Source organism: Pseudomonas sp. B22(2017), assembly GCF_002113105.1.
In the GTDB taxonomy this organism is placed as follows: Bacteria; Pseudomonadota; Gammaproteobacteria; order Pseudomonadales; family Pseudomonadaceae; genus Aquipseudomonas; species Aquipseudomonas asiatica.
Window position 1 is genome coordinate 115344 of record NZ_NEJN01000004.1, and the last position, 228250, is coordinate 343593.

Annotated in this window: 202 protein-coding genes, 2 tRNA genes, 3 pseudogenes and 2 riboswitches (2 of these 209 only partly in view); of the genes and pseudogenes, 109 read left to right on the forward strand and 98 right to left on the reverse strand. The window is 63.5% G+C overall.

The features are described 5' to 3' along the window. The 4 genes from mdoH to CAG18_RS10910 form a co-directional block, all read left to right on the forward strand. Positions 1–617, forward strand: the final stretch of a protein-coding gene (gene mdoH, locus CAG18_RS10895; RefSeq protein ID WP_085720884.1) for a glucans biosynthesis glucosyltransferase MdoH. It extends 1957 nt beyond the left edge of the window; only the last 617 of its 2574 coding nucleotides appear in the window; the start codon falls outside the window, past its left edge; the stop codon is at positions 615–617. Between the two features lie 253 nt (positions 618–870). Next, positions 871–1668, forward strand: coding sequence for a transporter substrate-binding domain-containing protein (locus tag CAG18_RS10900; RefSeq protein ID WP_024087841.1), 798 nt, complete (start codon positions 871–873; stop codon positions 1666–1668). A 78-nt stretch (positions 1669–1746) separates the two neighbouring features. Next, on the forward strand, positions 1747–2709 hold the full coding sequence (locus CAG18_RS10905; protein ID WP_015272097.1) for an amino acid ABC transporter permease: 963 nt from the start codon (positions 1747–1749) through the stop codon (positions 2707–2709). Beyond that, complete coding sequence (locus CAG18_RS10910) at positions 2702–3436, forward strand: amino acid ABC transporter ATP-binding protein (protein ID WP_085720885.1); 735 nt, start codon at positions 2702–2704, stop codon at positions 3434–3436. Before CAG18_RS10905 ends, CAG18_RS10910 begins: the two co-directional genes overlap by 8 nt. Before the next feature lie 133 nt (positions 3437–3569). Here the strand turns inward: CAG18_RS10910 and CAG18_RS27475 are convergent, their stop codons facing one another. The 12 genes and pseudogenes from CAG18_RS27475 to ubiE form a co-directional block, all read right to left on the reverse strand. Beyond that, entirely contained in the window at positions 3570–4463 is an 894-nt protein-coding gene (locus CAG18_RS27475; protein WP_371807312.1) for a methyl-accepting chemotaxis protein, read from the reverse strand. 9 nt (positions 4464–4472) lie between these two features. After that, positions 4473–5513: pseudogene (locus CAG18_RS27480) on the reverse strand (methyl-accepting chemotaxis protein); the annotation flags it as partial. Between the two features lie 263 nt (positions 5514–5776). After that, positions 5777–7693, reverse strand: coding sequence for a methyl-accepting chemotaxis protein (locus CAG18_RS10920; protein WP_015272095.1), 1917 nt, complete (start codon positions 7691–7693; stop codon positions 5777–5779). Positions 7694–7793: 100 nt separating this feature from the next. Continuing rightward, positions 7794–8501, reverse strand: coding sequence for a 16S rRNA (uracil(1498)-N(3))-methyltransferase (locus CAG18_RS10925; RefSeq protein ID WP_054572184.1), 708 nt, complete (start codon positions 8499–8501; stop codon positions 7794–7796). Further along, on the reverse strand, positions 8498–9286 hold the full coding sequence (gene tatC / locus CAG18_RS10930) for a twin-arginine translocase subunit TatC (RefSeq protein WP_013974546.1): 789 nt from the start codon (positions 9284–9286) through the stop codon (positions 8498–8500). Before tatC ends, CAG18_RS10925 begins: the two co-directional genes overlap by 4 nt. Then, entirely contained in the window at positions 9283–9660 is a 378-nt protein-coding gene (gene tatB / locus CAG18_RS10935) for a Sec-independent protein translocase protein TatB (protein WP_003259854.1), read from the reverse strand. Before tatB ends, tatC begins: the two co-directional genes overlap by 4 nt. 3 nt (positions 9661–9663) lie before the next feature. Next, the gene (locus CAG18_RS10940) at positions 9664–9936 is read right to left on the reverse strand and encodes a twin-arginine translocase TatA/TatE family subunit (protein WP_003259853.1); all 273 of its coding nucleotides are present in this window, start codon (positions 9934–9936) and stop codon (positions 9664–9666) included. A gap of 153 nt (positions 9937–10089) precedes the next feature. Beyond that, positions 10090–10425, reverse strand: a complete 336-nt coding sequence (locus CAG18_RS10950) for a phosphoribosyl-ATP diphosphatase (RefSeq protein WP_015272093.1) — start codon at positions 10423–10425, stop codon at positions 10090–10092. Position 10426: 1 nt separating this feature from the next. Further along, on the reverse strand, positions 10427–10819 hold the full coding sequence (gene hisI / locus CAG18_RS10955) for a phosphoribosyl-AMP cyclohydrolase (protein ID WP_013974544.1): 393 nt from the start codon (positions 10817–10819) through the stop codon (positions 10427–10429). 72 nt (positions 10820–10891) lie between these two features. Then, positions 10892–12511, reverse strand: a complete 1620-nt coding sequence (gene ubiB, locus CAG18_RS10960) for a ubiquinone biosynthesis regulatory protein kinase UbiB (protein ID WP_015272092.1) — start codon at positions 12509–12511, stop codon at positions 10892–10894. Further along, a complete protein-coding gene (locus tag CAG18_RS10965; protein ID WP_003259850.1) occupies positions 12508–13131 on the reverse strand; it encodes an SCP2 domain-containing protein in 624 nt (207 codons plus the stop codon). The genes ubiB and CAG18_RS10965 overlap by 4 nt, the downstream gene beginning before the upstream one ends. Next, positions 13131–13901, reverse strand: coding sequence for a bifunctional demethylmenaquinone methyltransferase/2-methoxy-6-polyprenyl-1,4-benzoquinol methylase UbiE (ubiE, locus tag CAG18_RS10970; RefSeq protein ID WP_013974541.1), 771 nt, complete (start codon positions 13899–13901; stop codon positions 13131–13133). Before ubiE ends, CAG18_RS10965 begins: the two co-directional genes overlap by 1 nt. 124 nt (positions 13902–14025) lie before the next feature. Between ubiE and CAG18_RS10975 the strand changes: the two genes are divergently transcribed. From CAG18_RS10975 to CAG18_RS10985, 3 genes are all read left to right on the forward strand, one after another. Further along, entirely contained in the window at positions 14026–14301 is a 276-nt protein-coding gene (locus CAG18_RS10975) for a polyhydroxyalkanoic acid system family protein (RefSeq protein WP_015272091.1), read from the forward strand. Positions 14302–14424: 123 nt separating this feature from the next. Continuing rightward, positions 14425–14844, forward strand: a complete 420-nt coding sequence (locus tag CAG18_RS10980; RefSeq protein WP_023663112.1) for a phasin family protein — start codon at positions 14425–14427, stop codon at positions 14842–14844. Between the two features lie 10 nt (positions 14845–14854). Next, positions 14855–15628 carry a phasin family protein gene (locus CAG18_RS10985; RefSeq protein ID WP_085720886.1) on the forward strand — a complete coding sequence of 258 codons (774 nt, stop codon included), beginning with the start codon at positions 14855–14857 and terminating at the stop codon, positions 15626–15628. Between the two features lie 130 nt (positions 15629–15758). Here the strand turns inward: CAG18_RS10985 and CAG18_RS10990 are convergent, their stop codons facing one another. From CAG18_RS10990 to gshB, 14 genes are all read right to left on the reverse strand, one after another. Beyond that, complete coding sequence (locus CAG18_RS10990; RefSeq protein ID WP_025340913.1) at positions 15759–16373, reverse strand: TetR/AcrR family transcriptional regulator; 615 nt, start codon at positions 16371–16373, stop codon at positions 15759–15761. A 13-nt stretch (positions 16374–16386) separates the two neighbouring features. Beyond that, positions 16387–18069, reverse strand: a complete 1683-nt coding sequence (gene phaC, locus CAG18_RS10995) for a class II poly(R)-hydroxyalkanoic acid synthase (protein ID WP_054572181.1) — start codon at positions 18067–18069, stop codon at positions 16387–16389. Between the two features lie 52 nt (positions 18070–18121). Beyond that, positions 18122–18973 carry a poly(3-hydroxyalkanoate) depolymerase gene (phaZ, locus tag CAG18_RS11000; RefSeq protein WP_015272086.1) on the reverse strand — a complete coding sequence of 284 codons (852 nt, stop codon included), beginning with the start codon at positions 18971–18973 and terminating at the stop codon, positions 18122–18124. A 63-nt stretch (positions 18974–19036) separates the two neighbouring features. Then, positions 19037–20716 (reverse strand): class II poly(R)-hydroxyalkanoic acid synthase, encoded by a 1680-nt coding sequence (phaC, locus tag CAG18_RS11005; protein ID WP_015272085.1) that lies wholly within the window; start codon positions 20714–20716, stop codon positions 19037–19039. A gap of 270 nt (positions 20717–20986) precedes the next feature. After that, positions 20987–21364, reverse strand: a complete 378-nt coding sequence (locus CAG18_RS11010; protein WP_003249306.1) for a gamma-butyrobetaine hydroxylase-like domain-containing protein — start codon at positions 21362–21364, stop codon at positions 20987–20989. Positions 21365–21534: 170 nt separating this feature from the next. Next, positions 21535–22878, reverse strand: coding sequence for an ATP-dependent protease ATPase subunit HslU (hslU, locus tag CAG18_RS11015; protein WP_015272084.1), 1344 nt, complete (start codon positions 22876–22878; stop codon positions 21535–21537). A gap of 76 nt (positions 22879–22954) precedes the next feature. Continuing rightward, positions 22955–23485: an ATP-dependent protease subunit HslV gene (hslV, locus tag CAG18_RS11020; protein ID WP_003249309.1), complete on the reverse strand. Its 531-nt coding sequence runs from the start codon at positions 23483–23485 to the stop codon at positions 22955–22957. Between the two features lie 213 nt (positions 23486–23698). Next, positions 23699–24970 carry a dihydroorotase gene (locus CAG18_RS11025; protein ID WP_085720887.1) on the reverse strand — a complete coding sequence of 424 codons (1272 nt, stop codon included), beginning with the start codon at positions 24968–24970 and terminating at the stop codon, positions 23699–23701. Next, the gene (locus CAG18_RS11030) at positions 24967–25971 is read right to left on the reverse strand and encodes an aspartate carbamoyltransferase catalytic subunit (RefSeq protein WP_003257774.1); all 1005 of its coding nucleotides are present in this window, start codon (positions 25969–25971) and stop codon (positions 24967–24969) included. The genes CAG18_RS11025 and CAG18_RS11030 overlap by 4 nt, the downstream gene beginning before the upstream one ends. A 12-nt stretch (positions 25972–25983) precedes the next feature. Beyond that, complete coding sequence (pyrR, locus tag CAG18_RS11035) at positions 25984–26502, reverse strand: bifunctional pyr operon transcriptional regulator/uracil phosphoribosyltransferase PyrR (RefSeq protein WP_015272082.1); 519 nt, start codon at positions 26500–26502, stop codon at positions 25984–25986. A 49-nt stretch (positions 26503–26551) separates the two neighbouring features. Next, on the reverse strand, positions 26552–26989 hold the full coding sequence (ruvX, locus tag CAG18_RS11040) for a Holliday junction resolvase RuvX (protein ID WP_013974530.1): 438 nt from the start codon (positions 26987–26989) through the stop codon (positions 26552–26554). Beyond that, a complete protein-coding gene (locus tag CAG18_RS11045; protein ID WP_015272081.1) occupies positions 26989–27558 on the reverse strand; it encodes a YqgE/AlgH family protein in 570 nt (189 codons plus the stop codon). The genes ruvX and CAG18_RS11045 overlap by 1 nt, the downstream gene beginning before the upstream one ends. A gap of 178 nt (positions 27559–27736) precedes the next feature. Beyond that, positions 27737–28642 (reverse strand): energy transducer TonB, encoded by a 906-nt coding sequence (locus tag CAG18_RS11050; RefSeq protein WP_013974528.1) that lies wholly within the window; start codon positions 28640–28642, stop codon positions 27737–27739. Between the two features lie 91 nt (positions 28643–28733). After that, entirely contained in the window at positions 28734–29687 is a 954-nt protein-coding gene (gshB, locus tag CAG18_RS11055) for a glutathione synthase (RefSeq protein WP_085720888.1), read from the reverse strand. Positions 29688–29899: 212 nt separating this feature from the next. Between gshB and CAG18_RS11060 the strand changes: the two genes are divergently transcribed. The 7 genes from CAG18_RS11060 to CAG18_RS11090 all read left to right on the forward strand — a co-directional run bounded on the left by CAG18_RS11060 (position 29900) and on the right by CAG18_RS11090 (position 39499). After that, positions 29900–30301 (forward strand): PleD family two-component system response regulator, encoded by a 402-nt coding sequence (locus tag CAG18_RS11060; RefSeq protein WP_003257770.1) that lies wholly within the window; start codon positions 29900–29902, stop codon positions 30299–30301. Positions 30302–30348: 47 nt separating this feature from the next. Next, positions 30349–30714, forward strand: coding sequence for a twitching motility response regulator PilH (gene pilH, locus CAG18_RS11065; protein WP_003257768.1), 366 nt, complete (start codon positions 30349–30351; stop codon positions 30712–30714). Continuing rightward, a complete protein-coding gene (locus CAG18_RS11070; RefSeq protein ID WP_003257767.1) occupies positions 30711–31265 on the forward strand; it encodes a chemotaxis protein CheW in 555 nt (184 codons plus the stop codon). Before pilH ends, CAG18_RS11070 begins: the two co-directional genes overlap by 4 nt. Positions 31266–31276: 11 nt before the next feature. Then, positions 31277–33331: a methyl-accepting chemotaxis protein gene (locus CAG18_RS11075; RefSeq protein ID WP_013974525.1), complete on the forward strand. Its 2055-nt coding sequence runs from the start codon at positions 31277–31279 to the stop codon at positions 33329–33331. Positions 33332–33366: 35 nt separating this feature from the next. After that, a complete protein-coding gene (locus tag CAG18_RS11080; protein ID WP_085720889.1) occupies positions 33367–38319 on the forward strand; it encodes an Hpt domain-containing protein in 4953 nt (1650 codons plus the stop codon). Continuing rightward, complete coding sequence (locus tag CAG18_RS11085; protein ID WP_085720890.1) at positions 38312–38785, forward strand: chemotaxis protein CheW; 474 nt, start codon at positions 38312–38314, stop codon at positions 38783–38785. Before CAG18_RS11080 ends, CAG18_RS11085 begins: the two co-directional genes overlap by 8 nt. Positions 38786–38881: 96 nt before the next feature. After that, on the forward strand, positions 38882–39499 hold the full coding sequence (locus tag CAG18_RS11090; RefSeq protein ID WP_013974522.1) for a hemolysin III family protein: 618 nt from the start codon (positions 38882–38884) through the stop codon (positions 39497–39499). On the opposite strand, the gene CAG18_RS11095 is transcribed toward CAG18_RS11090, so the two are convergent. Continuing rightward, positions 39500–40219, reverse strand: a complete 720-nt coding sequence (locus CAG18_RS11095) for a 16S rRNA (uracil(1498)-N(3))-methyltransferase (RefSeq protein WP_054572176.1) — start codon at positions 40217–40219, stop codon at positions 39500–39502. Between the two features lie 129 nt (positions 40220–40348). Continuing rightward, positions 40349–41755: an adenosylmethionine--8-amino-7-oxononanoate transaminase gene (locus tag CAG18_RS11100; RefSeq protein ID WP_054572175.1), complete on the reverse strand. Its 1407-nt coding sequence runs from the start codon at positions 41753–41755 to the stop codon at positions 40349–40351. Between the two features lie 265 nt (positions 41756–42020). Between CAG18_RS11100 and CAG18_RS11105 the strand changes: the two genes are divergently transcribed. From CAG18_RS11105 to CAG18_RS11115, 3 genes are all read left to right on the forward strand, one after another. Then, positions 42021–43874 (forward strand): flavin monoamine oxidase family protein, encoded by a 1854-nt coding sequence (locus tag CAG18_RS11105; RefSeq protein ID WP_085720891.1) that lies wholly within the window; start codon positions 42021–42023, stop codon positions 43872–43874. A 254-nt stretch (positions 43875–44128) separates the two neighbouring features. Then, a complete protein-coding gene (locus CAG18_RS11110) occupies positions 44129–44680 on the forward strand; it encodes a cytochrome b (RefSeq protein ID WP_085720892.1) in 552 nt (183 codons plus the stop codon). A gap of 34 nt (positions 44681–44714) precedes the next feature. Continuing rightward, positions 44715–45293 (forward strand): YceI family protein, encoded by a 579-nt coding sequence (locus tag CAG18_RS11115; protein ID WP_013974517.1) that lies wholly within the window; start codon positions 44715–44717, stop codon positions 45291–45293. A 139-nt stretch (positions 45294–45432) separates the two neighbouring features. On the opposite strand, the gene CAG18_RS11120 is transcribed toward CAG18_RS11115, so the two are convergent. From CAG18_RS11120 to ahcY, 5 genes are all read right to left on the reverse strand, one after another. After that, on the reverse strand, positions 45433–47316 hold the full coding sequence (locus tag CAG18_RS11120) for a DEAD/DEAH box helicase (RefSeq protein WP_178075707.1): 1884 nt from the start codon (positions 47314–47316) through the stop codon (positions 45433–45435). A 219-nt stretch (positions 47317–47535) separates the two neighbouring features. Beyond that, a complete protein-coding gene (locus tag CAG18_RS11125; RefSeq protein ID WP_085720893.1) occupies positions 47536–48324 on the reverse strand; it encodes an ABC transporter substrate-binding protein in 789 nt (262 codons plus the stop codon). A 147-nt stretch (positions 48325–48471) separates the two neighbouring features. Next, on the reverse strand, positions 48472–49542 hold the full coding sequence (locus tag CAG18_RS11130) for a hypothetical protein (RefSeq protein ID WP_085720894.1): 1071 nt from the start codon (positions 49540–49542) through the stop codon (positions 48472–48474). Between the two features lie 92 nt (positions 49543–49634). Further along, on the reverse strand, positions 49635–50480 hold the full coding sequence (metF, locus tag CAG18_RS11135; RefSeq protein WP_039612479.1) for a methylenetetrahydrofolate reductase [NAD(P)H]: 846 nt from the start codon (positions 50478–50480) through the stop codon (positions 49635–49637). 166 nt (positions 50481–50646) lie between these two features. After that, positions 50647–52056: an adenosylhomocysteinase gene (gene ahcY, locus CAG18_RS11140; RefSeq protein WP_015272069.1), complete on the reverse strand. Its 1410-nt coding sequence runs from the start codon at positions 52054–52056 to the stop codon at positions 50647–50649. 20 nt (positions 52057–52076) lie between these two features. Then, a riboswitch (S-adenosyl-L-homocysteine riboswitch) is annotated at positions 52077–52173 on the reverse strand. Between the two features lie 178 nt (positions 52174–52351). Between ahcY and CAG18_RS11145 the strand changes: the two genes are divergently transcribed. Then, positions 52352–52753 (forward strand): acyl-CoA thioesterase, encoded by a 402-nt coding sequence (locus CAG18_RS11145; protein ID WP_003257757.1) that lies wholly within the window; start codon positions 52352–52354, stop codon positions 52751–52753. 33 nt (positions 52754–52786) lie between these two features. On the opposite strand, the gene CAG18_RS11150 is transcribed toward CAG18_RS11145, so the two are convergent. Together CAG18_RS11150 and CAG18_RS11155 are read right to left on the reverse strand one after the other, a co-directional pair. Beyond that, positions 52787–54022, reverse strand: a complete 1236-nt coding sequence (locus CAG18_RS11150; RefSeq protein WP_015272068.1) for a sodium:proton antiporter — start codon at positions 54020–54022, stop codon at positions 52787–52789. Between the two features lie 142 nt (positions 54023–54164). Further along, positions 54165–54980, reverse strand: a complete 816-nt coding sequence (locus CAG18_RS11155; RefSeq protein ID WP_085720895.1) for a DUF3800 domain-containing protein — start codon at positions 54978–54980, stop codon at positions 54165–54167. 354 nt (positions 54981–55334) lie between these two features. Between CAG18_RS11155 and CAG18_RS11160 the strand changes: the two genes are divergently transcribed. Beyond that, positions 55335–56168, forward strand: coding sequence for an EamA family transporter (locus tag CAG18_RS11160; protein ID WP_015272066.1), 834 nt, complete (start codon positions 55335–55337; stop codon positions 56166–56168). Between the two features lie 28 nt (positions 56169–56196). Then, the gene (locus tag CAG18_RS11165) at positions 56197–56583 is read left to right on the forward strand and encodes an MAPEG family protein (protein WP_015272065.1); all 387 of its coding nucleotides are present in this window, start codon (positions 56197–56199) and stop codon (positions 56581–56583) included. 49 nt (positions 56584–56632) lie between these two features. Here the strand turns inward: CAG18_RS11165 and CAG18_RS11170 are convergent, their stop codons facing one another. After that, complete coding sequence (locus tag CAG18_RS11170; protein WP_015272064.1) at positions 56633–57784, reverse strand: murein transglycosylase A; 1152 nt, start codon at positions 57782–57784, stop codon at positions 56633–56635. A gap of 118 nt (positions 57785–57902) precedes the next feature. Here CAG18_RS11170 and CAG18_RS11175 point away from each other — a divergent pair, with 118 nt between their 5' ends. After that, positions 57903–58349 carry a cytochrome c gene (locus tag CAG18_RS11175; RefSeq protein ID WP_015272063.1) on the forward strand — a complete coding sequence of 149 codons (447 nt, stop codon included), beginning with the start codon at positions 57903–57905 and terminating at the stop codon, positions 58347–58349. A 135-nt stretch (positions 58350–58484) separates the two neighbouring features. Here CAG18_RS11175 and CAG18_RS11180 read toward each other — a convergent pair whose 3' ends face one another. From CAG18_RS11180 to CAG18_RS11195, 4 genes are all read right to left on the reverse strand, one after another. Next, entirely contained in the window at positions 58485–58877 is a 393-nt protein-coding gene (locus tag CAG18_RS11180) for a DUF1090 domain-containing protein (RefSeq protein ID WP_085720896.1), read from the reverse strand. A gap of 132 nt (positions 58878–59009) precedes the next feature. Further along, entirely contained in the window at positions 59010–60710 is a 1701-nt protein-coding gene (gene ligB / locus CAG18_RS11185; RefSeq protein WP_085720897.1) for an NAD-dependent DNA ligase LigB, read from the reverse strand. 145 nt (positions 60711–60855) lie between these two features. Then, positions 60856–62046, reverse strand: a complete 1191-nt coding sequence (gene metK / locus CAG18_RS11190; protein ID WP_015272060.1) for a methionine adenosyltransferase — start codon at positions 62044–62046, stop codon at positions 60856–60858. Positions 62047–62064: 18 nt separating this feature from the next. Further along, positions 62065–63057 (reverse strand): metalloregulator ArsR/SmtB family transcription factor, encoded by a 993-nt coding sequence (locus CAG18_RS11195; RefSeq protein ID WP_015272059.1) that lies wholly within the window; start codon positions 63055–63057, stop codon positions 62065–62067. Between the two features lie 228 nt (positions 63058–63285). On the opposite strand from CAG18_RS11195, the gene tkt reads away from it, so the two are divergent. The 9 genes from tkt to CAG18_RS11240 all read left to right on the forward strand — a co-directional run bounded on the left by tkt (position 63286) and on the right by CAG18_RS11240 (position 72679). After that, the gene (gene tkt / locus CAG18_RS11200; RefSeq protein ID WP_054572174.1) at positions 63286–65283 is read left to right on the forward strand and encodes a transketolase; all 1998 of its coding nucleotides are present in this window, start codon (positions 63286–63288) and stop codon (positions 65281–65283) included. 150 nt (positions 65284–65433) lie between these two features. Further along, on the forward strand, positions 65434–66495 hold the full coding sequence (gene epd, locus CAG18_RS11205; RefSeq protein ID WP_015272057.1) for an erythrose-4-phosphate dehydrogenase: 1062 nt from the start codon (positions 65434–65436) through the stop codon (positions 66493–66495). A gap of 12 nt (positions 66496–66507) precedes the next feature. Then, positions 66508–67671, forward strand: a complete 1164-nt coding sequence (locus CAG18_RS11210) for a phosphoglycerate kinase (RefSeq protein WP_013974501.1) — start codon at positions 66508–66510, stop codon at positions 67669–67671. Beyond that, complete coding sequence (locus CAG18_RS11215; protein ID WP_015272056.1) at positions 67671–67922, forward strand: hypothetical protein; 252 nt, start codon at positions 67671–67673, stop codon at positions 67920–67922. The genes CAG18_RS11210 and CAG18_RS11215 overlap by 1 nt, the downstream gene beginning before the upstream one ends. A gap of 63 nt (positions 67923–67985) precedes the next feature. Next, positions 67986–68315 (forward strand): MliC family protein, encoded by a 330-nt coding sequence (locus CAG18_RS11220; protein WP_015272055.1) that lies wholly within the window; start codon positions 67986–67988, stop codon positions 68313–68315. 100 nt (positions 68316–68415) lie between these two features. Continuing rightward, positions 68416–69480: a class II fructose-bisphosphate aldolase gene (gene fba, locus CAG18_RS11225; protein ID WP_015272054.1), complete on the forward strand. Its 1065-nt coding sequence runs from the start codon at positions 68416–68418 to the stop codon at positions 69478–69480. 223 nt (positions 69481–69703) lie between these two features. Then, positions 69704–71830, forward strand: coding sequence for a bifunctional diguanylate cyclase/phosphodiesterase (locus CAG18_RS11230; RefSeq protein ID WP_015272053.1), 2127 nt, complete (start codon positions 69704–69706; stop codon positions 71828–71830). A gap of 39 nt (positions 71831–71869) precedes the next feature. Then, positions 71870–72370 (forward strand): M48 family metallopeptidase, encoded by a 501-nt coding sequence (locus tag CAG18_RS11235; protein ID WP_003259625.1) that lies wholly within the window; start codon positions 71870–71872, stop codon positions 72368–72370. A gap of 12 nt (positions 72371–72382) precedes the next feature. Continuing rightward, entirely contained in the window at positions 72383–72679 is a 297-nt protein-coding gene (locus tag CAG18_RS11240) for a helix-turn-helix domain-containing protein (protein ID WP_013974495.1), read from the forward strand. An 89-nt stretch (positions 72680–72768) separates the two neighbouring features. On the opposite strand, the gene CAG18_RS11245 is transcribed toward CAG18_RS11240, so the two are convergent. After that, positions 72769–73221 carry a GNAT family N-acetyltransferase gene (locus CAG18_RS11245; RefSeq protein WP_015272052.1) on the reverse strand — a complete coding sequence of 151 codons (453 nt, stop codon included), beginning with the start codon at positions 73219–73221 and terminating at the stop codon, positions 72769–72771. A gap of 155 nt (positions 73222–73376) precedes the next feature. On the opposite strand from CAG18_RS11245, the gene CAG18_RS11250 reads away from it, so the two are divergent. Beyond that, positions 73377–74114 carry an ABC transporter substrate-binding protein gene (locus CAG18_RS11250; RefSeq protein ID WP_043935950.1) on the forward strand — a complete coding sequence of 246 codons (738 nt, stop codon included), beginning with the start codon at positions 73377–73379 and terminating at the stop codon, positions 74112–74114. Positions 74115–74245: 131 nt separating this feature from the next. Here CAG18_RS11250 and yccS read toward each other — a convergent pair whose 3' ends face one another. From yccS to CAG18_RS11285, 7 genes are all read right to left on the reverse strand, one after another. Beyond that, positions 74246–76429, reverse strand: a complete 2184-nt coding sequence (gene yccS / locus CAG18_RS11255; protein WP_085720898.1) for a YccS family putative transporter — start codon at positions 76427–76429, stop codon at positions 74246–74248. Between the two features lie 221 nt (positions 76430–76650). Next, positions 76651–77832: an NAD(P)/FAD-dependent oxidoreductase gene (locus CAG18_RS11260; protein WP_085720899.1), complete on the reverse strand. Its 1182-nt coding sequence runs from the start codon at positions 77830–77832 to the stop codon at positions 76651–76653. A 122-nt stretch (positions 77833–77954) separates the two neighbouring features. Next, the gene (dbpA, locus tag CAG18_RS11265) at positions 77955–79292 is read right to left on the reverse strand and encodes an ATP-dependent RNA helicase DbpA (protein WP_233687397.1); all 1338 of its coding nucleotides are present in this window, start codon (positions 79290–79292) and stop codon (positions 77955–77957) included. A 112-nt stretch (positions 79293–79404) separates the two neighbouring features. Further along, positions 79405–80832, reverse strand: coding sequence for a multidrug transporter subunit MdtD (mdtD, locus tag CAG18_RS11270; RefSeq protein WP_085720900.1), 1428 nt, complete (start codon positions 80830–80832; stop codon positions 79405–79407). Positions 80833–80959: 127 nt separating this feature from the next. Next, positions 80960–82279 carry a TldD/PmbA family protein gene (locus CAG18_RS11275; protein WP_085720901.1) on the reverse strand — a complete coding sequence of 440 codons (1320 nt, stop codon included), beginning with the start codon at positions 82277–82279 and terminating at the stop codon, positions 80960–80962. After that, positions 82279–83721, reverse strand: a complete 1443-nt coding sequence (locus tag CAG18_RS11280; protein ID WP_085720902.1) for a TldD/PmbA family protein — start codon at positions 83719–83721, stop codon at positions 82279–82281. Before CAG18_RS11280 ends, CAG18_RS11275 begins: the two co-directional genes overlap by 1 nt. 32 nt (positions 83722–83753) lie before the next feature. Continuing rightward, on the reverse strand, positions 83754–85556 hold the full coding sequence (locus CAG18_RS11285; RefSeq protein ID WP_085720903.1) for an acyl-CoA dehydrogenase: 1803 nt from the start codon (positions 85554–85556) through the stop codon (positions 83754–83756). Positions 85557–85793: 237 nt separating this feature from the next. Between CAG18_RS11285 and CAG18_RS26430 the strand changes: the two genes are divergently transcribed. The 3 genes and pseudogenes from CAG18_RS26430 to CAG18_RS11295 all read left to right on the forward strand — a co-directional run bounded on the left by CAG18_RS26430 (position 85794) and on the right by CAG18_RS11295 (position 87848). Next, positions 85794–86480, forward strand: coding sequence for a hypothetical protein (locus tag CAG18_RS26430; RefSeq protein ID WP_143492646.1), 687 nt, complete (start codon positions 85794–85796; stop codon positions 86478–86480). Beyond that, complete coding sequence (locus CAG18_RS11290) at positions 86477–86908, forward strand: hypothetical protein (protein WP_143492647.1); 432 nt, start codon at positions 86477–86479, stop codon at positions 86906–86908. The genes CAG18_RS26430 and CAG18_RS11290 overlap by 4 nt, the downstream gene beginning before the upstream one ends. Positions 86909–87584: 676 nt before the next feature. Continuing rightward, positions 87585–87848 (forward strand): annotated as a pseudogene (locus CAG18_RS11295) (DUF3077 domain-containing protein). A 422-nt stretch (positions 87849–88270) separates the two neighbouring features. On the opposite strand, the gene putA reads toward CAG18_RS11295, so the two are convergent. Continuing rightward, positions 88271–92224, reverse strand: coding sequence for a trifunctional transcriptional regulator/proline dehydrogenase/L-glutamate gamma-semialdehyde dehydrogenase (gene putA, locus CAG18_RS11300; RefSeq protein ID WP_085720904.1), 3954 nt, complete (start codon positions 92222–92224; stop codon positions 88271–88273). A gap of 94 nt (positions 92225–92318) precedes the next feature. Beyond that, positions 92319–92507: a hypothetical protein gene (locus CAG18_RS26435; RefSeq protein ID WP_143492648.1), complete on the reverse strand. Its 189-nt coding sequence runs from the start codon at positions 92505–92507 to the stop codon at positions 92319–92321. Between the two features lie 74 nt (positions 92508–92581). On the opposite strand from CAG18_RS26435, the gene putP reads away from it, so the two are divergent. The 9 genes from putP to CAG18_RS11345 all read left to right on the forward strand — a co-directional run bounded on the left by putP (position 92582) and on the right by CAG18_RS11345 (position 103444). Beyond that, positions 92582–94060 carry a sodium/proline symporter PutP gene (gene putP, locus CAG18_RS11305; protein ID WP_085720905.1) on the forward strand — a complete coding sequence of 493 codons (1479 nt, stop codon included), beginning with the start codon at positions 92582–92584 and terminating at the stop codon, positions 94058–94060. 186 nt (positions 94061–94246) lie between these two features. Further along, positions 94247–95083, forward strand: coding sequence for a 23S rRNA (adenine(2030)-N(6))-methyltransferase RlmJ (locus CAG18_RS11310; RefSeq protein ID WP_085720906.1), 837 nt, complete (start codon positions 94247–94249; stop codon positions 95081–95083). Between the two features lie 220 nt (positions 95084–95303). Then, a complete protein-coding gene (locus tag CAG18_RS11315; RefSeq protein WP_013974482.1) occupies positions 95304–97061 on the forward strand; it encodes a carbamoyltransferase in 1758 nt (585 codons plus the stop codon). Then, entirely contained in the window at positions 97045–98175 is a 1131-nt protein-coding gene (locus CAG18_RS11320) for a glycosyltransferase (protein WP_085720907.1), read from the forward strand. The genes CAG18_RS11315 and CAG18_RS11320 overlap by 17 nt, the downstream gene beginning before the upstream one ends. After that, positions 98175–99071 carry an antimicrobial resistance protein Mig-14 gene (locus tag CAG18_RS11325; RefSeq protein ID WP_015272037.1) on the forward strand — a complete coding sequence of 299 codons (897 nt, stop codon included), beginning with the start codon at positions 98175–98177 and terminating at the stop codon, positions 99069–99071. Before CAG18_RS11320 ends, CAG18_RS11325 begins: the two co-directional genes overlap by 1 nt. Then, positions 99068–100471 (forward strand): PIG-L deacetylase family protein, encoded by a 1404-nt coding sequence (locus CAG18_RS11330; protein ID WP_085720908.1) that lies wholly within the window; start codon positions 99068–99070, stop codon positions 100469–100471. Before CAG18_RS11325 ends, CAG18_RS11330 begins: the two co-directional genes overlap by 4 nt. 48 nt (positions 100472–100519) lie before the next feature. After that, positions 100520–101476 carry a glycosyltransferase gene (locus CAG18_RS11335; protein ID WP_085720909.1) on the forward strand — a complete coding sequence of 319 codons (957 nt, stop codon included), beginning with the start codon at positions 100520–100522 and terminating at the stop codon, positions 101474–101476. A 65-nt stretch (positions 101477–101541) separates the two neighbouring features. Next, a complete protein-coding gene (locus CAG18_RS11340; RefSeq protein WP_039612457.1) occupies positions 101542–102315 on the forward strand; it encodes a glycosyltransferase family 2 protein in 774 nt (257 codons plus the stop codon). Positions 102316–102352: 37 nt separating this feature from the next. Next, positions 102353–103444, forward strand: a complete 1092-nt coding sequence (locus CAG18_RS11345; protein WP_015272033.1) for a glycosyltransferase — start codon at positions 102353–102355, stop codon at positions 103442–103444. A gap of 3 nt (positions 103445–103447) precedes the next feature. Here CAG18_RS11345 and CAG18_RS11350 read toward each other — a convergent pair whose 3' ends face one another. Further along, positions 103448–104053: a toluene tolerance protein Ttg8 gene (locus CAG18_RS11350; RefSeq protein ID WP_015272032.1), complete on the reverse strand. Its 606-nt coding sequence runs from the start codon at positions 104051–104053 to the stop codon at positions 103448–103450. Between the two features lie 101 nt (positions 104054–104154). Here CAG18_RS11350 and CAG18_RS11355 point away from each other — a divergent pair, with 101 nt between their 5' ends. The 3 genes from CAG18_RS11355 (at position 104155) to hldE (ending at position 108706) form a co-directional block, all read left to right on the forward strand. After that, a complete protein-coding gene (locus CAG18_RS11355; RefSeq protein WP_085720910.1) occupies positions 104155–105330 on the forward strand; it encodes an O-antigen ligase in 1176 nt (391 codons plus the stop codon). Positions 105331–105345: 15 nt separating this feature from the next. Beyond that, on the forward strand, positions 105346–107154 hold the full coding sequence (gene msbA, locus CAG18_RS11360; RefSeq protein ID WP_013974473.1) for a lipid A export permease/ATP-binding protein MsbA: 1809 nt from the start codon (positions 105346–105348) through the stop codon (positions 107152–107154). Between the two features lie 130 nt (positions 107155–107284). Further along, positions 107285–108706 (forward strand): bifunctional D-glycero-beta-D-manno-heptose-7-phosphate kinase/D-glycero-beta-D-manno-heptose 1-phosphate adenylyltransferase HldE, encoded by a 1422-nt coding sequence (gene hldE / locus CAG18_RS11365; RefSeq protein ID WP_015272030.1) that lies wholly within the window; start codon positions 107285–107287, stop codon positions 108704–108706. Between the two features lie 142 nt (positions 108707–108848). Here hldE and CAG18_RS11370 read toward each other — a convergent pair whose 3' ends face one another. The 4 genes from CAG18_RS11370 to CAG18_RS11385 all read right to left on the reverse strand — a co-directional run bounded on the left by CAG18_RS11370 (position 108849) and on the right by CAG18_RS11385 (position 112384). Then, entirely contained in the window at positions 108849–109817 is a 969-nt protein-coding gene (locus CAG18_RS11370) for a hypothetical protein (RefSeq protein ID WP_061550409.1), read from the reverse strand. A 50-nt stretch (positions 109818–109867) separates the two neighbouring features. Continuing rightward, positions 109868–110680, reverse strand: coding sequence for an aldo/keto reductase (locus tag CAG18_RS11375; protein WP_061550408.1), 813 nt, complete (start codon positions 110678–110680; stop codon positions 109868–109870). Next, positions 110677–111852: an FAD-binding oxidoreductase gene (locus CAG18_RS11380; RefSeq protein WP_015272027.1), complete on the reverse strand. Its 1176-nt coding sequence runs from the start codon at positions 111850–111852 to the stop codon at positions 110677–110679. The genes CAG18_RS11375 and CAG18_RS11380 overlap by 4 nt, the downstream gene beginning before the upstream one ends. A 199-nt stretch (positions 111853–112051) precedes the next feature. Next, positions 112052–112384, reverse strand: coding sequence for a multidrug efflux SMR transporter (locus tag CAG18_RS11385; RefSeq protein WP_008095055.1), 333 nt, complete (start codon positions 112382–112384; stop codon positions 112052–112054). An 87-nt stretch (positions 112385–112471) separates the two neighbouring features. On the opposite strand from CAG18_RS11385, the gene CAG18_RS11390 reads away from it, so the two are divergent. Next, positions 112472–113362, forward strand: coding sequence for a LysR family transcriptional regulator (locus CAG18_RS11390; RefSeq protein ID WP_013974467.1), 891 nt, complete (start codon positions 112472–112474; stop codon positions 113360–113362). 11 nt (positions 113363–113373) lie between these two features. Continuing rightward, the gene (waaA, locus tag CAG18_RS11395) at positions 113374–114645 is read left to right on the forward strand and encodes a lipid IV(A) 3-deoxy-D-manno-octulosonic acid transferase (protein WP_015272026.1); all 1272 of its coding nucleotides are present in this window, start codon (positions 113374–113376) and stop codon (positions 114643–114645) included. 153 nt (positions 114646–114798) lie between these two features. On the opposite strand, the gene CAG18_RS11400 is transcribed toward waaA, so the two are convergent. Continuing rightward, positions 114799–116235, reverse strand: a complete 1437-nt coding sequence (locus CAG18_RS11400; RefSeq protein WP_003258125.1) for a TolC family outer membrane protein — start codon at positions 116233–116235, stop codon at positions 114799–114801. Positions 116236–116395: 160 nt separating this feature from the next. Beyond that, positions 116396–116502: riboswitch (TPP riboswitch) on the forward strand. A gap of 153 nt (positions 116503–116655) precedes the next feature. Here CAG18_RS11400 and thiC point away from each other — a divergent pair. Together thiC and cytX are read left to right on the forward strand one after the other, a co-directional pair. Continuing rightward, positions 116656–118536 (forward strand): phosphomethylpyrimidine synthase ThiC, encoded by a 1881-nt coding sequence (gene thiC, locus CAG18_RS11405; RefSeq protein WP_015272025.1) that lies wholly within the window; start codon positions 116656–116658, stop codon positions 118534–118536. A gap of 165 nt (positions 118537–118701) precedes the next feature. Continuing rightward, positions 118702–119985 (forward strand): putative hydroxymethylpyrimidine transporter CytX, encoded by a 1284-nt coding sequence (gene cytX, locus CAG18_RS11410; RefSeq protein ID WP_085720911.1) that lies wholly within the window; start codon positions 118702–118704, stop codon positions 119983–119985. Here cytX and CAG18_RS11415 read toward each other — a convergent pair. Continuing rightward, positions 119954–120700 carry an RsiV family protein gene (locus CAG18_RS11415; protein ID WP_039612449.1) on the reverse strand — a complete coding sequence of 249 codons (747 nt, stop codon included), beginning with the start codon at positions 120698–120700 and terminating at the stop codon, positions 119954–119956. The genes cytX and CAG18_RS11415 overlap by 32 nt on opposite strands. Before the next feature lie 185 nt (positions 120701–120885). On the opposite strand from CAG18_RS11415, the gene CAG18_RS11420 reads away from it, so the two are divergent. The 9 genes from CAG18_RS11420 to CAG18_RS11460 all read left to right on the forward strand — a co-directional run bounded on the left by CAG18_RS11420 (position 120886) and on the right by CAG18_RS11460 (position 130306). Then, positions 120886–121503 carry an NUDIX domain-containing protein gene (locus CAG18_RS11420; protein ID WP_015272022.1) on the forward strand — a complete coding sequence of 206 codons (618 nt, stop codon included), beginning with the start codon at positions 120886–120888 and terminating at the stop codon, positions 121501–121503. Beyond that, on the forward strand, positions 121494–121946 hold the full coding sequence (locus tag CAG18_RS11425; RefSeq protein ID WP_016501905.1) for a DUF1249 domain-containing protein: 453 nt from the start codon (positions 121494–121496) through the stop codon (positions 121944–121946). The genes CAG18_RS11420 and CAG18_RS11425 overlap by 10 nt, the downstream gene beginning before the upstream one ends. A gap of 85 nt (positions 121947–122031) precedes the next feature. After that, complete coding sequence (gene cpdA, locus CAG18_RS11430; RefSeq protein ID WP_085720912.1) at positions 122032–122832, forward strand: 3',5'-cyclic-AMP phosphodiesterase; 801 nt, start codon at positions 122032–122034, stop codon at positions 122830–122832. A 275-nt stretch (positions 122833–123107) separates the two neighbouring features. Further along, on the forward strand, positions 123108–123716 hold the full coding sequence (locus CAG18_RS11435) for a YqiA/YcfP family alpha/beta fold hydrolase (protein WP_003258136.1): 609 nt from the start codon (positions 123108–123110) through the stop codon (positions 123714–123716). Positions 123717–123751: 35 nt separating this feature from the next. Beyond that, complete coding sequence (parE, locus tag CAG18_RS11440) at positions 123752–125656, forward strand: DNA topoisomerase IV subunit B (RefSeq protein WP_015272020.1); 1905 nt, start codon at positions 123752–123754, stop codon at positions 125654–125656. Then, positions 125653–126639, forward strand: a complete 987-nt coding sequence (locus tag CAG18_RS11445; RefSeq protein WP_013974455.1) for an esterase-like activity of phytase family protein — start codon at positions 125653–125655, stop codon at positions 126637–126639. The genes parE and CAG18_RS11445 overlap by 4 nt, the downstream gene beginning before the upstream one ends. Beyond that, entirely contained in the window at positions 126636–127154 is a 519-nt protein-coding gene (locus CAG18_RS11450; RefSeq protein ID WP_015272019.1) for a TIGR02281 family clan AA aspartic protease, read from the forward strand. The genes CAG18_RS11445 and CAG18_RS11450 overlap by 4 nt, the downstream gene beginning before the upstream one ends. 10 nt (positions 127155–127164) lie before the next feature. Further along, positions 127165–129423, forward strand: a complete 2259-nt coding sequence (parC, locus tag CAG18_RS11455; protein ID WP_023660490.1) for a DNA topoisomerase IV subunit A — start codon at positions 127165–127167, stop codon at positions 129421–129423. A 172-nt stretch (positions 129424–129595) separates the two neighbouring features. After that, positions 129596–130306, forward strand: a complete 711-nt coding sequence (locus CAG18_RS11460; RefSeq protein WP_031324184.1) for a membrane integrity-associated transporter subunit PqiC — start codon at positions 129596–129598, stop codon at positions 130304–130306. Positions 130307–130465: 159 nt separating this feature from the next. On the opposite strand, the gene CAG18_RS11465 is transcribed toward CAG18_RS11460, so the two are convergent. Further along, positions 130466–131923, reverse strand: a complete 1458-nt coding sequence (locus tag CAG18_RS11465) for an AhpA/YtjB family protein (RefSeq protein WP_085720913.1) — start codon at positions 131921–131923, stop codon at positions 130466–130468. Positions 131924–132058: 135 nt separating this feature from the next. Here CAG18_RS11465 and serB point away from each other — a divergent pair, with 135 nt between their 5' ends. After that, positions 132059–133273, forward strand: coding sequence for a phosphoserine phosphatase SerB (serB, locus tag CAG18_RS11470; RefSeq protein ID WP_015272016.1), 1215 nt, complete (start codon positions 132059–132061; stop codon positions 133271–133273). 131 nt (positions 133274–133404) lie between these two features. Here the strand turns inward: serB and asd are convergent, their stop codons facing one another. The 3 genes from asd to CAG18_RS11485 are packed head-to-tail and all read right to left on the reverse strand — an operon-like array spanning position 133405 to position 136667. Next, positions 133405–134268, reverse strand: coding sequence for an archaetidylserine decarboxylase (asd, locus tag CAG18_RS27290; protein ID WP_085720914.1), 864 nt, complete (start codon positions 134266–134268; stop codon positions 133405–133407). Positions 134269–134277: 9 nt separating this feature from the next. After that, positions 134278–135087: a rhodanese-like domain-containing protein gene (locus CAG18_RS27295; RefSeq protein ID WP_013974448.1), complete on the reverse strand. Its 810-nt coding sequence runs from the start codon at positions 135085–135087 to the stop codon at positions 134278–134280. A 44-nt stretch (positions 135088–135131) separates the two neighbouring features. Beyond that, a complete protein-coding gene (locus CAG18_RS11485; RefSeq protein WP_085720915.1) occupies positions 135132–136667 on the reverse strand; it encodes an HDOD domain-containing protein in 1536 nt (511 codons plus the stop codon). A 130-nt stretch (positions 136668–136797) separates the two neighbouring features. Here CAG18_RS11485 and motA point away from each other — a divergent pair, with 130 nt between their 5' ends. Together motA and motB are read left to right on the forward strand one after the other, a co-directional pair. Beyond that, positions 136798–137649: a flagellar motor stator protein MotA gene (motA, locus tag CAG18_RS11490; protein ID WP_015272014.1), complete on the forward strand. Its 852-nt coding sequence runs from the start codon at positions 136798–136800 to the stop codon at positions 137647–137649. A 3-nt stretch (positions 137650–137652) separates the two neighbouring features. Then, positions 137653–138666, forward strand: a complete 1014-nt coding sequence (gene motB / locus CAG18_RS11495) for a flagellar motor protein MotB (RefSeq protein WP_015272013.1) — start codon at positions 137653–137655, stop codon at positions 138664–138666. A gap of 174 nt (positions 138667–138840) precedes the next feature. On the opposite strand, the gene rsgA is transcribed toward motB, so the two are convergent. Further along, complete coding sequence (gene rsgA, locus CAG18_RS11500; RefSeq protein ID WP_013974444.1) at positions 138841–139872, reverse strand: small ribosomal subunit biogenesis GTPase RsgA; 1032 nt, start codon at positions 139870–139872, stop codon at positions 138841–138843. 143 nt (positions 139873–140015) lie between these two features. Between rsgA and orn the strand changes: the two genes are divergently transcribed. Together orn and CAG18_RS11510 are read left to right on the forward strand one after the other, a co-directional pair. Next, entirely contained in the window at positions 140016–140558 is a 543-nt protein-coding gene (gene orn, locus CAG18_RS11505; protein ID WP_085720916.1) for an oligoribonuclease, read from the forward strand. A gap of 100 nt (positions 140559–140658) precedes the next feature. Further along, the gene (locus tag CAG18_RS11510) at positions 140659–141270 is read left to right on the forward strand and encodes a trimeric intracellular cation channel family protein (RefSeq protein WP_013974442.1); all 612 of its coding nucleotides are present in this window, start codon (positions 140659–140661) and stop codon (positions 141268–141270) included. A gap of 181 nt (positions 141271–141451) precedes the next feature. Here the strand turns inward: CAG18_RS11510 and queG are convergent, their stop codons facing one another. After that, positions 141452–142516: a tRNA epoxyqueuosine(34) reductase QueG gene (gene queG, locus CAG18_RS11515; RefSeq protein WP_085720917.1), complete on the reverse strand. Its 1065-nt coding sequence runs from the start codon at positions 142514–142516 to the stop codon at positions 141452–141454. A gap of 65 nt (positions 142517–142581) precedes the next feature. Between queG and CAG18_RS11520 the strand changes: the two genes are divergently transcribed. The 17 genes and pseudogenes from CAG18_RS11520 to CAG18_RS11600 all read left to right on the forward strand — a co-directional run bounded on the left by CAG18_RS11520 (position 142582) and on the right by CAG18_RS11600 (position 160276). Further along, a complete protein-coding gene (locus CAG18_RS11520; protein ID WP_039612441.1) occupies positions 142582–143442 on the forward strand; it encodes an NAD(P)H-hydrate dehydratase in 861 nt (286 codons plus the stop codon). 2 nt (positions 143443–143444) lie between these two features. Beyond that, the gene (gene tsaE, locus CAG18_RS11525) at positions 143445–143903 is read left to right on the forward strand and encodes a tRNA (adenosine(37)-N6)-threonylcarbamoyltransferase complex ATPase subunit type 1 TsaE (RefSeq protein WP_206695211.1); all 459 of its coding nucleotides are present in this window, start codon (positions 143445–143447) and stop codon (positions 143901–143903) included. Positions 143904–143914: 11 nt separating this feature from the next. Beyond that, positions 143915–145345 carry an N-acetylmuramoyl-L-alanine amidase gene (locus CAG18_RS11530; protein ID WP_085720918.1) on the forward strand — a complete coding sequence of 477 codons (1431 nt, stop codon included), beginning with the start codon at positions 143915–143917 and terminating at the stop codon, positions 145343–145345. Continuing rightward, a complete protein-coding gene (gene mutL / locus CAG18_RS11535; RefSeq protein ID WP_085720919.1) occupies positions 145342–147237 on the forward strand; it encodes a DNA mismatch repair endonuclease MutL in 1896 nt (631 codons plus the stop codon). Before CAG18_RS11530 ends, mutL begins: the two co-directional genes overlap by 4 nt. Before the next feature lies 1 nt (position 147238). Continuing rightward, positions 147239–148210 carry a tRNA (adenosine(37)-N6)-dimethylallyltransferase MiaA gene (gene miaA, locus CAG18_RS11540; RefSeq protein ID WP_013974436.1) on the forward strand — a complete coding sequence of 324 codons (972 nt, stop codon included), beginning with the start codon at positions 147239–147241 and terminating at the stop codon, positions 148208–148210. A 94-nt stretch (positions 148211–148304) separates the two neighbouring features. Further along, a complete protein-coding gene (gene hfq, locus CAG18_RS11545; protein ID WP_003258160.1) occupies positions 148305–148565 on the forward strand; it encodes an RNA chaperone Hfq in 261 nt (86 codons plus the stop codon). A gap of 12 nt (positions 148566–148577) precedes the next feature. Next, positions 148578–149879, forward strand: a complete 1302-nt coding sequence (hflX, locus tag CAG18_RS11550) for a ribosome rescue GTPase HflX (RefSeq protein WP_015272005.1) — start codon at positions 148578–148580, stop codon at positions 149877–149879. A 96-nt stretch (positions 149880–149975) separates the two neighbouring features. Continuing rightward, entirely contained in the window at positions 149976–151157 is a 1182-nt protein-coding gene (gene hflK / locus CAG18_RS11555; RefSeq protein WP_024087812.1) for an FtsH protease activity modulator HflK, read from the forward strand. Continuing rightward, positions 151157–152026 carry a protease modulator HflC gene (gene hflC / locus CAG18_RS11560; protein ID WP_063911924.1) on the forward strand — a complete coding sequence of 290 codons (870 nt, stop codon included), beginning with the start codon at positions 151157–151159 and terminating at the stop codon, positions 152024–152026. The genes hflK and hflC overlap by 1 nt, the downstream gene beginning before the upstream one ends. 302 nt (positions 152027–152328) lie before the next feature. Then, a complete protein-coding gene (locus tag CAG18_RS11565; protein ID WP_013974431.1) occupies positions 152329–153516 on the forward strand; it encodes an ATP phosphoribosyltransferase regulatory subunit in 1188 nt (395 codons plus the stop codon). A gap of 56 nt (positions 153517–153572) precedes the next feature. Next, positions 153573–154865: an adenylosuccinate synthase gene (locus CAG18_RS11570; protein WP_013974430.1), complete on the forward strand. Its 1293-nt coding sequence runs from the start codon at positions 153573–153575 to the stop codon at positions 154863–154865. Between the two features lie 1111 nt (positions 154866–155976). After that, positions 155977–156189: pseudogene (locus CAG18_RS27485) on the forward strand (methyl-accepting chemotaxis protein); the annotation flags it as partial. Positions 156190–156390: 201 nt separating this feature from the next. Continuing rightward, the gene (locus tag CAG18_RS27490; protein ID WP_371053067.1) at positions 156391–157095 is read left to right on the forward strand and encodes a methyl-accepting chemotaxis protein; all 705 of its coding nucleotides are present in this window, start codon (positions 156391–156393) and stop codon (positions 157093–157095) included. Positions 157096–157271: 176 nt separating this feature from the next. Beyond that, entirely contained in the window at positions 157272–157763 is a 492-nt protein-coding gene (locus tag CAG18_RS11580) for a DUF2867 domain-containing protein (RefSeq protein WP_085720920.1), read from the forward strand. 231 nt (positions 157764–157994) lie between these two features. Continuing rightward, complete coding sequence (locus CAG18_RS11585) at positions 157995–158483, forward strand: type VI secretion system tube protein Hcp (protein ID WP_003259004.1); 489 nt, start codon at positions 157995–157997, stop codon at positions 158481–158483. 9 nt (positions 158484–158492) lie between these two features. Next, complete coding sequence (locus CAG18_RS11590) at positions 158493–159464, forward strand: hypothetical protein (RefSeq protein WP_085720921.1); 972 nt, start codon at positions 158493–158495, stop codon at positions 159462–159464. A 383-nt stretch (positions 159465–159847) separates the two neighbouring features. Beyond that, positions 159848–160276: a hypothetical protein gene (locus CAG18_RS11600; protein WP_003259005.1), complete on the forward strand. Its 429-nt coding sequence runs from the start codon at positions 159848–159850 to the stop codon at positions 160274–160276. A gap of 143 nt (positions 160277–160419) precedes the next feature. On the opposite strand, the gene CAG18_RS11605 is transcribed toward CAG18_RS11600, so the two are convergent. The 4 genes from CAG18_RS11605 to CAG18_RS11620 form a co-directional block, all read right to left on the reverse strand. Continuing rightward, positions 160420–161985 carry an iron ABC transporter permease gene (locus CAG18_RS11605; protein WP_085720923.1) on the reverse strand — a complete coding sequence of 522 codons (1566 nt, stop codon included), beginning with the start codon at positions 161983–161985 and terminating at the stop codon, positions 160420–160422. Then, positions 161985–162998, reverse strand: a complete 1014-nt coding sequence (locus CAG18_RS11610) for an extracellular solute-binding protein (RefSeq protein ID WP_085720924.1) — start codon at positions 162996–162998, stop codon at positions 161985–161987. Before CAG18_RS11610 ends, CAG18_RS11605 begins: the two co-directional genes overlap by 1 nt. Before the next feature lie 275 nt (positions 162999–163273). Then, positions 163274–163360 (reverse strand) — tRNA-Leu (locus CAG18_RS11615). Positions 163361–163448: 88 nt separating this feature from the next. Next, positions 163449–163535: transfer RNA gene (locus CAG18_RS11620), tRNA-Leu, on the reverse strand. A gap of 271 nt (positions 163536–163806) precedes the next feature. Here CAG18_RS11620 and rnr point away from each other — a divergent pair. From rnr to CAG18_RS11660, 8 genes are all read left to right on the forward strand, one after another. Beyond that, positions 163807–166383, forward strand: a complete 2577-nt coding sequence (rnr, locus tag CAG18_RS11625; protein WP_085720925.1) for a ribonuclease R — start codon at positions 163807–163809, stop codon at positions 166381–166383. Next, positions 166380–167126, forward strand: coding sequence for a 23S rRNA (guanosine(2251)-2'-O)-methyltransferase RlmB (gene rlmB, locus CAG18_RS11630; RefSeq protein WP_003259007.1), 747 nt, complete (start codon positions 166380–166382; stop codon positions 167124–167126). The genes rnr and rlmB overlap by 4 nt, the downstream gene beginning before the upstream one ends. Before the next feature lie 307 nt (positions 167127–167433). After that, positions 167434–167859 carry a 30S ribosomal protein S6 gene (gene rpsF, locus CAG18_RS11635; protein ID WP_013974420.1) on the forward strand — a complete coding sequence of 142 codons (426 nt, stop codon included), beginning with the start codon at positions 167434–167436 and terminating at the stop codon, positions 167857–167859. A gap of 28 nt (positions 167860–167887) precedes the next feature. Further along, positions 167888–168118, forward strand: coding sequence for a 30S ribosomal protein S18 (gene rpsR, locus CAG18_RS11640; protein WP_003249563.1), 231 nt, complete (start codon positions 167888–167890; stop codon positions 168116–168118). 33 nt (positions 168119–168151) lie between these two features. Then, positions 168152–169015, forward strand: coding sequence for a hypothetical protein (locus CAG18_RS11645; protein ID WP_003259010.1), 864 nt, complete (start codon positions 168152–168154; stop codon positions 169013–169015). 20 nt (positions 169016–169035) lie between these two features. Continuing rightward, complete coding sequence (gene rplI / locus CAG18_RS11650) at positions 169036–169482, forward strand: 50S ribosomal protein L9 (RefSeq protein WP_003249568.1); 447 nt, start codon at positions 169036–169038, stop codon at positions 169480–169482. Between the two features lie 113 nt (positions 169483–169595). After that, positions 169596–170993, forward strand: coding sequence for a replicative DNA helicase (dnaB, locus tag CAG18_RS11655; protein WP_015271992.1), 1398 nt, complete (start codon positions 169596–169598; stop codon positions 170991–170993). Between the two features lie 116 nt (positions 170994–171109). Continuing rightward, the gene (locus CAG18_RS11660; protein WP_013974417.1) at positions 171110–173410 is read left to right on the forward strand and encodes a YgiQ family radical SAM protein; all 2301 of its coding nucleotides are present in this window, start codon (positions 171110–171112) and stop codon (positions 173408–173410) included. A gap of 135 nt (positions 173411–173545) precedes the next feature. Here CAG18_RS11660 and CAG18_RS11665 read toward each other — a convergent pair whose 3' ends face one another. Then, positions 173546–174133 (reverse strand): TIGR00730 family Rossman fold protein, encoded by a 588-nt coding sequence (locus tag CAG18_RS11665; RefSeq protein WP_023660590.1) that lies wholly within the window; start codon positions 174131–174133, stop codon positions 173546–173548. A gap of 349 nt (positions 174134–174482) precedes the next feature. Between CAG18_RS11665 and azu the strand changes: the two genes are divergently transcribed. Further along, complete coding sequence (gene azu, locus CAG18_RS11670; protein WP_015271990.1) at positions 174483–174932, forward strand: azurin; 450 nt, start codon at positions 174483–174485, stop codon at positions 174930–174932. Positions 174933–175012: 80 nt separating this feature from the next. Here azu and nadE read toward each other — a convergent pair whose 3' ends face one another. Both nadE and pncB read right to left on the reverse strand, forming a co-directional pair. Continuing rightward, the gene (nadE, locus tag CAG18_RS11675) at positions 175013–175840 is read right to left on the reverse strand and encodes an ammonia-dependent NAD(+) synthetase (protein ID WP_013974414.1); all 828 of its coding nucleotides are present in this window, start codon (positions 175838–175840) and stop codon (positions 175013–175015) included. Positions 175841–175843: 3 nt separating this feature from the next. Beyond that, the gene (gene pncB / locus CAG18_RS11680; RefSeq protein ID WP_015271989.1) at positions 175844–177049 is read right to left on the reverse strand and encodes a nicotinate phosphoribosyltransferase; all 1206 of its coding nucleotides are present in this window, start codon (positions 177047–177049) and stop codon (positions 175844–175846) included. 468 nt (positions 177050–177517) lie between these two features. Between pncB and CAG18_RS11685 the strand changes: the two genes are divergently transcribed. From CAG18_RS11685 to CAG18_RS11710, 6 genes are all read left to right on the forward strand, one after another. Beyond that, the gene (locus CAG18_RS11685; RefSeq protein WP_015271988.1) at positions 177518–178654 is read left to right on the forward strand and encodes a branched-chain amino acid ABC transporter substrate-binding protein; all 1137 of its coding nucleotides are present in this window, start codon (positions 177518–177520) and stop codon (positions 178652–178654) included. 156 nt (positions 178655–178810) lie between these two features. After that, positions 178811–179725 carry a branched-chain amino acid ABC transporter permease gene (locus tag CAG18_RS11690; protein ID WP_013974411.1) on the forward strand — a complete coding sequence of 305 codons (915 nt, stop codon included), beginning with the start codon at positions 178811–178813 and terminating at the stop codon, positions 179723–179725. A gap of 2 nt (positions 179726–179727) precedes the next feature. After that, on the forward strand, positions 179728–181029 hold the full coding sequence (livM, locus tag CAG18_RS11695) for a high-affinity branched-chain amino acid ABC transporter permease LivM (protein ID WP_015271987.1): 1302 nt from the start codon (positions 179728–179730) through the stop codon (positions 181027–181029). Next, positions 181026–181901, forward strand: coding sequence for an ATP-binding cassette domain-containing protein (locus CAG18_RS11700; RefSeq protein ID WP_010955466.1), 876 nt, complete (start codon positions 181026–181028; stop codon positions 181899–181901). The genes livM and CAG18_RS11700 overlap by 4 nt, the downstream gene beginning before the upstream one ends. Further along, positions 181898–182614 carry an ABC transporter ATP-binding protein gene (locus CAG18_RS11705; RefSeq protein ID WP_015271986.1) on the forward strand — a complete coding sequence of 239 codons (717 nt, stop codon included), beginning with the start codon at positions 181898–181900 and terminating at the stop codon, positions 182612–182614. The genes CAG18_RS11700 and CAG18_RS11705 overlap by 4 nt, the downstream gene beginning before the upstream one ends. 637 nt (positions 182615–183251) lie before the next feature. Continuing rightward, positions 183252–184019 carry an SDR family oxidoreductase gene (locus CAG18_RS11710; RefSeq protein ID WP_003259040.1) on the forward strand — a complete coding sequence of 256 codons (768 nt, stop codon included), beginning with the start codon at positions 183252–183254 and terminating at the stop codon, positions 184017–184019. Positions 184020–184135: 116 nt separating this feature from the next. On the opposite strand, the gene CAG18_RS11715 is transcribed toward CAG18_RS11710, so the two are convergent. From CAG18_RS11715 to CAG18_RS11725, 3 genes are all read right to left on the reverse strand, one after another. After that, positions 184136–185233, reverse strand: a complete 1098-nt coding sequence (locus tag CAG18_RS11715; RefSeq protein WP_015271985.1) for an AGE family epimerase/isomerase — start codon at positions 185231–185233, stop codon at positions 184136–184138. 93 nt (positions 185234–185326) lie between these two features. Continuing rightward, positions 185327–185959 (reverse strand): HTH-type transcriptional repressor FabR, encoded by a 633-nt coding sequence (gene fabR / locus CAG18_RS11720; protein ID WP_015271984.1) that lies wholly within the window; start codon positions 185957–185959, stop codon positions 185327–185329. Positions 185960–186081: 122 nt separating this feature from the next. Then, on the reverse strand, positions 186082–186624 hold the full coding sequence (locus CAG18_RS11725; RefSeq protein WP_085720926.1) for a phage infection protein: 543 nt from the start codon (positions 186622–186624) through the stop codon (positions 186082–186084). Positions 186625–186965: 341 nt separating this feature from the next. On the opposite strand from CAG18_RS11725, the gene CAG18_RS11730 reads away from it, so the two are divergent. Next, a complete protein-coding gene (locus CAG18_RS11730; RefSeq protein ID WP_085704298.1) occupies positions 186966–189032 on the forward strand; it encodes an AsmA family protein in 2067 nt (688 codons plus the stop codon). Between the two features lie 129 nt (positions 189033–189161). On the opposite strand, the gene CAG18_RS11735 is transcribed toward CAG18_RS11730, so the two are convergent. Together CAG18_RS11735 and osmE are read right to left on the reverse strand one after the other, a co-directional pair. Continuing rightward, the gene (locus CAG18_RS11735; RefSeq protein WP_015271981.1) at positions 189162–189692 is read right to left on the reverse strand and encodes a bacterioferritin; all 531 of its coding nucleotides are present in this window, start codon (positions 189690–189692) and stop codon (positions 189162–189164) included. A 48-nt stretch (positions 189693–189740) separates the two neighbouring features. Further along, on the reverse strand, positions 189741–190082 hold the full coding sequence (gene osmE / locus CAG18_RS11740) for an osmotically-inducible lipoprotein OsmE (RefSeq protein WP_003258245.1): 342 nt from the start codon (positions 190080–190082) through the stop codon (positions 189741–189743). Between the two features lie 123 nt (positions 190083–190205). On the opposite strand from osmE, the gene CAG18_RS11745 reads away from it, so the two are divergent. Continuing rightward, positions 190206–191096 (forward strand): triacylglycerol lipase, encoded by an 891-nt coding sequence (locus CAG18_RS11745; RefSeq protein ID WP_015271979.1) that lies wholly within the window; start codon positions 190206–190208, stop codon positions 191094–191096. Here CAG18_RS11745 and CAG18_RS11750 read toward each other — a convergent pair. Then, the gene (locus tag CAG18_RS11750) at positions 191093–191965 is read right to left on the reverse strand and encodes a DMT family transporter (RefSeq protein ID WP_085720927.1); all 873 of its coding nucleotides are present in this window, start codon (positions 191963–191965) and stop codon (positions 191093–191095) included. The two genes, CAG18_RS11745 and CAG18_RS11750, sit on opposite strands and share 4 nt — an antisense overlap. Positions 191966–192179: 214 nt before the next feature. On the opposite strand from CAG18_RS11750, the gene CAG18_RS11755 reads away from it, so the two are divergent. The 3 genes from CAG18_RS11755 (at position 192180) to CAG18_RS11765 (ending at position 194397) form a co-directional block, all read left to right on the forward strand. Beyond that, on the forward strand, positions 192180–192968 hold the full coding sequence (locus tag CAG18_RS11755; protein ID WP_003258248.1) for a helix-turn-helix domain-containing protein: 789 nt from the start codon (positions 192180–192182) through the stop codon (positions 192966–192968). A 62-nt stretch (positions 192969–193030) separates the two neighbouring features. After that, positions 193031–193318, forward strand: coding sequence for a PsiF family protein (locus tag CAG18_RS11760; protein ID WP_003258250.1), 288 nt, complete (start codon positions 193031–193033; stop codon positions 193316–193318). A 71-nt stretch (positions 193319–193389) separates the two neighbouring features. Next, positions 193390–194397 carry an AI-2E family transporter gene (locus CAG18_RS11765; protein WP_015271976.1) on the forward strand — a complete coding sequence of 336 codons (1008 nt, stop codon included), beginning with the start codon at positions 193390–193392 and terminating at the stop codon, positions 194395–194397. A 134-nt stretch (positions 194398–194531) separates the two neighbouring features. On the opposite strand, the gene CAG18_RS11770 is transcribed toward CAG18_RS11765, so the two are convergent. Next, positions 194532–195803, reverse strand: a complete 1272-nt coding sequence (locus tag CAG18_RS11770) for an Hsp70 family protein (protein ID WP_054572743.1) — start codon at positions 195801–195803, stop codon at positions 194532–194534. A gap of 164 nt (positions 195804–195967) precedes the next feature. Here CAG18_RS11770 and cbpA point away from each other — a divergent pair, with 164 nt between their 5' ends. After that, positions 195968–196921 carry a curved DNA-binding protein gene (gene cbpA / locus CAG18_RS11775; protein WP_013974397.1) on the forward strand — a complete coding sequence of 318 codons (954 nt, stop codon included), beginning with the start codon at positions 195968–195970 and terminating at the stop codon, positions 196919–196921. Between the two features lie 2 nt (positions 196922–196923). Beyond that, the gene (locus CAG18_RS11780; protein ID WP_015271974.1) at positions 196924–197229 is read left to right on the forward strand and encodes a chaperone modulator CbpM; all 306 of its coding nucleotides are present in this window, start codon (positions 196924–196926) and stop codon (positions 197227–197229) included. Between the two features lie 155 nt (positions 197230–197384). Here the strand turns inward: CAG18_RS11780 and CAG18_RS11785 are convergent, their stop codons facing one another. The 17 genes from CAG18_RS11785 to cbiE form a co-directional block, all read right to left on the reverse strand. Further along, positions 197385–197900: a GNAT family N-acetyltransferase gene (locus tag CAG18_RS11785; RefSeq protein WP_061303493.1), complete on the reverse strand. Its 516-nt coding sequence runs from the start codon at positions 197898–197900 to the stop codon at positions 197385–197387. Between the two features lie 31 nt (positions 197901–197931). Then, positions 197932–198630 (reverse strand): urea ABC transporter ATP-binding subunit UrtE, encoded by a 699-nt coding sequence (urtE, locus tag CAG18_RS11790; RefSeq protein ID WP_013974394.1) that lies wholly within the window; start codon positions 198628–198630, stop codon positions 197932–197934. A 145-nt stretch (positions 198631–198775) separates the two neighbouring features. After that, a complete protein-coding gene (urtD, locus tag CAG18_RS11795; RefSeq protein ID WP_085720928.1) occupies positions 198776–199633 on the reverse strand; it encodes an urea ABC transporter ATP-binding protein UrtD in 858 nt (285 codons plus the stop codon). After that, positions 199630–200709 carry an urea ABC transporter permease subunit UrtC gene (gene urtC / locus CAG18_RS11800; RefSeq protein WP_054573805.1) on the reverse strand — a complete coding sequence of 360 codons (1080 nt, stop codon included), beginning with the start codon at positions 200707–200709 and terminating at the stop codon, positions 199630–199632. Before urtC ends, urtD begins: the two co-directional genes overlap by 4 nt. Next, positions 200709–202196, reverse strand: coding sequence for an urea ABC transporter permease subunit UrtB (urtB, locus tag CAG18_RS11805; RefSeq protein ID WP_085720929.1), 1488 nt, complete (start codon positions 202194–202196; stop codon positions 200709–200711). Before urtB ends, urtC begins: the two co-directional genes overlap by 1 nt. Positions 202197–202335: 139 nt before the next feature. Further along, positions 202336–203601 carry an urea ABC transporter substrate-binding protein gene (gene urtA, locus CAG18_RS11810; protein ID WP_013974390.1) on the reverse strand — a complete coding sequence of 422 codons (1266 nt, stop codon included), beginning with the start codon at positions 203599–203601 and terminating at the stop codon, positions 202336–202338. Between the two features lie 487 nt (positions 203602–204088). Continuing rightward, positions 204089–205495: a D-serine/D-alanine/glycine transporter gene (cycA, locus tag CAG18_RS11815; protein ID WP_085720930.1), complete on the reverse strand. Its 1407-nt coding sequence runs from the start codon at positions 205493–205495 to the stop codon at positions 204089–204091. Between the two features lie 237 nt (positions 205496–205732). After that, complete coding sequence (locus tag CAG18_RS11820; protein WP_085720931.1) at positions 205733–207100, reverse strand: PepSY domain-containing protein; 1368 nt, start codon at positions 207098–207100, stop codon at positions 205733–205735. Positions 207101–207158: 58 nt separating this feature from the next. Then, entirely contained in the window at positions 207159–209210 is a 2052-nt protein-coding gene (locus tag CAG18_RS11825) for a TonB-dependent copper receptor (protein WP_085720932.1), read from the reverse strand. 68 nt (positions 209211–209278) lie between these two features. Continuing rightward, on the reverse strand, positions 209279–209710 hold the full coding sequence (locus CAG18_RS11830; RefSeq protein ID WP_061550627.1) for a DUF2946 domain-containing protein: 432 nt from the start codon (positions 209708–209710) through the stop codon (positions 209279–209281). A 23-nt stretch (positions 209711–209733) separates the two neighbouring features. After that, positions 209734–210219, reverse strand: coding sequence for a copper chaperone PCu(A)C (locus CAG18_RS11835; RefSeq protein ID WP_003257539.1), 486 nt, complete (start codon positions 210217–210219; stop codon positions 209734–209736). Between the two features lie 47 nt (positions 210220–210266). Next, positions 210267–210656, reverse strand: coding sequence for a DUF2946 domain-containing protein (locus CAG18_RS11840; protein WP_024087799.1), 390 nt, complete (start codon positions 210654–210656; stop codon positions 210267–210269). A gap of 213 nt (positions 210657–210869) precedes the next feature. Next, positions 210870–211724 carry an SPFH domain-containing protein gene (locus tag CAG18_RS11845; protein WP_085720933.1) on the reverse strand — a complete coding sequence of 285 codons (855 nt, stop codon included), beginning with the start codon at positions 211722–211724 and terminating at the stop codon, positions 210870–210872. Positions 211725–211750: 26 nt separating this feature from the next. After that, entirely contained in the window at positions 211751–212188 is a 438-nt protein-coding gene (locus CAG18_RS11850; RefSeq protein ID WP_085720934.1) for an NfeD family protein, read from the reverse strand. A 253-nt stretch (positions 212189–212441) separates the two neighbouring features. Continuing rightward, on the reverse strand, positions 212442–213167 hold the full coding sequence (locus tag CAG18_RS11860) for a cobalt-precorrin-6A reductase (RefSeq protein WP_085720935.1): 726 nt from the start codon (positions 213165–213167) through the stop codon (positions 212442–212444). After that, positions 213164–214258, reverse strand: a complete 1095-nt coding sequence (locus tag CAG18_RS11865) for a cobalt-precorrin-5B (C(1))-methyltransferase (protein ID WP_085720936.1) — start codon at positions 214256–214258, stop codon at positions 213164–213166. Before CAG18_RS11865 ends, CAG18_RS11860 begins: the two co-directional genes overlap by 4 nt. After that, complete coding sequence (gene cbiE / locus CAG18_RS11870) at positions 214251–215462, reverse strand: precorrin-6y C5,15-methyltransferase (decarboxylating) subunit CbiE (protein ID WP_085720937.1); 1212 nt, start codon at positions 215460–215462, stop codon at positions 214251–214253. Before cbiE ends, CAG18_RS11865 begins: the two co-directional genes overlap by 8 nt. A 243-nt stretch (positions 215463–215705) precedes the next feature. Here cbiE and cobG point away from each other — a divergent pair, with 243 nt between their 5' ends. From cobG to CAG18_RS11900, 6 genes are all read left to right on the forward strand, one after another. Further along, positions 215706–217037 (forward strand): precorrin-3B synthase, encoded by a 1332-nt coding sequence (gene cobG, locus CAG18_RS11875; protein WP_178075709.1) that lies wholly within the window; start codon positions 215706–215708, stop codon positions 217035–217037. Further along, complete coding sequence (locus CAG18_RS11880; protein ID WP_039613543.1) at positions 217030–217656, forward strand: precorrin-8X methylmutase; 627 nt, start codon at positions 217030–217032, stop codon at positions 217654–217656. Before cobG ends, CAG18_RS11880 begins: the two co-directional genes overlap by 8 nt. Further along, positions 217653–218387, forward strand: a complete 735-nt coding sequence (locus CAG18_RS11885; RefSeq protein WP_013974378.1) for a precorrin-2 C(20)-methyltransferase — start codon at positions 217653–217655, stop codon at positions 218385–218387. The genes CAG18_RS11880 and CAG18_RS11885 overlap by 4 nt, the downstream gene beginning before the upstream one ends. Beyond that, a complete protein-coding gene (gene cobJ, locus CAG18_RS11890; protein WP_085720939.1) occupies positions 218375–220072 on the forward strand; it encodes a precorrin-3B C(17)-methyltransferase in 1698 nt (565 codons plus the stop codon). Before CAG18_RS11885 ends, cobJ begins: the two co-directional genes overlap by 13 nt. A gap of 93 nt (positions 220073–220165) precedes the next feature. Continuing rightward, positions 220166–220846: a hypothetical protein gene (locus CAG18_RS11895; protein WP_023662437.1), complete on the forward strand. Its 681-nt coding sequence runs from the start codon at positions 220166–220168 to the stop codon at positions 220844–220846. Positions 220847–220905: 59 nt separating this feature from the next. Then, on the forward strand, positions 220906–221559 hold the full coding sequence (locus tag CAG18_RS11900; RefSeq protein ID WP_039613545.1) for a hypothetical protein: 654 nt from the start codon (positions 220906–220908) through the stop codon (positions 221557–221559). A 7-nt stretch (positions 221560–221566) separates the two neighbouring features. Here CAG18_RS11900 and CAG18_RS11905 read toward each other — a convergent pair whose 3' ends face one another. The 4 genes from CAG18_RS11905 to purH form a co-directional block, all read right to left on the reverse strand. Further along, positions 221567–222163 (reverse strand): MarC family protein, encoded by a 597-nt coding sequence (locus CAG18_RS11905; protein ID WP_013974374.1) that lies wholly within the window; start codon positions 222161–222163, stop codon positions 221567–221569. A 174-nt stretch (positions 222164–222337) separates the two neighbouring features. Next, positions 222338–225109 carry a hybrid sensor histidine kinase/response regulator gene (locus CAG18_RS11910; RefSeq protein WP_085720940.1) on the reverse strand — a complete coding sequence of 924 codons (2772 nt, stop codon included), beginning with the start codon at positions 225107–225109 and terminating at the stop codon, positions 222338–222340. A 144-nt stretch (positions 225110–225253) separates the two neighbouring features. Further along, entirely contained in the window at positions 225254–226549 is a 1296-nt protein-coding gene (gene purD, locus CAG18_RS11915) for a phosphoribosylamine--glycine ligase (protein ID WP_015271953.1), read from the reverse strand. A gap of 182 nt (positions 226550–226731) precedes the next feature. Next, positions 226732–228250, reverse strand: partial view of a bifunctional phosphoribosylaminoimidazolecarboxamide formyltransferase/IMP cyclohydrolase gene (purH, locus tag CAG18_RS11920; RefSeq protein WP_015271952.1) — the 3' portion only. It continues 89 nt past the right edge of the window; the window shows 1519 of its 1608 coding nt (coding positions 90–1608); its start codon lies beyond the right edge, outside the window; the stop codon is at positions 226732–226734.

Genomic DNA, 228250 nt, shown 5'->3' on the forward strand with positions numbered 1-228250 from the left:
CGTGGAGTGAAGCGGTGCGCCGCCACGGCCCGCAGACCCTGCTGGGCATCGCCTGGGCGGCGCTGGTCGCCTGGCTGAACCCGAGCTTCCTGTGGTGGCTGGCGCCAATCGTTGGTTCGCTGGTGCTGTCGATCCCGGTTTCGGTGATCTCCAGCCGCACCCGCCTGGGCCTTGCCGCCAAGGACGAGAAGCTGTTCCTCATCCCCGAGGAATATGCCACCCCGCAAGAACTGCTGGCCACCGACCAGTACACCCACGAAAACCGCTGGCATGCCCTGCATGACGGCTTCGTGCGGGCTGTGGTCGACCCGCGGCAGAACGCCCTGGCCTGTGCCATGGCCACTGCCCGTCATGGTCAGGCAGCGCCGATCGAGGCATTGCGCGCCGAGCGCGTGGCCAAGGCGATGGAGGTAGGGCCGAAAGGGCTGGATCTCAATACCCGCCTGGCCCTGCTCAGCGACCCGGTGGCGCTGACCCGCCTGCACGAGCAGGTCTGGGCCGAGCACAATGCGGCGTGGATTGACGTGTGGCGTGCGTCGATCAAGAACGACCCGCATTCGCCGCTGTTGCCGTTGCATCCGGAGAATGAAGGCCAACCGGCACTCGTCGGCGCCTGACAGGGCCTATTCGCGGGCACGCCCGCTCCCACAGGGTACTTCACAGCCTTTGAGGCATGCGCTGTACCTGTGGGAGCGGGCGTGCCCGCGAAGCTTTTCAGGGCTCCCACCGATTTTGGCCAACAAAGTCCCCCCCGGCTCTAGGTCCCCGAGCCGCCATGCGTTAGCATCCCTCTCCGATATGACGCATCGGCCGCCACGGCCATGCCAACAATAAGATTCGCTACTTTTCTTGCTAGGGGACTTGGTGATGATCAAGAAATACCTTTCGCGACTGCTGGTCGGTGTCACCGCCCTGGTCGCCGTAACGGCCGCCCAGGCGGGCGCGATCGATGACGCGGTCAAGCGCGGCACCCTGCGGGTGGGCATGGACCCGACCTACATGCCGTTCCAGATGACCAACAAGCGTGGCGAGATCATCGGCTTCGAAGTCGATATCCTCAAGGCCATGGCCAAGTCCATGGGCGTCAAGTTCGAGCCGGTATCCACGGCCTATGACGGCATCATCCCGGCCCTGCTGACCGACAAGTTCGACATGATCGGCAGCGGCATGACCCTGACCCAGGAACGCAACCTGCGCCTGAACTTCAGCGAACCCTTCATCGTGGTTGGCCAGACCCTGCTGATCCGCAAGGAACTGGCGGGCGAGATCAAGTCGTACAAGGACCTGAACAACGAGAAGTACCGCATCACCTCCAAGCTCGGCACCACCGGCGAAATGGTTTCCAAGAAGCTGATCGCCAAGGCCAAGTACCACGGCTACGACAACGAGCAGGAAGCGGTGATGGACGTAGTCAACGGCAAGGCTGACGCCTTCGTCTACGACGCGCCGTACAACGTGGTGGCAGTGGACAAGGCCGGTGCCGGCAAGCTGCTGTTCCTCGAAGAACCCTTCACCTACGAGCCGCTGGCCTTCGGCCTGAAGAAAGGCGACTACGACAGCATAAACTTCATCAACAACTTCCTGCACCAGATCAAGCATGACGGGACCTACGATCGTATTCACGACAAGTGGTTCAAGAACAAGGACTGGCTGAAGGAAATGGAATAAGGCCCAGGCCACAAGCCGGCTTTATGACCCCGACGCGCAGGCAAACCCTGCGCGTTTGCATTTACGGAAGTACCCCACGTGATCAAACACAAGAAAGCCCAGTGGCCCTGGCACGGTTTGACTGCTCTGGTCCTGGTGGGCCTGGCGTTCAGCCTGTACATGGCCACCTCGATGATTTCCTACGAGTGGCGTTGGAACCGCGTACCGCAGTACTTCGCCTACAAGGCCGAGGAAGCACAGCGCGCCGCCGGTTACGGCACCGTGCAGGACATCGTCATCTCTGGCGACAATGCCCGTGTCACGCTGAAAGATGAGAGCGGTGCCGAGCAGGTGCTCGATGTAGACAAGGACAGCCTGCAGCTGGCCCGTGGCGACGACGTTTCCGAAGGCGACCAGATTGGCGTCACCCGCCACTGGGCGGCCGGCCCGCTGGCCTGGGGCCTGTGGACCACGCTTTGGATTTCTGTGGTGTCCGGTGCCCTGGGGCTATTGATCGGCCTGTTCGCCGGCCTCTGCCGCCTGTCCAGCAACCCTACGCTGCGGGACCTGTCGACGGTGTACGTCGAGCTGGTGCGCGGTACACCGCTGCTGGTACAGATCTTCATCTTCTACTTCTTCATCGGTACCGTGCTCAACCTGTCCCGCGAGTTTGCCGGGGTGGCCGCACTGGCGTTGTTCACTGGCGCCTACGTGGCCGAAATCGTTCGTGCCGGCGTGCAGTCCATTGCCAAGGGCCAGAACGAAGCGGCCCGCTCGCTGGGCCTGAACGCGGGCCAGTCGATGCGCCACGTCATCCTGCCGCAGGCCTTCAAGCGCGTGCTGCCGCCTTTGGCCGGCCAGTTCATCAGCCTGGTCAAGGACACCTCGCTGGTGTCGGTGATCGCCATCACCGAACTGACCAAGAGCGGCCGCGAGGCCATTACCACCTCGTTCTCGACCTTCGAGATCTGGTTCTGCGTGGCAGGCCTGTACCTGCTGATCAACCTGCCGCTGTCGCACCTGGCCAGCCGGCTCGAGCGGAGGCTTGCGCAAAGTGATTGAAGTCCGTGACCTGCTTAAAGTCTTCGACACCCGTGGCCACGCGGTACGGGCTGTGGATAACGTCACCACCCAGGTCGCCAAGGGCGAGGTGGTGGTGGTGCTCGGCCCGTCGGGCTCGGGCAAATCGACCTTCCTGCGCTGCCTCAACGGCCTGGAGCATTTCGACGAAGGCCATGTGGCCATCGACGGCCTGCAACTGGCCGACCCGAAGACCGACATCAACGCCTACCGCCGCGAAGTCGGCATGGTGTTCCAGCACTTCAACCTGTTCCCGCACATGACCGTGCTGGAGAACCTGTGCCTGGCGCAGAAGGTGGTGCGCAAGCGCAACAAGGCCGACCGCGAAGCCAAGGCCCGGGCGCTGCTGGAGAAGGTAGGCATTGCGCAGAAAGCCAACGAATACCCGTCGCGCCTGTCCGGTGGCCAGCAGCAGCGGGTGGCGATCGCCCGGGCCCTGGCCATGGACCCGAAAGTGATGCTGTTCGACGAGCCAACCTCGGCGCTTGACCCGGAAATGGTCGGCGAGGTGCTGGACGTGATGAAGACCCTGGCCCAGGAAGGCATGACCATGGTCTGCGTTACCCACGAAATGGGCTTTGCCCGTGAAGTGGCGGACCGCGTGCTGTTCTTCGATCATGGCAAGCTGCTGGAAGATTCGGCCCCGGCCGCGTTCTTCGCCTCGCCGAAAGACCCGCGCGCGCAGGCGTTCCTGCGCCAGGTGCTTTAACCGAAGGGGGCGCTTTGCGCCCCAATCGCCGGCAAGCCGGCTCCCACAGGAGTGCCACAGGTACTGAGAACTATACGGTCCCTGTGGGAGCTGGCTTGCCGGCGAATGGGCCGCAAAGCAGCCCCCCGCAATCTCAAATGCTGAACCGCCCCACCATCCCCCGCAACTGCTGCCCCAATTGCTCCAGTTCCCCGCTCGAAGCCGCCGTTTGCTCACTGGCCGCACTGGTCTGATCCGACACATCGCGCACATTCAGCACACTGCGATTGATCTGCTCGGCGACCACGCTCTGCTCTTCGCTGGCCGTGGCGATCTGCTGGTTCATGCCCTGGATGTTCGACACGGTGTCAGTTATCTGGCTCAGGGCCTGGCCTGCCTTGCGACTCAGCTCCACGCTCTGCTCGGTCAGGCTCTTGCTGTTGTCCAGCAGGCGGGTCACTTCGTCGGTGCCGTTGTGCAGGCTGTCGATCAGTTGGCCGATTTCCTCGGTCGCCGTCGAGGTACGCTGGGCCAGACCGCGCACTTCATCGGCCACCACGGCAAAACCACGCCCGGCTTCACCCGCCCGTGCCGCTTCGATCGCCGCGTTCAGGGCCAGCAGGTTGGTCTGCTCGGACACTGACTTGATCACATCGAGGATGCTGCCAATGCGCTGGCTCTCGCCCGCCAGGTGCTGCATGGCCGCCAGACAATGGTCCATCTGCCCGGCCAGCTGTTCGATACGGCCAATGGCTTCGGCCACCACCTGGTCGCCGATCTGCGCCTGCTGGTCGGCGTTGGTCGCCGCCAGCGAGGCCTGTTCAGCGTTCTGCGCCACTTCCTGCACGGTGGCGCTCATCTGGTTCATGGCCGTGGCCACCTGGTCGGTTTCCTCGCGTTGCTGGTTGATGCGCAGCTTGGTGTCTTCGCTGCTGGCCGCCAGCTGTGTGGCGGCCTGTGACAGGTGGCTGACGCCCTGGTCGATGCCACCGATCAGCTCGCGCAGGCTCAAGGTCATTTCGCGCATGCTGGTTTGCAACTGGCCCATCTCGTCGCGGCGTTGCACCGGTTCGACCTGGCTCAGGTCGCCCTTGGCGATGCGCCCGGCCACGGCCAGGGTCTGGCGCAAAGGTTGGGTGATCTGCAGGGTGATCAGCCAGCCGGCCACGACGCCTACGACCAACGCCAGCAGGGCTACAGTGGTCAGCAGCGAGCGGGCCTCAAGGGCTTCCCTGTCGCGCTGCTCGATCTTGCGTTTGCCAAGTTCCAGGCTTACCGCGCGCAGCTCGTTGCCCATGTTCTCCATGTTGTTTTGCAGCTGTTCGACACGCACCGCAGCCCGACGATACTCATCCAGGCTGGCGCGGTACTTGGCCAGCTGCTCGCCGGGCTGCTGGGTGAGCGCATGGGGCAAGCCAAGTGGAGCAAGGCCTTTGAGCAGTTGCGCAAGGCTGCTGGCGGCGGCATCCAGGGAGGTGTCGCCGACCTTGGCGAAGCTTTCCACAGGGGAGAAGGTATAGGCCGGAATCAGGCTCTGCTGGTTGGCACCGTCGATATGTCGGCCAAGCGTGTCCATCAGCCCCAGCACACCGCTTTGCTGGCTGTCGGCAGGCATCCTCAGCAAGGCCTGGGTCTGGAGATCGTCGATTACTTCGGTGAGCTTCTGCTCATGGGCCTGCATGGCCTGGCGCAGGGCGATACGCTTGGCGACAGTATTCTCCAGCGCGCTGAAATCGCCGCGCAGGCGCTGCAGCAACGCCAGCTTTTCGGTCAGCATCTGCCGGGATTCATCCACGCTGCTACGTTGTTGCAAGGTGCTCAGCATGCTGTTGAGCTGGTCGAGAATGTTGGCTATCCGCGTTCTGCTGGCATTGTCGTTGAGTACGCGGTAAGTGATGCGCTCTGCGCGCAAGTCTTTGGTCAGGTCGTTGATCAGGCCGATTTCGCTGAGTTGCTGCGAGCGCACAATGGCGTCATCCAGTGCACGCCAGCCACTGACGGTGGTGGCCAGGGTAAGCAGCAGGACTACGGCAAAGCCGAGGGCGAGCTTGGCTGCGACACTGATGTTGCCGAGCTTGCGGTTGAGGTAGCCGAGCATGAGGAATCTCCGTGCGATTGGGGGCGAGGATGCAGGCGCATTGCTGGCATCACACCTTTGCCAATCGGCAGCGGAGCTGTAGGACTTGACCTGATAATCAGGTAGGAAATTTCACTTCAACAGGTAGGAATACTCCACCTGCGCCGGCCTCTTCGCGGGTAAACCCGCTCCCACAGGTACTGCACAGATATTGAGAACTGTGCGGTACCTGTGGGAGCGGGTTTACCCGCGAAGAGGCCAGTACAGGCGACCTACACATCAGCCTAGAGCCTGAACCGCCCCACCAACCCTTGCAGGTGGGTACCCAACCGCGCCAGCTCCACGCTGGAACTGGCCGTCTCTTCACTGGCCGCCGAGGTCTGGTCAGAAATATCCCGCACGTTCATCACGCTGCGGTTGATCTCCTCAGCAACAGCCGTCTGTTCTTCCGCTGCCGTGGCAATCTGCTGGTTCATGGCCTGGATCGAAGACACGGTACGGGTGATGGTCTCCAGCGAACTGCCGGCTCGGCGGGTCAGTTCGACGCTGCTGTCGGTCAACTGGCGGCTGCTGTCCATCACGCTGGCCACACGCTGGGTGCCGCTCTGCAGGCCGGCAATCAGCTCTTCGATCTCTTCGGTCGATTGCTGGGTGCGCTGCGCCAGGCTGCGCACCTCATCAGCCACCACAGCAAAGCCACGCCCGGCCTCGCCGGCCCGGGCCGCCTCGATCGCCGCGTTGAGGGCCAGCAGGTTGGTCTGCTGGGCCACCGACTTGATCACGTCGAGCACGCTGCCGATCTTGTCGCTTTCGGCCTTGAGCTGGTTCATCGCTTCGCTGGAATTGACCACTTCGCCGGCCAGGCGCTCGATCTGCGCCACCGCCTCGCCCACCACACGGTCGCCTTCGCGGGCTTGCTGGTCGGCCATCAACGCAGCTTCCGAGGCCTGCTCGGCATTGCGCGCCACCTCATGCACGGTGGCGGTCATCTGGTTCATGGCGGTTGCCACCTGATCGGTCTCGACCTTCTGGTTGTTGACTCCGGCACTGGTCTGCTCGGTCACCGCCGACAGCTCCTCGGCAGCACTGGCGATCTGCGTGACGCCATCACCGATACCGCTGATCAGTTCGCGCAGGCCCTGGGTCATGCGCTGCATGCTGGCCTGCAACTGGCCCAGTTCGTCGCGGCGTTGTACCTGCAGGTTCAGGGTCAGGTCGCCACTGGCCACGCGCTCGGCGGCGTGCAAGGTCTGGCGCAGCGGGACGATGATTTGCCGGGTGATGGCCCAGGCCGCCAGCAGGCCGAGGGCCAGCGCCAGCACGGTGGCCACGGCGAGCACGGTCTTGGCCTGGGCCGCCCCGGCGTCGCGCACAGCGGTTTGTGAGGTGGTCATCGCCTGGCTGGTCTGCAGCAGTACCGTGCCGTGCTCGACCATGCTCTGCAGGGCCTGCTCACTGGCGGCCTGGGCATTGCCGAACTGGGTGACCGCGTCGCGGTAGCCTGCCAGGGCGGTGGTGGCATCGTCCAGGCTGGCAGCGTGCTCCGCCGGCACTTTGGCCGGTAGCGCGCGTAGCTCGGCCAAGGCCTGGTCGATGGCCTTCAGCGCCGTTTGCTGGTAGTCGGCGTTGCCGCTGTAGGTGTAACCGCGTACCTGGAACCGCGCCTGTTGCAACAGGGCGCTGACTTCCACCGCGTGCTGGTACTGGCTGATATCGCCACCCTGCAGCAGGCCGCGTTGCACCCGGCCAATCAGCTCCGCGGCCTTGTCGGCAGTGTCGCCTAGCACGGCGCGGCTGGCCTCGCGGCGCTGGCCGGCCTGTTTCAGGTCGTTGAATGCCTGCTGGTAGCCGCGCACGGCCTCGCGCTGCTGCTCAAGGCGCTGTCTGTCAGCGGGCTGCTCGATCTGCCCGAGCATAAGCTGCACCTGGCGCTCGAGATTGCCCAGGGCTTTTTCCAGCTCTGCCACCGAGGCTTCGTCAGGCTGGCGCTGGTAATGCTGGCGGGCGATGCGCAGTTCCTGGGTGTACTGCTGGATGACCGAGATGTTTCCCAGCTTGTCGCCACGGTTGATGATGCTGTCCATGCCGTGCCAGCCAGCCAGGGTAATGGCCAGGGTCAACAGCAGCACCAGGCCGAAGCCCAGCCCCAGTTTGCGATTGACGCTCACATTGCCCAATGATTGGGCGAACCATTGATACATGTACGACTCCCCGGCGCCTTGGCAGCACGATTAATTGTTGTGTTGCCAAGACAATCGGCCTGGGGAAGGGAAACTTTATGGGTAAAAATTGACTAGAGTGTCAGAAAATCCGTGAAAGCAGCGCTGTCACCGCGGTCTCTACCCGCAGGATGCGGTCGCCCAGCTGGACCGGAGCCAGGCCTGCCTTGCCCAGCAGGTCCACCTCGTAGGGGATCCAGCCGCCCTCCGGGCCGATGGCCAGGGTCACGTGCTGCTCCACGGCGCGCGGGCAGGCGGGGTAGGGGCCGGGGTGGCCGACCAAGCCCAGGGTGCCTGCGGCGATGGCCGGCAGGCGGTCTTCGACGAACGGTTTGAAGCGCTTCTCGATGATCACTTCGGGCAGCACGGTGTCGCGGGCTTGTTCCAGGCCCAGGATGAGGTTCTCGCGAATGCTGTCCGGGTGCAGGAACGGTGTTTGCCAGAAGCTTTTCTCGACCTTGTAGCTGTTCAGCAGGATCAGCCGCGGCACGCCGAGGGTGGCCACGGTCTGGAACAGCCGGCGCAGCATTTTCGGCCGAGGTACGGCCAGCACCAGGGTCAGCGGCAGCTTGGCCGGTGGCTGCTGGTCAAAGGCGACTTCCAGTTCGGCTTCGTGCTTTTCCAGGCGCAGCACCGTGGCCTTGCCCATCAGGCCGTTGATTCGCCCCACGCGCAGGTTGTCGCCCACCGCCACACGGTGGATGTCCTGCATGTGGGTGAAGCGCCTATCTGCGAGGACGACGCGGTCAGCCGAGACGAAGTCGGCCTCTTCAAGGAGCAACAGGTTCACGGTTGGGTCGCTGGTGGCTGGTCGTTGTGGTCGTTGGCGGTTTCGTCGTGGGCGCTGCGCTTGCGGATCAGACTGCCGCACAGCACGCCGATCTCGAACAGCAGCCACATGGGTACGGCCAGCAGGGTCTGGGAGAAGATGTCCGGCGGGGTAAGGACCATGCCGACCACGAAACAGCCGATGATCACGTAGGGGCGAATCTTCTTCAGGTACTTCACGTCGACCACGCCGATCCATACCAGCAGCACCACCGCCACCGGGATTTCGAAGGCCACGCCAAAGGCGAAGAACAGCGTCATCACGAAGTCGAGGTAGCTGGCGATGTCGGTCATCATCGACACGCCTTCCGGCGTGGCGCTGGCGAAGAAGCCGAAGATCAGCGGGAACACCAGGAAATAGGCGAAGGCCATGCCGGCGTAGAACAGGAAGATGCTCGACACCAGCAGCGGAATGGCAATGCGCTTTTCATGGCGGTACAGCCCGGGTGCGATGAAGCCCCAGATCTGCTGGAGGATGAACGGAATCGCCAGGAACAGCGAGACGATCATGGTCAGCTTGAACGGCGTGAGGAACGGCGATGCCACGTCGGTGGCGATCATCGTGGCATTGGCCGGCAAGTGCTCGCGCAGCGGTGCGGAGACCAGGGTGTAGATCTGCTGGGCGAAGGAGAACAGCCCGGCAAAGATCAGGAAAATGACGGCAACGCAGCGCAACAGGCGGGTGCGCAGTTCGGTCAGGTGCGAAACCAGCGGCATTGGCTGGTCGTGTTCCGGATTTTCGCTCATGGGGCTCGCGGCGGTTGAGGCGGTTCAGAAGGCGTGGCCGGGGCGGCAGCGGTCTCGACCGGCCTGGCTTCGAGCCCGGCGGGGGGCTGAACGGTTGCGGTGGTGACAGGCGGCTGCGCCGGTGGCGTCATCGGGTTGAGGATGCGCTTGGCTTCCTCTTCCATCTGCAGGATGTGCTCGTTGTGCAGCTGGCGGCGGATTTCGTCGGCGCCGATTTCGCGCTCCACTTCCATCTTGATGCTGTTGAAACTGCGCTTGAGCCGGCCGATCCACAGGCCTGCCGTGCGCGCGGCACCGGGCAGGCGCTCGGGGCCGAGCACCAGCAGGGCGACCAGGCCGACGAGCAGCAGCTCGCTGAAACTGATGCCGAACATGGGTCAGTCTTTCCGCTGCGGCTCTTGGACCGGCTGGGCCTGGCCTTCGATGGTGTGGCCCTGGTTCTGCTGGGCAGTGTTCTGCACCGGTGGAACGGGTTGGGCAGGCGGCGGGGTCTGCTCGGCTGGCTTGTTCTCTTCGTCGCTCATGGCCTTGCGGAAGCCCTTGATCGACTCACCCAGGTCACTGCCGAAGTTCTTCAGCTTCTTGGTACCGAACACCAGGACCACGACCACTAGCAGGACGATCCAGTGTTTCCAGTCAAAGATACCCATTTCGTACTCCTGAAAAATGTGTGTTGGCCCTATCGGGGCTGCATTGCAACCATTGTGGGAGCGGGTTCACCCGCGAAGAATGCAACGCGGTGTATGGCACCGGCTTTGCCGGTGTTCGCGGGTGAACCCGCTCCCACAGGCCCCGAAAATACGTCAGGCAGCAGGCGTTCGTGCAGCCTTCTCATCATGCCCGGAAAGCCCGAAGCGGCGTTCCAGCTCATCGAGCACGGCCTGCGGATGCTGGCCCAGCGCGCTGAGCATTACCAGGCTATGAAACCACAGGTCGGCGGTTTCGTAGATGACATCGCTGTAATCCTTGCTGACCGCGGCGTCCTTGGCGGCAATGATCGTCTCGACCGACTCTTCGCCGAGCTTTTCGAGGATCTTGTTCAGGCCCTTGTGGTACAGGCTGGCCACGTAGGAGCTGTCGGGGGCCGCTTGCTTGCGTTCTTCAAGCACTTCGGCCAGGCGGTTCAGGGTGTCGCTCATGTCAGTGTCCTGCGCTGTAGATGGCATCCGGGTCTTTCAGGACCGGGTCGACGGTTTTCCACTGGCCGTCTTCGAAGACGCGGTAGAAGCAGCTTTCACGGCCGGTATGGCAGGCGATATGGCCCAGTTGCTCGACCATCAGGATGATCACGTCGGCATCGCAGTCCAGGCGCATTTCATGCAGCTTCTGCACATGCCCGGATTCCTCGCCCTTGCGCCACAGCTTGCCACGCGAACGCGACCAGTAGATGGCGCGTTGCTCGGCGGCGGTCAGGGCCAGCGATTCGCGGTTCATCCAGGCCATCATCAGCACGCGTCCGGTCTTGTGGTCCTGGGCGATCGCCGGTACCAGGCCCTCGCTGTTCCACTTGATCTCGTCCAGCCAGTCTTTCATCGTCGACTCCAAAGCGGGCCCGCTCCTGTGCCGGGCCCTTTGCGCTAGTGTGCCAGCCATGGGCGCGGCTGGCTATTGGCGCACGATCAGGTAAAGGCCGGCGGCCAACATCAGCCAGGCCGGCCAGGCGGCAGGGGCGGCCAGGCTGGTGGCTGCGGCGGCACCAGCGGCCAGTACCGCGCCCCCGCCGAGCAGGCCGGCGCCGAGCAGGCGCAGCGCCCAGCGGTCGCCCTGGCGGCGCCGCTCCGGCAGTTGCGGATCGTGCAGGTGCGGTTGCGACAGGCGCTCGAGCAGGTCACGGGCCATGTCGGCCAGGTGCGGCAGTTGCTCGACCTGGCTGTGGATGTTGCCGAGCACGGCCTTGGGGCTCATGCGGTCGCGCATCCAGCGCTCGAGGAATGGCTTGGCGGTGCTCCACAGGTCCAGGTCTGGGTACAACTGGCGGCCCAGGCCCTCGATGTTGAGCAGGGTTTTCTGCAGCAATACCAGCTGCGGCTGCACTTCCATGTTGAAGCGCCGGGCGGTCTGGAACAGGCGCATCAGCACCTGGCCGAAGGAAATATCCTTTAACGGTTTTTCGAAGATCGGTTCGCACACGGTGCGGATCGCCGCTTCGAACTCGTTGACCTTGGTGTGCGCCGGCACCCAGCCCGAGTCGATGTGCAGTTGGGCGACGCGGCGGTAGTCACGCTTGAAGAAAGCGATCAGGTTGCGCGCCAGGTAGTCCTGGTCCTCGGCGGTCAGGCTGCCGACGATGCCGCAGTCGATGGCGATGTACTGCGGGCTCCATGGTTTGACAGTGCTGACGAAGATGTTGCCCGGGTGCATGTCGGCATGGAAGAAGCTGTCGCGGAACACCTGGGTGAAGAATACCTCCACGCCTCGTTCGGCCAGCAGCTTCATGTCGGTGCGCTGATCGGCCAAGGTGGCCATGTCGGTCACCGGCACGCCGTAGATGCGCTCCATCACCAGCACCTTGGGGCGGCACAGGTCCCAGTACACCTGGGGCACGTACATCAGCTCGGAACCTTCGAAATTGCGCCGCAACTGGCTGGCGTTGGCCGCTTCGCGCAGCAGGTCGAGTTCGTCGTAGATGGTTTTTTCGTAGTCGCCGACGATTTCCACCGGGTGCAGGCGGCGGGCGTCGGCCGAAGCGCGCTCGGCGGCCTTGGCGATCAGGAACAGCCAGGCCAGGTCCTGGGCGATCACCGGCTTCAGGCCCGGGCGCACCACCTTGACTACCACTTCCTCGCCACTTTTCAGGCGCGCAGCATGCACCTGGGCCACCGAGGCCGAGGCCAGTGGTTCGACGTCGAAGCGGCTGAACAGTTGCGTTACCGGGGCGCCCAGCTGCGCCTCGATCAGTGCCACGGCCTGCTTGGGGTCGAACGGCGGCACGCGGTCCTGCAGCAGCATCAGTTCATCGGCTATGTCGTTGGGCAGCAGATCACGACGGGTGGACAACAACTGGCCGAACTTGATGAAGATCGGCCCCAGGTCCTGCAGGGCCAGGCGCAGGCGCGCGCCTCGGTTGAGCTCGGACGGCTTGCGCGGCAGCCAGCGCCACGGCATCAGCAGGCGCAGGCTCATCAGCCACCAGGGCAGCGGCAGGTCGAACAGCAGGTCATCGAGACGGTAGCGAATCACCACACGCTGGATGCGAAAAAGACGGCGGACGGCGAGCAGCTTCATGCGTTATCGCTGGTATCAAGGGATCGGGAGAGGCGCTTGAGGCGCGCCTCGAGGCGTTCTGTATCGAGCTTCAGGGTATCGAGCTCGCTGAAGGCGGCTTCGGCTTCGCGCTTGCCGACCAGGGTACGGGACTCTTCGGCCAGGTACTCGGAAAGGTTCTGGCTGAAGCGCGCCAGGCCCTGGCGGGTCCAGCGTGCGCGCAGGCGGATGTGGCCGGCCAGCAGCGCCGTGGCGACCGGGCCAAGCCAGCGTTGCAGTTCGTGTTCCCAGTCCAGCTCCAGGTCCTGCAGCACACCGAACAGGTCGAGCAACACGGCGCTGTCGCCATGCAGTTCGACTTGCGGGCTGTGCAGCACGGCGGTCTTGTCCCTGGCCAGGGCCAGTTGCGCCAGGCTGCCGGCCGGGGCGCGCAGGCTGCAGTCGACCTCACCTTGCCAGTGGGCGGCGAGCATCAGGCCCTCTTCATCGGGCAGGATGAAAACCTGCAAGGCCGGCTGGCGGCAGTCGATCTCGATGACCTTGCCCTCCAGCGCGGCCAGCCGCGGCAGGGCCGTGCTGTCCATGCGCAGGACGCGGTTCAGGCCATGTTCGGCGCTGGCGAGCAGCCCGGCCAGCAGCATCAGGGCTTGATCCCCCGATGCACGGCAACGATGCCGCTGGTCATGTTGTGGTAGGTGACCCGGTCGAAACCGGCCTCGACCATCATGGCCTTCAGGGTTTCCTGATCGGGGTGCATGCGGATCGACTCGGCGAGGTAACGGTAGCTCTCCGAATCGTTGGTGATCAGCTTGCCGGCCAGCGGCATGAAGGCGAACGAGTAGGCGTCGTAGGCCTTGGACATCAGCTTGTTGGTCGGCTTGGAGAACTCCAGCACCAGCAGGCGACCGCCTGGCTTGAGCACGCGCAGCATCGAGCGGATGGCTTCGTCCTTGTGGGTGACGTTGCGCAGGCCGAAGGCGATGGTCACGCAGTCGAAGTGGTTGTCCGGGAATGGCAGCTTCTCGGCGTCGGCCTGAACGAACTCGATGTTGCCGGCCACGCCACGGTCGAGCAGGCGGTCACGACCGACCTTGAGCATCGATTCGTTGATGTCGGCCAGCACTACCTGACCGGTCGGGCCGACCAGCCGCGAGAACTTGGCGGCCAGGTCGCCGGTACCGCCGGCGATGTCCAGTACACGATTGCCGGCGCGTACGCCCGACAGCTCGATGGTGAAGCGCTTCCACAGGCGGTGCATGCCGCCGGAAAGCACGTCGTTCATCAGGTCGTACTTGGCCGCTACCGAGTGGAACACCTCGGCGACTTTCTTCGCCTTCTGGCTTTCAGGGACGTCCTGGTAACCGAAATGGGTGGTGGGTTCGGCGTGGTCGCCTTTGCGCTGGTCGTTCATATCGCTTCACCGGAAAAAATTACCGCCATTCTAGGGCGAACGGGCAGATTTGTCTTGGCGGGGTGTGCCAGTGGGCAGGGGCGGGCATAATGCCCATTATGTCTTCATCTTCAGGAACACCCGCATGACCCAGATCAGCGTCGAACGCAAACATTCCCTCGGCCGCGATGCCGCCCGTGCCAAGGCTGAAGCGCTGGTCGACAAACTGACCCGCGAATATGACCTCAAGGCCACCTGGAACGGCGACAGGGTCGACGTGGCGCGCAGCGGTGCCAACGGCAGCGTGCACATCTTCGATGACCGCATCCGCGTCGAATTGAAGCTGGGCATGATGCTGTCGATGATGAGCGGCACCATCAAGGGCGAGATCGAGCGGGCGCTGGACAAAGCCCTGGCCTGACCCCTTCCGGGGGCCATGCTCGTTCACCTTAGGGTGAAGATTCTAATTTCCCTCTCTACCTTGTGCTCAAGCCCAACCTCCATGGGCGGTTTATCCTCCACTCATGAGCATGAGGTACAGAGCATGGCCAAAGTGACTGTGAAGAAAAAGGACGACGCCCCGGGCACGCTGGGCGAGGTGCGCGGCTACGCGCGCAAGATCTGGCTGGCGGGCATCGGCGCCTATGCGCGTGTGGGCCAGGAAGGCTCCGACTACTTCAATGAGCTGGTCAAGGCCGGCGAAGGCGTCGAGAAGCGTGGCAAGAAGCGCATCGACAAGGAACTCGATGCTGCCAACAATCAGATCGACGAAGCGACCCAGGAAGTCAGTCGCGTACGCGGCAAGGTCGAAGTTCAACTGGACAAGATCGAAAAAGCTTTCGACGCGCGGGTAGGTCGCGCCTTGAATCGCCTTGGCATTCCGTCTAAACATGACGTTGAGGCGTTGTCCATCAAGCTTGAACAGCTGCACGAGCTGCTCGAGCGCGTCGCGCACAAACCATAAGGAGAGCAGGATGGCTGGCAAGAAGAATTCCGAGAAAGAAGGCAGCTCCTGGGTCGGCGGGATCGAGAAGTACTCCCGCAAGATCTGGCTGGCGGGGCTTGGTATCTATTCGAAGATCGACCAGGACGGCCCGAAGCTGTTCGACTCGCTGGTGAAGGATGGCGAGAAGGCCGAGAAGCAGGCGAAGAAGACCGCCGAAGATGTTGCTGAAACTGCCAAGTCGTCGACCACTTCGCGTGTGTCGGGCGTGAAGGACCGTGCGCTGGGCAAGTGGAGCGAACTCGAAGAGGCCTTCGACAAGCGCCTGAACAGCGCCATCTCGCGCCTTGGCGTGCCGAGCCGCAACGAGATCAAGGCCCTGCACCAGCAGGTGGACAGCCTGACCAAGCAGATCGAGAAACTTACCGGCGCTTCGGTTACCCCGATTTCGTCGCGCGCTGCGGCCAAACCGGCTGCGAGCAAGGCGGCGGCCAAGCCACTGGCCAAGACGGCAGCGGCCAAGCCTGCGGCGAAAACTGCGGCGGCCAAGCCGGCGGCCAAGACTGCTGCGGCGAAACCTGCTGCCAAGACTGCAGCGGCCAAGCCTGCGGCGAAACCGGCAGCGGCCAAGCCGGCTGTGGCGAAGAAGCCTGCAGTGAAGAAAGCGCCGGCCAAACCGGCGGCCGCCAAGCCGGCAGCTCCAGCGGCCAGCGCCGCTCCGGCCGCTAGCGCAGCTCCGGCACCAACCGCGGCTCCGGCCAGCAACCCGCCTTCGGCACAAACAGGCACCGGTACCCTGATCTGATACCGCGTCGCCTTCTTCGCGGGTAAACCCGCTCCCACAGGTACTGCGCCGCTTGTAAGCTCTGCACCGTACCTGTAGGAGCGGGTTCACCGGCGAATGCGTCGGCTGCCGCAATACATTCCAGTCAGGCTTACCCCTCCAGATACCGCACCGCCAACTGCTCCGCCGCCCCCCGCGCCTGGGCCTGCAGATGCGGCGCCACCAGCATCATCACCTGGTACACCACAATCCCCACATCCCCCTCGCGCCCCAGTACCCGCTGGTAATCCAGCGAGAACATCAGTGTCAGGGTGATCTGCTCCACCAGTTGCCCCAGCGCCTGGGTCTCGCTCTCTACCAACCCTTGGCCCTTGAGGCTGGCCAGCAACGCCGCCAGTGTGCGCTTGAGTGCGTTGATCAGGCTGCGCATGCCGCGGGCCAGTTTGGGCAGGCGCCCGGTCAGGTTCGACAGGTCCTGGAACAGGAAGCGGTACTGCGCCATGCGTTCGACGATCAGGTGCAGGAACAGCCAGTAATCCTCGGCATCCAGGCGTACCTCCAGTGGCGGGTCGAGCAAGGGCATCAGCGCTTCTTCAAAGCGCTCGAACAGCCCCAGCACCAACGGCTCCTTGCCGTGGAAGTGGTAGTAGAGGTTGCCGGGGCTGATGCCCAGTTCGTTGGCAATTTCCAGGGTGGATACGTTCGGTTCGCCCTGCTGGTTGAACAGCTGCAGGGCACATTCGAGGATACGGTCGCGAGTCTTCATCCAGTCGGCATGCTCATCGGGTCAGCACGTAGGTGCCCGGCGCAGGGCCCAGCGGTGGGTAGGTGGCATTGCCCAGTTCGCTGCGCGGTGCCTTGAGCGGGCCGGAGCGCGGGGTGATCCACTCCAGCCACAACGGCCACCAGCTGCCTTCGCTGCGCTTGGCATCGTGGAACCAGGCACGCGGGTCGCTGGACAGCTTGGGGTTGGCCAGGTAATAGGCCTTGGGGTTACCGGGCGGGTTGATGATGCTCTGGATGTGCCCGCTGTTGGCCAGCACGAAGCGACGGTCGCCGCCCAGCAGCAAGGCCGAGCGGTACACCGCATCCCACGGGGTGATGTGGTCGTTGCTGCCGGCCACGGTGAAACTGTCCAGATCGACCTTCTGCAGGTCGATGGGGGTGCCGCATACCTCCAGGCCGGCTGGGTGAGTCAGCGGGTTGAGCTTGAAGAAGTCCAGCAGGTCGCCATGCAGCGCGGCGGGCAGGCGCGTGCTGTCGGCGTTCCAGTACAGGATGTCGAAAGCTGGTGGTGTCTTGCCGAGCAGGTAGTTGTTGACCCAGTAGTTCCAGATCAGGTCGTTGGGCCGCATCCAGGCGAAGATCCGCGCCACCTCGGCGCCATCCAGCACGCCTCGTTGGTAGGAGCGGCGCTTGGCGGCTTCGATGGTCTGCTCGTCGGCGAACAGGCTGGCGGGGCTTTCGAACTTGCTGTCCAGAAGGCTGACCAGGTAGGTGGCGCTGCGCACCCGACGCAGCTGGTGCTTGGCCTGCAGGTGACCCTGCAGCGCGGCCATGGTCAGGCCGCCGGCGCAGGCCCCCATCAGGTTGGGGTCGCGGTTGCCGCTGATGCTGCGGCAAGCGTTGAGCGCTTCTTCCAGGGCCTGCACGTAGCTCGACAGGCCCCATTCGCGGTGGCGCGGGTCGGGGTTGCGCCAGCTCACCATGAACACCTGCAGGCCATTCTTGAGCATGTACTGGACGAAGCTGTTGGTCGAGCTGAGGTCGAAGATGTAGAACTTGTTGATCTGTGGCGGCACTACCAGCAGTGGCCGGGCGTGCTGCTTTTCGCTCATCGGCTTGTACTGGATCAGCTCCAGCAGCTCGTTGCGAAACACCACGGCGCCGGCGGTTGCAGCCAGGTTGCCGCCCACTTCGAAGGCGCGCTCGTCGACCTGGCGTGGCAGGCCATCGTTGTGGCGCAGGTCATCGAGCAGGTGGGCCACGCCGCGTACCAGGCTCTGGCCACCGCTGTTGAACAGTTCCTTGACCGCCAGCGGGTTGAGCAGCGAGTTGCTCGGCGCCAGTGCATCGTTGATCAGGTTGAACAGGAAGTGCGCACGGGCCCGGTCATCGTCGTCCAGGTGGCTTTCCTCGATCCACAGGCGGGTCTGCTTCTGCCAGGCCAGGTAGGCTTGCAGGCCGCGCCGGTAGAACGGGTTCTGGCTCCATGTCGGGTCGCTGAAGCGCGGATCCCGCGGGTTCGGCTGAAACGGTGTGTCACCCAGCATCACCCTGCCCAGCTGACCACCCAGGGCCAACAGGTGATGCGCGGTGTGCAGCGGATGACGCAGGCTTTGGCGGCTGACATTGCGCAGCGTGGAAATCAGGTCACGGCCGCGCAGGCCGAGGATGGCGTTCTGCACGTTCATGCTGGTGGCGGGAAGCGTTGTCGTTCCTTTGGCCGTTTTGTCTTTCATGGCAACACTCCCTCGTTCTAACCATGGCGCCGCTTCGCGGGCAAGCCCGCCCCTACACGCCCGAAACCGGGCGAGGGTGCATGACAGCGCGCTGACGCTCTTGCTGAAGGAACTTCATGATGATCGGGGCGACGGCCTCGGCTCGGGTGATCAGGAACAGATGGCCGTCGTCGATAATGTGTAGCTGGGCATTGGGAATTCGCCAGGCCAGCAGGCGCATGTTTATCAGCGGGATCAACGGGTCGTCGTCGCCTGCCAGCACCAGGGTCGGCTGCTGGATCTTGTGCAGCCAATGGATGCTGGTCCAGCCAAGCCCGGCGAACAACTGCCAGTAGTAGCCCATCTTGCCGCCGGATCGCACCTTGGCGGCGTGCTGCATGGCCAGGTCCGGGTCACGCCGGAAGCCGCCGCCATAGATCGTCGGCGCAATGCGGATGACATGCGACGGCTGCACGTAGCGCCGCGGGCTGGCCATCATCCACAGCACCTTGGGCTTGCCCGGCACCATCACCGCACCGGCGGCAGTGGCGGCCAGCACCAGCTTCTTGCAGCGCTCGGGGTAGTCGTGGGCGAACTGCTGGGCCAGGGCGCCGCCCCAGGACACACCGATGACATTGACCTGGCCATAGTCGAGGTAGTCGAGCATGCGTGCCGTCAGCTTGGCCAACCCGGGGAAGCGGTAAGGGTGGCGCGGCGTGGACGAGCCGCCGACCCCGGGCACGTCAAAGGCGATGACTTCCAGGTCCGGGTCCAGCGCCTCGATGAACGGAAACACCAGCTCCAGGTTGGCGCCGATGCCGTTGAAGATCAGCAGCGGCGTCAGATGCGACTTGCCCGGGCGGACGGCGGTGCGGATGGACTGGTTGTCCAGCTCGACGGTCCTGAAGATATAGGGTTGCGGCATGCGCGTGACTCATGGGGTGAAATGAACACCGTGGCGCCCCGCAGGGGGCCACGGCGCTGCAGCTCAACGCTCGTGAACGTAGGTGCCCGGGGATGCCTCGCCAGCGGCATAGGCACGGTTGCCCAGGCGGGTCGGTGCCTTTTTCAGCTCGCCGGCACGTTCGCCCAGCCAGCTTTGCCAGTGCAGCCACCAGGAGTCCGCATGCTTGGTAGCGTTTTCTTGCCAGGCCACCGGGTCACCCGGGCGATCGGCACCGGTCATGAAGCGCGCCTTGGGGTTGCCTGGCGGGTTGAGGATGCTCTGGATATGGCCGCTGTTGGACAGCACGAATTCGATCTTGCCGCCGAACAGGTGCGCCGAGCGGTAGCACGACTGCCAAGGGGTAATATGGTCATTGGTGCCGGCGAGGCTGTAGATGTCGCATTTGACCTGTTTCAGATCGATCGGAGTGCCGCACACTTCCAGGGCGTCCGGGCGCGTCAGCGGGTTGCTCTTGAACATCTCGATCAGGTCGCCATGGAAGGCGGCCGGGAGGCGCGTGGTGTCGTTGTTCCAGAACAGGATGTCGAACACCGGCGGCTCGTTGCCGAGCAGGTAGTTGTTGACCCAGTAGTTCCAGATCAGGTCGTTGGGGCGCATCCAGGCGAACACCTTGGCCATCTCGCTGCCTTCGAGCACGCCGGCCTGGTAGGAGTGGCGCTTGGCGGCCTCCAGGGTCTGCTCGTCGACGAACAGGGCGACCTGGTTGTCCATGGTGGTGTCCAGCACGCTGACCAGCAGGGTCAGGGCATTGACCTTGTTCTCGCCGAGCGCGGCATAGTGGCCGACCAATGCCGTGCAGGTGATGCCGCCGGAGCAGGCACCGAGCATGTTCAAGTCCTTGCTGCCGGTTATCGCCAGCACCGCGTCGACCGCCTCCTTGAGCGCATCGATATAGGTGGACAGGCCCCATTCGCGCTGGGCTTTGGTCGGGTTGCGCCAGCTGATGATGAAGGTCTGCTGCTGTGAGCGCAGGCAGTAGCGCGCCAGGCTCTTTTCCGGGCTCAGGTCGAATACGTAGAACTTGTTGATTTGCGGCGGCACCACCAGTAGCGGGCGGGCATGCACCTGCTCGGTGATGGGGCTGTACTGGATCAGCTCCAGCACATCGTTGCGGTACACCACGGCGCCTTCACTGGTGCCCAGGTTCTTGCCCACCTCGAAGGCGTCCATGTTCACCTGGCTGGGCATGCCGCCGTTGTTGACCAGGTCCTTGGCCAGGTTGGACAGGCCATCGAGCAGGCTCTTGCCGCCTGTTTCGAAAAAGCGTTTGACCGCTGCCGGGTTGGACAGGGTGTTGGTCGGCGCCATGGCTTCGGTCATCAGGTTGATGACGAACTGGCCACGGCTGATGTCTTGGGGCGAAAGGTCACTGCTGCCGATCCAGTCCTGCAGCTCCTTGCGCCAGGCCAGATAGGTTTGCAGGTAGCGGCGGTAAAGTGGGTTGTTGCTCCATGCCGGGTCATTGAAGCGACGGTCGTCGCTTTCCGGGGCAAGGCTGGACTTGCCCAGCAGCACGTTCTTCAGCTCCAGGCCAAAGTGGGCCACATGCTTGGCGCTGTGCAGCGGTTGGCGCACGGCCTGGCGCAGCACGGTGCGTGCCGAGCTCAACAGGTCCTTGCGACGGATACCGATGACCGGGTTCAGCCCCAGGGTGTTTTCCGAGGCCTGCCGCTGCAGCTCATCGTTGTTCTTGTTACTCATCTACGACGCTCCGTTGTCCTGAGACGAGTACCGGTTTCTGTGGCGGGTGCACAGTTCTGAGCCCGGTACTGCTACTCGGGTGACCAGTGATAAGGAACAGCGGTGCTGCGAGGGTTCTGGCTACCTGCAATTTGATGCAGGGAACTTGCCACCCCCCCATTGGTTACCCGACTTTCATGTAATGCGCAAGACAGCCCGTCACTGGGCTGTCTGTAAGGTATTCAAACAAATGAATTTAGAAAATGCGCTCTAAATCCTGAAGGCCTTGCGCTAGAGCATGAGTTTGACCACCGACTCGGCGGGGTCGCGGGATTTGCCGGCCTTGTGCAGTTCGTCGAGGTACTCGGCCCACAGCTGTTCCTGGCGCAGGCACAGCTGCTCGAGGTATTCCCAGGTGAACAGGCCGCTGTCATGGCCGTCGTCGAAGGTCAGTTTCAGTGCGTATTGCCCGGCAGGTTCCAGCCCGCTGAGGCCGACGTTGATCTTGCCGAACTGCAGGATGGGGTTGCCGTGGCCCTGAACCTCGGCGGAGGGGGAGTGCACGCGCAGGAATTCGGCGGGCAGGTGGTAGACCTCGCCGGGGGCGTAGGTGAGGCTGAGGGTTTTCGAGGCTTTGTGCAGGTTGATGGCGGTGGGCAGGCGGGCCATGGGCGGAATCTCTCGGGAGCTGATGGTGCACAGCTTCAGGAGATTCGGGGGATTGTGCAAGGGGCTGCTTTGCAGCCCATCGCGACACAAGGCCGCTCCGACAGGAGATCGCGTTACCTTGTAGGAGCGGCCTTGCGTCGCGATGGGCCGCAAGGCGGCCCCCTGCGGTCTTACAGGATGTAACGCGACAGGTCTTCGTTCTGCGCCAGCTCACCCAGGTGGCTGTTCACATACGCCGCGTCGATCTGGATCGGCGCTTCGTCATGGGTGCTGGCCAGGTCGCCAGCGCTGAACGACACCTCTTCGAGCAAACGCTCGAGCAGGGTGTGCAGGCGGCGGGCACCGATGTTCTCGGTCTTCTCGTTCACCTGGTAGGCAATCTCGGCCAGGCGCTTGATACCGTCGGCGAGGAACTCGATATTCAGGCCTTCGGTCTTGAGCAGGGCCTGGTACTGTTCGGTCAGCGACGCGTGCGGCTCCTGCAGGATGCGCTCGAAGTCTTCCGGGGTCAGGGCCTTGAGCTCCACACGGATCGGCAGGCGGCCTTGCAGTTCGGGCACCAGGTCGCTCGGCTTGCTCAGGTGGAACGCACCCGAGGCAATGAACAGGATGTGGTCGGTCTTGACCATGCCCAGCTTGGTGTTGACGGTGCAGCCTTCGATCAGCGGCAGCAGGTCGCGCTGCACGCCTTCACGGGACACGTCGGCGCCGCCAACATTGCCGCGCTTGGCAACCTTGTCGATTTCGTCGATGAACACGATGCCGTGCTGCTCGACAGCTTCCAGGGCCTTGGCCTTGAGTTCTTCCTCGTTGACCAGGCGGCTCGCTTCTTCATCGCGAACCATCTTCAGCGCCTCTTTAACCTTCAGCTTGCGCGCCTTGCGCTTGCCTTTGCCCATGTTGGCGAACAGGCTCTGCAGCTGGTTGGTCATTTCTTCCATGCCGGGCGGCGCGGCAATTTCGACGCCCACGGCATCGGCCACTTCGATCTCGATTTCCTTGTCGTCCAGCTGGCCTTCGCGCAGGCGTTTGCGGAACAGCTGGCGGGTGTTGGAATCGGTGCTGGTCTGCGCGGCTTCTTCGGCGAAGCTGCTGACCCGCGCTTGCGGCAGCAGGGCGTCGAGGATGCGGTCTTCGGCGGCGTCTTCGGCGCGGTGGCGCACGCGGATGATCTCTTGCTCACGCAGCATCTTCAGCGCGGCATCGGCCAGGTCGCGGATGATCGACTCGACGTCGCGGCCCACGTAGCCCACTTCGGTGAACTTGGTGGCTTCGACCTTGAGGAACGGCGCGTTGGCCAGCTTGGCCAGGCGGCGGGCGATTTCGGTCTTGCCGACGCCGGTAGGGCCGATCATCAGGATGTTCTTCGGGGTCACTTCGGCGCGCAGCTCGGCGGGGAGCTGCATGCGCCGCCAGCGGTTGCGCAGGGCGATGGCCACGGCGCGCTTGGCGTCGTCCTGGCCGATGATGTGGCGGTTGAGTTCGTGGACGATCTCGCGGGGGGTCATGGACATGATGAAAATGGTCCTCGGGCGGAATGAATCAGCGTGGAAAAACCCCATCACCGGGATGAGGCGCCAGAACAGCTGATCAGTCGGCCAGGTCCTGCTCCTCGATGGTCAGGTTGTGGTTGGTGAACACGCAGATGTCGCCGGCGATGTTCAGGGCGGTCTCGGCGATTTCACGGGCCGAGAGGTCGGTCTTGTTCAGCAGGGCGCGGGCTGCGGCCTGGGCGTAGGCGCCGCCGGAACCCATGGCGATCAGGCCGTCTTCGGGTTCGACCACGTCGCCGTTGCCGGTGATGATCAGGGAGGCGTCCTTGTTGGCCACGGCCAGCATGGCTTCCAGGCGGCTCAGGGAGCGGTCGGTACGCCATTCCTTGGCCAGCTCGACGGCGGCGCGGACCAGGTGGCCCTGATGTTTTTCAAGCTGGCCTTCAAAGCGCTCGAAAAGGGTGAACGCATCGGCGGTGGCGCCGGCGAAGCCCGCGATGACCTGGCCGTGGTACAGGCGGCGCACCTTCTTGGCGTTGCCTTTCATCACGGTGTTGCCGAGGGATACCTGGCCGTCGCCGCCCATGACGACTTTGCCGTTACGGCGGACAGAAACGATGGTGGTCAAGGGGAGAGTCTCCACGCAGCGGGGCGAAAGTGCCTGATGCAGACTCATATGGGGGTGGGGGGAAGGATTTCAACCGTGGGGGATGAATGGTAGGTGTTCCCTTGTACTGGCCTCATCGCCGGCAAGCCAGCTCCCACACGGATATCACAGGCATTGAGGGCAGTGATTTCCTGTGGGAGCTGGCTTGCCGGCGATGAGGCCAGTGAGGGTTACTCAGGCCTCGTGGCAGACATGCCCATCGACCAAGGTATAACGCACCGCACCCGGCAGGCAGTGGCCGATGAACGGGCAGTTCTCACCGCGGGAGAACCACTGCTCGCCGGCCAAGGTCGAGGCTTGCGGGTCGAACAGCACCAGGTCGGCCGCGCCACCCACTTTCAGCTCGCCGGCCGGCAGGCGCAGGGCCGCCGCCGGGCCGCTGCTCAGGCGGGCCAGCAAGGTTGGCAGGTCGAGCAGGCCGTCCTGCACCAGGGTCATGGCCAGCGGCAGCAGCAGCTCGACGCTGCTGATGCCCGGCTCGGTGGCGCCGAACGGGGCCAGCTTGGCGTCGCGCTCGTGCGGCTGGTGGTGGCTGGAAATCGCCTGGATCACCCCCGACTTCACCGCCGCACGCAGGCCGTCACGGTCGGCGGCGGTGCGCAGCGGTGGCTGCACGTGGTACAGGCTGGAGAACTCACGCAGCGACTCGTCGGTAAGGATCAGTTGGTACAGCGCCACATCGGCGGTCACCGGCAGGCCAAGCTGTTGGGCCTGCTCGATCAGCCGCGCGCCACGGGCGCTGGTGATCTGGGTGAAGTGCGCACGCACGCCGGTCTGTTCCACCAGCAGCAGGTTGCGCGCCAGGGCCACGGTCTCGGCGGTTTCCGGAATGCCCGGCAGGCCGAGGAAGCTGGCCATGGCACCTTCGTGGGCCAGGCCACCCTGGGCCAAGTCGCGGTCCTGGGAGTGGAACACCACGGTCAGGTCGAAGGTGGCGGCGTATTCCAGGGCGCGGGCCAAGGTACGGTTGTTGGGGATTTCCTTCAGACCATTGCCGAAGGCCACGCAGCCGGTGTCGCGCAGTGCCACCAGCTCGGCCAGTTGCTCGCCTTCCAGGCCCTTGGTCAGGGCGCCGATCGGGTAGACCTTGCTGTTGGCGGCCTCGCGGGCGCGGTCAAGGATAAGCTCGGCCACGGCCGAGGTGTCCAGCACCGGCTTGGTCTGCGGCGGGCAGCACAGGCTGGTGACACCGCCGGCGACGGCGGCGCGGGTTTCACTGGCGATGTTGCCTTTGCGGCTGTAGCCCGGCTCGCGCAGGGACACGCCGAGGTCGACCAGGCCGGGTGCGGCGACCAGGCCATCAGCCTGGATCGTGCGGCTGGCGCTGAAGCCAGCCGGGGCTGCACCGATGGCGGCAATGCGGCCGCCGTCCAGGTGCAGGTCGGTGACCTGGTCCAGGCCGCTGTTCGGGTCGATGACCCGGGCGCCGAGAATACTGATGGTCACTGGGCGTTCTCCTGGTCGAATTGACGTTGCGCGTTCTGCCCGCTCATGGCCATGGACAGCACGGCCATGCGCACGGCGATGCCGTAGGTGACCTGGTTGAGGATCACCGAGTGCTTGCCGTCGGCCACCGCCGACTCGATTTCCACGCCACGGTTGATCGGGCCCGGGTGCATGACGATGGCGTCGGGCTTGGCCCCGGCCAGGCGCGCGGTGGTCAGGCCGAACAGGCGGTAGAACTCGCCTTCGCTGGGCAGCAGGCCGCCGGCCATGCGCTCACGCTGCAGGCGCAGCATGATCACCACGTCGACGTCCTTCAGGCCTTCGGCGAGGTCCGTGTAGACCTTCACGCCGTACTGCTCGATACCGATCGGGATCAGGGTTTTCGGGCCGATCACGCGGATGTCCGGGCAGCCCAGCGCTTTGAGCGCCAGCATGTCGGAGCGGGCCACGCGCGAGTGCAGGATGTCGCCGACGATGGCCACCGACAGGTTCTCGAAGCTGCCCTTGTGGCGGCGGATGGTGAGCATGTCGAGCATGCCCTGGGTCGGGTGCGCATGGCGGCCGTCACCGCCGTTGATCACGGCAACTTCCGGGCACACGTGCTCGGCGATGAAGTGCGCGGCCCCGGAATCGGAGTGACGCACCACGAACATGTCGGCGGCCATGGCTTCGAGGTTGCGCAGGGTATCGAACAGGGTTTCGCCCTTGCTGGTCGAGGAGGTCGACACGTTCAGGCTGATCACGTCTGCCGACAGGCGTTGGGCCGCCAGTTCGAACGTGGTACGGGTACGGGTGGAGTTCTCGAAGAACACGTTGCACACAGTCTTGCCGCGCAGCAACGGGACTTTCTTCACGGCCCGGGCACCGACTTCCAGGAAGGAGTCGGCGGTGTCGAGGATCTCGGTGAGCAGTTCGCGGGGCAAACCGTCGAGCGAGAGGAAGTGGCGCAGCTGGCCCTGATCATTGAGCTGCAGCGGGCGCTTGGCGTCGATTGGCGTCATCGCGGGGGACTCTTAAAGGGCGGAAGCGGAGGCGAGGTCCTGGCGCTCGAGGGCGAGCGGTGCGGGTCCGGTCAATTTTACCCGTTCATGGGGGGGCAGCGACAGGGTGGCGCCGAGTACATTCGGGCGGATTGGCAGTTCGCCGGCATCCAGGTCCAGCAGGCAGACCAGGGTGACGCTGGCCGGGCGGCCATAATCGAACAGTTCGTTGAGCGCGGCGCGTACCGTGCGGCCGCTCATCAGCACGTCATCCACCAGCACCAGGTGCTGGCCCTCGACCTCGAACGGCAGCTCGGACGGGCGCACTTGCGGGTGCAGGCCGTTCTGGCTGAAGTCGTCGCGATAGAACGAGACGTCCAGAGTGCCCATGGGGCTGGTGTCGCCCATGGCTTCCTGCAGGGCCTGGGCAACCCAGACGCCGCCGGTGCGGATACCGATGTAGCGCGGTTCGGTAATTGCCCGGCGCGCCAGGTGGGCACGAAGGTCGACAGCCATCTGCCGAATCAGGTCGGCGGGATTGGGTAGGCTCATTGCGGGCTCCTCGGAAGGGTGCGCCGGGCGGGGCCGGCGGCAAAGATGATCAGGTATTGGCCTCCAGCCAGCCTTGCAGCAACAGGGCGGCGGCGATGGCATCGACCGGGTTGTCGCGGTAGCTGCCGCGCTGGCCGCCACGGGCCATGCGCTCGCCCTTGGCCTCGAAGGTGGTCAGGCGTTCGTCGTGGGTGTGCACGGGCAGGTTGAAGCGGCCGTTCAGGCGGCGGGCGAACTTTTCTGCGCGGGCGCTCATTTCGCTGGGGGTGCCGTCCATGTTCAGCGGCAGACCGACGACGATAGCGTCGGGCTTCCATTCGGCAATCAGCTTTTCCACCTGGGCCCAGTCCGGCACGCCGTTCTGTGCTTTCAGTGTGCACAGCTCGCGGGCCTGGCCGGTGACCACCTGGCCGACGGCTACGCCGATCTGTTTGCTGCCGTAGTCGAAGCCTAGCAGCAGACGCAGTTCAGGGTGCAGTTCGGCCATCAGGCGTGGCCCGCCTGGCTGGTCAGCAGGTTCAGGTTGATCCCCAGGCTGGCGGCGGCGGCTTCCAGGCGCAGGTCGCTGGTCAGGCCGAAGATGATTTCAGGGTCGAACGGGCAGTTGAGCCAGGCGTTGTCGGCAAGCTCCGCTTCCAGTTGGCCCGCTTCCCAGCCGGCATAGCCCAGGGTGATCAGGCTCTGTTTCGGGCCTACCCCGGCGGCGATGGCAAGCAATATGTCCTGCGAGGTGGTCAGCGACAGCCCTTCCAGCGCCACGGTGGCCTGGAAACTGCATTCGCTGCTGTGCAGCACGAAGCCACGGTCGGTCTGTACCGGGCCACCTTGGTAGATCGGCACCTGCAAGGTGCTGGCCGGTGGCATTTCGTCCGGGCGCAGCTGCTCGAGGATGTCGGCCAGGTTCAGCTCCTGCGGCCGGTTGACCACCAGGCCCATGGCGCCATGGGCGTTGTGCTCGACGATGTACGTGAGGGTCTGGGCGAAGTTCGGATCGGCCATGTGTGGCATGGCGATCAGGAACTGATGCTTGAGGTAGCTCGGCGTGAGGGTTTTCATGGGGGATAGTGTGGCGCCAGGTGGCGAGGCTGACAAGGTGCTCGGCATGGCTGCTTTGGGGCTGCTGTGCAGCCCATCGCCGGCAAGCCAGCTCCCACACCGATCGCATCGATCTCAAGCCACATGCTATCCCTGTGGGAGCTGGCTTGCCGGCGATGGGGCGCGAAGCGGCCCTGATTCAGTTACTGGACAAACGGTCCCCACGGGCAAAGCGCCAGGTGCGGATGATCTCCAGCCGGTCAAACTCGGCCAGGTCCCCGGTAAACGGCGCAAACGGCGCCGCCAGCCGCACGATGCGCTGCGCCGCCTGGTCAAGCACCGGTTGCCCGGACGACTCCAGCACCAGTACCTCGTACAGCGAGCCATCGCGGTTTATCGACACCATCATGCGCAGGTTGCCGTAGATCTGTTGCCGGCGCGCCTCATCGGGGTAGTTCAGGTTGCCCACCCGCTCGACCTTCTTGCGCCACTCCTCCTTGTACCAGGCGCCCTTGTCGCGCATGGTCGAGGCGGCGTTGAGCCGATGGATGCGCGGGCGCTTGGCGTACATCTGCTGTTCGTTGGACAGCTCCGCCTCCAGGCTGGCGATCTGGCTGGACAACTGCGAGCTGTCGAAGTCCGGTGCCGGGGCTGCCGGCTTGGGCTGCGGTTTGCTTTCCCTGGGTTTGGGCTCGACCTTCTGCGGCTTGGGCGCCGTGGTCACTACCGCCGACTTCTGCGGGACAGGGGGCGGTACCACCTCGGGCTTCGCGGCGGGTGGCGGGGTGATCTTGTTGATCTTGCTGTCCTGGAACGGTGCCAGTTCGGTGGTCTTGGGCACCGCTTTCTTGTCCAGGGTGCCGCTGCCCTGCTGGTTGTCCTGGGCCTGGAAATCGGCCTTCTCCGGTGGTTTCTCGCTCTTGAAGGTGGCCAGGGTGATGTCCATGGTGTGGCGGATTTCTGCAGGCTTGACCACGCTGAAGCCAACGCCGAGGATCAGCGCCAGGTGCACCAGGGCAGCCAGGAACAGGGTAAAGCCGAGCCGGTCCACCGGGCGAACACGGGGGGGCAGCAGGTCGGCGGGGATGTCAGCGGGCAGCGTCATCGGGTTTCCAGCAACCGCAGGGCGGGGCAGCAGGCCAGGCTAAAAGGACCCGCATCATACCCCACTCTGGGTTGTTGCCGTGCGTCGGCGGTCAGCGCGCCTTCAGCTGGCGATCAATGGCATCCATCAATTGCCCGCCGATATCGGTGTTGTAGGCAGCATCGATCTCGCGGATGCAGGTGGGGCTGGTGACGTTGATTTCGGTGAGGTAGTCGCCGATCACGTCCAGGCCCACGAACATCAGGCCCTTCTCGCGCAGGGTCGGGCCGACCTGGGCGGCGATCCAGCGGTCGCGGTCGCTCAGCGGGCGTGCTTCGCCACGGCCGCCGGCGGCAAGGTTGCCACGGGTCTCGCCGCTGGCCGGGATACGCGCCAGGCAGTAGTCCACCGGCTCGCCGTCGATCATCAGGATGCGTTTGTCGCCGTCCTTGATCTCGGGCAGGTAGGCCTGCGCCATGATCTGCTGGCCGCCGTGCTGGGTCAGGGTCTCGAGGATCACCGACAGGTTAGGGTCGTCCTTGCGGTGACGGAACACCGAGGCGCCGCCCATGCCGTCCAGCGGCTTGAGGATTACGTCACCACGGCTGTCGGCGAACTCGCGCAGGATGTCGACACGGCGGCTGACCAGGGTAGGCGCCATGCACTGCGGGAACTGGGTGGCGAACAGTTTTTCGTTGCAGTCGCGCAGGCTCTGCGGGCGGTTGACCACCAGTACCCCCTCGCGCTCGGCCTGCTCCAGCAGGTAGGTGCTGTAGACGAACTCCATGTCGAAGGGCGGGTCCTTGCGCATCAGGATCACGTCCAGCTCGGCCAGCGCGCTGTCCTGCTCCTCGCCCAGCTCGAACCAGCGGGCCGGGTCGGCGAACACTTTTAGCGGGCGCATCTGCGCACGGGCCTGGCCGGCGCCCAGGTACATATCGCGCTGTTCCATGTAGAACAGGCTCCAGCCGCGCGCCTGTGCGGCCAGCAGCATGGCCAGCGAGCTGTCCTTCTTGTAGGAGATGGACGCGATGGGGTCCATGACAATGCCGAGGCGAACGCTCATGGGGTGGTTCCTCTTGGCGGCACGTGGCCGCGATGGATCGAAAGAAAAGTGGCTCAGGGTGGCGCCGTGAACGCCGCCGGTCAAGGGGCGCCGCAGATGGAACGGCCACCCGGAGTGTGCTAAAAATGCCAGTCATAGCGCTATACAACAGGCCTTTGGGGCTGCGCAGCAGCTCCAGGAATTCGGCATAAGCAGCGACGGTAGCCCAAGTGATGGAACAACCCCTGAAGGTGATGGTGATCGACGACTCGCGCACGATCCGCCGCACCGCACAGATGTTGCTCGGTGAAGCGGGCTGCGAGGTGATCACCGCCAGCGATGGCTTCGATGCCCTGGCCAAGATCGTCGACCACCAGCCCAGCATCATCTTCGTCGATGTGTTGATGCCGCGCCTGGACGGCTACCAGACCTGCGCGGTGATCAAGCACAACAGTGCCTTCAAGGACACCCCGGTCATTCTGCTGTCGTCACGTGACGGCCTGTTCGACAAGGCCCGCGGCCGGGTGGTCGGCTCCGACCAGTTCCTGACCAAACCGTTCAGCAAGGAAGAACTGCTCGACGCGATCCGCGCCCACGTGCCCGGTTTTGCCGCAGCCCAACAACACGCACCCTGACCGCGCCTCGCCATGGCACGGTCTTTCTTTCCTGATGGGGAACCAGCATGGCCCGAGTTCTGATTGTCGACGACTCGCCGACAGAGATGTACCGATTGACCGAATGGCTGGAAAAGCACGGCTACCAGGTGCTCAAGGCCAACAACGGTGCCGATGGCGTGGCCCTGGCACGGCAGGACAAGCCCGACGCGGTGTTGATGGACATCGTGATGCCCGGCATGAACGGCTTCCAGGCAACCCGTCAGCTCAGCAAGGACCCGGAAACCAGCACCATCCCGGTGATCGTGGTCACCACCAAGGATCAGGAAACCGACCGTATCTGGGCCACGCGCCAGGGCGCTCGTGACTTCCTGACCAAGCCGGTGGAAGAGGACGCGCTGATCGCCAAGCTCAAAGAAGTGCTCGGGGCTTGACCACCCGCCCGCAGGGCGCGTCGCTGACCGCCTTCGAGTTGTTGCTGGACATCGACCGGCGCTGCCGCCTGCTGGTCGCCGACCAGCCGCCGCAGGACAACCGCCTGCAACAGTGGAGCGGCATCGGCTTCCGCATAGCCGGGCAATGGTTCGTCGCGCCCATGGGCGAGGTTGCCGAGGTGCTGCGCGAACCGCGCAGCAGCCGCGTCCCCGGCGTGCAGCCGTGGGTGTGCGGGGTAGCCAACCTGCGCGGACGGCTGCTACCGGTGATGGACCTGAGCAGTTTCTTCGGCCTGGGCCACGCCGCCCCGGGCAAGCAGCGGCGGGTGCTGGTGCTGGACCACGAGGACCTGTTCGTCGGTCTGCTGGTAGACGAGGTGCTGGGCCTGCAGCACTTTGCCCTCGACAGCCTGCAACTGTCGCCGCCACAGCCCCTGATCCGCGCCGCTGCACCTTTCGTGCAGGGGCACTTCCCGCGTGAACGCAACTGGGCGATCTTCAGCCCCTTCGCCCTGGCCCAGGCGCCGGGCTTTCTCGATGTGGCGTTATAGGACCTGCGAACGTGAACAAGCCTGCCACCCCCGTCACCACCGTGACCCCACGTACCCGCAGCATCGCGCAGATCACCGTGCTGTTCCTGATCCTGATCCTGTCGATCATTCTGCTGTTCGCCAACTTTGCCTACCTGAACACCCAGTCCAACTACGACAAGCAGTACATCGGCCACGCCGGCGAACTGCGGGTGCTGTCGCAGCGCATCGCCAAGAACGCCACCGAAGCCGCCACCGGCAAGGCCCTGGCCTTCAAGCTGCTGTCGGACGCGCGCAACGATTTCGAACGGCGCTGGGGCTACCTGCGTGAAGGTGACAAGTCCACCGGCCTGCCACCTGCGCCGCCCATGGTGCGTGACGAAATGGAAGCGGTACGCCGCGATTGGGAAAACCTGCGCAAGAACACCGACACCATCCTGGCCAGCGAGCAGACCGTGCTGTCGCTGCACCAGGTGGCGGCGACCCTGGCCGAGACCGTGCCGCAGTTGCAGGTGGAATACGAGAAAGTGGTCGAGATCCTGCTGCAGAGTGGCGCCCCGGCCAGCCAGGTGGCGGTGGCCCAGCGCCAGTTGCTGCTGGCCGAACGCATTCTCGGCTCGGTCAACACTGTGCTGGCCGGTGACGACGCCGCGGCCCAGGCGGCGGATGCCTTCGGCCGCGATGCCGGGCGCTTCGGCCAGGTGCTCGAGGGCATGCTCAGTGGCAACGCGGCGATCCAGGTGACCCGTGTCGAGGACGCCGATGCCCGTGCGCGCCTGGCTGAAATTGCAGAGCTGTTCCAGTTCGTTGCCGGCTCGGTGGATGAAATCCTCGAAACCTCGCCGGAACTGTTCCGCGTGCGCGAGGCTGCGGGCAACATCTTCAGCCTGTCGCAAACCCTGCTCGACGAGGCCTCGCACCTGGCCAACGGTTTCGAGAACCTGGCCGGCGGGCGCACGCTCGACACCGTCGGCGGCTATGTCCTGGGCCTTCTGGCGCTGGCTTCGATCATCCTCATCGGCCTGGTCATGGTACGCACCACCAACCGCCAGCTGCGTGAGACGGCGGAAAAGAACGAACGCAACCAGCAGGCGATCATGCGCCTGCTCGACGAAATCGAAGAGCTGGCTGACGGCGACCTGACCGTGACCGTATCGGTGACCGAGGACTTCACTGGCGCCATTGCCGACTCGATCAACTATTCCGTGGACCAATTGCGCGACCTGGTCGCCACCATCAACCACAGTGCCGTGCAGGTCGCTGCCGCCGTGCAGGACACACAGAACACCGCACGCCAGCTGGCCAAGGCCTCGGAGCACCAGGCCGAGCAGATCAGCGAGGCTTCCGAGGCGGTTGGCGACATGGTCGAATCGATCGACCGGGTTTCGGCGCATGCCTACGAGTCGGCCAAGGTGGCCGAGCGCTCGGTGGCGATCGCCAACAAGGGCAACGAGGTGGTGCACAACACCATCAACGGCATGGACAACATTCGCGAACAGATCCAGGACACCGCCAAACGGATCAAGCGCCTCGGTGAGTCCTCCCAGGAAATCGGCGATATCGTCAGCCTGATCGACGACATTGCCGACCAGACCAACATCCTCGCCCTCAACGCGGCGATACAGGCCTCGCTGGCCGGCGAGGCCGGCCGTGGGTTCGCCGTGGTCGCCGACGAAGTGCAGCGCCTGGCCGAGCGCTCGTCATCGGCCACCCGGCAGATCGAAGCGCTGGTGCGCACCATCCAGGCCGACACCAACGAGGCGGTGATCTCCATGGAGCAGACTACCGCCGAGGTGGTGCGCGGTGCCCGCCTGGCCCAGGATGCCGGGGTGGCGCTGGCCGAGATCGAAGGCGTCTCGCAGAACCTCGCCGACCTTATCCACAGCATCTCCGATGCCGCCCAGCTGCAGACTTCGTCTGCCGGGCAGATCTCCCACACCATGGCGGTCATCCAGCAGATTACCGCGCAGACCTCCGCCGGCTCCGGCGCCACTGCCGACAGCATCCGCCACCTGGCACGCATGGCCAGCGAGATGCGCCGTTCGGTGTCCGGGTTCACCCTGCCACCACCAGCAGAACCCAAGTGAATAGCCCTACTGAAGAGCCGCGCCGAGGAATGCCCATGGCTGTAGCAGCTGTAAGCCCCGAGCGCCACGACACCGTGGCGCTGGCCTGGACCAAAGCCGCCATCCTCGACTGCCTGGGCCAGGCGCGCCAGGCGCTGGAGCGCTTTGCCGGCGAGCCTGGCGACCTGTCAATGCTGGCATTCGTGGTCGACAACCTGCACCAGGTGCACGGCTGCCTGCGCATGCTCGAACTGCGCGGTGCCACGCGCCTGGCTGAAGAACTGGAGCTGTTCGCCAAGGCCCTGGCCGATGGTCAGGTCAGCCCCCGCGGTGATTGCCTGGGCGCGTTGTTCCGCGGCCTGGAGCAATTGCCATCGTATCTGGAACGCCTGCGCGGCGCCCGCCACGACCTGCCACTGGTGATGCTGCCGCTGCTCAACCAACTGCGTGCCTGCCGTGGCGAGGAGCCGTTGGCCCAGGCCAGCCTGATCAGCGGCGCCACCCAACGCTTTGCCGGTGCCGACGACCTGGCCAACCTCGACCTGTCGCTGGGCAACTGGCGCGAGCAGCTGCAGGCAGGGGCTGGCCGCGATGCCCTGCGTTCGGTGGTGACCGCGCTGTGCGACGACCTGATGCGCATCAAGGAACGCCTGGACCAGTTCGTGCGTGGCGATCGCCAGCACAGCGAGCAGCTCGATGCCCTGCTGGCACCGCTGCGCCACGTGGCCGACACCCTGGCGGTGCTTGGTTTCCAGCAGCCACGCCGGGTGATCATCGACCAGGTGCTGGCGCTGCAGGCCCTGGCCCAGGGCGAGCGGGCCGTGGACGACGCGGTGTTGATGGATGTAGCGGGGGCCCTGCTGTACGTGGAGGCCACGCTCAATGGCATGGTCGGCCCGCTGGAGGAAAACGGCCAGGGCGGCCTGCCGGGCTCGGACCTGGCCGAAATCCGCCAGCTGGTGTTGAACGAGTCGCTGAATGTGCTGCAGCAGGCCAAGGACCTGATCGGCGATTGCCTGGAATCCGGCTGGCCTCGGCAACGCCTGCAACCTTTGCCAGGGCTGTTGCAGCAGATTCGTGGTGCACTGGCGATGTTGATGCTGCCGACCGTGGCCGAGCTGTTTGCCGGTTGCGCCAGCTATGTGCAGCGGTGGCTGCAGCACCTGGAGGTGGAGCCGCCAGCCGATGAGCTGACGCACTTGGCCGAGGCTCTGAGCGCCGCCGAATGCTACCTGCAATGGCGGGTGGCGGACCCATTGGCGGATGGCCAGCCCTTCATCGACATGGCGCGCGCCAGCCTGGCGACACTGGGTGTGCACTGCGCGATGGTCGAGGCCACCGCAGGCCAGGATGGCAGCGCTGATGGCATCGATGACGAGCTGCGTGAAGTGTTTCTCGACGAGGCCGGTGAACTGCTGCCGGAAATCGAGCGCCACTGGTTGCGCTGGCGTGCCGACAACCAGCAGCGCGAGGCACTGGGAGAAGTACGCCGCGCCTTGCATACGCTCAAGGGCAGCGGCCGCATGGTGCATGCCGAGGCGGTGGCCGAGCTGGCCTGGGGCGCAGAACACCTGCTGAACCGGGTACTCGAGGGCCGCAGCGTGCTCAGCCCGGAAGGCGTGGTGGCCCTGCAGCAGGTATTCGTCTACCTGCCCGACCTGCTGGCCGACTTCGCCGCAGGCCAGTTGCCGCAACTGACGGAAATCGAGCAACTGGCCGGGCACCTGCATGCCCTCGCCGAAAACGATGCCCCGGTGGCGGCCGACATCGACGGCCTCGATCCGCAACTGCTCGACATTTTCCGCAGCGAGGCGCAGGGCCACCTGGCCAGCCTGGATGCTTTCCTGCAGGGCGCCGACGGCCACGATACGCAGGTCAGCGATGGCCTGCAGCGCGCCCTGCACACGCTCAAGGGCAGTGCCGCCATGGCCGGGGTGATGCCGGTCGCCGAACTGGCCACCGCCTTCGACCGCCTGGCACGTGAATACAAGGGCCACCAACTGCCCCTGCGAATGGCCGAGATCGAATGGCTGGAAGCTGCGCGCTCGCTGTTCCACCTGGGCCTGGTGCAACTCGACAGCACGCCGTTGGCAGCCATCCCCGGTGCCGCAGAACTGATCGAGCAGGTCGGCCAGGCGGTTGACGGGCACCTGGCCAGCTTGCATGACGACCCGCAGCATGGGCGGCGCAGCAAGCGCGACCCGCAATCGATTGCCAGTTTCCTGGCCCAGGCCATGGATATCCTGCTTGATGCCGAGTCGTTGCTGTCGCGCTGGCAGGAACAGCCCGGCCAGCGCGATGCGCTGGACACCCTGCTCGACGAACTGACTACCCTGGGCCACGCCGCGCATCTGGCCGACCTGTGGCAGATGGATGACGTGTGCGAGGCCTTGCTCGACTTGTACGGCGCCGTGGAGGAGGGCAGCCTGCCCGCCGATGCACGGTTCTTCGCCCACGTGCAGCGGGCCCATGAAGCACTGCTGGACATGCTCGACGAAGTGGCGGCCGGGCAGGACATCCCGCCAAGGCCAGAGCTGGTCGACAGCCTGCGCCACCTGCTTGGCCAGGCCCTGGCACCGGAGGCCACTGGCCTGGTGGGCATCGACACGGTCACGCCGTTGCATCCGGACATGGACCTGGCCGATACCCTTGGCCTGGGGCCTGCGCACAACCCCTTGCTGCCGGTTGTGGCCGAGCCGCTGGTCGAAGAGCCGGAAAGCCCAGGCGAAGAGCTGCTGGAAGTCTTCCTCGAAGAAAGCTCGGACATCGTCGAGAGTGCCGCCGCAGCCCTGGCGCGCTGGCAGGCCGACCCGCGCAACAGTGTCGAGGTGGACAACCTGATGCGCGACCTGCACACCCTGAAGGGTGTGGCGCGCATGGTCGAAATTGCGCCGATCGGCGACCTGGCCCACGAGCTGGAGTTTCTCTACGAACTGCTGGCCGCAGGCCGTATGCCACCGAGCGCGCCACTGTTCGCCTTGCTGCAGAACTGCCATGACCGCCTGGCGCACATGCTCGATGCCGTGCGCCTGGGGCAACCGCTGCATGCCGCCACCGCGCTGATCGACTACATCCGCAACTTCAGCTTCTCGGCCCTGGCCGATAGCGCCGCCGGCCAGGGGCCGGTCGAAGCCGCAACCAGTGAGGCCCCGGCGGTGGCACCGGAGCGGGCACCGGGCGACATGGTCAAGGTCGATGCCGAGCTGCTCGACGACCTGGGCAACCTGGCCGGTGAGCACTCGATCATCCGTGGGCGCATCGAGCAGCAGGTGAACGATGCGCAGTTCACCCTCAACGAGATGGAAACCACCCTCGAGCGCATGCGCGACCAGTTGCTGCGCCTGGATATCGAGACCCAAGGGCGGATGTCCAGCCGGCAGCAGTTCGAAGGCGATGCCTATGACGACTTCGACCCGCTGGAAATGGACCGCCACTCGCAACTGCAGCAGCTGTCGCGGGCCTTGTTCGAGTCCGCCTCGGATTTGCTCGACCTCAAGGAAACCCTGGCACAGCGCGCACAGGAAGCCCACAGCCTCCTGCAGCAGCAAGCGCGGGTGAACAGCCAGTTGCAGGAAGGCCTGACCGCTACCCTGATGGTACCCTTCGAGCGCCTGGTGCCGCGCTTGCAGCGTGTGGTACGGCAGGTGGCCAGCGAGCTGGGCAAGCAGGTGGAGCTGGTGGTCGGCAATGCCGAGGGTGAACTCGACCGCAGCGTGCTCGAACGTATGGTGGCACCGCTGGAGCACATGCTGCGCAACGCCGTCGACCATGGCCTGGAAAGCCGCGAAATGCGCCTGGCTGCGGGCAAGCCGGAGCAGGGCACCATTCACCTGAATCTGCTGCACGAAGGCGCGGATATCGTTATCGAAATGACCGACGACGGTGCCGGCGTGCCACTGGAAGCGGTGCGCCGCAAGGCCATCAAGCGCGGCCTGCTGGACCCGCAGGCGCAATTGAGCGATCACGAGATCCTTCAATTCATTCTGCGCCCGGGCTTTTCCACTGCCGAGAAGATTACTCAGATTTCCGGGCGTGGCCTGGGCATGGACGTGGTGCACGAGGAGGTCAAGCAGCTGGGCGGCTCGATGAGTATCGAGTCAGCCCAGGGCAAGGGCGCGCGCTTTCTGATCCGCCTGCCGTTCACCGTGTCGGTGAACCGCGCGCTGATGGTGCACCTGGGCGAAGAGCAGTACGCCATTCCGCTGAATACCATCGAGGGCATCGTCCGCGTGCCGCCGGCCGAACTGGCGGCGTGCTACCAGCTGGACGCCCCGCGTTATGTGTACGCCGGCCACGAATACGAGCTGCGCTACCTGGGTGAGCTGCTGCAGGGCATGCCGCGCCCGGCATTGCTCGGGCAGAGCGTGCCGCTGCCGGTGCTGCTGGTGCATTCCCAGGAGCAGTCGTTCGCCATCCAGGCCGATAGCCTGTCGCCCAGCCGCGAGATCGTGGTGAAGAGCCTGGGGCCGCAGTTTGCCGCAGTTGCCGGGTTGTCGGGGGCAACGCTGTTGGGCGATGGTCGGGTGGTACTGATTCTCGACCTGCTGGGCCAGTTGCGTGGTCAGCAGCGGCGCCTGGCGCGCCTGCCGGGTGGCGGTGCGGCTCGGCGCCAGGTGTTCGGCCCGGCGCCACGGCGGGCGTTGCTGGTAATGGTGGTGGACGATTCGGTGACTGTGCGCAAGGTCACCAGCCGCCTGTTGGAACGCCACGGCATGAGTGTGCTGACGGCCAAGGACGGGGTCGATGCAATGGCCCTGCTGGAAGAACACCGCCCCGATGTGTTGCTGCTGGACATCGAGATGCCGCGCATGGACGGCTTCGAGGTGGCCACACGTATCCGCCGTGATGAACGACTGAAAGACTTGCCGATCATAATGATTACTTCGCGCACCGGGCAGAAGCACCGCGACCGTGCCATGGCCATCGGCGTCAACGAATACCTGGGCAAGCCGTACCAGGAGTCGGTCCTGTTGCAGAGCATTGCCCACTGGAGCCAGACCCATGCTTGAACTGATCGCCGGCCAACGCAGCAGCCTGACCGGGCTTTTGCTGCCGTTGGGCGACCGTACCCTGGTGTTGCCCAACGTGGCGGTGGCGGAGTTGAGTGGCCAGCGCAACGTGGTGTGCCAACGCGGCGAGCCGGCCTGGCACCTGGGCTGGATCGACTGGCGCCAGCAGCGCCTGCCGCTGATCGGCTTCGAAGCCGCGTGCGGTGGCGAGACACCCTGCGGCGAGCGGGCACGCGTGGTGGTGCTCAATGCCTTGGGTGATACCGGCCTGCGCTACCTGGCGTTGTTGCTGCAGGACATACCGCGCTCCTGCAAGCTGGACAGCCAGCTGAACTACGTGGACGTGGCGCTGGGTCGCCTGGAACTGGCGGCGGTGCAGGTGGGCGAACAGGTAGCGCGTGTGCCGGACCTGGCCGGGCTGGAACGGCTGGTGCGTGACGCGCAATTGCAACCTGAGATTGGTTAGGATGTAAGGCACAGGGCCTCTTCGCGGGTAAACCCGCGAAGAGGCCGGTACAGAAGGACGCAGGAACCCAGCCCACCTCAGGAGGTCTGTGTTTGCATGTACTACGGTGAACGCTTCAACGCCTGGACCCACCTGGTCGGTGCCGTCCTGGCCTGTATCGGTGCCATCTGGCTGATCGTGGTCGCGGGCCTGCAGGGCGACCCGTGGAAGATCGTCAGTTTCTCCATCTACGGCAGCACCTTGCTGTTGCTGTACAGCATTTCTACCCTGTACCACAGCACTCGCGGGCGGGCGAAGGTGATCATGCGCAAGCTCGATCACCTGTCGATCTATCTGCTGATCGCCGGCAGCTACACGCCGTTCTGCCTGGTCAGCCTGCGCGGGCCCTGGGGCTGGAGCCTGTTCGGGGTGGTCTGGGGGCTGGCGGTGATCGGCATGTTGCAGGAGATCAAGCCGCGCTCCGAGGCGCGCATCCTGTCGATCATCATCTATGCGGTGATGGGCTGGATCGTGCTGGTGGCGGTCAAGCCGCTGCTGCACTCGCTCGGTAGCGCCGGCTTTGCCTGGCTGGCTGCCGGTGGGGTGTTCTACACCGTCGGCATCATCTTCTTCGCCTTCGACAGCCGCTTCCGCCACTGGCATGGCATCTGGCACCTGTTCGTGATCGCCGGCAGCCTCATGCATTTCGTGGCGGTGTCGTTCTACGTGCGTTAGTTAAAAGTCACCCCACAGTTGCTGTGCCACCGACAGTGCCACCACCGGTGCGGTTTCGGTGCGCAGCACGCGTGGGCCGAGGCGTGCGGCGTGGAAACCGGCAGCCTTGGCCTGCTCGACCTCCGCTTCGCTCAGGCCGCCTTCGGGGCCGATCAGGAAGGCCAGGGTGGCCGGCTTGCCATGGCTGGTGAGCGGTTCGGCCACCGGGTGCAGGACCAGTTTCAGGTCGGCCTTGGCACTGCTCAGCCACTCGGCCAGGGTCACTGGCGGGTGGATGACCGGCAAGGTCGAGCGGCCGCATTGTTCGCAGGCGCTGATTGCCACCTGTCGCCAGTGGGCCAGACGCTTGTCGGCGCGTTCGTCCTTCAGCCGCACTTCGCAGCGTTCGCTGACGATCGGGGTGATTTCGTTGGCGCCCAGCTCGGTGGCTTTCTGGATCGCCCAGTCCATGCGCTCGCCACGGGACAAGCCTTGGCCGAGGTGTACGTGCAGTGGTGAATCGGCCTGGCCGGCGAGGGCCTGGTCGAGGCTGACGCGCACGGTTTTCTTGCCCACTTCGAGCAACTGGCCGCGGTACTCCTGGCCACTGCCGTCGAACAGCTGCACGGCGTCGCCGGGGGCCATGCGCAGTACGCGGCCGATGTAGTGGGCCTGGGCTTCGGGCAGGTCATGCTCGCCAAGGCTCAGGGGGGCGTCGATGAAAAAGCGGGACAGTCTCATGGTTGAGCTCAAGCTAAAGGGAGAAGGTGGTCCCTGTGGGAGCGGGTTCACCCGCGAATGCGGCGGTGACTCCACTATTGCATTCGCGGGTGAACCCGCTCCCACAGAGTACGCGGCGGGCTTCCGGGCTTAGCCCGGGTCGCGGAAGTCGGGGTGGAAGTTGGCCGGTACGGCCACGCTGACGCTATCGCGGGTGGCAATGTCGATGCCTTCGCTGGCCACTTCTGCCAGGAAGTCGATCTGATCTGGCGTAATCACATACGGCGGCAGGAAGTACACCACGCTGCCCAGCGGGCGCAGCAGGGCGCCACGCGTCAGGGCATGCTCGAACACTTTCAGGCCACGACGCTCCTGCCACGGGTAGGCGACCTTGCCGGCCTTGTCCTGGACCATCTCGATGGCCAGTGCCATGCCGGTCTGGCGAATTTCGGCCACATGCGCGTGGTCGACCAGGTGCGCGGTGGCGCTGGCCATGCGTGTGGCCAGGGCCTTGTTGGCCTCGATCACGTTGTCCTGCTCGAAAATATCCAGGGTCGCCAGCGCCGCGGCGCAGGCCAGCGGGTTGCCGGTGTAGCTGTGCGAGTGGAGGAACGCACGCAGGGTTGGGTAGTCGTCGTAGAACGCCTGGTACACCTTGTCGGTGGTCAGGCAGGCGGCCAGTGGCAGGTAACCGCCGGTCAGGGCCTTGGACAGGCACAGGAAGTCCGGGCGAATACCGGCCTGTTCACAGGCGAACATGGTGCCGGTGCGGCCGAAGCCCACGGCGATTTCGTCGTGGATCAGGTGCACGTCGTAGCGGTCGCAGGCCTCGCGCAGCAGCTTGAGGTACACCGGGTGGTACATGCGCATACCGCCGGCACCCTGGATCAGTGGTTCGACGATCACCGCGCTGATCGAGGCGTGGTGCTCGGCCAGGGTCTGTTCCATGGCCTGGAACATGGTGCGCGAGTGCTCTTCCCAGCTCGTGCCTTCGGGGCGCAGGTAGCAGTCGGGGCTGGGCACCTTGAGGGTGTCGAGCAGCAGCGCCTTGTAGGTTTCGGTAAACAGCGGCACATCGCCGACCGACATGGCGGCGATGGTTTCGCCGTGGTAGCTGTTGGTCAGGGTGACGAAGCGCTTCTTGCCCGGCTTGCCGACGTTCTGCCAGTAGTGGAAGCTCATCTTCAGCGCCACTTCGATACACGACGAACCGTTGTCGGCATAGAACACCCGGTCGAGGCCGGCCGGGGTCATGGCTACAAGGCGCTCGGACAGCTCGATCACCGGCTGGTGGCTGAAACCGGCCAGGATCACGTGCTCCAGTTGGTCGACCTGGTCCTTGATGCGCTGGTTGATACGCGGGTTGGCGTGGCCAAACACGTTGACCCACCAGCTGCTCACCGCATCCAGGTAGCGCTTGCCTTCGAAGTCTTCCAGCCACACGCCTTCGCCGCGCCTGATCGGGATCAGCGGCAGCTGCTCGTGGTCTTTCATCTGGGTGCAGGGGTGCCACAGGACCTTGAGGTCGCGTTGCATCCACTGATCATTGAGGCCCATGGGCACTTCTCCTGGCTTTGCGGCTTGGTTCGACCGCGTAAGCCTAAGCAATGCCGCAGGGCAGGACAACCGCCGCTGTTCATCGGGTTGCCAGCTACGCTTGCTACCGCGTGGAAACGCTGCAGGCAAAAATGTCTGTGGCGAAAAGGACTTGATGTCACTGCGCTGGCAGGGTCGGTAGACCTGACGTATTCTTAACGCATCTCTCCCGGGGCATTCCTGCCTCTCCACGTTTCTGTAACCCCCTGACTCGGAGTTCGCCGACATGGCTGCTGCTTGGGTGCGCCTGTGCGCGTTGGTATTGATTGGTGTGTCCAGCGGCGCCGCGCTGGCAAAGGACAAGACACCTTCGGCGATCGTCGTGGGTGGCGGCCTGGCGGGCCTGACGGCCGCCTACGAGCTGCAGAACAAAGGCTGGCAGGTGACGCTGCTGGAAGCCAAGGCAGGCATGGGCGGGCGCTCGGGCCTGGCCACCAGCGAGTGGATCGGCAACGCCAAGGCGCAGCCGGTGCTCAACCAGTACCTCGACCGTTTCAAACTTGAAACACTGCCGGCACCGGAGTTCGTGCGTACCCCCGGTTACCTGATCGACGGCGAGTATTTCAGTGCCACCGACCTGGCTACCAAGCAACCGGCCACTGCCGAGGCGCTCAAGCGTTACGAGAAAACCCTTGATGACTTGGCCCGTTCGATCGAAGACCCGCTGAACCCGCAAGCCAACAGCACGCTGTTCGCCCTCGACCAGATCAACGTCTCCACCTGGCTGGACAAGCTGCAGTTGCCGACCACCGCCCGCCAGCTGGTCAACCAGCAGATCCGTACCCGCTACGATGAGCCATCGCGCCTGTCGCTGCTGTATTTTGCCCAGCAGAACCGCGTGTATCGCGGCGTCAGCGACCGTGACCTGCGTGCCGCGCGCCTGCCTGGTGGCAGCCCGGTGCTGGCCCAAGCGTTCGTCAAGCAACTGAAGACCATCAAGACCAGTTCACCCGTGACCTCCATCGTCCAGGACAAGGACGGTGTCACGGTCAAGGTCGGCAGCGTCGGCTACCAGGCGGATTACCTGGTCATGGCCGTGCCCCTGCGCGCCCTGGCCAAGATCCAGATGACCCCGGGCCTGGACAGCCAGCACCTGGCGGCGTTGAAGGGTACCAACTATGGCTGGCGCGACCAGCTGATGCTCAAGTTCAAGAAGCCGGTATGGGAAAGCCGGGCGCGCATGTCGGGCGAAATCTTCAGTAACGCAGGCTTGGGTATGCTGTGGATCGAACCCGCGCTCAAGGGTGGCGCCAACGTGGTGATCAACCTGTCGGGCGACAACGCCCGCCTGCTGCAGGCGTTCGGCGACAAACAGATGGTCGACCAGGTGCTGATCCGCCTGCATGCGTTCTACCCACAGGCCCGTGGCTCGTTCACCGGCTACGAGGTCAAGCGCTACAGCACCGACGCCGGTACCGGCGGCGCCTACCTGGCCTATGGCCCGGGCCAGATCAGCAAGTACTGGCGCCTGTGGGAGCGCCCGGTGCAGCGCATCACCTTTGCCGGTGAGCATACCGACGCCCTCTACCCAGGCACCCTGGAAGGCGCCCTGCGCAGTGGCCAGCGCGCGGCCAGCCAGGTGCAGGACCTGCTGGCCGGCAAGTCGTTCGACCCGGCCAAGGCGGCACCGGTGGCGGCGGCAGCAGCTGCAGGCGCCGTGGCGGCCAAGGAGAGCAAGGGTGGGTTCTTCTCCAACATGTTCGGTGGTTCTTCCGACAAGGGCGACAAGGCTGACAAGGCCCCGGTCAAGGCCGAGCCGAAGCCGGTCGATGAGGCCAAGCAGGATAAGCCGGGCTTCTTCAAGCGCCTTTTTGGCGGGACGGACAAGCCTGAGGTGAAGGCCGAGCCGATTGCCAAGGCCGAGGCAGTGGCGCCGGCACCTGCGCCAACCCCGCAAGCCGCACCGGCCCCGGTTGCGCCAGCGCCTGTGGTCAAGGAAGCAGCGGCCAAGCCTGCTGCTACCAAGGCTGCACCTGCCAAGCGTGCACCGGCGCACAAGCCAGCCCAGACCAAAAAAGCGACTGCCAAGTCCGAACCGGCCAAGAAAGCTGTGGCCAATACCCAGGCCAAAGCGGGTTGATTTATTACAGTGCTGGCCCCTTCGCAGCGCAAGGCTGCTCCTACAGGTTCTGCGCCGTCCTGTAGGAGCAGCCTTGTGCTGCGAAAGGGGCGGCACTGGCAACCGCGAACGCTCCGTCTATCGTTAATGTTTCCTTAATGGGAAACTTACAGAATACATATCGTATTTATCGATAATCCAAAGCAGTTTTTTACGCTTTTATTCGATGCGTTACGCGTTAGTCTGTGCACAGCTTTCACGGGGAAACACGCAACATGCAACTGCGCAATTCACCTTCTCGCTACGGCGTGGTCAGCATCGTCCTGCACTGGGGCGTGGCTCTGGCAGTCTTCGGCCTGTTCGGCCTGGGCCTGTGGATGGTCGGCCTCGACTACTACAGCCCTTGGCGCAAGGCCGGCCCGGACCTGCACAAAAGCATTGGCCTGGTGCTGCTGGCGGTGATGCTGCTGCGGGTGCTCTGGCGCTTCATCAGCCCGCCACCACCGGCACCAGCCAGCCACGGCGCACTTACCCGCTTGGCAGCCAAGTTGGGCCACCTGGCCCTGTACGTTGGGTTGTTCGCGGTAATGATCGCCGGTTACCTGATTTCTACCGCCGACGGTGTCGGCATTCCGGTGTTTGGCCTGTTCGAAGTGCCGGCACTGGTCAGCGACCTGCCCGACCAGGCAGACCTGGCAGGCGTGATCCATCTCTGGCTGGCCTGGGGCTTGGTAATTTTTGCCGTGCTGCATGGCTTGGCAGCGCTCAAGCACCATTTCATCGACCGTGACGCGACCCTGACCCGCATGCTGGGCCGCAAAGCTTGACTCTCAACCTCAATTGCAAAGGAAGGAAGTAAGGATGTTGAAAAAGACTTTTGCCGCTCTGGCGCTCGGTACCGCTCTCCTCTCCGCCGGCCAGGCCATGGCTGCCGAGTACAAGATCGACAAGGAAGGCCAGCACGCGTTCGTTGACTGGAAGATCAGCCACCTGGGCTACAGCTTCATTCACGGTACCTTCAAGGACTTCGACGGCAACTTCACCTGGGACAGTGCAAAGCCTGAAGCCAGCAAGATCAACGTCGACCTGAAAACCGCCAGCCTGTGGTCGAACCACGCCGAGCGTGACAAGCACATTGCCAGCGCCGACTTCCTCGACGTGAAGAAGTACCCCGAAGCCAAGTTCGTCTCCACCAGCGTCAAGCCGACTGGCGACAAGACTGCTGACGTGACTGGCGACCTGACCATGCACGGTGTGACCAAGCCGGTCACCTTCAAGGCCACTTTCAACGGTGAAGGCAAGGACCCATGGGGCGGCGAGCGCGCTGGTTTCAACGCTACCACCACGCTGAACCTGAACGACTTCGGCATCAAGGGCCCGGGCGCTACCTCGCAGACCCTGGACCTGGATATCAGTGTTGAAGGTGTGAAGCAGAAGTAATTCTTACCTGCTGAAAACTGAGGGGGCCGCTTTGCGGCCCTATCGCGACACAAGGCCGCTCCTACAGGGATTTACGTAACCCTGTAGGAGCGGCCTTGTGTCGCGATAGGGCTGCGAAGCAGCCCCCTCGGTGCTTCTGTCAGCCCTTGCGGGTCAACAGCGCCGGGCGCTCACCGCGCGGGCGGCTCGGCAGATCATCCAGCTGCTCAGGCGTCGGGTAACGGTCGAGCTTGGATTCCTTGCGGATGATCACTGGCTGTTTTTCCGGCTGGCGCGGGTTGCGAACGGCCGGCTCTTGCCGGGCAGCATCGTCACGGGCCGGGCGGCTACGGCCACCCCCATCACGACGGGCACCGCCACCGTTGTTAGCGCGGGCTGGACGTTTCTCGCCGCCACCGCCGTTGCGCTGCTGGCCGCTGTTGCGACCTTGGCCACCGGTGTTGCTGCGGCCATTACCCTGGCCCTGACCTTGGCCGGCATTGGCACCCGGGCGGCGATTGCGGCCCTGGTTCTTGCCCTGGTACGGGCTGACATAGTCGGCACGGTTGCCGAAGTTGTCGATATCGTCGTCCAGGAACTCTTCAGGATCACGGTCGGCAGGCACTTTCGGCACGCTGCCGTTGCTGGCCTGCTGTTGCTGCTGGCGTGGCTTCTTGTCACGCGGCTTGCGTTGCTGCTGTTGCTTGTCGCCGCTCTTTTCCTTGTCGGCCGGCTTGTCCGCAGCCTGTTGCTTGGCCTTGCCTTTATCCTTGCCCTTGTCCTTGCGGCCGCCGTTGGCGTCTTTGCCGCCTTCGCCGCGGGCCTGCTGGTTACGGCCACCACGGCCATTGTTCTGCTGGCGTTCGCGTACTTCAGGCTTTTCTGCTTCAACCTGGCTGGCGTCGAAACCCATCAGGTCGCCGTCAGGAATCTTCTGCTTGGTTACCCGCTCGATGCTCTTGAGCAGTTTCTCTTCATCCGGCGCGACCATGGAAATGGCCTCGCCCGAACGCCCGGCACGGCCGGTACGGCCGATACGGTGGACGTAGTCTTCCTCTACGTTCGGCAGCTCGAAGTTGACCACGTGCGGCAGCTGGTCGATGTCCAGGCCACGGGCGGCGATGTCGGTGGCGACCAGTACGCGCACGCTGTTGGCCTTGAAGTCGGCCAAGGCCTTGGTGCGGGCGTTCTGGCTCTTGTTGCCGTGGATCGCGGCGGCGGTCAGGCCGTGCTTTTCCAGGTACTCGGCCAGGCGGTTGGCGCCGTGCTTGGTGCGGGTGAACACCAGTACCTGTTCCCAGGCACCCTGGGTGATCAGGTGCGCCAGCAGCGCGCGCTTGTGGCTGGCGGGCAGGCGGTAGACGCGCTGCTCGATACGCTCGACGGTAGTATTCGGCGGGGTGACCTCGATACGCTCCGGGTTGTGCAGGAGCTTGTCGGCGAGGTCGGTGATGTCCTTGGAGAAGGTGGCCGAGAACAACAGGTTCTGGCGCTTGGCCGGCAGGCGGGCGAGGACTTTCTTGACGTCATGGATGAAGCCCATGTCGAGCATGCGGTCGGCTTCGTCCAGCACCAGGATTTCCACGTGGGCCAGGTCAACCTTGCCTTGGCCGGCCAGGTCGAGCAGGCGGCCAGGGCAGGCGACCAGCACGTCCACACCCTTGGCAATGGCCTGGATCTGCGGGTTCATGCCGACGCCGCCGAAAATGCAGGCGCTGACCAGTGGCAGGTCACGGGCATAGACCTTGAAGCTGTCATGCACCTGGGCTGCCAGTTCGCGGGTCGGGGTCAGGACCAGCACGCGAGGTTGGCGCGGGCCATGGCGCTGCGACTTGTCGGGGTGGCCGGCCGGGAACAGGCGCTCGAGGATCGGCAGGGCGAAACCGCCGGTTTTACCAGTACCTGTCTGTGCGGCGACCATCAGGTCGCGGCCTTGCAACACGGCGGGAATCGCCCGCTGTTGCACGGGGGTCGGCTGGGTATAGCCCGCAGCCTCGATAGCGCGGACAAGAGCCTCGGAGAGACCGAGGGAAGCAAAGGACATGGGCAATCCTGTTCTCGTGTGGGCTGGGCCCGTTTGGGATGTTCTGCCTGGCGCGACGGGCATCGGTGGGATGCGATCGCGTCCGGTCCAGCTGGGCTTTCACTGCACATCCGGGTAGCAGAGGGTGGACGCGAAAGTGCGTCGATGCCGATCGGGATGCCTGTTGCGAGGCCGAGCGTCCGGGCGTGAGCCGGGCGGGAAGGCCCGAGTATAACAGAGCTATCGCGCTGTGCTGCTTTCCTGCTGCTCAACGGCGTTGAGAATGTTTCCGATGTCGCCTGTGTAGCGGTTGCTGATCGCTGCATAGGCCGGTTCCTGCTTGAAGCGCCGCAGTTCCACGGCGAAGGCCTGGGCCAGTGCCTCCCGCCCTGGCTTGCGCGCCAGCGCCAGGTACTGGGGCTGGCGGCTGATCACCAAGGGCAGCTCCTCGACCTGCTTTTGGAGGCCCAGATGCCGCAGCAGGTAATGGCCGACCTTGCGGTCGGTGATTGCCAGATCGATGCGGCCCAGCATCAGCTTGCCGAAGTTGGCTTCATGGGTAGGTGCAGCTTCGCGCCGGAAATGTGCGGCTTCGTTGAAAGCGGCACCGTAGGCGTAGCCGGGTGAGGTGCCGACGGTGAGGCCGGCAAGGTCATCGAGAGTCTTGACGGCATGGCGTCGAGTGCGGGCGTGGAACAGGACGAACTCTACCTCCGACATGGGCTCGGGGGCGTACACCAGGTAGTGCTGGCGCGACTCGTTCTGGAAGATATCCATGATGCCGTCGGCCAAGCCCTGCTCGATCATTGCCAGGCAGCGCTTCCACGGCAGGAACTCCCACTCCACCTCGACGCCAAGGCGCTCGAACACCCGTGTGGTGACTTCGTAGTCGATGCCGCGCGGTTGGCCGTCGTGCTGGTACGCATAAGGTGCCCAGTCGTCGGTCACCAGGCGCAGGCGCTCGCCCAGGGCCAGCGGGCTCAGGCAGGCGAGCAACAGGATCCAGAACAGTCGGGCGATGTGTGGCATGCCCGGAGATTACGCGCTCGGCCTGTTCAAGGCCAGTGAGGATGATGTGCTCCTGTGCCGGCCTCTTCGCGGGTAAACCCGCTCCCACAAGTACATCGCGAGCCTGCAAGCCAGCAGAGATCCTGTGGGAGGCCGGCACAGGTTCACTCAAGTGTGGGATGACCTCAGCAGGTGCGCCTCGATATCCTTGCGCCGCTCGCCCAGCGACAGGCGCAACCCCGGGTGGCGCAGGCACTGGCGCAGTTGCTCGGGCTCCACGTGGCCATGGCGGGCGTTGAGGTTTTCCAGGGCCTTGTCCCACCAGGCCGGCGCGCAGGCGCGGTCGAACTCATTGGGGTAGGGGTAGCAGCCATAAAGCAGCTCGCGGGCGAACTGGCGCTCGTGGCTGGGCAGGGTCATGCTCAGTGCCTTGTAACCCAGGCGTTGCAGGGCCGGCGGCCGTGGCAGCTGGTCATTGACCAGGGATACGTCGGCCAGCGCCGCCTGGCTCAGTGGGTCGTGGCCGTGCTTGCGCAGCCAGGCCTGAATCTTGGCGCGGAACTGCGCCTTGCGGCTCCAGTAGTGGTGGATGACATCTGTGCATTCGGCCAATTCCAGCGTGCGGTAGGCCGCCACCGCCAGGCAGAACTCCTCGAGGGTATACGCTTCGCGAGCCAGGGGGTGGAACTCGTCCATCATGGCGATGGAGCGGTCCAGGGTGCCGGCGTCTTCGACGGTGAGGCCGATCACCCCCGAATTGACCAGTGGCATCTGGCAATCAGCCAGGCCTCTGGACTCGAGGATGGCCAGCAGGTTCTTGTACAGCAGGCACTTCTGGTTGCTGCCGTAGCGCGCACCGATGGCATTGCACAGCAGGCGGCCAGGGGCTACCCGAGCGAACAGCTCCAGCGGCGACTTGCGGAAGAAGGTGTCGGTGTCGATCAGCACTGCCAGCGGGTGTTGCTGCAGCACCTGGCGCAACAGCACATGCTTGCTGCGAAAGTGATAACCGTGAGGCGCGTTCCATGCCTGGCGTGTGGCTTCGTCCAACAGGTGCACGGTGACCGGCAGACCGGCATAGGGCTGCGGGTTGTCGGTGTAAACCTGAATGTCCATGGCTTCGCCCGTGCCCAGATGGGAGAGGGCGCTGATGATGCTGAAGCAGGCTTCCTGATGGTAGGTTGCCGGGCCAAAAGCCAGGTAGACGAGCTGGGGACGCAATGGCTGAGGGGGCTGCATGGCAGGCAAGACCTGTTTAACCGGAAAATGAATAAGGCTTTAGTCTATGACCAAAGCCTTAATCAAATCTTAAACAGATTTTGCAAAAAATTTCAGCGCGGCAGCTGCAGATTGTTCCAGATCGCCAGGCTCGGCTCGGCCTGGTTCAAGGTGTAAAAGTGCAGGCCCGGTGCGCCACCTTGCAACAGCTGTTCGCACATGCGGGTGATCACTTCCTCGCCGAATGCCTGGATGCTGGCGGTGTCGTCGGCATAGGCTTCCAGCTGCTTGCGGATCCAGCGCGGGATCTCGGCGCCACAGGCGTCGGAGAAGCGCGCCAGCTTGCTGTAGTTGGTGATCGGCATGATGCCGGGTACCACCGGGATGTCCACGCCCAGCTTCTGTGCGCGCTCGACGAAGTAGAAGTAGCTGTCGGCGTTGAAGAAGTACTGGGTGATGGCGCTGTCGGCACCGGCCTTGACCTTGTGCACGAAGTTGGCCAGGTCAGCCTCGAAGTTGCGGGCCTGGGGGTGCATCTCGGGGTAGGCGGCCACTTCCAGGTGGAAGTGGTCGGCAGTTTCCTGGCGGATGAATTCGACCAGGTCGCTGGCGTAGCGCAGTTCGCCACTGGCCATACCCATGCCTGATGGCAGGTCGCCACGCAGGGCGACGATGCGCTTGATGCCTGCAGCCTTGTATTCGGCCAGCAGGGCACGCAGTTCGGCCTTGGTGTCGCCTACGCACGACAGGTGCGGCGCGGCAGGTATCTTCACTTCGCTTTCCAGCTGCAGCACGGTGTTCAGCGTGCGGTCGCGGGTCGAGCCACCGGCACCGTAGGTGCAGGAGAAGAAGTCCGGGTTGTAAGCGGCCAACTGGCGGGCGACGCCCATCAGCTTTTCGTGACCGGCATCGGTCTTGGTCGGGAAGAACTCGAAACTGTAACGGCGTTCCTGGGACATCGGGCGTTCCTCTAGCAGCAAGCTTCAAGCGGCAGGCTGCAAGTAAAAGCCAGATCGGTTATGGCCGGCCTGGCTTGGGCATCGTTCAAGATCCTTGATGCTTGAGCTGCAAGCGGCAATGGCACGGTCTGCCTTTGATTGCCGCTTGACGCTTCAAGCTGGCCGCTTAGTAGCGGTAGGCGTGTGGCTTGAACGGGCCTTCGACGGTGACACCGATGTAGTCGGCCTGCTGCTTGGTCAGTTGGGTGACCACGCCACCGAAGCCGCGGACCATTTCCAGTGCCACTTCTTCGTCGAGCTTCTTCGGCAGTACTTCGACGGTCAGGCGTTCGGCTTTCTTCTCGGCCGGCAGGTCGGCGAACTTCTGCTCGAACAGGAAGATCTGCGCCAGTACCTGGTTGGCGAACGAACCGTCCATGATGCGGCTTGGGTGGCCAGTGGCGTTACCCAGGTTGACCAGGCGACCTTCGGCCAACAGGATCAGATAGTCGTCGTTCTGCGGGTCGAAGCTGCCAGCGCCGGTGCGGTGGATCTTGTGCACCTGCGGCTTGACCTCTTCCCAGGCCCAGTTCTTGCGCATGAAGGCGGTGTCGATCTCGTTGTCGAAGTGGCCGATGTTGCACACCACGGCACGCTTCTTCAGCGCCTTGAGCATGTTGGCGTCGCAGACGTTGACGTTACCGGTGGTGGTCACGATCAGGTCGATCTTGCCCAGCAGGGCCTTGTCGATGCTGGCTTCGGTGCCGTTGTTGATACCGTCGATGAACGGCGAAACGACTTCGAAACCGTCCATGCAGGCCTGCATGGCGCAGATCGGGTCGACTTCGGTGACCTTGACGATCATGCCTTCCTGACGCAGGGACTGGGCCGAGCCCTTGCCCACGTCACCGTAGCCGATCACCAGGGCCTGCTTGCCCGACAGCAGGTGGTCGGTACCACGCTTGATGGCATCGTTCAGGCTGTGACGGCAGCCGTACTTGTTGTCGTTCTTGCTCTTGGTAACCGAGTCGTTGACGTTGATCGCCGGGACTTTCAGCTCGCCCTTGGCCAGCATGTCCAGCAGGCGGTGCACGCCGGTGGTGGTCTCTTCGGTCACGCCGTGCACGCGCTCCAGCACTTGCGGGTACTTCTTGTGCAGCAGCTCGGTCAGGTCGCCACCGTCGTCGAGGACCATGTTGGCGTCCCATGGCTGGCCATCCTTGAGGATGGTCTGCTCCAGGCACCACTCGTACTCTTGCTCGGTTTCACCTTTCCAGGCGAACACCGGGATACCGGCGGCGGCGATGGACGCGGCGGCCTGGTCCTGGGTGGAGAAGATGTTGCAGGACGACCAGCGCACTTCGGCACCCAGGGCAACCAGGGTTTCGATCAGCACGGCGGTCTGGATGGTCATGTGGATGCAGCCCAGGATCTTCGCACCCTTGAGCGGTTGCTCGGCCAGGTACTTGCGACGCAGGCCCATCAGTGCAGGCATTTCCGATTCGGCGATGATGGTTTCGCGACGACCCCAGGCGGCCAGGGAGATGTCGGCGACTTTGTAATCGGTAAAACCAGCAGGCATGTTTGCAGCGCTCATGAGAGCCTCCATTCGTAGTGTGCGAATGGGCGCCGTTGTGCGTTAAGCGCCCGCGAGAGCGAGCAACGCCCCATCCGAGCCTGACAGGCCTAGCCTGCTGCAGCGCCCCTCGGACGGGTGGCGGGCATGGCGCCGCTGTGGGCGGCCATGTGAAGCGGCGGAGATTATAGCCGCGCCCGCCGGCTTGCCCAAGGTTTTCTGTCGATTAATCGCGACGATAGTCGATGTTCAATGGAGCGACAGCGGCCGCTCTGCCATCATTGCTACACGTTAGCCAAGCAGGTCAGGAGTACAGATGAACTTTCATACCCGCAAGTGGGTTAAACCCGAAGACCTCAACCCAAACGGCACTTTGTTCGGTGGCAGCCTGTTGCGCTGGATCGACGAAGAGGCGGCGATCTACGCCATCGTCCAGCTGGGCAACCAGCGCGTGGTGACCAAGTACATATCGGAAATCAACTTCGTCAGTGCCTCGCGCCAGGGCGACATCATCGAGCTGGGCATCACCGCCACCGAGTTCGGCCGCACCTCGATCACCCTCAAGTGCGAAGTGCGCAACAAGATCACCCGCAAGGCCATCCTCACGGTCGACAAGATGGTCTTCGTCAACCTTGGCGAGGATGGGTTGCCGGCGGCGCATGGGCGGACCGAGATCAAGTACATCCAGGACCAGTTCCCGGATTCGGCAGTGGAATGAACATTCTGGGGCCGCAAAGCGGCCCCTGCATTCTCAAGGCTGAGCGCTCACCTTGCGCACCACCCGCCCGATGCTCAACCCCTGCACCAGGATCGACGACAGCACCACGATGTAGGTGATCGACAGCAGCAGGTCACGTTCCTCGCCCAGTGGCAGCGACAGTGCCAGGGCAACCGATACCCCACCGCGCAGGCCACCCCAGGTCAGCACCCGAACCGTGCCCTTTGGCACCGGGCGCCAGCGCCGCAGCAGCACGATCGCCGGGGCCACGGTCAGCAACCGCGACAGTAGCACCGCCAGCGCCAGCACGCCGCCGGCTACCATGTGCATCCAGTTGAAAGGCAGCAGCAACAGCTCCAGGCCGATCAACGCGAACAGCAAGGCGTTGAGCATGTCGTCGATCAGCTCCCAGAAGCCGTCCATGTAGCGACGGGTCATGTCGTTCATCGCCAGGTTGCGCCCCAGGTTGCCGATTATCAGCCCGGCCACCACCATGGCGATCGGCGCCGAAACGTGCAGTTCGTAGCACATTGCCGAGCCGCCGATGACCAGCGCCAGGGTCAGCATCACTTCCACCTGGTATTGCTCGACGCTCTTGATCATGCGGTAGGTGGCATAGCCGATCAGGCCGCCGAACAGCACCCCGCCGATGGCCTCGCGGGCGAACAGGATCGCCGTATCGGTCATGCTCGGCGTTTCGCCCAAACGGATGATGCCCAGCAACACGGTGAACACCACTACCGCGGTGCCGTCATTGAACAGCGACTCGCCGACGATCGTGGTTTTCAGTGGTTTGGAGGCGTTGGCGGTACGTAGCGCGCCAAGCACGGCGATCGGGTCGGTGGGCGAGATCAGCGCACCGAACAGCAGGCAGTAGATCAGCGGCACTTGCCAGCCGAACAGGGCGAACACCCAGTGCGACAGGTAGCCGATGACGACGGTGGCAATCAGTACGCCGACGGTGGCCAGCAGGCCGATGGGCCAGCGGTAGCTGCGCAGGTCGGAAAGGTTCACGTGCAAGGCGCCGGCGAACAGCAGGAACGCCAGCATCCAGTGCATCAGCAGGTCATTGAAGTCGATCTGGTTCATCAGCCCTTCGACGCGCGCTTCCAGGCCAGGGAAGCCGATCAGGCTCAGGCCCTGCAGCATCAGGGAAAACAGCAGCGCCGTGACCATCACGCCGATGGCAGGGGGCAGGCCGATGAAACGGTAATTTACATAGGTGAGGAGGGTGGTGAGGCAGATAAACGCGGCAACTAGTTCAAGCATCCCGAATCCTGTAACAGTGGCTTCCAAGTCGTAACCCGAATGGCTCGGGCAGTTCTTTGATGACCTGGCGCAGGGTTCGGGACACACTATTTGACTGTGCAGGTAGACCGCGTTTCTGTTGTGAGGTTTCCATCGGGTTTCATCATGCTTCGGTTCTTGCTGTCGAGCACTCATGGCTTTCTGGCTCGACGGGCTGGTGCTGCAAGCCGGAGCCCGGTAGGGCGACCTCGGCGATTCGTATCGAGAAGTACCTGTCGAAAGGCTCCCAGTCGGGATATTCCTCGGGCGAGACAGCCATTGCCATCAAACGACCTACAAGGCCGCAGATCCAGTCTGCGCATTGCAGGGTCTGGAAGAGGTGGCTTTCGCCCTGCAGCGGCGGCTCTATCAGGCTCCGACATTTTTCTGCGGGATCCTCGAACATTGCCAGGGTGCAGGCTTCTACATTTTGCTCACGCCACTCGTTGCCAGCACGCTGCTCATCCAGCAGGAGCATGAAGGTTGAGCGGGACTGCGTGCAGTAACGATCGATCGTTCGCACCGCATGCAGCAGTTGGCGTCTGAATGTCTTGGTCGCGTCGTGCTGCCTGGCCGGGCCGGTCTTATGTTCACCCGCATAAATGACATACCCACCAATCTTTCTGATGTGGTTGAGCAGGCGAAACGTTGCCTGTCTCAACGATCGATATTGTGTGACGTTACGTGTCGTGAATAACTTTGAGCCCTTCTTTTCCCATTGATAGGGAGGGAGGCTTCTGGGGTTTTCATGGTTTATATCCCAGGCAAGTAACTGGCATTTCAGCTGATAGAAGAAGATGGCGAACTCCCGTACTTCTTCTGCAGGTAGTAGCACCCCACCCAGCCCGAACACTGGACTGGTCTTGAACTGGGTATGAGTGCGCGAGATGTATTGCCCGACATGGCCGAATTCGTCGAGGTAGGCCACATAATGCGTCATGATTTCTGGGTGTCCTTGGCCCAGAAACACGAAAGCCCGCATGCTTGCGCATCGCGGGGCTCGGAAGGTAGGCACGGGTAACCCCATGCGTTACGGCGATCCTAATCCTGGAAAGCCTGAAGCGTCAATCGCGTTTCGTAAGCGAGTGTGTTTCCGTTTGGGTGGCCGCCTTGAGGTATCACGCGTTTCCATGCGGCACAGCGAGCGATGAGTGTATTGCGTTTTGGGGTAAGCCCCGGCTTGCAAGGCGTATTGAAACTTCCACAGAGTTTGTAGTCTTTTTCCTTAGTCGTACCTTTTACCCAATGTATAGTGCTGCAAACGAATCTGACTCGAAGGCAAGGACGATTTCGCGTGCTGGCAACTTCCCTAGTGTTGGTCGCTGCCCTGCTGCATGCGACCTGGAATACCCTGATCAAATTCAGCGGCGAGCGCCTGCTGGTGATCGCCAGCATGGATACGGTGGCGTTGGCCTTCGCGGTGCTGGCGGTGCCCTTCGCCGCGGTACCGCCGACTAATATCTGGCCCTGGCTTCTGGCTTCGGCGCTGGCCGAGCAGTTGTACCGCTTCCTGTTGATCCAGGCCTACCGCGTGGGCGACCTGGGGCTGGTCTATCCTCTGATGCGCGGGCTGTCGCCGTTGGTGGTGCTGGGGCTGACCCTGGCCTTTGCCGGCGAATCGCTGAGCCAGCAGCAGATCATCGGCATCCTGCTGATCCCCTGTGGCATGGCTTGCCTGTTGTGGCAGGGCGGTGGCGGTGACCGGCTGCCTTGGTCGATGCTGCCGGTGGTTGTCCTGATTGGCCTGTGTATTGGTTGCTACACCTGGTTCGACGGCCAGGCCGTGCGCTTGTGGGGCAAGCCTTGGGATTATCTGGTATGGCTGACCTTGCTCAGTGCCTGGCCCTTCCCGTTGCTGGCCAGCGTGGCCCGACGTGCGCCATTCATCTTGTTCTGGCGCCTTCAGTGGCGCCTGGGGCTGGCGGTGGGGCTGTGTGTACTGCTCAGTTACGCGCTGGTGCTGTGGGCCATGCACCTCGGGTCGGTGGCCGAAGCGGCGGCGTTGCGCGAGTTGAGTGTGATTCTGGTGGTGCTGCTGGGCATGCGCTACCTGAAAGAACCTTTTGGCGGGCCGAGACTCCTAGCTTGCGGGCTGGTGTTGGCCGGCATGCTGGTAATGAAGCTTTGACCCGAAGACTGAACAAGGAGTCCTGTCCATGACTGTTGCCCTGTGGTGCATCCTGATCGCGCTGCTCTTGCCGCCACTGTGCGCGTTGATCGCCAAGGCCGGTAGTGGCCGCTTCCGACTGCGCGACAACCACGACCCGCGTGCGTTCCTGGATACCCTGTCCGGGCTGCCGCGGCGCGCGCATGCTGCCCAGCAGAACAGTTACGAGGCCTTCCCGGCATTTGCCGCGGCGGTGCTGGTGGCGGATATCGTCGGCAATGCCGAGCAGGTGACCCAGGATGTGCTGGGGGTGATGTACATCACCAGCCGGCTGCTTTACATCATCTGTTACCTGGCCGACTGGGCCATGCTGCGATCGCTGGTGTGGTTTGCCGGGATGGCGATGATCGTGGCTTTCTTCGTGGTTTCAATCTGATACCGCGTCGCCTTCTTCGCGGGCAAGCCCGCGAAGAATCCACCGTCGATCAAGGTACTTTCGGCACCTCGGGCAGCGGCTTGCCCTTGGGCCACAGCATCCAGATCTGCCCCTGCTGCTTCATGTTCCCGGCCAGTTCTCCAGCTTCCGGCCCAGTGCCCCAGAACAGGTCCGCGCGCACCTCGCCAGTAATTGCCCCGCCGGTATCCTGGGCCCCCACCGGGCGTACCACCGGCGTACCGTCCGGGCGAGTGGTGGACAACCACAGCAAGCTGCCCAGCGGAATCACCTTGCGGTCGATGGCCACGCTGTAGCCAGCGGTCAGCGGTACGTTCAGCGAACCGCGTGGCCCTTCGTTGCTGTCCGGGCGGGTGCTGAAGAACACGTAGCTGGGGTTGCTGGCGAGCAGTTCCGGCACCCGTTGTGGGTTGGCCTGGGCCCAGGCATGAATGGCGCCCATGCTCACTTCTTCCTTCTTCAACTGGCCCTGTTCCACCAGCCAGCGCCCGATCGGCCGGTAGGGGTGGCCGTTCTGGTCGGCGTAACCCAGGCGCAGCTGGCGCCCGTCTTCCAGTTGTACCCGGCCGGAACCCTGAATCTGCAGAAACTGCAGGTCCATCGGGTCGGTCAGCCAGGCCAGCACCGGTGCCTTGACGCCGTCACGGTTGATCACCTCGGCGGTGTCGTATGGCTTGAGCACCCGGCCATCAAGGCGACCGCGCAGACGCTTGCCCTTGAGTTCGGGGTACACGCTGGCCAGGTCGACCACGATCATGTCGTCGGGGATGCCATAGACCGCCACGTGGTTGGTTGCCGACTGGCTCAGGCTGCCAGGGTAGACCGGTTCGTAGTAACCGGTGATCAGGCCGTTGGCGTTATTCTCGGCCGAGCGCAGGCCGTATACCTGCAGGTTCTGTTGCAGGAAGGCACGCACCTGCAAGGCATTGTCGGGCACGCTGGCGGCTGCTTCGCAGGTGCTGGCCCAGACGGTGTCGCGCTTTAGCTTTTCACAGCCGTTGCGCCAGGCCTGGAAGCCCGCCACCAGGTCGCTGTCGCTGACGGTGGGCAGGTCCTGCCAAGTGGCATTGGCGTAGGTGGCGATGGCATGGGGCTCGGGTTTGGTGCTTTCGCCACCGTTGCAGCCGGCCAGCAGGGCCAGCGCCGGAAGTGTCCAGGCCAGATGGCGCAGGGCAGATTTCATGAGTACGTTCCTGTCATGGGTGAACACGGATATTCGCCCCTGTTTTTATGTGGCTATTGGTCTTTGGCCGCTGGGCGGCGATACTGGCCGCCCATTTGCGTAGGCCGAAGTGACCGTGATGTTGAAGCGATTGACCATTGTTCTGCTGGCAGCACTGGCCCTGGGTGGTTGTGACCGGGTTGACCCAAACTCCCCGCTGGGCAAGCGCAAGGTGATCTTCAAGGACATGCTCAAGACCAGCGAAGACCTGGGCGGCATGTTGCGTGGGCGGTTGCCGTTCGACGGGGTGAAGTTTGCCGACGGTGCGCTGAAGCTGGACAACCTTTCGCACCAGCCCTGGCAGCACTTCCCACAGGCTCGTGATGGTGGCGACAGTAGTGCGCGTGCCGAGGTATGGGAGCGGCAGACGCGCTTTCATGACCTGGCCCGCCAGCTGGAAGGCGTCACTGGCGAACTGGTCGATGTCACCCGCGGTCAGCCGCTGGACGCTGCGCAGTTGAAGGCACCGATGGACAAGGTCGAAGCGGCTTGCAAGGCCTGTCATACCGAGTTTCGTAATCATTGATGGCCTGTTGCGGCCTCATCGCCGGCAAGCCAGCTCCCACAAGTATCACGCTGCCCTCGAGTGCAATGCAGTACCTGTGGGAGCCGGCTTGCCGGCGATGAGGCCAGTAAAGGCAGCGCAGTATTCGAATCTCTGTCAGCGATCCAGATCCTCCACCGCTTCCTGCAGTTCCTTGCGCGACTCGGCCAGCTTGTCCTTGCGCTTGTTGATCTTCTCCGAATCGCCTTTCTTCTCGGCTTTCTTCAAGTCCTTTTCCCGCTGCGCCACTTCGTGACGGGCGTCGAGCACCTTCTGCTCACGTTCCTTGCGCAGGCCGGCGTCGGTGCAGTTATCGACCCCTCGCAGTGCCTCTTCAAGCCCTGCGGCCTGTTCGTTGTTGCCGTGGTCACGGGCAATCTTCAACTGGTTCTCGATAGCGCTACGCTTGGCGGCGCAACCGGTCAGGCCGGCATCCGGCTGGGCGGCTTGTACGGCACCAGCGGCCAGGCCCAGTGTCGCGATCAGGAAAAGGGTCGAAATACGTTTCATGAAAAGCCTCCTTGAGGGGGCGGGGCAGCAAAAGTTGGGGGAAATCCTGCCTTGGTTTTGCCCATTTAGAAACCCTTGTTGGGGTTTTCCGGCTTAATCTCGGGATTTTCCTACAGGTAAATTGGTAAATAATCATTGCTCGATGCTTTGCCTGTCGATCCGGAATCCATCGATCCCTGCCGTGGCCAGTTGCGTTGCAATGGCTTGAACCTCGGTGGTTGCAAAAAATCCAGCAAGCTGTTGCCCGCGCTTTTCGCCGATACCGGGCATGGCTTGCCATTCAAGATTCGTGCGGGCAGCCAGCTCCAGCCAGTCGCCTGTTACCTGCATGCCGGTGGGTGTAGGCGCGCCGAGTCCGCGCAGCCATTGCGCAAAGGGCCGTGAGCGGGCTTGGTCGAAACTGCCCAGCAACTGCGAAGCCGTTGTGTCACTGATACCCGCTACCTGGGCCAGGCGCTCGGCATCCAGATGCAGCCAGTCGGTCATCGAGGTCACCAGCCCGGCAGCCACCAGTCGGCGCCAGGTACCAGGGCCGGTGCGCGGCAGGGCCAGCCCCTGCTTGCCGCTGAGCCAGGTGAGACGAGCAATGAACTGCTCTTCGCAGCCTTCGCTGATCTGCCAGCAGCTGTGGGCATGATGCTGGCCGGGCGCTGGTGCGATCACCGGTTGGCGCTCGGCGGCGCGGTGCACCACTTGCTCCAGGCGTGGGATGGTCAGCCCGGCAAGGCTGACGGCCACCTGGTCACCGGGGCGGATGTCGAGCTTGAGCCAACGTGCCAGCGATCCCAGGCTCACCTGGGTGATTCGCCGGTCATCCAGGGTAACCGGCAGTACATGCAAGACTGGCGTAACCCTGCCGGTACGGCCGACGCGGAAGCGTACTTCGCGCACTTCGGCCAAGGCCTGCGTGTACGGGTGCTTCCACGCCGCGATCCAGTAGGGCGCCTTGGCCTGCCAGCGCTCGGACGGAGGCCGGACGCCTTGGCGCAACACCACGCCATCGGTGGCGAAAGGCAGGGGTGAGCGGTACCAGTACTCACGCCAGTGCGCTGCATCGTCCGCTGTTTCTATGGCGACGCTGTAATCCTGGCTGTGCGCAAAACCCAGATCCGCAAGCTGCGCGAGGCGCTCGGCCTGCTGGTCTGGGCCCTGCGGCCAGTCCCATACGAACAGGCCGATGCGCTCACCTTGCTCACAACCCAGCTGCTTGCGAGCCAGCAGCCCGGCTACTGTCCCTCGGGCGTTGGCGCTGCCTGCCCGGGCTTGCACATGCGCGTCCAGGCGCAGGTACAGTTCGCCCTGCAGTTGCAGGTCAATGGCCTGGGGCAGCTGCCGGTTGAGTTCGACGAGCAGGGGGATGTGGCGGCTCCAGTCGTGCCCCTGCACGCCGTCCCCCCGGCTGATCAACTGCACCAGCCGGCCCTGTCGGTAGATGAGGGAGACTGCTACGCCATCGACCTTTGGTTGCACCCATACATCTGCCTTGCCGGCCAGCCAGCGTTCTACAGCCTGACGGTCGGCCAGCTTGTCGACGCCGGTGTGCGGCACCGGATGCGGAATTGGCCCGCCAGCGCTGGCCAGCGGGGACGGGGTAGTCGTGATGCCAAAGCATTGCTGCAGGTGCGCCAGGTGCTGGCGGCTCTGGTCGTACAGTTCATCGGCCACCAATGCGATGCCCTGACGATGATAATGGTCGTCCCAGCGGGCAAGCGTGGCGCGCAGTCGGCTCACTTCAGTCTCAACTTGTTGCGGGTTCCAGGTGGGGCATGTGGCGGCACGGGCCAGGGGAGCATTCAACGTCAACAGTAGGGCGAAAAGCAGCATGAGCGGCATGGCCAGCATCCTTGCATGGCGGGTGTGAGCCCTCAGCCTAGGCAGGTAGCGTGCGGGTCGCCATGCAGCGTTTGTCAGCCCATATGTCACAAAAAAGCCCCTGCCGATTGCTCGGCAGGGGCTTTCGCCTGGCGTTGTAGGAAACTTACAGGCCGGCAGCGTCACGCAGCGACTGGGCGCGGTCGGTACGCTCCCAGGTGAAGGTGGTGAAGGTGTCGTCGCCGACCGTCTTCTGCTGCGGGGTACGGCCGAAGTGGCCGTAGGCAGCGGTTTCCTGGTACATCGGGTGCAGCAGGTCGAGCATGGTGGTGATGGCGTAAGGACGCAGGTCGAAGCACTCGCGCACCAGCTGGATGATCTTGTCGTCGGAGACCTTGCCGGTACCGAAGGTGTTGATCGAGATGGAGGTCGGCTGGGCCACGCCGATGGCGTACGACACCTGGATCTCGCAACGCTCGGCCAGGCCGGCGGCGACGATGTTCTTGGCCACGTAGCGGCCGGCGTAGGCGGCGGAACGGTCGACCTTGGATGGGTCCTTGCCGGAGAACGCGCCACCACCATGGCGGGCCATGCCGCCGTAGGAGTCGACGATGATCTTGCGCCCGGTCAGGCCGCAGTCACCCACCGGGCCACCGATGATGAAGTTGCCGGTCGGGTTGATGTGGTACTGGGTGCCCTTGTGCAGCAGTTCGGCAGGCAGGGTGTGCTTGACGATCAGCTCCATCACGGCTTCCTGCAGGTCTTTCTGCGAAACCTCAGGGTTGTGCTGGGTCGACAGCACCACGGCGTCGATGCCGACCACCTTGCCATTTTCGTAACGGCAGGTGACCTGCGACTTGGCGTCCGGACGCAGCCATGGCAGCAGTTTCGATTTGCGCGCCTCGGCCTGGCGCTCGACCAGACGGTGCGAGAAGCAGATCGGTGCCGGCATCAGCACATCGGTTTCGTTGCTGGCGTAGCCGAACATCAGGCCCTGGTCACCGGCGCCCTGGTCTTCCGGGCGGGAACGGTCGACGCCCTGGGCGATGTCCACCGACTGTTTGCCGATGATGTTCATCACGGCGCAGGTGGCGCCGTCGAAACCGACGTCGGAGCTGTTGTAGCCGATGTCGATGATGACCTTGCGCACCAGCTCTTCCAGGTCGACCCAGGCGGAGGTGGTGACTTCGCCGGCGATGATGGCGACGCCGGTCTTGACCAGGGTTTCGCAGGCTACGCGGGCGTATTTGTCCTGGGCGATGATGGCATCAAGGACGGCGTCCGAAATCTGGTCGGCGATCTTGTCCGGATGCCCTTCGGACACGGACTCGGAGGTGAAAAGGGAGTATTCGCTCATCTCGAAGGTTCCTGAAATTTACCGATGGTGTATGTCGCCAGCCGTCCGCTGGAAATGGCGGACCTGGATCTGGAAACCGTTACGCAAGCCCACGTACAGGCTGTCCCCGGGGGCCAGCCCGGCGTCGTTGGCCCAACGGGCCAGGTCGTCCTGTTCGAAGCCAAGCCACAGGTCGCCGCAGGCTTCGCGCGCCCACCCCTGGTCATGGCTGCACAGTTCGGTTACCAGCAGGCTGCCGCCTGCCTTCACCCGTTTGGCCAGCTGGCGCAAGGCCAGGGCCGGGTCGCTGAAATGGTGCAGCACCATGTTCAGCACAACGCAGTCGGCGGCCACATCCGTTGCACCCAGTGCATCGGCCAACTGCAGGTTCACGTTGTCGAGCCCTTCGCGCTGGCACACCTGGCGCGCCAGTTCGAGCATGGTCGGGCTGTTGTCCAGGGCGGTGACCTGGGCGAAGCGCCGGGCCAGGTCGGGCAGGAAGCCACCGTCACCGGGGCCGACCTCCAGGGCGCTGGCGGCCGGGTCGAAATTCAGTTTGTCGAGCAGCGCCAGCAGGCTTTCGCGGTACTGCGGCAGGCCGGCGATCAGGTCTTGCTGGGCGCGGAACTTCTCTTCCACGCGCAGGAAGAAGTCCTGGCTGGTGGCTGCGCGGCGTTGCTGCACCTGGGCAATGCGCGCCTGCACGTCAGGCGGAAGAGTCAGGTCGTCCACCTCTTCGAGCAGCGCCGCGTGCAGCCGACCTCCCAGGCGCAAGCTGTCGGGCAGGGCGCGGCGGTAGAAGATGGCATTGCCCTCGCGGCGGGTCGCCACCAGCTCGGCCTGGGCCAGCACTTTAAGGTGATGGCTCATGCCCGACTGGCCCACGTCGAAGATCTGCGCCAGCTCCAGCACGCCGAACGAGTCGTTGGCCAGGGCGCGCAATACGTTCAGGCGCAGCTCGTCGCCACTGGCTTTGCACAGGGCAGCCAATGCTTCGCGTTGCTCGGGGATCGATTGCGCACGGAGGTTCATGGTGCGGCAGTCTAGACAGGCATCGTTGCCCTAGCAAGGGCAATATCAAAAAGTTTTGATATTGAGTGATGAGTGGGGTGGTTCTCCCGGTTTTACCCCGAATTGAATGCCAATCGCAGGAAAATCCCCCGACTGCGACCATACGTCATTGCCCCAAGCCCCCCCAGTGGGCGAAAATGGCCGCCTTTTTTCGTGACACCACCTATTCAAGCCCCCAGGAGATCAGCGATGCCCAGCCGTCGTGAACGTGCCAACGCCATTCGTGCCCTCAGCATGGATGCCGTGCAAAAGGCCAACAGCGGCCACCCAGGTGCCCCCATGGGCATGGCGGATATCGCCGAAGTGCTTTGGCGCGACTATCTGAAGCACAACCCGGGCAACCCGAGTTTCTCCGACCGTGACCGCTTCGTGCTGTCCAACGGCCACGGTTCGATGCTGATCTACTCGCTGCTGCACCTGACCGGCTACGACGTCACCATCGATGACATCAAAGGCTTCCGCCAGCTGCACAGCCGCACCCCGGGCCACCCGGAATACGGCTACACCCCAGGCGTCGAGACCACCACCGGCCCGCTCGGCCAGGGTATCGCCAACGCCGTGGGCTTCGCCCTGGCCGAAAAAGTGCTCGCCGCCCAGTTCAACCGTGATGGCCATAACATCGTCGACCACCACACCTACGTGTTCCTCGGCGACGGCTGCATGATGGAGGGCATCTCCCATGAAGTCGCCTCGCTGGCCGGCACCCTGGGCCTGAACAAGCTGATCGCCTTCTACGACGACAACGGCATTTCCATCGACGGCGAAGTGCACGGCTGGTTCACCGACAACACCCCGGCGCGCTTCGAAGCGTACAACTGGCAGGTGATCCGCAACGTCGACGGCCATGACGCCGACGAGATCAAGACCGCCATCGAGACCGCTCGCAAGAGCGATCGCCCGACCCTGATCTGCTGCAAGACCATCATTGGTTTCGGCTCGCCGAACAAGCAGGGCAAGGAAGACTGCCACGGCGCACCGCTGGGCAACGACGAAATCGCCCTGGCTCGCAAGGAACTGAACTGGAACCACGGCCCGTTCGAAATCCCGGCCGACATCTATGCCGAGTGGGACGCCAAGGCTGCCGGTGCCAAGGTTGAAGCCGACTGGAACCAGCGCTTCGACGCCTACGCCAAGGCCTACCCGGAGCTGGCTGCCGAGTTCAAGCGCCGTGACAGCGGCGAGCTGCCGGCCGACTTCAGCGAGAAGGCCCAGGCCTACATCAACGAAGTGGCCGCCAAGGGCGAAACCATCGCCAGCCGCAAGGCCAGCCAGAACGCCCTGAACGCCTTCGGCCCGCTGCTGCCAGAGTTCCTCGGCGGTTCGGCCGACCTGGCCGGTTCCAACCTGACCCTGTGGAAGGGCTGCAAGGGTGTCGAAGCCAACGACGCCAGCGGCAACTACGTGTTCTACGGCGTGCGCGAGTTCGGCATGACCGCCATCATGAACGGCGTTGCCCTGCACGGTGGCCTGGTGCCTTACGGCGCGACCTTCCTGATGTTCATGGAATACGCCCGTAACGCCGTGCGCATGTCGGCACTGATGAAGCAGCGCGTGATCCACGTCTACACCCACGACTCCATCGGCCTGGGCGAAGACGGCCCGACTCACCAGCCGATCGAGCAACTGACCAGCCTGCGCAGCACGCCGAACCTGGACACCTGGCGCCCAGCCGACGCGGTGGAATCTGCCGTGTCCTGGAAAAGCGCCCTGGAGCGCAAGGACGGCCCTTCGGCGCTGATCTTCTCGCGCCAGAACCTGCAGCACCAGGACCGCGACGCCCAGCAGATCGCCGACATCAGCCGCGGTGGCTACGTGCTCAAGGACTGCGCCGGCGAGCCTGAGCTGATCCTGATCGCCACCGGTTCCGAAGTGGGCCTGGCTGTTCAGGCGCACGCCAAGCTGACCGAACAAGGCCGCAAGGTGCGCGTGGTTTCCATGCCGTGCACCAGCGTGTTCGATGCCCAGGACGCTGCCTACAAGCAGTCCGTGCTGCCGCTGGAAGTGGGTGCGCGTATCGCCATCGAGGCCGCTCACGCCGACTTCTGGTACAAGTACGTCGGCCTGGAAGGTCGTATCATCGGCATGACCACCTACGGTGAGTCGGCGCCGGCTTCGGCACTGTTCGAAGAGTTCGGCTTCACCCTGGAGAACATCCTCGGTACTGCCGAAGAGCTGCTGGAAGACTGATACAAGGAAGGCGAGGGCCTTTGGCCCTCGTTCGCGGCACAAGGCCGCTCCTACAGGGTATTGCGCACGCCGTCCCCTGTAGGAGCGGCCTTGTGCCGCGAATGGGCTGCGCAGCGGCCCCGTTCAACTGCCGGAGTTCAAGAGCTACCTATGCCCCACCTGCGTCCCTACAAAGTTGCACTCAACGGTTATGGCCGTATCGGCCGCTGTGTCCTGCGCGCGCTGTTCGAGCGGGGGGCAAAGGCCGGTTTCGAGATCGTCGCGCTGAACGACCTGGCCGACCAGGCCAGCCTTGAATACTTGACACGCTTCGACTCCACCCACGGGCGCTTCCCCGGTGAGGTGAAGGTCGATGGGGACTGTCTGCATATCAATGGCGACTGCGTGAAGGTGATGCGCAGTGCCACCCCCGAGGGCATCGACTGGGCCGCCCTGGACATCGACCTGGTACTGGAGTGCTCCGGCGCCTACCACACCCGCGCCGATGGCCAGCGCTTCCTCGACGCCGGCGCGCCTCGGGTGCTGTTCTCGCAGCCGATGGCCAGCGAGGCCGATGTCGATGCCACGGTGGTCTACGGCGTCAACCAGGCCTGCCTGACCGGCAGCGAGCGCCTGGTGTCCAACGCCTCTTGCACCACCAACTGCGGCGTGCCGCTGCTGCGTGTGCTGGACCAGGCATTCGGTATCGAGTACGTGCAGATCACCACCATCCACTCGGCGATGAACGACCAGCCGGTGATCGACGCCTACCACCACGAAGACCTGCGCCGCACGCGCTCGGCCTTCCAGTCGGTGATCCCGGTGTCCACTGGTCTGGCGCGAGGCATCGAACGCCTGCTTCCGGAACTTGCCGGGCGAATCCAGGCCAAAGCGGTACGCGTACCGACCGTCAACGTCTCGTGCCTGGATATCACCCTGCAGACCGCCCGCGATACCAGCGCGGCTGAAGTCAACCGGGTGCTGCGCGAGGCGGCGCTGGAAGGCCCGCTGAAAGGCTTGCTGGCCTACACCGAGTTGCCCCACGCCAGCTGTGATTTCAACCATGACCCGCATTCGGCGATCGTCGATGCCAGCCAGACCCGTGTTTCCGGCCCTCGCCTGGTGAACCTGCTGGCCTGGTTCGACAACGAATGGGGGTTCGCCAACCGTATGCTCGACGTTGCCGAACACTATCTGCACGTCGTCCACCCAACCCGCAACAAACAGCCCTGAAGGACTGCATTCATGACCGTGTTGAAGATGACCGACCTCGACCTGCAAGGTAAGCGCGTACTGATCCGCGAAGACCTCAACGTGCCTGTGAAGGACGGTGTGGTAGCCAGCGACGCGCGTATCCTGGCAGCGCTGCCGACCATCAAGCTGGCCCTGGAGAAGGGTGCGGCGGTAATGGTCTGCTCGCACCTGGGCCGCCCGACCGAGGGTGAATTCTCCGCCGAGAACAGCCTCAAGCCGGTCGCCGACTACCTGAGCAAGGCCTTGGGCCGCGACGTGCCGCTGGTTGCCGACTACCTGGACGGTGTCGAGGTCAAGGCTGGTGACCTGGTGCTGTTCGAGAACGTGCGCTTCAACAAGGGCGAGAAGAAGAACGCCGACGAGCTGGCGCAGAAATACGCCGCCCTGTGCGACGTGTTCGTCATGGACGCTTTCGGTACTGCCCACCGTGCCGAAGGTTCGACCCATGGTGTTGCCAAGTTTGCCAAGGTCGCTGCTGCTGGCCCTCTGCTGGCAGCCGAGCTGGATGCCCTGGGCAAAGCCTTGAAGGCCCCGGCCAAGCCGATGGCGGCCATCGTTGCCGGTTCCAAGGTCTCCACCAAGCTGGATGTGCTGAACAGCCTGAGCTCGGTGTGCGACCAGCTGATCGTCGGTGGTGGCATCGCCAACACCTTCCTGGCCGCAGCCGGCCACCCGGTAGGCAAGTCACTGTACGAGCCTGACCTGGTCGATACCGCCAAGGCCATCGCTGCCAAGGTCAGCGTGCCTCTGCCGGTCGATGTCGTGGTTGCCAAGGAATTCGCCGAGAGCGCCGAAGCCACCGTCAAGGCCATTGCCGACGTTGCCGCTGACGACATGATCCTGGACATCGGCCCGCAAACCGCAGCCCACTTCGCCGAGCTGCTGAAGTCGTCGAAGACCATCCTGTGGAACGGCCCGGTCGGCGTGTTCGAATTCGACCAGTTCGGCAACGGCACCAAGGTGCTGGCCAAGGCCATCGCCGACAGCGCTGCGTTCTCCATCGCCGGTGGCGGTGACACCCTGGCTGCCATCGACAAATATGGCGTTGGCGCCGATATCTCCTACATTTCTACCGGTGGTGGCGCCTTCCTCGAGTTCGTCGAGGGCAAGGTACTGCCGGCCGTGGCGATCCTGGAAGAGCGGGCCAAGGCCTGATGACGTCGGCGCTTGGCAAAGGGAGCGGCCTGATGGTCAAGCAATTGCCTGTGATGATGCTGGCTGGCCTGCTGAGCGCATGCGCCGGCAGCCCGTCCTCGGATACCGACCCGGCGCAGCCGCCCAAGGGCGGTTGCTACCAGTCCGAGTGGCAGGCCGAGACCGTGCCGGTAATCAGCAAGCGCGTGGGCCCGGAAGGCCTGGAAAAGTACGACGAAGACCACCAGCGCAAGGCGCCTGGTTGCCCTTGAACCCGGCATTTCGTCGGGTCGGGCAACCAAGCGGCCGCTGCATGGTCATCTAGAGGATATGTAATGAAAGCGCTTTTGGCCGTGACGGCCCTGGCGACACTGGCAGGATGCTCGCTGCTGAAGCCGGCGCAACCCGCTCCGGCAGACGACTGGACCCGCTGGGTCTGCGACACTCAGGCTGAAGTGCTGTGGCGCTTCGCCGATGTGCAGCGCGATCAGGTCGATGTGCGCCTTGGTGGCGGCGACCAGGTCTACCGGCTCAAGGCCGAGCCGGGTGCCTCGGGTGCGCTGTACAGCGATGGCATGCTGGCCTTCCATACCAAGGGCGAAGAAGGCCTGGTGTACTGGGTGGCAACCAACGATCTGATTGGGCGGGGCTGCAAGGCACCGTGACTGGCCGGGCCGCGAGGGTGGCCCACACTATTTGAACAGCAACCGCCCCTGCGGCAGGCTTGCACGAAACAAACGACGCTTGTCGGGAGAGAGATACACAATGGCACTCATTAGCATGCGCCAGATGCTGGACCACGCCGCCGAGTTCGGTTACGGCGTACCAGCTTTCAACGTCAACAACCTCGAGCAGATGCGCGCCATCATGGAAGCGGCCGACAAGACCGACTCCCCGGTGATCGTCCAGGCTTCGGCCGGTGCCCGCAAATATGCCGGTGCCCCGTTCCTGCGTCACCTGATCCTGGCGGCCATCGAAGAATTCCCGCATATCCCGGTGTGCATGCACCAGGACCACGGCACCAGCCCTGACGTCTGCCAGCGCTCGATCCAGCTGGGCTTCAGCTCGGTGATGATGGACGGCTCGCTGGGTGAAGATGGCAAGACCCCGACCGACTACGAGTACAACGTTCGCGTTACCCAGCAGACCGTTGCCATGGCGCACGCCTGCGGTGTTTCGGTAGAAGGCGAGCTGGGCTGCCTGGGTTCGCTGGAAACTGGCATGGCCGGTGAAGAAGACGGCATCGGCGCCGAAGGCGTGCTTGACCACAGCCAGATGCTGACCGACCCGGAAGAGGCTGCCGACTTCGTCAAGAAGACCCAGGTCGACGCCCTGGCCATCGCCATCGGTACCAGCCACGGTGCCTACAAGTTCACCAAGCCACCAACCGGTGACGTGCTGGCCATCGACCGCATCAAGGAAATCCACAAGCGCATCCCCAACACCCACCTGGTGATGCACGGTTCGTCCTCGGTGCCGCAAGAGTGGCTGGCGATCATCAACCAGTACGGCGGCGACATCAAGGAAACCTACGGTGTACCGGTCGAGGAAATCGTCGAAGGTATCAAGTACGGCGTGCGCAAGGTCAACATCGACACCGACCTGCGTCTGGCTTCCACTGGTGCCATGCGCCGCCTGATGGCGCAGAACCCGAGCGAGTTCGACCCGCGCAAGTTCTTCGGTGAAACCATCAAGGCCATGCGTGACGTGTGTATCGCTCGTTACGAAGCCTTCGGCACCGCTGGCAATGCCTCGAAGATCAAGCCGATCTCCCTGGAAGGCATGTACCAGCGCTACCTGAAAGGTGAGCTGGCCGCCAAGGTCAACTGATCTTCTGGTATTGATGAAAAAGCCCGCAGCGATGCGGGTTTTTTCATTTTTGGGTGTTAGAACTTTGCGCGGGCACATATTCCCGGCAAAGCGACCGTTAGTCGGCTACCGTATAGTTGAGGCACTGATAGCGTTCTGATTGCATTGCGTGTTATCCGCTCAGGTCTAGAGTACTAGTGGATCCAACCGTATCTTGAAGTCGGTCACATAATAGAGAAGCAGCATGGATGGCGCTCAACCTCACCCTCAGCCACTGGATGGCAACTCGGTTCTTCTGGTGGTAGACGATTACCCCGAAAACCTCATCAGCATGCGGGCATTGCTGGCCCGTCAGGATTGGCAGGTGTTGACGGCAAACTCGGGGATGGAAGCCCTGGGTGCTTTGCTTGAACACGATGTCGACCTGGTGCTGCTGGATGTACAGATGCCGGAGATGGACGGCTTCGAAGTCGCCCGACTGATGCGCGGCAGCCAGCGCACCCGGCTGACCCCGATCATTTTCCTCACCGCCAATGAACAGTCCGAAGCGGCCGTGCTCAAGGGTTACGCCAGTGGCGCCGTGGACTACATGTTCAAACCGTTCGACCCGCAAATTCTCAAGCCCAAGGTCCAGGCCCTGCTCGACCAGCAGCGCAATCGGCGCATGCTGCAGCGCCTGACCCGTGAGCTGGAAACGGCCAGGGCTTTCAACGCGTCGATCCTGGAGAACGCTGCCGAGGGCATTCTGGTGGTGGATGCCCAAGGCATCATCAGCTTTGCCAACCCGGCCATTTCCCGTTTGTTGTCAGCGCCAGTCCAGCAGTTGCAGGGCGCCCATCTGCTGGATTTGGTGCAACTGGCCAGTGCCTGCTTGTGGAACGAGTCGGAGTTCTACCAGGCTTACCTGGGGGGGCGCATCTTCCGTGTTCACGATGCTCAGCTGCGCACCCTTGGCGGGGAGCTGGTGCCGGTGGCGTTGTCCTGTGCTCCACTGCCGGCCGAGCAACAGGCCATGGTGGTCACCGTGCTGGACATGTCGGTGGTGCGCAACCTGCACCAGCAGCTGGAGTACCAGGCCGTCACCGACCCGCTTACCGGCCTGCTCAACCGCCGCGGGTTCTACCAGGCCGCCGAAGGTGCGCTGCTGCGCAATGAGCGCTCGGACAAGGCACAGGCGCTGATGTACATGGACCTGGATGGTTTCAAACGCATAAACGACTCGCTCGGCCACGACGCGGGCGACCGGGTGCTGCACTGGGTGGCCGAACAGCTCAAGGATTGCCTGGGCAGTGAAGCGCTGCTGGCGCGCATGGGCGGGGACGAGTTCACTGCACTGTTCGACAGCCTGCCTTACCCGGAGCAGGCTGGGCGCTATGCCGAGCGGTTGCTGGAACGCATTTCCATCAGCCACCAGGTGGAAGGGCTGGATGTGAGCCTTGGGGTGAGCATTGGCATCGCCACTTATCCGGATTGCGGGGCCAATGTCGAAGGCCTGCTGCGCGCGGCCGATGCGGCGATGTACGCAGCGAAGCAGGCCGGGCGCCAGCAATATCGCTTCTACGATCAGGAACTCAATGGCAGGGCACGTTCGCGGCTGATGCTCGAGGACAGCGTACGCACGGCCGTGGAGCAGCAAGACTTCACTCTGGTTTATCAACCGCAGGTCGGCTTCATCGATGGCCGCCTGCGTGGCTTCGAGGCCTTGTTGCGCTGGCAGCATCCCAGTGTCGGCGACGTACCGCCGGGGCTGTTCATCCCGTTGCTGGAAGAGGCGCGCTTGATCAACCGCCTGGCCAGCTGGATCTACCGCCAGGGCGCGGCCCAGCGCCAGGCCTGGTGCCAGCGTTTCTCGGCGGACCTGGTGCTGGGTATCAGCCTGAGCCGCGCGCAGTTCGCCATGCCCAGCCTGGTAGACGAACTGCACCGGGTCATCCAGCTTTACCAGTTGGACCCGGCGCAGCTGGAAGTGGAAGTGGCGGAAACCTCGCTGATGTACAACATCGATGCGGCGGTGAAACAGATACACCGCTTGCGCGAACTGGGTGTGCGGGTGGCGCTGGATGACTTTGGTGCCGGCGACTGTTCGTTGCGCATGTTGCGCGACCTGCCGATCGATACCCTCAAGCTCGACCGCCACCTGGTGGCGCGCTTGCCCGACTCGGTGGTGGATGCCGCGCTGGTGCGCAGCGTCATCGGCCTGTGCCTCGACTACAGCATCACGGTGATCGCCGAGGGGGTGGAAACCCCGGCTCAGGCAGCCTGGCTCAAAGCCAATGGCTGTGAGTACGTGCAGGGGTTCCTGGTGGCTTACCCGATGACCGCCACGGATGCCAGCAGCTTCCCGGCGATTTTCTCCTGGCCGGGGCCATGATTGGCTAGAATCGGCATTCGTTACACCGAATGCAGCGCCATGACCGTATTACGATATTTGCAAGCTTATCCGCCGCACCTGCAGCAGCAAGTGCGGCAGATGATCGACAGCGACCGCCTGGGCGAGTACCTGCAGCGCCGCTACCCCGACCGCCATGACGTGCAGAACGACAAGGCGTTGTACGGCTATGCCCAGGATTTGCGCCAGCAATACCTGCGCAGCGCGCCGAACCTGGACAAGGTGCTGTTCGACAATCGTCTCGACCTGACCCATCGGGCCCTGGGCCTGAATACGGCGATATCAAGGGTGCAGGGCGGCAAGCTCAAGGCGAAGAAGGAAATCCGCATTGCCTCGCTGTTCAAGGAGGCCGCGCCGCAGTTCTTGCGCATGATCGTGGTGCACGAACTGGCACACCTGCGCGAGCGCGACCACAACAAGGCGTTCTACCAGCTCTGCCAGCACATGGAGCCGGACTACCACCAACTGGAATTCGACCTGCGCGTCTACCTGACCTATCGGGAGCTGCCGGGCAACTGTTAAGGACCACGCAGCATGGAAGTGAGCAAGACCAAGAGCAGCTTCTACCGGCGCCTGTACGTGGCCTGGCTGATCGACAGCCAGACCGCGACCAGCGTTCCGGCCCTGATGGAAGCGACCGGCATGCCCCGGCGCACCGCCCAGGACACCATTGCGGCACTAGCCGACCTGGATATCGTCTGCGAGTTCGAACAGCAGGAAGGCGCGCGCAACCACGCCGGGCATTACCGCATTCATGACTGGGGGGCGATCGACAAGCAGTGGATCATCCAGCATCTGCGGCAGGTTCGCGAAGTGCTGGGGTATCCCTGATCCACTGGGGGCGGCTGCTACAGATGATCGCATTCCCTTGTAGGAGCGGCCTTGTGTCGCGAAAGGGGGGCGAAGCACCCCCGGCGATCTCAACCCTTGCGCATCCCGATATGCGGAATGTCATCCTCAAGATATTCCTCGCCCACCACAGCGAACCCATGCCGGGCATAGAACGCCTGCAAATGCGCCTGCGCCGACAGGTAAACCGGCACCCCCGGCCAGCAATGCTCCGCTGCCTCCAACCCCTTGAGCAGCAAGGTATGCCCCAGCTTCAGCTCGCGCGCCGCGGGTGCAGTCACCACCCGCCCGATCACCACATCCCCACCCTGGGATTGCGGGTCGAGCAGGCGCAGGTAGGCCACCAGCTGGTCATCCTGCCAGCCCATCAGGTGCAGGGTATCGCCGGTCAGGTCTTGGCCATCGACTTCCTGGTAGGCGCAGCGTTGCTCGACCACGAACACTTCCGTGCGTAACTGCAGAATGGCGTAGAGCTGGTCCTTGCTGAGATCGGTGTGGTGCTTGCAAAGCCAGTCGATGGACATTGGTGCGAACTCCTTGAGTGGACCGTCGATCATCGCATGATGCACGTGCCACGGCCAAAATAGAGGCTAAATGACACTATTGGCCGCTGCCCTCGGCGACGCCTTTGTGTAATCTCATTGGCAGTGTGTGCCCTCCATTGCGAAAGGACGTGAGCATGCGGCCACTGCTTTGTGTTCTGGGATTGTTGGCAATGATGCTTGCAACACCCGCCCTGGGTCACGAAAAGCTGCGGCTGGTGGCCGACAATTGGCCGCCGTTCACCGATGCCAGCATGCCGGGCGGTGGCCTGGCGACCAGCATCGTCACCACGGCGCTGGCCCGGGCCGGCTACACCAGTGGGGTCGAAGAGGCTCCTTGGGCGCGGGCTCTGCTGGGGGTGAGCGAGGGGCGTTACGACGTACTGATCAACGCCTGGTACAACGACTCGCGCGCCAGCATCGGGCAGTTTTCCGAAGCCTACCTGGTCAACCGCATTCGCCTGTTGCAACGCAAGGGCGAGGCGTTTCGTTACAAGCGCCAGTCAGATTTGTACCCCTACAGCATCGCTGTGGTGCGTGATTACGCCTATTCTCCCGCGTTCGACCGCGACACTCGCCTGCACAAGGTGGCGGTGCGCAACTTTCCCTCTGCGGTACGCATGCTGGCGGCAGGGCGGGTGGACCTGGCGGTGGAAGACGAGTACGTGGCCCGTTACAACTTGCAGCGCGAGCTGCCGGAGGTACGCGATGGGGTGATGCTGGTGGAGCCGCCGTTGGGAGAGAACACCCTGCATATCCTGGTCAGCCTGAAAAACCCGGAGCATGCGCGGATCGTCGAGCGGTTCGAGCAGGCGATTGCGGCGATGAAGGCGGATGGCAGCTATGCGCGGCTCATGCGCCAGCATGGCTTTTGATCTATATCGCCTGTGCCGGCCTCTTCGCGGGTAAACCCGCTCCCACAGGTATTACACAGGACTTGAAACTTGTGGGGTTCCTGTGGGAGCGGGTTCACCCGCGAAGAGGCCGGCACAGACGATATTACAACTCAGGCCGGTGCACCTTCCTTGATCAAATGCGCTGCCAAGGTCCGCAGCGGCCCCAACTGCCGGCAGATCAACGCCAACTGCGTCTGTACCAGCCGCTGGTGCTCGTCCAGCTCTTCCGGCATCTGCTCCAGGGCATTGGCCAGCGCCTCTTCGGCATCACTGTGAATCGCCACTGGTAGCCGCGCGGCCAGGCCGTTGGCAATCTCGTCCAGGCTGCTGGCCAGGCTTTGCCCGGCACCTTCGATCAATTGCTCCTGCACCTCCGCCGGCAAGGCGGTGTCGCGGTGCGCGCCCAGCCCCGAGAGGTAGCTGAGCAAGGTATGCGACAGCACCAGGAAGCGGAAGCCGACGTCGGCCTCCTTCCGGAAATGCCCCGGCTCCATCAGCATGTTGGCCAAGGTGGTGGACAGCGCCGCGTCGGCGTTGTGGGCGTTGCGCCGGGCCAGGCGGTATGCCAAATCATCGCGCTTGCCATGGGCATACTGCTGCATGATCTGCCGCAGGTACACGCTGGCGCAGGCCAGCGTATTGGCCAGCGCCTTGTTCAGCCGCCGCCCCTGCCAGTCGGGGAGGAACAGGAACACCGCGAGGATGGCGATCAGGCTGCCGACCAGGGTATCGAACAGGCGCGGCAGGAACAGGCCATAGCCATCGCCGATCTGGTTGAAGCAGAACAGCACCATCAGGGTGATCGCGGCCGTGGCCAAGGTGTAGCGGGTGGTGCGGTTGACGAAGAACACCACCCCGGCGACCACGGCGAACAACGACTGGATGACCGGGTTGGGGAACAGGTCGAACAATGCCCAGCCAACCGTCAGGCCGACGGCGGTGCCGGCTATCCGCTGCACCAGCTTGCGTCGGGTCGCACCGTAGTTGGGCTGGCACACGAACAGCGTGGTGAGGATGATCCAGTAGCCCTGGGTGGGGTGGATCAGGTGCACCATGCCATAGCCGATCGACAACGCCAGGGGTAGGCGCAGGGCATGGCGGAACAGCAGCGAGGTCGGCGTCAAGTGGGTGCGCAGGCGGGTCCACACGTCCTTCAGCGAGCGTGGAGAGCGGTCGAGCAGGCTGCTATCGCTGGTGTCGGCCAGGCTGTCCGGGTTGCTGGCGGCGCTGAGCAGGCGGTCGAGCGTCGCCAGGTTGGCCGCCAGCGCCCGCAGCGAGCGAAGCAGGCCACGCCAGGCCGGGTTGTTCTGCGTGCGCAGGTGTTCCAGCGAGGCGTTGAGGTCTTCGAGGGCTTCGGGGTAACCGCTGGCCAGCACGAACGGCTGGCGCAGGCGGATAGAGCGGGCCAGCTCCTGGCAGGACGAGCCCTGCTTGCGCAGCAGGCGCTGGCAGCGGAACATCACGTCGCTGTGGAAAAAAGCCTCGGTCAGGGCGTTGTAGGGATAATGCGAAGCACTGACCCGTTCATGGATGTCCTGGGCCAGGAAGTACAGCTTGAGGTAGCGGCTGACCTTGGAGTTCGGCTGGCTGTTGCCCACCCGGTGCAGGATGATTTCCTTGGCCGCGTTGAGCGCCGCCACCACCTTGCCGTTCTGCTGGGCCAGCTCCAGGCGCCGGGCTTCGACGTCTAGGGTGCGGACGGGTTCGAACAGGCTGGCCTTGAGCTTGAGGTAGCTGCCCAGCTCGAAAAACAGCTTGGCCAGGCTCTGCTGCACCGGCTGGTTGGAAAACAGCGCCTGCCACAGCACCGACAGCAGCCCATACCAGGCTGCGCCCGCCACCAGCAGTAGCGGTTCGTGCCAGAAATCGGTGACTTGGCCGCCGCGCTGGTCCACGCCGATCATGGTGTACACCGCTGTGATCAGGGTCGCTGAAGCGATGGCGCCATAGCGTTCGCCCAAGGCACCGAGCATCGTCAGGCAAAAGGCCGCCAACGCCAGGGCAATGACGAATACCCACGGGTAGGGGAACAGCAGTTCGACCGCCAGTGCGGCGATGGCAAAACACACCAGGGTGACGGCCAGGGCGCTGAGGCGGCCCTGCCAGCTGTCATCGGTTTCGGCCAGGGCGCTGGCGATGATGCCGAGGAACAGCGGAATCAGCAGGGCCATTTCGTTCTGGTACCAGCACAGGGCCAGGCTGCCGGTGAGGGCGATGGTGACCCGGATGCTGTAGCTGAACTTGTCTTGACCCCACAGGCGACGCAGTGACTGACGGAACGAGCTCGATGACATGATGGCCTGCTAGGCAGTGATCAGAGAAATACCGTTCGAGGCCGTGTCATTGGGGCCGCTGTGCGGCCCATTCGCGGCACAAGGCCGCTCCTACAGTCGATCGCGTCCCCTGTAGGAGCGGCCTTGTGCCGCGAATGGGCTGCATGGCAGCCCCATGCGAATTTCGGCACTCCCAGCACGGGCCAGCAAGAAGCATTCCGTGCTGCTGAATGGATTCTACTCTACACGAACTGCGCCGCGGCGTTGGCGGAGGCCCAGGCCCACTGGAAATTGAAACCGCCCAAATGGCCAGTCACATCCAGCACTTCACCAATGAAATACAACCCAGGGCTTTTCAGCGATTCCATGGTCTTGGACGACACCTCTCGGGTATCCACGCCGCCCAGGGTCACTTCGGCAGTGCGATAGCCCTCGGTACCGGCCGGTACCACCTGCCAGTTCGCCAGCTTCTCGGCGATCTGTGCCAGTTCCGCCGGTGTGTACTGCTTCATGGGCCGGGACTCGAACCACTGCTCGGCCAGCAGGTTGGCCAGCTTGCGGGTAAATACCTCGCCCAGCACAGTTTTCAGCTCGGTGTTGGCGCGTTCGGCCTGCATCTGTTGCAGCCAGGTCAGTGCATCACGGTCGGGCAGCAGGTTGATCTCGACTGTGTCGCCTGCTTCCCAGAACGAGGAAATCTGCAAAATCGCCGGGCCGCTGAGGCCGCGGTGGGTAAACAGCAGGTTCTCGCGGAAGCTGGTGCCGTTGCAGCTGGCGGTGCAATCCAGCGATGTGCCGGACAACTCGGTGCACAGTGCCTTCAGTTGGGGCTCGGTGATGGTGAACGGCACCAGCCCGGCGCGGGTCGGCAGCAGGGTGTGGCCGAACTGGCGGGCCACCTGGTAGCCGAAGCCGGTGGCACCCAGCGTCGGGATCGACAGGCCGCCGGTGGCGATCACCAGCGACTGGCAGGCGAACTGGCCGCCGCTGGTCTGCAGCAGGTAGCCGCTTTCGGTCTTCTCGATCTGCTCGATGCTGGTGTGCATGCGGATCTCGGCGCCCGCCTCGTCGCATTCGGCCAGCAGCATGTCGAGGATGTCGCTGGCCTTGTTGTCGCAGAACAGTTGGCCGAGCTTCTTCTCGTGGTAGGCCACGCCGTGCTTGCACACCAGCTCGATGAAGTCCCACTGGGTGTAGCGGGCCAGGGCCGATTTGCAGAAGTGTGCGTTCTGCGAGAGGAAGTTGCCTGGCTCGGTATACATGTTCGTGAAGTTGCAGCGGCCGCCGCCGGACATGAGGATCTTCTTGCCCGGTTTGTTGGCGTGGTCGAGCACCAGTACCCGGCGGCCACGGCGGGCGCTGAGCTGTGCGCACATCAGGCCGGCGGCGCCGGCGCCGAGGATGATCACGTCGGTGGAGTGCACGGTGTAAACCTTATAAGAAAGAAACACAGAACCCTGTGGGAGCGGGTTCACCCGCGAAGGCGGCAGTGAGCCCACTATCGCATTCGCGGGTAAACCCGCTCCCACAGGGACCTTGCATGGCTTTAGATAATGCGGACTTTCAGGGAGCGCCCCTTGATCTTGCCGCTGTTCAGGCGCTGCATCGCCTGCTTGGCGAGCGGCCGTTCGACGGCCACGAACGCCTGGAAATCGAAGATCGCAATTTTGCCCACCTGCTTGCCGGGGATGCCGGCGTCACCGGTCAGCGCCCCGAGGATGTCACCCGGGCGCAGCTTGTCCTTGCGCCCGGCGGCGATGCACAGGGTGCTCATCAGCGGCAGCAGCGGCTCGCCGCCCTTGTGCTTCAGGCTGTCCAGCTGGTCCCAGCGCAGCGGGCTCTTCTGCAGGTCTTCGATGGCCTGGGCGCGGTGGCCTTCGGCCGGTGCCACCAGGCTGACCGCAATGCCTTTCTCGCCAGCACGGCCGGTGCGGCCGACACGGTGCACATGGATTTCCGCATCACGTGCCAGCTCGACGTTGATGACCATGTCCAGGCCATCGATGTCCAGGCCGCGGGCGGCCACATCGGTAGCCACCAGCACCGAACTGCTGCGGTTGGCGAACATGGTCAGCACCTGGTCGCGGTCGCGCTGCTCCAGGTCGCCATGCAGGGCCTGGGCAACGATGCCCTTGGCGGTCAGGTGGGCGACCACATCCTCGCACTGCTGCTTGGTGAAGCAGAACGCCACGCAGGACTGCGGGCGGTAGTGGCCGAGCACGCGGGTGACCGCCTCGAGGCGCTGTTGCGGGTCGATCTCGATGAAGCGCTGCTCGATCTGATTGTCGGCATGCAGGCTCTCGACCTTGACCTGTTGCGGGTTGCGCATGAAGTCGGCGGCCAGTTGCTTGATGCCGGCCGGGTAGGTGGCCGAGAACAGCAGGGTCTGGCGGCGCGACGGGGTCTTGCCGATGATGCTGGCGATGGCATCGAAGAAGCCCATGTCGAGCATGCGGTCGGCCTCGTCCAGCACCAGGGTGTTCAGCCCGTCGAGCACCAGGGTGCCCTTGTCCAGGTGCTGCTGGATGCGCCCTGGGGTGCCGACGATGATGTGTGCGCCGTGCTCCAGCGAAGCGATCTGCGGGCCCAGCGAAACGCCGCCGCACAGGGTCAGGATCTTGATGTTGTCCTCGGCGCGGGCCAGGCGGCGCAGCTCCTTGGCCACTTGGTCGGCGAGCTCGCGGGTAGGGCACAGCACCAGCGCCTGGCAACCGAAGTAGCGCGGGTTGATCGGGTTGAGCAGGCCGATGCCGAAGGCGGCGGTCTTGCCGCTGCCGGTCTTGGCCTGGGCGATCAGGTCCTGCCCCTTGAGGATGACCGGCAGGCTCTGGGCCTGGATCGGTGTCATCGAGGCATAGCCGAGGGCGTCCAGGTTGGCCAGCATGGCAGTGGACAGCGGCAAGGTGGCAAAGGCGGTGGATTCGGTGGTCACGAGGCGGGCCTGCGGTGCGAAGCGAAAAATGCCGCATAGTCTACCAGCCTCATGGCCATTCGCCCTACGACTCCATGTGTTCTTCCGGACGACGGGCACGCCTTCCGTCCGTCGGCGACAGCTGCAGGAATATCGCCGCCGCCAGCATGGCCATCACGCCGATGGTGACGAAGGTCAGCTGGAATGCACCCAAGGTGGTTTCCACGCCGTCGGCGTTTCCGGCTGCGGTAAAGCCGCCGAGCAATGCCCCCGCACATGCCACGCCCAGGCTCAGGGCCAGCTGCGCGACCACCGACAGCAGGCTGTTGCCGCTGCTGGCGCTGGCGTCGTCGAGGTCGATCAGGGTCACCGTGTTCATCGCGGTGAACTGCATCGAGTTGACTGCCCCGAGCAGGCCCAGCTGAATCAGCAGCACGGCATAGGGCGTCTGCTCGTCGACCAGCCCGAGGCTGGCCAGCAGCAGGCCCAGCAGCAGGGTGTTGCCGGTGAGGATGATGCGGTAGCCAAAGCGTTCGATCAGTGGTCGGGCAATGGACTTGGCCAGCATCGCCGCAGCCGCCAGCGGGATCATGCTCATGCCGGCCTGGGCCGGCGAGTAGCCCAGCGCCACTTGCAGCAGCAACGGCACAAGGAACGGCAGCGCGCCGCTGCCCAGGCGGGCGAACAGGTTACCGAGAATACCGATGGCAAAGGTGCGCACGCGGAACAGCCTGGGTGAGAACAACGGCTCCGGGTCGCGCCCGGCGCGCAGCCAGTAGGCCGCCAGGCAGGCCATGCCGGCGAACAGCAGCAACATCACCCGCAGGTGCGGCAGGTGCAGTTCGCCCAGGCCTTCCATGGCGATGGTGATCAATACCATCGCTGCGCCAAACAGCAGGAACCCGGGGCCGTCGAACGTGGTGCGCTCGGCGCCGCGCAGGTCGGGGATGAACTTCCAAACGGCGTAGCAGCCGATCAGGCCGACCGGCAGGTTGAGCAGGAAGATCCAGTGCCAGCTCAGTATTTCCACCAACCAACCGCCAACCGTAGGGCCCAGTAGCGGCCCGAGCAGGCCGGGGATGGTGATGAAGCTCATGATGCGCACCAGCTCGGTGCGCGGGTAGGCACGTAGGACCACTAGCCGCCCGACCGGCAGCATCAGCGCACCGCCCAGCCCTTGCACGACACGGGCAAAGATCAGGAAACCGAGGCTGTTGGCGGCGGCGCACAGCAGCGAGCCGAAGCTGAACAGCAGGATGGCGCTGAAGAAGATGCGCTTGGTGCCGAAGCGGTCGGCGATCCAGCCTGAGGCGGGGATCAGCAGGGCCACGGTGAGCATGTAGGCGATGATCACGCCCTGCATGCGCAGCGGGTCTTCGGCCAGCGACCGGGCCATGGCTGGCAGTGCGGTGTTGAGGATGGTGCCGTCCAGGGACTGCATGAAAAAGGCGATGGCCACCACCCAAGGGATCCAGCGGGCGGTGACAGGGTCCAGCGGGGTGCGTTCGGGCATGACTTCCTCGTTTGTCAGTGCCGGCCCTTTCGCGGGCACGCCCGCTCCCACAGGTATCGCACCGCATCCGATGATGGTGCAATACCTGTGGGAGCGGGCATGCCCGCGAAGAGGCCGGTAATGCCTATCACAGTGTCAGGGTCAGGCCTTTGACCAGTGCCCCCGGCAAATGACTCGACCCGGTACTGCGCTGTCCATAGGTACTGGTCGACAGAATCATCTCGCGCTCCTGCGTCAGGTCCTCCAGTTGGCTACCTAGCAAGCTGTACAGGCTGTCATCGAAGCGCATGGTGCTCACCGGGCCCTGGATCTGCCCGTTCTCCACCCAGAAGGTGGCGAAGCGGGTCAGCCCGGTCATGCGTGCCGCCGGCAGGTCGGAATAGTTCAGGTACCACAGGTTGCTGATGTACAGCCCGGTACCGAGCCGCTCCAGGATTTGCTCGCTCGGCAGGCTACCTGCTGCCAGGCTCAGCGCACACGGCGACTCGTAACTATCGGCGCCATTGGCCAGCAGCTCGAACTCGGCCGCACTGCGCGCACTGATCAATCGCTGCCGGGCCTCGCCTTGCTGGATCAACGGCACATCCAGGCGCGGCGAGCCTTCATCGGAAAACGCAGGGCTCAGCGAACCGCTGACCTGCTCGGTGAAACTCACCAGCGGGCTCAGCCGCGCATCGTCGTTGTACAGGCGCTGCAGGGCACTGTTGCCAGTGGCCAGGGCCTGTGCGGAAAAACCGCCCCAGCACAGCATGCCGGCTATTTCGTCCATGGCCGCCGGGGCCAGGTAGGCGCGGTAGCTGCCAGGCTTCAGCGTGACGGCAGGGCGGCCAAGGAAACCCAGCTGTTCCCGCGCCTGGCGCAGGCGTGCGGTGAAGTCGTCGGCGCTCCACACTTGCCCGGCATAATTGGCCTTCACCGCCTCGCCGTTTTCGTGGAACAGGCTCCAGTCGAAGTTGAAGCTGTTGGCCTGGTGCCAGCCGAAGGCCCCGAACGAGCTGGCGAAGCCCCGGCAGATGGGGCCGGCGGCGTAGATGCCGACAAGGTCCAGGTCGCCGGCTTCACGCTCGAGCAAGGTCAGCACATCGCTCAGTTCGGGCAGCGGCTGCTCCTGCTGGCTGTGGCTGTGCCAGGCGCTTTCGTCCAGGCGCAGGTACGGATCGACCGCCAGCAATGGCAAGGTCTGGCGCAGTTGCTCCAGGGCCGTGAACAGGCGCTGGCTATCCAGTTGCGTGTCACCACTCAAGGTCACCTGTTGCTCTGCCTGGCGGCCATCGCGGATCAGCCGCAGTTGCGCGCCGGCCTGGTTCACGGTGCCGGCCTGGCGCACCTTGGCATGGTTGAAACGCACGAATTGCGACTGTTCGGCGCTGTAGCCGAGGGTGAACTGTTCGCCCGTCTGCAGGGCTTTGCGCACATCCCCGACCAGGGTTTCGAAAGCGTGTTTCATCAGGCGTCTCCTCCGAATACGTCGATCTGGCGGAACACGCAGGCCGGCGAGGCATGCCCCACCCGTACCACCTGGTTGGGTTCGCCCTTGCCGCAGTTGGGCGTGCCCAGCACCTGGAAGGTACTGCTGTCGCCGACCGCCGCCAGGTTGCGCCAGAACTGCGCGGAGATGCCACGGTAGTTGGGGTTCTTGACGATGCCCTTGAGCTCACCGTTTTCGATCAGTTGGCCCCATTCACAGCCGAACTGGAACTTGTTGCGAGCATCATCAATGGACCAGGAACGGTTGGTGCGCATCAGGATGCCGTGCTCGATGCCCTTCACCAGCTGATCCAGGCTCTGGTCGCCCGGCTCGATGTTGAGGTTGGCCATGCGGTCGATCGGCGCGCGGTTCCAGCCGCAGGCGCGGCTGTTGGCCACGCCGTCGAGGCCGGAGCGGAACTGCGACAGCGCACCACCCAGCGGGCGCAGCAGCAGGCCATCGCGGATCAGGAACTGCTTGCTGGCCTGGGTGCCGTCATCATCGAAGCTGTAGCTGGCCAGCTCTTCGCCGATGGTCGGGTCGAAGGTCACGTTGAGCAGCGCGGAGCCGTACTGCAGGTGGCCGAAGTCATCGGCTTTGACGAAGCTGGTACCTGCGTAGTTGCGTTCGTCGCCGAGAATGCGGTCCATCTCCAGCGGGTGGCCGATGGATTCGTGGATCTGCAGCATCATCTGGTCCGGCATCAACAGCAGGTCGCGCGGGCCGCTGGGGGTGTTCGGCGCCAGCAGCAGTTGCAGCGCCTCGTCGGCCACCCGGCGGGCAGCCCCGACCAGGCCGCAGCGCTCGATGACCTCGAAGCTGCCCTGCTGGCCGAAGTTGTCGCGGCCCAGGCTGCGGCTCTGGCTGTCCTGGCCGTCGCTGGCGGTCACGCCCAGGCCCGGGAACAGGAAGCGCTGGGCGTGGCGCAGCTCGGCGCCGGCCGAGTTCAGGTAGGTCTGCTCGACCAGGCTCAGGCCCAGGCTGGCCTGCCAGTCCACCAGGCGGCTGTCCTTGGGCACGCTGGCCGATTCGGCAGCGAGCAGGCCGAGGCAGTCGGCAAGGTTGGGCACGGGTTGGTCGAAGTTGGGCGAAATGTGGTCGTGGCGTGCGCTGGTCACCGGTTGCTCGCGCAGGTCCAGCAGGTTGTATCGGGCGATCTGCCGGGCCAGCGCCTCGGCCTGCTCCAGGGCGCGCTGCAGGCCGGTCTGGGACAGGTCGGCGGTGGCCGCGTAGGTCTCCACGCCATTGACCCGCACGGTGAGCATGGCACCTTCGTCCTGATTGAACAGCGGCGGTTCGGCGACATTGCGGCGCACCGACAGCGCCTGGTGCGACTGTTTCACATGGCGCAGGGAAAACAGCTCGGCCGTACTGCGCAGCGTGGCAAAGCGCTGGCGCAGCAGGGCGCTGGTATCGAACATGTGGAAGCCTCCGTGTACACGGTGGCTCCCCCTTAGAACCACTCGTCCTGCATGGCGAGGCAAGTGTCGTCGCGCGCCTCGAGCAATGCCAGCTCATTATGGCAGCCAGGTACCTCCCAGGTCAGGAAATAACGCGCTGCCTGCATCTTGCCGAGGTAGAAGTCGCGGTCGGTGGGTTTGCCCATGAGCAGGCCGAGTTCGGCATGGATCGCCTGTTCCAGCCAGCGCCAGCCAATCACGCAGTGGCCGAAGGCCTTGAGGTAGAGGGCCGAGTTGGCCAGGGCGCCGGCGACTTTGCCCTCGGCCAGGTCACCCAGCAAGGCCAGCGTCACACCTTGCAGGCGGTTGATCAGTTGCTCCAGCGGCTGGCGCAGTGGGTCGAGGTTCGCATGGTGGCTGGCGCGCTCACCGGTGGCAGCGATCGACCGGATCAACTGCTTGAGGCCGGCGCCATTGTTCTGCGCCAGCTTGCGGCCCAGCAGGTCGAGCGACTGGATGCCCTCGGTGCCTTCATGGATCGGGTTCAGGCGGTTGTCGCGGTAGTACTGTTCAACCGGGTACTCGCGGGTGTAGCCGTGGCCGCCGAGGATCTGGATCGCCAGTTCATTGGCCTTCAGGCAGAACGTCGAGGGCCAGGATTTGACGATCGGGGTCAGCAGGTCGAGCAGCTCCTGCGCCTGCTTGCGGGCGCTGTCGTCGCTGGCAGTCTGGGTGTCGTCGAACAGGCGCGCGGCATACAGACCCAGGTCGAAGGCGCCCTCCACGTAGGCCTTCTGTGCCAGCAGCATGCGTTTCACATCGCTGTGCTCGATGATCGGCACTGCGGGGCTGTGCGGGTCTTTGTTGTCCGGCAACCGACCCTGCGAGCGCTGACGGGCGTATTCCAGCGAATACAGGTAGCCGGCGTAACCGAGCATCACTGCGCCCATGCCGACACCGATGCGTGCCTCGTTCATCATCTGGAACATGCAGGCCAGGCCCTGGTGCGGCTGGCCGACCAGGTAGCCGACGCACTGGCCGTTGTCACCGAAGTTCAGCGCGGTGGAGGTAGTACCGCGCCAGCCCATCTTGTGGAACAGCCCTGCCAGCAGCACATCGTTGCGCGGGCCACGGCTGCCATCTTCGTTGACCAGGTACTTGGGTACGATGAACAGCGAGATGCCCTTCACGCCGGGCGGAGCATCCGGAAGCTTGGCCAGCACCATGTGCACGATGTTCTCCGACAACTCGTGATCTCCGCCGGAGATGAAAATCTTGTTGCCCTTGAGCCGGTAGCTGCCGTCACCGGCAGGCTCGGCGCGGGTACGAATATCGGCCAGTGAAGAGCCCGCATGGGGTTCGGTCAGGGCCATGGTGCCGAAGTAGCGGCCTTCGATCATCGGCTGCAGGAACAGGCGCTTCTGTTCATCGCTACCGAAGCTCTCGATCAGGTTGGCCGCGCCCATGGTCAGGAACGGGTAGGCCGTGGTGCCGGCGTTGGCCGCCTGGAAGTGGGCGAAGCAGGCCTGCGAGACCAGGCTCGGCAGCTGCATGCCGCCGGCTTCGAAGTCGCGGTTGGCGTTGAGGAAGCCGGCTTCGAGAAAGGCGTCGACGGCGGGTTTCACTTCGGGGATCAGTTCGGCGCGGCCATCCACGTAGCGCGGCTCGTTTTCGTCGGCCTTGCGGTTGTGCGGGGCGAAAAATTTCTCTGCGATGGTGCGGGCAGTCGATAGCGCCGCGTCGAAGGTTTCGCGGTTGTGCTCGGCGAAGCGCGGGCGCTGAGTCAGGGCCTCGGCGTCGAGGACTTCGTAGAGTTCGAAGGCGAGGTTGCGGGGGCTGAGCAGGGTCTCGGGCATGATCGCGGTCCTGAGGCGGGATGCTGCGAGTGTAGGAGGGTGGTGGGGTGGGGGACAGGTTAATAGGTTTGGGTGATATGGGTTGAGAAAGAGTAATAAGACCTGCGGTCTGGCATCCGTACAGATGTTGCTTTCCATGAAAAATGGAGAAATTTCCCGCAACGTTATCAGAAGTGGTCCTACAGATTTTTTGAGCTAGTGAATGTAAACGTCGGTGCTCGGAATGGAGGATTGGCAATGGAAAAGCTCACTCGCTGGACGAACGTTCGAACGGATGACCTGTGTAGGGTCGAAGATCCATTCTTTTCGACCGGGATAATTAGAGATTATTTGCAAAGTAGGGGCTGCGTACGAGAAATATTCGGCGTAACAGAACTCTTAAGGGAGTGCAGTTTGTATGACTCGGTTAGGCTGGCGAGTGATCAAATTGACAGAGTACTTAGGCCGGTTGCATCAGGTGAGTGGATGCTGATTAAAGATAGGCCATTCAAGCCGATAGATCTCGAAGAGAATTGGTATGCGAGAAATTGTCGTGAGAGCGATGATGGCGGTTTTCTGATTAACACCGTTTCTGCGATGAGTGGTCCGGGCAAATGGAAAATAACATCTATACGTGTTAATAAACTTGCTTCGAGTGCTGCCTTTGTTGCGAACTTCCTGACATCAAGAGGAGATGAGGGGCGTGTCTTCTTGTCGTCAGGGAAAGATTTTGCGAATACGACGAGAACAGTTACGCAGGAATGGGTGCCGCTTGATGAAGAGGAACAGTATTTTTCGCCATCCTCCGCAATCCATAGATATGGAATGGAACGTAAAGTAACGCAAATTTATGTGGAGGCTGATGATGCCTGGGATGTGTCGGGAACCTCATGGCATTGGCGACCAATAATAGCAAATGAAGAATATGAGTTGAAAGATAAATGAGCTGGAGCATCGGTTTGATAAGGTCAACGCGTTTGGTCGGTTTCTTTTGGGGTGGTATGGATGCTTTTTACATTTTTTTCGTTGTGGTCAGTAGCCTGAATAGAGGTATGACCCCCTTTGTCAGTGATCTCAATTCCGCTCTTGAAAACATGGAGCAGTGGGGGGGAGGGCTTGAGATCATGGTGTGGATGGGGCTGATTGTCCAGATATCCCTTGTTGCCAGTAGCATATTACTTTGTATGGGGAGAAGACCAGGGCGTTATCTGGCTTTCGTTCAGTTTCCATTTCGTATCTTGTTTATAGTTCCGTCGTTTTCTTTGTTTCTATTATTGCCAGATACCAGTACGTGGGTTTGGTTGAGCCTTTTCGCAGCTTCTGAAGGGACTAAAATCCTAAGCCTTTGGTGGTTCTGGCGAAGGCTCGGATGAGCGAGGGCATTAAAGGGTGCTTGCTTTGGTTCATTCTATATCTGTGCGACCGAGCGGCGAGCGGTCACACAGGCGCGCTGCAAAGGGCGAGGTGAAACCTGCCAGCCCTACCGCATTTCAGTCAGCACCCCGGCAGTTTTTTAGGTTTTCGCCTATTCCATGTAGTCCATTTCCCAAACATACTCCCAACCCCCTCCTAGCCATTGCGGTGCTCTGGATCGGGCCATAGTCTCGGTTGGTCGCTGCCAAATCAGTGACCGGCTTTGACAGGCCGACCAGGTCAAACCGCATAGTTCTGCCTTTTATGGCGGCTGTGCATGGGGCACTTCGTGTGCGCCGGGTTTTGGTTTGCCTACCGGTCTGTCAACCCATGTACAGCTGCCACCCTCTTGTTTGACAGCAGGTGTGTGGTGGCCCTTATTACTAGGTGAACCATAATGCTGAAAATTGTCCCCGATCCACCCCACGATCCCCCTTTGCCTGAAGGCAACCCAATGCTGAGGCAGATGCCCTCTACAAGGCTTCATTGATATGTCGCCTGAACGGGCCCTTTCGCGGGTGAACCCGCTCCCACAGGATCGTTACAGTCTTCAAGATTTGCACAGTACCTGTGGGAGCGGGTTTACCCGCGAAGAGGCCGGCCCAGGCAGTCGAGAAATTTCAAGTGGATCGAAGAATGACAACAGAAGACACCTAAGTCACCGTCGGCAAGACCACCTTCTACCAGGGTGAAAACCGCACCCACCCGCTGTTCCGCATCGAGCCGGGCATCCCGTGCCGGGACGCCCGCGAGCAGTCTTCGGAGTTGATGGGTTATGTGCGCGAACTGACTATCACCGGGCTGATGGATGAGAAACCGATGATGATCTGGGCTGCCCATTACCTGAGTGCGATGGCCAAGGCACTGATGGATGATGCTGAGTTGGGGATGAAGCAGTGAGGGTTTGGCTTCAGGTTGAATGAAGGCTGACAGGTGTTCGCCACAACATTTTCTGCGCCTGTGAGATCGAGCGCCGCCCGCGCGGCGCTTCGCGGGGCAAGCCCGCTCCCACATTTGTTGCAACGTGGCCATGCCTGTGAGGCCATGGTTGTCAGCCTTGGCGCATGACTAAAGACATGTTGGGCGGCAGCCACGCCAACATGGAGATATCGGCGGACCAACAAAGCGGGCAACCATGGCCTGACAGGTTTGGTACGTTGCAACAAATGTGGGAGCGGCCTTGTGCCGCGAAGCGCCGCGCGGGCGGCGCTCGATCTCATAGGCGCTGAAGATGCTGCGGCGAACACCTGGCAGCCCAACCCCAGCCCCCATAAAAAAAAGGAGAGCCGAAGCTCTCCTTTTTTCGTTAACAACCCTCAGCCTCAGCCAATGGTCATCAGGCTGGCATTACCACCGGCAGCAGCAGTGTTCACACTCACTGCCCGCTCGATCACCAGGCGCTCCAGCGCAATCTGGTGGTCGCCGCTGGACAGCCCGTGCACACCCACGATCGCCCCGGCACGCTTGGCCACCTGCTGGCACACGCCGCGCAGCTGGTCCGAGTCGCCATGGTGGATCACGGCGTCGAACGCCACTTCATCCTTGTTCCAGTCCGCCACCAGCTTGACCTTGGCCTGCAACTCTCGCGGCAGGCGGGCACGCAGGGCTTTGCCCGGCTCGCCGTCCGCCCATACCGCCGAGCTGCCAACAGCCAGCACTGCGGCGAACTGCGCCAGCAGGTCGGCTTCGTTATCGGCCAGGCACAGCACGTGCTCCCGCGGCAGGATGGTGTAGCTGTTGCGCTCGCCGGTCGGGCCTGGCAACAGGCGGGCGATGCCGCTCTGCGACTGGCTGGCGAACTGGCTGCACAGCGTGGCGAGGTCGGACAGCTGGTTGCTCTCGGCCCATGCCTTCAGGCCGTGCAGCGGCTTGATCAGCTGTTCGTGCAGGGCGCGGTCAGGCTTGCCTTCGCCGTCCTGCTGCTGGAAGTGGCGGCCAATCGCGTCGGCCGGGCGGGTCGACAGCAGGCGGTACAGGTACAGCGGGCCGCCGGCTTTCGGGCCGGTGCCGGACAGGCCTTCACCACCGAACGGCTGCACGCCCACCACTGCACCGACGATGTTGCGGTTGACGTACATGTTACCGGCGTTGGCGGTTTCCACCACCTTGGCGATGGTCTCGTCGATGCGGGTGTGCACGCCGAGGGTCAGGCCGTAGCCGGAGTTGTTGATCTGCTCGATCAACTGGTCCAGGTTGCGACGGTTGTAGCGCACCACGTGCAGCACCGGGCCGAAGATTTCACGCTTGAGCTCGTCGAAGCTCTCCAGCTCGATCAGGGTAGGCATGACGAAGGTGCCGCGCTTGAGCTCGGCAGCATCGGCAATGGCCACCTGGTAGACCGAGCGACCTTTCTCGCGCATGCCCTGGATGTGCTTCTCGATGCCGGCTTTGGCTTCGGCGTCGATCACCGGGCCAATGTCCACGGCCAGGCGGTCCGGGCAGCCCAGGCGACTTTCGGCCATGGCACCCTTGAGCATTTCGATCACGCGGTCGGCGGAGTCTTCCTGCAGGCACAGCACGCGCAGTGCCGAGCAACGCTGGCCGGCGCTGTCGAAGGCCGAGGACACCACATCGATCACCACCTGTTCGGTCAGTGCCGAGGAGTCGACGATCATCGCGTTCTGGCCGCCGGTTTCGGCGATCAGCGGGATCGGGCGGCCCTGGTTGTCCAGGCGGCCGGCGACGTTGCGCTGCAGCAGGCGGGCCACTTCAGTGGAACCGGTGAACATCACGCCCTTGACGCGCTCGTCACCCACCAGGCCGGCACCGACGGTTTCACCGCGGCCAGGCAGCAGCTGCAGCACGCCTTCAGGAATGCCGGCTTCCAGCAGGAGGCGCACGGCCTGGGCAGCGATCAGCGGGGTTTGCTCGGCCGGCTTGGCCAGTACGGGGTTGCCGGCGGCGAGCGCTGCGGCTACCTGGCCGGTGAAGATCGCCAGCGGGAAGTTCCACGGGCTGATGCACACCACCGGGCCCAGCGGGCGGTGGGCGTCGTTGCTGAAGTCGTTGCGTGCCTGCACCGCGTAGTAGCGCAGGAAGTCCACGGCTTCACGCACTTCGGCGATGGCGTTGGCGAAGGTCTTGCCGGCTTCGCGGATGAGCAGGCCCATCAGCGGCTGGATTTCGGCCTCCATCAGGTCGGCGGTGCGTTCCAGAATGGCGGCGCGCTCGGCAGGCGGGGTGGCCTGCCAGATCGGAGCGGCATTCAGTGCGCACTGGATGGCGTTGTCGACGTCGGCGACCGTGGCTTCCTGAACATGGCCGACCACGTCGCGGTGGTCCGCCGGGTTCAGGACCGGTGCAGCGGCGCCTTCGCTGGCAGCGCAGGCCAGCAGTGGCGTGGCTTTCCAGTCGTTGTGGGCGGTGGCCAACATAGCGCAGGACAGCGACGCCAGGCGGTGTTCGTTGGCCATGTCGATGCCGGCCGAGTTGGCCCGCTCGCTGCCATACAGCTCACGCGGCAGCGGGATGCGTGGGTGCGGCAGGCCGATGCTGCCTTCCTGGGTGCCCATGCGCTCGATGCTGGCGACCGGGTCGGCGACCAGTTCCTGGATGGAGATCGAGTGGTCGGCGATGCGGTTGACGAACGAGGTGTTGGCGCCGTTTTCCAGCAGGCGACGCACCAGGTAGGCCAGCAGCGTTTCGTGGGTGCCAACCGGTGCATAGACGCGGCACGGACGGTTCAGCTTGCCTTCGGAAATCTTGCCGACCACCTGCTCGTACAGTGGCTCGCCCATGCCGTGCAGGCACTGGAACTCGTACTGGCCCGGGTAGTAGTTCTGACCGGCAATGTGATAGATGGCCGACAGGGTGTGGGCGTTGTGGGTGGCGAACTGCGGGTAGATGGCTTCTGGCACGGCCAGCAGCTTGCGGGCGCAGGCAACGTAGGACACGTCGGTGTACACCTTGCGGGTGTAGACCGGGTAGCCTTCCAGGCCTTCGACCTGGGCGCGCTTGATTTCGCTGTCCCAGTAGGCGCCTTTCACCAGGCGGATCATCAGACGGTGGCGGCTGCGCTTGGCCAGGTCGATGACATAGTCGATCACATACGGGCAGCGCTTCTGGTAGGCCTGGATGACGAAGCCGATACCATTCCAGCCGGCCAGAGAAGGCTCGAAGCACAGGCGCTCGAGCAGGTCGAGCGACAGCTCCAGGCGGTCGGCTTCTTCGGCGTCGATGTTCAGGCCGATGTCGTACTGCTTGGCCAGCAGGGTCAGCGACAGCAGGCGCGGGTACAGCTCTTCCATCACGCGCTCGTACTGGGCGCGGCTGTAGCGCGGGTGCAGCGCCGACAGCTTGATCGAGATGCCCGGGCCTTCATAGATGCCGCGGCCATGAGAGGCCTTGCCGATCGAGTGGATGGCCTGCTCGTAGGACGCCAGGTACTTCTGTGCGTCGTGCTCGGTCAGTGCGGCTTCGCCGAGCATGTCGTAGGAATAGCGGAAGCCCTTGGACTCGAAGCGGCTGGCATTGGCCAGGGCTTCGGCGATGGTTTCGCCGGTGACGAACTGCTCGCCCATCAGGCGCATGGCCATGTCGACGCCCTTGCGGATCATCGGCTCGCCGCTCTTGCCGATGATGCGGGTGAGCGAGGAGGTGAGGCCGGATTCGTTGTGGGTGGATACCAGCTTGCCGGTCAGCAGCAGGCCCCAGGTGGCGGCGTTGACGAACAGCGACGGACTGTTGCCCAGGTGCGGCTGCCAGTTACCGGTGCTGATCTTGTCGCGTATCAGCGCGTCACGGGTGCCCTTGTCGGGGATGCGCAGCAGGGCTTCGGCCAGGCACATCAGTGCCACGCCTTCCTGGGACGACAGCGAGAATTCCTGCAGCAGGCCTTGAACGATGCCGGCACGACCACCAGCGCTCTTCTGGTTACGCAGTTTTTCGGCGATGCCGGCGGCCATCTTGTTGGTCGCTTCGGCCAGCGGGGCGCTCAGGCGCGCCTGCTCCAGCAGCATCGGTACCACTTCCTGCTCGGGGCGACGGTAGGCGGCGGTGATCGCCGAGCGCAGTACCGACTGCGGCAGGATGCTCTCGGCGAACTCGAGGAAGCACTGGTGGCTGTGGTCGGGCTGGACCTCTCCGGCATCGTCGGCCAGGCTGCTGGCATGGCCGTTGAGTTCGGTCAGGGTGGCACCACCCTCGAGCTTCTCCAGGTAGTTGAAGATCGCTTGCTTGATCAACCAGTGCGGGGTGCGGTCAATCGACTGCGCAGCTGCCTTGAGTCGCTCACGGGTCGGGTCATCGAGTTTGACCCCAAGGGTGGTCGTCGCCATTTCTTATCCTCGTTATTGCCACGGTTGTGGCCTAAGCTGACGCCAAGAGTAGCTGTAGGACAATTCGGGTGCAACCAGGTGCAACCCGAATTTTTCATGGAAAAGGTGCAACTCGTCCGACAGCCATTTCCATGTCCTGAAAAGGGTGGTTTTTGGTGTGTTTTATTCTGAAAAGCGGGTTTTTTGCTCCAAAAGGGAGCAAAAAATCAGATTTGTCGGAAAATGTACGGGAAGGTGCAACTTGCAAAGGAAAAATGGTTGCACCCGCTTTGTGTTGTTGCATACGATTCGCCGCCTGGGTGCAACCGCCATTGCCGCGGTTGTGCATGACATAAAAACAAACGCCAGGGCACACGCATGGGCAATCCACTAACGATCACTTTCGTGGTCTATATCGCCGCAATGGTGCTGATCGGCTTCGCCGCCTATCGCTCCACCAATAACCTCTCCGACTACATCCTTGGCGGTCGCAGCCTGGGTAGCGTGGTTACCGCGCTTTCCGCCGGCGCTTCCGACATGAGTGGCTGGCTGCTGATGGGCCTGCCGGGCGCCATCTACTTCTCAGGTTTGTCCGAAGCCTGGATTGCCATCGGTCTGACCGTCGGCGCCTACCTGAACTGGTTGTTCGTCGCTGGCCGTCTGCGCGTGCAGACCGAGCACAACGGCGATGCACTGACCCTGCCGGACTACTTCTCCAGCCGCTTCGAAGACAACAGCGGCTTGCTGCGAATCATCTCGGCCATCGTGATCCTGGTGTTCTTCACCATCTACTGCGCCTCCGGTATCGTTGCCGGTGCCCGTCTGTTCGAGAGCACCTTCGGCATGTCGTACGAAACCGCTCTGTGGGCCGGTGCCGCAGCGACCATTGCATATACCTTCATCGGTGGATTCCTGGCGGTGAGCTGGACTGATACCGTGCAGGCTTCGCTGATGATCTTTGCGCTGATCCTCACCCCGGTTATCGTGCTGATCTCCACTGGCGGCTTCGATACCACCTTCGCTGCCATCGATGCGGTCAACCCGGCCAACTTCGACATGCTCAAGGGTGCCACCTTCATTGGCATCATCTCGCTGATGGGTTGGGGGTTGGGCTACTTCGGCCAGCCGCACATCCTGGCGCGGTTCATGGCTGCCGACTCGGTGAAGTCGATCGCCAAAGCCCGCCGCATCTCCATGACCTGGATGATCCTGTGCCTGGCCGGTACCTGCGCCGTAGGCTTCTTCGGTATCGCCTACTTCTCGGCACATCCTGAGCTGGCAGGCCCGGTCACCGAGAACCACGAGCGTGTATTCATCGAGCTGGCCAAGATCCTGTTCAACCCATGGGTCGCCGGTGTGCTGCTGTCGGCCATCCTGGCGGCGGTGATGAGTACCCTGAGCTGCCAGCTGCTGGTGTGCTCCAGCGCCCTGACCGAAGACTTCTACAAGGCGTTTCTGCGCAAGAACGCTTCGCAGGTCGAACTGGTATGGGTCGGCCGCCTGATGGTGCTGGCTGTCGCCCTGATCGCCATCGCCATGGCCTCCAACCCGGAAAACCGCGTGCTGGGCCTGGTGGCTTACGCCTGGGCCGGCTTCGGTGCTGCCTTTGGTCCGGTGGTGCTGATTTCGGTACTGTGGAAAGGCATGACCCGTAACGGCGCACTGGCCGGTATCGTGGTGGGCGCACTGACCGTGATCCTGTGGAAGAACTTCGACACCCTCGGGCTGTACGAAATCATTCCGGGCTTCCTGTTCGCCAGTATCGCCATCGTCGTGGTAAGCAAGCTGGGCAGCCCGTCGCAGGCAATGGTCAAGCGTTTCGAGACTGCTGATGCGGCGTATCACGCTGACAAGTAATACCCGTTGAGTCGGCGGCGCCTGTTTCGCGGGTGAACCCGCTCCCACAGGGATTGCACAGAACTCAAATTCTGTGAGGTGCCTGTGGAAGCGGGTTTACCCGCGAAACAGGCGCCGCCGATCAGCAGCCAGGCCCTGACTCCGCCTGCAAGGCAAGGTAAACTTGCCACCCCCGCAGGAGTTGCCATGAACTATCGTCACGCCTTCCACGCCGGCAACCACGCCGACGTCCTCAAACACATCGTGCTGACTCGCCTCATCTCCCTGATGTCGCGCAAGGAGCAGCCATTCGCCTACATCGATACCCACGCAGGGCTCGGTCTGTACGATCTGCAGGGCGACCAGGCAACCCGCACCGGCGAGTACCTGGAGGGTGTCGCCCGCCTATGGAATCGCGATGACCTGCCGGCCATGGCCGACGACTATCTGCGTATCATCAAGCGCCTGAATGCCGATGGCGAGCTGCGCTACTACCCCGGTTCGCCCGAGCTGGCTCGCCGCCTGATGCGCCAGCAGGACCGCGCCCTGCTCAACGAGAAGCATCCCGAAGACGGGCCGCTGCTCAAAGAGAACATGAAGAAAGACCCGCGCGTGTTCGTGCACCTGGGCGAAGGTTGGCATGTGCCGCGGGCCTTGCTGCCGGTGCAGGAAAAGCGCGCGATCATGTTGATCGACCCGCCGTTTGAACAGGCTGACGAGCTAAAGCGCTGCACTACCGCCATGAAAGAGGCGATCGGCCGCATGCGCCAGACTGTCGCGGCCATCTGGTACCCGATCAAGGACCAGCGCTCGCTGACCCGCTTCTACCAGGACCTGACCAGCACCGGCGCACCGAAACTGCTGCGGGTCGAGTTGTATGTGCACCACCAGGACAGCCCGCAGGGGCTCAATGGCTCAGGACTGGCCATCGCCAACCCACCGTGGGGGTTGGAAGAAGAGCTCAAGGAGCTGCTGCCATGGCTGGCCAAAGAGCTGGCGCAAACCGCCGGCAGCTTCCGCATGGACTGGCTGATCGCTGAATAATATTGCTTGCCTGTACCGGCCCCATCGCCGGCAAGCCAGCTCCCACAGGTACAGCGCGGGCCTCAAGGTCGGCGGTGTACCTGTGGGAGCTGGCTTGCCGGCGATGAGGCCAGTACAGGTTGCCGCGTTGCGCACATGTTTGCGTTATAATCCCGCCCTTTAGCCGCCACCCGCCCAAGAGGCCGCTGGCGCATTTCTACCGAATGAAGAGGCTAATCCCTTGGCATTGACGATTCTTGGCCTGTCCGGCGCCCTTAGCCATGACCCTTCCGCGGCCTTGTACATTGACGGCAAACTGATTGCCGCCGCCGAAGAAGAGCGCTTCGTGCGTGACAAGCATGCGAAGAACCGCATGCCCTACGAGTCGGCGAAGTTCTGCCTGGAACAGGCTGGCATCAAGCCATCCGACGTCGACGTGGTAGCCATCCCGTTCGCCCCGATCAGCCTGTTCGGCAAGGCGCGCTGGCATTATGCCAAGCGCTACTGGTACGCCCCGGATCGCGCCCTCGACGCTATTCTGATGGGCAACCGTCGCTACAAGCGCTACCGCAAGAAGATCGTCTGGTGCCTGGAGCAACTGGGCTTCGACCCGAAAAAGGTGAAGATCGAGCCCGTCGAGCACCACCTGGCCCATGCCTCCAGTGCCTACCACTGCTCGGGGTTCAAGGAAAAAACTGCAATCCTCGGCATCGACGGTAAGGGCGAATACGCCACCACCTTCTTTGGCTACGGCGAAAACGGCAAGATCCACAAGATCAAGGAATTCTTCGACCCGGACTCGCTGGGCGGCCTGTACGGCGCAATCACCGAGTTCCTCGGCTTCGAGATGCTCGATGGCGAGTTCAAGGTCATGGGCATGGCGCCGTATGGTGACGCCAGCAAGTACGACTTCTCGCGTCTGGCCAGCTTCGAAAACGGCGAACTGGTGATCAACACCGAATACGCCAACGTCATTGGCCTGCGCCGCTATAAAGAGAAGGGCAAGGGCTTCTACTTCTCGCCGAAGCTGATCGAGTGGCTGGGCCCCAAGCGCGAAGGTGACATCGCCGACGAGCCGTACATCCATTACGCGGCCAGCATGCAGGCGCTGTTCGAAAAGATCGCCCTGCAGATGATCGACCACTACCTGGGCGACGTGCTGCGTGAAACCGGCAAGCTGGCCTTTGCCGGCGGTTGCGCGCTGAACGTCAAGCTCAACCAGAAGATCATTGCCCGCCCAGACCTGAAAGAGCTGTTCGTTCAGCCGGCTTCCGGTGACGCCGGTACCGCCGTGGGTGCTGCCGCCTACGTTTCCCACGCCCGTGGCGTACCGGTCGAGAAGATGGAACACGTCTACCTCGGCCCTTCGTACTCCAACGAAGACGTGATCGCTGCCTGTGCCCGTCACCCGAACGCACCGAAGTGGCGCAAGCTCGACGACATGCCGCAGCGCATCGCCAAAATCATGGTCGATGGCAACCCGGTGGCCTGGTTCCAGGGCCGCATGGAATTCGGCCCCCGTGCCCTGGGCGGCCGTTCGATCATTGGTTGCCCGAGCGTGCCGGGCGTAGCCGACCGCATCAACGAGCAGATCAAGTTCCGCGAACGCTGGAGACCTTTCTGCCCGTCGATGCTCGACACCGTCGCCCCGCAAATGATCAAGGTCGACCACCCGGCGCCGTTCATGACCTTCACCTTCGAAGTGGCTGAAGAGTGGAAGACCCGCGTGCCGGAAGTGGTCCACGAGGACGGCACTTCGCGTGCCCAGGTGCTCAAGCGCGAGTACAACCCGCGCTACTACGACATGATGAAGGCACTGGAAGACCTGACGGGCAACGGAGTGTCGCTAAACACCTCGCTGAACCGCCGTGGTGAACCGATGATCTGCTCGCCGACCGACGCCCTGAACATGTTCTTCGGCTCGGACCTGCAGTACCTGATCATGGAAGACATCCTGGTTGTGAAGGACGGCGCGGCCCCGTATGACCAGCCGCTCTGAACCGCGCATCCTGCAGTTCTGCCATGGCTATGACGGGCCGTTCCTGGACTGCGCCCGTCAATACGCCAGCCTGTTCCAGGGACGTGGATACCAGGTCACCACGGTGTTCCTCACCGGCGCCGCCGACCCGCAGGTAGCGGCTGGCTGTGCGTCGGACGAGGTGCTGTTCCTGGAGTTCAGCTCCAAGGCTGTGCGCGGCCTGAAACTCGGCGCCATCCGTGCATTGCGGCGGATCGCCGCCGAGCGCAATTTCGCCTTCTGCATCGCCCATCGCTTCAAGCCGATCTACGTGGCGTTGCTGGGCACCGGCTTGCCGGTGATCGGCGTGCACCATGCTTTCGGTGACTACGAGCGCAAGGGGCGACGCATCTTCGCCAACCTGTTCAGCAAACGCCTGAGCTTGCTGGGCGTGTCGGACGCAGTGCGTGACGACATGCGCCGCTGTCTGCCGCAGCGGCCGGCAGAGCGTATCCAGACCTTGTACAACCGCATCGACATCGACGCCCTGCAAGCGGCCCTGGTGCCACGCGCCGAGGCCCGTCAGGCCTTGGGGCTGGACGCACAGGCGTGGATTGTCGGTAACGTCGGGCGCCTGCACCCGGACAAGGACCAGGCCACCCTGCTGCGTGGCTTTGCCGAAGCGCTACCGGGGCTGCCGGCTGGCGCCCGCCTGGCAATCCTTGGCAAGGGGCGCCTGGAAGCCAGGCTCAAGGCCCTGGCCGCCGAGCTGGGCATTGCCGGGCAAGTGGACTTCCTTGGCCAGGTGCCGGATGCGCGCCGTTACTTCCAGGCATTCGACGTATTCGCCCTGAGCTCCGACCATGAGCCGTTCGGCATGGTCCTGCTCGAAGCCATGGTCGCCGGTGTGCCGGTACTGGCCACGGCCTGTGGTGGTGCCCGTGAAGTGGTGGAGGGTGTTGGCGTGCTGTTCCCTCTGGGCGATGCGGGGCAATTGGCCCAGGGCCTGAAACACATGGCTGTGCTCGATGGGCAGCAACGCCAGGCCTGTGCCGAGCACATGCTGCAGCGCCTGCGTGAACGCTTTTCCGACCAGGCGGTGCGCGAAGCATTCTGGCAACTGCCGCAAGTCCGCGCGTTGGTGGGGCAGGCCTGATGCTCAACCGTATCCAGGCCTTCCGCGAACGCGGTTGGCAAGTTATCGACGCCAAGGCCTATGCCGAGGCATGGGCCCGGTTTGGTGGCAGTGTCGCCACCCATCCCCAGGTGGTCGAGCAGCTGGCGGACCTGGCGCAGATCCCTGTGCGTTATCTGGGCTGGCACCAGGCCGGCGAGCTGAAAGCCGCCATTCCTACCTGGGGGCGCCACCTTGCGCTGTCCAAGGACGTGCTCAAGCGTGCCGGCAAAAAGGCCCTGTTCGACCTGGGCAACGCCGAGATCATCCTGCCGGCGGCGGCCGATGCCGCTGCACCGTTGCGCCATGCCGCGCGCTACCTGTCCGAACTGAACCAGGGCCGCTTCAGCGGCCTCAAGGCGCAGAAGGAACAGCTGGCCATGGCCCGCGCCCACGAAGACCTGTCGAAGAAGTTCCGCTACAACCAGCGCCGCGAACTGCGCCTGCTGGAAGAGGCGGGCGGTGTGGTGCGCCCGATCGGCGACTTCAGCGCGCAGGAAATCGCCAGCATGTACTGCGACCTGTTCCAGCGCCGCTGGGGCTTCCCTGCCACCGGTGCCGAGCGCATGGCCGAGGTGCTGGAACGCCTGCGCGAGCTGCTGATCGGCTCGGTGCTGCTGTTGGACGGCAAGCCGATTGCCATCCAGCTGGTTTACCGTGTCGAAGCGCCGGAATGGATCAGCGTCGAGTACATCAATGGTGGTGTCGACCCTGAAACCAAGGCCTTCAGCCCCGGCAGCGTGCTGAGCTTCCTCAATACCCAGGCCGCCTGGGAAGACGCCCGTGCGCGCAACAAGCCGCTGCGGTTCTCGTTCGGCCGTGCCGACCGCGAGTACAAGGACCGCTGGTGCAACCCCGTGCAGGTGTATCAGGCGTGAGTCGCAAGCAGCAGTTGCTCAAGCGCCACCGGCGCAACAAGCGCCTGGGCCTGTTGGCGGGCCTGGTCGCGCTGGTGGTCATAGGTGCGTTCAGCTGGTGGTGGTTGCCACTGCTGCTGTTGCCGCTGTTGTGGGCGGCCCACGAGGCCTGGTTTGCCGACCACCTGTTCTACGCGCCAGGTGAGGACTACGCCTACGACTTCGGCGAGCTGACCCGGGAGGCTCCTGCCAGCCTGAGCGGCGGCTTGCTCAAGGCTGAGTGCGTGCTGCAGGGCAACGAAACCCTGGTCCTCGAGCTGCGGGTAAAAAGCAGCTGGATGGGGCGCTTCCTGGACCCGCAGGTCGAGCTGGTGGCTGGCGAGCAGGCCGACCGGCAAACCTTCGAGCGCGGCGTCGATGGCGTGCGCTTCCTCAACCTCACCGGCCTCGCCGCACCTCTGCAGGCTGGCGCGTTGCGCCTGCGTGGCCGGCATTGCCGGCTGGCGGGCCAGCCGCGCTTGTGGATAACCCCGGCGGTCGAGCTGCAACGGCGCCGGGTGATGGTGATCGCGCCGCATGCCGATGATGCCGAGCTGGCCGCTTACGGCCTTTACAGCCAGGCCGACGAAACCTGGGTAGTGACCCTGACCGCTGGTGAAATCGAGGCCGAGCACTATCAGCAGATGGGCTTGGCAAAGGCCGAGGCCGCGCGCCTGAAGGGCCGCCTGAGGGCCTGGGATAGTGTCGCCGTGCCACGCTGGGCCGGTGTGGCGGAATCGCGTTGCGTGCAGCTGGGCTACTTCTGTCTGCAACTGCCTGCCATGCAGGCTGCGCCAGACCAGCCGGCCGCTTCTCGCGAGGCCGACCTCGCCGACATTCGCGTATTCCGCCGATTCAACCCGTTCCCGCTGCCGGCCGATGTCGATGGCGCGCCGACCTGGCGCAACCTGCTCGCCGACCTGCGGGCCTTGCTGGAAATGGCCAGGCCAGAGGTGCTGGTGATGCCGCACCCGCAGCTCGACCCGCACCCCGACCACATCTGTGCCCAGGCAGCGGTGCTGGAAGCCTTGCAAGGCCTGGCCTGGCAGCCGCAAACCCTGCTGTGCTACGCCAACCACCTGCATGACAACGACCGCTGGCCGATGGGCGACAGTGGTGATGGCGTGGCCCTGCCGCCACAGCTGGACGCTGTCCAGGCCTGGGCTCCTTGCAGCCTGGTACTGGACCTTGCGACCCAGCGCGACAAGGCCATGGCCCTGGGCATGATGCACGACCTACAGCCGCCAGCACCGTTCAAACGCCGCCTGCGCCGCTTGCTGCAGCGCTGGTTGGCGGGGCGGCGGTCGTCGCCTTACGGCGAGAACGAATTCTTCCGCAAGGCCGTGCGCCGACATGAACTGTTCTGGCGGCGTGAGCTGTAGGCGCGCCCCATGGTTGACCGCGATGGCGCAGAGCGCCCAAGGAACCCAATGAAAGTCCTATTTCTGGTGCAGAAGGAACAGCGGGCGATTCTCGACCGCCTGTACGATGGCGTCGCGGCCAACTGCGAGTGCGACCTGCGCTGGTTGACCAGCGAAGACCAGCGCAACCTGCGCCGCTATTTCAAGCGTGAAGTGCAGGTCGAGCGTTATGACCGCATTGTTTTCTTCCTGCGTTTCAAACAGGAAATCCGTCAGGCGGCATTCATCCGTACGGTGCCGAACCTGGTCATCCTCGAGCACGATGCCTACCAGAACTACATCCCGTGCAAGTACACCGGCAAGTTCAGCGCCCATTACCGCAAATTGCCCTGGGCGCGGGTGATCAGCTCAGGCTACATGGTCAGCGAGCGCCTGCGTCAGGAAGGCTTCGACGCCGTGTTCGTGCCCAAGGGCTACGACGAGCAACTGCTGGCCGACCAGGGGCGTGAGCGCGACATCGAACTGGCCTTCGTCGGCAGCACCAACAGCGTGGCCTACAGCGGCCGCAAGGCACTGCTGGACGAGCTGGGCCGGGTCGAGAACCTGGTGGTGACCCGTACCAAATCGGGTGAAGACTACTGCAACACACTCAACCGGATCCGCTTCTTCGTCAGTGCCGACGTCGGCATGGGCGAATACATGATCAAGAACTTCGAAGCCATGGCCTGTGGCTGTGTGTTGCTGGCGTATGACCAGGGCGAGGAAGAGAACCGCGCACTGGGCCTGCAGGACATGCACAACGTGGTGTTCTATGACAGCATCCCGACCCTTCAGGAAAAGCTCCGCCGTTTGCGCGCGGACCCTGAACTGTCCCGGCAGATTGCAGAAAATGGTCGCCACCTGGCGGTTTCCCGTTTCAGTTTCGGGGCTGTTGGACGTAGCATCGTCGACCACATGCGCCCGGCGCTCAGGCCCCATCCGCCGTTGTCTGCATGGCAGCGGCTGCGCCTGAAGCTGGGCATCTAACATAAGAACTTTCGCGCCTGTGGAACGGGCGTTGGAAGTCGAAGTCGCAATGCGGAGGGAGTCCGGTGCGCTTTTCAAATGAGAGTGATGTCACGCTCGTCGTGACCAGTTGTGGGCGGTTCGATCTGCTCAAAGATACCCTTGAGAGTTTCGATCGCTACAATACCGCGCCCATTCGCGAAGTGTTCATCACCGAAGATTCCGGTGACGATGCCGTGCATGCCGCTGTGCCTGAGCACTGGAAACCGCACTGCAAGGTGTTCGTAAACCGGCCCAAGTTGGGCCAGTTGCCGTCTATCGACCTGGCCTACAGCCACGTCAAGACGCCCTACATCTTTCACTGCGAGGACGACTGGCACTTCTATCGCCAGGGCTTCGTCGAAGACTCCCGGGCCATTCTGGAGGTCAGCCCTGATCTGTTGCAGGTGTGGCTGCGCAGCCATGCCCATGACCTGGCCATCCACAGCCCTTACATTCACCTGGGTGATCGCCGGGTGATCGCCGGGGTGCCTTGCTACCCACTGCTGTCCGATAAGGCCGAGTGGCAGGCGTTTTCGCTCAACCCCGGGTTGCGCCGTTTGAGCGATTACCAGCGTTGCGCGCCATTTGCCGCCTATGCTGGAGAGAAGGCACTTTCCCGGCGTTATTCTGAGTTAAACCTGACAGCGGTCACCTTGGAGGGTGATGCAGTATTGCACACTGGATTTGGTAATCACGTGACCTTGCCCATCGAAGTGGAACGCAAGGCCAAACGTCGTAAACGTGATCGGATAAAGTTGGCATTGACGCTGGTGGCGGGTGCCGTGATTGGCATGGGAATCACCATTTTTGTTCAGTGAAGTCGCTGTCCCACCAGACATGAGCGGGAGAGGGCCCATGAACATCGTCAATGTGATGTGGGCGGGTGGAACGCCGTACATGTCCATCCACAAGGTGCATCGGCAGGTGCTGTCGCACGCGGGTGCCGATGCCCGGATCAGTAACTGGCTGCTGCTGGGTAGCGGGCTTTGCTGTGGGCTTGGCTCGACCCGGGAGTGGCATATGCCGTCACGGGCGCTGAAAGGGCGGCACTTCTGGCGCCTGTTGCGCCCATGGTTGCGCATGCGCTTGCGCAAGGCGCTGAACGAGGCCCAGGCTGAAGTCGTGCTGCTCGACGGTGTCGGTGTGGCGCGGTTGGTGTTGCCATTGTTGCAGCAGGTTCCGCAGGTACGTGCCAAGGTGCTGTTCCACGGCAAGACGCGCCTGAGTCCTAGTGATGTGCGCCTGCTGCGCATGTTTCCGGCCGAGCGTCTGAGCATCGCCGCCGTTTCACAGACACTTGCCACGTCACTCGAACACGACCTGGGCAGGCCGGTGCAGACCTTGCGCATGGCCCTTGACCCGCTGGCTTTCGCCGAACCGTTGTTGAGCCGGGAGGCGGCCAGGCAAGCCCTGCAGCTGCCCCAGGTAACCGGGGTGATGCTGGGCGCGGTCGGGCGACTGGTGGAAAGCAAAGGTTTCGAGATGCTGATCGAGGCGTTCGCCAAGGCCTGTATGCGGCAGTCGGACCTGCAGTTGGCAATCATCGGCGAAGGCCCTCTGCGTGAGGTGCTGCAAGCCCGTATCGACGCGCTGGGCCTGGCCGGGCGCGTTCACCTGAGCGGTCACCGCGACGACCTGCAGCAGCTGTACCGGGCCTTCGACTGGCTATTGGTGCCTTCGCGCTCCGAAGGCCTGGGGCTGGTGGTACAGGAGGCGGTCATGGCCGACGTGCCGGTGGTATGCAGCGACCTGCAGGTGTTCCGCGAGCAGTTGCAGGACACCGGTGGCTACCTGCCCGTTGCCAATGAAAATGCCTGGGCCGAGGCGATCGAGCGTTGCTCGGTGCTCGGTGCCCCGGCGGTAGCTGCCCGGCAGCGCCAGGCGCTGGCCCCGGAGCAGGCCTGGCAAGCATTCTGCAATGGCTCGCAAAGCCTGCTGCGCAGTTGACGCTCAGCGTGCCAGCAGGGCTGCCTCGAAGGCGGCAAGGGGGAACCGGTCACCCAGGTTCTCCCGCTCGATATAACGCACCATATGCTGCACATTGCGCCGAATCATGCGCGCCGACAGCGGCGGACGCAGGAAGCGCATGTCGGCAACGTCGATCAGGCCCAGTTGCTGGTCGGGGGTGACCACCACATTACCCAGGTGCAACGAGCGGAAGTACACGCCGCTGCGATGCAGCTGGCGGATCAGTTCGATCAGGCGCGGCAGGTAGGTGTCCCAGCTGAAACCCTCATCGCGCGACATCTGCAGCAAGGTGCGCCCTGGCAGCGGGCGGTACAGCACGGCGGTACGCCCTGGCAGGTCGAGCTTGTGCTGGCTGATCACCTCCAGGGTGGGGATGCCCAGTTGTGCAAGGCGTGCGGCGTTGTCGACGAAGCGCTGCGAGTACGGGCGCAGCAGTGCAGATGAAATCAGCCGCTTCCTACGAAAAACCTTGAGGAAATTACCATCCGCGAGCAGGTAGACTTTGGCGCCATGGCTATCTGCCTCAAGCACCTGTGCGCCTTGTGTCAGCTGATCGAAGTCGACCTGGGGGAGCCGGGAGCATTGCATGAATAGAGCCTTGTCGTCGGGCGAACAGAATGACCGGCAATAATGCCGAAAATAATGTTGTAGCACCATTGGATGGTGTCTTTGATTCATCGGGGGAAAGGATGTTGTATCAAAAAAACTGGGCGCAAGCCTGGTTGGGGTTTGGTCTGGTCTGGTTCCTGGCAGCGATTGCCCTGGCACCGAGCAACAAGGTTTATCAGCAAGGGCTGGTGTTGTTCCTGTGGTTGCCGACGCTGGTAATGGCGTGGTCCGCAAGGCACGTAATAGCGCAGGCCTGGCGGCGTCAGCCGGCCTTGTGGGGGAGTGTGTTGCTGCTGCTGGTGTGGAGTGGGCTCAGCCTGGTCTGGTCGGCCGCGGAAAACCCGGGGCGCGAGGCCAAGCGCCTGCTCTACATCCTGGTATTCCTGCTGGCGTTCCCGCTGCTGGGCCAGCTTGGCCAGGCCCGCATTCGTCAGCTGTTGCTGGCCGGCAGCGCCTTGCTGGCCGTTGCCGCATTGATCTCGGTAATCCATTTCTACGGCGTGCTGGGCATGCCTTTGCTGGCCCGGCTGGAGGGCATCGGCGAGATATCGCACCCCATTCTGGGTGCCTATGTCATCGGTTCGGCCGTGCTCTTCCTGCTTTACGAGCCGCCGCGGCAACGTGGCCTGCAGTTGTTGTGGATGGTGGCGCTGGTGTGCCTGGGGTTGTTTGCCATGCTCAGCCAGAGCCGTGGGGCAATCCTGGCCCTGGTGCTCACCGTGATCCTGGCCCCGTTGTGGTTCCGTGACCGCCACAGCCGGATGTTTGCCGTGCTGGCGGCCATCGCCACCGGCCTGGCCTTCTATCTCGTGTACGACCTGATCGCCCAGCGCGGTTCGTCCTACCGGCCGGAAATCTTCCACGCCGTGGTCGACATGATCGCCGCACATCCCTGGACCGGCCTTGGCCTGGGCGCTGCCTACGACGTGAGTGCAGTGGGCAAGCACTTCGACCACACCCACAACATGTTCACCCACATCGCAGTGGAGTTGGGCCTGCCTGGCATGCTGCTGTGGGTCATGGTGTGGCTGTACACCTTGGGCGAAATCGTCCGCGCACGTGGCACGTTGTTCGGCAAGATCCTGCTCGGTTTCTGGGTCTACTCCACCCTGGCCATGCAGTTCGATGCCGCCAGCCTCACTGGTACGCCACGTGCCGAATGGTTCATCAGCTGGCTGCCCGTTGGCCTAGCCATGTTGTTGCCATGGGGGAGTGCCGAAAATGATGCCTGTGGTAAAATTTCCGGTTCAACCTGAACAGCGAGCTTGATAATGGCCGAAACACCGCGACCGGCGGAACACACCTCCAGCCTGAAGATCTACTTCCGGCTGCTGAGTTATGTGAAACCCTATGTCGGCATTTTCCTGCTGAGCATCATCGGTTTCGTGATCTTTGCCTCGACCCAGCCGATGCTGGCCGGGATCCTGAAGTATTTCGTAGATGGGCTGAGCAACCCCGAAGCGGTGTTGTTCCCAAACGTCCCCTACCTGCGCGACCTGCAACTGCTGCAGGCGGTGCCGTTGCTGATCATCCTGATCGCCGCGTGGCAGGGCCTGGGCTCGTTCCTCGGCAACTACTTCCTGGCCAAGGTTTCCCTGTGCCTGGTGCACGACCTGCGTGTGGAACTGTTCAACAAGCTGCTGGTGCTGCCTAACCGCTACTTCGACAACCACAACTCCGGGCACCTGATCTCGCGCATCACCTTCAACGTGACCATGGTCACTGGTGCTGCGACCGATGCGATCAAGGTGGTGATCCGCGAAGGCCTGACCGTGGTGTTCCTGTTCGGCTACCTGCTGTGGATGAACTGGCACCTGACCCTGGTGATGGTTGCCATCCTGCCGGTAATCGCGGTGATGGTGAGCGTCGCCAGCAAGAAATTCCGCAAGCAGAGCAAGAAAATCCAGGTGGCCATGGGCGACGTCACCCATGTCGCCTCGGAAACCATCCAGGGCTACCGCGTGGTGCGCAGCTTCGGCGGCGAGGCCTACGAGGAGCAGCGTTTCGGCAAGGCCAGCCAGAGCAATACCGACAAGCAGTTGCACATGACCAAGACCGGCTCGCTGTACACGCCGATGCTGCAGCTGGTGATCTACACCGCCATGGCCGCGTTGATGTTCCTGGTGCTGTTCCTGCGCGGTGATTCCACTGCTGGTGATCTGGTGGCTTACATCACCGCCGCCGGCCTGTTGCCCAAGCCGATACGTCAGCTTTCGGAAGTCAGCTCGACCATCCAGAAGGGCCTGGCCGGCGCCGAAAGCATCTTCGAGCAACTGGACGAAGAGCCTGAAGTGGATACCGGTACCGTCGAGAAGGAGCGGGTGGAAGGGCGCCTGGAGGTGCGCAACCTCAGCTTCACCTACCCGGGTACCGAGCGTGAGGTGCTGAGCGATATCAGCTTCGTAGCCGAGCCAGGGCAGATGATTGCACTGGTCGGCCGCTCCGGCAGTGGCAAGTCTACCCTGGCAGCGCTGATACCGCGCTTCTATCACCACGACCAGGGGCAGATCCTGCTCGATGGCGTGGAGATCGAGAACTATCGCCTGCGCAACCTGCGTCGCCACGTTTCGCAGGTGACCCAGCATGTCACCCTGTTCAACGATACCGTGGCCAACAACATTGCCTATGGCGACCTGGCCGGCGCCCCGCGCGCCGACATCGAAGCCGCTGCGGCCGATGCCTATGCCAAGGAGTTCGTCGACCGGCTGCCGAAAGGCTTCGATACCGAAGTGGGTGAGAACGGCGTACTGCTCTCCGGCGGCCAGCGCCAGCGCCTGGCGATTGCCCGGGCACTGTTGAAGAATGCGCCGCTGCTGATCCTCGACGAAGCCACCTCGGCGCTGGATACCGAGTCCGAGCGGCATATCCAGGCTGCCCTGGACCATGTGATGCAGGGCCGTACCACGCTGGTGATCGCCCACCGTCTGTCGACCATCGAGAAAGCTGACCAGATCCTGGTCATGGACCAGGGGCGCCTGGTCGAGCGCGGCACCCATGCCGAGCTGCTTGCGGCCAATGGCCATTATGCCCGCCTGCATGCCATGGGCCTGGATGAGCCGGCCAAGGCCGATATCACCTGAACCCTCGTTGATCGGGGCCATCGCGGCCCCGATTGTCACGGGAATTTTCCTGGGGTGATCTGGCCATAAAGCCGTCGTCTACCCTGTGCTAATATCCTGCCCCTGTTCATTATTTCCATATGGGTTGCCCATGAAGTTGTCCATGCCGCGTTTCGATCAAGCCCCGGTACTGGTGGTCGGCGATGTCATGCTCGACCGCTACTGGCATGGCGGTACTTCACGTATCTCGCCTGAAGCGCCAGTCCCGGTGGTCAAGGTCGATCAGATCGAGGATCGCCCCGGCGGCGCGGCCAACGTTGCCTTGAACATCGCCGCCCTGGGTGCACCGGCTTCGCTGATTGGCGTCACCGGCCAGGATGAGGCCGCCGACAGCCTGGCCAACAGCCTGCAAGCTGCAGGCGTGCGCTCGGTGTTCCAGCGCATCGCGCACCAGCCGACCATCGTCAAGCTGCGGGTAATGAGCCGTCACCAGCAGTTGCTGCGCATCGATTTCGAAGAGCCATTCGCCACCGACCCGCTGTCGCTGGGTGCGGAGGTCGAGAGCCTGCTCGAGGGCGTCAAGGTGCTGGTCCTGTCCGACTACGGCAAGGGCGCACTGAAAAACCACCAGAGCCTGATCCAGGTGGCGCGGGCCAAAGGTATTCCGGTGCTGGCCGACCCCAAGGGCAAGGATTTTTCCATCTACCGTGGCGCCAGCCTGATCACACCCAACCTCAGCGAGTTCGAGACCATCGTCGGCCGTTGCGCCGATGAGGCCGAGCTGGTAGCCAAGGGCTTGCAGCTGCTGCAGGACCTGGACCTGGGCGCCTTGTTGGTGACCCGTGGCGAGCACGGCATGACCCTGCTGCGCACCGGGCAGCCGGCGCTGCACCTGCCGGCGCGGGCGCGTGAAGTGTTCGATGTGACCGGTGCCGGTGATACCGTCATCTCCACCCTCGCCGCGGCCATCGCTGCCGGCGAGGACCTGCCCCACGCGGTGGCCCTGGCCAATCTGGCAGCGGGCATCGTGGTCGGCAAGCTGGGTACGGCTGCGATCAGCGCCCCCGAGCTGCGCCGGGCGATCCAGCGTGAGGAAGGCTCCGAGCGCGGCGTGCTCGGCCTGGAGCAACTGCTGCTGGCCATTGATGACGCGCGGGCGCACAAAGAGAAGATCGTCTTCACCAACGGCTGCTTCGACATCCTGCATGCCGGGCATGTCACCTACCTGGAGCAGGCGCGGGCCCAGGGTGATCGCCTGATCGTCGCGGTCAACGACGATGCCTCGGTCAGCCGCCTGAAAGGGCCGGGCCGGCCGATCAACAGCGTCGACCGGCGCATGGCCGTGCTGGCCGGGCTGGGGGCGGTGGACTGGGTCATCAGCTTCCCCGAGGGTACACCGGAGAACCTGCTGAGCCAGGTCAAGCCGGACGTGCTGGTCAAGGGTGGCGACTATGGTATCGACCAGGTGGTAGGGGCCGATATCGTCAAGGCCTATGGCGGTACCGTGAAGGTGCTGGGGCTGGTCGAAAACAGCTCGACTACAGCAATCGTCGAGAAGATTCGCAAGAACTGATCGAGCCTCTGAGGCTGCCTCATTACCTGTAGGAGCAGCCTTGTGCTGCGAAGAGGCCGGTAGGGCAAAGCATTTCTTTAGCTCTACCGGCCTCTTCGCAGCACAAGGCTGCTCCTACAGGGGCGGCACAGGCCTTGGAATCTTACTTGTGCAGCGAAGTACGCGCCCGCTCCAGCAGTTCCCGCGCCTTGTCGCCAAACCGCTGCAGGTGCGATGCCCGCACCGGCTTGTTCTCCACCAACCCCTGCTGCTTCACCCAATCCTTCCAGCGCACCCGCTCGTCCGTGACCACCCAGCCTTCCTGCCGGGCAAAACTTTCGGCCAGGTACAGCCCGCGCGTGCTCGCCGGCACCAGTTCGTCCTTCTTCACGGTATACAGCTCAGCCAGTGGCTGGCCGTCCTTCAATGGCATCAGGTACAGGTCTGGTCGTTTGCGATTTAGCCGCGCCACCAGTTGGTCGCCCTCCAGCCGCTCATCAACGTGGAACAGGCTGAGCTTCTTGGCGTCCCGTGGTACCTGCAGGCGCATATCGTAGATCAGTTGCAGCGAGGCGGTGGGCAAGTGCACATACGCCCGCGGCCGTTCCAGCAGCATCAGCTTGCCGCAGTGCACCGGGCGCGCGGCACCCGACTCCGGGGCCAGCACGAAGTGCGGCGTTTCGCGGTAGTGCAGGGCGGCAGCGTAGGGCACCGGCAACCAGGTGTCGTTGAAGCGCCCGCCCAGCCAGCCTTCCGGGGTTTCCAGCAAGCATTCCTCGGCCACTTCCTGCACGGCCGTGTGCAATGGCAGGTTCAGCTCCTGCGCCGGCACATAGCCGGAAATCAGTTTCAGCACCACATCGCCACGGTCTTGCCGGCGCTGACGTACCAGCACCCAATAATCTCGGTTCTGCCAATGCAGGGTCAGCCGCACCGACACGCCAAGGTTGGCCAGTTCGACCACGAAGCGCTGCACGTCGGGCAACTGGATAGCCTTGCGCCGTTGTTGGATCTGGGCAAAATTCAGCGGCATCCCGATGCTCTGGTAGATCAGACCTTCGGGCGTGGCCTCGACATGTAGCGGTAGTGTCTTGAAGTTGCTCGGGTTCTTGCGGATCAGCGTTCGCGCCACGAGGCTCCTCCTTGCGTCGGGTCAGTCCAGGCCCATGGGCCTGGGGCAACTCAATGCTGGCCCAGAATACGGGCGACGGTGGCCACGTTGTGGGCCAGGTGCAACGGATTGATGGTGCCGACGATAGCACTGCTCACGCCCGGGTGGGCGAACAGCAGCTCGAAACTGGCTTGTACCGGGTCAACGCCCGGGGCAAGGCAGATATGCCCACTGGCCAGTGCCTTCTTCACCAGGATGGCCTTGCCGTGTTCGGCAGCGTAGTCCAGCACCGGGCGTTCTGCCTGTTCGTTGAGGTTGAAGGTGACCATGGCGCAGTCGCCTTGCTCCAGTGCCTTCAGGCCGCCGGCGACGGTCTTGCCAGACAGGCCGAAGCCGAGGATCTTGCCCTCCTGCTTGAGCTCGGCAAGGGTCTGGTAAACCTCCTGCTGTTCGAGGATCGCCAGGTCGTTGCCGTCCGAATGCACCAGCACCAATTCGATGCGGTCGGTTTCCAGGCGCCGCAGGCTTCGCTCCACCGAGCGGCGGGTATGGGCGGCGCTGAAATCGAAGTGCGATTGGCCGTTGTCGAACTCTTCGCCAACCTTGCTGACGATCACCCATTCATCGCGCTGGCCGCGCAGTAGCGGGCCCAGGCGTTCTTCGCTGCGGCCGTATGCTGGGGCGGTGTCGATCAGGTTGATACCCAGCTCGCGGGCCTGGGCCAGCAGCAGGCGGGCTTCGTCGTCGCCGGGGATGGTGAAACCGGTAGGGTACTTCACGCCCTGGTCGCGGCCCAGCTTGACCGTGCCCAGGCCGAGCGGCGAAACCTTGAAGCCGGTGCTGCCCAAGGGGCGATGGAAGTCGTGCAGGGTCGGCAGGCTCATGGCAGCAGTTGCTCCCAGGCCGGTACGCCCAGCGGTGGGCGTGGCAGGTCAGCCAGGTCGGCCTGCGCCTGTGGGCGGATACCGTCGCGCTCCAGGTGGCTGATGACCCGGTCGCTGAAGTCCGGTGCCAGGGCCAGCTTGGTTGGCCAGCCCACCAGCAGGCGTTGCTGGTCGGCGAGGAAGGCGTTGTCCGGGCGTACCAGGCCCGATTGCGCCGGTTCCGCTCGGTCGACCCGCAGGGTGGCCCAGCGCACTTGGCTCTGGTCGACCCATGGCAGCAGGCTGGCGATTTCTTTCTGTGCCGCGGCGATTTGCGCAGCCGGCTCGCGGGCAACGCCGTCGGCTTCGGCCAGGTCGCCACCCAGGTACCAGACCCACTGGCCATCGGCGGCCGGGTGGGTGGTCACCGTCACCCGTGGCTTCGGCCCGCCGCCCAGGCAATGGGCGTAAAGCGGTTTAAGGTTGGCACCCTTCGCCATCACCATATGCAGCGGGCGTGTCTGCATGGCTGGCTGGTTCAGGCCCAGGGCATGCAGCAGTTGCTCGGTGCCGGCGCCGGCGCTGAGCACGATACGCTGTGCGCGGATGTCGCGCTCGTCGACGCGCAGGCCAACCAGGTCTTCGCCCTCGCGCAGCGGCTCGATGTGCTCACCGGCCAGCAGGCTGTCGCCTGCCAGCTCAGCCAGGTTGGCCAGCAGGCTGGGCACGTCGATGACCAGCTCGGCCAAGCGATAGACCTTGCCCTTGAAGGCGCGGTCCTGCAGCGCGGGCGGTAGTTGCTCGCCCTTCACCTGGTCGACCCGGCCGCGCACGGCCTTGCTGGCGAAGAAACTGGTGAGATTGCCGGCCAGGGTGCCAGGCGACCACAGGTAATGGGCGTCGGACAGCAGGCGAGTGCGGGTCAGGTCCAGCTCGCCGCTGCCGCTCAGCGCTTCGCGCCAGCGTCGCGGCATGTCGGCGATGGCTTCCGAAGCGCCGGTGAGGGCGCCATGCAGGGCGTACTTGGTGCCGCCATGGATGATGCCCTGAGACTTGATGGTCTGCGCGCCGCCAAGGCTGGCGCGTTCCACCAGTACTGTCGAGTAGCCCAGCCGGCGCAGGCGGGCATTGAGCCAGAGGCCTGCGACCCCGGCGCCGACGATCAGCACGTCAGTGGAAATGGCAGATGGCATGGCGGTACCTCGAAGACTGGGACAGCTGGCAAGTATACAGGGTCGGGCCGATGTGGGCTTTGCGTTCCTGGGGCTGCTGCGCAGCCCTATCGCGACACAAGGCCGCTCCTACAGGCCCCGCGCATGCCTCGGTCCCTGTAGGAGCGGCCTTGTGTCGCGATAGGGCCGCGAAGCGGCCCCAAAATCCATCAGGCAAACATCAATGCCCAGCAGTCTTCGAAAACAGCTGAATCACCACCACCCCACCCACAATCATCGCCATCCCCAGCATCGCTGGCACATCCAGCTTCTGCCCATAGATCACCAGCGCTGCCACACTGATCAGCACAATCCCCAGCCCCGACCAGATGGCATAGGCGATCCCCACCGGAATGCTGCGCACCACCAGGGTCAGCATCCAGAAAGCAATGCCGTAACCAACCACCATCAGCAGCAACGGCAAGGGCGTACTCAAGCCTTTCACCGCTTTCATGGAAGCGGTGGCGATGACTTCGGCGCAGATGGCGATGGCGAGGTAGGTGTAGGCATTCATGGCGAGATCCTCCGTTAGCTGACCGCAGATTCTAGTCCCACCTTGAATGGGGTAAAGTCATTACCTATCACTATGCGAGATAGGTTGGTGGCCGAGCACTGGAACCTTGAACAGTTGCGTACTTTCCTGCGCGTTGCAGAACTGCGCTCGTTCTCTGCCGTGGCCCGCGAGCAGCGCAAGGCCCAGTCGGCAATCAGCAGCGCGATCGCCCTGCTCGAAACCGACCTGGGGGTAACCTTGTTCGAGCGCAGCAGTGGCCGGCAACCCAAGCTGACCGAGAACGGCAGCGCCCTGTTGGAAGATGCCCGCGAACTGTTGCGCCAGTGCGAGCGTCTGGATGGCCGTGCGTTGGCGCTGATGCGCGGGCAGGAGGCCTTGTTGCGGGTCGCCCAGGACGAAGCCATGCCCTATCAGCCGGTCATTGACAGCCTCGACGAACTGGCCAGCCGCTACCCGTTCCTGGAGGTGCAGCTGGCCAGCGGTGCCCAGGGCGATGTGGCGCGCAAGCTGGTGGAGCGGCGCGCCGATCTTGGACTGTTCTTCCACCACGAGAGCATCCCGGCCTCGCTGGAGCGGCGCGCCTTGGGTAGCGTCGAAATGGTCACGGTATGCGCGGTCGGTCACCCGCTCGCCGGCGAAGGCCGGGTTACCCGGCAGCAACTGGCGCGCCACCGACAATTGTTGATTGCCCCGCAGCAAAGTGGCTACCCCGGCGGCGAAGCGATCAGCCCGCAGGTGTGGCGCGCCGACAGCTTCTACGCCATGGCCGAACTGCTGATGCGCGGCCTGGGCTGGGCCTGGCTGCCGCGGCACGTGGTGCAGTACCCGACCTACCAGGCGCACATGGTCGAACTGGACAGCGAGTGGCGGCCACCGGCCTTGGTGGTGGAGCTGGCCTGGCGTCGCGACGAGCCGCTGGGGCCTGCTGCGCAGTGGCTGGCCGAGCGCTTTGCGGTGCACCTGCGCGCGATCGGGTAAACTCCGCGGCCATGAACAGAACTCTCTTTACTTTGTTGTTTCACCTGGGCCTGCCGCTGGTTGCGCTGCGCCTTTATTTGCGCGCGCGCAAGGCGCCGGCCTATGGTCAACGCATTGGCGAGCGCTTTGCTTTCAGGCTGCCGCCCATGCGCCGGGGCGGCATCTGGGTGCACGCGGTATCGGTGGGCGAGAGCATTGCGGCGGCACCGATGGTGCGCGCCTTGCTCAAGGCCTACCCGGAATTGCCGATCACGCTTACCTGCATGACCCCCACCGGTTCAGAGCGTATTCGCGCCATGTTCGCCGACGAACCACGCGTGCAGCATTGCTACCTGCCCTACGACCTGCCTTGGGCGGCAGGGCGCTTTCTCGACCATGTGCAGCCGAAGCTGGGCATCATCATGGAAACCGAGCTGTGGCCCAACCACATCCACCAGTGTGCGAAGCGCGGCATTCCGGTAGCGCTGGCCAACGCACGCTTGTCTGAGCGTTCGGCCCGTGGCTATGGGCGCTTTGCCAGGCTGACCCGGCCGATGCTGGCCGAGATGAGCCTGATTGCCGTGCAGACCGAAACCGAGGCCCGGCGTTTTCGTGACCTGGGCGCGCGCCCGGAGTGCGTGCAGGTCACCGGTTCGATCAAGTTCGACCTGAAGATCGATGAGCAACTGTTGCCGCGTGCCAAGGCATTGCGTGAACAGTGGGGGGCTGCACAGCGCCCGGTGTGGATCGCCGCCAGCACCCACGAAGGTGAAGATGCGTTGATCCTGCAGGCACATCGGCAATTGTTGCAGGTGCATGGTGATGCCCTGCTGATCCTGGTGCCGCGCCACCCCGAGCGATTCACTGCGGTGCATGCGCTGTGCAGCGAACAGTTCACCACCGTGCGCCGCTCTGCCGGCACACCGGTCGATGCGCAGACGCGGGTATTGCTCGGCGACACCATGGGCGAGTTGCTGTTTCTCTATGCCCTTGCCGACATTGCCTTCGTCGGTGGTAGCCTGGTGGCGACCGGCGGGCACAACCCGCTGGAGCCCGCGGCGCTGGCCTTGCCGGTACTGATGGGGCCGCATGTGTTCAACTTCCTTGAAATCAGCGCGATGCTGCGCGAGGCGGGGGCGTTGCAGCAGGTGGATGATGCCGACGGGCTGGCCGAAGCAGTGCGGCGGCTGGTCGAGTTGCCGCAGGATGCACAGCGCATGGGCGAGGCGGGCAGGGCTGTAATGCGGGCCAATCAGGGTGCATTGCAGCGCTTGCTCGATGGCCTGGGTGCACTTATCCGCTGAGTTTGGTGTTGGGTTTTCTGGCCTCATCGCCGGCAAGCCAGCTCCCACAGGTACTGCACAAGGCTTAAGGCCGTTGGAGAACCTGTGGGAGCTGGCTTGACGGCGATGAGGCCATCAAAAGCAACCCACCCTGCGGAAAATACATCCCCTATCTCAGGGGCGACGCTCGAAGTTCTTCGCCGCTGCAGCCGCCAGGTCCGGCGGCAGGAAGTCCTTGTCCGGGTTGTAGTCTGGCTTCAGGTACCGCTTGAGGTCCTGCAGGTCCTGCGGGCTCAAGGTGCCGGCTGCCTGCTTCAGGCTCAGGTTGTCGAGGATGTAGTCATAGCGGCTGTTGTTGTAGTCGCGCACCGAGGTGTACAGCTGACGCTGGGCGTCAAGCACGTCGACGATATTGCGGGTACCCACCTGGTAGCCGATCTCGGTGGCTTCCAGCGCGCTCTGGTTGGAGATGATCGACTGCTTGCGCGCCTGCACCTGTTCCACGTCGGTATTCACTGCGCGGTGCAGGTTGCGGGTGTTTTCCACCACCTGGCGGCGCAGGCTTTCACGCTGCTGCTCGGTCTGGCTCAGGCGCTGGTAGGCCTCGCGCACCTGCGAACTGGTCAGGCCGCCGCTGTAGATCGGGATGTTCAACTGCAGGCCGATGCTGGTCTGCTCGACGTCGCCGCTATAGCGCGTAACGGGGGCCGGCGCGGGGTTGGTGAAACCGAAGTTGTCGTTGTCACCCTTCTGGTACTTGGCAACTGCGTCCAGGGTCGGCGCGTGGCCGGCCTTGCGCTGGCGCAGGGTTTCCTCGGCAGCGACGACCGCGTGGTTGGTGGCCAGCAGGTTGAGGTTCTGGCGCCCGGCGGTTTCGACCCAGGCCTTGGCGTCGTTGGGCGTAGGCACCTGCACTGGCAAGGTATGGACCACGCCTTGAATCGATGTGTATTCCCGGTTGGTCAGGGTCACCAGGGCCTCGAAGGCATCCTGTACCTGGCGCTCGGCAATGATTCGGTTGGCCCGCGCTGTATCGTAGCTGGCCTGGGATTGCAGCACGTCGGTCTTGTCGGAGAGGCCGACGTCGAATCGTTCGTTGGACTGGTCCAGCTGGCGCTTGAAGGCCGCTTCCTCGGCCTTGGTCGCGGCCAGGTTGTCCTGGGCACGGAGCACGGCGAAGTAATTCTGCGCGGTTTGCAGGATCAGGTTCTGCTCGGTCGCCGACAGCTCCAGCGCCGCCTGTTCGTTGACCGCTTCGGCTGCCTGCAACTGGAACCAGCGATCAGCGCGGAATATAGGTTGCGCCAGGGTTGCGCTCCAGGTGTTGCCGCTGCGGTTGCTGGTGGCCGATGGTTCGTCCAGCTTGGTGCGGGTGTTCAGCATTTCGGCACCGGCCGACAGGTTAGGCAGCAACCCGGCGCGAGCCTGCGGTACCACTTCGCGGCGGGCGCCGTAATCGGCGCGGGCCGCAGCCAGGTCAGCGTTGTTGTCGACCGCTTCCTGATAGACGCTGACCAGGTCGGTTTTCACTGTAGTGGGCACGTCCGCTGCCCAGACCACTCCGTTGGACGCACAAGACACGGCTATTGCCAGTGAGAGTTTGCGCAGCATAGAGGCAATCCTTGTACGAAATTTAATTACTGAACTGTTGAGTATCGAGCGACGGGCCAGTGTAGTGCCATGCGCACCCGGCAACAATCGCTCGGGGTGCCTTTCATCATCCGCGCATTTACCTGCTTGGCTTTGCCGACCACTCCAGTCTAGACTGCGCATGTTCTTGTCGGGGTGCCTTGAAGCAAAGGCTGAGATCGCAAAGTTGCGGATCCCGTTGAACCTGATCAGGTTAGCGCCTGCGTAGGGAACAAGATTGCTCGCCTTCCCGGGGAGCCTCTTGTGCCAGGTCCGGGAATGTCACAGCTGCATGCAGCTTCAGGCACCCCAAATCCGGCACTGCACCCATGAAGGGTGCGTCCGCGCCTTTCAGGTTCACCCCGACATTCCACTGCTTGGAAGCCGTCTGGAGAGCCTGTGATGACCAAACAAGAAAAAGCGATCAACCTCAGCGAATCGGCACAAGTCGATCAGCAGTCCGTGCAACCGTTTCCGCGTTCGCGCAAGGTGTATGTCGAAGGCTCGCGCCCGGACATCCGCGTGCCCATGCGTGAAATCAGCCTGGACGACACCCCGACCGACTTCGGTGGCGAGTCCAATGCCCCGGTGCTGGTCTACGATACTTCCGGCCCGTACACCGACCCCAACGTTGTCATCGACGTGCGCAAGGGCTTGGCCGATGTGCGTTCGGCGTGGATCGAGGCACGCGGTGACACCGAGCGCCTGGCCGGCCTGAGCTCCGACTTCGGCCAGCAGCGCCTGAACGATGCCGAACTGGCCAAGCTGCGTTTCGCCCACGTGCGCAACCCGCGCCGTGCCAAGGCTGGTGCCAACGTCTCGCAGATGCACTATGCCCGCCAAGGCATCATCACTGCCGAGATGGAGTACGTGGCCATCCGCGAAAACATGAAGCTGCAAGAGGCACGTGCCGCTGGTCTGCTCGACGAGCAGCACGCCGGCCACAGCTTCGGGGCCAACATCCCGAAAGAAATCACCCCTGAGTTCGTCCGCCAGGAAATTGCCCGTGGCCGCGCGATCATCCCTGCCAACATCAACCACCCGGAAGTGGAACCGATGATCATCGGCCGCAACTTCCTGGTGAAGATCAACGGCAACATCGGCAATAGCGCGCTGGGTTCCTCGATCGAGGAAGAAGTGGCCAAGCTGACCTGGGGCATCCGCTGGGGTTCGGACACGGTCATGGACCTGTCCACCGGCAAGCACATTCACGAAACCCGTGAGTGGATCATCCGCAACTCGCCGGTGCCGATTGGTACCGTACCGATCTACCAGGCCCTGGAAAAGGTCAACGGCGTGGCCGAGGACCTGACCTGGGAGCTGTTCCGCGACACCCTGATCGAGCAGGCCGAGCAGGGCGTGGACTACTTCACCATCCATGCCGGCGTACTGCTGCGTTATGTGCCGCTGACTGCCAAGCGTGTCACCGGTATTGTCAGCCGTGGTGGCTCGATCATGGCCAAGTGGTGCCTGGCACACCACAAGGAAAACTTCCTGTACACCCACTTCGAAGAAATCTGCGAAATCATGAAGGCCTACGACGTCAGCTTCTCGCTGGGCGACGGCCTGCGTCCCGGCTCGATTGCCGACGCCAACGATGCCGCGCAGTTCGGTGAACTGGAGACCCTCGGCGAGCTGACCAAGATCGCCTGGAAGCACGACGTGCAGTGCATGATCGAAGGCCCCGGCCACGTGCCGATGCAACTGATCAAGGAGAACATGGACAAGCAGCTGGAATGCTGCGACGAGGCGCCGTTCTACACCCTCGGCCCGCTGACCACCGATATCGCTCCTGGCTACGATCACATCACCTCGGGCATTGGTGCGGCTATGATCGGCTGGTTCGGTTGCGCGATGCTCTGCTACGTCACGCCCAAGGAACACCTGGGCCTGCCAAACAAGGATGACGTGAAGACCGGCATCATCACCTACAAGATCGCCGCTCATGCCGCCGACCTTGCCAAGGGCCACCCGGGTGCGCAGATCCGTGACAACGCCTTGTCCAAGGCACGCTTCGAGTTCCGTTGGGAAGACCAGTTCAACCTCGGCCTGGACCCGGACACTGCCCGTGCCTACCACGACGAGACCCTGCCTAAGGAATCGGCCAAGGTCGCGCACTTCTGCTCGATGTGCGGGCCGAAGTTCTGCTCGATGAAGATCACCCAGGAAGTGCGTGAATACGCCGCCAAGATCGAAACCGTGGATGTGACGGTAGAGCAAGGCATGCGTGAGCAGGCCGAGCGGTTCCGGCAGGAAGGCAGCCAGCTGTATCACAAAGTCTAAGACCGCTGGGGCCGCTTTGCGGCCCTTTCGCGACACAAGGCCGCTCCCACAGGGACCGCGCACGGCTTGAGACCAGCGCGGTTTTTGTGGGAGCGGCCTTGTGTCGCGATACGAGGACGCAGTCCTCGCCAGGAACACCAACAACATTGCCGGCGAGCGCCAACCATGACATCACCCAGCCAATTCTCCCCCGACCACCCGGTCCCCACCGCCCAGCGCATCTTCGGCGCCCGCGACCTGTTCTCGCTATGGTTCTCCCTCGGCATCGGCCTGATGGTGCTGCAGGTCGGCGCCATGCTGGCCCCTGGCCTGGGCCTTGCCGGCGCGGTGCTGGCTATCGCCCTGGGCACCGGTGTGGGTGTGCTGCTGCTGGGGGCTGCCGGTGTCATCGGCAGCGATACCGGCCTGTCGGCCATGGGCACGCTGAAACTGAGCCTGGGTGGCCATGGCGCTCGCTTGCCGGCGCTGCTCAACCTGCTGCAACTGGTGGGCTGGGGTGCGTTCGAGATCATCGTGATGCGCGATGCCGCCAGCCTGCTGGGCGCGCGGGCGTTCGGCGAAGCCAGCGCTTGGAACAGCCCTGTGCTCTGGACCCTATGCTTCGGCGCCCTGGCCACCTTGCTCGCAGTCGGTGGGCCGCTGGCGTTCGTGCGCAAGGTGCTACGCACTTGGGGTATCTGGCTGCTGCTGGGCGCTTGCCTTTGGCTGACCTGGAACCTGTTCGCCAAGGCCGACCTTGCGGCACTGTGGAACCGCGCCGGCGACGGATCGATGTCGCTGGCTGTGGGTTTCGACATCGCCATCGCCATGCCGCTGTCCTGGTTGCCGCTGATCGCCGACTACTCGCGTTTTGCCCGTAACGGCAAACATGTATTCGGTGGTACGGTGCTGGGTTACTTCATCGGCAACACTTGGCTGATGAGCCTGGGCGTGGGTTACACCCTGGCCTTCGCCGACAGTGGCGAAGCCAACGCCCTGCTGCTGGCCCTGGCGGGCGCCGGCATGGGCATTCCACTGCTGCTGATTCTGCTGGACGAGTCGGAAAAGGCTTTTGCCGACATTCACTCGGCGGCCGTTTCCACCGGCGTGCTGGTGCGCCTGAAGGTCGAGCACCTGGCGCTGGCCATTGGCGTGCTGTGCACGCTGATCGCCTTGCTGGCACCACTGGCACAGTACGAGAACTTCCTGCTGCTGATCGGCTCGGTGTTTGCACCGCTGTTCGGTGTGGTATTGATGGACCACTACGTGATCCGTCGCCGCCGCTTGCCAGCACAGGTGCATGGCTTGCACTGGCAGGCACTGCTGGCCTGGGCGGTGGGCGTTGCCGCGTACCATCTGATCGCCGCGCAAGCGCCGGACCTGGGTGCGACCCTGCCGGCATTGCTGCTGGCAGGGCTACTGCACGGGCTGCTGAGCTTCAGCCGCGGCCGGGAAACAGCTCGGGCTTGAGCACGCCATTCAGGCGCGGGTAGGGGATCTTCAACTCCACGTGGCCCATGGAGTAGGGCGCGATGGTATAGACCTCGTACTTGACCACCACCGCGCCGTACGTCAGGGCGACGTGCGGCGACTGCTTGAACGGCCAGGTCTTGATGAACTCGGCATCCTTGTCCATGCCTACGCTGATCAGCCAGGCGCGGTGCGATTCCTCGACGGTTTTCCAGAAGGTGTCTTCCTGGCCGGGCACCAGCATGTCCTGCAGGGTCAGCACCTTGTCCAGCTTGCGCGAATAGTTGATGAAGCCACGCCCGGGCATGCCGTGGGCGCCGCCGCTGTCCAGGTAGCTGGACAATTCGATGATCACCAGTCCGTCATGCTGCTCGCGTACCTTGGCCTGCAGGTAGCTGCTGTTGCGCTTGTCGGCACTGGCCAGGTACTGCTGCTCGTAGGCTTGCAGGGTGGTCGGTGCGTTGCCGCGCTGGTTGTCTTCGGTCAGTTGCAGCAGGCGTTTCTCGACGATGCCATCGAGCTTGGGCAAGGCCGGGAAGTGGATCATGTCGATGTTCACCAGCGGGCAGTCGCTTTCGCTGCAGCCGGGTTTGACATGCTCCCAGGCATCGCGCTTGACCTCGAGCGGCGCCCGGTAGTTGGGCGTGAACAGGCTTTGGCAGGCACCCAGGGCCAGGGCCAGCACAGCCACGGAAGTCAGTTTGACAAGTGTCATGAGGATCCTTGCAGAACAGGGAAAAGTCGGCCTTTGACCGTCTGCGCGGCCTTCAGTTCGCCACTAAGCTAACAGAGAGAAGGCGCGCTGTCCCGAGTGCGCGAACGGTTGCCGGAAAGGGGTGAAACCGGCAGGCGTGCAGAGTAGGATGGCGCGATGCGGTATTCGAGGTAATGAGGATTTCCATGTCAGACGCGTTGAACTCAGTGCCCAAGGGCTTCGAAATCATTGAGCGGGCCAACTGCTTCCAGGGCTTTTACAAGCTCGACAAGCTACGTCTGCGCCACGAGTTGTTTGCCGGGGGCATGGGCCGCGAGATCAGCCGCGAATTGTTCGTGCGCCATGATGCGGTGTGCGTGCTGCCGTACGACCCGTTGCGCGATGAAGTGGTGCTGATCGAGCAGTTCCGCGTCGGTGCACTGGACAAGGTCGACAACCCCTGGCTGATCGAGATGGTGGCCGGGCTGATCGACAAGGACGAGCAACCCGAGGAAGTCGCCCACCGCGAAGCCGAAGAAGAAGCCGGCCTGGCCTTCAGCGCCCTGTGGCCGATGACCCGTTACTTCCCGTCGCCCGGCGGCAGTGACGAATATGTTCACCTGTTCCTCGGCCGTTGCAGCAGTGAAGGGGCGGGCGGCCTGCATGGCCTGGAAGAAGAGGGCGAGGACATTCGCGTGCGCGTGTGGTCGTTCGAGGATGCCATGCAGGCGGTGCGCGACGGGCGCATCTGCAATGCGGCGACCATCATCGGCCTGCAATGGCTGGCGCTGAACCGTGATGAAGTACGAGGTATGTGGAAGTGAACCTGCTGCGCGAGCGTTATCGGGTCGACCTGGTCGGGCTGCAGGCAGCCTGCGAGGCCAACTACGCCCGGCTGATGCGCCTGTTGCCCGACATGCGCACCACCCAGAGCTCGCGCCGCATCGGCATGACCCAGGGCGACCAGATGCTTGGCGTGCTGGTGCTCGACGTGGTGCTGGCCTGCCCGTACACCACCACCCTGCACGTGCGCCAGGAGCACAGTCTGCCGTGGTTGCCGGTACCGCACCTGGAAGTGCAGGTGTACCACGATGCGCGCATGGCCGAAGTGGTCAGTGCCGAACACACCCGACGCCTGCGCAGCATATACCCCTATCCCAACGAAGCCATGCACCAGCCGGACGAAAAGGCCCAGCTCAACCTGTTCCTCGGTGAATGGCTGAGCCACTGCCTGGCTTGTGGTCACGAGCTGGCGAGCGTTCGCTGAAGTGTGACGCAGGTCGTTCGTGGGTGTTTGCTAGCACCCGTTGTGCAGCCATAATTCGCGCTGAATCCGTTCGAGGAGACGGCCGTTGCCGCAGCCAGACCAATCGCGCCCCGTGCATGTGGTGCAACTGACCGATGCCCACCTGTTCGCCGACCCGGCCGGCAGCATGCTGGGTCTCAATACCCGTGACAGCCTGCGCCATGTAGTGGCCCAGGTGCGGCGGGAGCAACCGCTTGTCGACCTGCTGCTGTGCACTGGCGACCTGTCCCAGGACGCCAGCGTGGCGTCCTATGAAGCGTTCCGTGAGCTGACCGCACCGTTTGCCGTGCCCACCCGCTGGTTGCCTGGCAACCATGACGAAGCCCGAGTCATGGCGCAAGTGGCGCCGGAGCTGGTACAGGCGGTGACCGATATCGGTGCGTGGCGCATCGTCATGCTCAACACAGCCGTACCCGGGGCGACGCATGGGCTGCTGGAGGGCGATCAGCTGGCAGTGCTGGAAGCGGCCTTGCGAGAGGCGGGTGAACGGCATTGCCTGGTGTGCTTCCACCATCAGCCGGTGGATATCGGCTGTGCCTGGATTGCGCCGATCGGCTTGCGCAATGCCCAGGCGCTGTTCGATATCGTTGAGGGGTACCCACAGGTGCGGGCGCTGCTGTGGGGGCATGTGCACCAGGAATGGGATGAAGTGCGCGACGGCCGTCGCCTGCTGGCCACTCCGTCGACCTGTATCCAGTTCGCGGCGCGCAGCGAGGATTTCAAGGTGAGCGAGGAGCAGCCTGGATACCGCTGGCTGCGCCTCCACGCCGACGGGCGGTTGGAGACCGGGGTGGAGCGGGCAGTGGATTTCCAGGTGAAGCTCGACTTCGATAGCCCTGGCTATTGAGCTGCGGCTGCAGACGCGGTCAATTGTAGGAGCGGCCTTGTGTCGCGATGGGCCGCAGAGCGGCCCCGGCAATATTTGTGGCGCAGCTGAAACCCTGGGGCCGCTTCGCGCCCCATCGCGACACAAGGCCGCTCCTACAGGGAACTGTGGTTGCGCCTTCGGTGAAGAAATTGTTGCGAAACCCGTGACACTGCGTCAAAACCCGGCGAACGCGCTACACTGCGCGTCCCTGCGCCCATATCACCGGGCGCGAAGCCACAGATTCCGGGGGCAGCATGTCGGGTTCCATCCTCTATATCCATGGCTTCAACAGCTCGCCACTTTCGACCAAGGCGCGCCAACTCGAGGCCGTGATGCAGCAACTGGGCCTGTCGGCCCAACTGCGGGTGCCCGCCTTGCACCACCACCCACGGCAGGCCATCGCCCAGCTCGAAGCGGCCATCGCCGAACTGGGCGCACCATTGTTGGTAGGTAGTTCGCTCGGCGGCTACTATGCCACCTATCTGGCCGAGCGCCACGGCCTCAAGGCCTTGCTGGTGAACCCGGCGGTAACACCGCACAAGCATTTCGACGGCTACCTGGGCACCCAGCACAATCACTACACCGGTGAAGCCTGGGAGCTGACCCACGATCACGTGCAGGCCCTGGCCGAGCTGGAAGTGCCAGCCCCGGTGGACGCCAGCCGCTATCAAGTGTGGCTGCAGACCGCCGATGAAACCCTGGACTATCGCCATGCCGAGCGCTATTACCGTGCTTGTGCCCTGCGCATCCAGGCCGGTGGCGACCACAGCTTCCAGGGCTTCGCCGAGCGCCTGCCGGCACTGCTGGCCTTCGCCGGCATTGCCCGTGGGCAGTACGCAGCGCTCGATTTTTCTGTATTTTGACTTTTTTGCATTCACCAGACTGACGACGAGACCCTATGGCCACTCCCAGCGCTAGCGCCTATAACGCAGACGCCATCGAAGTCCTCTCGGGCCTTGACCCGGTCCGCAAGCGGCCGGGCATGTACACCGATACCAGCCGCCCCAACCACCTGGCCCAGGAAGTCATCGACAACAGTGTCGACGAAGCCCTGGCCGGTCATGCCCGTTCGGTACAGGTCATCCTCCATGCCGACCACTCGCTGGAAGTCAGCGACGATGGCCGCGGCATGCCGGTGGACATCCACCCGGAAGAGGGGGTGTCCGGGGTCGAGCTGATCCTCACCAAGCTGCACGCCGGCGGCAAGTTCTCCAACAAGAACTATCAGTTCTCCGGTGGCCTTCACGGCGTGGGCATCTCTGTGGTCAACGCCCTGTCGACCCAGGTGCGCGTGCGCGTGAAACGTGACGGCAACGAATACCAGATGACTTTCGCCGATGGCTTCAAGGCCAGCGAGCTGGAAGTGGTCGGCTCGGTCGGCAAGCGCAACACCGGCACCAGCGTGTACTTCAGCCCCGACCCCAAGTACTTCGATTCGCCGAAATTCTCCATCAGCCGCCTCAAGCATGTGCTCAAGGCCAAGGCCGTGCTGTGCCCGGGCCTGCTGGTCAGCTTCGAGGACAAGGCCAGCGGCGAGAAGGTCGAATGGCACTATGAGGATGGCCTGCGTTCCTACCTGGTCGATTCCGTCAATGAGTTCCAGCGCCTGCCCGACGAGCCGTTCTGCGGCAGCCTGGCCGGTAACAAGGAGGCGGTGGACTGGGCCTTGCTGTGGCTGCCCGAAGGCGGCGACAGCATCCAGGAAAGCTACGTCAACCTGATCCCTACCGCCCAAGGCGGCACCCATGTCAACGGCCTGCGCCAGGGCCTGCTGGATGCCATGCGTGAATTCTGCGAGTTCCGCAACCTGCTGCCGCGCGGCGTGAAGCTGGCGCCGGAAGACGTCTGGGAGCGCATCACCTTCGTGCTGTCGATGAAGATGCAGGACCCGCAGTTCTCCGGGCAGACCAAGGAGCGCCTGTCGTCGCGCGAGGCGGCTGCCTTCGTTTCCGGCGTGGTCAAGGACGCGTTCAGCCTGTGGCTCAACGCCCACCCCGAGCTGGGCATGCAGCTGGCGGAGCTGGCCATCAGCAACGCCGGGCGCCGCCTGAAGGCCAGCAAGAAGGTCGAGCGCAAGCGCATAACCCAGGGCCCGGCACTTCCCGGCAAACTGGCCGATTGCGCCGGCCAGGACCCGATGCGCGCCGAACTGTTCCTGGTCGAGGGTGACTCGGCAGGTGGCTCGGCCAAGCAGGCTCGCGACAAGGAATTCCAGGCGATCCTGCCGCTGCGTGGCAAGATCCTCAACACTTGGGAAGTGGACGGTGGCGAAGTCCTGGCCAGCCAGGAAGTGCACAACATCGCCGTGGCCATTGGCGTCGACCCGGGTGCCACCGACCTTGCGCAGCTGCGCTACGGCAAGATCTGCATCCTCGCCGACGCTGACTCCGACGGCCTGCACATCGCCACGCTGCTGTGCGCACTGTTTGTCCAGCACTTCCGCGCCCTGGTCGAGGCCGGGCATGTGTACGTGGCCATGCCGCCGCTGTACCGCATCGACCTGGGCAAGGAAATCTACTACGCCCTCGACGAGGCCGAGCGTGACGGTATCCTCGATCGCCTGGTGGCCGAGAAGAAGCGCGGCAAGCCACAGGTCACACGCTTCAAGGGCCTGGGCGAGATGAACCCGCCACAGCTGCGCGAGACCACCATGGACCCGAATACCCGGCGCCTGGTGCAACTGACCCTGGACGACGTGCAGGCCACCTGCGAGCTGATGGACAAGCTGCTGGCCAAGAAGCGCGCGGGCGACCGCAAGAGCTGGCTGGAAACCAAGGGCAACCTGGCCGAGGTCATGGTTTGATTCGGCGGCTTCTGGCTGCCTGCCTGGCGCTGGTTGCCCTGCCGAGCCTGGCGGGCAACTGGCCAGAGTTGAAGCTGAGCGCCGAGCACCCGATCGAAGGCATGCGCGGTGGCAACCTGTCTGGCCTGGTGGAATGCCGGGGCGGGCTGTGGGGCGTATCCGACCGCGACGACGACCGCATCTACCGCTTCGACCAGCAAAACCCGACCTGGCGCGCGCAGCCGCTCACCTTCACCCCGCCAGCGGTGCCGGAAAGTGGCCTGCCGTGGGGCCTGAAGTCGCGCAACTGGGCGGCGTCGTATATTCGTGGTGGCGAACTGGATTTCGAAGGCATCAGCTGTGACCAGGCGGGCAACCTGTACCTGGTCAGCGAAGCTCATGCCGCTGTGCTGCAACTGCCGCTGGAAGGCGAGGCGGACTGGTTGAAGATCGACCCGGCCATGGTTCGTCAGGCCCGGGCCAGCGGCATGCTGCTGAACTTCAACGCCTTGTTCGAAGGTCTGGCGATCAACCCGGCGGGTGACCGCCTGTGGCTGGCCGCCGAGCGCGAGCGCCGTGGCCTGGTGGCTATCGAGCGCCAGCAGTCGGTGTGGACCTGCGGCCGCAGCTGCGTGTTGCTGAGCGAGGCCGGGGTCGAAATGCAGCCGGCACAGATGCCCAATGCCCAGGCACTGTCGCGCGACTTCGCCGACTTGGCCTGGTTCGAAGGCAAGCTGTTCACTCTCGAACGCAATGCCTACCGCGTCTGTCGTCGGGATACCGACAGCGGCATGGTCGAGCGCTGCTGGTCGTTCGCTGCCGATGCCCTGGTCGAGTCGCGTCGCTACCAGCAGCCGTTCGGTCTGGCCGAGGCCCTGGTGATCGATGCCAAGGGCGCCTGGATAGGCGTGGACAACAACAACGGCGCCCGCGCCGATGGCGAAGCACGCCCGATCGTCTGGCGCTTCGATGCGCCGGAAGGCGGATGGAGCGCCAAGCCATGAGCCAGGCACCGGGCAAGCGGGCTGGCAAGGTATTGATGATCGTCGCCTGGGCGGCGGCGCTGTTCCTTGCCACGCGTTTTTTCGGCCAATGGGAAGACAGCCAGCGCAACCCCAATGCCCAGGTGCAGTCGACGCATGGCGAAGGCTTTATCGAGGTGCGCCTGCTGGGCAACGGCCAGGGCCACTTCGTGATGGATGGCGCAATCAACGGCCAGGTGGTGCATTTCATGCTCGACACAGGTGCCACCGACGTGGCCATCCCCGAGGCGCTGGGCCGCGAGCTGGGCCTGGAGCGTGGCAGCCCGGTGCAGCTCAGTACCGCCAACGGCCGTACCGAAGGCTACCGCACGCGCCTGACCAGCCTGCAGCTGGGGGATATCCGCCTGCAGGACGTGCGCGCCATCGTGGTGCCGGGCCTGGACGGGCAGACCGTATTGCTGGGCATGAGTGCCCTGAAACAACTTGAATTTACCCAGCGCGGCGGCACCATGCTGCTGCGCCAGAACCTGAAATGACGAGGCCCGCATGAGCGACTCACTGGAACTCAGCCTGGATGGCGTAGAACGCCGCTCGCTGGCTGACTTCACCGAACAGGCCTACCTCAACTACTCCATGTACGTGATCATGGACCGCGCCTTGCCGCACATCGGCGATGGCCTGAAGCCGGTGCAGCGACGCATCGTCTACGCCATGAGCGAGTTGGGGCTCGATGCCGATGCCAAGCACAAGAAGTCGGCGCGTACCGTCGGTGACGTGCTCGGCAAGTTCCACCCCCACGGTGACTCGGCCTGCTACGAGGCCATGGTGCTGATGGCCCAGCCGTTCAGCTACCGCTATACGCTGGTCGACGGCCAGGGCAACTGGGGTGCGCCGGACGATCCGAAGTCGTTCGCCGCCATGCGTTATACCGAAGCGCGTCTTTCGCGCTACGCCGAAGTGCTGCTCAGCGAAGTTGGCCAGGGCACCGTGGACTGGGTGCCCAACTTCGACGGCACCCTGCAGGAGCCGGCCGTGCTGCCTGCGCGCCTGCCCAACATCCTGCTCAACGGCACCACTGGTATCGCCGTTGGCATGGCCACTGACGTACCGCCGCACAACCTGCGTGAAGTGGCCACGGCCTGTGTGCGCCTGCTCGACGAGCCCAAGGCCACCATCGAGCAGCTGTGCGAGCACATCCAGGGGCCGGACTACCCGACCGAGGCCGAGATCGTTACGCCGCGGGCAGAAATCCTCAAGATGTACGAAAGCGGTCGCGGCTCCATCCGTATGCGCGCCGTCTACCGCGTCGAGGATGGCGACATCGTCGTCACCGCGCTGCCGCACCAGGTCTCCGGGGCCAAGGTGCTGGAGCAGATCGCTGCGCAGATGCAGGCCAAGAAGCTGCCTATGGTCGCCGACCTGCGTGACGAGTCGGACCACGAGAACCCGTGCCGCATCGTCATCATCCCGCGCTCCAACCGTGTGGATGCCGATGAGCTGATGCAGCACCTGTTTGCCACGACCGACCTGGAGAGCAGCTACCGGGTCAACGTCAACATCATCGGCCTGGACGGCCGGCCACAGCTGAAGAACCTGCGAGCGCTGCTGCTGGAATGGCTGGAGTTCCGTACCGCTACCGTCCGTCGCCGCCTGCAGCACCGCCTGGACAAGGTGGAGAAGCGCCTGCACCTGTTGGAAGGTTTGCTGACCGCGTTCCTCAACCTGGATGAAGTTATCCACATCATCCGTACCGAAGACCAGCCCAAGCAGGCCCTGATCGCCCGTTTCGACCTGACCGAAATCCAGGCCGACTACATTCTCGAGACCCGCCTGCGGCAGCTGGCACGCCTGGAAGAGATGAAGATCCGCGGCGAGCAGGATGAATTGCTGAAGGAGCAGGCCAAGCTGCTCGCCCTGCTGGGCAGCGATGCCAAGCTGCGCAAGCTGGTACGCAGCGAGCTGATCAAGGATGCTGAAACCTATGGCGACGACCGCCGCTCGCCGATCGTCGAGCGTGCCGAGGCCAAGGCGCTGTCGGAAAACGAGCTGATGCCGACCGAGCCGGTCACCGTGGTGCTCTCGGAGAAGGGCTGGGTGCGCTGCGCCAAGGGTCACGACATTGATGCCACCGGCCTGTCGTACAAGGCCGGCGATGGCTTCAAGGCCGCAGCCGCCGGGCGCTCCAACCAATTTGCCGTGCTTATCGACTCCACTGGCCGCAGCTACTCGCTGGCCGCTCACAGCCTGCCGTCGGCGCGTGGTCAGGGCGAACCGCTGACCGGCCGCCTGACGCCCCCACCGGGGGCCACCTTCGAGTGTGTGCTGTTGCCGGACGACGATGCACTGTACGTGGTGGCTTCGGACGCCGGCTATGGCTTCGTGGTCAAGGGTGAAGACCTGCAGGCCAAGAACAAGGCCGGCAAGGGCTTGCTCAGCCTGCCCAACGGTGCCAAGGTCATGACCCCGCGCCCGGTGGCCAACCGCGAGCAGGACTGGCTGGCGGCGGTTACCACCGAAGGCCGTCTGCTGGTATTCAAGGTCAGCGACCTGCCTCAGTTGGGCAAAGGCAAGGGCAACAAGATTATCGGGGTGCCGGGCGACCGGGTGGCGAGCCGTGAAGAATTTGTTACCGATCTGGCCGTGATAGCAGATGGCGCGACGCTTGTATTGCAAGCCGGCAAGCGTACCCTATCTCTGAAAGCGGACGACCTGGAGCATTACAAGGGCGAGCGCGGACGGCGCGGCAGCAAGCTGCCACGCGGGTTCCAGCGGGTCGATGGGTTGCAGGTGGAAGTGCCGGCGTAAGCGGTTGAAATGTCTGGAGCGGCAATTTCAGCGTCGTTCCGGGCAGAAATGCTGGAGTCGGACGGTTATTTCGCGGATGATATGGCCCTTGCCGTGCCGGCGTGGCCGTGTGCCCGTTTGAATTTATATGTATCACTGCGGTTGGCCTTTTGGCGACCGCCTGGATGGGATGATGAAATTTCTGCGCCTTCCATTTGCGCTGTTGATGACTGGCCTGCTGGGCCTTGGCGGGTGCACCATGCATCAGCCGGTTGCCCTGTACCAGCTCGACAGTGGTGATCCTGGCCAGCCTTCGCAGAGTGCGGGCATGGCCGTGGTGCTCGGTCCGGTATCGGTTGCCGATTACCTGCAACGTGAGACGTTCCTGCAGCGTCAGGCCGATGGCAGCCTGAGTTCGGCGACCGACGGTCGTTGGGCCGGCAGCCTTTCGTCGGATATCGACCAGCTGCTGGTGCGCCAGCTCGCCTGGCGCCTGGACAGCCAGCGCGTGGTGCTGGCCCCGGCGGCTGCCGGGTTCAACCCGGATGTACAAGTGTTGCTGTCGATCACTCGCCTGGACTCGGGCAAGGACCAGCCGGCCGTCCTGGATGCCCAGTGGCGCCTGTTGGACCGCCGTGGCCATGTGCGTGACAACCGCATCGTTCACCTCGAGCAGCCACACGCGGGCAGCGAGGCGTCGCAGGTGCAGGCCCAGGGCCAGTTGCTTCAGAAACTGGCCGAACAGCTGAGCACAGCGGTCAAGCCTCTGGCTAACCAGCCGGCGATTGCCGAAGAGTCGCCTAAAAAATCGGCTGCTCCGGTGCAGGTGAAGAAGACGCCTGAGAAATCCAAGATCCCGATGGCTGCGCCGATTCGAACCGATATGGAAGTCTACCGGTTCTGATCTAGCTGCCAGATACGAAAAAGCCCGCATCATTGCGGGCTTTTTCGTATCTGCTGTTTTTGTACTGTCTGTGCTGGCCTCTTCGCGGGTAAACCCGCTCCCACAGGTTGGCGCAGGCCCTGTGGAAGCGGGTTTACCCGCGAAGAGGCCAGCCCGGTATCAGGCCCGGCGTTCGTGCATCCGCGCGAGCTGACGCTCCAGCATCGACGGGTAGGGTTCCATCAGGCGCTCCACGCAGCAGGCACCCTCGGGGCTGGCAATCGGGCGAATGCGGGCGCGCTGGCGAATCAGCGTGTCATCGCTGATCTGCCGTTCTACCAGCAACAAGTTGCGACTGTGCTGCGACAGTGCCAGAGCGTCCTGGGCCTTTTCGGCCATCAGCAGGTCTACCAGCTCCAGCCCTTGCAGGTCGTTACCCAGGGCAAGGCCCAGCTGCAGCTGCAGGGTAATGCCGCTGTCCGCTACCTCGATCTGCAGGGCATGGCCCAAGGCGCGCAACAGCTCGCCGCAGCAGATGGCGTTGGTGAGGTAGTCCTCGCCGCAGTCGCGGCTGTGGAACAGCACCAGGGTGCTGCCGTCGTTGAGCGTGTGAGTTTCACCGTCGTAGAGTGAGGCGGCATGCTCCAGGCAATCGCGGTAGCGCTCGGTCAGTTCGGTCAGGCGCGTGCGCGGCAGGCGACGCAGCTGCTCCTGCGAGCCCAGTTGCACGGCAAGCACGGCGCTGTACTGCGGCTCGTCGGATTCGACCACGGCGGCCTTGGGCGCGCTTTCGTCGTCCAGCAGGCCGGCGAAGGCCTCATCGTCATCCTCGTCCGCCTGGGCGGCAAGCTTGGCGCGCGGTGCGACCTTGGCTGCCGGGGCAGCGTCGCGCAGGTCGTCGAACTGCTCGTCGTCTTCTTCTTCGGGCTCCGGCTCAGGTGGCGGGGGCGGAGCCAGGCGCGCGTGCAGCTGGCGGGCGATGTCGCCGATCTCGTCCTGGCGGTCGGTGGCCGGGGTATAGGGTTGCGGGTCGCGCAGCCACACCCGCAGTTGCAGCAGCGGCAGGGTGATGAAGCGGCCCTGGCGCAGGCTCAGGGTCAGCGCCAGCACCAGCAGGATGGCGGCAAGGATGCCCATGCTCTGCAGACTGATCAGCATCGGCTGCTGGAACTGGCTCATGTCCAGGCTGATGCGCAGTTGCCCGGCGGTCACGTCCTGGAAGGTGATCTTGGTCTGGTACAGGCCTTCGGCCTCGCCCAGCAGGCTGTTGCGCGGGCGCTGGCCGGCTTCCGCGAGGATGCGGTTGTCCACGCTGTAGATCGCCGCATGGGCCACCAGTGGGTTTTTCACCAGATTGCCGAGCAGAACGTTGAGGCTGAGGATGTCGTTGGCCACCAGCAACTCGGTCGCCGAGGTGGCGGTCTGGGTGGTCAGGCTCTGGCCCAGGGCATCGGCCTGCTCGTGCATGGCCTGCTTGAACTGCAGGCCCATCACGCAGGCGTAGATCACCAACGCCAGCGCCACCAGGAAAATGTTGGTGCAGGCGATGCGTAGTGCCAGCGGCACGCGACGTTGACTCAGGGCGCGATAGATCATCAGGAAGAAGTTGTCTGCTTTGACGGGCGTGGGCCGGTTCACTGAGCTCGGCTCTTAATGGCATGAAAGTGTGGGGCAGTATAGCGAGCCGGGTTTTGTCGGCAAAGTATCGTTGGCGCCCGACGGTCACGGAAAATCGGTAGAATGCGCATTTTTCATCGAAGTCGGAGCCAGGTTGTGCGCGAAATCGTCCTGATCAACATCACCGGTGAGGACCGTCCCGGTCTCACTGCGGCTATCACCGGCGTCCTGCTGCAGGGCGGTGTGAGCATCCTCGACATTGGCCTGGCAGTCATGCACGGTACCTTGTCGTTCGGCATCCTGGTCGATATCCCGGACAACGAAGTGGCCACCTCCCTGCTGCAGAGCGTGCAGGCCAAGGCCCACGAACTGAACCTGCAGGCCCGCTACACGCCGATTTCCGAGGCGGACTACCAGCACTGGGCCGATGGCCAGGGCGAGGCGCGCCACATCGTCACCTTGCTCAGCCGCAAGATCACTCCAGAGCAACTGCAGCGGGTGAGTGCGGTGATCAGCCGGTACGGCCTGACCATCGAGCGCATCGAGCGCCTGTCGGCCCGTGTGGCGCTGGATGCGGAGACCGACAAGGGCAAGGCGGCCATCGAGATCTCTGTGCGCGGCGTGCCGAGCGATGCCGAGGCTCTGCGTGCCGACTTCTTCGCCCTGGCCGAAGAGCTGAGCATCGACATTGCCTTCCAGAAGGACGACCTGTTCCGCCGCAACCGTCGCCTGGCGGTCTTCGACATGGACTCGACGCTGATCGAAGCCGAGGTCATCGACGAACTGGCAAAGGCCGCTGGCGTGGGTGAGCAGGTTGCCGCCATCACCGAGCGCGCCATGCGCGGCGAGCTGGACTTCCGCGCCAGCTTCAAGGAGCGCATGGCGCTGCTCAAGGGCCTGGATGTGGGCGTGTTGGATGAGATCGGGGCGTCGCTGCGTCTGACTGAAGGTGCCGAGAACCTGTTTGCCGAGCTCAAGCGCCTGGGTTACAAGACCGCGATCCTGTCTGGCGGCTTTACCTACTTTGCCCGCCAGGTGCAGGCGCGCCTGGGTATCGACTATGTATTCGCCAACGAGCTGGAAGTGGTCGATGGCAAGGTGACCGGCGTGGCTGTGGAGCCGATCGTCGATGCCCAGCGCAAGGCCGAGCTGCTGCAGAAGCTGGCCAGCGAAGAAGGCTTGCAGCTGGAGCAGACCATTGCCGTGGGTGACGGTGCCAACGACCTGCCGATGCTGTCGCTGGCCGGCCTGGGTGTGGCGTTTCGTGCCAAGCCGCTGGTACGCCAGTCGGCCAAGCAGGCGATTTCTACCCTGGGATTGGATGGAGTGTTGTATCTGCTGGGCTTGCGCGACCGCGACGCGCGCGGCTGATTTGAGAATCCGGGGCTGCTTCGCAGCCCATCGCGACACAAGGCCGCTCCTACAGGGAATCGCTTATCTCCTGTAGGAGCGGCCTTGTGTCGCGAAAGGGCCGCAAAGCGGCCCCAGGTTCCATCAGGCAATCAAGCCTGCACAGGCGCCGCCAACTGCTGCCCCATGCGCACCGCTGAACCCGCACCCAGGTTCTCCGCCCACTTCACCTGCTCCGGCCCGAACAGCACGATAGCAGTCGACCCCAGCTTGAAGCGGCCCAGTTCGGCACCTTTCTCCAAGTGGATCGGCGCGCGGCTGGCTTCGTCGTAGCGGAAGGTCTTCAGTTCACGCTTGGGTGGCGTCACCAGCCCGGCCCACACGGTTTCGATCGAAGCGACGATCATCGCGCCCACCAGCACCACGGCCATCGGCCCGCGCTCGGTATCGAACAGGCAGACCACGCGCTCGTTGCGGGCGAACAGCTCGGGGACGTTCTCTGCGGTGGTCTGGTTGACCGAGAACAGGCGGCCCGGCACGTAGACCATTTCACGCAGGGTGCCGGCCAGCGGCATGTGCACGCGGTGGTAGTCCTTGGGCGACAGGTAGATGGTGGCGAACTCGCCGCCCATGAACGGCGCGGCCATGGCCGGGTCACCGCCAAGCAGCTCCTGCGCGCTGAAACCGTGGCCCTTGGCCTGGAAGATGCGGCCGTGCTCGATCGGGCCAAGCTGGCTGATGGCACCGTCGGCCGGGCAAAGGATGGCGCCCGGGGTCTCGTCCAGCGGGCGGGCACCCGGCTTAAGGGCGCGGGTGAAGAATGCATTGAAGTGCTCGTAGGCGCTCAGGTCCTCGACCAGCGCTTCGCTCATGTTGACCTGGTAACGCTTGGCGAACCAGGCGGTGAAGGCGTTCTTGAACCAGCGCACGCGGCACTCGGCTATGCAGCCGGCCAGCCGCGACAGCAAGTGGTGCGGCAGCAGGTACTGGCTGATGATGAACAAACGGGATTTCATGCAGGTTCCTTAGACTTCTACAGGCGTGTCCGGGTGGTTGCCCCATTCGCTCCACGAGCCGGCGTAGGCCTTGACGCGCGGGTAGCCAAGGGCCTTGGCCACCAGGTAGGTGAAACCGGAGCGGCGGTGGGTCTGGCAGTGGGTGATCACTTCCTTGTCGGGGGTGATGCCCAGGTTCTTCAGGACTTCGGCGATGTCCTGGCGAATGCGCAGGTGGTCGTTGAGGTCCATGCCGGCGGTCCACTCGAAGTTGATCGCGCCGGGGATGTGGCCGCCCTTGGCTGCCAGTACTTTCTCGCCGCTGAATTCCTGCGGGCCACGGGCGTCCCAGATGACCAGGTCGTCGGCGCCCAGGCGGCTTTGAAGGTACTCGCGGGTGGCGGTTGGCGAAGTGTCGATGCGCAGGTGCACCGGCGCATTGCCGCTGGCGGGCACTTCTGTGGAGAGCTTGTCGGCGGGCCAGGCCTGGATGCCGCCATTGAGATAGTGGTAACGCTTGTGGCCGATCACGTCGAGCAACCAGATGAAACGCCCGGCCCAGCCGCCGCCCTCATCGTCATACACCACATACACGGCATCGTCGCGGTGGCCGAGTTCGCTGAACAGTTTTTCCAGCTCGCCCAGGGCCGGCAGCAGGCCGGGCGCGGGGGGCTGGCCGAGCTGGGTACGCTTGCCTTCGACAAAGCGTGCGCCGGGGATATGCCCGCTGACATAGCGGTTGGCGCTGCTCAGGTCGATCAGGATCAGCTGTGGCGAATCCAGGCGCGGCAGCAGGTCCGCGGCTTCGATCACCAGGGGCAGGCCGGAAAAGTCAGTCATCCACGGTCTCCAGTGTGGAAAGAGGGGCGATTGTAGCGCAAGGCTCAGGCCTTGCGGTTGGCAAACACCGATAGCGCCCGTTCGGTGCACTGTGCGGTCTTGCCGAAGGCTTGCACGCTGATATCGGCCAGCGGCCGGCAGCCTTGGTCAGCCACCATCAGCATCAGCACCTGGTCCGCCACCGCCAGCGAGCGTAGCAGCACGTGCTCGCTGCGGAACAAGGCACGCAGCGGAGCCGGCAGCAGGGCCGAGAGCTGGCTGTGGTTTTCCGGGGTGATACGCAATTGCCCGGCCTTGGCCAGCAGCTTTTGCAGCAGTTTGTTCTGCGCCACCGGCAGTACCAGCGCCCCGGCTTCCTTTGGCAGGCCGGCCATCTGCTGCACGCGCAGCTGGTCGTTGGCCTTGTCCAGGCTCAGCAGCAGGATCCGCTGCATGCCAGAGGCCAGAAGGGCCTCGATAACCTGCGTGGCCAGGTGTACGTTGTTGGTGAACGGGCTGGGCTGGGCCAGAAGGTCCTGGCACAGCTTGCGCCAGCGCGTCAGTTCGTCGCTGGTGGGCGGTGGCGGAGCCAGCATGTCTGGGTGCGGACGGCGCTGGTGCCAGGGCCAGATCAGCGCTTCGGCCGGGTGGAACAAGGCATGCTGGGCATGGCGGCGGGCGCTGGCCGCAGCCTGCTGGTGCACCTGCTGCTGCACGTCGTCCAGCGAGGTCTGCAGGTACAGTGCGGTCAGCAGCTGCCAGCGCAACAGGTGCGGGTTGTCCCAGCCCACTTGTGCCGCCAGGGCCAGGTTGTTGGCCAGCAGCACGGTGTTGGCCGGCTGGTTGAACCAGCGGCGCAGGCCAGGCTCGGCGTCCAGGCGGTGTTGCTGGCTGAGCAGGTCCGGATCGCGGGCGATACTGAGCACCTGGGCCAGTTGTTCGCGCTCTTCCAGCAGCAGGCGGTAACCCTGGGTCACCCATTGTGGCAGTCGCCAGTACTCCGCCATGGTCTGGCACAGCTCCATGATGCGCACGCCAAAGAGTTCTTCCTCGACATGGGCGGCGTCTTCGCCCTTGTGGATAACCCGCAGCTCCCAGGTATCGAGCAGCTTGGGGTAGGCCAGCGCCAGCGGCCAGAGTGGCGACAGGAACAACAGGCTGCCCCAGTGGATTTCCTGCCACAGCCGTGCCAGGCGGCTTGCGAACAGGCCGCTGGCCTGCTGCGAGGCGTGCTGGCTGATCAGCTGGAACTGGCACAGTACCGGCGGGATCTCTTCGACGGGCACTGCTGGCAGGCGCTTGAGCAGCTGTTCGCTGCGCTCCAGGCCCAGGCGGTTGAGGGCGACTTCCAGGCTTTCGGCGGGCTCTGCCAGGCTGGCATTGGTGGGGTGATTGGCTTCGCGCATCACCGACAGCACCAGCGCCGGGCTATCCTGCATCAGTTCGGCGATATCGCGCAGTGAACGGCGGCTATCGTGGATGGCGGCCATGACCCGGTCGTAGCTGTGCTTCGGCACGGGGATGCGAACACTCTCGAGCAGCTTTACCCAGGCCTCTAGCGTACGTGGAGCCTGAGCGGGCACCTTGGTTTCAATTGGCATTTTGACATCAGTCCGAACTGGCTTTTCGCATTGAGTGGCTATAGTCTGGCGCAGTTCTGCCGATAAGTAGAAGAAGAGTTTTAAAGCTCCCGTCTCTTCCCCTGACCACGACAGCAAGTGCTTTGAACCTATGGCTAAAATTATCGGCATCATCGTCGTATTCGCGAGCGTGCTCGGCGGATACGTGCTTTCCCACGGCAAGATCGCGGCACTGATCCAGCCGTTCGAAGTACTGATCATCGGCGGTGCGGCCTTTGGTGCATTCCTGCAGGCCAACCCTGGCCACATGACCATGCACGTCATCAAGAAGTCGATGAAGATGTTCGGCTCACGCTTCACTCATGCCTTCTACCTGGAAGTGCTGGGCCTGGTGTACGAGATTCTCAACAAGAGCCGGCGCGAAGGCATGATGGCCATCGAGGCCGATATCGAGGATGCCGCCGCCAGCCCGATCTTCGCCAAGTACCCGACGGTGCTGGCAGATGAACGCATGACCGCATTCGTCTGCGACTACCTGCGCATCATGTCCACCGGCAACATGGCCCCGCACGAACTCGAGGGCCTGTTCGACATGGAACTGCTGAGCATGAAGGAAGAACTGGAGCACCCGTCCCATGCGGTGACCGGCATCGCCGACGGCATGCCCGGCTTCGGTATCGTTGCGGCGGTACTGGGTATCGTGGTGACCATGGCCTCGCTCGGCGATGGTGATCAGGCCTCCATCGGCCTCCATGTGGGTGCGGCGCTGGTGGGTACCTTCTTCGGTATTCTGGCGGCCTACGGCTTCTTCGGCCCGTTGGCCAAGTGCCTGGAGCACGATGCCAAGGAAGAGCTGAACCTCTACGAATCGATCAAGGCCTCGCTGGTGGCCTCGGCCTCGGGCATGCCGCCTTCGCTGGCGGTCGAGTTCGGGCGCAAAGTGCTGTACCCCAAGCACCGCCCAAGCTTCGCCGAACTGGAACAAGCGGTTCGCGGTCGCTGAGTCATGGAGAACAATCAGCCCATCATCGTCAAGCGCGTCAAGCGCTTTGGCGGCGGCCACCACGGCGGCGCCTGGAAAATCGCCTTCGCCGACTTCGCCACGGCGATGATGGCGTTCTTCCTGGTGCTGTGGCTGTTGTCCACGGCCACCCCGGAACAGAAGATCGCCATTGCCGGCTACTTCAAGGACCCGATCGGCTTCTCGGAAAGCGGAACGCCCTACGTCATCGACCTGGGCGGCTCGCCTCAGCTGGCGCCGGAAAAGACCATCAACCCCGAAGCCAAGTCGGAGCCGACGCCTGATACCAGCATTCAGCTGGACAAGGACCAGGTGGAGACCATGGCCGAGCAGGTCGAGCGTGAGCGCCTGGAGTTGCTGCTGCAGGAACTGCAGAACAAGGTGGAAGAGAACCCGCAACTGCAGAAGTTCAAGGACCAGATCCTGTTCGAGATCACCCAGGACGGCCTGCGCATCCAGATCATGGACGCCGAGAACCGGCCGATGTTCGACATTGGCAGCGCGCGCCTGCAGCCGTACTTCGAGGACATCCTGCTGGCGATGGCCGACACCATCAAGGCGGTGCCGAACAAGATCAGCATCAGTGGCCACACCGACGCCAAGCCCTATGCCGGCAGTGGCGAGTTCGGCAACTGGGAATTGTCGGCCAACCGCGCCAACGCCGCGCGCCGTGCACTGGTGGCCGGCGGCTACCCGGATGGCCAGGTGGCGCGGGTGGTGGGTTATGCCTCGTCGTCGCTGTTCGACCGCAAGGACCCGTTCAACCCGGTCAACCGCCGCATCGACATCATCGTGCTGACCAAAAAGGCCCAGCGCAATATCGAAGGCGAGCAGGGCGCGCCGGAAGCACCGGCTGCCGAGCCCGCGCCGCCGGCCGCTGCGGCACCGGCTGTGCCTGGGGAGGCCGGGCAGGCCCCCATGCAGCCGCGTGAATTGCGCCAGAAGCTGAACATCTTCGAAGAGGGGACGCTGAAGATGGATGAGGCCAAGGACCAGTAAACCTTGCAGGATCGCGCTGTAGCTGAAGCCAGCGCGTACCCTGTGGGAGCGGGCTTGCCCGCGAACACGGGCGAAGCCCGTGCCAACCACCGAGGTGCCTGCTTCGCGGGCACGCCCGCTCCCACAGGATTGGCGTAGCCCTCGAGTCTTGTGCAGAACCTGGGGTGCAAGCGGTCAGTAAGCGTCTTCCGGCAAACTGGCAATGATCGAGCGGTAGCTGTTCATCCGTTGCTGCTTGATACGCCCCTCGTCCAGCGCCTTGAGCAGCGCGCAGCCCGGTTCGCGATCATGCTTGCAGTCGCGGAAGCGGCAGGTGCCGAACAGGTCGCGGAACTCGATGAAACCATCCTCCACATCACTGCGGCTGACGTGACCCAGGCCGAACTCGCGGATGCCCGGTGAGTCGATCAGGTCGCCACCATTAGGGAAGTGGTACAGCCGCGCGGTGGTGGTGGTGTGGGTACCCTGGCCAGACCATTCCGACAGGTCGCCGACACGGGTGCCGGCCTCCGGCAGCAGGCTGTTGACCAGCGACGACTTGCCCACCCCCGACTGGCCGACGAACACGCTGATGTGGCCGTCGAGCATCTGCTGCAGGCGTTGCATGCCGTCACCGTGATGTGCCGAGACCTCGAGCAGCGGGTAGCCGAGCTCGCGGTAAACCTCCAGCAGCGCATGCAGGCCCGGGCCGTTCTCTTCGTTGATCAGGTCGGCCTTGTTCAGCAGCAGCAGCGGGCGAATGCCGGCGTGCTCCGCGGCCACCAGGTAACGGTCGATCAGGTTGGGGTGTGGTTCGGGCGCGGGGGCAAAGACGATCACGATCAGGTCGACGTTGGCCGCCACCGGCTTCAGCTGGCCGTGGTTGTTAGGCCGGCACAGCTCGGTGCTGCGCGGCATCTGCGCGACGATCACGCCAATTCCCTGGTTGCCCGCCCGCCATACCACGCGGTCGCCGGTAACCAGCGCCGGCAGGTTGGCGCGCAAGTGGCAACGGAACACCTGGCCCGCGGCTTCGCCGTCCTGGGCTTCCACTTCTACCTGCACACCGAAGTGCGCAATCACCAGGCCCAACTGCTCTGGCCCAAGGTCGCCACCCTCCAGTTCCTGCAGCACGTGCTGTTCGCGTTTGGCCGCACGCGCGGCGCGCTCGTTCTGGATTTTTTCGATGCGCCAGTTCTGGCGGCGATTGAGCTGGCGTTTGGCCATGAAGGTTCCGTGCGTGGGGGCAGGTTGAAAACGGCAGGCAGTTTAGCACGCCAGGCGCCGGACCATTTGGCTTACCTTCGCACCGTGAATGGGCGTGCCTTGGCCACTACGCTACTATGACGGCCTATACGAGGAGCCCCCGCATGCAAAGCCCACAGAACCTGATCTGGATCGACCTGGAAATGACCGGCCTGGATCCGGACAGCGACGTCATCATCGAGATGGCCACCATCGTCACTGATAGCGAACTGAACACCCTGGCCGAAGGGCCGGTGATTGCCATCCACCACAGTGACGAAGTGCTGGCGCGCATGGACGAGTGGAACACCCGCACCCATGGCGCTTCGGGCCTGACCCAGCGCGTTCGCGAGAGCAAGGTCGGCATGGCCGAAGCCGAGGCGCAGACCATTGCCTTCCTCGAGCAGTGGGTACCGAAAGGCAAGTCCCCGATCTGTGGCAACAGCATCTGCCAGGACCGCCGCTTCCTCTACCGGCACATGCGCAACCTGGAAAACTACTTCCACTACCGCAACCTGGATGTTTCGACCCTGAAGGAACTGGCTGCACGCTGGGCACCTGATGTGCGCGACAGCTTCAAGAAGGGCAACACCCACCTGGCGCTGGACGACATCCGCGAATCGATCGCCGAACTGCGCCACTATCGCGAGCACTTCATCAAGGTGTGAGCCGAAAAGGCGCAGATATTGTATCTGCGCCCTCTTTTGGTGCCATGGGCAACTGGTTAGACTGCGCGCCTTTCTCGCACGCCCGCACGGACCCCGCACCATGTTGTTGATGCTCTACCTCATCGCCATCACCGCCGAAGCCATGACCGGCGCGTTGTCTGCAGGCCGCCGCGGCATGGACTGGTTCGGCGTGGTGCTGATTGCCTGCGTCACCGCCCTGGGTGGCGGCTCGGTGCGTGACGTGCTTCTCGGGCATTACCCGCTGACCTGGGTGAAGCATCCTGAATATCTGGTGCTGACCAGCTGTGCGGCGCTGCTGACCATTTTCATCGCGCCGATGATGCGCCGCCTGCGCTCGCTGTTCCTGGTGCTCGATGCCCTGGGGCTGGTGGCCTTTACCCTGATCGGCTGCATGACCGCGCTGGAGATGGGGCAGGGCATGCTGGTGGCGTCGATCAGCGGGGTGATCACCGGGGTATTTGGCGGGATCTTGCGGGATATCTTCTGCAACGATATTCCCTTGGTGTTCCGCCGCGAGCTGTACGCCAGTGTGTCGTTTGCCGCGGCGTGGTTCTACCTGGGGTGCGTGTATTTCAAGGTGCCGGCGGAGCAGGCGATGCTGCTGACCTTGTTTGGCGGGTTCCTGGTGCGGCTGCTGGCGATTCGGTTCCATTGGGAAATGCCCAAGTTCCACTACAACGACCAGCAGTAGCCTTGACATGCGCCCCCTGTGGGAGCGGCTTTAGCCGCGAACACCGGCGTAGCCGGTGCCATGCACCGCGTTGGATTCTTCGCGGCTAAAGCCGCTCCCACAGGGTACGAGGATCGCTTGCGAATTCAGTTATCTGTGCGATAACGCAGCCCAAAGGGCTGGGCAATCTACCTCAGGGGGGCTACGAAATGCCGTGCTGCGCCAGCGCCCACTCCACATGCTCCCTCACCAGCTCAGAGGCATCCTCGCGCCGCGCCTTCAGCGCTTCGATCACCGGGATAGTCGATGGCGCATTGCCAAGCCCAACCGCCAGGTTGCGCAACCAGCGCTCATACCCGGCCCGGCGCAATGGCCCGCCTTCGGTCTTGCGCAGGAAGGTCTTTTCATCCCACAGGAACATCTCCGCCAGCTCGGCATTCTCCAGCCCGTGCCGTGGCTGGAAGTCCTGTTCCTGGCTGTGCCTGGCAAAGCGGTTCCACGGGCAGACGATCTGGCAGTCATCGCAACCGAACACCCGGTTGCCCATCTTCGAACGCAACTCGACGGGGATCGGCCCCCGCAATTCGATGGTCAGGTAGGAGATGCAGCGCCGTGCATCCAGCACATACGGCCCGACGAAGGCCTGGGTCGGGCAGATGTCCAGGCAGGCCTGGCAGCGCCCGCAGTGTTCGCTCGTGGTGGCTTCGTCCACCGGCAGCGGCAGGTCGACGAAAAGCTCGGCGAGGAAGAAGTAGCTGCCCGCCTTGCGGTTGAGCAGCAGGGTGTTCTTGCCGATCCAGCCCAGCCCGGCCTGCTCGGCCAGGGCCTTTTCCAGCACCGGAGCGCTGTCGACGAAGGCGCGGTAGCCGAACGGGCCGATGGCTTCCTGAATGCGATCGGCCAGGAACTGCACGCGCTTGCGCACCAGCTTGTGGTAATCCCGGCCCAGGGCGTAGCGCGATACGTAGGCTTTTTCGGGCTGTGCCAGGCGCTGCGCCATCTGTGTGTCGCCCGGCAGGTAGTCCATGCGCAGCGATACCACGCGTACCGTGCCAGGGATCAGTTGCTCTGGGTGTGCACGCTTGCTGCCGTGGGCACCCAGGTAATCCATCTCGCCCTGGTAGCCGGCGTCGAGCCAGCGCTGCAAGTGGTGTTCGTGTTCGCCAAGGTCTACCCCGGCGATGCCAACATGGGCAAAACCGAGTTCTTGGCCCCAAATCTTGATGGATTGGGCCAGTTGGGCGAGGTCAGGCGTACAGGCGGACATGGATGGGCAAGGCAATACGGGCTCAGGTGCGTATAATTCTGCCAGACATTGGAGCCTTTGACCCCATGCCGCAGACCAAACACCCCAGCCATACCCCTCAATTGCTCAGCAGCGTGACTGTCGCGCACCTGCCGGCACGGCATGCGCATGCCCATAAAGGCGACTTCGGCCATGTACTGGTGGTCGGTGGCGACCTCGGTACCGGCGGCGCGGTGCTGCTCAGCGCCGAGGCCGCCCTGCGCTGTGGCGCGGGGCTGGTCAGCGTGGCGACCCGGCCTGAACACGTGACTGCCAGCCTGGCGCGCCTGCCCGAGGTCATGTGCCTGGGCGCCACTTCGGCCAACCAGCTGATGGGCGTGCTGGAGCGCGCTTCGGTGCTGGTGGTCGGCCCTGGCCTGGGCCAGGCAGCCTGGGGCCGCAGCCTGTTGTCGGCGGTGGCCAATGCCGAGCGCCCACAGGTGTGGGACGCCGATGCCCTGAACTTGCTGGCGCGCACCCCGCTGGCCCTGCCCAGTGGCAGCATCCTTACCCCGCACCCCGGGGAGGCGGCGCGGCTGCTGGGCATTTCCACCGAGGCTGTGCAGGCGGACCGCCCGGGTGCCGCACGCAAGCTGGCGCGCCGTTACAACAGCGTCTGCGTGCTCAAGGGGGCCGGCACTCTGGTAGCCGACCCGGCCGGGCAACTGCTGTTGTGCGAACGTGGCCACCCGGCCATGGCCGGTGCCGGCCTGGGCGATGTGCTGACCGGCGTGCTGGCGGCGCTGTTGGCCCAAGGCCTGGATGCCTGGCACGCCGCGGGGCTGGGGGTATGGCTGCACGCCTGTGCCGGCGAGCGTCTGGGCGTAAAAGGTAGAGGCCTGGCTGCCAGCGATCTGGCACCGGTCATTCGTGAGTTGTTGGAGGAGCATTCAGCGTGTCTGGCTTAAACCTGTTTCTGGCCGATGAAGCGGCCACGGTCAAATTCGGCGCACAACTGGCCGAGGTGACCGGCGGTCACGGCGTGATTTTTCTGGAAGGTGACCTGGGCGCGGGCAAAACCACGCTGTCGCGTGGCCTGATTCGTGGCCTGGGCCATACTGGTGCAGTGAAAAGTCCGACCTTCACCGTAGTCGAGCCTTACGAGATCGGTGAGGTGCGGGCGTTCCATTTCGACCTGTATCGCCTGGTCGATCCGGAAGAGCTGGAGTTCATGGGCATTCGTGACTATTTCGAGGGCGACCCGCTGTGCCTGTTCGAGTGGCCACAAAAGGGTGCGGGCGTTTTGCCAAAGCCCGACCTGACCATTACCATAAGCCCCCAAGCGGGCGGACGCTCGCTGAACCTTTCGCCGCAGGGGGCTCGCGGCGAGGCCTGGTGCGTGGCACTGGCCGAACACTATAAACAGTAAGTGGGGTAGGTATGCGCATACGCGCACTGGTCGCCATCGTTGGGCTGCTGCTGACAACGGTGACCGTTGACGCTCTGGCCGTCACTCAAGTCAAGAGCATGCGCCTGTGGCGCGCGCCGGACAACACGCGGCTGGTCTTCGACCTGTCTGGCCCCGTGCAGCACAGCGTCTTCACCCTGAGCGCACCTGATCGCCTGGTTATCGACATCAATGGCGCGACCTTGGCCGCGCCACTGAACGTGGCTACCTCCAATACGCCGATCAGCAGCGTGCGTTCGGCTCAGCGCACCCCGACAGACCTGCGCGTGGTGGTCGACCTGAAAAAGTCGGTCACCCCAAAAAGCTTCACCCTGGCGCCCAATGCCCAGTACGGCAACCGCCTGGTGGTCGACCTGTACGATCAGGAGGCTGACGCCATCGCGGCCAGCGCGCCGACTCCGGCCCCGACTCCGGCACCAACGCCTGCAACCACGCCAGCAGTACCGGTGAGCCCGGCCCAGCCTGCCATCAAGCTGCCGCCGGTTCCCAACGGCAAGCGTGACATCGTGGTTGCCATCGACGCCGGTCACGGCGGCGAAGACCCGGGCGCATCCGGCTCGCGTGGCCAGCATGAAAAAGACATCGTGCTGCAGATCGCCAAGGAACTGCAGCGCCAGATCAACAGCGAAAAAGGCTTCCGGGCCGAGCTGACCCGTACCGGCGACTACTTCATCCCACTGCGCAAGCGCACGGAAATCGCCCGCAAGAAGGGCGCCGACCTGTTCATCTCGATCCATGCCGACGCCGCGCCATCCCGCGCCGCCTTTGGCGCCTCGGTGTTCGCCCTGTCCGACCGCGGCGCTACCTCCGAGACCGCGCGCTGGCTGGCCGACACGGAAAACCGTTCCGACCTGATCGGTGGTGCCGGTAACGTCAGCCTCGACGACAAGGACCGCATGCTGGCCGGCGTGCTGCTCGACCTGTCGATGACCGCCACGCTCAGCTCCAGCCTCAATGTCGGGCAGAAGGTGCTGGGCAACATGGGCCGCATTACCTCCCTGCACAAGCAGCGGGTGGAACAGGCCGGTTTCATGGTGCTGAAGTCGCCGGATATTCCGTCGATCCTCGTTGAAACCGGGTTCATCTCGAACAACAACGAAGCCGCCAAGCTGGCCACCGCCAGCCATCAGCAGGCCTTGGCCCGTTCGATCCACACTGGTGTGCGCCAGTATTTCCAGCAGAACCCGCCGCCGGGCACCTACATCGCCTGGCTGCGCGACACCGGCAAGATCGCCGCTGGCCCGCGTGAGCACACGGTACGCCCTGGCGAGACCCTGGCGATGCTTGCCGTGCGCTACCAGGTCAGCGTGACCAGCCTGCGCAGCACCAACAGCCTCAAGACCGATGAACTGAAGGTCGGCCAGCGCCTCGATATCCCCGCTACCACGTTGGCCTCGCAATGACTGGCGGTTCGCGCATCCAGCTGCTTAGCCCGCGGCTGGCCAACCAGATTGCCGCCGGCGAGGTTGTCGAGCGGCCGGCCTCTGTCGCCAAAGAGTTGCTGGAGAACAGCCTGGACTCCGGCGCCCGGCGTATCGACGTGGAAGTTGAGCAGGGCGGCGTCAAGCTGCTGCGGGTGCGTGACGATGGCAGCGGCATTTCCGCCGACGACCTGCCGCTGGCCCTGGCCCGTCACGCCACCAGCAAGATCCGCGAGCTGGAAGACCTGGAAGGGGTATTGAGCCTGGGCTTCCGTGGTGAGGCCCTGGCCTCGATCAGCTCGGTGGCGCGCCTGACCCTTACCTCGCGTACCGCCAGCGCTACCGAGGCCTGGCAGGTGGAAACCGAAGGCCGCGACATGACCCCGCGGGTGCAGCCGGCGGCGCACCCGGTGGGTACTTCGGTGGAAGTGCGCGACCTGTTCTTCAATACCCCGGCCCGGCGCAAGTTCCTCAAGGCCGAGAAAACCGAATTCGATCACCTGCAGGAAGTGATACGGCGCCTGGCGCTGGCGCGCTTCGATGTCGGCTTCCACCTGCGCCACAACGGCAAGAGCATCCTCAGCCTGCACGAGGCCCACGATGAAACCGCCCGTGCGCGGCGGGTGGGCGCCATCTGCGGCCCGGGCTTCATGGAGCAGGCGCTGCCGATCGACGTGGAACGCAACGGCCTTCGCCTTTGGGGCTGGGTCGGCCTGCCGACGTTCTCGCGCAGCCAGGCAGACCTGCAGTATTTCTTCGTCAACGGCCGTGCGGTGCGCGACAAGCTGGTCGCCCACGCCGTGCGCCAGGCTTACCGCGACGTGCTGTTCAATGGTCGGCACCCGACCTTTGTGCTGTTCCTGGAGCTGGAGCCCAACGGCGTCGACGTCAACGTGCACCCGACCAAGCACGAAGTGCGTTTCCGCGAGGGGCGCTCGGTGCACGACTTCTTGTATGGCACCCTGCATCGCGCCCTGGCCGATGTGCGCCCGGAAGACCAGTTGGCGGCGCCAGTTGCCGTACCCGAAGTGGTCCGCCCCACGGGCCCGCAGGCCGGTGAGTTCGGCCCCCAGGGCGAAATGCGCCTGGCCTCGCCGGTGCTCGAGCAGCCGCGTGGCCCGCAGCAGTCATTCTCCGGCGGTGGTAGTGGTGCGGGTTACCAGTACCAGTACACGCCGCGCCCCTCGCAGCCGCTGCCGGCCGCCGAGGCACAGGCGGTGTATCGCGAATTTTACAAACCGCTGGATGACGGCGCGGTGCCGACGACGCTGCCTGAAAGCCAGGGCGATGTTCCACCGCTGGGCTACGCGTTGGCGCAGCTCAAGGGTATCTACATCCTGGCCGAGAATGCCATTGGCCTGGTGCTGGTAGACATGCACGCCGCTCACGAGCGCATCATGTACGAGCGCCTCAAGGTGGCCATGGCCAGCGAAGGCCTCAGCGGCCAGCCGCTGCTGGTGCCCGAGACCCTGGCCCTGAGCCAGCGTGAAGCAGACTGCGCCGAAGAGCACGCGCAGTGGTTCCAACGGCTGGGTTTCGAACTGCAGCGTCTGGGCCCCGAGACCTTGGCTATCCGCCAGATCCCGGCTTTGCTCAAGCAGGCCGAGGCCAACCGCCTGGTGCAGGATGTACTCGCCGACCTGATGGAATACGGCACCAGCGACCGTATCCAGGCGCACCTCAACGAGCTGCTCGGTACCATGGCCTGTCACGGTGCCGTGCGCGCCAACCGGCGCCTGGCGATCCCCGAGATGAACGCCCTGCTGCGTGACATGGAAAACACCGAGCGCAGCGGCCAGTGCAACCATGGTCGCCCCACCTGGACCCAGATGGGCCTGGACGACCTGGACAAACTCTTCCTGCGCGGTCGATGAAATGAGCGGCAAGCCCCCTGCAATATTCCTGATGGGCCCGACGGCGGCCGGCAAGACCGACCTGGCCATCGAGCTGACCAAAGTACTGCCGTGCGAGCTGATCAGCGTCGATTCGGCGCTGGTCTACCGCGGCATGGACATCGGTTCGGCCAAGCCCTCCAAAGAAATCCTCGCCGCCCACCCGCACCGGCTGATCGACATTCGCGACCCGGCCGAAAGCTATTCGGCTGCGCAGTTCCGTGCCGATGCCCTGGAAGCCATGGCCGAGATCACCGCACGCGGCAAGATCCCGTTGCTGGTGGGCGGCACCATGCTCTATTACAAGGCGTTGATCGATGGCCTGGCCGATATGCCGGCGGCCGATGCCGCGGTGCGTGCCGAGCTGGAAGCCCAGGCCGAAGCGCTGGGGCTGGCCGAGTTGCACCGCCAGTTGGCCGAGGTTGACCCTGAGTCGGCGGCGCGTATCCACCCCAACGACCCGCAGCGATTGATCAGGGCGTTGGAGGTTTACCGGGTGAGTGGCGAGAGCATGACGGCACATCGACAGCGTCAATTCGCGGAAAGTCGCGGCGCAGACGCAGGCGCTGGCGGACATTTGCCCTATACTGTCGCGAGTTTGGCGATTGCTCCTACAGATCGTCACATTTTGCATCAGCGAATTGCGTTACGATTTTCACAGATGCTGGAACAGGGCTTCGTCGACGAGGTCCGATCGCTGCGAGCCAGAAGTGACTTGCACGCCGGGCTGCCGTCTATACGGGCAGTGGGGTATCGGCAGGTCTGGGATTACCTGGACGGCAAGCTGACTGAGAATGAGATGCGTGAACGCGGTATCATTGCCACCAGGCAGCTGGCCAAGCGGCAGTTCACCTGGTTGCGTGGCTGGCCTGAAGTACACTGGCTTGACAGCCTGGCCTGCGACAATCTGTCCCGCACCTTGAAATACCTTGGGGCCATCTCCATATTGAGCTGAGTCCCTGCTGATTGCCGTCTATTCTTGCGAAGGGACGGCCTAATTTATCGATTTTCTTGATTTTCTATTATTGATCCTTACAGGAGTGCGGCATATGTCAAAAGGGCATTCGCTACAAGACCCTTACTTGAACACCTTGAGAAAAGAAAAGGTCCCGGTATCCATCTATCTGGTCAACGGCATCAAACTGCAGGGTTCGATCGAGTCCTTCGACCAGTTCGTGGTACTGCTGAAGAACACCGTCAGCCAGATGGTCTACAAGCACGCCATCTCGACCGTGGTTCCTGCCCGTCCGGTTCGCCTGCCAAGCCCGTCCGATTCCGAACACGGCGACAGCGAGCCAGGCAACGCCTGATAGGAGCCTGCATTGTTCTTTGAGCGCCACGGTGGTGGTGAGCGGGCGTTGCTCGTTCACTTGGAAGGTCAGAACCCTGAGGCGCGCGAAGACCCGCAGGAGTTTCAGGAACTGGCATTGTCGGCCGGTGCCGACATCGTCTCGCTGGTCACGGTGGCAAGGCATCAGCCTTCCGCCAAATACCTGATTGGCAGTGGCAAGGTCGAAGAGTTGCACGACCTGGTCCATGCCGAGCAGGTAGACCTGGTGATTTTCAATCACACCCTCACGCCCAGTCAGGAGCGCAACCTCGAGCGTGTGTTCGAGTGTCGTGTGCTCGACCGCACCGGGTTGATCCTCGATATCTTCGCCCAACGGGCGCGTACCCATGAAGGCAAGCTGCAGGTCGAACTGGCCCAGCTCGAGCACATGAGCACGCGGCTGGTGCGCGGCTGGACCCACCTTGAGCGACAGAAGGGTGGTATCGGCCTGCGCGGCCCGGGTGAAACCCAGCTGGAAACCGACCGCCGCCTGTTGCGGGTGCGCATTCGCCAGATCAAGTCACGCCTGGAGAAGGTGCGCAGCCAGCGCGAGCAGGCACGCCGCGGGCGCAAGCGTGCGGACATTCCGTCGGTATCGCTGGTGGGTTATACCAACGCCGGCAAGTCTACGCTGTTCAACGCCCTGACAGAATCCGAGGTGTATGCCGCGGACCAGCTGTTCGCCACCCTCGACCCGACCCTGCGCCGGCTCGAGCTGAACGACCTGGGGCCGATCGTGCTGGCCGACACCGTGGGCTTCATTCGCCACCTGCCGCACAAGCTGGTAGAGGCATTTCGGGCTACGCTCGAAGAGTCGAGCAACTCCGACTTGTTGCTGCATGTGATCGACGCCCATGAGCCGGAGCGCATGGAGCAGATCGAGCAGGTGCTGGCGGTGTTGGGCGAGATTGGTGCCGAAGGGTTGCCGATCCTCGAGGTGTATAACAAACTCGACTTGCTCGAAGATGTCGAGCCGCAGATCCAGCGCAATGCCGATGGCAAGCCGGAACGGGTCTGGGTATCGGCACGCGATGGGCGTGGCCTGGAGCTGGTCGGCCAGGCGATTGCCGAGTTGCTGGGGGATGATCTGTTTGTCGGTACCCTGTGTCTGGAGCAGCGTTTTGCCCGCTTGCGCGCGCAATTCTTTGCCTTGGGTGCCGTGCAGAGTGAAGAGCATGATGAAGAAGGGCGCAGCCTGCTGAGCGTGCGACTGCCCATGGTCGAACTGAATCGCCTGGTCAGCCGCGAAGGCATGGAGCCGCAAGTGTTTGTCGAGCAACACACTTTGCAATAAATGCTCGTCGAGGTCGCCGGGCAGCAGTGACAGGCATTCTGTAGCATTGGACGGCGCGCCGTGGGCGCGTCTTTGCTTTATCAGATGGAGAGCGCTATGGCTTGGAACGAGCCGGGTGGCAACTCGAACAATCAGGATCCCTGGGGCGGTCGCCGGAATGGCGGTGGCGGCGGTGGTGACAAGAAAGGTCCACCGGACCTGGACGAGGCCTTCCGCAAATTGCAGGACAGCCTGAACGGCATGTTCGGCAGTGGCAAGAAACGTGGCGGCGGTGGCCGCAATGTCGGCAAGGGCGGTGGCCTGGGCCTGCTGGGCATCGGCCTGGCGGTGCTGGCTGCTATCTGGCTGTACAGCGCCGTGTACGTGGTCGACGAGCAGGAGCAGGCCGTGGTGCTGCGCTTCGGCAAGTACTATGAGACGGTCGGCCCCGGCCTGAACATCTACTTCCCGCCGATCGATCGCAAGTACATGGAGAACGTCACGCGCGAGCGTGCCTATACCAAGCAGGGCCAGATGCTGACCGAAGACGAGAACATCGTCGAGGTACCGCTGACCGTCCAGTACAAGATCAGCAACCTGCAGGACTTCGTGCTCAACGTCGACCAGCCTGAGGTCAGCCTGCAGCACGCGACCGAGAGTGCCCTGCGCCATGTGGTGGGCTCCACCTCGATGGACCAGGTGCTGACCGAAGGTCGTGAGCAGATGGCCGTGGATATCCGCGAGCGCCTGCAGCGTTTCCTCGACACCTACCGTACCGGTATCACTGTCACCCAGGTCAACGTACAGAGCGCGGCTGCCCCGCGTGAAGTGCAGGAAGCCTTCGACGACGTGATCCGAGCCCGTGAAGACGAGCAGCGTGCCCGCAACCAGGCCGAGTCCTACGCCAATGGCGTGGTGCCGGAAGCCCGTGGTCAGGCCCAGCGCATCATCGAGGACGCCAACGGTTACCGCGACGAAGTCATTGCCCGCGCCAAGGGTGAGGCCGACCGCTTCACCAAGCTGGTCGCCGAGTACCGCAAGGCACCTGACGTGACCCGTCAGCGCCTGTACCTGGAGACCATGCAAGAGGTCTACAGCAATTCGAGCAAGGTCATGGTGGCAACCAAGGACGGGCAGAACAACCTGCTCTACCTGCCGCTGGACAAGATGGTCGAAGGCAGCCGCAACCCGTCCGCGCCGACCACCAGCGTGTCGCCATCGGTCAACGATGCGGCCGCCCGTGCGGCGCAGGACCTGCAACAGCAACAGCAGCCGCTGCGCACTAGGGAGAGCCGCTGATGAGCAACAGATCGCTGATCGCCCTGATCGCCGCCGTGGTCCTGGCCATCGTGGCCTGGAACAGCTTCTACATCGTGTCCCAGACCGAGCGTGCGGTATTGCTGCGCTTCGGTAAGGTAGTCCAGGCGGACGTACAGCCGGGCATGCACGTGAAGATTCCGTACGTGAACCAGGTGCGCAAGTTCGACGCCCGCCTGATGACCCTCGACGCCCCGACCCAGCGGTTCCTGACTCTGGAGAAGAAAGCGGTGATGGTCGACGCCTACGCCAAGTGGCGCGTCAAGGACGCCGAACGTTTCTACACCGCCACATCCGGCATGAAACAGATCGCCGACGAGCGTCTGTCGCGTCGTCTGGAAAGCGGCCTGCGTGACCAGTTCGGTAAACGTACCCTGCACGAAGTGGTTTCCGGTGAACGTGACGCGCTGATGGCTGACATCACTGCTTCGCTGAACCGCATGGCCGCGAAGGAGCTGGGTATCGAGGTGGTCGACGTGCGCGTCAAGGCCATCGACCTGCCGAAGGAAGTTAACCGCAGCGTGTTCGACCGCATGAGCACCGAGCGTGAACGTGAAGCCCGTGAGCACCGCGCCAAGGGTAACGAGCTTGCTGAAGGTATCCGTGCCGATGCCGATCGTCAGCGCCGCGTACTGCTGGCTGAGGCCTATCGCGAAGCAGAGGAAACCCGCGGTGACGGCGACGCCCAGGCGGCCGCCATCTACGCCAAGGCCTACACTCAGGACCCTGATTTCTACGCGTTCTACCGTAGCCTGCAGGCGTACCGCGAGAGCTTCTCGAGCAAGAGCGACGTGCTGGTCTTGGATCCGAAGAACGAGTTCTTCCGCTTCCTGGACAAGAGCAGGCCGTGATGCTCAGGCCCTGATTTTCATGCGGCGGCTCCCCGCCTGGCAGCTAAAACGCCAGGCGGGGTGCATCCTGAATGAAAAGGGGTGTATGATGAGGCAGCCGGGAAATTTCCCGGCTTTTTTGCGTCTGCAAGGTTGATTGGCAAACCGCCAGTTGGCGGATTGGTCAGGTCGCAAGGCAATTCGAGGGTGTCGGGTACGGTGGCTGCGCTGGGATCAGTGCTGCCCGCTGCTGTGCGCGATACCGGCTTTACTGACGGCTCGCCTGCTTGGCAAGCCGCCCGGACCAGAGGGGAAATGGCGTAATGGCAACGGTAGACCGCTGGCTGCTGCCAGATGGCATCGAGGAAGTACTGCCACCTGAGGCCGCGCGCATCGAGATCGCGCGCCGCCAGGTGTTGGACCTGTTCCAGAGTTGGGGCTACGAGCTGGTCGTCACCCCGCATATCGAGTACCTGGAGTCGCTGCTCACCGGCGCCGGCCAGGACCTGGATCAGCGCACCTTCAAGGTAGTAGACCCGCAGTCCGGTCGCCTGATGGGCTTCCGCGCCGACTTCACCCCGCAGGTGGCGCGCATTGACGCCCACACCCTGCGCCGTGAAGGCCCGAGCCGCCTGTGCTATGCCGGCAGCGTGCTGCACGCCCAGCCGCGTGCCCTGTCCACCTCGCGTAGCCCGATCCAGCTGGGTGCCGAGCTGTACGGCGACGCCAGCCCCACCAGCGATGTCGAAGTCATCAGCCTGATGCTCGCCACGCTGCAGCTGACCGATGTGCCAGATGTGCACATGGACCTGGGCCACGTCGGTATCTACCGCGGCCTGGCCCGTGCTGCCGGCCTGTCCGGCGCGGTCGAGCAGCAGCTGTTCGACGCCCTGCAGCGCAAGGCCGTGGATGAGGTTCAGGTGCTGACCGCCGACCTGCCGAAGGACCTGGGCAACATGCTGCGCGCGCTGGTGGAACTGTGCGGTGGCCGCGAAGTGCTGGCCGAAGCCCGCGTGCGCCTGGGCCGAGCCCCGGCCAGCGTGCTGGCGGCGCTGGACGACCTGCTGGCGATCGCCGATCGCCTGGCGTCGCGCTTCCCGGACCTGCCGCTGTACTTCGACCTCGGCGAGCTGCGCGGTTACCACTATCACACAGGCGTGGTGTTCGCCGTGTTCGTGCCGGGCGAAGGCCAATCGATCGCCCAGGGCGGGCGCTATGACGACATCGGCGCCGATTTCGGCCGGGCCCGCCCGGCCACCGGTTTCTCCACGGATTTGAAGACCCTGGTCACACTGGGGCGAGCGGAGGTCGTATTGCCAACTGGCGGCATCTGGATGCCGGACAGTGGCGACGCGGCCCTCTGGCAGCAAGTCTGCCAGTTGCGCAACGAGGGCCAGCGTGTGGTCCAGGCCCTGCCTGGCCAGCCGTTGAGTGCTGCTCTCGAGGCGGATTGTGATCGGCAATTGATTCAGCAAGACGGGCGCTGGCAGGTTCTGCCGCTGGCCCAGTGAGTTTCTGCGCCGGCAGTAGGCCGGCAACCAAGTTTGCGTGAATGAGGACCAATGTAATGGGTAAGAATGTCGTCGTCCTGGGCACCCAGTGGGGTGATGAGGGCAAAGGCAAGATCGTCGATCTGCTGACCGAACATGCTGCCGCCGTAGTGCGCTACCAGGGTGGCCACAACGCGGGTCACACCCTGGTGATCAACGGTGAAAAGACCGTTCTGCACCTGATTCCGTCCGGTATCCTGCGTGAAGGCGTACAGTGCCTGATCGGCAACGGCGTGGTCGTTGCCCCGGATGCCCTGATGCGTGAAATCACCAAGCTGGAAGAGAAGGGCGTGCCGGTGCGCGAGCGCCTGCGCATCAGCCCGGCTGCGCCGCTGATCCTGTCGTACCACGTTGCCCTGGACCAGGCCCGCGAAAAAGCCCGCGGCGAAGCCAAGATCGGTACCACCGGTCGCGGTATCGGCCCAGCCTACGAAGACAAGGTCGCACGCCGCGGCCTGCGCGTGGGCGACCTGTTCCACCGCGAGCGTTTCGCCGCCAAGCTGGGTGAGCTGCTGGACTACCACAACTTCCAGCTGGTGAACTACTACAAAGAGCCGGCCATCGACTTCCAGCAGACCCTGGACGAGTGCATGGCCTATGCCGAACAGCTCAAGCCGATGATGCTCGACGTCACCGCCGAGCTGCACAACCTGCGTCGCGCTGGCAAGGACATCATGTTCGAAGGTGCCCAGGGCTCGCTGCTGGACATCGACCACGGTACCTACCCGTACGTCACCAGCTCCAACACCACCGCTGGCGGTATCTCCACCGGTTCTGGCGTTGGCCCGATGTACCTGGACTACATCCTGGGTATCACCAAGGCCTACACCACTCGCGTAGGTTCCGGTCCGTTCCCGACCGAACTGTTCGACGAGACTGGCGCTACCCTGGCCAAGCGTGGCCATGAGTTCGGCTCCACCACCGGCCGTGCGCGCCGTTGCGGCTGGTTCGATGCCGTGATCCTGCGTCGCGCCATCGACGTCAACAGCATCTCGGGCATCTGTCTGACCAAGCTGGACGTACTGGATGGCCTGGAAACCATCAACATCTGCGTTGGCTACAAGAACGAGAACGGTGCCGTCATCGACGCGCCTTCCGATGCCGACAGCTACATCGGCCTGGAGCCGGTGTACGAAGAGATGCCAGGCTGGAGCGAATCGACCCTGGGCGTGAAAACCCTGGAAGAACTGCCGGCTAACGCTCGCGCCTATATCAAGCGCATCGAAGAGCTGATCGGCGCGCCGATCGACATCATCTCCACCGGCCCGGACCGCAACGAGACCATCGTGCTGCGTCATCCGTTTGCCTGATCTGCCTTCCAGGCTGATCTGACGCCGTGGCCCTGAAAGGGGCTGCGGCGTTTTCATTTGTGGGGTATGCCTGTACTGGCCCTATCGCCGGCAAGCCGGCTCCCACAGGGACCTCGCAACCCCCAAGACTTGTGGTGAACCTGTGGGAGCTGGCTTGCCGGCGATAGGGCCGGTGCAGGCAAGCACACTGCTGAACCTTGGCATTTATCCCTGCTGCCTCCGGCACAACCCTTGCTGTAAGAAGTTTCTGTAGATGCCATCAGAATAGTGGCGCCAGAAAACACGAGGGTTCACCGTGTCTGCCATCCTCTCACTGTTACGAAGCCGCCTTTTGCGGCCTGTGTTTGTTGCCCTTGGTATCGCTCTTTTGGTGCAGGTGCTGGTCGCCGTTGCGCTTACCCGAAGCACGGTCACCGCCCTGGAAGCCGACCTGGGTGAACGCCTGGGCAATGACAGCCGCCAACTCGCCAGTGAGTTGGAGCAAGCCGGGCAAGATGTGCGCTCAGGCCTCGACGGCCTCTCCAGCAGCACCCGCCAGCGCCTGAGTGCAGGTTTGTCGGCACGTCTGCAAAGCGAGCAGCAGCAGCTGCGCAGCACGCTGGAGAAGAACCTCAAGGACTCCGCCAACGATATGGCCGAGCTGCTGGCGTCGGTCGCACCGCGGGCGATCTGGGACAACGATGTGCCGGTGCTCTCCGACTTCGCGCGCCGCGCCCAGCGCAACCCCAACGTGCTGTTTGTGGTTTACGACGACGCTCAGGGCCAGCACCTTACCCGCTACCTGAACCGGCAGAACCCGATCAACCAGGCGTTGATGGAAAAAGGTCAGGGCGAGCGTGCGCTGGACAAGGTGATCGACGCGGCACGGCGGGACCCGGCGGTGTACTTCGTCGAGGCCTCAATCAGCCCCAATGGTGCGGAAATCGGCAAGGTGGTGATGGGTGTTTCCACGGCTGGCATCGACCAGGAGCTCAAGGCGCTCGACCAGCGCTTCGCCGCCCTTATCACCAGTGGTGAGCAACTGGTCGGTGACAGCCTGGTCGGTGCTGCGGCTGAGAGTGGCAACACCCTGCGCGAGCGTTTGGAAAAGGCCCAGGGCAGCGCCGCCGCGATGCAGGCCAATACAGCACAGACGGTTCGCGATGCTGCTGCAGAGCTGCGTTGGCGCATCGGCCTGGGGCTGGTGCTGGTCGGCCTAGGGGTGCTGCTGGTGGTAGCCGTGGTGCTTGGCCGGCGGGTGTTGAGCAAGCTGCGCCTGCTGATCGCTGCACTCGACGACCTCGCTGCCGGTGAAGGCGACCTGACCAAGCGCGTGCTGCTCGACAGCCGCGATGAAATCGGCGACATGGCCTCGGCGGTGAACCGCTTTGTCGACAAGCTGCAGCCCATCGTGCGCGAGGCCGGCGAGGTGGCGCAGCGTACCGGCGTTGAGATTGGCGCAATGGCCCAGCGCAATGCCGGCGCCGATGCTGCCGCTGCGCTGCAACGCGATGAAGTGGCGGCCAGCCTGCGCGACCTGTCAAGCATGGCCGACGAGGCCCAGGCTGAAAGCCACGCGATGCAGGCAGCCCTGCAGCAGGTGGTGGATATCCGCCAGGCAACTGACGAGAACAGCCGCACATCAACCCAGCTAGCCGGTTTGATCGAGAACCTGGCCGGGCAGGTGGAGGCCGGCTCCCAGGTGATCGAGCGCCTGGCCAAGCAGAGCGAGCAGATCGAAGTGGTGCTGACGGTTATCCACGGCATCGCCGAACAGACCAACCTGCTGGCCTTGAACGCGGCCATCGAAGCCGCCCGTGCTGGTGAAACCGGGCGCGGGTTTGCCGTGGTGGCCGATGAGGTGCGGGCGCTGGCGAGCAAGACGCAAAGTTCCACGGGAGATATCCAGGCGCATATCGCCGCGCTGCAGAAGGGGGCCAAGGAGGCCGTGGCCACCATCAGCCAGGCCGGGCTCAAGGCCAGCGAAGGGCTGCTGGTGCTGCGTGACAACGAGCGCCGCCAGCAGTCGGTGCAGGCGGCGGTGGAGCAGGTGCATGCAGCCATCGGCCTGGCCACCCGGGCGGCCGAGCAGCAGGCGAGCGGGGCGCAGGCAGTGCGTGGACGGGTGGAAACCATACACGCCCAGGCCGAACGCTCGGCCGAGGTGGTGATGCAGACAACGGCCAGTAGCAAGGTGCTGGATGACCTGGCGGCACAGCTGCGTGCCAGCCTGGGCCAATTCAGAGCTTGATGCGGTCCCTGTAGGAGCGGCCTTGTGTCGCGAAAGGGCTGCGCAGCAGCCCCGGGATATCTGCTTGAACGCTGAAATTGCCGGGGCCGCTGCGCAGCCCTTTCGCGACACAAGGCCGCTCCTACAGCGAGTCATGTTGCTAAGCTGTCGGCGACACATGACAAAGGGAGTTGCTCATGTCCGCCCAACTGGTCGCCGCCAAGGCATGCCTTGATTTTCTCCACACTGACAGCGTGCAGCTGACGGTACCGCTGACCGCCCTGCAAGCCTACTGCGCCATGACCTCGGACGTCCCCGGCTGGCTGGCCTTGGCTTTTCAAATTCGCGACTACATCTCACGTCGTTTCAATGTCGCCGATATCCACGGCTTCACTCGCCGCGATCCAGAGCATGTACCAGCCGTCGGCGAGGGTCTGGACTTCTTCACTGTCGAGGCCATCAGCGACCAGCAACTGGTGCTGACCTCGCGCGATACGCACTTGGCCGTCATGGTCTGCATGGATGTGTCGACAGGGGAGTGCGGCTTCCCGCAGTTGAACGTGACCACCTCGGTGAAGTGCTTCAACACCTTTGGGCGTTTGTACATGGTACCGGTTGGATGGGTTCATGGCGTGATCGTGCGGCGGATGCTGAGCAACTTGCAGGGCGATCGTTTCGAGCGTCGATAAGCAGCAGATTCTTACCTGATAAATCAGAATTTTTACCTGATGTTGTAGGTAACTTCCCAAAGTTTGCCTTGGTGAGCGCGTGCTATTGCGTGGCTTGGCACAGGGAACTAGTGTCAACCGGGCCTTGAGGCGACAGCGCTAATCCGCCGTGAGCTTTTCAGGCACAACCGCAAGACGACAATATCAGAGCGTTGTCGTTATCAGCCCAAACATTACCAGGGAGAGGTAAGCATGGCTTTCGATGCTTATATTCAAATCAACGAAATCGCTGGTGAGGCGCTGGACGAGCAGTTCACTAACTGGATCGAGATCGCTGGCTATAAGTTTGGTGCCAACCAGAGCACCTCTGCCACCGCCAGTTCTGCGGGCGGCGCATCATCAGGCCGCACCACCCTCACCAACTTCTCTTTCACCAAGCACCTGGACAGCGCCAGCTGCAAGCTGCTGGAAGCCAGCTGTGCCGGCCAGCACCTGAAAGAAGTGAAGTTGGTGCTGTGTCGTGCGGGTGGCGACAAGCTCAAGTACTACGAGGTCGTCCTCGAAGAAGTGATCATCGCTGACTACACCCAGAGCGCCAGTGCCGGCGTGCCGATGGAGGTGGTGCAACTGAACTATGGCCGTATCAAGACCACCTACACGCGTCAGAAACGCCTCGATGGCGGTGCTGGTGGCAACGTCACGGGCGGCTGGGACCGTATTAACAACAAAAAGTATGCGTGAGGTACGACCATGTCCGAGGCGCGTAGCTTTATCAATTCCCATGCACAGTCGTATGAGTCGCTGAAGGCCGATACAGCCATGAACGCGAATCAGCGGGCCAAGTTTGATGTGTTGAATGCGCATATCCTCAACACTGTTGTTTTCCCTGGCGAGCTGATAATCGTGGGTGACCCAAGCACGCCGTCCTGTACTGCTCATGAGGCATTTCTCATGGGGAAGGCGTTAGGTATACACCTTGACATCGAATTGAACGGCGGTGGGTTTGACGGGTTCCTTCTGGAAAATTTTGAACTGCTGCAGAGCTTGCTGTCCCGTGCTTCAATCGGCGCAGGTACAGCTAGTGACGCTTGGAGTAAGTATCTTGAAGCTATCAAGAAAACGTTAGAGGAGATAGAGCAGCTACACCGAGATTATTTGCATCAAGGCACGTTGAAAGCTCGTGATGAATTCTACTCGAAACGTACAGCGTTGTTTTTGAAGTTGGAGGGGCAGTTGGATAGTATGGCTGCGTATGGGGCAGGGTTGCGCAATCGGGGTAAAATCAAGCATGCGCTGGATATATCTACCAAAAGATTTCTTCACGGTGGTGAGATTAAAGGGTATGCAGAAAAAATATCTGGCGTGGCGAAGGCCGCTAATTGGGCAAAAAAAGGTACGTATTTAGGGATGGCGCTTGATGTGGCGTCAACCGAACTGTCCATTCGTAACGCTTGCGTGCTTGGGCGGGAGGATGAGTGTAGAAAGGCTAAGTATGTCGAAAGGAGTTCGCTAGTTGCCGGATTGATGGGCGGTAGCCTGGGTGGCTATGTCGGGGGATTGGCGGGTCCGGCGGTATGCCTCGCTGTAGGAATACCCACCGCTGGAACGGGGGCTATTACTTGCGCGGTAATCGTGGGGGCTGCTGGAGGTGTCTTGGGTGGAGGTCTGGGTACGATGGGAGGAGAGTCTTTTGGGGAGGTTTTGTATGAGACAGTACGATGAGTAATATACAGATCGTGGTGTTCGGTATATCCCTACTGGCTACGACAATTCTACTTTTTGGCGTTTGGGTTATCGTCGCATTTCGCTGGCTGGAGGAAATCGAATCATTTTTTCATAATAGTCGAATGGTAATAGATAACAAGCGGTTGTATTTTCATGCGGGCATGTTAGGTCGAATGATGCGCTTGGGGTCAATTTCCGTCATGCTGTCAATAAAGGGCTTCAGCATTCGTAAGGGTATGCTGGATGCTGGAGATGTCCACAGTGCTCCTCTCGGGTTAACGAGGATCTTAATAGGGTTGTGGTTTTTTCATCTGTTTTTGTTTGTTGTGTTTGGGGTGTTTTGCATTTGGTTGAGGTTTCGAACGTAGATCAGGGGAGCGATGGCCGAGGAAATTGGATTTGGGGTGCTGGTGATAGATTTAAGCGTGTTCTGTTTTGATCCTGGGTGGTTTGCGCTCATTATATTTGGCCTGATGATTCCTGTTGAGGTCATGGGTGCTTACGTGATTTATCGCTATACCGATATGTTTGAAACCTATCTGCCAAATTGTAAGGTGGTAAGTGATTACAAAAAGGTGTTTTCCAACTACGGGTTTTGGGGTAAATCCGTACGTGCGGGGTCGATTGGCATGGTGTTGATGATTCCGAGGCTGTATGCGCGTAGAGGTCTGGTTGACCTCGATGAGGTAGGGCGCTTTCCGATTAAGTGGAGAAGGGTGCTAGTTACTTTGAATGTTTTATTGTTCTTCTTGTTCGGTGCTATGTTTGTGTTTAGTGGCTGGGAATCGTTTTACAATAGTCATTGTTAGATTGTTTAGGTATGGGTTTTTGGTTGTTCTTGGTTTTTTGGTGTTTCGACGGAGTGGGCAGTTCAGGTGAGAAGTGCTGGTTGCGTTTTTCTAATGTTTAGCAGGAATCTGCCCCGGACCGAGTGGTGGCTCGGGGCGTTTTCTCAAGCCTTGTTCAAATACATCCGCGTAGTCAGCAGATAAACCGGCAACCCCGAAACCACAATCAACAACGCCGCATAAGGCGCCGCCGCCGCGAACTCGACGTTGGCCGTATGCGCCCATACCTCGGTGGCCAGGGTGGTCATGCCGGTCGGGCTGAGCAGCAAGGTAGCTGTCAGTTCCTTCATGGCATCCAGGAACACCAGGGCAAAGGCTGCCGCCATGGCCGGGAAGATGATCGGCAAGGTCACCCGGCAAAACGCGGCAAAGCTGCTCGCGCCCAAGGTGCGTGCGGCTTCCTCCAGCGTCGGCGAAGCCTTGTTCAGTGCGGTGCGCACCGGCGACTGCGCCAGCGGCAGGAACAGCAGCGCATAGGCCAGCAGCAACAGTGCCGTGGTCTGGTACAGCGCCGGCACGTAATGCAGGGCGAAGAACACCAGGGTCAGGGCAATCACCAGGCCGGGCAGGGCGTGCAACAGGTATGGCAGGCGCTCGGCCCAGATTGCCAGGCGGCCCTTGTAGCGCACCACCAGGAAGCTGATTGGCAGGGCTAGCAACACGCAGAGACCGGCACCCCCCAGCGACACCGACAACGAGGTGAACAGCGCCTTGGAAATGGCTGCAACAGGGAATGCCGCCGATGAACCCACGCTCAACCAGTAGCCGAGCATGGCCAGCGGAATACCGCTGCCCAACACCGCCAGGCCCACGCAGAACAGTTGCGCCAGCACTGCCCAACCACGCAGCCGCACCGGTTGTGCTCGCCGCGCCACACCCTGGCCGATGCGCACGTGGCGGGCCTTGCCACGTACCCGCAGTTCAAGCCACAGCATCACCAGGCACATCGCCAACAGTACGGCGGACAGCATGGCCGCGTTGGCATTGCTGAACTCCAGTTCGAACTGCTGGTAAATCGCCGTGGTGAAGGTTTGCAAGCCGAGGATCGACAAAGCGCCGAACTCCACCAGCATGTGCAGGGCGATCAGCAGCGCGCCGCCCAGCATCGATGGCCACAGCAGCGGCAGGGTGACCTTGATGAATACGCCCCAGCGGCTGCAGCCCAGCGTACGTGCCGATTCCTCCAGCGAGGTATCGAGGTTGCGCAGGGTCGCGGCCACCGGCAGGAACACCAGTGGGTACTTGGACAGGGCCATGACCATGATCGCCCCGCCCAGCCCTTCGAAGTCCGAGCTCAGCGACACCCAGGTGAAGCTGCTGACGAACGACGGCACGGCGAACGGCAGGCACAGCACCACGCCCCACAACCGGCGGCCGGCCAGGTTGCTGCGCTCCAGCAGCCAGGCCAGGGCCAAGCCGACCACCATGCAGGTCAGCGTCACCCCGACCATCAGCATCAGGGTGTTGCGCATCAGCCCCCAGACAAACGGCCGCCACAGCAGGTGCAAGGCTTCGCGCCAGCCGGCCTCCCAGGCTTTCATGGCAACGTACAGCAAAGGCAGCAAGCTCATCGCTACCAGGAACAGCACAGGCAGCACCACCCAGACGGAGGGGCGCTTGCGGCGCGGTACGAAGCGTACCGGCACCGGCTCGGACAGGGCGGCAGTCATCAGAGCAGGCCGACCTCGCGCTCAAGCTCGATCGCTTCCTCGGCATTGCCCAGGTCGGCTGGTGAGATCTTCGGCGGGCGCAGGTCTTCGAACGGTTTCAGGCCACGGTCGGAGACCATGCCTTTGTGCAGCGGGTACTCGGCGGTGGTCTGGGTGATCACGCGCTGGCCTTCTTCGCTGGCCATCCAGTTGAGCAGGGCCTGGGCTTCTTTCGGGTGCTTGCTGGCCTTGACCACCGCTGCGCCGGAAATGGTGACCAGGTTGCCGGCATCGCCATCGGCCAGGTAGTAGAGCTTGGTGTCCAGCTTGCCGCGCTCGCGCTCCAGCGCATACCAGTAGTAGTTGTTCACCAGTACCGCAGCCACTTCGCCTTTTTCCACGGCTTTGAGGGCGACCATGTTGTTGGTGTAGGTCTTGCCGAATGCCTTCAGGCCGGTCAGCCATTCTTCGGTGGCTTCTCGCCCGTGCATCTTCAGGATGGCCACGGCCTGTTCCTGGAAGGCGCCGCTGGTGGGCACATAGCCGACGCGGCCTTCCCACTCGGGGTTGGCAAAGTCCATCACTGTGGTCGGCAAGTCTTTCTCGTCGACCTTCTTCGGGTTGAAGACGACGATGCGCGTACGGGCGGTGATGCCCATCCAGGTGCCGTTGGCGCCAACGTACTCCTTGGGCATCATGTTCGCGGTGGCGTCATCGATCTTTGCCAGCAGGCCCAGTTCGCCCAGGTTGTTCAGGGGGGGGGACTCTTCGGTGTAGATGATGTCGGCCGGCGAGCGTTCGCCTTCCTCGATGATCTGGCTGGCCAGCTGGTTGCTGCTGCCCTTGCGAATATTGATGTGGACGCCGGTCTTGGCCTCGTAGGCCTTGGCGATGGCCTCGCCGATTTCCTTGTGCTGACCGTTGTACATGGTCAGGGTGACCGGTGCGTCTGCCATGGCGGCCGGAGCGCCGATGGCCAGGCTCAGCACGGCGGCGGCCAAGGTACGCATCAGCGGTTGCGGGCGGATCGTCATGCGGGTACTTCCTCGCTTACGGCTACATATTTGGAAACAATGGTAAACGAAATCGTTTCTCAAGTGGCCGGGTGACGAGAAATTCATGGTCAGACCAAGGTGCAAGAGTCTGAAGGTGTCAGGTATTTCACTAGCCGGAAGGCCTGTGATGATTCTGTGGGAGCGGGCGCGCCCGCGAAGAGGCCGGCACAGGTTTGCACCTATGACCGAAAGAGGAGGGATACAAAAATCGCAGGCAAGAAAAAACCCACTAGCAAGGCTAGTGGGTTTTTGTATGGTGCCCAGGAGAAGACTCGAACTTCCACGACCGTTAAGTCACTGATACCTGAAACCAGCGCGTCTACCAATTCCGCCACCTGGGCAAAGCTTTGCATCATCTGAGGAAGGCGACTATCGTTCGCTTTCACACAGTAGTAACAGATCCTTGGTCATCTGTTACTTGAAAATATTTGGTGCCCAGGAGAAGACTCGAACTTCCACGGCCGTTAAGCCACTGATACCTGAAACCAGCGCGTCTACCAATTCCGCCACCTGGGCACACATTCGAGATTACTTGATGCTTTACAGCGCCGCTCATCTCTACTACAACTTCGGGGTTGTCCGTCGTTGTGGTGCGCACTATACGGACGGTCCGGGGGGCTGTAAACCCCCCAAGCAAAAAAAATTTCAAAAAATTCAACTTGTTGATTCCGCAGGCCTATTCGTCCTCGCCAGACACGCCGGTGGGGCTGTCCAAGGCTGACATTTCCGGTTTCAATACGCCTATGCCAGAATTCCTATCTATATACCCCAAGGTGAACCCCTTCTGATGGCCGATTGGCAATCCCTCGATCCCGAGGCCGCTCGCGAAGCGGAAAAATACGACAACCCCATTCCCAGCCGTGAGCTGATCCTGCAGCGCCTCGCCGACCGTGGCGAACCGGCCGCACGCGAGGAGCTGGCGGCCGAGTTCGGTCTTTACGACGAAGACCAGATCGAAGCCCTGCGCCGCCGCCTGCGTGCCATGGAGCGCGATGGCCAGCTTATCTATACCCGGCGCGGCACTTATGCCCCGGTAGACAAGCTGGACCTGATCTGCGGCCGCGTCTCCGGTCACCGCGACGGCTTCGGCTTCCTTATTCCGGACGACGGCAGCGAAGATCTGTTCCTCAGCCCGTCGCAAATGCGCCTGGTGTTCGATGGTGACCGCGGCCTGGCCCGCGTCTCTGGCGTCGACCGCCGTGGCCGCCGTGAAGGCGTGCTGGTCGAAATCATCTCCCGCGCCCACGAAAGCGTGGTCGGCCGTTACTTCGAAGAAGGCGGTATCGGCTACGTGACCCCGGACAACCCGAAGATCCAGCAGGAAGTGCTGGTCACCGCCGGGCGCAACGGCGGGGCCAAGATCGGCCAGTTCGTCGAGATCAAGATCACCCACTGGCCGACGCCGCGCTTCCAGCCGCAGGGCGATGTGGTCGAGGTCATCGGCAACTACATGGCGCCGGGCATGGAAATCGACGTTGCCCTGCGCAGCTACGATATCCCGCACGTCTGGCCCAAAGAGGTGATCAAGGAGGCGCGCAAGTTCCGCTCCGAAGTCGAAGAGAAGGACAAGGAGAAGCGCGTCGATCTGCGCCACCTGCCGTTCGTCACCATCGACGGCGAGGACGCCCGCGACTTCGACGACGCGGTCTATTGCGAACCGCTGGGCAAGCTGCGCCTGTTCTCCGGTGGCTGGCGCCTGTATGTGGCCATTGCCGATGTGTCCAGCTACGTTCGCCTGGGCTCGGCCCTGGACGTCGAGGCCCAGCAGCGCGGCAACTCGGTGTACTTCCCCGAGCGCGTGGTACCGATGCTCCCCGAAGAGCTGTCCAACGGCCTGTGCTCGCTGAACCCGCATGTCGATCGCCTGGCGATGGTCTGCGAAATGACCATGAACAAAGCCGGCCAGATGGTCGACTACCAGTTCTACGAAGGCGTCATCCACTCCCACGCCCGCCTGACCTACAACAAGGTCAGCAGCATGCTCGAGCACTCCCGCACCCGTGAGGGCAAGGCGCTGCGCGAGGAGTACAAGGCAGTCGTCCCGGACCTGAAGAACCTGTACAACCTGTACAAGGTGCTGGTGGAGGCCCGTCACGCCCGTGGCGCGATCGACTTCGAGACCCAGGAAACCCGCATCATCTTCGGTGACGAGCGCAAGATCGCGGAAATCCGCCCGACCGTGCGCAACGACGCCCACAAGCTGATCGAAGAATGCATGCTGGCGGCCAACGTGGCCACCGCCGAATTCCTGCAGAAGCACGGCGTGCCGGCCCTGTACCGCGTGCACGACGGCCCGCCGCCGGAGCGTCTGGAAAAGCTGCGCGCCTTCTTGGGCGAACTAGGCCTGACCCTGCACAAGGGCAAGGATCCGTCGCCGAAGGATTACCAGGCACTGCTGGCGAGCATCGCCGGGCGCCCGGACTTCCACCTGATCCAGACCGTGATGCTGCGTTCGTTGAGCCAGGCGGTGTACAGCACCGACAACAACGGCCACTTCGGCCTGAACTACGAGGCGTACACCCACTTCACCTCGCCGATCCGTCGCTACCCGGACCTGCTGGTGCACCGCGCCATCCGCAGCATCATCCGTTCCAGGGTCGACACCCCGCACGTCAAGCGTGCTGGCGCCATGAGCATTCCCAAGGCGCGTATCTACCCGTACGACGAGAACACTCTCGAGCAGCTCGGCGAGCAGTGCTCGATGACCGAGCGCCGGGCCGATGAAGCCACCCGTGACGTGGTCAACTGGCTCAAGTGCGAGTTCATGAAGGACCGCGTCGGCGAAACCTTCCCGGGTGTGATCACTGCGGTAACCGGTTTCGGCCTGTTCGTCGAGCTGACCGATATCTATGTGGAAGGCCTGGTGCACGTCAGTGCGCTGCCGGGTGACTACTACCACTTCGACCCGGTGCACCACCGCCTGTCTGGCGAGCGTACCGGTCGCAGCTTCCGACTGGGCGACACGATCGAGGTCAAGGTCATGCGCGTCGACCTGGACGAACGCAAGATCGACTTCGAAGTGTCGGAAAAGACCCTCGCCGCCCCGATCGGCCGCAAGCAGCGTGGTGCCGCACCGGCTGCCGGCCAGGCCGAGCAGGCCCCGGTCGAGGCCAAGGCCACACCGAAGCCGCGCAGCCGCAAGAGCGAGACCGCCGAGGCGTACTTCCCGAAAGACGCTGTGCAGCGTAACGCCGAAGTGCGCAAGAGCCGCGAAATGAAGAAGGCACTGATGAGCGAGGCGCGCAGTGGCGGCCATGCCAGCAGCAAGTCGGAAAAGGGCGGCAAGGCCTCCGGCAAGCCGACCAAGCACCGTAAAGGCCCGTCGAAGTCCGGCGCGCCACGCAAGAGCAAGAGCAAGTCATGAGTCAGCTGGAAAAGATCTACGGCGTGCACGCCGTGCAGGCATTGCTGCAGCACCATCCGAAGCGGGTCAAGCAGATCTGGCTGTCGGAAGGGCGCAGCGAGCCTCGCCTGCAGGCGTTGCTGGCGCTGGCTGCGGAAAATCGCGTGGCGGTCGGCCAGGCCGAGCGTCGTGAGATGGATGCCTGGGTAGAAGGCGTGCACCAGGGTGTGGTCGCCGAGGTGAGCCCGAGCCAGGTCTGGGGCGAATTGATGCTCGAGGAATTGCTCGAACGCACCGAAACACCACCGCTGATCCTGGTGCTGGACGGTGTGACCGACCCGCACAACCTTGGCGCCTGCCTGCGTACCGCCGATGCCGCCGGCGCCACGGCAGTGGTGGTGCCCAAGGACAAGTCCGCAACCCTGACACCGGTCGTGCGCAAGGTGGCCTGTGGCGCTGCGGAGGTGATCCCGCTTGTGGCTGTGACCAACCTGGCGCGCACCCTGGAAAAACTACAGCAGCGTGGCCTGTGGGTGGTAGGTACCGCCGGCGAGGCCGAGCAGGAGATCTACCAGCAGGACCTGACTGGGCCGTTGGTGATGATCATGGGCGCGGAAGGCAAGGGCATGCGCCGGTTGACCCGCGAGCATTGCGATTTCCTGGTGAAGTTGCCGATGGGCGGTAGTGTCAGCAGCCTGAACGTGTCGGTGGCGACTGGCGTGTGCCTGTTCGAGGCTGTGCGTCAGCGTCAGGCCAAGCGCTGATCTATAACCTGCGCCGGCCTCTTCGCGGGCACGCCCGCTCCCACAGGTAATCTGCAATGCCAAAGGCAGCAGTTGATCTGTGGGAGCGGGCGTGCCCGCGAATGGGCCCTGACACATTCTGAATATTTTTCAGGCTGTTCAAATATTCACCAATCACCTTGCTTGTACGCCTCGCCTTCTCTACAATTGCGCCCCTTGCCGAGCTGGCAGGCGCGCATGTGCCTCCCCTCCGTGCAAGACATACAGTGTCATTCACTCCTTGTCTGACCAGATTCGCTGGCAGACTACTAACCCGTAAGGAGCATTCATGCGTCATTACGAAATCATCTTCCTGGTTCACCCGGACCAGAGCGAGCAAGTCGGCGGCATGGTTGAGCGTTACACCAAGCTGATCGAAGAAGATGGTGGCAAGATCCACCGCCTGGAAGACTGGGGCCGTCGTCAACTGGCCTACGCAATCAACAATGTTCACAAGGCTCACTACGTGATGCTGAACGTTGAGTGCACCGGCAAGGCCCTGGCCGAGCTGGAAGACAACTTCCGCTACAACGATGCCGTTATCCGTAACCTGGTCATCCGTCGTGACGAAGCCGTTACCGGCCAGTCCGAGATGCTGAAGGCTGAAGAAAACCGCAGCGAGCGCCGTGAGCGTCGTGAGCGTCCTGAGCATGCTGAATCCGCCGACGGCGACGACAGCAATGACAGCGACTCCAGCGATAACGCTGACGAGTAATCCACGGACCTTTAGAGGAGCCTATTAAATGGCACGTTTCTTCCGTCGTCGTAAATTCTGCCGCTTCACTGCTGAAGACGTGAAAGAGATCGACTTCAAAGATCTCAACACCCTGAAAGCTTACGTATCCGAAACCGGCAAGATCGTTCCAAGCCGTATCACCGGTACCAAAGCTCGTTATCAGCGTCAGCTGGCTACCGCTATCAAGCGCGCCCGCTTCCTGGCCCTGCTGCCCTACACCGACAGCCACGGCCGCTGAGACCGGGTCGTCGACAAGCAGTAAGGGATTAGCATGCGAGCGTTAGCAAGTTTCATCATGCGCGGTCGTGTGCAGGCCACCCTGGTGGTGGTCATCAGCGCGGTACTGCCGCTGCTGTTCTGGTTGAGTGCCGCTGCCGGCAGCCTTGTGCTGCTGCGGCGTGGGTTCAAGGATGCTACAACGGTCATCGCCGGCGGCCTGCTGGCCGGGCTGGCCGTGTGGGTCATGGGCGATCCCATCACCTTTCTGGTGATCGCGGGTGCCCTGGGCCTGGCTGCGCTGTTGCGCGCCGAGCATCCCTGGAGCCGGGTGTTGCTGGTCAGTGCCGTGTTCGCCGTGGCTTTCAGCCTCGTGCTCGATCTGGCGCTGGCGCAAACCTTCGATGTACTGGCCAAGGCCTTTGCCGAAGCCATGCCGAAAATCGAGGGGCAGCCGGTGCTCTCCGGTGAGCTGATCCGCCCTGTGCTGGTCGCTTCCACAGCAGTGACGGTGCAATTGTTCAGTGTGCTGGCCTTGGTGCTGGCGCGCTACTGGCAGGCAGCGTTGTACAACCCTGGAGGCTTCGGTCGCGAGTTTCGCGCCCTGAAGTTGCCGAAACAGACCATGGCGGTCTTGGTGGCAGTGATGGTGGTGGCCCCGTTCATTGGGCCGCAGTTCATCGTCCTGGCATCGGCCTCCAGCCTGGTACTGGTGCTGGCCGGCATCGCCTTGATGCATGGGCTGGTGGCACAGGGTCGACTGGCCGGTTTCTGGCTGGTGGGCATGTACGTGACGCTGCCGCTGATCATGCAGCTGATTTATCCGTTGCTGGTGGTTCTGGCCATTGTCGACAGCCTGATTGATTTTCGCGGTCGCAAGTCCCCCAAGGGGAATGACTCCGCGAACGGTGAAGGTTAAAAGTTAAGAGGTTTTACCAAATGGAACTGATCCTGCTGGAAAAAGTCGCTAACCTGGGCAACCTGGGCGACAAAGTAAAAGTTAAGGCTGGTTACGGCCGTAACTTCCTGCTGCCATTCGGCAAGGCCACCGTTGCCAACGCCGCCAACCTGGCTGCGTTCGAAGAGCGTCGCGCCGAGCTGGAAAAAGCAGCTGCTGACAAGAAAGCTTCGGCTGAAAGCCGCGCTGCCCAACTGGCCGAGCTGGAAGTGACCATCACTGCCACCGCTGGCGACGAAGGCAAGCTGTTCGGTTCGATCGGCACCCACGACATCGCTGACGCCCTGACCGCCTCCGGCGTTGAAGTGGCCAAGGCTGAAGTTCGTCTGCCGAACGGCACCATCCGTCAGGTTGGCGAATACGACGTAGCCGTGCACCTGCACAGCGACGTTGAAGCCACCGTACGCGTGGTCGTCGTAGCTGCCTAAGCTGCGCTGACTGTCTGGCTCCTTGTGGGGCAGGCGGTTAACATCGGGCACGGTCCTGTTTTCGACAGGCCGTGCCCTTTGTCTTTTTCATCCTCCAGAATTCTTTCGTGGCCATGAACGAGATCACCACTTCCGAACAGCTTGACCTGCAAACCGCAGCCCTGAAGGTGCCGCCGCATTCCATCGAGGCCGAACAGGCCGTGCTCGGTGGCCTGATGCTGGACAACAACGCCTGGGAGCGGGTGCTGGACCAGGTATCGGATGGCGACTTCTACCGGCATGACCACCGCCTGATCTTCCGTGCCGTGCACAAGTTGGCCGACGCCAACCAGCCATTCGACGTGGTGACCCTGCACGAGCAGTTGGACAAGGAAGGCCTTTCTTCGCAAGTCGGTGGGTTGGCGTACCTGGCCGAGCTGGCCAAGAACACCCCGTCGGTGGCCAACATCAAGGCCTACGCCGCGATCATTCGCGAGCGCGCCACCCTGCGCCAGCTGATCAGCATCAGTACCGATATCGCCGACAACGCGTTCAACCCGCAAGGGCGCAACGCCGAAGAAATTCTCGACGACGCCGAGCGGCAGATCTTCCAGATTGCCGAGGCTCGCCCGAAAACCGGCGGCCCGGTGGGGGTCAACGAACTGTTGACCATGGCCATCGACCGCATCGACACGCTGTTCAACTCCGACAGTGACATCACCGGCGTATCGACCGGTTTCACCGACCTCGACGAGAAGACCAGCGGCCTGCAGCCAGCCGACCTGATCATCGTCGCCGGCCGACCGTCGATGGGTAAGACCACTTTCGCCATGAACCTGGTGGAAAACGCCGTACTGCGTACCGACAAGGCGGTACTGGTGTTCTCCCTCGAGATGCCAGGTGAATCGCTGATCATGCGTATGCTCTCGTCCCTTGGCCGTATCGACCAGACCAAGGTGCGTTCCGGCCAGCTGGACGACGATGACTGGCCGCGCCTGACCTCGGCTGTGAACCTGCTCAACGACCGCAAGCTTTTCATCGACGATACTGCCGGTATCAGCCCCTCTGAAATGCGCGCGCGTACCCGTCGCCTGGCCCGCGAGCACGGCGAAATCGCCATGATCATGGTCGACTACCTGCAGCTGATGCAGATCCCGGGTTCGGCCGGTGACAACCGGACCAACGAGATTTCCGAGATCTCCCGCTCGCTCAAGGCTTTGGCCAAGGAATTCAACTGCCCGGTCATCGCCCTGTCGCAGCTGAACCGCTCCCTGGAACAGCGCCCGAACAAACGCCCGGTGAACTCTGACTTGCGTGAATCCGGTGCGATCGAGCAGGACGCCGACGTGATCATGTTCGTCTACCGCGATGAGGTGTACCACCCTGAGACCGAGCACAAGGGCGTGGCGGAAATCATCATCGGTAAGCAGCGTAACGGCCCCATCGGCTTCGTGCGCCTGGCGTTCATCGGCAAGTACACCCGCTTCGAGAACCTTGCGCCGGGCATGTACAACTTCGACGACGACGAATAAGCCACCGGCCTCATCGCCGGCAAGCCATGAATCCGACAACCATCGTCGGATTTGGTCAAAATTTGTGCTATATTCCGCGCCCGCGATTTCCCTGCACACCAGAACCGGTCACTGACATGCAAGCAGCCAAACCACTCTACGACTATCCCAAGTACTGGGCCGAATGCTTCGGGCCAGCACCTTTCCTGCCGATGAGCAGGGAGGAGATGGATCTGCTCGGCTGGGATTCCTGCGACATCATCATTGTGACCGGTGATGCCTACGTCGACCACCCGTCGTTCGGCATGGCCATCATCGGCCGCCTGCTGGAGGCCCAGGGCTTCCGCGTGGGCATCATCGCCCAGCCGAACTGGCAGTCGAAAGACGACTTCATGAAGCTCGGCGAACCGAACCTGTTCTTCGGTGTGGCCGCGGGCAACATGGACTCGATGATCAACCGCTACACCGCGGACAAGAAGATCCGTTCCGACGACGCCTACACCCCTGGTGGCCTGGCCGGCAAGCGTCCGGACCGTGCCAGCCTGGTGTACAGCCAGCGCTGCAAGGAAGCCTACAAGCACGTGCCGATCGTACTGGGCGGTATCGAGGCTTCGCTGCGCCGCATCGCCCACTACGACTACTGGCAGGACAAGGTCCGCCACTCGATCCTTATCGACGCCAGCGCCGACATCCTGCTGTTCGGCAACGCCGAGCGCGCGGTGGTCGAGGTGGCCCAGCGCCTGTCCAACGGCGAGAAGATCGAGACCATCACCGATGTGCGCGGCACTGCTTTCGTGCGTCGCGACACGCCTCAGGGCTGGTACGAGATCGATTCGACCCGCATCGACCGCCCGGGCCGCGTCGACAAGATCATCAACCCGTACGTGAATACCCAGGACACCCAGGCCTGTGCCATCGAGCAGGCCAAGGGCGACCAGGAGGACCCGAACGAAGCCAAGGTCGTACAGATTCTCGACAGCCCGAGCATGACCCGGGAAAAGTCGGTGATCCGCCTGCCGTCGTTCGAAAAGGTGCGTAACGACCCGGTACTCTATGCCCATGCCAACCGGGTGCTGCACCTGGAGACCAACCCGGGCAACGCCCGCGCCCTGGTACAGAAGCATGGCGAAGTGGATGTGTGGTTCAACCCGCCACCCATCCCCATGAGCACCGAGGAAATGGACTACGTGTTCGGCATGCCCTATGCCCGTGTGCCGCACCCGGCCTACGGCAAGGAGCGCATTCCGGCCTACGAGATGATCCGCTTCTCGGTGAACATCATGCGTGGCTGCTTCGGTGGCTGCACCTTCTGCTCGATCACCGAGCACGAAGGCCGCATCATCCAGAACCGCTCGCACGAGTCGATCCTGCACGAAATCGAAGAGATGCGTGACAAGGTGCCGGGCTTCACCGGCGTGGTCTCCGACCTTGGCGGCCCGACTGCCAACATGTACCGCATCGCCTGCAAGAGCCATGACATCGAGAAGCACTGCCGCAAGCCGTCGTGCGTATTCCCGGGCATCTGCGAAAACCTCAACACCGACCACAGCTCGCTGATCGAGCTGTACCGCAAGGCTCGTGCCCTGCCGGGTGTGAAGAAGATCCTGATTGCCTCTGGCCTGCGTTATGACCTGGCGGTGGAGTCGCCGGAGTACGTCAAGGAGCTGGTCACCCACCATGTCGGTGGTTACCTGAAGATTGCCCCTGAGCACACCGAGCGTGGCCCGCTGGACAAGATGATGAAGCCGGGTATTGGCACCTATGACCGCTTCAAGCGCATGTTCGAGAAGTTCTCGAAAGAGGCGGGCAAGGAGCAGTATCTGATCCCGTACTTCATCGCCGCCCACCCAGGCACCACCGACGAAGACATGATGAACCTGGCCCTGTGGCTGAAGGGCAACGGCTTCCGTGCCGACCAGGTGCAGGCGTTTTACCCGTCGCCGATGGCTTCGGCCACGGCCATGTACCACTCGGGCAAGAACCCGCTGCGCAAGGTGACCTACAAGAGCGAAGGTGTGGAGATCGTCAAGAGCGAGGAGCAGCGTCGTCTGCACAAGGCGTTCTTGCGTTACCACGATCCGAAGGGCTGGCCGATGCTGCGTGAGGCGCTGCAGCGCATGGGCCGTGCCGACCTGATCGGGCCGGGCAAGCACCAGCTGATCCCGCTGCACCAGCCGCAGACCGATACCTACCAGAGTGCGCGCCGCAAGAACTCGACCCCGGCGGGTAGCCACAAGGTGGGCAAGGAGCAGAAGGTCCTTACCCAGCACACCGGCCTGCCCCCGCGTGGCAGTGATGGCAGCAAACCGTGGGACAAGCGTGAAAAAGCCAAGGCCGAAGCGTTTGCACGTAACCAGCAGGCGGCCAAGGAGCGCAAGGAAGCGGCCAAGGGTGGCAAAGGCAACAAGAAGCCGCGTCAGCCAGTGATCCCGCGCTGATTTCGGGGGCCGCTTTGCGGCCCAATCGCCGGCAAGCCAGCTCCCACAGGAATTGCACAAAGCCCAAGGGTTGCAGTGTACTTGTGGGAGCCGGCTTGCCGGCGATTGGGCTGCAAAGCGGCCCCTGTTACAGGTTTAGTCGGGCTTCTTGTCGACCCACTTCGGCGCCACCGGCGCAACAAAGCTGTCCATCCCGTCCAGCAGCTCATCGGGCTGCTGCCCCAGCAGCAACATCGCCCGATGCTGCGGCCGCACGAAGCCTTCTTCGACGATATGGTCGAGGAACCCGCCCAGCTTCTCGTAGAAACCGTTCACATCCAGTAGCCCCAGCGGCTTGGCGTGATAGCCCAATTGCCCCCAGGTCCATACCTCGAACAACTCCTCCAGCGTACCCAGCCCACCGGGCAGGGCGATAAAGGCGTCGCTCAGTTCGGCCATGCGTGCCTTGCGCGCGTGCATGCCGTCGACCACTTCCAGGCGGCTGAGGCCCTTGTGGCCGATTTCGGCATTCATCAGGCTCTCGGGGATGATTCCGATCACTTCGCCACCGGCCGCCATGGCCGCGTCAGCGACGGTGCCCATCAGGCCAACTGCGCCGCCGCCATAGACCAGGGTCAGGCCGCGACGGGCTATCGCCTGGCCCAGCGCGATGGCCGCTTCACGGTAAGCGGGGTTGGCACCAATGCTGGCGCCGCAGAACACACAAACGGAACGTACGGGCATTGCTCATCTCCAGTCACTCAGGCTGACAGGGTAAGGCCCATGTCCTACGGTTCCAAGGCTGGTTTCACTCCGGTCGGGAGAATTCGCAGATGGCGCCGGTCGCTCCATGGGCGTAGGCCGCCAGCAGGCTGTTCATCAGGCTACCAAGGGTCATTTCGTATTGCTCCTAAATGAGAGGTTGTCCCATCGTCCAATAAAAGGGCATGATGTGCCCTTGAATTGGTTGTATACAATCCATTGAACAATTCTACTGGCTGGCCTCTTGACAGCCCCTTGACCCATATCAGCAAGGGGCTGAACGGTTTCAGGCAGTCTCGCAATTGATAAAACCCTGCCAAGGAGATTCATGATGTTTGCGAAAGCTGTAGCGGTATCCCTGCTGACCCTCGCCAGCGCTTCTGTCTTCGCAGCCGAGTGCTCGGTGACTGTCGACTCCACCGACCAGATGTCCTACAACACCAAGGAAATCACCGTCGACAAGAGCTGCAAGGAATTCACCGTCAAACTGACCCACTCCGGTAACCTGCCGAAGAACGTCATGGGCCACAACCTGGTGATCAGCAAGACTGCCGACATGCAGGGCATTGCCACCGAAGGCATGAGCCAGGGTCTGGAAAAGGACTACATCAAGGCTGACAACGCCGCGATCATCGCCCACACCAAGATGATTGGTGCTCCTGAGAAGGAGACCGAGGTGAAGTTCGATGCTACCAAGCTGGAAGCCGGTGGCGACTACAGCTTCTTCTGCACCTTCCCGGGCCACATCTCGATGATGAAGGGCAAGGTCGTCGTCAAGTAATCAAAGGCTGACGGTGAACCCTGTGGGAGCGGGTTCACCGGGGCGCCGAACCCGCTCCCACAGGTCTTTCTACAGCCTGATCAAGGGGCGAACGGCAGTTCGCGCTTGTGCTGGGTCTTGCGGTAGGTAGCGACGATGATATCGAACGCTTCCTGGTCAACCGGCTGCCCATGCAGGAAGGCATCGATCTGCTGGTAGGTCACGCCATGGGAGGCTTCGTCCGGCTTGCCCGGTGCCAGGTCTTCCAGGTCCGCAGTCGGCACCTTCTCCACCAGTGACTCCGGCGCACCGAAGCTGCGCGCAATCGCCCGCACCTGGTTCTTCACCAGCCCGCTCAGCGGCGCCAGGTCGCAGGCACCATCACCGAACTTGGTAAAGAAGCCCATCACTGCCTCGGCGGCGTGGTCGGTGCCGATCACCAGGCCTGCGCGGGCACCGGCGATGGTGTACTGGGCGACCATGCGGGTGCGTGCCTTGACGTTGCCGACCACGAAGTCCACCAGCGTCGGCGAGCCGTTCTTCAACTCCACCACTTCAGCCGCAAGCGCCCGTACTGCCGGGGCGATATCCACGGTGTGCACTTCGTCGGCCTTGATCACTTCCAGGCACGCCTGGGCGTCATGCTCGTCATGCTGGACCTGGTACGGCAGGCGTACGGCGATGAAGGTGTAGGCCTTGTCACCGGTTTCGGCGCGCAGCTCGTTGATGGCGCGCTGAGCGAGCAGGGCGGCGGTCAGTGAGTCGACGCCGCCGCTGATGCCCAGCACCAGGGTCTTGAGCCGGGCGTTGGCCAGGCAATCCTTGATGAACGCCACGCGCCGGGCGACTTCGGCCTCGAGCGCGGCGGCGTCGGCGAACGGCGGCTGTACCTTCAGCGCCTGGGCAATCTCTTGCTGAACCGCTTGCATGGGTTACTCCTTGCTGGGGACTTTGAATACATGGCGCATGTAGGCGACGAAGTTCTCGTCGCGGCATTGGGTCTTGGCGGCTTCGTCCGAGATCTTGGCTACCGGCGCGCCGTTGCAGTCGGTCATTTTAAGCACGATGCTCATCGGGGCCACACCCGGGATGTCGCAAGTCAGGTTGGTGCCGATGCCAAAGCTGACGTTGATGCGACCGCGCAGGGCTCGGAAGATTTCCAGCGAGCGGGTCAGGTTGAGACCGTCGGAAAACACCAGGGTCTTGGTCATCGGGTCGATACCCAGTTTCTGGTAATGGGCAATGGCTTTTTCCGCCCATGCCACCGGTTCGCCCGAGTCGTGGCGCAGGCCGTCGAACAGCTTGGCGAAGTACAGGTCGAAATCGCCAAGGAAGGCATCCATGGTGATGCAGTCGGTCAGGGCGATACCGAGCAGGCCGCGGTACTCGCGCACCCAGCAGTCCAGCGCGGCGATCTGGCTGTCGATCAGTCGCGGGCCGAGTTGCTGGTGGGCCATGATCCATTCATGAGCCATGGTACCCAGCGGCTTGATATCCAGTTTCCATGCCAGGTCGACGTTGCTGGTACCGACGAAGCGGCCCGGGAAATCGTCGCGCAGCACGCGCACCACCTCTTCCTGCACGCGGCTGGAAAAGCGTCGGCGGGTGCCGAAGTCGGCCACCTGCAGTTCGGCCAGTTCATCTTCGTTGGCATGCGCGCGCAGCCAGTCGAACTTGCGGTATAGCTGGTCGCGGGCCTCGGCCAGGCGCATGCGCGGGTGCAGATGGCGGTTGCGCACTTCGCTGATAATCGCCAGCAGCGGCACTTCGAACAGGATCACATGCAGCCACGGACCTTTCAGGCGCAGGAACAGCTGGTCGTTTTCTATCCCCAGGCGTACGTAGCGCAGGTTGAAGCGGAACAGGCGCAGAAAGCGCAGGAAATCTGGTTTGAGAAAGCTGATGCGTTCGAGAAAGGCCAGCTGGCCGTCATCCAGGGTGAGGTCGCTGAGCAGTTCTAGCTGGTTGCGGATCTCGCCGAGGTATGGGCGCAGGTCCTCGCCGTTGCGACAGCGGAATTCCCATTCAACGTCGGCATCCGGGTAGTTGTGCAGTACGCCCTGCATCATGGTGAGTTTGTAGAAATCGGTGTCGAGCAGGTTGTGCACGATGCGCTCGGCGAATGCGCTCTCGCTCATCAGTGGGGCTCCGGAAGCGGCGAATGGCGGACATTGTGCCAGCCTTTTTGGCCTTGTTGTGTCTGGGCTGGCCTCTTCGCGGGTGAACCCGCTCCCACAGGGCCGCGTATCTGCCAAAACCGCGTGTTTTTTTCGTGCACCAGCTAGCCTTGAAACGGTGCCGCCTGTAGCAGTTGCGCACCAGCTGTGTGCAGTTCGGTGACGTCCGCTGTTACAGGGCGGTTGCACGTAAACACTTGCCAGGGTTGCAATGATGGCACTCGGCGGTTGCTCCTTGTCTGTACGTCTGGTGGCGCCTGCCGCGTGGCAGACGGTTGCACGCTCAATAAAGAAAAGGCCGTCGGTCGCCTGCAGGCAACCTGCGCAGTGTGTTTTGCCGGAAGACAAAACCTATGGCACGGCCCTTGCTCTGAGCACAGGGCTGAGAAGTTGTAGTGCCAACCAAAAAAACTCTAGGAGCACCACCTCATGTCGCAGACGTTTTACAAGAAAGGTTTCCTGGCTCTGGCCGTAGCTACGGCACTGGGTGTTTCTTCGTATGTTCAGGCCGACGTCAAGATCGGTGTAGCGGGCCCGATGACCGGGGCTAACGCAGCGTTTGGCGAGCAGTACATGAAAGGTGCGCAGGCAGCGGCCGACAAGATCAACGCCGCCGGTGGCGTGAATGGCGAGAAAATCGTGCTGGTCAAGGGCGATGATGCCTGCGAGCCGAAACAGGCCGTGGCCGTGGCCAACCGCCTGGTCGACCAGGACAAGGTGATCGGCGTAGTAGGCCACTTCTGTTCTTCCAACACCATTCCGGCCTCCGAGGTGTATGACGAGGCTGGCGTCATCGCCATCACCCCGGGCTCCACCAACCCACAGGTTACCGAGCGCGGCCTGGGCGCCATGTTCCGCATGTGCGGCCGTGACGACCAGCAGGGCATCGTCGCCGGCGATTACATCGTCGACGTGCTCAAGGGCAAGAAAGTCGCGGTGTTGCATGACAAGGACACCTACGGCCAAGGCCTGGCCGACGCGACCAAGGCACAGCTGGAAAAACGCGGCGTCAAGCCGGTGCTGTACGAAGGCCTGACCCGCGGCGAGAAGGACTTCAGTGCCGTGGTCACCAAGATCCGTTCCACCGGTGCCGACGTTGTCTACTTCGGCGGCCTGCACCCGGAAGCCGGCCCGCTGGTACGCCAGTTGCGCGAGCAGGGCCTGAAGGACGTCAAGTTCATGTCCGATGACGGCATCGTCACCGACGAACTGGTGTCCACCGCTGGCGGCGCGCAATACGTCGATGGCGTGTACATGACCTTCGGCGCCGACCCGCGCCTGCTCCCGGACAGCAAGGCGGTAGTGGAGGAGTTCCGCAAGGCCGGTACCGAACCTGAAGGCTACACCCTGTACGCCTATGCCTCGCTGCAGGCCCTGGCTGCCGCGTTCAACGGCGCCAAGTCGAACAAGGGCGAGGACGCTGCCAAGTGGCTCAAGGCCAACCCGGTGCAGACCGTCATGGGCGAGAAAAAGTGGGACTCGAAGGGTGACCTGACCGTGTCCGACTACGTGGTCTACCAGTGGGATGCCCAAGGCAAGTACCACCAGCTGGAAAAACAAAAATAACAACGGCCCACGGCCCGGGCGCGTCAGCACCCGGGCCAAAGCCCCGCGGTACCTGTCTTTATCCGTAGATCTGCACAGTACTGCGCTGCGAGGGCCGCCTGTTCCAGGCCCGCCGTGGTCGGCGCTCGTGCAATCTCAATCAGGTGAGATTGCGTTATGGATGGTATTTTCCTGCAGCAACTGGTCAACGGCCTGACCCTCGGGTCGGTCTATGGCCTGATCGCCATCGGCTACACAATGGTCTATGGCATCATCGGCATGATCAACTTCGCGCACGGCGAGGTGTACATGATTTCCGCGTACCTCGCGGCGATCAGCCTGGCATTGCTGGCTTATTTCGGTATCGAGTCGTTCCCCCTGTTGATGCTGGGCACCCTGTTGTTCACCATCGTCGTCACCGGCGTGTACGGCTTCACCATCGAACGCATCGCCTACAAACCCCTGCGCAACTCCACCCGCCTGGCACCTCTGATCAGTGCCATCGGCATCTCGCTGATCCTGCAGAACTACGCGCAGATCAGCCAGGGCGCCCGCCAGCAAGGCGTGCCAACCCTGCTGGAAGGCGCCTGGCGTGTCGAAGTGGGCACCGGCTTCGTGCAACTTACCTACACCAAGATCTTCATCCTGGTGGCAGCCTTCGTTGGCATGGGCCTGCTCACCTATGTGATCAAGTACACCAAGCTCGGCCGCATGTGCCGTGCCACCCAGCAAGACCGCAAGATGGCCTCGATCCTGGGCATCAACACCGACCGGGTGATTTCCTACGTGTTCGTCATCGGTGCGGTTATGGCTGCCCTGGCCGGCGTGCTGATCACCATGAACTACGGCACCTTCGACTTCTACGCCGGCTTCATCATCGGCATCAAGGCGTTTACCGCCGCGGTGCTCGGCGGTATCGGCTCGCTGCCTGGCGCCATGCTCGGCGGGATCATCCTGGGCATTTCCGAGTCGCTGTTCTCTGGCCTGATCAACTCCGACTACAAGGACGTGTTCAGCTTCTCGCTGCTGGTGATGATCCTTATCTTCCGCCCACAAGGCCTGCTGGGTCGCCCGCTCGTGGCTAAGGTGTGAACATGTCCATTGCCAAAACTGCCTCTGTTCCTGAAACCAAAAGTTTCGATATCAAACGCAGCCTGCTGGAGACCATCGTCGCCGGCCTGCTGGCACTCATCGTGTTCGGCCCTGTCGTTGGCGTGGTGCTCGACGGCTACACCTTCAACGCCGAGCCGCGGCGTGTGGCCTGGCTGGTTGGCGGGGTGATGCTGGGGCGCTTCCTGCTCAGCCTGTACCTGCAGACGGCCGCCGGCTCGCGCATGCTCCAGGGCTTCGAAAGCGGTGGCTCGGGTGTGCATGTGCGCGCACCGAACTACGTATCGCGGCTGCGCTATATCATCCCGGCGCTGGTGGTGATCGCCATTGTCTTCCCGATCTTCGCCAACAAGTACCTGCTGACCGTCGTCATCCTCGGCCTGATCTACGTGCTGCTGGGCCTGGGGCTGAACATCGTGGTCGGCCTGGCCGGCCTGCTCGACCTGGGCTATGTGGCGTTTTATGCCATCGGCGCATATGGCCTGGCGCTGGGTTATCAGTACCTTGGCCTGGGCTTCTGGAGCGTGCTGCCACTGGCGGCCATAGCTGCGGCGCTGGCGGGGTGCATACTCGGTTTCCCGGTGTTGCGGATGCACGGCGACTACCTGGCGATCGTGACCCTGGGCTTCGGCGAGATCATCCGCCTGGTGCTGAACAACTGGTTGTCGTTCACCGGCGGCCCCAACGGCATGCCGGCACCGGCGCCGACCTTCTTCGGCCTGGAGTTCGGCCGTAGGGCCAAGGACGGTGGGGTACCGATCCACGAGTTCTTCGGCTTCGATTACAACGCCAACCTCAAGTTCGTGTTCATCTACGCGGTGCTGTTCATCGTCGTGCTTGCAGTGCTCTACATCAAGCATCGCCTGACCCGCATGCCGGTCGGCCGTGCCTGGGAAGCGCTACGCGAAGACGAGATCGCCTGCCGCTCGATGGGCCTGAACCACGTACTGGTCAAGCTCTCGGCGTTTACCCTGGGTGCCTCCACCGCCGGCTTGGCCGGGGTGTTCTTTGCCACCTACCAGGGCTTCGTCAACCCGTCGTCGTTCACCTTCTTCGAGTCGGCGCTGATCCTCGCCATCGTCGTGCTCGGTGGTATGGGCTCGACCGTAGGCGTGGTGATCGCCGCCTTCGTGCTGACCGTGGCACCCGAGCTGCTGCGCAGCTTCTCCGAATACCGCGTGCTGCTGTTCGGTGTGTTGATGGTGCTGATGATGATCTGGCGACCGCGTGGGCTGATCCGCATCAGCCGTACCGGTGTGACCCCGCGTAAAGGAGTGGCGCCATGAGCGACGATATCATTCTCTCGGTCGACAACCTGATGATGCAGTTTGGCGGCATCAAGGCGCTCAGCGATGTCAGCCTGAAGGTCCGGCGCAACCAGATCTTCGCCCTGATCGGCCCCAACGGTGCGGGCAAGACCACCGTGTTCAACTGCCTGACCGGGTTCTACAAGGCCAGTGGCGGGCGCATCGAGCTGAACGTGCGCGGTAGCCACACCAACGTCATCCAGCTGCTCGGCGAGCGCTTCCAGGCGGCAGACTTCGTCTCCCCGGCGCGCTTCGCCAACCGCATGTACTACAAGATGTTCGGCGGTACCCACCTGGTCAACCGCGCCGGCCTGGCACGCACCTTCCAGAACATTCGCCTGTTCAAGGAAATGTCGGTGGTGGAGAACCTGCTGGTGGCGCAGCACATGTGGGTCAACCGCAATCTGCTGGCCGGGGTACTCAACACCAAGGCCTACCGCAAGGCCGAGAGCGACGCGCTGGACCACGCGTTCTACTGGCTGGAAGTGGTCGACCTGGTCGATTGCGCCAACCGCCTGGCTGGCGAGTTGTCGTACGGCCAGCAGCGCCGCCTGGAAATCGCCCGGGCCATGTGCACGCGGCCGAAGATCATCTGCCTGGACGAACCGGCGGCTGGCCTGAACCCACAGGAAACCGAGGCCCTCAGCCGCATGATCCGCGTGCTGCGCGACGAGCACGACATTACCGTGGTGCTGATCGAACACGACATGGGCATGGTCATGAGCATTTCCGATCATATCGTGGTGCTCGACCACGGCAACGTGATTGCCGAAGGCGCGCCGCAGGATATCCGCCACAACCCGACGGTGATCGCCGCCTACCTGGGTGCAGATGAAGAGGAACTGGTATGAGTGCACCCATTCTGGAATTGAAGGACCTGGACGTGTTCTACGGCCCTATCCAGGCGCTGAAGAAAGTCTCGATGCACATCAATGAAGGTGAGACGGTCAGCCTGATCGGCGCCAACGGCGCTGGCAAGTCGACCCTGCTGATGTCGATCTTCGGCCAGCCGCGGGCGGCGTCGGGGCATATCGTGTACCGCGGCACCGACATTACTCGCAAGTCGTCGCACTACATCGCTTCCAACGGCATCGCCCAGTCGCCGGAAGGGCGCCGGGTGTTCCCCGACATGACCGTCGAGGAGAACCTGATGATGGGTACCATCCCCATCGGTGACAAGCATGCCGACGAAGACATGCAGCGCATGTACGAGCTGTTCCCGCGCCTGAAAGAGCGGCGTAACCAGAGGGCCATGACGATGTCCGGTGGCGAGCAGCAGATGCTGGCCATTGCCCGCGCGCTGATGAGCCGGCCAAAGTTGTTGCTGCTGGATGAGCCATCGCTGGGGCTGGCGCCGATCGTGGTCAAGCAGATCTTCTCGACCTTGCGTGAATTGGCCAAGACCGGGATGACCATCTTCCTGGTGGAGCAGAACGCCAACCATGCGCTGAAACTGTCGGACCGGGCTTATGTGATGGTCAACGGGCAGATTCGCATGAGCGGCACGGGGCAGGAGCTGTTGGTCAACGAGGAAGTGCGCAACGCCTATCTCGGCGGGCATTGAGTTGCATTCGGGGGCCGCTTTGCGGCCTGTGGGAGCGGCCTTGCGTCGCGATGGGCCGCAAAGCGGCCCCCGAAGCCAATGTGGACAACCTTTTGAACACCTCTCCCCAATTACTCCACAACCCCTCTACAAACCCTTGTTTCCACAGGACCATTTTTTTCCACGGATAATGTGGAACCGCCTGTGGAAAACATGGTGGCATCTCACTCAAGCCCTTTGATACCAAGCCCTGCAGCTTCATGATCATTTTTTGATCACAGGCGCCTTGTGGATGATTTTCCCAGGTTTTTCAAAGCCCTGCATTCATTCCAAGGCTCGCGCAAAACCTGTGGATAACCCTGTGAAAAAACCTTGGACAGACCGCTGCAGACGGCATGCTTGAAAGCCTTGCGCCATCACCGAAAAGATATCCATCGACCACAAGTCGCTGAAAGGGTTCCGCACCGTGGACAAGTTGCCCCCAATCCGTGGGGAAAGCCTTGTGGATAACATGCGCATAGCTGGTGCCGACCCCTCTGCTGCAAGGGTTTGCCGCATATGATCAAAAAATGAACAGTGCCCTGGGCGGGTTGCTGCAAGCGCCCGGCGCGGGCATGCTGCAAGCCTGCCGATGACAATCCACCGTGAGGAACAGAGCATGACGTCCACCGTATTCATCACTGGCGCGACTTCCGGTTTTGGTGAGGCCACTGCCCGCCGTTTTGCCGAAGCTGGTTGGAAGCTGGTGCTCACTGGCCGCCGCAAGGAGCGCCTGGACGCCCTGTGCGCCGAATTGTCGGCCAAGACCGAAGTACACGGCCTGGTACTCGACGTGCGTGACCGCAAAGCCATGGAGCAGGCCATCGCCAACTTGCCGGCTGGCTTCGACAAGTTGCGCGGCCTGGTCAACAACGCAGGCTTGGCGCTAGGGGTGGACGCGGCGCAGAACTGCAGCCTGGACGACTGGGAAACCATGGTCGACACCAACATCAAGGGCCTGATGTACACCACCCGCTTGCTGCTGCCACGGCTGATCGCCCATGGCCGTGGGGCGTCGATCCTCAACGTAGGTTCAGTGGCGGGCAACTACCCGTACCCAGGCAGCAACGTGTATGGCGGCACCAAGGCCTTCGTCGGCCAGTTCTCGTTGAGCCTGCGCTGCGACCTGCGGGGTACGGGCGTGCGCGTGAGCAATATCGAGCCGGGCCTGTGCGAGAGCGAGTTCTCGCTGGTGCGCTTTGGCGGTGACCAGGCCAAATACGACGCCACCTACGCCGGTGCCGAGCCGATCCAGCCGCAGGACATTGCCGAGACCATCTTCTGGATCCTCAACCAGCCGGCGCATATCAATATCAACAGCCTCGAGCTGATGCCGGTGAGCCAGGACTGGGCAGGGTTCTCGATCGACCGGTCGGCCAAGGCCTGATCAAAAGGCGGGGCCGCTTTGCGGCCCATTCGCAGCACAAGGCTGCTCCTACAGGATTGGCACTGGTTTCAGGTGCGCCGCTTTCCCTGTAGGAGCAGCCTTGTGCTGCGAAAGCGTCAGCCCAGGCGCTGCAACCCTTCCAGGCAAGTCGCCAAGTGGTAGGGAGTAGTCGAAGGCATATCATGCCGGCTGACACTGCCTTGCCCATCCCGGCACTCATACCAGCCCGCCTCACGCAGGAACCGCGTTTCCAGAGCCTGCAACTGCCCGGCAAGCTTGCTCTCGCCCCCTGTCCGCAACACCAGCGCCCGCAGGTATTCCGCCTGTGCCCAGATCCGCTGGGTGGCGTCGAGCACCCGGCCATCCACATCCAGCATCGCCAGCACAGCGGCATCCTTCACCCCGTATTGCTCGGCGTAGCCGAAAGCCCGGTCGATGGACGCATGCAGCGGCGTATCTCGCAGCAGTGGCGAGGTATGCAGGAGGTAGAACCACTCGAACTGGTGCCCCGGCTCGAACCAGTTATCCACAGTGCCGCGTGGCTTTTCCAGCATCAGGCCGTGGGCGGGGTCGATGAAGTGTTCCTGCAGCGCGTCGCACAGGTGCAGCAACGACTGCTGGGCATGCTTGTCGTCACGCACCGCCAGCACCTGCAGGAAGGCTTCGGCCAGGTGCATCTGCGGGTTTTGCAGCGGGCCGCTGCCAAGGTCTGCCCAGTCTTCAGCGAGGCTGGCTTCGTACAGGCCGTCGTCGCGGGCGAACTGCTGGTCGATGATGTCCAGCGCGGCGTTCAGCGTGGACTCCACGAGGTTTTCACGCACCTTGCCCCAGTAGTGCGCACAGGCGAAGACGATGAACGCGTGGGTGTAAAGGTCCTTGCGTCGGTCCAGCGGTTTGCCCTGGGCGTCGATGCTATAGAACCAGCCGCCGTGTTCGGCGTCGTGGAAGTGCTTCTGCAGCGAGCGGAACAAGGCGGCCGCACGCTCGGCTGCACCCGGTTGCCCGATGCGGCTGCTGAACAGGTAAAGCTGCCTTGCGCAGGCCATGGCCCGGTAGCGCTGCACCGGCAATGGCTGGTGCTGGGCATCCAGTGCCTCGTAAGGCAGGGCCATGTCGGCGTTCCAGCCCGGGCCTTGCCACAACGGCACGATGCGTTCGGCGAAGTGCTGGTTGAAGCGGGCCAGTTCGGGCAGGGTGGGGCGGGGGTCGGACATTTCGGCGCTCGTCGCTGTCGGGCAGGGCGCCATGGTAGCAGAACTGGGTTGTGGGTAGCCTGTGCCAGCCTCTTCGCGGGCACAGGCTACCGATCAGCCCGGGTTGCCAAGCCCCTGCCAATGCCGCGCCCCTACGAAGATGAAGCGCAACTGCTGGGTGATCTTTTCCTGGGGCGTCAACGCCTGTGGATAACCCGCTTCGGGGCTGTCGATAAGCTCTGGCAGGGTGGCGAACACGGTTTTCACCACCAGGTCGGCCATCACCGCCAGCGCGGCGCTGTCCAGGTGCTGCCAGCGCTTCATCCGCGCCAGGTCGGTGGCCAGGTCGTCGCTGATGTCCTGGCGCAAGCGGGCAATGGCCTGGCGTACGGCCTGTGAACCGCCGTACTGCTCACGGGCGAGGAACAGGAACTGCGCACGGTGGGCGGCGACCACATCGAGAAAGATGCGCACCGAGGCGTCGGTGATGCCGCCCAGTTCGAATTCGTTCTGGCGCACCAGGCGGATGGTCTGGCGGAAGGTAGTGTCGACCTCGGCAACCAGGGCCAGGCCCAGGGCGTCCATGTCGGAAAAATGCCGGTAGAAGCCGGTGGGTACGATGCCGGCCGTCTTTGCCACTTCGCGCAGGCTGATACTGCCGAAACCACGGCCACTCTCCATGAGCTGGCAGGCAGCATCGAGTAGGGCCTGGCGGGTCTGTAGCTTCTGTTCGGCGCGCGGCAGCATGGTGCGGGTTTCTATGGCGGTAAGGCAGGGCACTCTAGTGAAAAAAACAAAGCCCGGTCAATGGACCGGGCCTGGAGGGGAGCTGGCGTTGTGACATAGATTGTTCTTTTCGGTCATGGCGATCAGCTCACACGGCTGATTTCAACCAGGCGATCGGAACCACCCTCGGCAACACGGCCAGTACGTTCGATCAGGCGATCGGAACCACCCTCGGCAACGCGGCCAGTACGTTCGATCAGGCGATCGGAACCACCCTCGGCAACGCGGCCAGTACGTTCGATCAGGCGATCGGAGCCACCCTCGGCAACGCGGCCAGTACGTTCGATCAGGCGATCGGAGCCACCCTCGGCAACGCGGCCAGTACGTTCGATCAGGCGATCGGAGCCACCTTCGGCAACGCGGCCACTACGTTCGATCAGGCGATCGGAGCCACCTTCGGCAACGCGGCCACTACGTTCGATCAGGCGGTCGGAGCCACCTTCGGCAACGCGGGCACTACGTTCGATCAGGCGATCAGCACCACCTTCAGCAACGGTCTTCAGCGGCTGGGCGATTTCAGCAGCGCTGGAGCGCGATTCGGCGGTCAGGTGTTGCTCGTCGGCTGGCAGGGCAAAAGCGTTGGCAGCCAGGATGGACAGGGTCAGGGTCAGCAGATGGCGTTTCATGATTTCGGTGCTCCTCTCGGGGGCTGGAAAGTGGGTACGGAGCCAATGCTACGCCGCGTAACGCCAGAGAGAAGTTCATACGGGTAATGGTAACAATCGACCGTATTGATAGAGATTTGAAACTGCTCTAGAAAGCACTTTACAGGCCGTTAGATGGCAATTTGATGGTGCTTTTTGCAGGTAACACGCACGGTCTGGCGCGACGATTTGCTGAGCAAAAGGCCAGGAAAAACTTCGCTATCATGGCGCCATCGATAAAACCCCACGGGTTTTCATCAGTCCGAGATATTGAGTGCCACCGCTGCACCTGTTCTGTGCCATACCGCAAGGAGAATCACGCAATGACGCGTCCCGCCAGAATCCTCGTCTGGACCTTCACCAGCCTGCTGACCCTGCTGGCGATCCTGGTGGTGGTGATTGCCACCTTCGACTGGAACCGCGTCAAGCCCCTGCTCAACGAGAAAGTCTCCGAGGCCCTGCAGCGGCCCTTCGCGATCAATGGCAACCTTGCCGTGGACTGGCGCACCGAACCAGAAGAGGGGGGCTGGCGTGCCTGGGTGCCCTGGCCGCACTTCATTGCCGAAGACCTGACCCTGGGCAACCCCGAGTGGCTCAAGGAACCGAAGATGGTCGGCCTGGAGCGCGTGGCGTTCCGCCTGGCGCCGCTGCCGCTGCTGTTCCAGCAGATCAGCATCCCGCGCATCGACCTGACCAAGCCCACAGCCAGCCTCACCCGCCTGGCCGATGGCCGCGCCAACTGGGCCTTCGACTTCGGCCCCAAGGATGAAAACGCAGAGCCTTCCAAATGGCAGCTGGACATTGGCGCCATCGGCTTCGACCAGGGCAATGTCAGCTTCGATGACCAAACCCTGAAAACCAGCATGAAGGTGCAGATCGACCCGCTGGGCAAGCCTGTCCCGTTCAGCGACATCGTCGGCAAGGCCAGCGCCGAGAAGGCCGGTGCCGCGCAGGACTACGCCTTCGGGCTCAAGGCCCAGGGCCGTTACAAAGGCCAGCCGGTCTCCGGTACCGGCAAGATCGGCGGCCTGCTGGCCCTGCAGGACGCCAGCCAGCCGTTCCCGCTGCAGGCTGACGTGCGCATCGCCGACACCCATGTGGTGCTCGCCGGCACCCTGACCGACCCGCGCAACCTAGGTGCCCTCGACCTGCGCCTGCGCCTGTCCGGGGCCAGCCTGGGCAACCTCTACCCGCTGACCGGCGTAACCTTGCCCGACACCCCGGCCTACTCCACCGACGGCCACCTCAGCGCCAACCTGCACGCGGCGCAAGGGGCGACCTTCAACTACCAGGGCTTCAACGGCAAGATCGGTGACAGCGATATCCACGGCGACCTGGCCTTCGTTGCCAGCCAGCCACGGCCCAAGCTGTCCGGCAACCTGGTGTCCAACCAGTTGCTGTTCAAGGACCTGGCGCCGCTGATCGGCGCCGACTCCAACGCCGAGCAGAAGGCCCGTGGGGGTGCCAGCAAACAGCCGGCGGGCAAGGTGCTGCCGGTGGAAGAGTTCCGCACCGAGCGCTGGCGCACGATGGACGCCGACGTCACCTTCGCCGGCAAGCGCATCGTGCACAGCGCGCAACTGCCGTTCAACGACCTGTCGGCCCACGTGATACTGGAGGACGGCCTGCTGCGCCTGGAGCCCCTGCGTTTTGGCGTGGCTGGCGGCAACCTGGCTTCCAGGATTCGCCTGGATGGGCGCAACGTACCGTTGCAGGGGCGTGCCCGGCTGACGGCGCGTGGCTTCAAGCTCAAGCAGTTGTTCCCCTCCTTTGCGCCGATGCAGACCAGCTTCGGTGAGTTGAACGGCGATGCCGATATCACTGGCCGGGGCAACTCGGTGGCCGCCTTGCTGGGCACGGCCAATGGCGACCTGCGCATGCTGATCAACGATGGTGCCATCAGCCGCAGCCTGATGGAGATTGCCGGGTTGAACGTGGGCAACTATGTGGTCGGCAAGCTGTTTGGCGATGAGGATGTGAAGATCAACTGCGCGGCGGCTGACGTGGGTATCAAGGATGGCCTGGCGACCACGCGCCTGTTCATCTTCGATACCGAGAACGCGATCATCTACATCAACGGCACGGCCAATTTCGCCACGGAGCAGCTGGACCTGAAAATTACCCCCGAATCGAAAGGGTTGCGGCTGTTCTCGCTGCGTTCGCCGCTGTATGTGCGCGGGCCGTTCGCCAAGCCCAGTGCCGGGGTGCAGGCGGTGCCGCTGGCATTGCGCGGAGCGGGAATGGTGGCGTTGGGCGTGGTTGCCGGGCCGGCGGCGGGGTTGCTGGCGCTGATTGCGCCTAGCAGCGGGGATGATCCCAACCAGTGCACGCCGCTGTTGCAGCAGATGAAGGCGGGCAAGGCGCCGGCGGTGGTGAAAGAGCGGAAATAGCAGGGGGCCGCTTCGCGGCCCATCGCGACACAAGGCCGCTCCTACAGGGAATCGCGCAAATCTGCCGAGACGCGATCCCTCTGTAGGAGCGGCCTTGTGTCGCGATGGGGCGCAAAGCGCCCCCAGCAATTACAAGCCTTGCAACAGGTCGGACATATCGTCCGCGTGCTCTTCTTCCTGCGCGAGGATGTCTTCAAAAATCCGCCGCGTAGTCGGATCTTTATCCCCAATGTACCGAATGATCTCGCGATAGCTATCGATGGCGATCCGCTCCGCCACCAGGTCTTCCAGCACCATCTCTTTCAATGAAGTGCCCGCCACATATTGGGCATGGGACCTCTTGCTCAGGTTGTCCGGGTTGAAATCCGGCTCTCCACCTAACTGCACGATCCGTTCGGCAAGCTTGTCGGCGTGCTCGGCTTCCTGATTGGCATGCTCGAGGAATTCATCGGCAGCCACGCTGGCCTTGATGCCGCTGGCCATGAAGTAGTGACGCTTGTAGCGCAGCACGCAGACCAGTTCGGTCGCCAGTGAATCATTGAGCAGGCGCAGGATCTGTTGGCGATCAGCATCGTAACCCTCGGTCACCGCACCTTGCTCGACATGCTGACGGGCACGTTCGCGCAGGGTTTGTACATCGGTCAGTTCATTCGCATTCATGTTCATCTCCTGGAACATCAGGGTGGTCATGGATATGGCCTGGAAGGCTTAGGCGCCGTGGACGGCGTCGCTGTCTTCTTCGCGTTGTTTGCAAGTCTTGAAGCCCTTGGCGTCGACATGGCCGGTGGCGTCGAAGCGCACGTAGTAGGGCTGCTGGTGGCCATCGTGGTTGAGGATGTAGTCGTTGCAGGTGCCGCCATGGGGGAGGTCGATGACGTTGGACGGACTGCCGCCGATGGCGATGACTTTCTGCATGGTCATGCCTTTTTCCACCTGCTTGACCAGCGGTTCGTCGCGGTAGGTGACGTAGTCCACCGGGTTTTCCGGGCGGCTGCCGCAGGCGACGAGGGTGGCGCTTGCCAGAAGGATTGCCAGGGTCTGCTTGTACATGGTCCCGCTCCTTGCAAAGGGTCTGTGTGGTTTGGAACCGCAGCGCGCGCCGGGAGTTCGATTGCGATGGTCATCAAGGCCGCTGTAGTGTTGGCCGGTCGTCCACGGAAAGGGGCTGGGGCAATGCAGCAGGAATTGGCCACGCGATACCCGTTGGTGCTGGTGCCGGGCATGCTCGGTTTTGTCCGGGTAGTGCTCTACCCCTACTGGTTCGGCATCGTGCCGGCCCTGCGCCAGGGCGGGGCGCAGGTGTTCCCGGTGCAGGTTTCGCCACTGCATTCCAGCGAGGTGCGCGGCGAGCAGTTGCTGGCGATCATCGAAGACATCTGCCTGCGTACCGGAGCGGAAAAGGTCAACCTCATCGGCCACAGCCAGGGCGCCCTGAGCGCGCGCTACGCGGCTGCCAGGCGGCCTGGGCGGGTGGCTTCGGTCACTTCGGTGGCGGGGCCCAACCATGGCTCGGAACTGGCCGACTACCTGGAACGCACGGCACCGGGCGATTCCCCGCAGGGGCGCATCCTGAAGGCCGTGCTGCATGGCTTGGCCGTGCTGCTGGTGTGGCTGGAAACCGGCTGGCGCCGTGACCCGTTGCCGGTGGATGTACATGCCTCGCACCAGTCACTGACCAGTGCAGGTGTGGCGCTGTTCAACCAGGCTTATCCACAGGGGTTGCCAGACACCTGGGGCGGGGAGGGGGCCTATGAGGTCGATGGCGTGCGTTATTACTCCTGGTCCGGCACCTTGCAGCCCGGCCTGACCGACCAGCGGCGCAACCGTTTCGACGGCAGCAGCCACTTCTGCCGCCTGTTCGCGCGCAGCTTTGTCAAGGAAAAGGGCTATTGCGACGGAATGGTCGGGCGCTTCAGTTCGCACCTGGGGCAGGTGATCGGCGACGATTACCCGCTCGACCACCTGGATATCGTCAACCAGTCGCTTGGTGCGGTGGGCAAGGGTGCCGAACCGGTGCGGCTGTTCACCGAACATGCCGCCCGGCTCAAGGCGGCAGGGCTCTAGCGACGGATCGGTGTGGTCCAGCGCTCGGCCAGCACCACGCCCGCCAGGGTCAGCAGGCCGCCGACCAGGTGATAGCGGGCCAGCTGCTCGTCGAGCACCACGGCGGCGATCAGTGCAGTGACCAGCGGCAGCAGGTTGAAGAACAGCGTGGTGCGGCTGGGCCCCAGGCGGTGCACGGCCTGCATCCACACCAGGGGCGCGATCATCGAGGCCAGCACGCAGGCGTACAGCACCAGGCCGACGTTGCGGCTGTTCAGGCCAGTCTTGTCCGACAGCAGGAACAGCGGCAGCAACACGACGATGGCTACCAGCACCTGCAGGTACAGCAGCTGCATCGGCGGCAGGCGCAGCTGCCATTTCTTCAGCAGGAAGCTGTATAGCGCATAGGCCAGTGTGGCCACCAGCATCAGCAGGTCGCCGCTGTTCAGGCCTTGTTGCAGCAGGCTGGCGGGGTGGCCGGCGCTGACCACTTCAAGCACGCCGAAAAATGACACCAGCGCGCCCAGCAGGGCACCGTAGCTCAGGCGCTGGCCCAGCCAGGCGATGGACAATGCCAGTGACATCAGTGGCATCAGCGAAAGGATGATGCCCATGTTGGTGGCGCTGGTGATGCCGGCGGCAAAGTAGGCCAGGCTCTGGTACAGCGCCATGCCCAGCACGCCCAGCACGAAAACCCTGCCCAGGTGCGGGCGAATGGCCGCGCGATTGCGCCACACGGCGGGCAGCAGGAACGGGGTGAACAACAGCGCGGCCAGCAGCCAGCGGTAGAAGCCGATCTCGGCGGGGTGGATGGCGCCGGCGGACATCTTGGTGACCACGGTGTTGCCGGCCCATATCAGGATGGCGGTGAGGGGGAACAGGTAGTTCATGTAGCAGGCTACTCGTTTTGGACTGATTGGGGCTGCTTTGCAGCCCATCGCGACATACAGGTATCGCACAGGCCCGGAAGGCAACGCGGGTCCCTGTAGGAGCGGCCTTGTGTCGCGATGGCCTGCGCAGCAGGCCCCGATGGCAGCCATTATCAACTGTCTGTCCACAAGCCTATACTCCTATCCAGACAACCCACCCCGCAAAGCAGACAGCATGCCGCGCAAATACCTCGATATTCCCCAGTTCACCCGGCTCCCGGCCCCGGTGTACTTCCGCCACGACGAGTTCGGTGCCGACACCCGCAGCGCCCTGCATCGCCACGCCTGGGGCCAGCTCAACTACACCGCCCACGGCGTGATGCACCTGGAAGTAGCTGGCCAGCACTTCCTGTCGCCGCCGCAATACGCCGTGTGGGTACCGCCCGACACCGAACATGGTTGCTACAACCCGCAGGCTATCGTCTACCGTTCGGTCTACCTGGACCGCAGCCTGTGCGCCGCACTGCCGCAGCAACCGTGCAGCCTGATGATCAGCGACATCCTCAAGGCCATCCTCGCCGACTTCGCCCGGCGCGACCTGCGGGTGGCCGAGGGCGAGCGCGACCAGCGCCTGGCGCAGGTGCTGCTCGACCAACTGCTGCTGGCGCCCACCCAGGCCTGCTACCTGCCGTTTGCCCACAGCGAGGGCTTGCGCCAGGTGCTCGATGCCCTTGGTGCCGAGCCGGGCGACAACCGCCCGCTGGGCGAATGGGCCGCCCAGATTCATGTCAGCGAACGTACTTTGGCCCGGCAGTTCCTGCGCGAGCTGGGCATCAGTTTTGGTGAATGGCGGCTGCGCCTGCGCTTTTTGCGCGCCATCGAGGCGCTTGAAGCCGGCCAGCCGATCCAGGCCATCGCCTTCGACCTCGGCTACAGCAGTGCCTCGGCGTTCATCGCCATGTTCCAGCGCCAGGCCCAGTGCACGCCCGAGCAATACCGTCGCCAGGCACGGGCAGGGCGTTGAGAATTCTTGGCTACACTCAGCTCGACCCCCGTGCATCGGGCGCGGAGCCAAGGAGATACTCCATGAAAGTGCTGCAAATCCCCTTACTGGTATTGGCGGTGTTGTTCAGCGCACAAGGCTTCGCCGCCAATACCGCGCAGCAGGAAAAGATGAAAACTTGCAACGCCGACGCCACCGCCAAGGCCCTCAAGGGCGATGAGCGCAAAGCCTTCATGAGCACCTGCCTGAAGAAGGATGTGCCACAAACCCAGCAAGAGAAGATGAAAACCTGCAACGCCGACGCCACCACCAAGGCCCTCAAAGGTGACGAACGCAAAGCGTTCATGAGCGACTGCCTGAAGAAGAAATGACCTGCGCCTATGCCTGCAGACGTAAGGCTGGCAGACTGCGGGTCTTTCCCGTTGTCTGCCGTTGAGGCTGTATGACCTTCACCCCCCGCCAGGTCACCCTGGCCAGCTGGATCATCGTATTTGCCGGCCTGTTGCTGGCGTTGCCCCTGAAATTGCTGCCAAGCCTGCTGGCCGGCCTGCTGGTGTTCGAGCTGGTCAACATGCTCACGCCGCGGCTGCAGCCGCTGCTCGCCGGGCAGCGCGCCCGCTGGCTGGCTGTGGCGCTGCTAGGCACGCTGGTTGTCAGTACCCTGACCCTGCTGTTTGCTGGTGCCTTCAGTTTTTTGCTGCACGAGGCGGAAAACCCCGGGGCCTCGCTGGACAAGTTCATGGCCCTGGTGGAGCGCGCCCGTAGCCAGCTGCCGCCGTTCATCGAAGGCTACCTGCCGGCCAGTGCGGCGGAGTTCAAGGTGGCCATCGGTGACTGGATCAAGAGCCACCTGAGCGACCTGCAACTGGTGGGCAAGGGTATGGCGCACATGTTCGTCACCTTGTTGATCGGCATGATCCTCGGTGCCATAGTCGCCTTGCAGCGCATCCCCGACATATCCCGGCGCAAGCCGCTGGCAGCGGCGCTGTTCGAGCGCCTGAGCCTGCTGGTGAAGGCGTTTCGCAACATCGTCTTCGCGCAGATCAAGATTTCGCTGCTCAACACTACGTTCACGGGCATCTTCCTGGCCGTGGTGCTGCCGATGTTCGACGTGCACCTGCCGCTGACCAAGACGCTGATCGTGCTGACCTTCCTGCTGGGCCTGCTGCCGGTGATCGGCAACCTGATGTCGAATACCCTGATCACTATCGTCGGCCTGTCGCTGTCGATCTGGGTGGCGGCGGCGGCGCTGGGTTACCTGATCGTCATCCACAAGGTCGAGTACTTCCTCAACGCGCGGATCGTGGGCGGGCAGATCAGTGCCAAGTCTTGGGAACTGCTGCTGGCGATGCTGGTATTCGAGGCGGCATTCGGGCTGCCGGGGGTGGTGGCGGGGCCGATCTACTATGCCTACCTGAAGAGTGAGCTGAAGCGGGCCGAACTGGTCTGATCTTCACCAGCCTGTACCGGCCTCTTCGCGGGCTTGCCCGCTCCCACAGGTACTGCACAGGCCTTGGGTACTGTGCGGTCCCTGTGGGAGCGGGCAAGCCCGCGAAGAGGCCGGCACAGGCTGAAGAGCCTGGCTCAGGCTACGCCGTAACGCTTGCGCGCCTCGATGGCCAACCCGCTACCAATGCTGCCAAAGATGTTGCCTTCCACATGCCGCGCATTCGGCAGCATCGCCGACACGCTGTTGCGCAGCGCCGGAATCCCGCTGGAACCGCCGGTGAAGAACACCGTATCGACCTGGGTCTCGCTCACTCCAGCCTTGGCCAGCAGTTCGCTCACGCTACCACGCACCCGCTCCAGCAACCCTTCGATAGCCCCCTCGAACAGCGCTCGGGACAGGTCCACGCCCAGATCGCGCTCGATGCGGCCTAGGTCGACGTGGCGGCTCTGCTGTTCGGTCAGCTCGATCTTGCTGGCCTCCACTTCCATCGCCAACCAGTGGCCAGCACGCTCTTCGATCAGTTTGAACAGGCGGTCGATGCCCAACGTGTCCTCGATGTCATAGCGCATGCTGCCCAGCGCCAGCTGCGACTTCTGCGAGTACAGGGCGTTGATGGTGTGCCAGGTGGCGAGATTGAGGTGATAGCTGGTCGGCATCAGCGCGCCACTCTTCATGCGGCTGCCGTAGCCGAACAGCGGCATCACGCCCTGCAGGCTCAGCTGCTTGTCGAAGTCGGTACCGCCAATGTGCACACCGCCGGTGGCGAGGATGTCGCTCTGGCGCTCGGCGATCAGGTGGCGCTCGGGCGACAGGCGGATCAGGGTGAAGTCCGAGGTACCACCGCCGATGTCGACGATCAGCACCAGCTCTTCGCGGCTGATGCTCGACTCGTAGTCGAAGGCCGCGGCAATCGGCTCGTACTGGAAGGACACATCCTTGAAGCCGATCTTGCGCGCCACTTCGGCCAGGGTGTCCTCGGCCTCCTGGTCGGCTGCTGGGTCTTCGTCTACGAAGAACACCGGACGGCCCAGCACCACCTGCTCGAACTCCCGCCCAGCAGCGGCCTCGGCGCGTTTTTTCAGCTCGCCGATGAACATGCCCAGCAGGTCCTTGAACGGCAGGGCGCTGCCCAGCACGCTGGTATCGTGCTTGATCAGCTTGGAGCCCAGCAGGCTTTTCAGCGAACGCATCAGGCGGCCTTCGTAGCCTTCCAGGTATTCGTGCAGTGCCAGGCGGCCATATACCGGGCGACGCTCCTCGATGTTGAAGAACACCACCGAGGGCAACGTGATCTTGCCGTCTTCCAGGGCAATCAGCGACTCGGCGCCTGGGCGGTGCCAGCCGACCGTGGAGTTGGAGGTGCCAAAGTCGATGCCCAGGGCGCGGGCCGGGGATACGTCAGACATGGGGAATGAGCTTCCGGAGGCAAAACGGCCGCGCAGTGTATGCCAGTTGGCTACAGAATCAAGACCGATCGTCTGCCATGGAGCAACCCCAAGGTGGTCTTGAAAGGCTATGCTTGACCCCTATCTTCTCTTGCAACACGCACATTCACATTGGTGATCCATAGATGGACTTCAAAGACTATTACAAGATACTCGGCGTAGAGCCCGCGGCGGACGAAAAGGCGATCAAGGCCGCGTACCGCAAGCTGGCGCGCAAGTATCACCCCGATGTCAGCAAGGAGCGCGACGCCGAGGAAAAATTCAAGGAGGCCAACGAGGCCTACGAAGTGCTGGGCGACGCGCAGAAACGTGCCGAGTACGATGAAATCCGCAAGTACGGTGGCCAGCATGGCCGGCCGTTCCAGGCGCCACCGGGCTGGGAGAACCGTGGCGGTGGTGGCGGCTTCGAAGGCGGCGATTTCTCCGACTTTTTCAGCTCGATCTTTGGTGGCCGGGGGGGCAACCCGTTCGGTGGTGCCCGGCAGCAGCAACGCAGCGCCGGCAGGCGGGGGCAGGACGTGGAGCTAGAACTGGCGGTATTCCTTGAAGAGACCCTGAGCAAGGAGTCCAAGCAGATCAGCTTCCAGGTGCCGCAGACCAATGCCATGGGCCAGCGCACCGGCTTCACTACCAAGACCCTGAACGTGAAGATCCCGGCCGGTGTGACCGACGGCGAGCGTATCCGCCTGAAGGGCCAGGGCGCGCCGGGTAGTGGTGGCGGGGCCAATGGCGACCTGTTCCTGACCATTCGCATGGCACCGCACCCGCTGTTCGATGTCGAAGGTCATGACCTGATCATCACCGTGCCGCTGGCACCGTGGGAGGCAGCACTGGGCGCCAAGGTGGCCGTGCCGACCCTGGACGGCAAGATCAACCTCACCATCCGCCCCGACAGCCAGAGCGGCCAGCGCCTGCGCGTACCGGGCAAGGGCTTGGCCAACAAGAGTGGCGAGCGTGGCAACCTTTACGCGCAACTGAAAGTGGTCATGCCACCAGCATCCGACGAGTCTGCCCGCGAACTGTGGACCAAGCTTTCCGAGAAGGCTGCGTTCAACCCGAGGACACAATGGAGTAAGTGATCATGAGCAGCACCCTGATCGTTCAACTGGACATGCGTACCTTGTGTCAGGAGGCCGATCTCACGGCTGACTGCGTGATCGAAATCGTCGAGCACGGCATTGTCGAACCTTCCGGGCGAACGCCGGAGGACTGGTTGTTCGACGATCAGGCGCCGTTGCTGGCCAAACGCGCGGCGAAGCTGCATCAGGAGCTGGAACTGGAGTGGGAAGGGGTGGCGCTTGCGCTGGAGCTGCTGCAGGAAGTGCGGCAGCTGCGCAGCGAGAACAGCATGCTGAGGCAGCGGTTGGGCAGGTTTACCCAGATGTAGGCCGTTGCGGCTAACCCCTGTAGGAGCGGCCTTGTGTCGCGATGGGCTGCGCAGCAGCCCCCGGCAATCTTGAGATGAAGCAAAGATCTGGGGCTGCTTCGCAGCCCATCGCGACACAAGGCCGCTCCTACAGGGAACTTGTGAGGCCTGGTGTCTCAGCTTGGTTCTGCCCCCGGGTTCAGCACCAGCTGCATGAAGGTCAAGTCCAGCCACCGGCCAAACTTCACCCCCACCTGCGGCATCTGCCCGGTCACCACGAAGCCCAGCCGCTCGTGCAGGCGCACCGACGCTGCATTGCCGCTCTCGATGGCCGCCACCATCACATGCTTGCCACACTCGCGCGCACGCTCGACCAGCGCTGCCATCAGCACTGGCCCCAATCCCTTGCCGCGCTGATCGCCACGGATATACACCGAGTGTTCCACGGTGTTGCGAAAGCCGTCGAACGGCCGCCAGTCGCCAAACGACGCATAGCCCAGCACACCGCTCCCGTCCACCGCCACCAGGATCGGGTAGCCCTGCTGCGCCCGTGCGGCGAACCAGGCCAGGCGGTTGGCCAAATCCACCGGGGTTTCGTTCCAGATCGCCGTGGTGTTGCGCACCGCGTCGTTGTAGATGTCGAGGATGCCTGGCACGTCGGTAGGCAGGGCGTCGCGGATTTCATGACTCATGACAGCGTCTCGCAGGGTCGTTGCTTGCAGATTAAATGGTTACCAGCCCACGCACACCCTCGGCTTGCATGTTTTCGCCACGGCCCCGCTGGATGATCTCGCCACGGGCCATCACCAGGTACTGGTCGGCCAGCTCCTCAGCGAAGTCGTAGAACTGTTCCACCAGCAGGATGGCCATGTCACCGCGCTCTGCCAAGCGACGGATGACAGCCCCAATTTCCTTGATGACCGAAGGCTGGATACCCTCGGTGGGCTCATCGAGGATCAGCAGCCGCGGGCGGCTGGCCAGGGCACGGCCGATTGCCAGCTGTTGCTGCTGGCCGCCGGACAGGTCACCGCCACGGCGTTGCTTCATCTGTTCCAGCACGGGAAACAGTTCGTAGATGAAGGGCGGTACCTCCCGAGCTTCACGGGCGGGGAAGCGCGAAAGGCCCATCAGCAGGTTTTCCTCGACGGTGAGGCGCGGGAAGATCTCGCGGCCTTGGGGCACGTAGGCGATGCCGGCGTGGACCCGTTGCTGGGGCTTGAGGCTGGTGATCGGCTTGCCTTCCCATTCGATGCTGCCGTCGCGGGCCGGGACCAGCCCCATCAGGCAGCGCAGCAGGGTGGTCTTGCCCACGCCGTTGCGGCCCAGCAGGCAGGTGACTTCGCCGACCTTGGCTTCGAAGGACAGGCCCCGGAGGATGTGGCTGCCGCCGTAATACTGGTGCAGGGTGTCGATTTTCAGCATGTGTGGTTCCTGGGAAATCTGCTTTGCCTGTGCTGGCCCTTTCGCGGGTAAACCCGCTCCCACAAGGACCGCGCAGCTCTTCAGGCCTGTGCCGTACCTGTGGGAGCGGGTTTACCCGCGAAGAGGCCGGCACAGGTATCCATGTCTAGCGGCCCAGATACACCTCGACCACCCGCTCATCCGCCTGCACCTGCTCCAGCGACCCTTCCGCCAGCACGCTGCCTTGGTGCAGCACGGTCACATGGTCAGCAATGCTGCCGACAAACCCCATGTCGTGCTCCACCACCATCAGCGAATGCTTGCCAGCCAGCCCCTTGAACAGCTCGGCGGTGAACTCGGTCTCGGCATCGGTCATGCCCGCTACCGGTTCGTCCAGCAACAGCAGTTGCGGCTCCTGCACCAGCAGCATGCCGATCTCCAGGAACTGCTTCTGCCCATGCGACAACAGCCCCGCCTGGCGCTGGGCCAGCGGCAGCAGGCGCAAGGTGGTCAGCACCTCCTCGATGCGCTGGCGCTGCTCCCCACCCAAGCGCGCTGCCAGGCTGGCCCATACCGACTTGTCGGTCTTCAGCGCCAGCTCCAGGTTTTCGAACACCGTCAGCGCCTCGAACACCGTGGGCTTCTGGAACTTGCGGCCTATGCCGGCCTGGGCGATCTGGTATTCGCTCATGCGGGTCAGGTCGAGGGTGTCGCCAAAATAGGCCGTACCGGTGTCGGGCCTGGTCTTGCCAGTGATCACATCCATCATCGTGGTCTTGCCGGCACCGTTGGGGCCGATGATGCAACGCAGCTCGCCCACGCCGATGTACAGGTTCAGCGCGTTCAGTGCCTTGAAGCCATCGAAGCTGACGCTGATGTCTTCCAGGCTCAGCACCGTACCGTGGCGGGTGTCGAGGCCGGTCTTGCGGCTTTGGCCCAGGCCGATGGCGTCGCGGCTGGCGCCGAGGTTGTCGAACACCGGTTCGAGCATGAATTCCGGGTGTACCGGGGGCACGCCTCTCATGGCTGGCTCCTTTTCTTCAACAGGCCGACCACGCCCTTGGGCAGGTACAGGGTGACGAGGATGAACAACGCGCCGAGGAAGAACAGCCAGAACTCCGGGAAGGCCACGGTGAACCAGCTTTTCATGCCATTGACCAGACCGGCGCCGAGCAGCGGGCCGATCAAGGTGCCGCGCCCGCCCAGGGCCACCCACACGGCGGCTTCGATGGAGTTGGTCGGCGACATCTCGCTGGGGTTGATGATGCCCACCTGCGGTACGTACAGCGCACCGGCCAGGCCGCACAGTACGGCGCTGAGCACCCACACCAGCAACTTGAAACCACGTGGGTCGTAGCCGCAGAACATCAGGCGGTTTTCGGCGTCGCGCACGGCGGTGAGCAGGCGGCCGAACTTGCTGCGGGTCAGGCCCCAGCACAGGTACAGGCTGGCCAGCAGCAGGCCGACGGTGAGCAGGAACAGCACTGCACGGGTGCCTTGGGCGGCAATGTCGAAGCCAAGGATGGAGCGGAAGCTGGTAAAGCCGTTGTTGCCGCCAAAGCCGGTTTCGTTGCGGAAGAACAGCAACATGCCGGCGAAGGTCAGCGCCTGGGTCATGATCGAGAAGTACACGCCCTTGATCCGCGAGCGGAAGGCGAACCAGCCGAACACCAGCGCCAGCAGCCCGGGCGCCAGCACCACCAGGCACAGGGCCCAGGCGAAATGCTGGGTGCCAGCCCAGTACCACGGCAGCTCGCTCCACGACAGGAAGGTCATGAACCCTGGCAGGCCGTCACCCGCGGCCTGGCGCATCAGGTACATGCCCATGGCGTAGCCACCGAGGGCGAAGAACAGCCCGTGGCCTAGCGACAGCAGCCCGGCGTAGCCCCAGACCAGGTCCAGGGCCAGAGCGACGATGGCGTAGCAGAGGATCTTGCCGACCAGGGTCAGGGTGTAGGCCGACACCTGCAGGGCATGGTCCGCCGGCAGCAGCGACAGCAGCGGCAGGGCCACAAGCAACAGGACGACGACGGCGCCGATGGCCAGGGTCAGGCGTGGCCCGGCCTTTTGCGTAGCGGTGACAAGCAGTGGCTGGTTCATCAGTCGATTACCCGTCCCTTGAGGGCGAACAGGCCTTGCGGGCGCTTCTGGATGAACAGAATGATCAACGCAAGGATGAGGATCTTGCCGAGCACGGCGCCGATCTGCGGCTCCAGCAGCTTGTTGGCGATGCCAAGGCCGAAGGCTGCCCACAGGCTGCCGGCCAATTGGCCGACGCCGCCGAGCACCACCACCAGGAACGAGTCGATGATGTAGCTCTGGCCCAGGTCCGGGCCGACGTTGCCGACCTGGCTCAGGGCAACGCCACCAAGCCCGGCGATGCCCGAGCCGAGGCCGAAGGCGAGCATGTCGACGCGCCCGGTGGACACGCCGCAGCAGGCGGCCATGTTGCGGTTCTGGGTGACCGCGCGCACGTTCAGGCCCAGCCGTGTGCGGTTGAGCAGCAGCCAGGTGAGCAGTACCACGGCCAGGGCGAAGCCGATGATCACCAGGCGGTTGTATGGCAGTACCAGATTGGGCAGCAGCTGGATGCCACCCGACAGCCAGGCCGGGTTGCTGACTTCTACGTTCTGCGCGCCGAACAGCAGGCGGATGGCCTGGATCAGGATCAGGCTGATGCCCCAGGTCGCCAGCAGGGTTTCCAGAGGGCGGCCATACAGGTGGCGGATTACCGTGCGCTCCAACGCCATGCCGACGCCGGCACTGACGGTGAAGGCCACCGGCAGGGCGATCAGTGGGTAGAACTCGATGGCGCCGGGGGCGTAGCGCTGCAGCAGTACCTGGACCATGTAGGTGCTATAGGCGCCGAGCATCAGCATTTCGCCGTGGGCCATGTTGATCACCCCGAGCAGGCCGAAGGTGATGGCCAGGCCAAGGGCTGCCAGCAGCAGGATCGAGCCCAGCGACAGGCCGCTGAAGGCCTGGCCGAGCAGTTCGCCGGCCAGCAGCTTGCGCTGCACCTGGGCCAGGCTGGTTTCGGCGGCGGTGCGCACGCCCGGGTCGGTTTCCGCGTTGGGTTGCAGCAAGGCTTCGAGGCGGGTGCGGGCCAGCGGGTCACCGGTTTCGCCGAGCAGGCGAACGGCGGCCAGGCGTACTGCCGGCTCACTGGCACCTAGTTGCAGGTTGGCCAGGGCAAGGCCGAGGGCGGCGTGCACGGCGGCATCCGGTTCGCTGGCGAAGCGCCGGTCGAGGAAAGCCATTTGCGCCGGTTGCGCGCTTTTCTGTAGTTGTTGGGCAGCGGCCAGGCGGATGTCGCTGTTGTCGCTGAGCAACTGGTGGCTAGCCAAGGCATTGTCGATCAGGCCACGCAGGCGGTTGTTCATGCGTACCTTGCGCGTGTCGTCGGCGGCGATGCGGCCCTGGCGCAGGTTGCCCAGCAGCTCCAGGCGCGCGGTATCGGGTTGTGCGGCCCAGCCTTCGAGCAGGCGGGCTTGCTCGGCGGGCTTGGCAGCGAGGAAGAATTCGCCCTCGCTGGCCTGGGTTGCCAAGGGCATCAGCAGGAGCAGGGTGAGCAGCAGTCTGAGCATGCGGGTAATCCTGGAAATCGGCGGTGGATTCTTCGCGGGCATGCCCGCTCCCACAGGTACGGTGCACAGTTTGAAAATTGTGCGGTCCCTGTGGGAGCGGGCGTGCCCGCGAATGGGCTGCAAAGCAGCCCCAGTGCACTCAGTTACCTTTCACGGCGTAATCAGGGCGCTTGTCGTTGCCGGGAATGAACGGGCTCCATGGCTGCGCCCGCAGCGGTTGCTCGGTCTCCCACACCACGCTGAACTGCCCGTCATCCTGGATCTCGCCGATCATCACCGGCTTGTGCAGGTGGTGGTTGGTCTTGTCCATGGTCAGGGTGAAACCGGACGGCGCCTCGAAGCTTTGCCCGGCCAGTGCCTCGCGCACCTTGTCGACATCGGTGGACTTGGCTTTTTCCACCGCCTGCGCCCACATGTGGATGCCCACGTAGGTGGCCTCCATCGGGTCGTTGGTCACCGCCTTGTCGGCGCCTGGCAGGCCCTTGGCCTTGGCGTAGGCTTTCCAGTCGGCGACGAACTTCTGGTTGACCGGGTTATCCACAGACTCGAAGTAGTTCCACGCCGCCAGATGGCCCACCAGAGGCTTGGTGTCGATGCCGCGCAGTTCTTCCTCGCCCACCGAGAAGGCCACCACTGGCACATCGGTGGCCTTCAGGCCCTGGTTGGCCAGCTCCTTGTAGAACGGCACATTGGAATCGCCGTTGACGGTGGAAATGACGGCTGTCTTGCCGCCAGCAGAGAACTTCTTGATGTTGGCGACGATGGTCTGGTAATCGCTGTGGCCGAACGGGGTGTACACCTCTTCGATGTCCTTGTCGGCCACGCCCTTGCTGTGCAGGAAGGCACGCAGGATCTTGTTGGTGGTGCGCGGGTAGACGTAGTCGGTGCCCAGCAGGAAGAAGCGCTTGGCGCTGCCGCCGTCCTCGCTCATCAGGTACTCAACGGCCGGGATGGCCTGCTGGTTGGGCGCGGCGCCGGTGTAGAACACGTTCGGCGACATCTCTTCACCCTCGTACTGCACCGGGTAGAACAGCAGGCCGTTGAGCTCTTCGAACACTGGCAGCACCGATTTGCGCGACACCGAGGTCCAGCAACCGAACACCACTGCCACCTTGTCCTGGGTAAGCAACTGGCGGCTCTTTTCGGCGAACAGCGGCCAGTTGGAGGCCGGATCGACCACCACCGGCTCGAGCAGCTTGCCGTTCACGCCGCCCTTTGCGTTGATCTGCTCGATGGTCATCAGCGCCATGTCCTTGAGCGAAGTCTCGGAAATGGCCATGGTCCCCGAAAGCGAATGCAGGATACCGACCTTGATGGTTTCGGCGGCCTGGATGCTCCAGCTCAGGCCCATTGCGGCGATCGATGCGCTAAGGGTGAAGGCCTTGATCAGACTGCGTCGCTTCATGTGCTCTCTCCGCTGAGTTTTTATGTGTTGGGCAAGCGGGGAGGGGTGTTGCAAGGGGTGTGCCTAACGGCGGAAGGTGCGCAATAGAGGGGTTGTGCGAGGTGTTGGGGCGTTGGCTGGATCCAGGTTGGTGCCTGATGGATTTATGTGCACAGGATTGGGGCCGTTGCGCGGCCCATCGCCGGCAAGCCAGCTCCCACCTAGACCGCATCGGCCTCGAGCCATGCGCTGTCCCTGTGGGAGATTGCCCAGCCCTTTGGGCTGCGCTGTCGCGCAGAGAACCAATATCGCTCGTCTGACGCGTCCTTTGTAGGAGCAGCCTTGTGCTGCGAAGAGGCCGGTAAAGCCAATAGACAGGCTTTGTCAGCCCCGGCCTCTTCGCAGCACAAGGCTGCTCCTACAGGACTTCGCCGAACCAATGAGTCATGTGTTGTTCTATGAGAGCTGGCTTGCCGGCGAAATGGCTGCAGAGCAGCCCCCAGGGGCATCAGCCGTTACGCACAGCCGTGCGCGGATGACGCTTGCTGCGCACACCCTGATAGGTCACCGCCAGCAGCACGAACCAGATCGGCGTCACCAGCAACGCCGCGCGGGTATCGTCCTCCAGGCTCAGCAACACCAGGATGAAAGCAAAGAACACCAGGCACACGTAGCACATGAAACGCCCGCCGGGCATCTTGTACTTCGACGCCTGGTGCAGTGCCGCGCGGTGTTTGCGGTACTGCAGGTACGACAGCAGGATCAGTGTCCAGACGAACATGAACAGCACCGCCGAAACGGTAGTCACCAGGGTGAATGCCTCGATCACGTTCGGCACCAGGTAGATCAGCACTGCACCCAGCAGCAGGCAGGTGCAGGAGAAATACAGGCCGTTGGCAGGTACCGAGCGGCTCGACAGTTTTTCGAAGGCCTTGGGCGCGTCACCTTCCTGCGACAGGCCGTAGAGCATGCGGCTGGTGGAGAAAACGCCGCTGTTGGCAGAGGAGGCCGCCGAGGTCAGCACCACGAAGTTGATGATGCTCGCCGCCGCCGGCAGGCCGGCCAGCACGAACAGCTCCACGAACGGGCTCTTGCCCGGCACCACGTCGCGCCATGGGGTCACGGCCATGATCGCGATCAGCGCCAGCACATAGAACACGATGATGCGTACCGGGATCGAGTTGATCGCCCGTGGCAGGGTGCGCTCCGGGTTCTTCGCTTCGGCGGCGGTTGTACCCACCAACTCGATGCCGACGAAAGCGAACACGGCGATCTGGAAGCCGGCGAAGAAGCCCATCAGGCCATTGGGGAACATGCCGCCGTCATTCCACAGGTTGGCCAGTTGTGCGGTGCGCCCGCTGGGCGAGGTGAAGCCGGTGATGACCATGTACAGGCCGGTGACGACCAGGCCGATGATGGCGACGATCTTGATCAGGGCGAACCAGAATTCCATTTCACCGAACATCTTCACCGTCACCAGGTTCAGCGACAGCAGCAGCCCTACGCAGGTCAGCGCCGGTATCCACTGCGGCAGTTCAGGGAACCAGAACTGTGTATAGGCCGCGATCGCGACCACGTCGGCGATGCCGGTGACCACCCAGCAGAACCAGTAGGTCCAGCCCGTGAAGTAGCCTGCCCAGGGGCCGAGCAGGTCGGCGGAAAAATCGATGAACGACTTGTAGTTGAGGTTCGACAGCAGCAGTTCGCCCATGGCGCGCATGACAAAGAACAGCATGAAGCCGATGATCATGTAGACGAAGATGATCGACGGCCCGGCCAGGCTGATGGTCTTGCCCGAGCCCATGAACAGGCCGGTACCGATCGCTCCACCGATGGCGATCAGCTGGATGTGGCGGTTGGTCAGGTTGCGTTGCAGATGCTGTTCATCTGGCGCTGTGGGTGAGGTTTGCGTCATAGGCTGCATTCCGTTGGACGGTCGGTCGTCTTGTCAGAGGTAGCCGGCTAGGCTAACACGCGCGTTCCAGTTCGGGGCGCGACAGATCGACTCGACTTTTGGGTAGCAGTGTTGTGCCTGTGCCGGCCTCTTCGCGGGCTTGCCCGCTCCCACAGGGACCGCGCTGCCCTCAGGCTTGGCGCAGAAACTGTAGGAGCGGGTTTACCCGCGAAAGGGCCGGCACAAACGAAGCAAGGCTCAAGCGCTGGCCAGCACCCGGCCGCGCCTGACCACTAGGCTATCCACCATCCACATCACCACCATCGACACCCCCACCAGCGGGAACATCAACCCCAGCACCAGCATCACCCCCACCGCTACTTTCCAGCGCGGCAAGTCATGGCGCAGCGGCGGCACACCCAACCCGCCGGCCGGCCTGCGCTTCCACCACATCACCAGCCCGCTCACCGAGCCCAGCAAGATCATCAGGCACACCAGCAGGATGATGATCTGGTTGAACGCCCCGAACATCTTGCCTTCATGCAGCATCACGCCCAGTTCGGTAGCGCGCGCCACCGGGCTGTAGTCCTGCCAGCGCACATCGGCCAGCACCTTGCCGGTGTACTGGTCGACATGCAGGGTGGCGTCGTTGCGTGGGTCGTCGGCGAACACCGCAATGGTGAACACGCCATCGGCCGTGGTCGGCGCGGTAATGCTGTAACCCGGCTCGACCTGGCGCGCGGTTGCGATGTCTTCGACTTGCTGCAGGCTTACCTGTGGCGCTGCGGGCGCGCTCGACGTCATGTGATGCCCGGCATGTTCGGCGTGTGCACCGGACTGTGGCATCGGCGTGTTTTCCATCGCCCACGGCACGGTCTGGCGGTGTGCGCTGTTGAGTTCACCCGCCTGCTGGTCCGATTTGGGCACGTCGTTCCACATGGCCGCCGGAAAGCGGTTCCACAAGTCGGCGTACTGCTTGCCCCACAGGCCGGTCCAGGTCATGCCGCTGAGCAGCATCAGCAACAACAAGGCCGAGCCCCAGAAACCGGTCACCGCATGCAGGTCGCGCCAGAACATTCGGCCGCGTGCCGAGAGCCGTGGCCACAGCACGCCAGCGCCATTGCGCCCGCGTGGCCACCACAAGTACAGGCCCGACACCACCAGCACGATGCCCCAGCCCGCGGCCAGTTCTACCAGGCGGTCACCGATCGTGCCGACCATCAGTTCGCCATGCAGGGCGCGGGCGATGGCCTGCAGGTTCTGCTTGCCATCCTGTACGCCAAGGACTTTGCCGCTGTAGGGGTCGACGAAAACGTTCAGTTCGCGCCCGGCGTCATGTACCACGAATTGCGCGCTTCGCTCGGCGTCCAGCGGCGGCAGGTACTGGCCAACGTGGCCCTCGGGGTAGGCCTTGCGCACTTCGGCCAGCATCGTGTCCGCGCCCTGTCGGTGGTGGCCGGCTTCGACCACCATCAGCTCGCGGTACAGCAGCGGGTCGAGCTGCGGCTTGAACAGGTAGATGATCCCGGTGATTGCCAGCAGGATCATGAACGCGGCCACGAACAGCCCCGCATAGAAGTGCCAACGCCAGGCCAGGTTGTAGAAGTTGATGCGTGTTCCTCTCATGGGAACCTCCTGTTTGACCAGCAGATGGGCGCGACCTGCGCCGCGCCCGTTGTTGTTGTCAGAAGCTGAAGTCGACCTTGGTCCAGAAGGTCCTGCCTGGCTCGTTGACCGGCTGTGGATCGCTAGCCGGGTAGCCGAACCCGGCGTTCCCGGCCAGGTTCAAGTGCTCGGCGTAGGTTTTGTCGAACAGGTTGTCGACCCCTGCGCTGAGCTTGAGGTGGTTGCTTACCTTGTAGGCGCCATTGAGCGAGAACACGCCGAAGCCCGCGCTGTTGTCGTAGTCCTTGCCGACCACGTTGCCCTGGTTCTCGGCGATGCGGTTCTGCGCCGCCACCAGCCGCCACAGTGCGCCGACGCTCCATGCATCGCGGCTGTAGGTCAGGCCCAGGCGGCTTTCCAGAGGCGGCATTTGCGGCAGTGCTGTGCCGTCACTGCTGTTCTTGCCCCAGGCGTAGGCCAGCGTGGCGTCGGCCTTCCAGTTTTCCGTCAGCTGGTAGGCCGCGCCCAGTTCGCCGCCCATGATGCGGGCGTCGATGTTGCGAGCCTGGGAGCTCATTCCCTGGTAGTCGAACAGGATGTAGTCACGGATCTGCCCGATGTAGCCAGACGCCCAGGCTTCCATGCGCTCGTCGCGGTACTGGACACCGAAGTCGAGCTGGGTGGTCTTCTCTGGTTTGATACCGTCGAAAGCATTGGCCGCACCGGGTGGTGCCAGCTTGGGCGAGAACAGCTCCCAGTAGTCGGGGAAACGCTGGGCATGACCAAGGCCGATGTACGTGGTGGCCGGGATGGCTGCCAGGTCGTGCTCGTAGCGGACGAAACCGCTGGGCAGGGTATCGGCGCGGGTGTCGCCGTTGGTGGCGCTGGTTGCGCGGAAGTCGCGGGCCGAGGCGCGGTCCAGGCGGGCACCGGTAATCATGCGGTCCTCACCGCTGACGTACCAGGTCAGCTCGCCGAAGGCACCGTAGTTGTGGAAGTCGGCGTCCTTGGTCCAGGCCTGGCCCTTGTGCGCGTCCACACCCATGCCGCCGCGTTTGCGATGTTCGTTGGTCTGCGCGTCGATGCCGCCGATCAGTTGCACATCGGCCCAGCGCCAGGTGGCCTTGATGCGTGCGCCCATGGTGCGGCGGTCGACGTTGCTGACCATCGGCATGCCCATCATGCCGCTGCCCGAAGGCGTGCGCAGGCTGTAGTTGTCCATCACGTGGTCGGCGTAGTTGTAGTAGACCTGCGCCTCGACCTTGTCGAGCACCTCGCCGAGGTTGGATTTTTCGAAACGCAGGCCCAGGCTTTCGCGCTTGAACTGCGAGCCGTCCATGCCACGCCCGGCATAGCGGGCCTCACCATCGCCCTTGCCGGCGGTGAGTTCCAGCAGGGTGTCCTGGTCCGGGGTCCAGCCGAGGGCGACATCGCCATTCCACTTGTCCCAGCGTGACGGCACGGTGTTGTCATCGCCGTCATGGTAGTCGTCCGAGCGCGACTGGTTGCCGACGAAGCGGGCGTAGGCCTGGTCGTTGCCGGCGGCAGTGTCCAGCACCTTGTCGAAACGGCCGTTGGAGCCGGCCAGCAGGCTGGCATTGACCCGGCTGCCGAGGGTGCCGAACTTCTCCGGCTCGCGCTCGAAGAGGATGGTGCCCGCCGAGCCGCCCGGGCCCCAGATCACGCTTTGCGGGCCTTTGATCACGGTCAGGCGGTCGTAGGTTTCCGGCGAAATATACGACGTGGGGGCATCCATGCGGTTGGGGCAGGCGCCCAGCATCAGGCCGCCATTGGTGAGGATGTTCAGGCGCGAGCCGAACATGCCGCGCAGTACAGGGTCGCCGTTGGTGCCGCCGGCGCGGATGGCCGAGAAGCCGGGGATGGTCTTCAGGTAGTCGGCGCCATCGCTGGCCGGCACCGGCTGGCGCGGGTCTTTCGGGTTGGTGACCACGGTCAGCGGCGAGCTCGGGGCCACGGCGGTGATCACCGTCGGGCTCAGCTCGGGGGCGTCGTGTGCATGGCCTTCATGGCCTGGGTCGGTGGCCAGGGCCACGGGCGCGAGCAGCGAGCCGCACACGGCGGCGATGGTCCCACGCAGGGACAAGGCAAAAACAGGGGTGCAGCCGGACATAATGATTCCAGTCGATCAGTCATGGGTCAGCGCGAAGCCTCCTGGCTCCGTGCGCAAAAAATGTGGGTTCAGACGTTGATCGAGGAAGGTGGGGCGCGGCTGCGCGCGCCGGGGAATACAGCCTGCCGGGCATGGCCCTGGCGCGTGGGTGCGAACAGGTGGGTGGTGGGTACGACGCTGCTGGCACTGAGCGGGCTGAGGGCCTGGGGCAGGGCCGGGCAGTTGAACAACAGGCTGCAGTAACCGCACTTTTCCCACATCACATGCAGCTGGCCATCGCCAGTCTGGCCGTGATGGGCGTCGCCGCCATGCTGATGGGCGGTGGCCATCGGCATGTCCATCGGCATGCTCATGCCGGCGTGGTGGTCCATCGGCATCGACTGGGAAATCAGCGGGCCGATGAAGATCATCCACATGGCGAACAGGCTCAGCCATCCGCCACCGGCGCGCCTGCGGTCAGGGCGGGTGGTACGGCTGATGCTGTTGCGCGGCAGGCTCATGACGAGTGCCTTTCAGCGGGTGATCAGTGCGCGTGTTCGTGGGCTTGCGGCTGGTCCGTCGGCGCCTGCTTCTGCACGGCCACATCGACGGTGATATCGCCGGCCTTTTCGAAGTGCAGGGTCAACGGGAAGCGCTTGCCGTCGCTGAGCAGGCTGCGGTCCTTGGGCTGCATCAGCATCACATGGTAGGCGCTGGGGGCGAAGGTCAGGTCCTTGCCGGCGGGCACCACCACGCTGGGTACCTGCTGCATCTTCATGGCACCGCTGGCGCTCATGGCATGCTCGTGCAGTTGTGCGTCATCGCTGATGGGGCTGTCGACACCGAGCAGGCGGTCGTCGGCCTGGCCATTGTTGTGCACCACGAAATACGCCGCGACGTTGGGGGCGTTGGGGGGCAGCTGCAGTGACCAGGGGTGGGCGATGTGCAGGTCACCCACGCTGTATTCGTGGGCATTGGCAAAGGCGCCGGGCAGCAACAGGGCGGCCATGACGAGGGCGTGCTTGAGCATGGTGAATCTCCGTTTCTGTTCAGGTTCAGGCAGACAGCGTGATGAACTCAGGCCAGCGGAGAGGCACGGGGGTTGAGCGCCGGCCAGAGTTGGCGCGGCGTGGCGTGGTAGTCGGCGGGTGGCGGCAGCAGGCCGGCCAGCAGTATCGGCGGGTTGTGCAGCTGCGGCGGGTAGCCGGGCAAGGCCAGCAGTGGCGCGGCACCGGAGCAGCACCAGCAATTCATCATGCTGGCGCTGTCGTCGCTTTGCGGGCCGAGGTCGATCTTGGCCAGGGCCTGGACGTCGACCTTGGCCTTGTTGGCCATGCTGGAACAGAAGGCCCCCCATAGCAGCTGCTCGGCCGGGCCCTTGGGCGCGGCGGAAGACAGCGGCATGGCCAGCAGGTTGAACAGCACTGCAAGGCAGGCTATCCAGGCGATGTGCCGACGTGGGGGCATGGAGAGATCCGGTCAGGAATCGTGGTGGGTATTGTAAGGCGGAGTATAGGTAAAAATGGCGGGGTGCGGTGAAGTGACGCAGGCCGGGCCCTTCGAGGGGCAGCTTTGCAGCCCAATCGCCGGCAAGCCAGCTCCCACAGGGACCGCACAGATTTCAAGGCCTGGGGTAAACCTGTGGGCGCTGGCTTGCCAGCGATGAAGATCAAGGTACCCTCAAGCCTTGTTGCGGCCCATCAACCCTCGCACGGTCTCCTGCAGGTCCGCCGGCAGCACCACCACCTTGGCATTGCTGCTGCCCGCCAGGTTCTCCATGGCCCCCACATAGCGCTCGCCCAACAGGTACATCGCCGGCACGGTCTCGTTGCCGACCGCGTCCTTGACCAGCGAAATCGCCCGCGCCGAGGCCTCGGCCAGGCTGATCTGCGCTTCGGCATCCAGCCTGGCAGCCTGCAAGCGTGCTTCTGCTTCCAGGATCGCCGCCTGCTTGGCCCCTTCGGCACGGGTCACATCGGCCTTTCGTTCACGCTCTGCTGCAGCCTGGCGCTCCATGGCCAGTTGCATGTTCTCCGAGGGTTTGATGTCCTGGATTTCCACCGAGCGTACGGTCACGCCCCAGTCTTCGGTCTGCTCGGACATCGCCTCGCGCAGGCGCGCCTTGATCTGCTCGCGGCTGGACAGCGCTTCGTCAAGGTCCATGGCGCCGACGATGGCGCGCAGCGAGGTCATGGTCAGGCTGGTGACGGCGAACGAGAAGTCCTGCACACCGTAGGAGGCTTTCTGCGGGTCGACCACCTTGGCGAAGCACAGGGCGTTGGCCACGATCACCGCGTTGTCCCTGGTGATGATTTCCTGCTGCTGTACATCGAGGATGATGTCCTTGGTCGGCAGGCGGTAGGCGACCACATCCATGTACGGGATGACGATGTTCAGGCCGGGCTTGAGCGTGCTGTGGTAGCGGCCCAGGCGCTCGACGATCCATTCCTCGCCCTGGGGCACGATGCGTACCCCCTTGAACACGGTGATCAGGACGAACAGGGCAATGGCGGCGACGACGATGAGGCTGGTCATGGTGCGAAATTCCTTTTAGTGCGGACTCAGGCCCGGATGACCCGGGCGATGTTCCCTTCGATGGCGGTCAGGCGTACCCGCTCGCCGGCCGCGATCTCGCTGTCGGCGATGCAGGTCCATTCCTCGTTGCCGAGGATAGGCTTCTGGAAGCGCACACGGCCTTTCTGGAACTCCGATACACCAGCAGTCAGCAGCCCCATTTCACCGATCACGCTTTCGGCGGTCCAGCGCACGTCTGGTTGCTTGCGCCGGAACAGCTTGAACCACAGTGCCGTGGTGACTGACGACATCAGCACCCACAGCAGCACCTGCATGTCCAGTTGCAGGCTGGGGGCGGCCAGTGAAATGAGCGACACCAGCACGGCGCCGATGCCGAACCAGAGGATGAAGAACGTCGGCAGGACCAGTTCGAGCAGGATCAGCGCGATGCCGAAGACCAGCCAGATCCACCATTGCATTTCCATATGGGTAGCGCCTTCCGGGGGGGAGTGCCGAGTTTAAGGTAGCAGTGCGGCACATGGCCACTTCATGGTTTGCAAGAAAAGTCCGAAATGGCTGTAGGAGCAACTGTCTTGTGCAAATACATGAAAGTTGCCGCGTCCCCTGTGGGAGCGGGTTCACCCGCGAACACCGGCGAAGCCGGTGCCATGCACCGCGTTGATTTCTTCGCGGGTAAACCCGCTCCCACAGGGATCTGCGGTGCGCTTGCGGAGTTTGTCATCCGCGCAGGTCGAGTGCCGCAGCCAGGTCGGCTGGCGAATCGAATGCCCGGTTCACATCCGGCAAAGCCGGTCGCTTCAGGATCAGCACAGGTATCCCCAGCTCCCGCGCCACCTCCAGCTTCGGTTCGGTCGCTACGCTGCCGCTGTTCTTGCTGATCAGCACATCGATCTTGCGGCGCTGGAACAACGCCCGCTCATCCTCGATATGGAACGGCCCGCGCGCGCCAATCACTTCGCAGCGATCGTTGCCAGGGCACGTTTCCAACGCACGCAAGGTCCAGAACTGCTCCAGCGGTATCTCGTCCAGATGTTGCAGCGGCTCGCGCCCCAGCGTGAACAATGGCCTGCGAAACGGCTTGAGTGCCTCGATCAACCTCGCCCAGTCCTCGACCTCGCGCCAGTCGTCCCCCGCTTGTGTCTGCCAGGCCGGGCGGCGCAAGGCCCAGCACGGAATACCGGCCAAGCGTGCGGCGTTGGCCGCGTTGCGGCTGATCTGCGCGGCATAGGGATGGGTAGCATCGATCAGCAACGTGATGCCTGCATCGTGCAGGTAGTTCGCCAGCCCTTCGGCACCGCCAAAGCCGCCGACCCGAACCTGGCATTGCAGGTCCTGCGGCACCCGGCCGATGCCCGCCAGGCTGTAGACATGCTGTGGGCCCAGGCGGCGAGCGATGGCCAGGGCTTCGGTGACGCCGCCCAGCAGCAGGATGCGCCCGTTCATTGCACACCCGCCCGGCCGACGATGCCACCCTGGCGATCGATGGCGAACACCTCCACCTGCACCTGCGCCGGCACCACGCTGCGGGCGAAGGCCAGGGCGTGGGCGCACACCGCGTCACCCAAGGGAATGCCGGCTGCATGGGCCAGTGCCAGGGCCTGTTGGCTGGTGTTGGCAGTAATGATCGATGCCTGCAGCGCAGCGTCGGCGCCGATGTCCGCCGCCCAGCCGGCCAGTTGCGGCAGGTCGATGCTGGAATGACGGCTGTGCAGGTCCATGTGCCCGGCAGCCAGCTTGCTGATCTTGCCGAAACCGCCGCACAGGGTCAGGCGTGGCACCGGTACTTTGCGCAGGTGCTTGAGCACCGCACCGACGAAGTCGCCCATTTCGATCAGGGCTATTTCCGGCAGGCCATAGACGCGGCGCATGGTGTCTTCGCTGGCGTTGCCGGTGCATGCAGCGATATGCGTGTAGCCGTTGGTGTGGGCGACATCGATGCCTTGGTGGATCGAGGCAATGTAGGCCGCGCAGGAAAACGGCCGCACGATGCCGCTGGTGCCGAGGATCGACAGACCGCCGAGAATGCCCAGGCGCGGGTTCATGGTCTTCAGGGCCAGTTGCTCGCCGCCCTGCACATTGACCGTCACCTCGAAGCCGCCGGGATAGCTGCATTCGTCCGCCAGGCGTTGCAGGTGTTCGCTGATCATGCGCCGTGGCACCGGGTTGATGGCCGGCTCACCCACCGCCAGCACCAGCCCCGGGCGGGTCACGGTGCCGACGCCGGTGCCGGCGACAAAACGGATGCCAGGTTCGGCCAGCAGGCGAACCTGGCTATAGAGCAGGGCGCCGTGGGTCACGTCCGGGTCGTCGCCGGCGTCCTTGAGCGTGCCCGCTTCGGCACCTTGGCTGGTTAGGCGGCAGAACTCCAGGCGCATCTGCACCACCTTGCCCTTGGGCAGGGTGATGCTGACGGCGTCGCTGCTCTCGCCTCCCAGCAGCAAGCGCGCTGCCGCCAGGCTGGTGGCAGTGGCGCAGCTGCCGGTGGTCAGGCCGCTGCGCAGGGGGGCGGGCTGTTCGCGGGTTTCTTCACGCATTGGCGGGTTTCACCACGTCCAGCAAGGTGATCGGCAGCGCCTGGCGCCAAGTGTCGAACGCGCCCAATGGCTGGGCATGGGCGACATGGATGCGGGTCAGCTCGCCACCGTGGCGTTCACGGAAATGCGCCAGGGCCAGTTCGCTTTGCAGGGTCACCGCATTGGCTACCAGCCGGCCGCCGGGGCGCAGGCTTGCCCAGCACAGGTCGAGCACACCTTCGCGGGTGACGCCGCCACCGATGAAGATCGCATCCGGTTGCTCCAGGCCCTCCAGCGCCGCTGGTGCCTTGCCGCGGACCAGTTGCAGGCCGGGTACACCCAACGCATCGCGGTTGTGTTCGATGAAGCCCTGGCGGCCTTCGTCGGCCTCGATGGCCAAGGCGCGGCAGGCCGGGTGGGCGCGCATCCATTCGATGCCGATCGAGCCGCAGCCGGCGCCCACGTCCCACAGCAGTTCGCCGGGCTGTGGTGCCAGGCGGGCCAGGGTAATGGCGCGGACGTCGCGCTTGGTCAGCTGGCCGTCATGCCGGAAGGCGCTGTCCGGCAGCCCGGCCAGCCGGTGCAGGCGCGGCGCCTCGGGCGTGGCCAGGCACTCGATGGCTACCAGGTTGAGCGCGGCGACGTCGCTGTGCGGCCAGTCCTGGGCGGTGCCGGCCAACTCACGTTCGTCCACGCCACCCAAGTGTTCGAAGACTCGCAGGCGGCTTGGCCCGAAGCCCCGCTCGCGCAGCTGCGTAGCAATTGCTGCCGGGCTGTCGCCGTCGTTGCTCAGCACCAGCAGGCGCACACCGCTGTGCAGATGGGCATTGAGCGCTGCCAGGGGCCGAGCGACCAGCGATACCACCTGCACGTCCTGCAGTGGCCAGCCCAGGCGGGCGGCGGCCAGGGCGCAGGAGGAGGGCATCGACAGCACGCGTATTTCAGCGGCGGGCAGTTGGCGCGCCAGGCTGGCACCGACGCCGTAGAACATCGGGTCGCCGCTGGCCAGCACGCACACCGGCTGGCCGCGCAGGGCCAGGACCGGGGCCAGCGAGAACGGGCTTGGCCAGCCCAGCCGTTCGCCGGCCACGCAGCGTGGCAGCAAGGCCAGCTGGCGCGGGCTGCCGAAGATCCGCGCAGCGCCCAGCAGCGCGCGCCGGGCCTGCTTGCCCAGGCCGCTGAAGCCGTCTTCGCCGATACCTACTACTGTCAGCCAGGGTGCCATGTATTTCATTCCGCCATTTTTGGGGCCGCTGCGCGCCCCTTCGCGGGCTCGCCCGCTCCCACAGGTACAGCGCTGCCGTTGAGGGCAGCGGTGATTCTGTGGGAGCGGGTATGCCCGCGAAGAAGGCGACGCGGTCCTTAATTTCTACTCGATCGTCGATGATGCTCGACCACCGGCTTTTCATGCCGCCGGACAAAGCAGGCATAATACCGCGCCTTCTACACTCAAGCGCATTTTCACAGATTGCCGGACGCCCCTTTGACCCAGGCCCATGCCCCCCATGTATCGCCCCGTCCCTCGGCCTGCCCGGGGTTGTGGCGCATCGTCGGTGCCCGTGATGGCGGTATCTGCCGCATCAAGCTGCCGGGTGGCCTGCTGCTGGCCGACCAGGCCGATGCGGTGGCGGCGGCGGCCGAGCGTTTCGCCGGTGGCGTGATCGAGGCCACCAACCGCGGCAACCTGCAGATTCGCGGCATCGGTAGCGAGCATCGCGGCCTGGTCGAGACGCTGCTCGCTGCCGGCCTGGGCCCACGTGATGCCGCCGGTGACGATGTGCGCAACCTGATGCTCAGCCCGCTGGCCGGGCATGACCCGGCGATGCTGCTGGACGCTCGACCGTTGGCCGGGCAGATCCTCGACCTGCTGGAGGGCACCCCGCGTTTTCACCAGTTGTCGGCCAAGTTTGCCGTGCAGCTGGATGCCGGCGAAAACCTGGCCATGCTCGAACACCCCCATGACCTGTGGCTGTCTGCCCTGCGCCTGGGGCAGCAGACCTGGCTGGCGTTTGGCCTGGCAGGTTGCCCGGCAGACGGCCAGGTGCTCGGCGCGGTGCCGGCAAACCAAGGCCTGGTGCTGGTGCGTGCGGTGCTGGAGCGCTTTCTCGACCTGGCCACCCCGGCACAGTCGCGCATGCGCCAGTTGCTCGAGGTGTGTTCGGCAACCGATTTCATCGACGGACTCGGCCTGGCCATCCGCCGCGATGCCGCCGTGCTCGCGTGGCGGCGTGAACCGCGCAGCGTCTCGTGGCTGGGCGTCCTGCCCCAGGCGCAGGGCGTCGCCTTGGGCGTTGCCCCGCCGCAGGGGCGCCTGACCCCGGCCATGCTGCGTGGCGCTGCGCGCGTTGCCCGTGAACATGGCGATGGCAGCCTGCGCCTGAGTCCCTGGCAAAGCCTGGTGCTGACCAACCTGCAAGCGCAACACATCGATCACGCCCAGGCCGGGTTGTCCGCACTGGGCCTGCTATGCCATGACCATGAGCCACTGGCCCGCATAAGCGCATGTACCGGCGCCAGTGGCTGTGCCAAGGCCCTGGGCGAGACCAAGGCCGACGCCGTCACCCTGGCTGCACTGCTCGGCCCTGGCGTGCCCGGCAGCGTGCACCTCTCCGGTTGCCCCCGATCCTGCGCCGTGGCTCATGTTGCCCCGGCCACCCTGCTGGCGCGCGCGCCGGGCCGTTACGACCTGTACCTGCGTGATGCGCGCCAGCCGGGCTTCGGCGCCCTGCGCGCCACCGACCTTACCTTGAATGAAGCAGGCGCCATGCTCGACCTGCCGACGGAGCACCTTGATGATTGACTATATCCGCGATGGTCAGGAGATCTATCGCAATTCCTTCCGGATCATCCGCGAGGAAGCCCGACTCGAGCGGATCCCCGCAGACCTCGAAAAGCTCGCCGTGCGCGTGATCCACGCCTGTGGCATGGTCGACGCCATCGATGGCCTGCAGTTCTCCGAAGGCGCCGGCCGGGCCGGGCGCGAGGCGTTGCTGAACGGCGCGCCGATTCTGTGCGATGCGCACATGGTCGCCGAAGGTATTACCCGCGCCCGCCTGCCCGCCGACAACAAGGTCATCTGCACCCTGCGCGACCCGAGCGTACCGGGCCTGGCGAAAGACGCCGGCAACACCCGTTCCGCCGTGGCCCTGGAGCTGTGGCGACCGTACCTGGAAGGCAGTGTGGTGGTGATCGGCAACGCCCCTACCGCGCTGTTCTATCTGCTGGAAATGCTCGACGCCGGCGCCCCGAAACCGGCACTGATCCTCGGCTTCCCGGTCGGTTTCGTCGGTGCCGCCGAGTCCAAGGCGATGCTCGCCGCCGACAGCCGTGGCGTGCCGTTCGTGATCATGCAGGGCCGCCTTGGCGGCAGTGCGATGGCCGCCGCCGCGGTCAACGCCCTGGCCACGGAGGTGGAATGATGGTGCCGCGTGGACGTCTGCTGGGCCTGGGCGTGGGCCCTGGCGACCCTGAACTGATTACCCTCAAGGCCCTGCGTCTGCTACGTGAAGCGCCGGTGGTCGGCTACTTCGTGGCCAAGGGCAAGCGTGGCAATGCCTTCGGCATCATCGAGGCGCACCTGCAGCCCGAGCAGACCTTGCTGCCGCTGGTCTACCCGGTAACCACCGAAGCGCTGCCAGCGCCGCTTTCCTATGAACAGGTGATCAGCGACTTCTACGACGAGGCCAGCGTGCAGGTGGCCGAGCATCTGGATGCCGGCCGCGACGTGGCGGTGATCTGCGAAGGCGACCCGTTCTTCTACGGCTCCTACATGTACCTGCACGATCGCCTGGCGCAGCGCTACGAGGCCGAAGTAATCCCCGGCGTCTGCTCGATGCTCGGTGGCGCCTCGGTACTGGGCGCGCCGCTGGTGTACCGCAACCAGAGCCTGTCGGTGCTGTCTGGCGTGTTGCCGGCCGAAGAACTCAAGCGTCGCCTGGCCGATGCCGACGCGGCGGTGATCATGAAGCTTGGCCGCAACTTCCCCAAGGTGCGCGAAGTGCTGGCCGAACTGGGCCTGGACGGGCGCGCGCTGTATGTGGAGCGGGCGACCATGGCCAACCAGAAAATCGTGCCGCTGGATCAGGTCGACCCACAGTCGTCGCCGTACTTCTCGCTGATTATCGTGCCGGGTGAAAAATGGCAGGGCTGAACATGCACCAGGCACCGGCGATCGTCATCCTTGGCCAGGGCAGCCTGGCCACGGCGCAGCGTATCCAGCAGTGTTATCCACAAGCATCGATCCATGGGCTGGAAGGACGGGTCGAGGGTGCCGACCTTTGCTACACCGCGTTCGGCGATACCCTGCGTGGGCTGTACCAGCAGAACACTCCGATCATTGCCTTGTGCGCGGCGGGTATCGTCATCCGCAGCCTCGCCAGCCTGCTCAGCGAGAAAGGTGTCGAGCCGCCGGTACTGGCCGTGGCCGAAGACGGCAGCGCGGTAGTGCCGTTGCTCGGTGGCCTTGGCGGTGTGAACGTGATGGCGCGCGAAATCGCTGAAGCACTGGGCGTTGCTGCGGCGATTACCACCAGCGGCGAGTTGCGTTTCGGCACTTGCCTGCTGAACCCGCCGCAAGGTTATGCGCTGGCGGATATCGAGCAAGGCAAGCGCTTCGTCTCTGACCTGCTGGCTGGCGAGGCGGTGCGCATCGAAGGTGACGCGCCGTGGCTGCAGCAGGCGCAGTTGCCTGCCAGTGAGGCGGCCCGGCGTACCATCCATGTGGGGCACCAGGCGCGCGCGGCCAGCCGCGACGAACTGCTGATCCACCCGCGTTCGGTGGTGGTGGGTGTTGCTGGCGGTAGCCTGGCCAGTATCCGGTCGGCATTGCAGCAGGCCGGCATCGCCGAGCCGGCAGTGGCCTGCCTGCTGGCCGACGAGCAAGCCATGGCCGATAGCGCCCTGTACGAGGCCGCACAGGCCCTGGGGGTTGCCTTGCGCTTTGCTGCCAGGACGCATGATCTCGCCAGCATGGTTGCCGCGGCATTGCCTGCTGCGCAGCTGATCGAGGTGGCAGACGTGGTCATCGCGGTGGCGCCTGCCCCGGTCGAAGTGGCGCAGATCGGTCGTCGTCGGGGTCGTTTGGCGGTCATCGGCCTGGGGCCGGGTGCAGCCGAGCTGATGGTGCCGGCGGTCAAGGCCGAGCTTGCGCGGGCCGAGGATGTGCTCGGTTACGAAACCTACGTGCGCATGGCCGGCCCGTTCCGTGACGACCAGGTACTGCACTGCACCGACAACCGTGAAGAGATGCAGCGTGCCCGGCATGCCTTCGAACTCGCGGCCCAGGGCCGTTCGGTGGTGGTGGTTTCGTCGGGAGACCCGGGGGTGTTCGCCATGGCGGCTGCGGTACTTGAAGCGCTGCACGAGTCCACGGACCCGGCTTGGCACCGGGTGGATCTCGAGATCCTGCCAGGGGTGTCGGCCTCGCTCGCGACGGCCGCCCAGGCGGGCGCGCCGCTGGGGCATGACTTCTGTGTGATGTCGCTGTCCGACAACCTCAAGCCGTGGTCGATCATTGAAAAACGCCTGGACCTGGCGGCCCAGGCCGACCTGGTGCTGGCATTCTACAACCCGATTTCCAAGGCCAGGCCGCACCAGCTTGGGGTAGCGCTGGAGGTCGTGCGTCGGCACCGCGAGGGTAACACGCCTGTAGTCCTTGGCCGTGACATCGGTAGGCCGGGGCAGACGCTGAGGGTCGTCACATTGGCCGAACTGCTGCCGGAAATGGTCGACATGCGCACCATGGTGCTGGTGGGTTCATCTACAACCTGCGTGTTTCCTCGCTTGTCGGGCGGGGTGTGGGCCTACACCCCGCGTTGGTACCCGTCGGCTGACTAGTTGCACCGGAAACCCTTCAGCGCGCTGCATCCTGGGCGCGCTGGCTAAGGTGGTCGCCCCTGACTCGGGGGGCAACCATCTAGGAGTTTCCACATGTCCACAGAAACACAAGTCACTGCGACCGACACAGCCATCCTGGTCGAAGGCAACCTGCTGGCCTGCGGCGCAGGCATGTCTTCGCAAAGCCGTCATGACGTAAAGAACGCCTTCCACTTTGCCACCTTGGTGGCTGACAAGTCCTTCGATGCCGAAAAACAGAGCAGGGAGTGGTACGACCGGTTCATCGATGTCATGCGTGATCTTGGCTTTACCATCCCTCGTCGCACCTTCGAGCTGGAAACCTCTGCCGAGTTGTCTGTCACCGTGGGCGCTGTCGCTATACGGGCGATCGGTGCGGTCGGCAATGCAGTGCTGGGTGGTACCAAGTTGGGTGTGCTGGCCAAGGCGGCTTTCGACAAACTCACCACCGTCGAAAATGACGTCAAGGTGGTCGATCACAAGCGCAAGAACAAGGTCAGGGGCATGGTCGGGATGGCCGCCTGCGTCGAAACCGACAACAACGATGTGGTCATGGTGGTGAGCTGCATCCAGGCCTCTGCCCCCAAACTGGAGGATGACATCCTAGGTATCCAGTGGAAGCTGGAAAAGACCGAGTACTACGCCGGCATGGCTGTGCTCACCCTCAACACTTTCGTCTACGACAAGGTCCGCGAAACCGTGGAAAACAAACTCGGCGTGCGCAGCGTCGAGAACGTTCTCCAGTACGACTTCTGATTGCAGGGCGGCGTTGTTGCAACGCCGCCTTGTTCGGCTCTTTGTGACGAGGCAATGCAATGGACAGAACAGCTGAACAACTGATGTTGATTGGCGGGACTGCATTACTGTATCGCGCGGACGCTGGCCAGATTCAACGCCAGGCTGCTTTCGACTCCATCCTTTACGCCCAGTTGGTGGCCAACAGGAATGCGGGGTCACGCTTTGACAACTATGAAGCCTGGTATGACGCCTATCGCGAGGCATACCGGCAACTGGGCTGGATCAAGCTGGCCAGTACGCATGACTTGAAACAGCTGGGGCAGCCCGCGCCCAGCGCGCAGATACAGCCACTCGAGGCGTGGCTGAAGATGCGCTCGATCCGTCATGAGGCTGTGCTGGCTGCAGTAAGAAGTGGCCTGGGCCGATCGATCGAAGGTTTTCGTCACCAGCTGAAGTTCAGCACGCAGGGTTCGCAACTGGTGATCGAGCTTGGCTTGCTCAAGCCGGGCCCGACCCTCGATCTTTGCAGTATCACCTTCCAATTCGACGCACCGATCGCCGGCATACCCCAGGACATGCTGCTGGTCGAAAAGGCGTTGGAGGGTGAAGCCGGGTTCAATGGCGTTTCCTTGCAGCTGGATAACGGGCGTTTCCAATACCAGCGAGATGAGCTGGAGGCATTGATGAAAACCAAGGATGCACAAGGGGAGTATCGGTTCGACCTGCATTAGGCAATGGCTATGGCGCCAGGTAGCCTTTGATACCGGTAAAGATGATTTGCGCAGCCAGGGCGCAGACGAACAGCCCCATCAGCCGGCTGACGATCTGCAGGCCCTGGTCGCCGAGTATGCGCTCGATACGGTGCGACAAGTACAGCACCAGGCCGACGGTGAAGCTGGCCAGGGCGATGCTGATGATGGCCAACAGCTTGTCGTCCCAGTGCGGGTGGCCGACGCCCATTACCAGCAGTGCACCGATGGTGCCCGGGCCGACGGTGAGCGGGATGGTCAGCGGCACGATGGTGACATCCTGCTGGACGTTGTCGGCCTGTACCGCAGACTTGCCTTGGGCCATGCCCAGTGCCGAAATGAACAGCACACTGCCAGCGCCGATGCGGAAGGCGTCGGCGGTGATGCCGAAGATGCCGAAGATCGCCCGACCGAACAGGTACAGCAGGACACTGGCGATGAGTGCGGCGATGGCCACCTTCCATGCCAGCTGCTTGCGCTCCTTGCTGGAATGGCCGCGGGTCAGGCTGATGAAGCACGACAGCACGAAGAACGGGCTGTAGAGCACGAGCATTTTCAGGTAGACGCTGAACAACTCATGGAGCATGGGGAAGCCCCTGGCAGGAAAGGTGAGGGGAAGTGTATCAGTAGGATCGTGGTTGTCTTCACTGGCCTAATCGCCGGCAAGCCAGCTCCCACAGGTACTGTGCATATCTTGAGATCGGTGCGGTCGGTGTGGGAGCTGGCTTGCCGGCGATGAGGCCAGTACAGGCAGTACAGGTCAGGAACTATGCACCGGATACACCTTGGCTTCCCGGTGGTTGGCCCAGTACTGGATCAGCTCTCGCAACTGCGACAGTTCCACCGGTTTGGCCATGTGCCCGTCCATGCCCGCCAGGCGGGCGCGTTCCTTGTGTTCGGCAAGTATGTGCGCGGTCAGCGCCACCACCGGGGTGCGCTGGCGCTGGTTGGCGGTTTCCCAGGCGCGCAGCTGCTGGGTGGCCGAGAAACCGTCAAGTATCGGCATTTCGCAGTCCATCAGCACCAGGTCATAGCGCTGCGCCTTCATCGCCTGCAAGGCCTCTTCACCATTGCTGGCGGTGTCGGGCTCGAGGTTGAGCTTGCCAAGCATGCCGCGGATCACCTTGGTCGAGATGCTGTTGTCCTCGGCGACCAGCACGCGGAAATCGCCGGGCAGGTCCAGTGCCTGGGGGATGCCGGGCAAACTGGCTGGTACGGCTTGCTCGCGGCCGCGCTGGGCCAGTTCTTCGGCCAGGGTGGTTTTCAGCGTGTAGCCGGCCACCGGCTTGGCGAGGATCCGCTTGACCCCGGCGTTGCGCGCAATGACCTTGCTCGGCGCGTTGCTGATGCCGGTGAGCATCACCACCAGGATGTCGTGGTTCAGGCTCGGGTCTTCCTTGATCTTGGCGGCCAGCTGCATGCCGGTCATGCCTGGCATGTTCTGGTCCAGCAGCACGGCATCGAAGTAGTCGCGCAGGTGGGCCTTGGTGCGCAGCAGGGCCAGTGCTTCCTTGCCCGACGGGACCGCGCTGACGTTCATGCCCCAGGCGCTGCACTGCTGTACCAGCACCTTGCGGCAGGTGTCGTTGTCGTCCACCACCAGTACGCGAGCATCACGCAGCGGGCTGTCGAGGTCGGCCGGTGGCTGTTCCAGGCGCGAAGGGTCCAGCGGCAGGGTCAGCCACAGGGTATTGCCCATGCCGGTGCTGCTCTTGATGCCGAACTCGCCCTGCATCAGCCCGATCAGCTGCTTGGCGATGACCAGCCCCAGGTGGCCGCCCAGCTTGTTGCTGGACAGGAAGTGGTGGCTGTGCAACTCGGCCTGCAGCAAGGCTTCGCGGTCAGCGGCCGGCAACGGTTCGCCGCTGTCCTGCACGGCGATGCGCAGGCGCGGTACCTCGCCGCGCTGGTCCAGCGCCACTACCAGCAGTATCTCGCCCTGGTCGGTGTTTTTCAGGGCATTCTCCAGCAGGCTCGACAAGGCCTGGCGCAGGCGCGTCGGGTCGCCGCTGATCACCCGTGGTACCTGTGGTTGGGTGAAGCTGATCAGTTCGATGTTCTGCTGTTCGGCCTTGGCGCGGAAGATGTTCAGGCAATCCTCGATCAACGCGTTGAGGTCGAACTGCACGTCATCGAGTTCGATCTGCCGGGATTCCAGCTTGGAAATGTCGAGAATCTCGTTGATCAGCGTCAGCAGTTCGTTGCCGGCGCTGTGAATGGTCTGCACGTAGTCGCGTTGCTTGACCGACAGCGGCGTGCCCAGAAGCAGCTCGGTCATGCCCAGCACACCGTTCATGGGGGTACGGATTTCGTGGCTGATCTTGGCCAGGAACTCGGCCTTGGCGTTGATTTCGGCATCGCTGGCGGCCAGTGCGCGGCTGGCGCTGAAGCGCTCCTCGCTAATGCGCCGCAGGCGTTCACTGACGGCCAGGTTGAGCAGCAGGCCGCTGGCCACGGTCAGGCCCAGCAGGATGCACAGCAGCCAGGGCGTCGAGGTACGGGTCAGGCCCAGCAGCGCTGGCAGCAGCACCAGGCCACCGAGGTTGAACACCACCATGGCCAGGCTGAACAGACGTGCGGGCGCATAGCCCTTGTACCAGTGGTAACTGCTGACCAGCAGCATGCTCACGCTGCCCAGGGCCATCAGGGCATAGGTCATCAGGTTGAGGGGCAGGGTGTCGACGAACAGCAGCACCAACCCGCTCACCCCGACCAGCAGCATCTCGCCCTGCAGCAGACGGTTTAGCCGTGGCGAGTTGCATGGCGAGAAGAAATGCTGGGTGAAACCCAGCCCCGCCAGGCCGGCCAGGACCAGCGTCAGGTATGCGGCGGGTGTTTGCGCGCTATGCCAAACGTGCCACCAGGGGCCGCTGAGGTTCAGCAGGATCAGGCCGCTGAGCAGCATCAGGCCGTGGTACAGCGCCAGGATCAGGGTGGTGCTGGAGCGGCTGTAGATGAAGCGGATCAGGTTGTGCATGATCAGCATCACCAAGCCGCCGAACAGCATGCCGAACAGCAATGGCTGGCGCTGGTCGGAGGCTGCCACGGCCGCAGGCTCCAGGCTGATGGCCGGGCGCAACTGGTGCTCGGAAACCAGGCGCAGGTAGATATCCAGGGGTTGCTTGCTGTTGGGCAGGGGTAGTACATGGTCGCTGCCACGCAGGGTCGGGCTGGCATTGCCTGCCTGGCGCCCGTGGTGCAGCTGACGCAGAAGCTTGTCGCCCTCGAGGGCGTAGAGGTCCAGGCCAGAAAGGTCTGGGGCGAAAACCCGCAGCAGTTTTTCCTGCTCGCCGGGCTCCAGGCGGTAGTGCAGCCACAGGGCCTGTTCCGCAGGAGCGGCATCCAGGTCGGCAAGTACCAGCGGGCTGAACTGGTTGCGGTAACGTTCGGAGCGCACGTCGCTCAGTTGCAGGTTGGCCTGTTCGTCGAGCATAACGGCCCAGCCTCCGTCATGTTCGGCCGCCGCCGGGAACATGCAGAGCAAGGTCAGCAAGCTGACGATCAGAGCTGAGGCAATCCGAAGCCGACGCACTACGAAATCCCTTCTTAGCCTAGGTGCCGGGTATTAACTATGCGCGGCGCGCCAAGTCGAAGGCAAGGCCCCTTGGGGCCCTGTCGACGAGCCGGATGCCGCAGGCGCAAGGTGCTGGGGCGCGCTGCGGACGTCCGGTACAACTTACTGCTGGTGCTCACCGCGTTCGCGGGCGATGGCCCGGTAGCCGATATCGGTGCGGTAGAAACTGCCGTTCCAGCTGATTTCCTTGGCCAGGCGGTAAGCCTGCTGCTGCGCGTCGGCAACGGTGCTGCCCATGGCGGTGGCACACAGCACGCGCCCGCCGTTGGTAGTCACCTTGCCATCCTTGAGCGCAGTACCGGCGTGGAACACCTTGCCTTCGATCTTCGCGGCAGCGTCCAGGCCGTTGATCACGTCACCCTTGGCGTAGTCGCCCGGGTAGCCGCCGGCAGCCAGCACCACGCCCAGGCTCGGGCGCGGGTCCCACTGTGCTTCGACCTTGTCCAGCGCCTTGGCGAAGGCGGCCTCGACCAGCAGCACCAGGCTCGACTCCAGGCGCAGCATGACTGGTTGGGTCTCAGGGTCGCCGAAGCGGCAGTTGAACTCGATGACCTTGGGGTTGCCCGCCTTGTCGATCATCAGGCCGGCGTAGAGGAAACCGGTGTAGACGTTGCCTTCCTCGGCCATGCCGCGCACGGTCGGCCAGATCACCTGGTCCATCACGCGCTGGTGCACTTCGGCGGTGACCACCGGGGCAGGGGAGTAGGCACCCATGCCGCCGGTGTTCGGGCCGGTGTCCTGGTTGCCGACGCGCTTGTGGTCCTGGCTGGTGGCCATGGGCAGCACGTTCTGGCCGTCGACCATGACGATGAAGCTGGCTTCCTCGCCGTCGAGGAACTCCTCGATCACCACGCGGGAGCCCGCATCGCCGAAGGCGTTGCCGGCCAGCATGTCACGCACGGCGGCTTCGGCTTCTTCCAGGGTCATGGCGACGATCACGCCCTTGCCCGCGGCCAGGCCATCGGCCTTGATCACGATCGGCGCGCCTTTTTCCTGCAGGTAGGCCAGCGCCGGCTCGATTTCGGTGAAGTTCTGGTAGTCGGCGGTCGGGATCTTGTGTCGCGCCAGGAAGTCCTTGGTGAAAGCCTTGGAGCCTTCCAGCTGGGCCGCGCCCTTGGTCGGACCGAAGCAGTCCAGGCCGCGGCTGCGGAACAGGTCGACCACGCCGATGACCAGCGGTGCTTCCGGACCGACGATGGTCAGGTCGACGTTCTTCTCGGCGAAGTCAGCCAGTTGCTCCAGGGCGCACACGTCGATGGCGACGTTCTCGCACTTGGCTTCAATGGCGGTGCCGGCGTTGCCCGGGGCAACGAAGACTTTCTCGACGCGTGGGTCCTGGGCGACTTTCCAGGCCAGGGCGTGCTCACGGCCGCCGCTGCCGATGATCAAAACTTTCATGTCAAAACCTCGAATTTTGTCTGGCCGATCCCGCTTCCTGTAGGAGCGGCCTTGTGTCGCGAAAGGGGCGCGTAGCGGCCCCAGGTTTTCAGCTTCACAGCAGAAATTGCTGGGGCCGCTTTGCGGCCCTATCGCGACACAAGGCCGCTCCTACAAGGGCCGGCGATCGGCCCTGCATCTGTTTAGTGGCGGAAGTGGCGCATACCGGTGAAGACCATGGCGATGCCGGCTTCGTCAGCGGCAGCAATCACCTCGGCATCACGCATCGAACCACCCGGCTGGATCACGGCGCTGATACCCACTTTAGCCGCATTGTCGATGCCATCACGGAACGGGAAGAACGCATCCGACGCCATGACTGCACCCTGCACCTGCAGGCCGGCATGCTCGGCCTTGATTGCAGCAATGCGCGCGGAGTTGACGCGGCTCATCTGGCCGGCGCCGACGCCGATGGTCTGGCGCTGCTTGGCGTAGACAATGGCGTTGGACTTGACGAACTTGGCCACTTTCCAGGCGAACACCAGGTCGTTGATCTCTTGCTCGGTTGGCGCACGCTTGGTGACGATCTTCAGGTCATCGGCAGTGATCATGCCGATATCGCGGCTCTGCACCAGCAGGCCACCGTTGACGCGCTTGAAGTCCCAACCGGCAGCGCGCTCGGCAGGCCACTCGCCGCACTCCAGCAGGCGTACGTTCTGCTTGGCGGCAACCACTTCGCGGGCAGCCTGGGAAATTTTCGGGGCGATGATCACTTCGACGAACTGGCGGTCGACGATGGCCTTGGCGGTTTCGCCGTCCAGTTCGCGGTTGAAGGCGATGATGCCGCCGAACGCCGACTCGGTGTCGGTTGCGTAGGCCAGGTCGTAGGCCTTGCGGATGCCGCCTTCGTCTTCAGGTACCACGGCCACGCCGCACGGGTTGGCGTGCTTGACGATGACGCAGGCCGGCTTGACGAAGCTCTTCACGCACTCCAGCGCGGCATCGGTGTCGGCCACGTTGTTGAACGACAGTTCCTTGCCCTGCAGCTGGATGGCGGTGGAAACGCTGGCTTCGCCTTTCTTCGCTTCTACGTAGAACGCCGCGCTCTGGTGCGGGTTTTCGCCGTAACGCATTTCCTGGGCCTTGACGAACTGGCTGTTGAAGGTGCGCGGGAACTCGCTGCGGCCTTCAGTGCTCAGGGTTTCTTTGGCCTGGTCGATGGTGCCCATGTAGTTGGCGATCATGCCGTCGTAGGCAGCAGTGTGCTCGAACGCCTTGAGCATCAGGTCGAAGCGCTGGGCGTAGGTCAGGCCACCGGCCTTGAGGCCTTCGATGATGCCGGCGTAGTCGCTGGCGTTGACCACGATGGCCACGTCCTTGTGGTTCTTGGCAGCCGAGCGGACCATGGTCGGGCCGCCGATATCGATGTTCTCGATGGCGGTCGGCAGGTCACAGCCAGGCTTGGAGATGGTGGCTTCGAACGGGTACAGGTTGACTGCTACCAGGTCGATCGGCTTGATGCCGTGCTCATTCATGATGGCGTCGTCGGTGCCGCGACGGCCGAGGATGCCACCGTGGATTTTCGGGTGCAGGGTCTTGACCCGGCCATCCATCATTTCGGCGAAGCCGGTGTAGTCGGCCACTTCCACCGCGTTGACGCCGTTGTCCTTGAGCAGCTTGTAGGTGCCGCCGGTGGACAGGATCTCGACACCGAGCTGCTGC

Excerpts from the sequence above, each read along its gene's own strand:
- CAG18_RS11565 (WP_013974431.1), top strand. The coding sequence starts at position 152,329 with ATGGCAACGGTAGACCGCTGGCTGCTGCCAGATGGCATCGAGGAAGTA.
- CAG18_RS11835 (WP_003257539.1), bottom strand. The coding sequence starts at position 210,219 with ATGCTCAAGCACGCCCTCGTCATGGCCGCCCTGTTGCTGCCCGGCGCC.
- CAG18_RS11735 (WP_015271981.1), bottom strand. The coding sequence starts at position 189,692 with ATGAATGCGAATGAACTGACCGATGTACAAACCCTGCGCGAACGTGCC.
- CAG18_RS11375 (WP_061550408.1), bottom strand. The coding sequence starts at position 110,680 with ATGAGCCTGCCGACCCTGCACGACTTCCATCGCCCCTTGGGCAGCACC.
- CAG18_RS11760 (WP_003258250.1), top strand. The coding sequence starts at position 193,031 with ATGAAAGTGCTGCAAATCCCCTTACTGGTATTGGCGGTGTTGTTCAGC.
- hslU (WP_015272084.1), bottom strand. The coding sequence starts at position 22,878 with ATGTCCATGACCCCCCGCGAGATCGTCCACGAACTCAACCGCCACATC.
- rpsR (WP_003249563.1), top strand. The coding sequence starts at position 167,888 with ATGGCACGTTTCTTCCGTCGTCGTAAATTCTGCCGCTTCACTGCTGAA.
- urtB (WP_085720929.1), bottom strand. The coding sequence starts at position 202,196 with ATGCTCAGACTGCTGCTCACCCTGCTCCTGCTGATGCCCTTGGCAACC.
- CAG18_RS11770 (WP_054572743.1), bottom strand. The coding sequence starts at position 195,803 with ATGTCTGACGTATCCCCGGCCCGCGCCCTGGGCATCGACTTTGGCACC.
- livM (WP_015271987.1), top strand. The coding sequence starts at position 179,728 with ATGTCCATTGCCAAAACTGCCTCTGTTCCTGAAACCAAAAGTTTCGAT.
- CAG18_RS11090 (WP_013974522.1), top strand. The coding sequence starts at position 38,882 with ATGTACTACGGTGAACGCTTCAACGCCTGGACCCACCTGGTCGGTGCC.
- azu (WP_015271990.1), top strand. The coding sequence starts at position 174,483 with ATGTTTGCGAAAGCTGTAGCGGTATCCCTGCTGACCCTCGCCAGCGCT.
- hisI (WP_013974544.1), bottom strand. The coding sequence starts at position 10,819 with ATGAAAGACTGGCTGGACGAGATCAAGTGGAACAGCGAGGGCCTGGTA.
- CAG18_RS11600 (WP_003259005.1), top strand. The coding sequence starts at position 159,848 with ATGGCCGAGGAAATTGGATTTGGGGTGCTGGTGATAGATTTAAGCGTG.
- CAG18_RS11415 (WP_039612449.1), bottom strand. The coding sequence starts at position 120,700 with ATGACACTTGTCAAACTGACTTCCGTGGCTGTGCTGGCCCTGGCCCTG.
- fba (WP_015272054.1), top strand. The coding sequence starts at position 68,416 with ATGGCACTCATTAGCATGCGCCAGATGCTGGACCACGCCGCCGAGTTC.
- CAG18_RS11645 (WP_003259010.1), top strand. The coding sequence starts at position 168,152 with ATGCGAGCGTTAGCAAGTTTCATCATGCGCGGTCGTGTGCAGGCCACC.
- rnr (WP_085720925.1), top strand. The coding sequence starts at position 163,807 with ATGGCCGATTGGCAATCCCTCGATCCCGAGGCCGCTCGCGAAGCGGAA.
- msbA (WP_013974473.1), top strand. The coding sequence starts at position 105,346 with ATGGCCGAAACACCGCGACCGGCGGAACACACCTCCAGCCTGAAGATC.
- CAG18_RS11325 (WP_015272037.1), top strand. The coding sequence starts at position 98,175 with ATGCTCAACCGTATCCAGGCCTTCCGCGAACGCGGTTGGCAAGTTATC.
- tkt (WP_054572174.1), top strand. The coding sequence starts at position 63,286 with ATGCCCAGCCGTCGTGAACGTGCCAACGCCATTCGTGCCCTCAGCATG.
- CAG18_RS11710 (WP_003259040.1), top strand. The coding sequence starts at position 183,252 with ATGACGTCCACCGTATTCATCACTGGCGCGACTTCCGGTTTTGGTGAG.
- CAG18_RS11570 (WP_013974430.1), top strand. The coding sequence starts at position 153,573 with ATGGGTAAGAATGTCGTCGTCCTGGGCACCCAGTGGGGTGATGAGGGC.
- gshB (WP_085720888.1), bottom strand. The coding sequence starts at position 29,687 with ATGAGCGTTCGCCTCGGCATTGTCATGGACCCCATCGCGTCCATCTCC.
- pilH (WP_003257768.1), top strand. The coding sequence starts at position 30,349 with ATGGCCCGAGTTCTGATTGTCGACGACTCGCCGACAGAGATGTACCGA.
- CAG18_RS11850 (WP_085720934.1), bottom strand. The coding sequence starts at position 212,188 with ATGGAAATGCAATGGTGGATCTGGCTGGTCTTCGGCATCGCGCTGATC.
- CAG18_RS11385 (WP_008095055.1), bottom strand. The coding sequence starts at position 112,384 with ATGAATGCCTACACCTACCTCGCCATCGCCATCTGCGCCGAAGTCATC.
- urtC (WP_054573805.1), bottom strand. The coding sequence starts at position 200,709 with ATGAACCAGCCACTGCTTGTCACCGCTACGCAAAAGGCCGGGCCACGC.
- phaZ (WP_015272086.1), bottom strand. The coding sequence starts at position 18,973 with ATGCCGCAACCCTATATCTTCAGGACCGTCGAGCTGGACAACCAGTCC.
- CAG18_RS11435 (WP_003258136.1), top strand. The coding sequence starts at position 123,108 with ATGTCGGGTTCCATCCTCTATATCCATGGCTTCAACAGCTCGCCACTT.
- rlmB (WP_003259007.1), top strand. The coding sequence starts at position 166,380 with ATGAGTCAGCTGGAAAAGATCTACGGCGTGCACGCCGTGCAGGCATTG.
- CAG18_RS11280 (WP_085720902.1), bottom strand. The coding sequence starts at position 83,721 with ATGTTCGATACCAGCGCCCTGCTGCGCCAGCGCTTTGCCACGCTGCGC.
- CAG18_RS11730 (WP_085704298.1), top strand. The coding sequence starts at position 186,966 with ATGACGCGTCCCGCCAGAATCCTCGTCTGGACCTTCACCAGCCTGCTG.
- cbpA (WP_013974397.1), top strand. The coding sequence starts at position 195,968 with ATGGACTTCAAAGACTATTACAAGATACTCGGCGTAGAGCCCGCGGCG.
- phaC (WP_015272085.1), bottom strand. The coding sequence starts at position 20,716 with ATGAGTAACAAGAACAACGATGAGCTGCAGCGGCAGGCCTCGGAAAAC.
- CAG18_RS11010 (WP_003249306.1), bottom strand. The coding sequence starts at position 21,364 with ATGGCCCGCCTGCCCACCGCCATCAACCTGCACAAAGCCTCGAAAACC.
- CAG18_RS11510 (WP_013974442.1), top strand. The coding sequence starts at position 140,659 with ATGTTGTTGATGCTCTACCTCATCGCCATCACCGCCGAAGCCATGACC.
- CAG18_RS11700 (WP_010955466.1), top strand. The coding sequence starts at position 181,026 with ATGAGCGACGATATCATTCTCTCGGTCGACAACCTGATGATGCAGTTT.
- CAG18_RS11860 (WP_085720935.1), bottom strand. The coding sequence starts at position 213,167 with ATGAACGGGCGCATCCTGCTGCTGGGCGGCGTCACCGAAGCCCTGGCC.
- CAG18_RS11520 (WP_039612441.1), top strand. The coding sequence starts at position 142,582 with ATGCCGCAGACCAAACACCCCAGCCATACCCCTCAATTGCTCAGCAGC.
- CAG18_RS11690 (WP_013974411.1), top strand. The coding sequence starts at position 178,811 with ATGGATGGTATTTTCCTGCAGCAACTGGTCAACGGCCTGACCCTCGGG.
- urtE (WP_013974394.1), bottom strand. The coding sequence starts at position 198,630 with ATGCTGAAAATCGACACCCTGCACCAGTATTACGGCGGCAGCCACATC.
- ruvX (WP_013974530.1), bottom strand. The coding sequence starts at position 26,989 with ATGGCCGAACTGCACCCTGAACTGCGTCTGCTGCTAGGCTTCGACTAC.
- CAG18_RS11905 (WP_013974374.1), bottom strand. The coding sequence starts at position 222,163 with ATGCTCCATGAGTTGTTCAGCGTCTACCTGAAAATGCTCGTGCTCTAC.
- rpsF (WP_013974420.1), top strand. The coding sequence starts at position 167,434 with ATGCGTCATTACGAAATCATCTTCCTGGTTCACCCGGACCAGAGCGAG.
- CAG18_RS11105 (WP_085720891.1), top strand. The coding sequence starts at position 42,021 with ATGGCTGCTGCTTGGGTGCGCCTGTGCGCGTTGGTATTGATTGGTGTG.
- asd (WP_085720914.1), bottom strand. The coding sequence starts at position 134,268 with ATGAAATCCCGTTTGTTCATCATCAGCCAGTACCTGCTGCCGCACCAC.
- epd (WP_015272057.1), top strand. The coding sequence starts at position 65,434 with ATGCCCCACCTGCGTCCCTACAAAGTTGCACTCAACGGTTATGGCCGT.
- CAG18_RS11095 (WP_054572176.1), bottom strand. The coding sequence starts at position 40,219 with ATGAGACTGTCCCGCTTTTTCATCGACGCCCCCCTGAGCCTTGGCGAG.
- CAG18_RS11485 (WP_085720915.1), bottom strand. The coding sequence starts at position 136,667 with ATGCCAATTGAAACCAAGGTGCCCGCTCAGGCTCCACGTACGCTAGAG.
- CAG18_RS11275 (WP_085720901.1), bottom strand. The coding sequence starts at position 82,279 with ATGAAACACGCTTTCGAAACCCTGGTCGGGGATGTGCGCAAAGCCCTG.
- CAG18_RS11130 (WP_085720894.1), bottom strand. The coding sequence starts at position 49,542 with ATGCAGCCCCCTCAGCCATTGCGTCCCCAGCTCGTCTACCTGGCTTTT.
- CAG18_RS10950 (WP_015272093.1), bottom strand. The coding sequence starts at position 10,425 with ATGAGCGACACCCTGAACCGCCTGGCCGAAGTGCTTGAAGAACGCAAG.
- CAG18_RS11155 (WP_085720895.1), bottom strand. The coding sequence starts at position 54,980 with ATGACGCATTATGTGGCCTACCTCGACGAATTCGGCCATGTCGGGCAA.
- CAG18_RS11380 (WP_015272027.1), bottom strand. The coding sequence starts at position 111,852 with ATGCCATCTGCCATTTCCACTGACGTGCTGATCGTCGGCGCCGGGGTC.
- CAG18_RS11145 (WP_003257757.1), top strand. The coding sequence starts at position 52,352 with ATGAACTTTCATACCCGCAAGTGGGTTAAACCCGAAGACCTCAACCCA.
- CAG18_RS11585 (WP_003259004.1), top strand. The coding sequence starts at position 157,995 with ATGGCTTTCGATGCTTATATTCAAATCAACGAAATCGCTGGTGAGGCG.
- CAG18_RS11175 (WP_015272063.1), top strand. The coding sequence starts at position 57,903 with ATGTTGAAGCGATTGACCATTGTTCTGCTGGCAGCACTGGCCCTGGGT.
- CAG18_RS11780 (WP_015271974.1), top strand. The coding sequence starts at position 196,924 with ATGAGCAGCACCCTGATCGTTCAACTGGACATGCGTACCTTGTGTCAG.
- CAG18_RS11685 (WP_015271988.1), top strand. The coding sequence starts at position 177,518 with ATGTCGCAGACGTTTTACAAGAAAGGTTTCCTGGCTCTGGCCGTAGCT.
- CAG18_RS11885 (WP_013974378.1), top strand. The coding sequence starts at position 217,653 with ATGATGGTGCCGCGTGGACGTCTGCTGGGCCTGGGCGTGGGCCCTGGC.
- CAG18_RS11665 (WP_023660590.1), bottom strand. The coding sequence starts at position 174,133 with ATGCCCGTACGTTCCGTTTGTGTGTTCTGCGGCGCCAGCATTGGTGCC.
- CAG18_RS11590 (WP_085720921.1), top strand. The coding sequence starts at position 158,493 with ATGTCCGAGGCGCGTAGCTTTATCAATTCCCATGCACAGTCGTATGAG.
- pyrR (WP_015272082.1), bottom strand. The coding sequence starts at position 26,502 with ATGAGCCTACCCAATCCCGCCGACCTGATTCGGCAGATGGCTGTCGAC.
- CAG18_RS11530 (WP_085720918.1), top strand. The coding sequence starts at position 143,915 with ATGCGCATACGCGCACTGGTCGCCATCGTTGGGCTGCTGCTGACAACG.
- CAG18_RS10975 (WP_015272091.1), top strand. The coding sequence starts at position 14,026 with ATGACCCAGATCAGCGTCGAACGCAAACATTCCCTCGGCCGCGATGCC.
- CAG18_RS11355 (WP_085720910.1), top strand. The coding sequence starts at position 104,155 with ATGTTGTATCAAAAAAACTGGGCGCAAGCCTGGTTGGGGTTTGGTCTG.
- ubiE (WP_013974541.1), bottom strand. The coding sequence starts at position 13,901 with ATGAACGACCAGCGCAAAGGCGACCACGCCGAACCCACCACCCATTTC.
- CAG18_RS11765 (WP_015271976.1), top strand. The coding sequence starts at position 193,390 with ATGACCTTCACCCCCCGCCAGGTCACCCTGGCCAGCTGGATCATCGTA.
- CAG18_RS11125 (WP_085720893.1), bottom strand. The coding sequence starts at position 48,324 with ATGCCACACATCGCCCGACTGTTCTGGATCCTGTTGCTCGCCTGCCTG.
- CAG18_RS11610 (WP_085720924.1), bottom strand. The coding sequence starts at position 162,998 with ATGACGATCCGCCCGCAACCGCTGATGCGTACCTTGGCCGCCGCCGTG.
- hldE (WP_015272030.1), top strand. The coding sequence starts at position 107,285 with ATGAAGTTGTCCATGCCGCGTTTCGATCAAGCCCCGGTACTGGTGGTC.
- CAG18_RS10940 (WP_003259853.1), bottom strand. The coding sequence starts at position 9,936 with ATGGGTATCTTTGACTGGAAACACTGGATCGTCCTGCTAGTGGTCGTG.
- CAG18_RS26435 (WP_143492648.1), bottom strand. The coding sequence starts at position 92,507 with ATGCAACAACACAAAGCGGGTGCAACCATTTTTCCTTTGCAAGTTGCA.
- CAG18_RS11120 (WP_178075707.1), bottom strand. The coding sequence starts at position 47,316 with ATGTCCTTTGCTTCCCTCGGTCTCTCCGAGGCTCTTGTCCGCGCTATC.
- CAG18_RS10990 (WP_025340913.1), bottom strand. The coding sequence starts at position 16,373 with ATGAAGACTCGCGACCGTATCCTCGAATGTGCCCTGCAGCTGTTCAAC.
- parC (WP_023660490.1), top strand. The coding sequence starts at position 127,165 with ATGAGCGACTCACTGGAACTCAGCCTGGATGGCGTAGAACGCCGCTCG.
- CAG18_RS11725 (WP_085720926.1), bottom strand. The coding sequence starts at position 186,624 with ATGAAACGCCATCTGCTGACCCTGACCCTGTCCATCCTGGCTGCCAAC.
- CAG18_RS11320 (WP_085720907.1), top strand. The coding sequence starts at position 97,045 with ATGACCAGCCGCTCTGAACCGCGCATCCTGCAGTTCTGCCATGGCTAT.
- CAG18_RS27475 (WP_371807312.1), bottom strand. The coding sequence starts at position 4,463 with ATGGGCCAGTTGCAAACCAGCATGCGCGAAATGACCTTGAGCCTGCGC.
- CAG18_RS11460 (WP_031324184.1), top strand. The coding sequence starts at position 129,596 with ATGAAATTTCTGCGCCTTCCATTTGCGCTGTTGATGACTGGCCTGCTG.
- CAG18_RS11755 (WP_003258248.1), top strand. The coding sequence starts at position 192,180 with ATGCCGCGCAAATACCTCGATATTCCCCAGTTCACCCGGCTCCCGGCC.
- CAG18_RS11165 (WP_015272065.1), top strand. The coding sequence starts at position 56,197 with ATGACTGTTGCCCTGTGGTGCATCCTGATCGCGCTGCTCTTGCCGCCA.
- CAG18_RS11235 (WP_003259625.1), top strand. The coding sequence starts at position 71,870 with ATGACCGTATTACGATATTTGCAAGCTTATCCGCCGCACCTGCAGCAG.
- ahcY (WP_015272069.1), bottom strand. The coding sequence starts at position 52,056 with ATGAGCGCTGCAAACATGCCTGCTGGTTTTACCGATTACAAAGTCGCC.
- CAG18_RS11150 (WP_015272068.1), bottom strand. The coding sequence starts at position 54,022 with ATGCTTGAACTAGTTGCCGCGTTTATCTGCCTCACCACCCTCCTCACC.
- yccS (WP_085720898.1), bottom strand. The coding sequence starts at position 76,429 with ATGTCATCGAGCTCGTTCCGTCAGTCACTGCGTCGCCTGTGGGGTCAA.
- CAG18_RS11060 (WP_003257770.1), top strand. The coding sequence starts at position 29,900 with ATGGAACAACCCCTGAAGGTGATGGTGATCGACGACTCGCGCACGATC.
- putA (WP_085720904.1), bottom strand. The coding sequence starts at position 92,224 with ATGGCGACGACCACCCTTGGGGTCAAACTCGATGACCCGACCCGTGAG.
- cobJ (WP_085720939.1), top strand. The coding sequence starts at position 218,375 with ATGGCAGGGCTGAACATGCACCAGGCACCGGCGATCGTCATCCTTGGC.
- motB (WP_015272013.1), top strand. The coding sequence starts at position 137,653 with ATGGAGAACAATCAGCCCATCATCGTCAAGCGCGTCAAGCGCTTTGGC.
- fabR (WP_015271984.1), bottom strand. The coding sequence starts at position 185,959 with ATGCTGCCGCGCGCCGAACAGAAGCTACAGACCCGCCAGGCCCTACTC.
- CAG18_RS11210 (WP_013974501.1), top strand. The coding sequence starts at position 66,508 with ATGACCGTGTTGAAGATGACCGACCTCGACCTGCAAGGTAAGCGCGTA.
- CAG18_RS27295 (WP_013974448.1), bottom strand. The coding sequence starts at position 135,087 with ATGACTGACTTTTCCGGCCTGCCCCTGGTGATCGAAGCCGCGGACCTG.
- CAG18_RS26430 (WP_143492646.1), top strand. The coding sequence starts at position 85,794 with ATGGAAAAGCTCACTCGCTGGACGAACGTTCGAACGGATGACCTGTGT.
- metF (WP_039612479.1), bottom strand. The coding sequence starts at position 50,480 with ATGTCCCAGGAACGCCGTTACAGTTTCGAGTTCTTCCCGACCAAGACC.
- thiC (WP_015272025.1), top strand. The coding sequence starts at position 116,656 with ATGACCAAACAAGAAAAAGCGATCAACCTCAGCGAATCGGCACAAGTC.
- CAG18_RS11245 (WP_015272052.1), bottom strand. The coding sequence starts at position 73,221 with ATGTCCATCGACTGGCTTTGCAAGCACCACACCGATCTCAGCAAGGAC.
- orn (WP_085720916.1), top strand. The coding sequence starts at position 140,016 with ATGCAAAGCCCACAGAACCTGATCTGGATCGACCTGGAAATGACCGGC.
- CAG18_RS11830 (WP_061550627.1), bottom strand. The coding sequence starts at position 209,710 with ATGAGCCTGCCGCGCAACAGCATCAGCCGTACCACCCGCCCTGACCGC.
- CAG18_RS11820 (WP_085720931.1), bottom strand. The coding sequence starts at position 207,100 with ATGAGAGGAACACGCATCAACTTCTACAACCTGGCCTGGCGTTGGCAC.
- CAG18_RS11045 (WP_015272081.1), bottom strand. The coding sequence starts at position 27,558 with ATGAAAACCCTCACGCCGAGCTACCTCAAGCATCAGTTCCTGATCGCC.
- ubiB (WP_015272092.1), bottom strand. The coding sequence starts at position 12,511 with ATGAAGCTGCTCGCCGTCCGCCGTCTTTTTCGCATCCAGCGTGTGGTG.
- waaA (WP_015272026.1), top strand. The coding sequence starts at position 113,374 with ATGAACAGAACTCTCTTTACTTTGTTGTTTCACCTGGGCCTGCCGCTG.
- CAG18_RS11400 (WP_003258125.1), bottom strand. The coding sequence starts at position 116,235 with ATGCTGCGCAAACTCTCACTGGCAATAGCCGTGTCTTGTGCGTCCAAC.
- CAG18_RS10985 (WP_085720886.1), top strand. The coding sequence starts at position 14,855 with ATGGCTGGCAAGAAGAATTCCGAGAAAGAAGGCAGCTCCTGGGTCGGC.
- hflC (WP_063911924.1), top strand. The coding sequence starts at position 151,157 with ATGAGCAACAGATCGCTGATCGCCCTGATCGCCGCCGTGGTCCTGGCC.
- CAG18_RS10965 (WP_003259850.1), bottom strand. The coding sequence starts at position 13,131 with ATGCTGCTGGCCGGGCTGCTCGCCAGCGCCGAACATGGCCTGAACCGC.
- dnaB (WP_015271992.1), top strand. The coding sequence starts at position 169,596 with ATGAACGAGATCACCACTTCCGAACAGCTTGACCTGCAAACCGCAGCC.
- dbpA (WP_233687397.1), bottom strand. The coding sequence starts at position 79,292 with ATGCTGGCCAACCTGGACGCCCTCGGCTATGCCTCGATGACACCGATC.
- CAG18_RS11750 (WP_085720927.1), bottom strand. The coding sequence starts at position 191,965 with ATGAACTACCTGTTCCCCCTCACCGCCATCCTGATATGGGCCGGCAAC.
- urtD (WP_085720928.1), bottom strand. The coding sequence starts at position 199,633 with ATGAGAGGCGTGCCCCCGGTACACCCGGAATTCATGCTCGAACCGGTG.
- CAG18_RS11660 (WP_013974417.1), top strand. The coding sequence starts at position 171,110 with ATGCAAGCAGCCAAACCACTCTACGACTATCCCAAGTACTGGGCCGAA.
- queG (WP_085720917.1), bottom strand. The coding sequence starts at position 142,516 with ATGTCCGCCTGTACGCCTGACCTCGCCCAACTGGCCCAATCCATCAAG.
- CAG18_RS11825 (WP_085720932.1), bottom strand. The coding sequence starts at position 209,210 with ATGTCCGGCTGCACCCCTGTTTTTGCCTTGTCCCTGCGTGGGACCATC.
- tatB (WP_003259854.1), bottom strand. The coding sequence starts at position 9,660 with ATGTTCGGCATCAGTTTCAGCGAGCTGCTGCTCGTCGGCCTGGTCGCC.
- CAG18_RS11705 (WP_015271986.1), top strand. The coding sequence starts at position 181,898 with ATGAGTGCACCCATTCTGGAATTGAAGGACCTGGACGTGTTCTACGGC.
- CAG18_RS11180 (WP_085720896.1), bottom strand. The coding sequence starts at position 58,877 with ATGAAACGTATTTCGACCCTTTTCCTGATCGCGACACTGGGCCTGGCC.
- nadE (WP_013974414.1), bottom strand. The coding sequence starts at position 175,840 with ATGCAAGCGGTTCAGCAAGAGATTGCCCAGGCGCTGAAGGTACAGCCG.
- CAG18_RS11420 (WP_015272022.1), top strand. The coding sequence starts at position 120,886 with ATGTCAGACGCGTTGAACTCAGTGCCCAAGGGCTTCGAAATCATTGAG.
- CAG18_RS11580 (WP_085720920.1), top strand. The coding sequence starts at position 157,272 with ATGTCCGCCCAACTGGTCGCCGCCAAGGCATGCCTTGATTTTCTCCAC.
- CAG18_RS11880 (WP_039613543.1), top strand. The coding sequence starts at position 217,030 with ATGATTGACTATATCCGCGATGGTCAGGAGATCTATCGCAATTCCTTC.
- pncB (WP_015271989.1), bottom strand. The coding sequence starts at position 177,049 with ATGAGCGAGAGCGCATTCGCCGAGCGCATCGTGCACAACCTGCTCGAC.
- CAG18_RS11085 (WP_085720890.1), top strand. The coding sequence starts at position 38,312 with ATGCTTGAACTGATCGCCGGCCAACGCAGCAGCCTGACCGGGCTTTTG.
- purD (WP_015271953.1), bottom strand. The coding sequence starts at position 226,549 with ATGAAAGTTTTGATCATCGGCAGCGGCGGCCGTGAGCACGCCCTGGCC.
- rsgA (WP_013974444.1), bottom strand. The coding sequence starts at position 139,872 with ATGGCCAAACGCCAGCTCAATCGCCGCCAGAACTGGCGCATCGAAAAA.
- CAG18_RS11900 (WP_039613545.1), top strand. The coding sequence starts at position 220,906 with ATGGACAGAACAGCTGAACAACTGATGTTGATTGGCGGGACTGCATTA.
- CAG18_RS11745 (WP_015271979.1), top strand. The coding sequence starts at position 190,206 with ATGCAGCAGGAATTGGCCACGCGATACCCGTTGGTGCTGGTGCCGGGC.
- CAG18_RS11310 (WP_085720906.1), top strand. The coding sequence starts at position 94,247 with ATGAACTATCGTCACGCCTTCCACGCCGGCAACCACGCCGACGTCCTC.
- CAG18_RS11030 (WP_003257774.1), bottom strand. The coding sequence starts at position 25,971 with ATGACGCCAATCGACGCCAAGCGCCCGCTGCAGCTCAATGATCAGGGC.
- phaC (WP_054572181.1), bottom strand. The coding sequence starts at position 18,069 with ATGAAAGACAAAACGGCCAAAGGAACGACAACGCTTCCCGCCACCAGC.
- hfq (WP_003258160.1), top strand. The coding sequence starts at position 148,305 with ATGTCAAAAGGGCATTCGCTACAAGACCCTTACTTGAACACCTTGAGA.
- cbiE (WP_085720937.1), bottom strand. The coding sequence starts at position 215,462 with ATGGCACCCTGGCTGACAGTAGTAGGTATCGGCGAAGACGGCTTCAGC.
- CAG18_RS11450 (WP_015272019.1), top strand. The coding sequence starts at position 126,636 with ATGAGCCAGGCACCGGGCAAGCGGGCTGGCAAGGTATTGATGATCGTC.
- CAG18_RS11050 (WP_013974528.1), bottom strand. The coding sequence starts at position 28,642 with ATGACGCTGCCCGCTGACATCCCCGCCGACCTGCTGCCCCCCCGTGTT.
- CAG18_RS11345 (WP_015272033.1), top strand. The coding sequence starts at position 102,353 with ATGAACATCGTCAATGTGATGTGGGCGGGTGGAACGCCGTACATGTCC.
- motA (WP_015272014.1), top strand. The coding sequence starts at position 136,798 with ATGGCTAAAATTATCGGCATCATCGTCGTATTCGCGAGCGTGCTCGGC.
- CAG18_RS11220 (WP_015272055.1), top strand. The coding sequence starts at position 67,986 with ATGAAAGCGCTTTTGGCCGTGACGGCCCTGGCGACACTGGCAGGATGC.
- miaA (WP_013974436.1), top strand. The coding sequence starts at position 147,239 with ATGAGCGGCAAGCCCCCTGCAATATTCCTGATGGGCCCGACGGCGGCC.
- putP (WP_085720905.1), top strand. The coding sequence starts at position 92,582 with ATGGGCAATCCACTAACGATCACTTTCGTGGTCTATATCGCCGCAATG.
- CAG18_RS11865 (WP_085720936.1), bottom strand. The coding sequence starts at position 214,258 with ATGCGTGAAGAAACCCGCGAACAGCCCGCCCCCCTGCGCAGCGGCCTG.
- CAG18_RS11605 (WP_085720923.1), bottom strand. The coding sequence starts at position 161,985 with ATGACTGCCGCCCTGTCCGAGCCGGTGCCGGTACGCTTCGTACCGCGC.
- parE (WP_015272020.1), top strand. The coding sequence starts at position 123,752 with ATGGCCACTCCCAGCGCTAGCGCCTATAACGCAGACGCCATCGAAGTC.
- CAG18_RS11110 (WP_085720892.1), top strand. The coding sequence starts at position 44,129 with ATGCAACTGCGCAATTCACCTTCTCGCTACGGCGTGGTCAGCATCGTC.
- CAG18_RS11715 (WP_015271985.1), bottom strand. The coding sequence starts at position 185,233 with ATGTCCGACCCCCGCCCCACCCTGCCCGAACTGGCCCGCTTCAACCAG.
- CAG18_RS11240 (WP_013974495.1), top strand. The coding sequence starts at position 72,383 with ATGGAAGTGAGCAAGACCAAGAGCAGCTTCTACCGGCGCCTGTACGTG.
- CAG18_RS11215 (WP_015272056.1), top strand. The coding sequence starts at position 67,671 with ATGACGTCGGCGCTTGGCAAAGGGAGCGGCCTGATGGTCAAGCAATTG.
- CAG18_RS10980 (WP_023663112.1), top strand. The coding sequence starts at position 14,425 with ATGGCCAAAGTGACTGTGAAGAAAAAGGACGACGCCCCGGGCACGCTG.
- CAG18_RS27490 (WP_371053067.1), top strand. The coding sequence starts at position 156,391 with ATGGCCGACGAGGCCCAGGCTGAAAGCCACGCGATGCAGGCAGCCCTG.
- CAG18_RS11250 (WP_043935950.1), top strand. The coding sequence starts at position 73,377 with ATGCGGCCACTGCTTTGTGTTCTGGGATTGTTGGCAATGATGCTTGCA.
- CAG18_RS11845 (WP_085720933.1), bottom strand. The coding sequence starts at position 211,724 with ATGACCAGCCTCATCGTCGTCGCCGCCATTGCCCTGTTCGTCCTGATC.
- CAG18_RS11785 (WP_061303493.1), bottom strand. The coding sequence starts at position 197,900 with ATGAGTCATGAAATCCGCGACGCCCTGCCTACCGACGTGCCAGGCATC.
- osmE (WP_003258245.1), bottom strand. The coding sequence starts at position 190,082 with ATGTACAAGCAGACCCTGGCAATCCTTCTGGCAAGCGCCACCCTCGTC.
- rplI (WP_003249568.1), top strand. The coding sequence starts at position 169,036 with ATGGAACTGATCCTGCTGGAAAAAGTCGCTAACCTGGGCAACCTGGGC.
- cytX (WP_085720911.1), top strand. The coding sequence starts at position 118,702 with ATGACATCACCCAGCCAATTCTCCCCCGACCACCCGGTCCCCACCGCC.
- cycA (WP_085720930.1), bottom strand. The coding sequence starts at position 205,495 with ATGACGCAAACCTCACCCACAGCGCCAGATGAACAGCATCTGCAACGC.
- hflK (WP_024087812.1), top strand. The coding sequence starts at position 149,976 with ATGGCTTGGAACGAGCCGGGTGGCAACTCGAACAATCAGGATCCCTGG.
- mdtD (WP_085720900.1), bottom strand. The coding sequence starts at position 80,832 with ATGCCCGAACGCACCCCGCTGGACCCTGTCACCGCCCGCTGGATCCCT.
- CAG18_RS11285 (WP_085720903.1), bottom strand. The coding sequence starts at position 85,556 with ATGCCCGAGACCCTGCTCAGCCCCCGCAACCTCGCCTTCGAACTCTAC.
- CAG18_RS11230 (WP_015272053.1), top strand. The coding sequence starts at position 69,704 with ATGGATGGCGCTCAACCTCACCCTCAGCCACTGGATGGCAACTCGGTT.
- tatC (WP_013974546.1), bottom strand. The coding sequence starts at position 9,286 with ATGAGCGAAAATCCGGAACACGACCAGCCAATGCCGCTGGTTTCGCAC.
- CAG18_RS11115 (WP_013974517.1), top strand. The coding sequence starts at position 44,715 with ATGTTGAAAAAGACTTTTGCCGCTCTGGCGCTCGGTACCGCTCTCCTC.
- CAG18_RS11335 (WP_085720909.1), top strand. The coding sequence starts at position 100,520 with ATGAAAGTCCTATTTCTGGTGCAGAAGGAACAGCGGGCGATTCTCGAC.
- CAG18_RS11840 (WP_024087799.1), bottom strand. The coding sequence starts at position 210,656 with ATGCCCCCACGTCGGCACATCGCCTGGATAGCCTGCCTTGCAGTGCTG.
- CAG18_RS10920 (WP_015272095.1), bottom strand. The coding sequence starts at position 7,693 with ATGTATCAATGGTTCGCCCAATCATTGGGCAATGTGAGCGTCAATCGC.
- mutL (WP_085720919.1), top strand. The coding sequence starts at position 145,342 with ATGACTGGCGGTTCGCGCATCCAGCTGCTTAGCCCGCGGCTGGCCAAC.
- metK (WP_015272060.1), bottom strand. The coding sequence starts at position 62,046 with ATGAGCGAATACTCCCTTTTCACCTCCGAGTCCGTGTCCGAAGGGCAT.
- CAG18_RS11895 (WP_023662437.1), top strand. The coding sequence starts at position 220,166 with ATGTCCACAGAAACACAAGTCACTGCGACCGACACAGCCATCCTGGTC.
- CAG18_RS11290 (WP_143492647.1), top strand. The coding sequence starts at position 86,477 with ATGAGCTGGAGCATCGGTTTGATAAGGTCAACGCGTTTGGTCGGTTTC.
- ligB (WP_085720897.1), bottom strand. The coding sequence starts at position 60,710 with ATGCCGCTCATGCTGCTTTTCGCCCTACTGTTGACGTTGAATGCTCCC.
- CAG18_RS11350 (WP_015272032.1), bottom strand. The coding sequence starts at position 104,053 with ATGCAATGCTCCCGGCTCCCCCAGGTCGACTTCGATCAGCTGACACAA.
- CAG18_RS11100 (WP_054572175.1), bottom strand. The coding sequence starts at position 41,755 with ATGGGCCTCAATGATCAGTGGATGCAACGCGACCTCAAGGTCCTGTGG.
- urtA (WP_013974390.1), bottom strand. The coding sequence starts at position 203,601 with ATGAAGCGACGCAGTCTGATCAAGGCCTTCACCCTTAGCGCATCGATC.
- CAG18_RS11195 (WP_015272059.1), bottom strand. The coding sequence starts at position 63,057 with ATGAACCTCCGTGCGCAATCGATCCCCGAGCAACGCGAAGCATTGGCT.
- CAG18_RS11170 (WP_015272064.1), bottom strand. The coding sequence starts at position 57,784 with ATGAAATCTGCCCTGCGCCATCTGGCCTGGACACTTCCGGCGCTGGCC.
- CAG18_RS11080 (WP_085720889.1), top strand. The coding sequence starts at position 33,367 with ATGGCTGTAGCAGCTGTAAGCCCCGAGCGCCACGACACCGTGGCGCTG.